The sequence below is a fragment of the Burkholderia sp. RF2-non_BP3 genome (assembly GCF_001522185.1).
Taxonomy (GTDB): domain Bacteria; phylum Pseudomonadota; class Gammaproteobacteria; order Burkholderiales; family Burkholderiaceae; genus Burkholderia; species Burkholderia diffusa.
Map to the genome: position 1 here is coordinate 56,527 of NZ_LOSU01000028.1, position 228,995 is coordinate 285,521.

General features: G+C 66.6%; 206 protein-coding genes, 2 pseudogenes and 1 riboswitch (2 of these 209 only partly in view). Of the genes and pseudogenes, 140 read left to right on the top strand and 68 right to left on the bottom strand.

Annotated features, from left to right (window positions below; genetic code table 11):
- Both WS45_RS10780 and WS45_RS10785 read left to right on the top strand, forming a co-directional pair.
- Positions 1-133 carry the final stretch of a methyl-accepting chemotaxis protein gene (locus WS45_RS10780; protein ID WP_059699775.1) on the top strand. It extends 1,730 nt beyond the left edge of the window, so 133 of the gene's 1,863 nt are visible here — the last part of the coding sequence; the start codon falls outside the window, past its left edge; its stop codon occupies positions 131-133.
- 101 nt (positions 134-234) lie between these two features.
- A complete protein-coding gene (locus WS45_RS10785; RefSeq protein ID WP_059699777.1) occupies positions 235-1,023 on the top strand; it encodes a hypothetical protein in 789 nt (262 codons plus the stop codon).
- Between the two features lie 38 nt (positions 1,024-1,061).
- Here WS45_RS10785 and wecB read toward each other — a convergent pair whose 3' ends face one another.
- Positions 1,062-2,279: a non-hydrolyzing UDP-N-acetylglucosamine 2-epimerase gene (wecB, locus tag WS45_RS10790; RefSeq protein ID WP_059531786.1), complete on the bottom strand. Its 1,218-nt coding sequence runs from the start codon at positions 2,277-2,279 to the stop codon at positions 1,062-1,064.
- Positions 2,280-3,522: 1,243 nt separating this feature from the next.
- On the opposite strand from wecB, the gene WS45_RS10795 reads away from it, so the two are divergent.
- The 7 genes from WS45_RS10795 (at position 3,523) to glmS (ending at position 13,367) form a co-directional block, all read left to right on the top strand.
- A complete protein-coding gene (locus WS45_RS10795; RefSeq protein WP_059700560.1) occupies positions 3,523-5,058 on the top strand; it encodes a glycosyltransferase family 2 protein in 1,536 nt (511 codons plus the stop codon).
- A 3-nt stretch (positions 5,059-5,061) separates the two neighbouring features.
- Complete coding sequence (locus WS45_RS10800) at positions 5,062-6,057, top strand: polymer-forming cytoskeletal protein (protein WP_059699779.1); 996 nt, start codon at positions 5,062-5,064, stop codon at positions 6,055-6,057.
- Positions 6,058-6,068: 11 nt separating this feature from the next.
- Positions 6,069-7,085 carry a YaiO family outer membrane beta-barrel protein gene (locus WS45_RS10805; RefSeq protein ID WP_059531781.1) on the top strand — a complete coding sequence of 339 codons (1,017 nt, stop codon included), beginning with the start codon at positions 6,069-6,071 and terminating at the stop codon, positions 7,083-7,085.
- 14 nt (positions 7,086-7,099) lie between these two features.
- Complete coding sequence (locus tag WS45_RS10810) at positions 7,100-7,870, top strand: hypothetical protein (protein WP_059689481.1); 771 nt, start codon at positions 7,100-7,102, stop codon at positions 7,868-7,870.
- A gap of 297 nt (positions 7,871-8,167) precedes the next feature.
- Positions 8,168-10,321 (top strand): polysaccharide deacetylase family protein, encoded by a 2,154-nt coding sequence (locus WS45_RS10815; RefSeq protein WP_059699781.1) that lies wholly within the window; start codon positions 8,168-8,170, stop codon positions 10,319-10,321.
- Between the two features lie 92 nt (positions 10,322-10,413).
- A complete protein-coding gene (locus WS45_RS10820; RefSeq protein ID WP_059699783.1) occupies positions 10,414-11,502 on the top strand; it encodes a hypothetical protein in 1,089 nt (362 codons plus the stop codon).
- Between the two features lie 47 nt (positions 11,503-11,549).
- Positions 11,550-13,367, top strand: coding sequence for a glutamine--fructose-6-phosphate transaminase (isomerizing) (gene glmS, locus WS45_RS10825; protein WP_059531768.1), 1,818 nt, complete (start codon positions 11,550-11,552; stop codon positions 13,365-13,367).
- Positions 13,368-13,527: 160 nt separating this feature from the next.
- Here the strand turns inward: glmS and WS45_RS10830 are convergent, their stop codons facing one another.
- Genes WS45_RS10830 through WS45_RS10840 form a run of 3 tightly spaced genes read right to left on the bottom strand, consistent with a single transcriptional unit; the run spans position 13,528 to position 15,541 of the window.
- On the bottom strand, positions 13,528-14,025 hold the full coding sequence (locus tag WS45_RS10830; RefSeq protein WP_059699785.1) for a TPM domain-containing protein: 498 nt from the start codon (positions 14,023-14,025) through the stop codon (positions 13,528-13,530).
- 2 nt (positions 14,026-14,027) lie between these two features.
- On the bottom strand, positions 14,028-14,861 hold the full coding sequence (locus tag WS45_RS10835) for a TPM domain-containing protein (RefSeq protein WP_082721893.1): 834 nt from the start codon (positions 14,859-14,861) through the stop codon (positions 14,028-14,030).
- A gap of 17 nt (positions 14,862-14,878) precedes the next feature.
- Positions 14,879-15,541: a LemA family protein gene (locus WS45_RS10840; RefSeq protein ID WP_059699789.1), complete on the bottom strand. Its 663-nt coding sequence runs from the start codon at positions 15,539-15,541 to the stop codon at positions 14,879-14,881.
- A 488-nt stretch (positions 15,542-16,029) separates the two neighbouring features.
- Between WS45_RS10840 and WS45_RS33335 the strand changes: the two genes are divergently transcribed.
- From WS45_RS33335 to WS45_RS10865, 5 genes are all read left to right on the top strand, one after another.
- Positions 16,030-16,284, top strand: coding sequence for a DUF2933 domain-containing protein (locus WS45_RS33335; RefSeq protein ID WP_082721894.1), 255 nt, complete (start codon positions 16,030-16,032; stop codon positions 16,282-16,284).
- Positions 16,268-16,924: a methyltransferase family protein gene (locus WS45_RS10850; protein WP_059699793.1), complete on the top strand. Its 657-nt coding sequence runs from the start codon at positions 16,268-16,270 to the stop codon at positions 16,922-16,924. The genes WS45_RS33335 and WS45_RS10850 overlap by 17 nt, the downstream gene beginning before the upstream one ends.
- 71 nt (positions 16,925-16,995) lie before the next feature.
- Positions 16,996-17,262 carry a DUF5676 family membrane protein gene (locus tag WS45_RS10855; RefSeq protein WP_059699795.1) on the top strand — a complete coding sequence of 89 codons (267 nt, stop codon included), beginning with the start codon at positions 16,996-16,998 and terminating at the stop codon, positions 17,260-17,262.
- 220 nt (positions 17,263-17,482) lie between these two features.
- Positions 17,483-19,930 (top strand): heavy metal translocating P-type ATPase, encoded by a 2,448-nt coding sequence (locus tag WS45_RS10860; RefSeq protein WP_059699797.1) that lies wholly within the window; start codon positions 17,483-17,485, stop codon positions 19,928-19,930.
- A gap of 389 nt (positions 19,931-20,319) precedes the next feature.
- A complete protein-coding gene (locus WS45_RS10865; RefSeq protein WP_059532397.1) occupies positions 20,320-20,730 on the top strand; it encodes a TIGR02594 family protein in 411 nt (136 codons plus the stop codon).
- Positions 20,731-20,799: 69 nt separating this feature from the next.
- Here the strand turns inward: WS45_RS10865 and WS45_RS10870 are convergent, their stop codons facing one another.
- The 5 genes from WS45_RS10870 to WS45_RS10890 form a co-directional block, all read right to left on the bottom strand.
- Complete coding sequence (locus WS45_RS10870) at positions 20,800-22,242, bottom strand: efflux transporter outer membrane subunit (protein WP_059689490.1); 1,443 nt, start codon at positions 22,240-22,242, stop codon at positions 20,800-20,802.
- Between the two features lie 16 nt (positions 22,243-22,258).
- Complete coding sequence (locus tag WS45_RS10875; protein WP_059699799.1) at positions 22,259-23,833, bottom strand: DHA2 family efflux MFS transporter permease subunit; 1,575 nt, start codon at positions 23,831-23,833, stop codon at positions 22,259-22,261.
- Between the two features lie 13 nt (positions 23,834-23,846).
- Complete coding sequence (locus WS45_RS10880) at positions 23,847-24,938, bottom strand: HlyD family secretion protein (protein WP_059699801.1); 1,092 nt, start codon at positions 24,936-24,938, stop codon at positions 23,847-23,849.
- 64 nt (positions 24,939-25,002) lie between these two features.
- On the bottom strand, positions 25,003-25,434 hold the full coding sequence (locus WS45_RS10885; RefSeq protein ID WP_059531741.1) for a MarR family winged helix-turn-helix transcriptional regulator: 432 nt from the start codon (positions 25,432-25,434) through the stop codon (positions 25,003-25,005).
- Between the two features lie 107 nt (positions 25,435-25,541).
- Entirely contained in the window at positions 25,542-26,462 is a 921-nt protein-coding gene (locus WS45_RS10890) for a LysR family transcriptional regulator (RefSeq protein ID WP_059699803.1), read from the bottom strand.
- Positions 26,463-26,572: 110 nt separating this feature from the next.
- On the opposite strand from WS45_RS10890, the gene WS45_RS10895 reads away from it, so the two are divergent.
- The 3 genes from WS45_RS10895 to WS45_RS10905 all read left to right on the top strand — a co-directional run bounded on the left by WS45_RS10895 (position 26,573) and on the right by WS45_RS10905 (position 28,758).
- Positions 26,573-27,001: a MarR family winged helix-turn-helix transcriptional regulator gene (locus WS45_RS10895; RefSeq protein WP_059689493.1), complete on the top strand. Its 429-nt coding sequence runs from the start codon at positions 26,573-26,575 to the stop codon at positions 26,999-27,001.
- 67 nt (positions 27,002-27,068) lie between these two features.
- Positions 27,069-28,316: an aconitase X gene (locus WS45_RS10900; protein ID WP_059699805.1), complete on the top strand. Its 1,248-nt coding sequence runs from the start codon at positions 27,069-27,071 to the stop codon at positions 28,314-28,316.
- A complete protein-coding gene (locus WS45_RS10905) occupies positions 28,309-28,758 on the top strand; it encodes an aconitase X swivel domain-containing protein (RefSeq protein ID WP_059689495.1) in 450 nt (149 codons plus the stop codon). The genes WS45_RS10900 and WS45_RS10905 overlap by 8 nt, the downstream gene beginning before the upstream one ends.
- A gap of 124 nt (positions 28,759-28,882) precedes the next feature.
- Here the strand turns inward: WS45_RS10905 and WS45_RS10910 are convergent, their stop codons facing one another.
- Positions 28,883-29,965 carry an AraC family transcriptional regulator gene (locus WS45_RS10910; protein WP_059531726.1) on the bottom strand — a complete coding sequence of 361 codons (1,083 nt, stop codon included), beginning with the start codon at positions 29,963-29,965 and terminating at the stop codon, positions 28,883-28,885.
- Positions 29,966-30,041: 76 nt separating this feature from the next.
- On the opposite strand from WS45_RS10910, the gene WS45_RS10915 reads away from it, so the two are divergent.
- On the top strand, positions 30,042-32,075 hold the full coding sequence (locus WS45_RS10915) for an NADPH-dependent 2,4-dienoyl-CoA reductase (RefSeq protein WP_059699807.1): 2,034 nt from the start codon (positions 30,042-30,044) through the stop codon (positions 32,073-32,075).
- 36 nt (positions 32,076-32,111) lie between these two features.
- Here WS45_RS10915 and WS45_RS10920 read toward each other — a convergent pair whose 3' ends face one another.
- Positions 32,112-32,516 carry a DUF2471 family protein gene (locus WS45_RS10920; RefSeq protein WP_059531720.1) on the bottom strand — a complete coding sequence of 135 codons (405 nt, stop codon included), beginning with the start codon at positions 32,514-32,516 and terminating at the stop codon, positions 32,112-32,114.
- Positions 32,517-32,702: 186 nt separating this feature from the next.
- Positions 32,703-33,596, bottom strand: a complete 894-nt coding sequence (locus tag WS45_RS10925; RefSeq protein ID WP_059699808.1) for a LysR family transcriptional regulator — start codon at positions 33,594-33,596, stop codon at positions 32,703-32,705.
- 86 nt (positions 33,597-33,682) lie between these two features.
- Here WS45_RS10925 and WS45_RS10930 point away from each other — a divergent pair, with 86 nt between their 5' ends.
- Positions 33,683-34,468 (top strand): NAD(P)H-dependent oxidoreductase, encoded by a 786-nt coding sequence (locus WS45_RS10930; protein ID WP_059531714.1) that lies wholly within the window; start codon positions 33,683-33,685, stop codon positions 34,466-34,468.
- A gap of 139 nt (positions 34,469-34,607) precedes the next feature.
- Here the strand turns inward: WS45_RS10930 and catC are convergent, their stop codons facing one another.
- From catC to WS45_RS10945, 3 genes are read right to left on the bottom strand one after another with little or no spacing between them, the layout of a single operon-like run.
- Positions 34,608-34,898 carry a muconolactone Delta-isomerase gene (catC, locus tag WS45_RS10935; RefSeq protein WP_050017398.1) on the bottom strand — a complete coding sequence of 97 codons (291 nt, stop codon included), beginning with the start codon at positions 34,896-34,898 and terminating at the stop codon, positions 34,608-34,610.
- Between the two features lie 40 nt (positions 34,899-34,938).
- The gene (gene catA, locus WS45_RS10940; RefSeq protein WP_059531711.1) at positions 34,939-35,841 is read right to left on the bottom strand and encodes a catechol 1,2-dioxygenase; all 903 of its coding nucleotides are present in this window, start codon (positions 35,839-35,841) and stop codon (positions 34,939-34,941) included.
- Positions 35,842-35,877: 36 nt separating this feature from the next.
- A complete protein-coding gene (locus WS45_RS10945; protein ID WP_059699810.1) occupies positions 35,878-37,011 on the bottom strand; it encodes a muconate/chloromuconate family cycloisomerase in 1,134 nt (377 codons plus the stop codon).
- Positions 37,012-37,102: 91 nt separating this feature from the next.
- Between WS45_RS10945 and WS45_RS10950 the strand changes: the two genes are divergently transcribed.
- Positions 37,103-37,993, top strand: a complete 891-nt coding sequence (locus WS45_RS10950) for a LysR family transcriptional regulator (protein WP_059531705.1) — start codon at positions 37,103-37,105, stop codon at positions 37,991-37,993.
- A 174-nt stretch (positions 37,994-38,167) separates the two neighbouring features.
- On the opposite strand, the gene andR is transcribed toward WS45_RS10950, so the two are convergent.
- Complete coding sequence (andR, locus tag WS45_RS10955; RefSeq protein WP_059531702.1) at positions 38,168-39,124, bottom strand: anthranilate 1,2-dioxygenase regulatory protein AndR; 957 nt, start codon at positions 39,122-39,124, stop codon at positions 38,168-38,170.
- 212 nt (positions 39,125-39,336) lie between these two features.
- Between andR and andAc the strand changes: the two genes are divergently transcribed.
- The 5 genes from andAc to WS45_RS10980 all read left to right on the top strand — a co-directional run bounded on the left by andAc (position 39,337) and on the right by WS45_RS10980 (position 44,115).
- Positions 39,337-40,608 carry an anthranilate 1,2-dioxygenase large subunit AndAc gene (gene andAc, locus WS45_RS10960; protein ID WP_059448779.1) on the top strand — a complete coding sequence of 424 codons (1,272 nt, stop codon included), beginning with the start codon at positions 39,337-39,339 and terminating at the stop codon, positions 40,606-40,608.
- A gap of 17 nt (positions 40,609-40,625) precedes the next feature.
- The gene (gene andAd, locus WS45_RS10965; RefSeq protein ID WP_059531699.1) at positions 40,626-41,111 is read left to right on the top strand and encodes an anthranilate 1,2-dioxygenase small subunit AndAd; all 486 of its coding nucleotides are present in this window, start codon (positions 40,626-40,628) and stop codon (positions 41,109-41,111) included.
- Between the two features lie 16 nt (positions 41,112-41,127).
- Positions 41,128-41,454 (top strand): anthranilate 1,2-dioxygenase ferredoxin subunit AndAb, encoded by a 327-nt coding sequence (gene andAb / locus WS45_RS10970; RefSeq protein ID WP_039344765.1) that lies wholly within the window; start codon positions 41,128-41,130, stop codon positions 41,452-41,454.
- Positions 41,444-42,664 (top strand): anthranilate 1,2-dioxygenase system ferredoxin--NAD(+) reductase, encoded by a 1,221-nt coding sequence (andAa, locus tag WS45_RS10975; RefSeq protein ID WP_059699812.1) that lies wholly within the window; start codon positions 41,444-41,446, stop codon positions 42,662-42,664. Before andAb ends, andAa begins: the two co-directional genes overlap by 11 nt.
- 164 nt (positions 42,665-42,828) lie before the next feature.
- On the top strand, positions 42,829-44,115 hold the full coding sequence (locus WS45_RS10980; protein ID WP_059699813.1) for a DUF445 domain-containing protein: 1,287 nt from the start codon (positions 42,829-42,831) through the stop codon (positions 44,113-44,115).
- A gap of 48 nt (positions 44,116-44,163) precedes the next feature.
- Here WS45_RS10980 and WS45_RS10985 read toward each other — a convergent pair whose 3' ends face one another.
- Entirely contained in the window at positions 44,164-44,463 is a 300-nt protein-coding gene (locus WS45_RS10985; RefSeq protein WP_006750245.1) for an addiction module antidote protein, read from the bottom strand.
- Positions 44,464-44,466: 3 nt separating this feature from the next.
- Positions 44,467-44,784, bottom strand: a complete 318-nt coding sequence (locus tag WS45_RS10990; protein WP_107938181.1) for a type II toxin-antitoxin system RelE/ParE family toxin — start codon at positions 44,782-44,784, stop codon at positions 44,467-44,469.
- A 377-nt stretch (positions 44,785-45,161) separates the two neighbouring features.
- Between WS45_RS10990 and WS45_RS10995 the strand changes: the two genes are divergently transcribed.
- The 12 genes from WS45_RS10995 (at position 45,162) to WS45_RS11045 (ending at position 61,010) form a co-directional block, all read left to right on the top strand.
- Entirely contained in the window at positions 45,162-46,802 is a 1,641-nt protein-coding gene (locus WS45_RS10995; RefSeq protein ID WP_059689500.1) for an acetolactate synthase large subunit, read from the top strand.
- A gap of 28 nt (positions 46,803-46,830) precedes the next feature.
- The gene (locus WS45_RS11000; RefSeq protein ID WP_059531683.1) at positions 46,831-48,264 is read left to right on the top strand and encodes an aldehyde dehydrogenase family protein; all 1,434 of its coding nucleotides are present in this window, start codon (positions 46,831-46,833) and stop codon (positions 48,262-48,264) included.
- A 251-nt stretch (positions 48,265-48,515) separates the two neighbouring features.
- The gene (locus tag WS45_RS11005) at positions 48,516-50,099 is read left to right on the top strand and encodes a Na+/H+ antiporter (RefSeq protein ID WP_059699816.1); all 1,584 of its coding nucleotides are present in this window, start codon (positions 48,516-48,518) and stop codon (positions 50,097-50,099) included.
- Between the two features lie 25 nt (positions 50,100-50,124).
- A complete protein-coding gene (locus tag WS45_RS34875) occupies positions 50,125-50,340 on the top strand; it encodes a hypothetical protein (protein ID WP_156437112.1) in 216 nt (71 codons plus the stop codon).
- A 256-nt stretch (positions 50,341-50,596) separates the two neighbouring features.
- Complete coding sequence (locus WS45_RS11010) at positions 50,597-51,730, top strand: hybrid sensor histidine kinase/response regulator (protein ID WP_059531677.1); 1,134 nt, start codon at positions 50,597-50,599, stop codon at positions 51,728-51,730.
- A gap of 123 nt (positions 51,731-51,853) precedes the next feature.
- Positions 51,854-53,530: a methyl-accepting chemotaxis protein gene (locus tag WS45_RS11015; RefSeq protein WP_059531674.1), complete on the top strand. Its 1,677-nt coding sequence runs from the start codon at positions 51,854-51,856 to the stop codon at positions 53,528-53,530.
- Positions 53,527-54,039: a chemotaxis protein CheW gene (locus WS45_RS11020; protein WP_059699818.1), complete on the top strand. Its 513-nt coding sequence runs from the start codon at positions 53,527-53,529 to the stop codon at positions 54,037-54,039. Before WS45_RS11015 ends, WS45_RS11020 begins: the two co-directional genes overlap by 4 nt.
- Complete coding sequence (locus WS45_RS11025) at positions 54,036-55,451, top strand: CheR family methyltransferase (RefSeq protein WP_059699820.1); 1,416 nt, start codon at positions 54,036-54,038, stop codon at positions 55,449-55,451. Before WS45_RS11020 ends, WS45_RS11025 begins: the two co-directional genes overlap by 4 nt.
- A 45-nt stretch (positions 55,452-55,496) precedes the next feature.
- Positions 55,497-56,201 carry a chemotaxis protein CheW gene (locus WS45_RS11030; protein WP_059699821.1) on the top strand — a complete coding sequence of 235 codons (705 nt, stop codon included), beginning with the start codon at positions 55,497-55,499 and terminating at the stop codon, positions 56,199-56,201.
- A complete protein-coding gene (locus WS45_RS11035; protein ID WP_059699823.1) occupies positions 56,198-58,513 on the top strand; it encodes a hybrid sensor histidine kinase/response regulator in 2,316 nt (771 codons plus the stop codon). The genes WS45_RS11030 and WS45_RS11035 overlap by 4 nt, the downstream gene beginning before the upstream one ends.
- On the top strand, positions 58,510-59,529 hold the full coding sequence (locus tag WS45_RS11040; RefSeq protein ID WP_059699825.1) for a chemotaxis response regulator protein-glutamate methylesterase: 1,020 nt from the start codon (positions 58,510-58,512) through the stop codon (positions 59,527-59,529). The genes WS45_RS11035 and WS45_RS11040 overlap by 4 nt, the downstream gene beginning before the upstream one ends.
- A 57-nt stretch (positions 59,530-59,586) precedes the next feature.
- A riboswitch (Fluoride riboswitch) is annotated at positions 59,587-59,689 on the top strand.
- A gap of 79 nt (positions 59,690-59,768) precedes the next feature.
- Positions 59,769-61,010, top strand: a complete 1,242-nt coding sequence (locus tag WS45_RS11045; RefSeq protein ID WP_059699827.1) for a voltage-gated chloride channel family protein — start codon at positions 59,769-59,771, stop codon at positions 61,008-61,010.
- Between the two features lie 87 nt (positions 61,011-61,097).
- Here the strand turns inward: WS45_RS11045 and WS45_RS11050 are convergent, their stop codons facing one another.
- Together WS45_RS11050 and WS45_RS11055 are read right to left on the bottom strand one after the other, a co-directional pair.
- Positions 61,098-61,811, bottom strand: a complete 714-nt coding sequence (locus WS45_RS11050) for a riboflavin synthase (protein ID WP_059531652.1) — start codon at positions 61,809-61,811, stop codon at positions 61,098-61,100.
- Between the two features lie 115 nt (positions 61,812-61,926).
- Positions 61,927-63,789, bottom strand: a complete 1,863-nt coding sequence (locus WS45_RS11055; RefSeq protein WP_059699829.1) for an ABC transporter ATP-binding protein — start codon at positions 63,787-63,789, stop codon at positions 61,927-61,929.
- Between the two features lie 487 nt (positions 63,790-64,276).
- On the opposite strand from WS45_RS11055, the gene WS45_RS11060 reads away from it, so the two are divergent.
- Positions 64,277-65,158, top strand: coding sequence for a Dyp-type peroxidase (locus WS45_RS11060; protein ID WP_059531647.1), 882 nt, complete (start codon positions 64,277-64,279; stop codon positions 65,156-65,158).
- Positions 65,159-65,258: 100 nt separating this feature from the next.
- On the opposite strand, the gene WS45_RS11065 is transcribed toward WS45_RS11060, so the two are convergent.
- The gene (locus WS45_RS11065) at positions 65,259-65,660 is read right to left on the bottom strand and encodes an OsmC family protein (RefSeq protein ID WP_059466564.1); all 402 of its coding nucleotides are present in this window, start codon (positions 65,658-65,660) and stop codon (positions 65,259-65,261) included.
- Positions 65,661-65,779: 119 nt separating this feature from the next.
- The gene (locus WS45_RS11070; protein WP_059689511.1) at positions 65,780-66,700 is read right to left on the bottom strand and encodes a LysR family transcriptional regulator; all 921 of its coding nucleotides are present in this window, start codon (positions 66,698-66,700) and stop codon (positions 65,780-65,782) included.
- A gap of 467 nt (positions 66,701-67,167) precedes the next feature.
- On the opposite strand from WS45_RS11070, the gene WS45_RS11075 reads away from it, so the two are divergent.
- The 6 genes from WS45_RS11075 (at position 67,168) to WS45_RS11105 (ending at position 73,098) form a co-directional block, all read left to right on the top strand.
- Positions 67,168-68,229: a helix-turn-helix domain-containing protein gene (locus tag WS45_RS11075; protein ID WP_059699831.1), complete on the top strand. Its 1,062-nt coding sequence runs from the start codon at positions 67,168-67,170 to the stop codon at positions 68,227-68,229.
- On the top strand, positions 68,178-69,494 hold the full coding sequence (locus WS45_RS11080; RefSeq protein WP_059699833.1) for an Nramp family divalent metal transporter: 1,317 nt from the start codon (positions 68,178-68,180) through the stop codon (positions 69,492-69,494). Before WS45_RS11075 ends, WS45_RS11080 begins: the two co-directional genes overlap by 52 nt.
- A gap of 79 nt (positions 69,495-69,573) precedes the next feature.
- A complete protein-coding gene (locus WS45_RS11085; RefSeq protein WP_059699835.1) occupies positions 69,574-70,164 on the top strand; it encodes a phosphatase PAP2 family protein in 591 nt (196 codons plus the stop codon).
- Positions 70,165-70,588: 424 nt separating this feature from the next.
- Entirely contained in the window at positions 70,589-71,377 is a 789-nt protein-coding gene (locus tag WS45_RS11095) for an SDR family oxidoreductase (RefSeq protein ID WP_059689516.1), read from the top strand.
- Positions 71,378-71,411: 34 nt separating this feature from the next.
- Complete coding sequence (locus WS45_RS11100; protein ID WP_059699839.1) at positions 71,412-72,428, top strand: NADP-dependent oxidoreductase; 1,017 nt, start codon at positions 71,412-71,414, stop codon at positions 72,426-72,428.
- Between the two features lie 166 nt (positions 72,429-72,594).
- Positions 72,595-73,098, top strand: coding sequence for a thioesterase (locus WS45_RS11105; protein WP_082721895.1), 504 nt, complete (start codon positions 72,595-72,597; stop codon positions 73,096-73,098).
- 9 nt (positions 73,099-73,107) lie between these two features.
- Here WS45_RS11105 and WS45_RS11110 read toward each other — a convergent pair whose 3' ends face one another.
- From WS45_RS11110 to WS45_RS11120, 3 genes are all read right to left on the bottom strand, one after another.
- The gene (locus WS45_RS11110) at positions 73,108-74,160 is read right to left on the bottom strand and encodes an AI-2E family transporter (RefSeq protein WP_059531628.1); all 1,053 of its coding nucleotides are present in this window, start codon (positions 74,158-74,160) and stop codon (positions 73,108-73,110) included.
- A gap of 231 nt (positions 74,161-74,391) precedes the next feature.
- On the bottom strand, positions 74,392-74,976 hold the full coding sequence (locus WS45_RS11115; protein ID WP_059531625.1) for a BPSL1445 family SYLF domain-containing lipoprotein: 585 nt from the start codon (positions 74,974-74,976) through the stop codon (positions 74,392-74,394).
- 64 nt (positions 74,977-75,040) lie between these two features.
- Positions 75,041-75,427: a DUF883 family protein gene (locus WS45_RS11120; RefSeq protein WP_059531622.1), complete on the bottom strand. Its 387-nt coding sequence runs from the start codon at positions 75,425-75,427 to the stop codon at positions 75,041-75,043.
- On the opposite strand from WS45_RS11120, the gene WS45_RS34880 reads away from it, so the two are divergent.
- The 9 genes from WS45_RS34880 (at position 75,426) to WS45_RS11160 (ending at position 83,299) form a co-directional block, all read left to right on the top strand.
- Positions 75,426-75,698, top strand: a complete 273-nt coding sequence (locus WS45_RS34880; protein WP_156437114.1) for a hypothetical protein — start codon at positions 75,426-75,428, stop codon at positions 75,696-75,698. The genes WS45_RS11120 and WS45_RS34880 overlap by 2 nt on opposite strands.
- 521 nt (positions 75,699-76,219) lie before the next feature.
- The gene (locus WS45_RS11125) at positions 76,220-76,573 is read left to right on the top strand and encodes a YciI family protein (protein WP_059699841.1); all 354 of its coding nucleotides are present in this window, start codon (positions 76,220-76,222) and stop codon (positions 76,571-76,573) included.
- 125 nt (positions 76,574-76,698) lie between these two features.
- Positions 76,699-77,118, top strand: a complete 420-nt coding sequence (locus WS45_RS11130) for a YciI family protein (protein ID WP_059699843.1) — start codon at positions 76,699-76,701, stop codon at positions 77,116-77,118.
- A gap of 34 nt (positions 77,119-77,152) precedes the next feature.
- Positions 77,153-77,569: a VOC family protein gene (locus WS45_RS11135; protein ID WP_059531616.1), complete on the top strand. Its 417-nt coding sequence runs from the start codon at positions 77,153-77,155 to the stop codon at positions 77,567-77,569.
- Positions 77,566-78,834: an RNA polymerase sigma factor gene (locus WS45_RS11140; RefSeq protein ID WP_059699845.1), complete on the top strand. Its 1,269-nt coding sequence runs from the start codon at positions 77,566-77,568 to the stop codon at positions 78,832-78,834. Before WS45_RS11135 ends, WS45_RS11140 begins: the two co-directional genes overlap by 4 nt.
- 290 nt (positions 78,835-79,124) lie before the next feature.
- Entirely contained in the window at positions 79,125-79,547 is a 423-nt protein-coding gene (locus tag WS45_RS11145; protein WP_059466550.1) for a rubrerythrin family protein, read from the top strand.
- Positions 79,548-79,670: 123 nt separating this feature from the next.
- Complete coding sequence (locus WS45_RS11150) at positions 79,671-81,008, top strand: heterodisulfide reductase-related iron-sulfur binding cluster (protein WP_059532391.1); 1,338 nt, start codon at positions 79,671-79,673, stop codon at positions 81,006-81,008.
- Between the two features lie 44 nt (positions 81,009-81,052).
- Complete coding sequence (locus tag WS45_RS11155; RefSeq protein ID WP_059531610.1) at positions 81,053-81,634, top strand: DUF3501 family protein; 582 nt, start codon at positions 81,053-81,055, stop codon at positions 81,632-81,634.
- A gap of 723 nt (positions 81,635-82,357) precedes the next feature.
- Positions 82,358-83,299: a transposase gene (locus WS45_RS11160; RefSeq protein WP_059699847.1), complete on the top strand. Its 942-nt coding sequence runs from the start codon at positions 82,358-82,360 to the stop codon at positions 83,297-83,299.
- Positions 83,300-83,420: 121 nt separating this feature from the next.
- Here WS45_RS11160 and WS45_RS11165 read toward each other — a convergent pair whose 3' ends face one another.
- On the bottom strand, positions 83,421-84,947 hold the full coding sequence (locus WS45_RS11165; RefSeq protein ID WP_059531604.1) for a mannose-1-phosphate guanylyltransferase/mannose-6-phosphate isomerase: 1,527 nt from the start codon (positions 84,945-84,947) through the stop codon (positions 83,421-83,423).
- 427 nt (positions 84,948-85,374) lie between these two features.
- On the opposite strand from WS45_RS11165, the gene WS45_RS11170 reads away from it, so the two are divergent.
- The 10 genes from WS45_RS11170 to WS45_RS11215 all read left to right on the top strand — a co-directional run bounded on the left by WS45_RS11170 (position 85,375) and on the right by WS45_RS11215 (position 98,277).
- Positions 85,375-86,748 carry an undecaprenyl-phosphate glucose phosphotransferase gene (locus tag WS45_RS11170; RefSeq protein WP_059532388.1) on the top strand — a complete coding sequence of 458 codons (1,374 nt, stop codon included), beginning with the start codon at positions 85,375-85,377 and terminating at the stop codon, positions 86,746-86,748.
- 71 nt (positions 86,749-86,819) lie between these two features.
- A complete protein-coding gene (locus tag WS45_RS11175; protein ID WP_059531601.1) occupies positions 86,820-88,235 on the top strand; it encodes a UDP-glucose dehydrogenase family protein in 1,416 nt (471 codons plus the stop codon).
- A gap of 40 nt (positions 88,236-88,275) precedes the next feature.
- Positions 88,276-88,719 carry a low molecular weight protein-tyrosine-phosphatase gene (locus WS45_RS11180; RefSeq protein ID WP_059531598.1) on the top strand — a complete coding sequence of 148 codons (444 nt, stop codon included), beginning with the start codon at positions 88,276-88,278 and terminating at the stop codon, positions 88,717-88,719.
- Entirely contained in the window at positions 88,713-89,891 is a 1,179-nt protein-coding gene (locus WS45_RS11185) for a polysaccharide biosynthesis/export family protein (RefSeq protein WP_059531595.1), read from the top strand. The genes WS45_RS11180 and WS45_RS11185 overlap by 7 nt, the downstream gene beginning before the upstream one ends.
- 50 nt (positions 89,892-89,941) lie before the next feature.
- On the top strand, positions 89,942-92,167 hold the full coding sequence (locus WS45_RS11190; RefSeq protein WP_059531592.1) for a polysaccharide biosynthesis tyrosine autokinase: 2,226 nt from the start codon (positions 89,942-89,944) through the stop codon (positions 92,165-92,167).
- A 62-nt stretch (positions 92,168-92,229) separates the two neighbouring features.
- Positions 92,230-93,189 (top strand): glycosyltransferase family 2 protein, encoded by a 960-nt coding sequence (locus WS45_RS11195; protein ID WP_059699849.1) that lies wholly within the window; start codon positions 92,230-92,232, stop codon positions 93,187-93,189.
- 127 nt (positions 93,190-93,316) lie between these two features.
- On the top strand, positions 93,317-94,453 hold the full coding sequence (locus WS45_RS11200; RefSeq protein WP_059699851.1) for a glycosyltransferase family 4 protein: 1,137 nt from the start codon (positions 93,317-93,319) through the stop codon (positions 94,451-94,453).
- Between the two features lie 10 nt (positions 94,454-94,463).
- Positions 94,464-95,930, top strand: coding sequence for an O-antigen ligase family protein (locus tag WS45_RS11205; RefSeq protein ID WP_059699852.1), 1,467 nt, complete (start codon positions 94,464-94,466; stop codon positions 95,928-95,930).
- Positions 95,927-97,111 (top strand): glycosyltransferase family 4 protein, encoded by a 1,185-nt coding sequence (locus WS45_RS11210; protein WP_059699856.1) that lies wholly within the window; start codon positions 95,927-95,929, stop codon positions 97,109-97,111. The genes WS45_RS11205 and WS45_RS11210 overlap by 4 nt, the downstream gene beginning before the upstream one ends.
- A complete protein-coding gene (locus WS45_RS11215) occupies positions 97,111-98,277 on the top strand; it encodes a glycosyltransferase family 4 protein (protein ID WP_059531574.1) in 1,167 nt (388 codons plus the stop codon). The genes WS45_RS11210 and WS45_RS11215 overlap by 1 nt, the downstream gene beginning before the upstream one ends.
- A 145-nt stretch (positions 98,278-98,422) precedes the next feature.
- Here WS45_RS11215 and WS45_RS11220 read toward each other — a convergent pair whose 3' ends face one another.
- Positions 98,423-99,655, bottom strand: a complete 1,233-nt coding sequence (locus tag WS45_RS11220) for an MFS transporter (protein WP_059699858.1) — start codon at positions 99,653-99,655, stop codon at positions 98,423-98,425.
- Between the two features lie 156 nt (positions 99,656-99,811).
- On the opposite strand from WS45_RS11220, the gene WS45_RS11225 reads away from it, so the two are divergent.
- The gene (locus tag WS45_RS11225) at positions 99,812-100,282 is read left to right on the top strand and encodes a winged helix-turn-helix transcriptional regulator (RefSeq protein WP_059700562.1); all 471 of its coding nucleotides are present in this window, start codon (positions 99,812-99,814) and stop codon (positions 100,280-100,282) included.
- 4 nt (positions 100,283-100,286) lie between these two features.
- On the opposite strand, the gene WS45_RS11230 is transcribed toward WS45_RS11225, so the two are convergent.
- Positions 100,287-101,054, bottom strand: a complete 768-nt coding sequence (locus WS45_RS11230; protein WP_059699860.1) for an AraC family transcriptional regulator — start codon at positions 101,052-101,054, stop codon at positions 100,287-100,289.
- A 26-nt stretch (positions 101,055-101,080) separates the two neighbouring features.
- Positions 101,081-101,422, bottom strand: a complete 342-nt coding sequence (locus WS45_RS11235) for an FKBP-type peptidyl-prolyl cis-trans isomerase (protein ID WP_059531564.1) — start codon at positions 101,420-101,422, stop codon at positions 101,081-101,083.
- A gap of 581 nt (positions 101,423-102,003) precedes the next feature.
- On the opposite strand from WS45_RS11235, the gene WS45_RS11240 reads away from it, so the two are divergent.
- Both WS45_RS11240 and WS45_RS11245 read left to right on the top strand, forming a co-directional pair.
- Positions 102,004-102,921 (top strand): metal-dependent hydrolase, encoded by a 918-nt coding sequence (locus tag WS45_RS11240; protein WP_059699862.1) that lies wholly within the window; start codon positions 102,004-102,006, stop codon positions 102,919-102,921.
- 438 nt (positions 102,922-103,359) lie between these two features.
- Positions 103,360-104,832, top strand: coding sequence for a sigma-54 dependent transcriptional regulator (locus WS45_RS11245; protein WP_059531561.1), 1,473 nt, complete (start codon positions 103,360-103,362; stop codon positions 104,830-104,832).
- Between the two features lie 978 nt (positions 104,833-105,810).
- Here WS45_RS11245 and WS45_RS11250 read toward each other — a convergent pair.
- Positions 105,811-106,593 (bottom strand): ABC transporter substrate-binding protein, encoded by a 783-nt coding sequence (locus WS45_RS11250; RefSeq protein ID WP_059689542.1) that lies wholly within the window; start codon positions 106,591-106,593, stop codon positions 105,811-105,813.
- Positions 106,594-106,827: 234 nt separating this feature from the next.
- Between WS45_RS11250 and WS45_RS11255 the strand changes: the two genes are divergently transcribed.
- Both WS45_RS11255 and WS45_RS11260 read left to right on the top strand, forming a co-directional pair.
- Positions 106,828-107,247, top strand: a complete 420-nt coding sequence (locus tag WS45_RS11255) for an MbcA/ParS/Xre antitoxin family protein (protein ID WP_059531557.1) — start codon at positions 106,828-106,830, stop codon at positions 107,245-107,247.
- A 2-nt stretch (positions 107,248-107,249) separates the two neighbouring features.
- Positions 107,250-107,948 carry an RES family NAD+ phosphorylase gene (locus WS45_RS11260; RefSeq protein WP_059700563.1) on the top strand — a complete coding sequence of 233 codons (699 nt, stop codon included), beginning with the start codon at positions 107,250-107,252 and terminating at the stop codon, positions 107,946-107,948.
- Positions 107,949-108,036: 88 nt separating this feature from the next.
- On the opposite strand, the gene WS45_RS11265 is transcribed toward WS45_RS11260, so the two are convergent.
- Positions 108,037-108,762: a metallophosphoesterase gene (locus WS45_RS11265; RefSeq protein WP_059531552.1), complete on the bottom strand. Its 726-nt coding sequence runs from the start codon at positions 108,760-108,762 to the stop codon at positions 108,037-108,039.
- Between the two features lie 136 nt (positions 108,763-108,898).
- On the opposite strand from WS45_RS11265, the gene WS45_RS11270 reads away from it, so the two are divergent.
- Positions 108,899-109,552: a DUF1345 domain-containing protein gene (locus tag WS45_RS11270; RefSeq protein WP_059699864.1), complete on the top strand. Its 654-nt coding sequence runs from the start codon at positions 108,899-108,901 to the stop codon at positions 109,550-109,552.
- Between the two features lie 54 nt (positions 109,553-109,606).
- Here the strand turns inward: WS45_RS11270 and WS45_RS11275 are convergent.
- Positions 109,607-110,319 (bottom strand): annotated as a pseudogene (locus tag WS45_RS11275) (class I SAM-dependent methyltransferase).
- A 302-nt stretch (positions 110,320-110,621) separates the two neighbouring features.
- On the opposite strand from WS45_RS11275, the gene WS45_RS11280 reads away from it, so the two are divergent.
- A complete protein-coding gene (locus WS45_RS11280; RefSeq protein ID WP_059700564.1) occupies positions 110,622-112,271 on the top strand; it encodes a DUF3459 domain-containing protein in 1,650 nt (549 codons plus the stop codon).
- Between the two features lie 37 nt (positions 112,272-112,308).
- Here the strand turns inward: WS45_RS11280 and WS45_RS11285 are convergent, their stop codons facing one another.
- The 5 genes from WS45_RS11285 to WS45_RS11305 all read right to left on the bottom strand — a co-directional run bounded on the left by WS45_RS11285 (position 112,309) and on the right by WS45_RS11305 (position 117,007).
- The gene (locus WS45_RS11285; protein WP_059699866.1) at positions 112,309-112,893 is read right to left on the bottom strand and encodes a thiamine phosphate synthase; all 585 of its coding nucleotides are present in this window, start codon (positions 112,891-112,893) and stop codon (positions 112,309-112,311) included.
- A gap of 28 nt (positions 112,894-112,921) precedes the next feature.
- Positions 112,922-114,262 (bottom strand): hemolysin family protein, encoded by a 1,341-nt coding sequence (locus WS45_RS11290; protein ID WP_059689595.1) that lies wholly within the window; start codon positions 114,260-114,262, stop codon positions 112,922-112,924.
- Between the two features lie 75 nt (positions 114,263-114,337).
- Positions 114,338-115,117: a sensor histidine kinase gene (locus tag WS45_RS11295; protein WP_059699869.1), complete on the bottom strand. Its 780-nt coding sequence runs from the start codon at positions 115,115-115,117 to the stop codon at positions 114,338-114,340.
- Positions 115,118-115,184: 67 nt separating this feature from the next.
- Complete coding sequence (locus tag WS45_RS11300) at positions 115,185-116,108, bottom strand: DMT family transporter (RefSeq protein WP_059689599.1); 924 nt, start codon at positions 116,106-116,108, stop codon at positions 115,185-115,187.
- A 41-nt stretch (positions 116,109-116,149) separates the two neighbouring features.
- Positions 116,150-117,007, bottom strand: a complete 858-nt coding sequence (locus WS45_RS11305; RefSeq protein ID WP_059689601.1) for a LysR family transcriptional regulator — start codon at positions 117,005-117,007, stop codon at positions 116,150-116,152.
- A gap of 108 nt (positions 117,008-117,115) precedes the next feature.
- On the opposite strand from WS45_RS11305, the gene WS45_RS11310 reads away from it, so the two are divergent.
- The 3 genes from WS45_RS11310 to WS45_RS11320 all read left to right on the top strand — a co-directional run bounded on the left by WS45_RS11310 (position 117,116) and on the right by WS45_RS11320 (position 120,161).
- Complete coding sequence (locus tag WS45_RS11310; RefSeq protein WP_059531531.1) at positions 117,116-117,499, top strand: tautomerase family protein; 384 nt, start codon at positions 117,116-117,118, stop codon at positions 117,497-117,499.
- A gap of 139 nt (positions 117,500-117,638) precedes the next feature.
- Positions 117,639-119,267 carry a CHAD domain-containing protein gene (locus WS45_RS11315; RefSeq protein WP_059699871.1) on the top strand — a complete coding sequence of 543 codons (1,629 nt, stop codon included), beginning with the start codon at positions 117,639-117,641 and terminating at the stop codon, positions 119,265-119,267.
- Positions 119,268-119,315: 48 nt separating this feature from the next.
- Positions 119,316-120,161 carry a TOBE domain-containing protein gene (locus WS45_RS11320; RefSeq protein ID WP_059531524.1) on the top strand — a complete coding sequence of 282 codons (846 nt, stop codon included), beginning with the start codon at positions 119,316-119,318 and terminating at the stop codon, positions 120,159-120,161.
- A 173-nt stretch (positions 120,162-120,334) separates the two neighbouring features.
- On the opposite strand, the gene WS45_RS11325 is transcribed toward WS45_RS11320, so the two are convergent.
- The 4 genes from WS45_RS11325 to WS45_RS11340 form a co-directional block, all read right to left on the bottom strand.
- Positions 120,335-121,036 (bottom strand): sulfate/molybdate ABC transporter ATP-binding protein, encoded by a 702-nt coding sequence (locus tag WS45_RS11325; RefSeq protein WP_059699874.1) that lies wholly within the window; start codon positions 121,034-121,036, stop codon positions 120,335-120,337.
- 106 nt (positions 121,037-121,142) lie between these two features.
- The gene (gene modB, locus WS45_RS11330; RefSeq protein ID WP_059700565.1) at positions 121,143-121,820 is read right to left on the bottom strand and encodes a molybdate ABC transporter permease subunit; all 678 of its coding nucleotides are present in this window, start codon (positions 121,818-121,820) and stop codon (positions 121,143-121,145) included.
- Positions 121,821-121,830: 10 nt separating this feature from the next.
- Positions 121,831-122,628: a molybdate ABC transporter substrate-binding protein gene (gene modA / locus WS45_RS11335; protein WP_059531518.1), complete on the bottom strand. Its 798-nt coding sequence runs from the start codon at positions 122,626-122,628 to the stop codon at positions 121,831-121,833.
- Positions 122,629-122,768: 140 nt separating this feature from the next.
- Positions 122,769-123,467 (bottom strand): phosphatase PAP2 family protein, encoded by a 699-nt coding sequence (locus WS45_RS11340; RefSeq protein WP_059531515.1) that lies wholly within the window; start codon positions 123,465-123,467, stop codon positions 122,769-122,771.
- A gap of 249 nt (positions 123,468-123,716) precedes the next feature.
- On the opposite strand from WS45_RS11340, the gene WS45_RS11345 reads away from it, so the two are divergent.
- A complete protein-coding gene (locus WS45_RS11345) occupies positions 123,717-124,826 on the top strand; it encodes an extracellular catalytic domain type 1 short-chain-length polyhydroxyalkanoate depolymerase (RefSeq protein ID WP_059531512.1) in 1,110 nt (369 codons plus the stop codon).
- 81 nt (positions 124,827-124,907) lie between these two features.
- Complete coding sequence (locus tag WS45_RS33360) at positions 124,908-125,084, top strand: DUF3563 family protein (RefSeq protein WP_006753395.1); 177 nt, start codon at positions 124,908-124,910, stop codon at positions 125,082-125,084.
- Between the two features lie 107 nt (positions 125,085-125,191).
- On the opposite strand, the gene WS45_RS11350 is transcribed toward WS45_RS33360, so the two are convergent.
- From WS45_RS11350 to WS45_RS11370, 5 genes are all read right to left on the bottom strand, one after another.
- Complete coding sequence (locus WS45_RS11350; protein ID WP_031399791.1) at positions 125,192-125,611, bottom strand: organic hydroperoxide resistance protein; 420 nt, start codon at positions 125,609-125,611, stop codon at positions 125,192-125,194.
- A 155-nt stretch (positions 125,612-125,766) separates the two neighbouring features.
- Positions 125,767-126,219, bottom strand: coding sequence for a MarR family winged helix-turn-helix transcriptional regulator (locus WS45_RS11355; protein WP_059531509.1), 453 nt, complete (start codon positions 126,217-126,219; stop codon positions 125,767-125,769).
- A 177-nt stretch (positions 126,220-126,396) separates the two neighbouring features.
- Positions 126,397-127,206, bottom strand: a complete 810-nt coding sequence (locus WS45_RS11360; protein ID WP_059531507.1) for a BPSS1780 family membrane protein — start codon at positions 127,204-127,206, stop codon at positions 126,397-126,399.
- Positions 127,197-128,195 (bottom strand): homoserine kinase, encoded by a 999-nt coding sequence (locus WS45_RS11365; RefSeq protein ID WP_059699876.1) that lies wholly within the window; start codon positions 128,193-128,195, stop codon positions 127,197-127,199. The genes WS45_RS11360 and WS45_RS11365 overlap by 10 nt, the downstream gene beginning before the upstream one ends.
- Positions 128,196-128,301: 106 nt before the next feature.
- Positions 128,302-128,700: a hypothetical protein gene (locus WS45_RS11370; RefSeq protein ID WP_059699878.1), complete on the bottom strand. Its 399-nt coding sequence runs from the start codon at positions 128,698-128,700 to the stop codon at positions 128,302-128,304.
- 140 nt (positions 128,701-128,840) lie between these two features.
- Here WS45_RS11370 and WS45_RS11375 point away from each other — a divergent pair, with 140 nt between their 5' ends.
- The gene (locus WS45_RS11375; protein ID WP_059690185.1) at positions 128,841-130,367 is read left to right on the top strand and encodes an AMP nucleosidase; all 1,527 of its coding nucleotides are present in this window, start codon (positions 128,841-128,843) and stop codon (positions 130,365-130,367) included.
- A gap of 119 nt (positions 130,368-130,486) precedes the next feature.
- On the opposite strand, the gene WS45_RS11380 is transcribed toward WS45_RS11375, so the two are convergent.
- Together WS45_RS11380 and WS45_RS11385 are read right to left on the bottom strand one after the other, a co-directional pair.
- Positions 130,487-130,777: a hypothetical protein gene (locus WS45_RS11380; RefSeq protein WP_059531502.1), complete on the bottom strand. Its 291-nt coding sequence runs from the start codon at positions 130,775-130,777 to the stop codon at positions 130,487-130,489.
- 389 nt (positions 130,778-131,166) lie between these two features.
- Positions 131,167-131,925: a TIGR00730 family Rossman fold protein gene (locus WS45_RS11385; RefSeq protein ID WP_059531499.1), complete on the bottom strand. Its 759-nt coding sequence runs from the start codon at positions 131,923-131,925 to the stop codon at positions 131,167-131,169.
- A 1-nt stretch (position 131,926) separates the two neighbouring features.
- Between WS45_RS11385 and polA the strand changes: the two genes are divergently transcribed.
- From polA to WS45_RS11400, 3 genes are all read left to right on the top strand, one after another.
- Positions 131,927-134,680, top strand: coding sequence for a DNA polymerase I (polA, locus tag WS45_RS11390; protein ID WP_059699880.1), 2,754 nt, complete (start codon positions 131,927-131,929; stop codon positions 134,678-134,680).
- Positions 134,681-134,959: 279 nt separating this feature from the next.
- Positions 134,960-136,294, top strand: a complete 1,335-nt coding sequence (locus tag WS45_RS11395; protein WP_059531493.1) for an NAD(P)/FAD-dependent oxidoreductase — start codon at positions 134,960-134,962, stop codon at positions 136,292-136,294.
- Between the two features lie 396 nt (positions 136,295-136,690).
- Complete coding sequence (locus tag WS45_RS11400; RefSeq protein WP_059699882.1) at positions 136,691-137,566, top strand: dienelactone hydrolase family protein; 876 nt, start codon at positions 136,691-136,693, stop codon at positions 137,564-137,566.
- Between the two features lie 52 nt (positions 137,567-137,618).
- On the opposite strand, the gene WS45_RS11405 is transcribed toward WS45_RS11400, so the two are convergent.
- The gene (locus WS45_RS11405) at positions 137,619-138,488 is read right to left on the bottom strand and encodes a sulfurtransferase (RefSeq protein WP_059531487.1); all 870 of its coding nucleotides are present in this window, start codon (positions 138,486-138,488) and stop codon (positions 137,619-137,621) included.
- Positions 138,489-138,603: 115 nt separating this feature from the next.
- The gene (locus WS45_RS11410; protein ID WP_059689628.1) at positions 138,604-139,710 is read right to left on the bottom strand and encodes an aromatic ring-hydroxylating oxygenase subunit alpha; all 1,107 of its coding nucleotides are present in this window, start codon (positions 139,708-139,710) and stop codon (positions 138,604-138,606) included.
- Between the two features lie 271 nt (positions 139,711-139,981).
- On the opposite strand from WS45_RS11410, the gene WS45_RS11415 reads away from it, so the two are divergent.
- The 4 genes from WS45_RS11415 (at position 139,982) to folE2 (ending at position 144,105) form a co-directional block, all read left to right on the top strand.
- Positions 139,982-140,275: an exodeoxyribonuclease VII small subunit gene (locus WS45_RS11415; RefSeq protein ID WP_059699885.1), complete on the top strand. Its 294-nt coding sequence runs from the start codon at positions 139,982-139,984 to the stop codon at positions 140,273-140,275.
- Entirely contained in the window at positions 140,272-141,156 is an 885-nt protein-coding gene (locus tag WS45_RS11420; protein WP_059531483.1) for a polyprenyl synthetase family protein, read from the top strand. The genes WS45_RS11415 and WS45_RS11420 overlap by 4 nt, the downstream gene beginning before the upstream one ends.
- 80 nt (positions 141,157-141,236) lie before the next feature.
- Complete coding sequence (gene dxs / locus WS45_RS11425; protein WP_059531480.1) at positions 141,237-143,141, top strand: 1-deoxy-D-xylulose-5-phosphate synthase; 1,905 nt, start codon at positions 141,237-141,239, stop codon at positions 143,139-143,141.
- A 154-nt stretch (positions 143,142-143,295) separates the two neighbouring features.
- Complete coding sequence (gene folE2 / locus WS45_RS11430) at positions 143,296-144,105, top strand: GTP cyclohydrolase FolE2 (RefSeq protein ID WP_059700566.1); 810 nt, start codon at positions 143,296-143,298, stop codon at positions 144,103-144,105.
- Between the two features lie 108 nt (positions 144,106-144,213).
- On the opposite strand, the gene tsaD is transcribed toward folE2, so the two are convergent.
- Positions 144,214-145,254: a tRNA (adenosine(37)-N6)-threonylcarbamoyltransferase complex transferase subunit TsaD gene (tsaD, locus tag WS45_RS11435; RefSeq protein ID WP_059531475.1), complete on the bottom strand. Its 1,041-nt coding sequence runs from the start codon at positions 145,252-145,254 to the stop codon at positions 144,214-144,216.
- A 130-nt stretch (positions 145,255-145,384) separates the two neighbouring features.
- Between tsaD and WS45_RS11440 the strand changes: the two genes are divergently transcribed.
- The 11 genes and pseudogenes from WS45_RS11440 to WS45_RS11480 all read left to right on the top strand — a co-directional run.
- Complete coding sequence (locus tag WS45_RS11440; RefSeq protein WP_059689630.1) at positions 145,385-146,605, top strand: NAD(P)/FAD-dependent oxidoreductase; 1,221 nt, start codon at positions 145,385-145,387, stop codon at positions 146,603-146,605.
- A 106-nt stretch (positions 146,606-146,711) separates the two neighbouring features.
- Positions 146,712-146,924 carry a 30S ribosomal protein S21 gene (gene rpsU, locus WS45_RS11445; RefSeq protein ID WP_006479415.1) on the top strand — a complete coding sequence of 71 codons (213 nt, stop codon included), beginning with the start codon at positions 146,712-146,714 and terminating at the stop codon, positions 146,922-146,924.
- A 185-nt stretch (positions 146,925-147,109) separates the two neighbouring features.
- Positions 147,110-147,556 (top strand): GatB/YqeY domain-containing protein, encoded by a 447-nt coding sequence (locus WS45_RS11450; RefSeq protein WP_059524656.1) that lies wholly within the window; start codon positions 147,110-147,112, stop codon positions 147,554-147,556.
- A 72-nt stretch (positions 147,557-147,628) separates the two neighbouring features.
- On the top strand, positions 147,629-149,506 hold the full coding sequence (dnaG, locus tag WS45_RS11455; RefSeq protein ID WP_059689632.1) for a DNA primase: 1,878 nt from the start codon (positions 147,629-147,631) through the stop codon (positions 149,504-149,506).
- A gap of 88 nt (positions 149,507-149,594) precedes the next feature.
- Positions 149,595-152,012, top strand: a complete 2,418-nt coding sequence (gene rpoD, locus WS45_RS11460) for an RNA polymerase sigma factor RpoD (RefSeq protein WP_082721897.1) — start codon at positions 149,595-149,597, stop codon at positions 152,010-152,012.
- Positions 152,013-152,795: 783 nt separating this feature from the next.
- Positions 152,796-154,772: an ATP-binding protein gene (locus WS45_RS11465; protein WP_257140333.1), complete on the top strand. Its 1,977-nt coding sequence runs from the start codon at positions 152,796-152,798 to the stop codon at positions 154,770-154,772.
- A 150-nt stretch (positions 154,773-154,922) separates the two neighbouring features.
- Positions 154,923-155,666, top strand: coding sequence for a DUF2971 domain-containing protein (locus WS45_RS33365; protein WP_218921634.1), 744 nt, complete (start codon positions 154,923-154,925; stop codon positions 155,664-155,666).
- 61 nt (positions 155,667-155,727) lie between these two features.
- A complete protein-coding gene (locus WS45_RS33370; RefSeq protein ID WP_082721899.1) occupies positions 155,728-156,339 on the top strand; it encodes a hypothetical protein in 612 nt (203 codons plus the stop codon).
- Between the two features lie 48 nt (positions 156,340-156,387).
- On the top strand, positions 156,388-157,134 hold the full coding sequence (locus WS45_RS34890; RefSeq protein WP_156437118.1) for a hypothetical protein: 747 nt from the start codon (positions 156,388-156,390) through the stop codon (positions 157,132-157,134).
- A 52-nt stretch (positions 157,135-157,186) separates the two neighbouring features.
- Positions 157,187-158,032 carry a hypothetical protein gene (locus tag WS45_RS34895; RefSeq protein ID WP_156437119.1) on the top strand — a complete coding sequence of 282 codons (846 nt, stop codon included), beginning with the start codon at positions 157,187-157,189 and terminating at the stop codon, positions 158,030-158,032.
- 93 nt (positions 158,033-158,125) lie between these two features.
- A pseudogene (locus WS45_RS11480) lies at positions 158,126-158,575 on the top strand (IS3-like element ISBam2 family transposase); the annotation flags it as partial.
- Between the two features lie 646 nt (positions 158,576-159,221).
- Here WS45_RS11480 and WS45_RS34900 read toward each other — a convergent pair.
- Positions 159,222-159,368, bottom strand: a complete 147-nt coding sequence (locus tag WS45_RS34900) for a hypothetical protein (protein WP_156437120.1) — start codon at positions 159,366-159,368, stop codon at positions 159,222-159,224.
- On the opposite strand from WS45_RS34900, the gene WS45_RS11485 reads away from it, so the two are divergent.
- Entirely contained in the window at positions 159,361-160,911 is a 1,551-nt protein-coding gene (locus WS45_RS11485; RefSeq protein ID WP_059524662.1) for a phospholipase D family protein, read from the top strand. The genes WS45_RS34900 and WS45_RS11485 overlap by 8 nt on opposite strands.
- Before the next feature lie 144 nt (positions 160,912-161,055).
- Here the strand turns inward: WS45_RS11485 and WS45_RS11490 are convergent, their stop codons facing one another.
- Positions 161,056-162,891, bottom strand: coding sequence for a S53 family peptidase (locus WS45_RS11490; protein ID WP_059699893.1), 1,836 nt, complete (start codon positions 162,889-162,891; stop codon positions 161,056-161,058).
- Positions 162,892-163,218: 327 nt separating this feature from the next.
- Between WS45_RS11490 and WS45_RS34905 the strand changes: the two genes are divergently transcribed.
- Entirely contained in the window at positions 163,219-163,380 is a 162-nt protein-coding gene (locus WS45_RS34905; protein ID WP_156437121.1) for a hypothetical protein, read from the top strand.
- Positions 163,381-163,749: 369 nt separating this feature from the next.
- Here WS45_RS34905 and WS45_RS11495 read toward each other — a convergent pair whose 3' ends face one another.
- Entirely contained in the window at positions 163,750-166,197 is a 2,448-nt protein-coding gene (locus tag WS45_RS11495; protein ID WP_059699895.1) for a mechanosensitive ion channel family protein, read from the bottom strand.
- A gap of 287 nt (positions 166,198-166,484) precedes the next feature.
- Complete coding sequence (locus tag WS45_RS11500) at positions 166,485-167,444, bottom strand: LLM class oxidoreductase (protein ID WP_059700567.1); 960 nt, start codon at positions 167,442-167,444, stop codon at positions 166,485-166,487.
- 1,147 nt (positions 167,445-168,591) lie between these two features.
- Between WS45_RS11500 and WS45_RS11505 the strand changes: the two genes are divergently transcribed.
- From WS45_RS11505 to WS45_RS11520, 4 genes are all read left to right on the top strand, one after another.
- Positions 168,592-169,488: an NAD-dependent protein deacetylase gene (locus WS45_RS11505; protein WP_059699897.1), complete on the top strand. Its 897-nt coding sequence runs from the start codon at positions 168,592-168,594 to the stop codon at positions 169,486-169,488.
- Positions 169,485-170,126: a DUF938 domain-containing protein gene (locus tag WS45_RS11510; RefSeq protein ID WP_059699899.1), complete on the top strand. Its 642-nt coding sequence runs from the start codon at positions 169,485-169,487 to the stop codon at positions 170,124-170,126. The genes WS45_RS11505 and WS45_RS11510 overlap by 4 nt, the downstream gene beginning before the upstream one ends.
- Positions 170,127-170,223: 97 nt before the next feature.
- Entirely contained in the window at positions 170,224-171,636 is a 1,413-nt protein-coding gene (gene gndA, locus WS45_RS11515) for an NADP-dependent phosphogluconate dehydrogenase (protein WP_059524672.1), read from the top strand.
- Between the two features lie 200 nt (positions 171,637-171,836).
- Positions 171,837-172,181, top strand: a complete 345-nt coding sequence (locus WS45_RS11520; RefSeq protein ID WP_059699901.1) for a DUF4148 domain-containing protein — start codon at positions 171,837-171,839, stop codon at positions 172,179-172,181.
- 115 nt (positions 172,182-172,296) lie between these two features.
- On the opposite strand, the gene WS45_RS11525 is transcribed toward WS45_RS11520, so the two are convergent.
- A complete protein-coding gene (locus WS45_RS11525; protein WP_006760526.1) occupies positions 172,297-172,617 on the bottom strand; it encodes a hypothetical protein in 321 nt (106 codons plus the stop codon).
- A gap of 427 nt (positions 172,618-173,044) precedes the next feature.
- Between WS45_RS11525 and WS45_RS11530 the strand changes: the two genes are divergently transcribed.
- Positions 173,045-173,779, top strand: a complete 735-nt coding sequence (locus WS45_RS11530) for a peptidoglycan DD-metalloendopeptidase family protein (RefSeq protein WP_059699902.1) — start codon at positions 173,045-173,047, stop codon at positions 173,777-173,779.
- Positions 173,780-173,827: 48 nt separating this feature from the next.
- Here the strand turns inward: WS45_RS11530 and WS45_RS11535 are convergent, their stop codons facing one another.
- On the bottom strand, positions 173,828-174,466 hold the full coding sequence (locus WS45_RS11535; protein WP_059525630.1) for a Pr6Pr family membrane protein: 639 nt from the start codon (positions 174,464-174,466) through the stop codon (positions 173,828-173,830).
- Positions 174,467-174,700: 234 nt separating this feature from the next.
- On the opposite strand from WS45_RS11535, the gene WS45_RS11540 reads away from it, so the two are divergent.
- The 5 genes from WS45_RS11540 (at position 174,701) to WS45_RS11560 (ending at position 180,348) form a co-directional block, all read left to right on the top strand.
- On the top strand, positions 174,701-175,237 hold the full coding sequence (locus WS45_RS11540) for a cytochrome b (RefSeq protein WP_059689650.1): 537 nt from the start codon (positions 174,701-174,703) through the stop codon (positions 175,235-175,237).
- A 157-nt stretch (positions 175,238-175,394) separates the two neighbouring features.
- Entirely contained in the window at positions 175,395-175,763 is a 369-nt protein-coding gene (locus WS45_RS11545) for a DUF2946 domain-containing protein (RefSeq protein WP_059689652.1), read from the top strand.
- A gap of 83 nt (positions 175,764-175,846) precedes the next feature.
- Complete coding sequence (locus WS45_RS11550) at positions 175,847-177,979, top strand: TonB-dependent copper receptor (protein ID WP_059699905.1); 2,133 nt, start codon at positions 175,847-175,849, stop codon at positions 177,977-177,979.
- A gap of 236 nt (positions 177,980-178,215) precedes the next feature.
- Complete coding sequence (locus tag WS45_RS11555; protein WP_059524686.1) at positions 178,216-179,310, top strand: triacylglycerol lipase; 1,095 nt, start codon at positions 178,216-178,218, stop codon at positions 179,308-179,310.
- A 3-nt stretch (positions 179,311-179,313) separates the two neighbouring features.
- Positions 179,314-180,348: a lipase secretion chaperone gene (locus WS45_RS11560; RefSeq protein WP_059699906.1), complete on the top strand. Its 1,035-nt coding sequence runs from the start codon at positions 179,314-179,316 to the stop codon at positions 180,346-180,348.
- A 9-nt stretch (positions 180,349-180,357) separates the two neighbouring features.
- Here the strand turns inward: WS45_RS11560 and pdxR are convergent, their stop codons facing one another.
- Positions 180,358-181,881, bottom strand: a complete 1,524-nt coding sequence (pdxR, locus tag WS45_RS11565; RefSeq protein WP_059524690.1) for a MocR-like pyridoxine biosynthesis transcription factor PdxR — start codon at positions 181,879-181,881, stop codon at positions 180,358-180,360.
- A 107-nt stretch (positions 181,882-181,988) separates the two neighbouring features.
- On the opposite strand from pdxR, the gene WS45_RS11570 reads away from it, so the two are divergent.
- From WS45_RS11570 to WS45_RS11590, 5 genes are all read left to right on the top strand, one after another.
- The gene (locus tag WS45_RS11570; RefSeq protein ID WP_059524691.1) at positions 181,989-183,080 is read left to right on the top strand and encodes an ABC transporter ATP-binding protein; all 1,092 of its coding nucleotides are present in this window, start codon (positions 181,989-181,991) and stop codon (positions 183,078-183,080) included.
- Between the two features lie 78 nt (positions 183,081-183,158).
- On the top strand, positions 183,159-184,205 hold the full coding sequence (locus WS45_RS11575; protein WP_059689660.1) for an ABC transporter substrate-binding protein: 1,047 nt from the start codon (positions 183,159-183,161) through the stop codon (positions 184,203-184,205).
- 102 nt (positions 184,206-184,307) lie between these two features.
- Complete coding sequence (locus WS45_RS11580; protein ID WP_059525635.1) at positions 184,308-185,564, top strand: ABC transporter permease; 1,257 nt, start codon at positions 184,308-184,310, stop codon at positions 185,562-185,564.
- Positions 185,565-185,601: 37 nt separating this feature from the next.
- Positions 185,602-186,438 (top strand): ABC transporter permease, encoded by an 837-nt coding sequence (locus tag WS45_RS11585; protein WP_059525632.1) that lies wholly within the window; start codon positions 185,602-185,604, stop codon positions 186,436-186,438.
- A gap of 241 nt (positions 186,439-186,679) precedes the next feature.
- Complete coding sequence (locus tag WS45_RS11590; RefSeq protein WP_063888579.1) at positions 186,680-188,107, top strand: MFS transporter; 1,428 nt, start codon at positions 186,680-186,682, stop codon at positions 188,105-188,107.
- 82 nt (positions 188,108-188,189) lie between these two features.
- On the opposite strand, the gene WS45_RS11595 is transcribed toward WS45_RS11590, so the two are convergent.
- Entirely contained in the window at positions 188,190-189,929 is a 1,740-nt protein-coding gene (locus tag WS45_RS11595; protein WP_059689662.1) for a S53 family peptidase, read from the bottom strand.
- 700 nt (positions 189,930-190,629) lie between these two features.
- Here WS45_RS11595 and WS45_RS11600 point away from each other — a divergent pair.
- From WS45_RS11600 to WS45_RS11610, 3 genes are read left to right on the top strand one after another with little or no spacing between them, the layout of a single operon-like run.
- A complete protein-coding gene (locus WS45_RS11600; RefSeq protein ID WP_059524698.1) occupies positions 190,630-190,953 on the top strand; it encodes an ArsR/SmtB family transcription factor in 324 nt (107 codons plus the stop codon).
- The gene (locus WS45_RS11605; protein WP_059699908.1) at positions 190,950-191,381 is read left to right on the top strand and encodes an SRPBCC family protein; all 432 of its coding nucleotides are present in this window, start codon (positions 190,950-190,952) and stop codon (positions 191,379-191,381) included. The genes WS45_RS11600 and WS45_RS11605 overlap by 4 nt, the downstream gene beginning before the upstream one ends.
- Positions 191,378-191,806 carry a DUF1801 domain-containing protein gene (locus WS45_RS11610; RefSeq protein ID WP_059689666.1) on the top strand — a complete coding sequence of 143 codons (429 nt, stop codon included), beginning with the start codon at positions 191,378-191,380 and terminating at the stop codon, positions 191,804-191,806. The genes WS45_RS11605 and WS45_RS11610 overlap by 4 nt, the downstream gene beginning before the upstream one ends.
- A 119-nt stretch (positions 191,807-191,925) precedes the next feature.
- Here the strand turns inward: WS45_RS11610 and acnA are convergent, their stop codons facing one another.
- The 5 genes from acnA to WS45_RS11635 form a co-directional block, all read right to left on the bottom strand.
- Positions 191,926-194,643, bottom strand: a complete 2,718-nt coding sequence (gene acnA / locus WS45_RS11615) for an aconitate hydratase AcnA (RefSeq protein WP_059699911.1) — start codon at positions 194,641-194,643, stop codon at positions 191,926-191,928.
- Positions 194,644-194,688: 45 nt separating this feature from the next.
- Positions 194,689-196,140 (bottom strand): bifunctional 2-methylcitrate dehydratase/aconitate hydratase, encoded by a 1,452-nt coding sequence (locus tag WS45_RS11620; RefSeq protein ID WP_059699912.1) that lies wholly within the window; start codon positions 196,138-196,140, stop codon positions 194,689-194,691.
- Between the two features lie 32 nt (positions 196,141-196,172).
- Positions 196,173-196,682 carry a hypothetical protein gene (locus WS45_RS11625; RefSeq protein WP_059524708.1) on the bottom strand — a complete coding sequence of 170 codons (510 nt, stop codon included), beginning with the start codon at positions 196,680-196,682 and terminating at the stop codon, positions 196,173-196,175.
- A 223-nt stretch (positions 196,683-196,905) separates the two neighbouring features.
- Positions 196,906-197,910, bottom strand: a complete 1,005-nt coding sequence (locus WS45_RS11630) for an HpcH/HpaI aldolase/citrate lyase family protein (protein ID WP_059699914.1) — start codon at positions 197,908-197,910, stop codon at positions 196,906-196,908.
- Between the two features lie 184 nt (positions 197,911-198,094).
- Entirely contained in the window at positions 198,095-199,081 is a 987-nt protein-coding gene (locus WS45_RS11635) for a malate dehydrogenase (RefSeq protein ID WP_044843799.1), read from the bottom strand.
- 288 nt (positions 199,082-199,369) lie between these two features.
- Between WS45_RS11635 and WS45_RS11640 the strand changes: the two genes are divergently transcribed.
- From WS45_RS11640 to gltA, 7 genes are all read left to right on the top strand, one after another.
- Positions 199,370-200,194, top strand: coding sequence for a GntR family transcriptional regulator (locus WS45_RS11640; protein ID WP_082721900.1), 825 nt, complete (start codon positions 199,370-199,372; stop codon positions 200,192-200,194).
- Between the two features lie 170 nt (positions 200,195-200,364).
- Complete coding sequence (sdhC, locus tag WS45_RS11645; protein ID WP_059601793.1) at positions 200,365-200,781, top strand: succinate dehydrogenase, cytochrome b556 subunit; 417 nt, start codon at positions 200,365-200,367, stop codon at positions 200,779-200,781.
- Between the two features lie 4 nt (positions 200,782-200,785).
- A complete protein-coding gene (gene sdhD / locus WS45_RS11650; protein ID WP_006399546.1) occupies positions 200,786-201,154 on the top strand; it encodes a succinate dehydrogenase, hydrophobic membrane anchor protein in 369 nt (122 codons plus the stop codon).
- 3 nt (positions 201,155-201,157) lie between these two features.
- Positions 201,158-202,933 (top strand): succinate dehydrogenase flavoprotein subunit, encoded by a 1,776-nt coding sequence (gene sdhA, locus WS45_RS11655; RefSeq protein ID WP_059524714.1) that lies wholly within the window; start codon positions 201,158-201,160, stop codon positions 202,931-202,933.
- Positions 202,934-202,954: 21 nt separating this feature from the next.
- Positions 202,955-203,656 (top strand): succinate dehydrogenase iron-sulfur subunit, encoded by a 702-nt coding sequence (locus WS45_RS11660; RefSeq protein WP_011658352.1) that lies wholly within the window; start codon positions 202,955-202,957, stop codon positions 203,654-203,656.
- An 8-nt stretch (positions 203,657-203,664) separates the two neighbouring features.
- A complete protein-coding gene (locus WS45_RS11665) occupies positions 203,665-203,937 on the top strand; it encodes an FAD assembly factor SdhE (protein ID WP_059450790.1) in 273 nt (90 codons plus the stop codon).
- Between the two features lie 53 nt (positions 203,938-203,990).
- A complete protein-coding gene (gene gltA / locus WS45_RS11670; RefSeq protein WP_011881720.1) occupies positions 203,991-205,292 on the top strand; it encodes a citrate synthase in 1,302 nt (433 codons plus the stop codon).
- Between the two features lie 90 nt (positions 205,293-205,382).
- Here gltA and WS45_RS11675 read toward each other — a convergent pair whose 3' ends face one another.
- On the bottom strand, positions 205,383-206,351 hold the full coding sequence (locus tag WS45_RS11675; RefSeq protein ID WP_059700568.1) for a helix-turn-helix domain-containing protein: 969 nt from the start codon (positions 206,349-206,351) through the stop codon (positions 205,383-205,385).
- Positions 206,352-206,422: 71 nt separating this feature from the next.
- Here WS45_RS11675 and WS45_RS11680 point away from each other — a divergent pair, with 71 nt between their 5' ends.
- The 6 genes from WS45_RS11680 to iaaH all read left to right on the top strand — a co-directional run bounded on the left by WS45_RS11680 (position 206,423) and on the right by iaaH (position 212,936).
- The gene (locus WS45_RS11680) at positions 206,423-206,812 is read left to right on the top strand and encodes a VOC family protein (RefSeq protein ID WP_059699916.1); all 390 of its coding nucleotides are present in this window, start codon (positions 206,423-206,425) and stop codon (positions 206,810-206,812) included.
- Between the two features lie 112 nt (positions 206,813-206,924).
- Positions 206,925-208,178, top strand: a complete 1,254-nt coding sequence (locus tag WS45_RS11685) for a DUF1479 domain-containing protein (RefSeq protein ID WP_059699918.1) — start codon at positions 206,925-206,927, stop codon at positions 208,176-208,178.
- A 232-nt stretch (positions 208,179-208,410) separates the two neighbouring features.
- Positions 208,411-209,169: a dimethylarginine dimethylaminohydrolase family protein gene (locus WS45_RS11690; protein ID WP_059525643.1), complete on the top strand. Its 759-nt coding sequence runs from the start codon at positions 208,411-208,413 to the stop codon at positions 209,167-209,169.
- 101 nt (positions 209,170-209,270) lie between these two features.
- Entirely contained in the window at positions 209,271-209,735 is a 465-nt protein-coding gene (locus WS45_RS11695; protein WP_059524722.1) for an Lrp/AsnC family transcriptional regulator, read from the top strand.
- A gap of 139 nt (positions 209,736-209,874) precedes the next feature.
- The gene (locus tag WS45_RS11700; RefSeq protein WP_059699920.1) at positions 209,875-211,407 is read left to right on the top strand and encodes an amino acid permease; all 1,533 of its coding nucleotides are present in this window, start codon (positions 209,875-209,877) and stop codon (positions 211,405-211,407) included.
- Positions 211,408-211,514: 107 nt separating this feature from the next.
- The gene (iaaH, locus tag WS45_RS11705) at positions 211,515-212,936 is read left to right on the top strand and encodes an indoleacetamide hydrolase (RefSeq protein WP_059699922.1); all 1,422 of its coding nucleotides are present in this window, start codon (positions 211,515-211,517) and stop codon (positions 212,934-212,936) included.
- Positions 212,937-212,968: 32 nt separating this feature from the next.
- Here iaaH and WS45_RS11710 read toward each other — a convergent pair whose 3' ends face one another.
- Positions 212,969-213,874: a LysR family transcriptional regulator gene (locus tag WS45_RS11710; protein ID WP_059524728.1), complete on the bottom strand. Its 906-nt coding sequence runs from the start codon at positions 213,872-213,874 to the stop codon at positions 212,969-212,971.
- Between the two features lie 138 nt (positions 213,875-214,012).
- Between WS45_RS11710 and WS45_RS11715 the strand changes: the two genes are divergently transcribed.
- The 5 genes from WS45_RS11715 (at position 214,013) to WS45_RS11735 (ending at position 219,502) form a co-directional block, all read left to right on the top strand.
- Complete coding sequence (locus WS45_RS11715) at positions 214,013-215,395, top strand: MFS transporter (RefSeq protein WP_059699924.1); 1,383 nt, start codon at positions 214,013-214,015, stop codon at positions 215,393-215,395.
- Between the two features lie 8 nt (positions 215,396-215,403).
- A complete protein-coding gene (locus WS45_RS11720; protein ID WP_059699925.1) occupies positions 215,404-215,802 on the top strand; it encodes a hypothetical protein in 399 nt (132 codons plus the stop codon).
- Between the two features lie 156 nt (positions 215,803-215,958).
- Positions 215,959-217,305 (top strand): aromatic ring-hydroxylating dioxygenase subunit alpha, encoded by a 1,347-nt coding sequence (locus WS45_RS11725; protein ID WP_059699927.1) that lies wholly within the window; start codon positions 215,959-215,961, stop codon positions 217,303-217,305.
- Positions 217,283-217,765 carry an aromatic-ring-hydroxylating dioxygenase subunit beta gene (locus tag WS45_RS11730; protein WP_059524736.1) on the top strand — a complete coding sequence of 161 codons (483 nt, stop codon included), beginning with the start codon at positions 217,283-217,285 and terminating at the stop codon, positions 217,763-217,765. The genes WS45_RS11725 and WS45_RS11730 overlap by 23 nt, the downstream gene beginning before the upstream one ends.
- Before the next feature lie 39 nt (positions 217,766-217,804).
- The gene (locus WS45_RS11735; protein WP_059699929.1) at positions 217,805-219,502 is read left to right on the top strand and encodes a flavin monoamine oxidase family protein; all 1,698 of its coding nucleotides are present in this window, start codon (positions 217,805-217,807) and stop codon (positions 219,500-219,502) included.
- A gap of 14 nt (positions 219,503-219,516) precedes the next feature.
- Here the strand turns inward: WS45_RS11735 and WS45_RS11740 are convergent, their stop codons facing one another.
- A complete protein-coding gene (locus tag WS45_RS11740; RefSeq protein WP_059700569.1) occupies positions 219,517-220,242 on the bottom strand; it encodes a glutathione S-transferase in 726 nt (241 codons plus the stop codon).
- Between the two features lie 127 nt (positions 220,243-220,369).
- Positions 220,370-220,702, bottom strand: coding sequence for a cupin domain-containing protein (locus tag WS45_RS11745; protein ID WP_059699930.1), 333 nt, complete (start codon positions 220,700-220,702; stop codon positions 220,370-220,372).
- 274 nt (positions 220,703-220,976) lie between these two features.
- On the opposite strand from WS45_RS11745, the gene leuC reads away from it, so the two are divergent.
- The 8 genes from leuC to truA all read left to right on the top strand — a co-directional run.
- On the top strand, positions 220,977-222,386 hold the full coding sequence (leuC, locus tag WS45_RS11750; RefSeq protein ID WP_059699931.1) for a 3-isopropylmalate dehydratase large subunit: 1,410 nt from the start codon (positions 220,977-220,979) through the stop codon (positions 222,384-222,386).
- A gap of 3 nt (positions 222,387-222,389) precedes the next feature.
- The gene (locus tag WS45_RS11755) at positions 222,390-222,536 is read left to right on the top strand and encodes an entericidin A/B family lipoprotein (protein WP_059450800.1); all 147 of its coding nucleotides are present in this window, start codon (positions 222,390-222,392) and stop codon (positions 222,534-222,536) included.
- 65 nt (positions 222,537-222,601) lie between these two features.
- A complete protein-coding gene (gene leuD, locus WS45_RS11760; RefSeq protein ID WP_059524742.1) occupies positions 222,602-223,252 on the top strand; it encodes a 3-isopropylmalate dehydratase small subunit in 651 nt (216 codons plus the stop codon).
- Positions 223,253-223,327: 75 nt separating this feature from the next.
- Positions 223,328-224,395: a 3-isopropylmalate dehydrogenase gene (gene leuB / locus WS45_RS11765; RefSeq protein ID WP_059524744.1), complete on the top strand. Its 1,068-nt coding sequence runs from the start codon at positions 223,328-223,330 to the stop codon at positions 224,393-224,395.
- A 118-nt stretch (positions 224,396-224,513) separates the two neighbouring features.
- On the top strand, positions 224,514-224,633 hold the full coding sequence (locus WS45_RS36080) for a hypothetical protein (protein WP_039319027.1): 120 nt from the start codon (positions 224,514-224,516) through the stop codon (positions 224,631-224,633).
- Between the two features lie 82 nt (positions 224,634-224,715).
- Complete coding sequence (asd, locus tag WS45_RS11775; RefSeq protein WP_059466419.1) at positions 224,716-225,837, top strand: aspartate-semialdehyde dehydrogenase; 1,122 nt, start codon at positions 224,716-224,718, stop codon at positions 225,835-225,837.
- 510 nt (positions 225,838-226,347) lie between these two features.
- Positions 226,348-228,357, top strand: coding sequence for a FimV/HubP family polar landmark protein (locus WS45_RS11780; RefSeq protein WP_059699932.1), 2,010 nt, complete (start codon positions 226,348-226,350; stop codon positions 228,355-228,357).
- On the top strand, positions 228,357-228,995 hold the 5' portion of the coding sequence (truA, locus tag WS45_RS11785) for a tRNA pseudouridine(38-40) synthase TruA (protein ID WP_059699933.1). 174 nt of this gene lie beyond the right edge of the window; the window shows 639 of its 813 coding nt (coding positions 1-639); it begins with the start codon at positions 228,357-228,359; the stop codon falls past the right edge of the window. Before WS45_RS11780 ends, truA begins: the two co-directional genes overlap by 1 nt.

Here is a 228,995-nt window from a genome sequence, read left to right on the forward strand (position 1 = left end):
GGTGCAGTCGCTCGATCAGATGACGCAGCAGAATGCGGCGCTGGTGGAGGAAAGCGCGGCGGCGGCGGAAAGCCTGAAGCAGCAGGCGGCGGAACTGACGCAGCTGGTATCGGCATTCAAGGTGGATGAATGACGCGCGCGCGACGTTAGAATGATGCGCTTCTGAGGGGCGTCGGCCGCGGGATCGCGGCCGACGTTTTCGCTGTCGGCGCGGGATTCGTCAACGTCATAAAAATGAAGCGCATTTCAAGACTGAAGATCGGGGTAGGGGCGGTGGTGGTCGCGGCGGTGCTCGGCGCGGTTGGGGCGAAGGTGATCGCATCGCCGGCAGATTCGTATCTTGCGTATCGGAAGAAGGCCGCGGCGGCCGTGGCCGCGGCGCGAACGGACGATCGACCGAGTGTCGACCAGCAGTACACGGCCGACGTGAATGCGCGGCTCGCGAGGCTCATCGGCACGGTCCGGGCGAAAGGGTTTGCCGCGAAGGCGGCGGGCACGGTGCAGAGCGTCGGCCCCGTCGACGGGATGCCGCCGGGGCCGGACGGGCTGGCCTTCAAGTCGGCCGACGGCAAGACGAATCTCGTCGTGACGACGGTTCCGCTGCTGAAGGCGTGGGCGAGCACGGCGGATGCGGGCATCAAGCCGACGGACGACGTGGCCGCGATTCTCGACAATGAAACGCTTTACACGGACGTATTCGGCGACGACGCCGCGGCGTTTCGCTTCGCCGAGTTGCCCGTCAAGCGGCAGCCGGCCGACGGCGTGGTGAAGGCGTGGCTGCTCGGCGAAAGCCAGGACGGCGTGCCGGACGGGCCGAACACGCTGGCCGTGTCGGTCCGGCAGGGCGAACGGGTTTATATCCAGTGGAAGAGCGTGACGCTGCGCCCGATCCTGGCATGCGGCGCGGGGCGCGTGCCCGAGGATGCGCGGCAGGCGTGTTTTGCAACGCAGGTGGTGTCACAGCGGATCTACCCGCGGCTGATCGCGCAGGCGCAATCGATGGCCGATGCCGTGGTCCGGTAGCGGACGGTAGCCGTCGGCCTGTCGCCCGCCGACCGGATTCAAGGCGACCGCAACGCCTGCAGCCCCAGCGTGAGCGCGTTGAACGGCATCTCCGCGGCGCCCAGCGAAAAGCTCGTCGCACTCGCGGTCGCCCCCGGCGAATGCATCAGCGCGTGAACGATCCGCTCGCTCGCATGGCCGTCGCCATACGGATTGCTCGCGCGCGCCATTTCCTCGTACGCGCTCTCGCTGTCGAACAGCCGCGACGCCTCCCAGACGATTCGTTCCCGGTCCGTGCCGACGAGCCGCGCGGTGCCGGCCTGAATCGCCTCGGGCCGCTCGGTCGTCTCGCGCGTGACGAGCACCGGCTTGCCGAGCGCCGGCCCTTCCTCCTGGATGCCGCCCGAATCGGTGATGATGAAATGCGAGCGCGACATCAGGAATACGAACGAAAGATATTCCTGGGGATCGATCAGGTAAATGTTCGGCACGCTGCCGAGCAGCGCGCGCGCCGGCTCGCGCACGTTCGGATTCAGGTGCAGCGGATAGACGAACTGCGCATCGCGATAGCGGTTCGCGAGCGTGCAGAGCGCCTCGCAGAAATGCCGGAACGGCTCGCCGAAGCTTTCGCGGCGATGGCCGGTGATCAGCACGACGCGGCGGGACGGATCGAGAAAGGGAAAGTGCGCGGCGATCTTGTCGTTGAGCACGGTATCGTGGTCGAGCATGCGTTTGACGTCGTGCAGCGCATCGATCACGGTGTTGCCCGTCATCACGACCGCGCCAACCGGCACGCCTTCGCTGAACAGGTTGTCGCGCGCCTGACCCGTCGGCGCGAAATGCCATGACGACACCGCATCGGTCACGCGGCGATTCAGCTCCTCCGGCCACGGCGACCAGATATCGCCGCTGCGCAGGCCCGCCTCCACGTGCCCGACCGGCAGATAGCGGTAGAACGCGGCGAGACTGACGGCCAGCGTCGTCGTCGTGTCGCCGTGCACCAGGACGACGTCGGGGCGGAAGTCGTCGAAGACGATCCCGATCGCCTGAAGAATGCCGGTCGTCACGTCGGTCAGCGTCTGGCTCTGGCGCATCAGATTGAGATCGTAGTCTGGCTTGATGTCGAACAACGTGAGGACCTGATCCAGCATCTCCCGATGCTGGGCGGTCACGCATACGCGGGCGTCGATATCCTTGCGCGACTTCAGTGCGCGGACGAGCGGCGCCATCTTGATGGCTTCCGGCCGAGTCCCGAATACAAGCAAGATCTTCTTCATCGTTATCCTCGTTGAGCATCTTCGCGCCGGAAGACCCGGCACCTGGCGCCAAACCTGGTTGCAGGCGACTCGTCCCGTTCCGCATGCGGCCGACGCCGGCCGGCGTCGGCCGCACGACATTCAGCGGCGCGGCGGGGCGAGCGCACCGTTCTTGTCCGCGCGGTCTCCGCCGCGCAATCGTCGGACTACGGACGTCCCCTTGCATCTCGTCAATCACGTCATTAGCGTTCCTCATTGTGTCGATCGCCACGTCCTTCCGTCACACGATTCGCGTCGCTGCGCGCCGGCGCACCGGGAAGGCGATCCCGCTTTCCATACAGCAATATTCAAACCAGCGGCCCCTGCGTCCGGGTCCGATTCGCGCGGCACGCGCGGTTCGTTACGGAACGTTTCACAACTGCTACGGACGCCGGATCGGCGCAAGGGTGCGATGCAGATAAACGGGCGCCCATTCGCGCGAGCAGTGCGGTCGCGTCATGCGAAGCACGGCGGCGCGGATCGAGCGTCGATTACCGCTCGAACGGCATCCATCGTTCGAAGCGCATTGAATCGCTTCGACATGCGAATTTTGTCTGGGCAATGAAAGGCGTGTCGCCGATTGTCCGGATCGGGTCACGGAGAAATGATTTGCCCGTCGTGCCGCATCGCGCGCGCTGCTCGAGCCGACAGGCGCGAAATGTTGCGTATCTGTAACGCGCGGCCGGAATGCGGCGGGTATGCACGCATGACGGCCTTCCGGCGCGCGCGGCAGCGTCGGCGCGGACGTTTTCCGGACATGGCCCGTGCGATGACGATTCGCGACGGATCGCGTCTCGAAGCCGACGCGCGCGAGGCGGCATACGTGCGATGAACAGACGATTCGCCGCGCAACGCGAACGAATCGCGATGCCGACCGCACATGCCGTGCCAAAAGCTGATTCGCCGGTGAATCAAAAACACTCGGCCGCGGCCCCGGCCGCGCCCGCCGCCTGATCGTGGGTCCTTGCCGCACGGGGCGCGGCGGTCGATGGCTCGCCGCTTGCTTGTTCTGGGCGGACAGGCGCGTTCCGACGTGTTCCAACGACAGCAGACGGGCAGGGACGCCAAAGCAACGAATCCGGAAAGCGGCAGGACACGTTCGTCCGGCGCGGAAGACGCCCGCGCTTGCGCGACGAACGTGCGGCCGCTTCCCATTGACATCCGCGCGATGCACGGCCCGGGCGCAAGCGCTCGGCTGCCGCCGTCGCCGGCACGGGGGCAGGACATGAAGAACCGTCGGACGGTGTCGCTCTGCGTCGAGGGCATCCTGCTGTTGATCGTGCTGGCCTGCTCGCAGGTCGTGCACGACACCGCGTTGCGGCCGTTCGCCGACGCTGTGCGCATCGGCATGCCTGCCGCCGGCGCGGCGGAGCGCAGCGCCGCCTATGCCGGTGCCGCGCCGCTCGCGGTGCGCGCGTCGACCGATGCGGACGCGTTGCTCGGCCCGGTGCCGGCCCGTACCGTGCAGGCCACGTTCGATCCCGACGTGCTGTTGATTCCCTGTGTCGCCTACCTGTGGCTGTTCACGCTACTGACCTGCGTCTATGCGGCGCGACATTACGTGTTCAGTCTCGACCGTCTGTTCAAGCCGCAGCACGCGCCTTATCGGGCGGTGACCCACGGCGAATGGCCGCGGCTCACGGTGTTCGTCGCCGCGCACAACGAAGAAGCCGTCGTCGTCGATTGCCTGATGGCGCTGCTCGCGACGACCTATCCGCACGACCGGCTGACGATCATTCCGGTCAACGACCGTTCGACCGACAACACGCGCGCGCTGATCGACGAGGTGCGCGCGCTGGCGCCCGAGCTCATCAAGCCGTTTCATCGCGAGAGCGGCAAGCCGGGCAAGGCGGCCGCGCTGAAGGACGCGCTGCGCTTGATCCGCGGCGACATCATGGTGGTGTTCGATGCCGACTACCTGCCGCGTCCCGGGCTGTTGAAGGAACTCGTCGCGCCGTTCTTCGATCCGGAAGTCGGCGCGGTGATGGGCCGCGTCGTGCCGCAGAACGCCGACAGCAATCTGCTCGCGCGGCTCCTCGATCTCGAGCGCGCGGGCGGCTATCAGGTCAACCAGCAAGCGCGCAACAACCTGAACCTGGTGCCGCAGTACGGCGGCACGGTCGGCGGTATCCGCAAGGGCGCGCTCGATGCGGTCGGCGGATGGTGCGACGACATGCTCGCCGAGGATACCGACATGACCTATCGCCTGCTGCTGAGCGACTGGCGCACGGTCTACCTGAATCACGCCGAATGCTACGAGGAAGTGCCCGAGCGCTGGGCAGTGCGCGCGCGGCAACTGACGCGCTGGGCGAAGGGGCACAACCAGACGCTGCTGCGCTATCTCGGTCCGGTGTTGCGCAATCCGCTGATCTCGCGGCGCTGCCGGCTGGACGGCGCGCTGCTGCTCGGCGTGTTCCTGATGCCCGCGCTGCTCGCGATCGCGTGGGGCACCGCGATCACGCTTTATCTGCTCAATGGCGTCAACTCGACGGCGCTCGGCCTGCTCGTGTCGCTGTTCGCGCTGTTCGCGTTCAGCACCTTCGGCAATTTCGGCGTGTTCTTCGAGATCGTCGTCGCCGCGCGGCTCGACGGTCGCGCGACGCGCCTGCGGCTCGTGCCGGTCAACGTGGTCGGTTTTTGCGTGACGATCGCGGCCGTGGTGTCCGCGCTCTGGGGGCTCGTGCTCGACGCCGCGTTGCGCCGCGAACTGAAATGGGACAAGACCGAGCGTTTTCGCCGGCAACTGAAACCGGGGCGGTGAACGATGACGACCTTCAATGTGATGGTGCCGGTGGCGGGCGTGCTGAGCCTGCCGTTCCTGCCGCTGCTGCACGAGCTGATCCGGCGCAGCGACGTGGCGGCACTGCCGATCGGCGACGGGCCGTTCGTCGACCAGGCGCTGCTCGCCGCGCGCTGGCGCGATGCGCTGCGCGCGCACGCGGGCGGTGCGCGGCCGGCCGATGCGTCCGCGATGCCGCCATGGCACGCGCTCGGGCTCCTGGTGCGGCATGACGACGAGATCCGCGTCGTGCACGACGAGCATTGCGAGGACGTGCTGTACGCGGATCGCGCGATCACGCTCGACGGCGGCGCGCGGGCCACGTATGCGTTCGCCGAGCAGCGCATCGACGTTCGTGCCGGCGCGACGATCGGCATGCTCGCGCACGCGCCGCAGATCGACGTCGACAGCGCGGTGCTGCGCGGCGTCGTGGTGGGCGGGACGGTATACCTGCATGGCGCCGGCGGCTTTGCGTGCCTGTACGGCGAGCCGATCGTGTTCGGCAAGGCACCGACGGTGCCGACCGACGATACGGCCGTCGCGCCGCGCCGTGCGATCTCGCTGACCCGCCACTTCTCGACGCTGCCGCATCGCTACGTGCACGGCCGCTACCTGCTGCCCTGCGACGTGCGTCTGCCCGCGCATACGGTCGTGCAGGGGAACCTCGTCGTGGACGGCACGCTGGTGCTCGGCGACGGCTGCGTGCTGCGCGGCGGCGTCAAGGCGCATCGCGTCGAGCTCGAGCGCCACGCGTTGCTGCACGGCTCGGTGTTCGCGCGGGACGACGTGCTGCTCGCCAGCGGCAGCTGCATCGACGGCGTCGTGTCGGCCGGTGGCCTGCTGCGCCTGACCGGCGCGCGCATCGGCGTCGCCGGTCATCCTGTCAGCGCCTGTGCGCGCGACATTTCGGTCGTCGGGCATGCATGCGTGCACGGCGACCTCGTCGCATGCCGCAGCGGCTGGTTCCACGCATCCCGTTAAGGAGCGCCTCCATGTCCGATCGTTCCCGCCGTCGCGGCTCGCGCGCACCGGTCGCCGCTCTGGCGGTGCTGTGCGGCGTTGCCGTCGGCCCGCTCCCGGTGCTCGCGGCGCAGCCGGATGACGCCGGTGCGCCGGCACCCGCGCAGTCGCCCGCCGCCGCCGCGCCCGTCATCGTGCCGCGCACGCTCGACGCGCCCACGTTCGTGCGCGTGTCCGCCGACGGCCTGCCGGACGGCACGCCGCTCGCCGAATTCTCGCCTGACGATACGAACCGGCCGCCGTTGCCCGACGCCGTGATCGCGCACGTGCAGGCGCCGAGCGAGCGCCATGCCGAGATGTCGCTCGGCGTGTCCAGCGCACACCTGACACACGGGTATGGCGACTGGTACGGCGTGCACGTGCGCGGCGTCTATCAGGACGGCGGCCGCACGATACTCGGCGAGCTGGCGCAGCTGCATCGCTTCGGCGAGAGCACGCAGCTCGGCGCACTGACGTACGTGCAGGACCTGGGACCGGACTGGTTCGGTGGCATCGGTTTTTCCGGCACGACGTCCGGGACGATCCTGCCGAGCGCGCGCGTCGACCTCTCGATCAACCGCAAGCTGTTGTCCAACCGGTCGCTGATCGTGTCGCTGGGCGCCGGCTATGCATGGAATCGCAGCGGCCACCGGGATCAGCTGTATCACGCCGGCGTGATCTGGTATGCGCTGCCCAAGTGGATCTTCGAGGCGGGGACGAACTACACGGTCGATTCGCCGGGGTCGGTGAAGGCGCCGCAATACTACGGCGCCGTCACCTACGGCGAGGTCGGGAAAAGCGTGATCGTGCTGCGTGGCGGGTTCGGCCGCGAGGCGTACCAGGTCACCGGATCCGGTTCGCAGATCGCCGATTTCCGCAGTCACGAAGTGATCGCGAAATGGCGCTACTGGTTCACGCGCAAGTGGGGTACGCAACTCGAATTCGACTACTACCATAACCCTTACTATTCACGGATCGGCGGCGAGCTGAGCGTGTTCTATCGCTGGTAACGGGAACGGGCGCCATGCAGACGCATCCCGTCCGTCCTCCCGTCGACCGTTCGCTGCGGATCCACCCGCATCCACAGCGCTGGCTGATGTCGATCGTGCTGCTGACCCCGACGCTCTATGCGTTGCTATGGCTCGGCCTGCCGCTCGCGTGGCGCTACTGGCGCGCGGTCATGGCGTGGGGGGCGCACGAGATCGATCCGGCACTGCACGTGATCGTGATCGGCTACCCGCCCGATGCGCCGCGCGTCCCGCTGCTGTCGATCGATCTCGCCGCGCGAATGCCGAGCGGGACGCAGCTTGCCGTGACCGCGGTGCTATGCGCGATCGGCTTCGGCGCGTCGTTCTTCCGGCGTGCGAACTGGTTGCCCGTTGCATATCTGTTACGTATCGCGAGCTTCACTCAGCTGCTGATCTGCGCGTATTTCTGGCTCGCACCGGGCGCGTTCCCATATGTGCCGATGCTGCATCTGCGTGACATGTTCGTACTGCACGGCGCGGCGATCGCGCTGATTCCGCTGGTGATGGCGGCGCTTTACTACCCGCTCGATTTCACACCGCTGCAGAAGATCGCCGCATCGCTCCTCGTGGTCGGCTACTTCGTGTTCGCGCTGCCGTTCGTGATGCTGCTGCACGCGGTCGTCATCCATCATGGCTCGCTGCTGTTCCTGCCGTTCTGCTATTTCCTGCTCGGCGGCCCGCTGCTGATCGGCCTGCTCGTCACGCTCTATACCTACTGCGCGAGCTGGCCCGGCTCGCTGACGAATCCGTCCGACGATTCGTGCTAAACGCCGCCGTATCAGTGATGAAACGATTCGGCCGCGTTTTTCGCCGCACCGCACGGCACGCGACGCACCGAGCGAGCACGACAGGGCTTCCGGAGCCAATGGCACGTTGTTCGCTTCTCTCCCTGCGTCGCATCGATTCTTTTCCAACGGAGAAGACGGGCCGGCCGCCGATGGCCGACGTCGTTCGATGCTCGACGAACTGGGCAGCCGCACACATCTACCGGGCAAGGTGGGCCGAGCTGGCGGCACGCTCATCGCTGCTGTGGCGCCACCCATTCCTTAAGCGAGGAGCACACCATGTTGGCAAAGTCAGGCAAGTTCTTGCGGATACTGTTCGCGCTATTCGCGCTGGCGTTCGCATTCAGTCCGGGCGGCGTTCGGGCGGCCACCAACCAGCTTCTCCTGTTGGTGCCCGACACGCTGACGCTGCCTGATTCCCGCGTGTCCGCGTGGCTCGATACCGCGCAGGAAGAAGGGTTGCAGATCACCGTCATGACCGACAGCCAGTTCATGGCCGCCGGCTCGTCGCTGTCGCAGTATCCGGGCCTGATCCTGCCGGACCAGGTTCATACGACGGCCGCCGACGCGCTCGTGACGGCAATCCAGAACTATGCGCTGAACGGCGGCAAGGTGATGCTCGTCTACGACTTCGGTGTACTGAATTCGGCCGGCTTCTACGTGAGCCCGAAGTCTCGTTTCAGCAACATGGTCGGTGTCGACTACGTGTTGTATGACCAATACGGCGGCAACATGATCGGCCTCGGCAACGTGACCGGCATGAGCAGCTGGCTGCGCACGCTGCAAGTGCCCCCCGGCAAGTCGATGGCATGGACGACGACGACTTCGGCGACCACGGCCGCCAGCCCCACGACATCGTTCGCATCGACGAGCAGCTCCGGCTCGTCGAAGACGTCGGCATCGACGTCCGGCAGCGCGCTGTTCCTGGCGGCCAGCCCGTCGAACCCGGGCGGCCTCGCGAACTACAACCACAATGCGTGGTTCCAGTACACGACGCCCCCCACGGGCAGCGGCGTGCTGAGCCAGACGCTCCCGAAGCTGACCGGCACCGTGACCGGCAAACTGAAGAAGACCACGACGTATAGTGCCGGTTCGCTGCTGAGCACCTCGACCGGCAAGACGGCAAACACGCTTGCGTCCACGCTGACGACCACCACCGACACGCTCGAAGGCATCTCCGGCTACGTATACGGCTTCCTGACCTATCCGAGCTTCGTGACGCAGGGCACGTATTCCGGCACGACGATCCTGACCTCGCCGACGTTCGGGCTGGTGTCCGGCTACAACCCGTACGGCAACGGCGGCGTGCTGTTCGTCAACCTGCCGCTCGCCTACCTCGACGGCCAGACCGACGGCATGCTGATTCACGGCTACCTGCATTATTTCGGCACGCAGATGCTGAACCTGCCGTCGCTGTCGCCGCTGCCGAAAGCGCAGGCCGGGCTCGTGTTCAACTGGCACTTCTGCGCGGGCGACCAGATCCAGCCGGCGCTTTACCTGAAGAGCCTCGGCGTGTGGAACAACGGGCCGTTCTCCGTCGTGGTCACTGCCGGCCCCGACGAAGCGACCTTCGGTGACGGCGGCGGCATCAATCTCGCCAACAACCCGACGGCGCAGTATCTCCTCAAATACTTCATCAGCAGGGGGCATCGCGTCGGCAGCCACGGCGGCTGGATCCATGATTACTGGGGGGCGAATGCGAGCGAGACGAACGCGAGCACGTTCACGCAGTACCTCGTGATGAACCATCAGGCCGTTCAGGCTGCGACGGGCCTGCCCGACATCGAGTATGCGGCGCCGGAAGGCAACACGCCGACCTGGTCGGTGAACTGGCTCGAAAGCAATGGCTTCAACGGGTACTACTTCACCGGTCACACCGGCTCGGCGCCGACCCGCGCATACCGCAACGGTGCGCTGCTGAACCCGGGCCTGTGGGCTTACCCCGTGATGCCGTTCGGCAAGTACGCGACGTTCGAGGAGTTCCAGCAGTACGCGGTGCCGACGACCGACGTGAACAACTGGTACGCCGCGCTGATGAACTTCGTCGTCGCGAACCACACGAGCCGCCTGATCTACGCGCACCCGCTCGGCGCGTCGTCCTATACGTCGACGCTGTCCTCGATCTTCACTCAAGCCAATTTGCTGAAGCTGACCGGGCAGTTCCGCTGGTACACGATGACCGATATCACGGTCTTCGACCGGGCGCGCTTGAACGTCACGTGGTCGGCCACCGACACGGGTAGCGGCTGGACATTCTCCGCCAGCCACCCGACCAGCCTGACGAACATGACGTGGCTGTTGCCGAAGGCTGCGTATGCGTTGCCGATCATCACGCAAGGCAGCGGCAGCGTGGGCATCACCGACTCGACGTACTGGCTCGTGACCGCGAATAGCGGCACCAGTCTCCAGTTCACCAGCGCCAAGGTGCACTGAGCCGCAACGTCGATACACCCGCCGGCGCGCGACGCGGCCAACGCCGCGCCCGGCGCGAATTGCGCAGAACTACCGCGCAGGAGCCCCCGATCATGAAACGGCCCGCGCTTTTCCCGGCCGCACGCGCGTGCGTGGCGGCCCTTGTCAGGCCGTGCCATGCGTGGCGCGTTGCCTGTTGCGTCGCCGCGTGCTGCTCCGTGCTGCACGCGGGCGCCGCCGAACTTCAGCTGAACGGGCTGTATCAACGCCCGGACGGCGCGATCACCGTGCGCCTGAACGGCGCCGGCATCGATCCTTATTTCGCGGCGAAGGCGCTGCTTGCCGCCGCCGACACCCATATGGATGCCCATCAGGCCGCACTCGCGTGGATCGCGTGGGTGTTGCCGCGCCAGCGGCTGGACGGCGGATTCGACCGCTTCTGCGTGAAGAGCGGACAGGTCGGCCCGTGCGCGGAAGCCGACGCGGACGACGCGATGATGGCGACCTGGATCGAACTGCTCGCGCGCTTTGCGCCTCCGGACGGGATGCCGGCTGCCTGGGAACTCAGCCTGAACCGCGCGGGCGCACACCTGGACACGCTGCTCGACAAGGCGAGCGGCGTCTATCAGATCTCGTCGTCGCTTCATGTCGCACTGCTGATGGATAACGTCGAGGTGCACAGCGCGTTCCAGGCGCTCGCCGCGTATTACGTGCGCCGCGCCGACTACGCGCGTGCAGGGCCGTGGAGCCAGCGTGCCGACCGGCTGTCGTCGGCGATCGTGAAGGTGTTCTGGCGCGGCACGCAATCCGGCTTTCGCGCGAGCACGCAGAAGATCAGCGACACGAGCTTCTATCCGGCGAAAGTCGCGCAGATCTTCCCGATCCTGTCCGGCATCCAGGTGCCCGACCAGTCGAACGAGACGATCTACGCGCAGTGGATGCAGAAGTACGGCAAGACCTGGATGCAACTGGCCGGCTCCGATTTTCCGTGGGGGCTGATCGCGCTGGTCGCATTCAAGATGAACGACTGGAGCACCGTCGCCTGCTGGTATGCGCGCTCGGGCCCGTACCGTCATGGCTCGCACTGGAACGTACTGGAGGAGGCGCTGTACCTGGCATTCGAAAGCCGGATGGCCGACCCGCTCGCGCCCGCCAAATGCGGGTTCACGACGGCGGAGATAGCGGTGACCGGATCGCGCTGACACGACGGCGCACGGTCGATGAACGGAAACAGGGAAGGAGACGTGTCATGTGTGGCATCGTCGGCGCGGTCGCGCAACGGAACATCGTTCCGATTCTGATTGAAGGTTTGCGCCGCCTCGAATATCGCGGCTACGATTCATGCGGCGTGGCGACCGTCGTCGACGGCCAGGCGCGACGAGAGCGCAGTGTGTCGCGGGTCGCCGATCTCGACGCGCACGTGCGCAGCGCCGGGCTGTCCGGCAGCACCGGCATCGCGCATACGCGATGGGCGACGCATGGCGCGCCCGCCACCTGCAATGCGCATCCGATCTTCTCGCGCGACGAAATCGCGCTCGTGCACAACGGCATCATCGAGAATCATGAAACGTTGCGCAGGCAACTGTCTGACGAGCACTACCAGTTCGATGGCCAGACCGACACCGAGGTCGTCGCCCATCTGATTCACAGCAAGTATCGCGGCGATCTGCTCGCCGCCGTGCGCGATGCGACGTCGCAACTGCACGGCGCATACGCGATCGCGGTGTTCAGCAAGCATGAGCCGCAGCGGCTGATCGGCGCGCGGGTCGGATCGCCGCTCGTCGTCGGCCTGAAGGACGACGAATGTTTTCTCGCGTCCGACGCGCTCGCGCTCGCCGGCATCACCGATCGCTTCATCTTTCTCGAGGAAGGCGACATCGTCGAATTGACGCCGGGCGGCGTGCGAATCCTCGAGCGTGGCGGCACGCCGGTCGATCGCCCGATCCAGACCGTCTCGTCGGCGCAGGCCGCGGTCGAGCTCGGGCCGTATCGGCATTTCATGCAGAAGGAAATTTTCGAGCAACCGCAGGCCGTCGCCGCGACGATTCCCGATGCGGGGCTGTTCGATCCGGCGATATTCGGCCCGGATGCCGCACGCGCGTTCGAACAGATCGACAACGTGCTGATTCTCGCGTGCGGCACGAGTCACTATTCCGGCCTCACCGCGCGCCGCTGGCTCGAGACGATTGCGCGCCTGCCCGCGCAGGTCGAGATCGCGAGCGAATACCGTTACAGCGACGCGCTCGCGCTGCCGAATACGCTGGTGGTCAGCGTGTCGCAATCCGGCGAGACCGCCGACACGCTCGCCGCGCTCAAGTATGCGCAGGCGCTCGGCCACATCGATACGCTGGCGATCTGCAACGTGCCGACGAGCGCGATGATGCGTCAGACAGGCTTGCGGTTCCTGACGCGCGCCGGCCCGGAAATCGGCGTCGCGTCGACCAAGGCGTTCACGACGCAGCTCGTCGCGCTGTTCATACTCGCGGTGACGCTCGGCCGGCTGCGCGGCTACGTCGACGATGCGCAGCTCGCGCGTTATACGACGCAGTTGCGACGGCTGCCGAACGCGCTCGAGGACGTGCTCGCGCTCGAACAGCAGATCGAGCGCTGGGCTGCGGAATTCTCGCGGCATGAGAACGCGCTGTTCCTCGGGCGCGGGCTGCATTACCCGATCGCGCTCGAAGGGGCGCTGAAGCTGAAGGAGATTTCGTACATCCACGCGGAAGCGTATCCGGCCGGCGAACTGAAACACGGGCCGCTCGCGCTCGTGACGCACGCGATGCCGGTCGCGACGATTGCGCCGAACGACGCGTTGCTCGAAAAGCTCAAGTCGAACATGCAGGAAGTGCGGGCGCGGGGCGGGCAGCTTTACGTGTTCGCCGATGCCGATACGCGCATCGACAACGGCGAAGGCGTGTCGGTGCTGCGCATGCCGGATTACTACGGGCTGCTGTCGCCGATCCTGCACGTCGTGCCGCTTCAGCTGCTCGCGTATCACGCGGCTTGCCTGCGCGGCGCGGATATCGACAAGCCGAGGAACCTCGCGAAATCGGTGACGGTGGAGTAACGGGAGGTGCGAAGGGGGGGCTAAAGCGTTTTTAGCCCCCTTTTCTTGCTGACGCTCGCTTTGCCGGCGAAGTAACCGTCCGCGGTCTCGTCCAGACGACCTCCTGTAACGAATCGGCGGCTTGCCGCCCGCGGAGAGGATCGCTCTCAAGCTCCGGAGCTCATATCACGATGGACGAACTCGAAAGGTCATCGCGCTGCGGACCGTGAACTGGAAAGTGTTTTTGCAACAGTTCGGTCACTTGCTCGACACCTCGCAGAACACCGGACCGATAATCGCCTTGCCGGAAATGAGCCTCCATGGCTTGGCAAATCGCCTCCCATTCGCGGCTGTCCACCTTGGCGTGTATGCCTCGGTCCGCAACGATTTCGACGTCGCGGTCCGCAAGAAGAAGATAGATGAGAATGCCGTTGTTTTGCTCCGTGTCCCAAACCCTGAGGTCCGAGAACACCTCGATGGCACGATCCCTCGCAGTCGTGCCCTTCAGCAAGGCGCCAATGTGCAGCGCCCCCTCCACAGCGAACCTGACTTGACCCACGTGCGCGCGATGACTAGTACGTACAGCCTCGTCGATAGCGTCAAGCGCCCGCCGTGAAAATGCGCGGTTGACCTGCCAGTGGGTCGTGAAAAGATGCCGGAAGAGGCGTTTCAGGTCCATGCTCACCACCGTCCCGATGCGCCACCGCCGCCGAAGCCCCCACCGCCTCCGCGAAAGATGTCGCGATTCGAATCACGATCGAAACGCGCGTCGCTACCGCCAATGAAGCGCCCGCCAGCGGCTCGCATTCCGCCACCCAGCAATGTGAAGAGCAGCGCCATCATTCCCGCCGCGACGGCGACGAAAAGCGCCTGCGATAAAATCCACGCGAGTACCCCAACGACGCCGCCGGTAACGACGGCTCCTGGCAGACGCCCGAACATGGCGCGCAGCAGCCCGCCGGCCATGACCGTCAGGAGGAAAAGAACAGGAAGCAACCGCCCGGCGCCGTCGCTGGCCCGAGGTGGTCGCTGCGGCGGAGGTAACGGCTCGCCGCTGGTGACGCGCATGATGCCGTCGAGGCCGGCGGTGATGCCACCGTAGAAGTCCCCGTTTCGGAATCGCGGGACTATCGCTTCGTTGATGATGCGATTGCTCGTTGCGTCGGTGAGCACACCTTCGAGGCCGTACCCGACCTCGATTCGAAGTGCCCGGTCGTTTTTGGCGACGATCAGGAGCGCGCCGTCGTCGACATTCTTGCGCCCAAGCTTCCATTGCTCGACGACTCGCATCGAATACTGTTCGATGGTTTCGGGCTCCGTGGTCGGGACAATGAGAACTGAAAGCTGCGTTCCTCGTTTCGCCTCGAACTCTTTCAACGTCTTCTCAAGGCTGGCCGTCTGGTCGCTGGTCAGGGTTCCGGTCTCATCGGTCACTCTGGACGTCAGTGGCGGGATGGCGGCGTCCGCGTGCGCGTGTGCTACCCCCAGGACAAAGAAGGCTAAGACGACGACCATCGCCAGTCGGAACGTGTTCAATTGGAGGCCTTGCCTGCAGATGCCGGCGTCGAGCCGAAGTCGACCCGAGGCGGTTTGGAAATCTCGGCCTCGTTGCTCACCGAGAAGTTCGGGCGCTCCAGATAGCCGAATACCTTCGCAGTCAAATTGTTCGGGAACGAACGTATCGTCGTGTTGTACGTCTGGACGGAGCGAATGTATCGGTTGCGGGCTACGGCAATACGATTTTCCGTGCCTTCGAGCTGCGCTTGCAGGTCCCGGAAGTTCGCGTCCGACTTCAATTGCGGATAGTTCTCCGATACCACGAGCAGGCGTGACAGAGACGACGTGAGCTGTCCCTGCGCCGCTTCGAACTTTGCGAACGCCTGCGGGTCGGCAATGAGTTCGGGCGTGGCGCGAATCGAGCCGACTTGTGCCCGGGCCTCTGTCACGCGGACGAGCACTTCCTTTTCCTGGTTCGCGTACCCCTTCACTGTGTTGACGAGGTTGGGAACGAGGTCGGCACGCCGTTGATACTGATTTAGAACTTCTGACCAACTGGCCTTTACCTGCTCGTCTTCGCTCTGGATGGCGTTGTAACCGCACCCGGAGAGAGCAAGCAGACTCGCCGCCGATGCGGCTATCAGAAGTGCGCGGGCAAGACTGCGCCGCGCAGAGATTGCTGCAGGATTTGTCGACATGGACGCGCCTCTGTCCGATATTCCTCGGCATTCCGCCGCTCGCGTGTGCATTGCTTATCGTAAGTGGCAGCGCGGTCGCAGAGTTGATTCATGTCAATGCTGCATTGTCGAGCGTGCCCGGAGCGATACCCCGTCCCGGTCGCATGTCCGCCCCGCGGCTGTGCTACGTATGAAGCGTTCGATTCGCGATTCGTTGAGCCACGTCAAGCCATCGAAGGGGCGTCAGCATAGAGTGGTTTTCAGGGCTCGACCGGCTATCCGGAGCCATGCTCGTGTAGAACGCGATGGCATTGCCGAAAAAAACGGCAATCGCAGTCGCGGCGCTCGGCATGGTCATGGCGCTGCAATCGCCGGTCCGCGGGCGGCCACCGACAATGCAGCTCGCGATCGCCATCATCCCAATACGGCGACCGCAAAAGCGCCGAGCAAGGCAAACTGCGCGGCAGAATCGGGCCGGGAAGTGACACGGTACGAAATGGGAGGCAGCGTTGAATGACAACTCACATGGTGCTCGGCCGTTCTGGAAATCACGGTCGGCCATTGCACTCGTCGCGTTCGCTGCAATAGCACTGTTTCTCCTGCTTTCCGAACACCGAGCCCACTTCCTTGGGGTGTTGCCCTATCTGCTGTTGCTCTCGTGCCCGCTGATGCATCTGTTCATGCACCATGGGCACGGGCACCATGGAACGAAATCGACCGAGGGGCGTCCTGATTCGGGAGAGGGTCATGACCAGCATCGATGACGGTTACGGGTTATGGAGCCTCGCAGCGATCAATTCACTTGTCTTCATCATCTTCGCGTTCAGCTTCTTCAAGCCGGCGACAAAGCGGGACTGGCGAACGTTCGGTGGATTCTCTGCCTTCATCGTCGCGCTATTCGCGGAAATGTACGGGTTTCCGCTCACCATCTATTTGCTGTCGGGTTGGTTGCAGACGCGCTTTCCGCAAACAAATTTGCTGTCGCACGATACAGGACACCTGTGGTGGACCCTGACCGGCAGGCACGGCGACCCGCATGGCGGACTTCCGCATCTTCTCAGCTTCTTCTTGATATTGGGCGGTTTCTACTTGCTGTCCACGGCGTGGCACGTGCTGTATGAAGCTCAGCGTAGCAAGGAGTTGGCCACCACCGGACCCTACGCGAAAATCCGACATCCTCAGTACGTCGGGTTCGTCGTCATCATGCTGGGTTTCCTGCTTCAATGGCCCACGCTGGTGACCTTGGCAATGTTTCCCATTCTGGTTTTCATGTACGTTCGACTCGCGATACAAGAGGAACGCGATTCGGAGGCGCAGTTCGGCGCGGCGTGGCGTGAATACGCGGCACATACGCCGCGCTTTGTACCCAACGTTTTTGGAAAACGCCCGGCCCAAATACATTGATTTCAGGCGGCTCACCGATAGCTGGCACTGCTGCCGAACTCAATCGCAATCTTCCGGATGAGGAGGCTGCCATGAAGCCCTTCAAGACTGGCGTGACGCTTTCAGCCACGGTTGTGCTCTTCTATGTCCTGTGCACGCTCGTATGGATGGCACTTCCTGAACCGTTCATGAACTTCATGAACACGCTTTTTCACGGACTCGATTTTCGGCGCCTTCAGACGGGCGAGTCACTGTCGTGGTGGTTCGTCGTCTACCCGGCCTTTGTGTTCGCGGTCTGGTTCTTTGCAGCTGGCGCCTTCTTCGCGTGGTTACACAACCGCCTGAGTGGACCGGGCTGAAGCAATTCCGTACGCCCGTACCTCTCTCCCGGACCACACGTTGCCCGTGTCCGTCTCCGGAAATCAGGAGAGTGAGGTAACGGGTTGAGCGGGGAAAGCACGGAATGATCGTTGCTCCCGTGCTAGCGCTCGACATACCGACACGTCGTCGGTGGCGCCCTCTGATGCGCAGGGCGACGGGCCTCAATGGAAGCGGAACGGGTGAACAAGGGAGCGTCAAATGAGCGGCCGACCCGGCGAAGACAAGCTTCATCATCAACGGATTTCCGGGCAGGTGTCATCGGGCGAACATCACGCTCGTGAGGCGGACAAGCACGCGCCTTCCGCCGGGCACGGACACGGCGCGCGTGCGCATCATCGTGAGGGCCGGGCCGAGCACGTTCGTTCCACGGATTCGCTTCGCGACCCCGTCTGCGGAATGACGGTGCCCGACGAGTCCCGCTTCCACGGCGAACACAATGGCAAGTGGTACGCGTTCTGCAGCCAGGCTTGCTTGACGAAATTCCAGGCTGCGCCGTCCAAGTACGTTGAGCCCCCGACCATCGAGCAGTTACAAGCCGTGCCCGAGGGCACCATCTACACCTGTCCGATGCACCCGGAAATTCGCCAGGACCATCCTGGACAATGTCCAAAGTGCGGCATGACCCTGGAACCGATTCTGCCCGGCGTTGACGAAGGCGATAATCCGGAACTGGTCGATTTCCAGCGCCGATTCTGGTGGACGTTGCCACTGACCGTCGTAGTCTTCGTCCTTGCGATGTTCGGCCATCGCTTCGGATCGATGGACGTCGACACCGAGAGCTGGGTCGAGTTCATTATCTCTACGCCGGTCGTCCTGTGGGCAGGCCAGCCGTTTTTCGCGCGATGCGTGCGCTCATTCATGAATCGCAGTCCCAACATGTGGACCCTCATTGGGCTTGGGACAGGCGCCGCTTACATCTACAGTGTCATCGCGACCATCTTCCCCGGCGTGTTTCCGGAAACGTACAGCGCGCACGGCCGAGTCAGCGTGTATTTCGAGGCGGCGGCAGTCATCATTTCGCTGACGCTTCTCGGGCAGATGCTCGAACTGAAGGCGCGCTCGCAAACGTCCGCCGCCATCAAGGCACTCCTCGGGCTCGCACCCAAGACTGCGCGACGCATCAACCCGGATGGCGCCGAAGAAGATATTCAGTTATCCCATGTACATGTGGGAGACCTGCTTCGCGTGCGGCCGGGCGAGAAAGTTCCCGTGGACGGCGTAGTGACGGACGGCACGAGTTCGCTCGACGAGTCCATGATCACCGGCGAGCCCATTCCCGTCACGAAGCGTGTTGGCGACCACGTCATTGGCGCAACGATGAACGCGACGGGCAGTCTCGTCATCCGCTCGGAAAAGGTCGGATCCCAAACCGTCCTGTCGCAAATCGTGCAGATGGTCGCGCAGGCGCAGCGGTCCCGTGCCCCCATGCAACGTATGGCTGACAAGGTGGCCGGCGTGTTTGTCGTCGGGGTCGTCAGCGTCGCTCTTCTGACGTTCTTCGTGTGGGGCATCGTTGGCCCCGAGCCCAGCTGGGTGTTCGGTCTCATCAATGCGGTGGCGGTGCTCATCATTGCATGTCCCTGCGCGCTGGGCCTCGCGACGCCAATGTCCATCATGGTCGCGAGCGGAAAAGGAGCCACAACGGGGATCCTCTTTCGCGATGCGGCTGCGATTGAGAATTTTCGGAAGGTCGACGTGCTCATCGTCGACAAGACCGGGACGCTGACCGAGGGGCGTCCAGCATTCGAGCAAGCCGTGGGCACAACCGGATACACGGCCGACGAAGTGCTTCGTCTGGCGGCGAGCCTCGACCAGGGTAGCGAGCATCCGCTTGCAGCAGCCATCGTTGCGGCAGCCCGTGAGAAGAAGTTGACTTTGGAACGCACGGAAAATTTCGAATCCGCGACGGGTATCGGCGTGAGAGGAAGGGTCGCCGGCAGGAGACTTGCGCTTGGCAACACCGCGCTGATGCAGGCTGACGCCATATCCGTCGAATCGCTGGCCAAGGAGGCGAACGGCCTGCGTGCGCAAGGCGCCAGCGTCATGTACCTGGCTGTCGATGGCGGTTTGGCCGGACTGCTGGCGGTCGCCGACCCGATAAAGGCGACGACGCCGGAAGCGCTTTCGACATTGAGGGAGAACGGTATTCGAGTCGTAATGGCGACCGGTGATGGTGTGGTCACCGCGAAGGCGGTGGCCGAGAAGCTCGGCATCGACGAATTCCATGGCGAGGTGAAGCCTGCCGATAAGCTCAATCTGGTATCACGGCTTCAGCAAGCCCGGCATGTCGTCGCGATGGCTGGAGACGGCATAAACGACGCCCCCGCGCTTGCCAAGGCCGATGTCGGCGTGGCCATGGGAACAGGCACGGATGTGGCAATGAGTAGCGCTCAGGTGACGCTCGTCAAGGGCGACTTGCGCGGTATCGCGCGTGCTCGAGTGCTGTCCGAGGCAACCGTTGCGAACATGAAGCAGAATCTCGGCTTCGCGTTCATCTACAACGCGCTTGGCGTTCCGCTGGCGGCAGGGGTACTTTATCCATTCACCGGTTTGCTGCTCTCGCCGATGATTGCGGCACTTGCAATGAGTCTAAGCTCCGCTTCGGTCATTTCGAACGCGCTAAGGTTGCGTAACGCCAGAATTTGAGCAGCGATCGGCACGCAAACGTCCGTACGATTTGACGTCGTGGGGCCGGCCAGACGAGTCATTGACGGCCGGGAAGGCTCTGGCGTGACCAGAACCTCGGGTGGCGCGTAATCTGGTGGAACGGCTCGCACCGGAGTCAGGGTCTCCGCACGAAGGCAAAAGAATCCGGCCGATTGTTTTCTTCTGTGTCGGGAATCCGGAAAGACGACGGCATCAGTTGTAACGGCGGAGCCCCAATGCTCGACCGGTTCACCCGAGGCAGCCGAATCGACACCACCATACCGCCGCATTCATGCGAAGATCGAGCGACATTCCACCCGCATTCCATCGAGACCGTCGTGATCCGATCGAACCCCGAGGGCAACCCGCCAGCCGGCCATCCGCCGTGGATGGCCGTCGCACTGGCCGAGCTGGGCATTCGCCGCTTCCCGCCCGGCAGCATCAATCCGCGCATCGTCGAATACAACAACCACACGAACCTCGTCGGCTACGACGACAAGATTTCGTGGTGCTCGTCGTTCGTCAACTGGTGCATGACGCATGCGGGCATCCGCGGCACGGGGTCGGCGCTCGCGCGTTCGTGGCTCGAATGGGGGCGGCCGCTGGAGCGTCCGGTGTACGGCTGCATCGCGATCCTGACGCGCGACGACCCCGTGAGCTGGAAGGGGCACGTCGGGTTCTACCTGCGTCACGACGACGAGCGTGTGCACCTGTTCGGCGGCAATCAGCTGGAGGAAGTGCGCGAGCTTGCGTATCCGGTGAGCGAGGTGATCGGATACCGGTGGCCGGACGCGGGCTGACCGCGCCGCACGCCCGGCCTCCCGTGCACGGACGACGGCGCGGGCGCCGGCGTCGCATGGCGGCCGCGGTCAATCCTGCGCGGCGGTGGCGGCCACGGCCTGCGCTTCACCCGCCGCATCGTTCCTGCTCCACCCGCCGCCGAGCGACCGATACAACGCGACCGCCGCCAGCGCATGCTCGCGCCTGACCTGATTGAGCGCATCCGAATCCCGCAGATACACCTCCTGCGCCGACAGCACGTCCAGAAAATCCGTCGCGCCGCCCTTGTAGAGCTGGTTCGCCAGCCCGAGCGCCTTGTCCGACGCCGACAGCGCGCTATCGAGGCGCCGCGTCGCTTCATCGCTGCTGACGAGGTTCGCACGCGCGTCCTCGACTTCCCGCAGCGCCTGCAGCATCGTCTGCCGCAACCCGAGTTCCGACTCGCGCATCCGGCTTTCGCTTTGCGTGATGTCGGCGGTGATTCGCCCCGCGTTGAAGATCGGGCTCGTCGCGCTCAGCGCCGCGCTGAACAGGTTGTCGGTCAGCGTCGGCAACCCGAGATACGACGCGGCCAGAATCCCGTCCGTCAGGTTCAGCGAGAACTTCGGATACCGCTCGGCCTTCGCGACGCCGACCTGCGCCGCGCGCCGCTCGACCTGGGCGTACGCGGTGAGCACGTCCGGCCGGCGCAGCAGCGCCTGCGACGGCAGCGTGGCGGGCGACCCGGCAGGCGGCGCCGGAATCGCGCCGGCCTGCGCGAGGACGAGCCGGTCGACCGACTCGGGCGTGCGGCCCGAATACACGGCGATCAGATTGAGCTGATGCGCGATCTGCGCCTGCGTTGGCGGAATCCGCGCTTCGAGCGCATCGAGCTGGTTCTGCGCGCGTGTGACGTCGAGCTCCGTCGACAACCCGAACGCCTGCCGCTTGCGCGTGAGTTCGAGCGCATGCCGGCGGATCGCCGCGTTGTCCTGCAGGATCTTCAGTTCCTGCTGCGCCCAGCGCAGATCCACATAGGCCGAGGCCGCATCGGCCGCGAGCGCGAGCCGCATCGCGTCTTCCGCGTGCTTTTGCCCGACCAGCTCGGCCTGCGCGGCCAGCAGGTCGAGCCGTTCGCCGCCGAACACGTCCGGCGACCAGCTCAGCGCGAGTCCCGCGCCGGCCTGCCGCACGTAGCCGAGCGGCGGCGGCGTGTTCTGGCGCGCGTCGGACGCACGCGCGGTCGCGTCGAGTTCGGGCAGCAGCGCCGCGCGCTTCTGCACGGTCAGCGCCTGCGCTTGCTTCACGCGTTCGGCGGCGGCCTGCAGATCGAGGTTGCCATCGAGCACGGTCGCGATCAGCCGGTCGAGCACGGGGTCGTTGAACTGCGCCCACCACGCGGCGGCGTCGATGTCCGCGCGCGGCACGTCGGTGTCCCACGCGGCGGGCGCGAGGGATTGAACGGAATCGTGCAGCGCGGGATGCTGCGCGGGCTGCACCGCACACCCTGCGGCGAAGGCGCTGACGGCCAGCGCGACGAGTAGCTTTTTCATGATGACGACCTTGGCTTCAGTGCGCGTCCGGCGGCGGCGCGTTCAGGGTGATGGGACGGGAAAACGCGACGGCAAGCAGCGCGACCACGAAGCACAGCGACAGCGCGTAGTACGCATCCGCGTAGGTGAGCGTCAGCGCTTCGCGATAGATCAGGCGGTGCAGGTTCGCGAGGCCGGCCTGCGCGGTATCGAGCGTGTTGCCGGCCACCGAGGTCCAGTACGCGGCCTGGCGATCGAGCAGCGACGCGACCTGCGGCTCGCCGGCGCTCACGTGTTCGTTCAGGCGCAGGTAGTGGAAGTTGAGCCGGTCGTTGAGCATCGTCGCGCTCACCGCGATGCCGATCGCGCCGCCGAGGTTGCGCATCAGGTTGAACAGGCCGCTCGCCGATTTCAGCCGCGACTGCGGCAGCGAGCCCAGTGCCATCGTCACGATCGGCGGCACGCTGAACTGCTGGCCGATGCCGCGCAGCGCCTGCGGCAGCAGCAGTTCCCGCCAGCCCCAGTCGTGCGTGATCGGCGTATACATGTAGCAGCCGAGGCCGAAGCAGACGAGCCCGAACACGAGCAGCGCGCGCATGCTGAAGTAGCGTGTGGCGAACGCATACGCGCAGAGCGCGAGCAGCTGGAACACACCGACCGACAGCAGCGCGATGCCGATCTGCAGCGAACTGAACGCACGCACCTGCGCGAGGAACAGCGGCGTCAGGAACACGGTCACGAAGATCCCGATGCCCGTGACGAACGACAGCAGGCTGCCGATCCCGAAGTTGCGCACGGCGAGCGCGCGCAGATCGACGATCGGGTCTTCCGCGGTCAGTGCGTGCACGATGAACAGGAAGCCGCAGATGCCGGAGAACCACGCGCAGATGACGATCGCATCGTCGCTGAACCAGTTCTTGCGCGGGCCTTCTTCCAGCACGTATTCGAGGCAGCCGAGGAAGCCCGACATCAGTGCGATGCCGCGATAGTCGCCGCGCTTGATGAGGCTGAGATCGGGTGCGTCGATATGCACGTAGCGCGGCACCAGCGCGGCCACCGCGATGCCTGGCAGGAGGTTCAGGTAGAACAGCCAGTGCCACGACCATTGATCGGTGATCCAGCCGCCGATCACCGGCCCGATCGCCGGCGCGAGCGACGCGAGCGCGCCGATCGTCGTCGACGCGATCAGCCGCTGCTTGCCCGGAAACAGCACGAACGCGGTCGTGAACACGGTCGGGATCATCGCGGCGCCGAGCGCGCCCTGCAGCCCGCGGAACAGGATCATCGAGTTGATGTCCCACGCGAGCCCGCACAACATGCTCGTGATCGTGAAGCCGACGGCCGACGCGACGAACAGCCAGCGTGTCGACATCACCCTCGACAGCCAGCCCGACATCGGGATCACGATGATTTCGGCGATCAGGTAGGCCGTCTGCACCCAGGACAACTCGTCCTGGCTCGCGGACAGGCCGCCGCCGATGTCGCGCAGCGACGACGCGACGATCTGGATGTCGAGCGTCGCCATGAAGAAGCCGACGCACATCAGCGCGAACGCGAAGACGCGCTGCTTCGTCGGTTGCGACGCGGGGTCGCCGGAAAACGCGGTGGTCATCGCAGGCTCCCGTTCAATTCGTGCGGTCGGTGTGCACGGTCACGACCGCGGAGAGGCCGGGACGCAGCACATGCTCGATGCCCGGCTGCGGATCGAGATGCACGCGCACCGGCACGCGCTGGACGATCTTCGTGAAGTTGCCGGTCGCGTTCTCGGGCGGCAGCACGCTGAAGGTCGCACCGGTCGCGGGCGCCAGGCTGTCGACGCGGCCGTGCAGGCGCGTGCTCGACGCATCGAGCGCGACGTCGACGCGATCGCCCGCGCGCATCTTGCGCAGCTGGTCTTCCTTGAAGTTCGCGTCGATCCACAGCCCGGACACGGGCACGACCGTCAGCAGCGGCACGCCGACGTTCGCGAGCATCCCGACGCGGCCCGTGCGGTTGCCGATGTAACCGTCGACCGGCGAGCGGATCGTCGTGTACTCGACGTTGAGCGCCGCGACGCGTTGCGCGGCGAGCGCCGTGTTCACGCGGGCCCGCGCATCGGCGAGCTGCGCGCCGAGCACGTCGAGCTGCCGCTTCGATGCGAGCAGCGCGGCATCGCTGCGCGCGACGGCCGCATCCGCCTTCGAATAATCGGCGTCCGCGCGTTCGACGATCTGGTTCGACACCGCATCGGATTTCACGAGCTCGCGGTAGCGCACGCGGTCGGACGACGCACGCGTGAGCTCGGCCGACGACGCGTTCCTGTCCGCGGTATGCTGGCCGATCACCGCGTATTGAAGCTGCTGCTTCGCCTCGAGTTCGGTCACCGCGGCGCGCGCGCTGTCGACTTCGGCGGTCGCCTGCGCGAGCTTCGCATCGTAGTCGCGCGCATCGAGCTGCACGAGCACGTCGCCGGCCTTCACGCGCTGGTTGTCGGTCACGAGTATCTTGTCGACGAAACCGTTCACCTTCGGCGCGAGCACCGTGACGTCGCCGCCGACATACGCATCGTCGGTGCTTTCCTGGAAGCGCAGCACGAACAGCCAGTCGAGCGCCGCGACCGCGGCCGCGACGACGACGGCGGCCACCGCGATCCGCATCCACGGCACGCGGCGTTGCTGCCTTGCCGGCCGGTCGGTTGTGGCTGCCTCGCGGGAGGCAGCGGCTTGGGTCGTGTCCATCGATTCACCTATGTATATGCACTAATTGAAACGACCGACGACGCGTCGCCGATCGGGGAAGGGGTCAGCGTTCCGGGAGGTTGTGTGTGATCCGGAACAATTCGTCTCTGAGGCGGGCAGCTTGCGCCGACCCGAACCGCTGCTCGAACGCCTCCTGCGCGGCGAGCCAGTGCACCTGCGCGTCGGCGATCTTCGTTTCGCCGTGCGCGGTCAGCGCGAACGTCTGGCGGCGGCAACGCGGCTCGATCCGGCCCGCGACCAGCGTCGCGCCGATCAGCGGCTTGAGCGCGCGCAGCAGCGCCGTGCGCTCGATCACCAGGACCGCCGACAGCGTCGCCATCGTCAGGCCCGGGCGCTCCCGCAGCAGCGCGAGAATGCTGTACTGCGACGGCGTGACGCCCGCCTGCGACAGGTAGCGCTCGTAGAACTGCGAGATCCGCCGGGCGGCTTGCCGGACCGCGAAGCAATCGTCATCGGTAAGCGTGGACTTGTGCATGTGCACATGTTAGGTGGCGCGGCGGCCTGAAGCGAGCGGCGAGGCAGGATCAGATTGGTGCCGTGGCTGTACCAATCGACGGTGGAACGGTGCGTTTTCGCGCCGGATCAGGCGGCGGCCGGAACAATCCCGCCTTCGCGGTCGCAGTACGCGGCCGTGTAGTCGATGAACGCCTTGACCTTCGCCGGCAGCAGCGCGCGATTCGCGTACGCGAGCTTGATTTCGACGAACGCGTCGACGAGGTCGGCGCCGTCGAGCAACTGCACGAGCGCGCCCGACGCGAGCTCGGCTTCGACGAGCGTTTTCGGCACGACGCCGATGCCGAAGTCGTGCATCACCATTTCGCGGTTGAAGACGGGGCTGTTCGACGAGATGTCGAAGCTCAACGGCACGGTCAGCGTGTCGCCGTCGACGCGGAACGACAGCGCGGGCCGGCGCAGCGACGGCGACAGCGGCACGAACGCGTGACCGGCGAGGTCGGCCGGCGTTTCGGGACGCAGGTGCGTGCGCAGATACGCGGGCGTCGCGACGATCACCACCGGGATGCGTTCGACCAGCCGCACGATGGTCGTCTCGCTCGTCAGCATGTACGGCACGACGATGCCGATGTCGTAGCCTTCGCCGACGAGGTCGACCGGGCGCTCGGTCAGCGTGACGTCGAGGCGCACCTTCGGATGCGCGGCCTTGAAGCCGGCGATCAGCGGCACGAGCCGGTTCAGCGCGGCCGTCGTGTGCGCGACGAGGCGCAGCAGCCCCTCGGGCTCGCGCGTGTGCGACTGCGCCTGCGCTTCCAGCGAGTCGAGTTCGTCGAGCACGGCCGCGCAGCGTTCGTAGATGCGCTCGGCGGTTTCGGTCAGCGAGACCTGGCGCGTGGTCCGGTGCAGCAGGCGGCTGCCGAAGCGCGCCTCCAGATCCGCGACCGCCCGCGACACGACCGGCCGCGCGAGGCCGTGCATGTCGGCGGCGCGCGTGAAGCTGCGCATTTCCACCACCGACCGGAAAATCCGCAGCTTGTCGATGTAGTCCATGTCCGTCTCCTCGAGGCGATGGCGGGGCGCTTGATACACGCGGCCGGCCCGGCCATGTTACGGCGGAGTGTACATTGACTTTATGCATATGCACATATAAATTGCCGGTCATGAACGATATCCAGATGGCCCACGCGTGCAATTGCCTCGCGCTGCGTCAGGCGGCGCGCTTCGTCACGCAACTTTACGAGCGGCATCTGGCCCCGGTCGGTGTCACGCCCGCGCAGTTCTCGATCATGGTGAACCTGTCGCACCGGCCCGGCCTGGTGATGAGCGAACTCGCCGACACGCTGGTGATGGATCGCACGACGCTGTTGCGCGCGCTGAAGCCGCTGCAGCGCGACGGCTTCGTCGCCGCGGCCGCGTCCGAGCATGACGCGCGCGCGCATGCGCTCAGCCTGACGAAGCTCGGCGAGCGCACCTACGCGCAGGCGAAAGTCGCGTGGCAGGCCGCGCAGGACGAGTTCGAGACGCAGTTCGGCCGCGGCCGCGCCAAGGCGCTGCGCGACGAGCTGTTCAGCCTGACGGCGCAGCGATAGGCGCGACGCGCGCGGTAGTATTACAAAAGCGATCCGGATCCACCGGACGAGACACGAGGAGCCCCCCATGCTGCAGTTGAGCGAGCGCGACGACGCGATGTTGCGCGGCGCATTCGGCGACGGCGTCGCGCGCGCGATGCGGATCGTCGCGCGCACGGCCGAGGTCATGTCGGCGCCGCGCCTGATCGACATCACGTCCGCGCATATCGACGGCTGTCTTTACCACGGCCAGACCAGCCTCGACTTCGTCGAATATTTCGTCGACACCGGCGCGCAGGTCGCGGTGCCGACCACGCTGAACGTCGGGTCGCTCGACCTGATCCATCCCGAGCTGTATCGCGGCGACCGCACGATCCAGCGCGACGCGCAACGCCTGATGGACGCGCATCTCCAGCTCGGCTGCGAGTCGAGCTTCACGTGCGCGCCGTATCAGCTGAAGAATCGTCCGCGCCTGGGCGAGCAGATCGCGTGGGCCGAATCCAATGCGATCGTGTTCGCCAACTCGGTGCTCGGCGCACGCACCAGCCGCTATGGCGACTTTCTCGATCTGGCCGCCGCGATCACCGGGCGCGCGCCGTATGCGGGGCTGCACGTCGAATCGAATCGCGCGGCGCGGATCGTGTTCAACGCGCCGGACTTCGGCCACCGGCCGTCGCGCGACATCTATTTCGCGGCGCTCGGATTGCTGATCGGCCGGATCGCCGGCGCGACCGTGCCGGCGATCGTCGGGCTGCCGGCGGACACCACCGAGGACGAACTCAAGGCGCTCGGCGCGGCCGCCGCATCGAGCGGCGCGGTCGCGCTGTTCCATGCGGTGGGCGTCACGCCCGAGGCGCCGACGCTCGACGCCGCGCTGCACGGGCAGGCGGCGCAGCGAACGGTCGATGTCGCGATGGCCGATCTCGACGAGATCCGCCGCACGCTGAACCACGGCGCGGCCGGCGATGCGCTCGTCGCGGTCGCGCTCGGCACGCCGCACTTCTCGCTGGCCGAATTCCGCACGCTCGACGCGCTGCTCGACCAGTTCGACGGCAAGCCGAAGTGCGATTTCTACGTGAACACGAGCCGCTTCATCCTGTGGGAACTGGGCGAGCTCGGGCTTGCCGTCAAGTTCGACGCGCGCGGCATCCAGATCGTCGTCGACACCTGCACGTACATCACGCCGGTGATGAAACAGCTGTCGGGCCTGGTGATGACGAACTCGGGGAAATGGGCGTCGTATGCGCCCGCGAACATCGGCGTCACGGTCGCGTACGGCAGCATGCGCGAGTGCGTGCGTTCCGCGTTCGAAGGAAAGGTGCGATTCGATGACTGAAGCAAGCATTCGGAAACTGACGGGCGACACGCTCGTGCCGGGCAGCGCATGCGCGACGACGATCGTGCTCGACAAGCCGCTCAGCTTCTGGGGCGGCTACGACTCGGGCGCGGGGCGGATCGTCGATCGCGGGCATCCGCAGGCGGGCGCGAGCCTGGCCGGCCGGATCATGGTGATGCCGCATGCGAAGGGCTCGAGTTCGAGCAGCAGCGTGCTCGCGGAAGCGGTGCGCAACGGCACGGGGCCGGTCGGGATCGTGCTGAAGGAGCGCGACCTGATCATCTCGATCGGCGCGATCGTCGCCGCGGAGCTGTATGCGATCGCGGTGCCGGTGGTGTGCGTGACCGATGCGGTGTACGACGCGATCGTCGCCGCGACGGGCGACGTGCGAATCGACGCAGGCGAGGGCGACGGCGGCGCGCGGATCGACGTCGGCGGCTGACGCGTCGCGCGCTCGCCGGCTCGGAGGGAGCGGGTGTGCGGCGCACTTGCACGAAGCGGCCGATCGCCGTTCGACCGAACGATGAAATATCAACGGGGCGCGTGGCGCCGCCCGCGTTCTCCGGTCATTCGTGCGTGGCTCCGGCGGCCGCTTCCCGATAGGCGCTCGGCGTCTGCCCGGCCCAGCGCCGGAATGCGCGCGTGAAATTCGCCGGGTCGGTGAACTGCAGCCGCTCGGCGATCGTCTTCAGGTCGAGATCCGACGCCGACAGCAATAGCTTCGCATCGCGAAAGCGCGCTTCGTCGAGCAGTTGCCGATAGCTCGACCCCGCTTCCTCGAGCCGGCGCCGCAACGTGCGCGTCGACACGAGCAGCGCGTCGGCGAGCGCCTCCGGACTGGAATAGTTGCCGGCGGTTCGCGCCAGTTCCGCGCGCACGCGCTCGACCAGATCGCCTTCCTCCTGACGCACCTGCGCATACTCGCGCTCGACCTGCACGAGCGCTTGCCGGTGCGCGACTTCGTCGGCGAGCGGCAGCGGCCAGTCGAGCACGTCGTGCGCGATCCACAGCGCGTTCGCCGCGCAGCCGAATTCGACCGGCGGCAGCTGGTCGCGATAGCGTGCGAAGTAATCGGGCTCCGGCCATGCGAAGCGCAGCGCGATCGGCGGCGACGCGCGCCCGGACCACTGCGAGATGTTCTGCGCGAGCCCCGTCAGCACGAACTCGAACATCACGTGATGTTGCAGCACCGGGCTCGCCTGCACGCCGTGCAGTTCGAGCGTCGCGCCGTCGTCGTCCTCCGCGTAGGTCAGCCGATATTGGCGGTTGCGCATCCGGAAGTAGCGCTGCGTGACGACCAGTGCTTCGCGGATGTCCCGCGCGGTCAGCGTCGCATAACCGAGGAAGCCGTGCACGGTCGGCTTCAGCAGCAGCCCGAACGCGAGCCCGATGCCCGGATCGCCGCCGATCTCGATCGCGTTGAGCACGAGCCGGCCCCATTGCGACGGCGCGACGCGCGCGTCCGGTTCGGCCAATACGGCATCGCGCAGCCCGGTGCCCGCGCGCACGGCGGCCGGATCGACGCCGCGCGCGGCCAGCGCCTGCAGCAGCAGGCGCGTGTAGGCGACCGGAATCGTCGGCCGGCGTAGCCCGAGGTGGTCCTTGCGTGACGGGGAGGTCATGTCGATTTGGCCGGAAATGACAAGCATTATGGCTGTTTGCCCCCTCACGTTCAAGGCGGCGCGCAGCCTACGATGGCACGTATCGCTTATCGGCAGACTCACCATGACGACTTCCTTTCCCCACCTGCTCGCGCCGCTCGATCTCGGCTTCACCACGCTGAAGAACCGCGTGCTGATGGGCTCGATGCACACGGGCCTCGAGGACAGCCGCAAGACGCTGCCGCGGCTCGCCGACTATTTCGCCGAACGTGCGCGCGGCGGCGTCGGCCTGATCGTGACCGGCGGCTTCGCGCCGAACGTGGCCGGCTGGACCAAGCCGTTCGGCGGCACGCTGATGACGTCGGCCGGCGCGCGGCGCCATCGCGTGATCACCGACGCCGTGCATGCGGACGACGGCAAGATCGCGCTGCAGATCCTGCATACCGGCCGCTACGGCTACCACCCGTTCGCGGTCGCGCCGTCGAAGATCAAGTCGCCGATCTCGCCGTTCGCGCCGCACGAACTCAGCGCGCGCGGCGTCGAGCGGCAGATCCGCGCGTTCGTCCGCTGCGCGCAGCTTGCGCGCGAGGCCGGCTACGACGGCGTCGAGATCATGGGCTCCGAGGGCTACCTGATCAACCAGTTCATCTCGATGCATACGAACAAGCGCGGCGACCAGTGGGGCGGTTCGTACGAGAACCGGATCCGGCTGCCGATCGAGATCGTCGCGCGCACGCGCGAGGCGGTCGGGCGCGACTTCATCCTGATCTACCGGCTGTCGATGCTCGACCTGATTCCGGACGGCAGCGACTGGAGCGAGACCGTGCAGCTCGCGAAGGCCGTCGAGCGCGCGGGCGCGACCATCATCAATACGGGGATCGGCTGGCACGAGGCGCGCGTGCCGACGATCGCGACGTCGGTGCCGCGCGGCGCGTTCGCGTGGGTGACGAAGAAGATGAAGGGCGAGGTCGGCATCCCGCTCGTGACGACCAACCGGATCAACCGGCCCGAGGTGGCCGAGCAGATTCTCGCGGACGGCTGCGCGGACATGGTGTCGATGGCGCGCCCGCTGCTCGCGGATGCCGAGTTCGTCGTCAAGGCCGCGCAGGGCCGGGCAGACGAGATCAACACCTGCATCGGTTGCAACCAGGCGTGTCTCGACCACGCGTTCAAGAACCAGATCGCGTCATGCCTGCTGAATCCGCGCGCATGCCACGAGACCGAGCTGATTTATACGCGCGTGCAGCAGCCGAAGCGCATCGCGGTGGTCGGCGCGGGGCCGGCCGGGCTCGCGTGCTCGACCGTGCTCGCGCAGCGCGGCCACCACGTCGATCTGTTCGACGCGGCGGCGGAGATCGGCGGCCAGTTCAACATGGCGAAGCGGATTCCGGGCAAGGAGGAGTTCGACGAAGCGCTGCGTTATTTCGGCCGTCAGGTCGAGCTGACCGGCGTGAACCTGCACCTGAACCGCCGCGTCGATGCGAGCGACCTGATCGCGGGCGGCTACGACGAAATCGTGCTCGCGACCGGCGTGGCGCCGCGCGACCCGAAGATTCCCGGCCAGGACGGGCCGAACGTGCTCAGCTACATCGACGTGCTGGCCGGCGGGCAGCCGGTCGGCCGGCGGGTCGCGGTGGTCGGCGCCGGCGGCATCGGCTTCGACGTCGCCGAATACCTGGTGCAGGGCGGCGAGTCGCCGACGCTCGATCTGGAAGAGTGGAAAGCGGAGTGGGGCGTGACCGATCCGGCCGCGACGCGCGGCGGCGTGACGCGCGCGCAGGTCGGGGCGCCGGCTCGCGAAGTGACGCTGCTGCAGCGCAAGGCCGCGCCGCTCGGCAAGGGGCTCGGCAAGACGACCGGCTGGATTCACCGCGCGACGCTGAAGATGAAGCAGGTGAAGATGATCGGCGGCGTGAACTACGAACGGATCGATGCGCGCGGGCTGCACGTGTCGTACGGCGAGCAGCGGACCGATCATGAACTGATCGAAGCCGACACGATCGTGCTGTGCACGGGGCAGGAGCCGCAGCGCGCGCTGCTCGCGCCGTTGCAGGCGGCCGGACGCTCGGTGCACCTGATCGGCGGCGCGGAACTGGCGGCCGAGCTCGATGCGAAGCGTGCGATCGATCAGGGATCGCGACTCGCGGCGCGGCTGTAACGGGCGTCGTTCCGGGTTGGGAAATGGCGGCGTGCGTCAGGCCGCTTCGGCGCGCTCTTCCTCCTCCGCTTCCAGCATCGCCTTGACGATCAGGTAGACGGCCGGCAGGTCGTCGTCGTCGCGACGCCAGTCGACCGGTTCCTCGACATCTGCCGCCACCAGCCGGCTGCCGCGCAGGCGGATGAACGCGTCGACGACCGTCGGATCGTTGCGGCTCAGGAAACCGGTATTCGAGAACGCGAGTTCCTCGACGTTCAGCAGCGCCTGCCAGCTCATCGTGCGGACGGCGGCCGGATGGGTGCGGCGTCGCAGGCCGAGCGCGCGTTGGGCGGGGCCGCCGACGACACGCTGCAGGTCGACGACCGCCCGCTGCGCGGCACGTTCGAAGTGGGCGGGGTTGAAGCCGGGTTGCTCGGGATCGAATGCGGATGACTGGAACATGGTCGCCTCACAAAAGTCCGTCCGTCATGGGTGACGGAATTCGGGTCAAATGGTGCAAAATCACTGTAAATATATACAGTGTCCGAGGCGGTTTCAAGTCCTGAATGCATGTCGGTTTGCCGGCACCGGGTCGAGTGCCGTGGCGACGGTGGCCGGCGCGCGCGCCGCGCGGTTTTCGCGAACGACTTACACCGACGCCGCGATCGTCTCGCGCAACCACCGATGCGCGGGATCGCGGTGCACGCGCTCGTGCCACAACATCGACATTTCATAGCCGGGAACGTGAACGGGCGCTTCCACCACGCGCAGCGCGGGCACGTCGCGCACCAGACGCTCGGGCAGCATCGCGACGAGATCCGTGCTGGCGACGGCCGACATCACGAACAGGAAATGCGGAACGGACAGCACGACACGCCGCGCGGCGCCCGCTTTCGCGAGCGTTTCATCGGTCACGCCGAAGAAGCCGCCGCCGTCGGGCGACACGATCACGTGTTCCAGCGCGCCGAACTGCGCGAGCGTCGGGCGCCGCTTCAGCTTCGGATGACCGGCGCGGCCGACGAGCACGTAGCGCTCGACGAACAGCGGCAGGCGCCGCATCCCTTCCGGTGAACCTTCCGTCGTGTGGAAGGCCAGGTCGATGCCGTTTCGCTCCGCGTCCTGCTCGATGCGCGGCGGCACGAGCTCGACGACGGCGACGCGCGTCGCGGGGGCGGCCGACCGCAGCGTGTTCAGCGCGGGCAGGACGATCGTCGATTCGCCGTAGTCGGTCGCGGCCACGCGCCACGTGTTCGTCGCGGTTGCCGGATCGAACGGCGTGGCCGTCAGCACCGCGCGTTCGACCGCGTCGAGCGCGTCCCGCAGCGGCTCGCGCAGCGTTTCCGCGCGCGCGGTCGGCCGCATGCCGCGCGGTCCGGGAAGCAACAGCGGATCGCCGAAGAAATCGCGCAGTTTCTGCAACTGCACGCTGACCGACGGCTGCGACATATTCAGTTTTTCGGCTGCACGCGTGACGTTGTGCTCGGCGAGCAGCACGTCGAGCGTGATCAGCAGGTTCAGATCCAGTCGTCTGAGATTGTTCATGGTTATACCTGGAATTTCAGGAATTCATTTCAAATATACCTTTGGCGACGGCATCCTGCAGTCATTCAATCAACGGAGTGACGAACATGAATGTGCTGATCGTTTATGCCCATCCGGAACCGCGTTCGCTGAACGGCGCGCTGCGCGACTTTGCCGTCGAGCGGCTCGAAGCGGCGGGGCATAGCGTGCAGGTGACGGACCTGTATGCGATGAACTGGAAGGCCGCGTTCGACGCGAACGACGTGACCGATCGCACGCCCGACGCGCGTTTCGATCCGTCGCTCGATTCGAAGCACGCGTTCGCGACGGGCACGCAAAGTGAAGACATCGCGCGCGAACAGGAAAAATTGAAGTGGGCCGACGCGGTGATCCTGCAGTTTCCGCTGTGGTGGTTTTCGATGCCGGCGATCATGAAGGGCTGGGTCGAGCGCGTGTATGCGTATGGTTTTGCATACGGCGTCGGCGAACACTCCGACCTGCACTGGGGCGACCGTTACGGCGAAGGGTCGCTTGCGGGCAAGCGCGCGATGATCGTCGTCACGACGGGCGGCTGGGAGTCGCATTACAGCGCACGCGGCATCAACGGGCCGATCGACGACGTGCTGTTTCCGATCCAGCACGGGATTCTCTATTACCCCGGCTTCGACGTGCTGCCGCCGTTCGTGATCTACCAGACGCACCGGATGGACGACGCGCGTTTCGACGAAACGCGTGCTGCGCTCGGCAAACGTCTCGACGAACTGTGGACCGCGCAGCCGATTCCGTTCCGGCGGCAGAACGCGGGCGACTACGATATTCCGGCGCTGACGCTGAAGGCGGAGATCGCACCGGGGACGGTGGGGTTCGCGGCGCATCTGGCGCAGGAGCGGTGATCGTCGCCGCATCGTCGTGATGCGGGTCGATACCTGGACGGGACGGCTGCAAAGCGACACGGGCGACCGGCGAGAAAATCGCCGGCCGCCCGTGCCGTCCTCTTCGCGGCCGTTCAGTCGCGCCGCGCGTCGCGTTCGCTTACCGATCATCCTCCCGCACCGAAGAAGGATGCCGGCACAGCGCCCGCACTTCCATCTCCATATACGGAAACAGCGGCAGCTGACTCAACACGTCATGCAGTTGCTGCACGCTTTCGACGTCGAAAATACTGACGTTCGCATACTGCCCCGCGATCCGCCACAGATGCCGCCAGGTTCCTTCGTTCATCAGCCGCTGGCACATCGCCTTCTCTTCGGCCTTCAGCGTGGCCGCCTTGACCGGATCCATGTCCGCCGGCAGACGGACGGTCATTTCCACATGAAACAGCATCCTGCGCTCCTTGCGTTGTCGATTCGTCGAACGGGGCCGCTCAGGCCTGTGCACGCGCCCGCTCGACTTCGCTCGCCGGCACGTCCTGCTTGTCCTTGAGCAGCGAGAAATCGAAGTCGATCAGCGCGAATTGCCCGTCGACGCCATACGGCTTGCCTTCCGCGCCCTCGGCCTGCTTGATCTTCGGGATCAGCCCCTCGCGGGTCGCGAATGCGAAGTCGTCCCAGATGTGCGGATCGCCTTCGATGTTGATCTGCGTCGTCAGCTTACGATATCCGTCCGCGGAAACGAAGAAGTGGATGTGCGCCGGACGATGGCCGTGACGGCCGAGCTGGTCGAGCAGTTGCTCGGTCTTGCTGCCCGGCGGCACGCTGTAGCCGACCGGCAGCACGCTGCGGAAGCTGTAGCGGCCCTCGGCGTCGGTGCGGATCGAGCGGCGCAGGTTGAACGCCGGCTGCGACTGGTCGAAGTACGAATAGTTGCCCAGATGGTTCGCGTGCCACACTTCGACGAGCGCATTCGCGATCGGCGCGCCGTCCTGACCGAGCACCTGACCGCGCATGATCAGCGTCTGGCCCGGATCGGTGCCGTCGTCGAGACGCGCATGGCCGACCGATTCCGGCGCGCCCGCGACGTACAGCGGCCCTTCGATCGTGCGCGGCGTGCCGCCGTGGAAGCCGGCCTTTTCCTCGGCCTCGTCCATCCGCACGTCGAGGAAGCGCTCGAGGCCGAGGCCCGCGGCGATCAGCCCGAATTCACGGCCGGCTTCGTTCAGGTAGTTGAGCGCGGTCCAGAACTCGCTCGGCTGCACGTCGAAGTCCTCGATCGTGTAGCAGATGTCCTTCACGATCCGGTTGACGATCGCGCGCACGCGCGGGTTGCCGGGCTTTTCCGCGGCGTCGTCGAAGGTTTTCAGCAGGGCGTCGATGGCTTGCTTGTTCATCTGTGTCTCCGGTTTCGGTTGTCGTGTCATGCGGGATCAGCGGGCGTTGCGTCGCATCCGTTCGATGCGGGCCCAGTCGAAGGTGATGCCGAGGCCGGGCGTCGCCGGCAGGTGCAGCTTGAAATCCTGGTAACGCAGCGGCTCGACGAGGATTTCCTCGGTGAGCAGCAGTGGGCCGAACAGCTCGGTGCCCCATTTCAGCGAGCCGAACGTGCTGAACAGTTGCGCGGACGCCATCGTGCCGGCCGCGCCTTCGAGCATCGTGCCGCCGTACAGGTCGATGCCGGCCGCCGACGCGATCGATGCGACGCTCGCCGCACCGAGCAGGCCGCCCGATTGCGCGATCTTCACCGCGAACACGTCGGCCGCGCGGTCCTGCGCGAGTGCGAACGCATCGACGGGGCCGTGCAGCGCCTCGTCGGCCATGATCGGAATCTGCGCGAGCTGCGTGAGGCGTTTGAGCCCCGCGCGATTGGTCGCGGCGATCGGCTGCTCGACGAGGCTCACGCCGGCCTCCGCGAGGCGTGCGCCGGCCCGGATCGCGTCGGTTTCGGTCCATGCCTGGTTCACGTCGACGCGGACGTCGCCACGGTCGCCGAGCGCGCGCTTGATCGCGATCACGTGCGCGACGTCGTCGTCGACCGCGTTCGATCCGATCTTCAGCTTGAATGCGCGATGGCGGCGCGCGTCGAGCATCGCCTCGGCTTCCGCGATGTCGCGCTGCGTGTCGCCGCTCGCGAGCGTCCACGCGACATCGACGGCATCGGTGGTGCGGCCGCCGAACAGCTCGGACAGCGGCACGCCGAGGCGGCGCGCCTGCGCGTCGAACAGCGCGGTCTCGATCGCGCACTTCGCGAACCGGTTGCCCTGGAACAGCTTGCGCGCACGCGCCATCGCGGCGCCCGGGCGCGTCGCGTCCATGCCCTGCAGGAGCGGCGCGAAGTAGGTGTCGATGTTGACCTTGATGCTCTCGGGGCTTTCCTCGCCATACGCGAGACCGCCGATCGTGGTCGCCTCGCCGACGCCTTCGATACCGTCCGTGCATCGAACGCGGACCAGCACGAGGGTCTGGCAATTCATCGTGGCGACCGAGAGCTTGTGGGGCCTGATCGTCGGCACGTCGACGAGCAGCGTCTCGATGCGTTCGATGGTGGCGGTAGTTGCTATCATGCGATTCCTCCTGTTGGTGCACATGGTAGGAATTCCCGGCCGGCGGCGTCCAACACTCTTTCCGACTACTTCCATACCTTCGAGGCATGAAATGGAATTGCGCCAGCTTCGGTACTTCATCGCCGTCGCGGAGGAAATGAACATCACGCGGGCCGCGGAGCGGCTGCACATGACGCAGCCGCCGCTGAGCCGCCAGCTCCAGGCGATCGAGGACGAGGTCGGGCTGCCGCTGTTCGAGCGCGGCGCGCGGCCGCTGAAACTGACCGACGCGGGCCGCGTGTTCTATGCGCAGGCGACGCGCGTCGTCGAACAGGCCGACGAACTCGGCCCGCTGACGCGGCGGCTCGCGCAGTTGTCGGAGCGGATCGTGATCGGCTTCGTGCCGTCGACGCTCTACGGCGCGCTGCCGGACGTGATCCGCGCGTTTCGCGAGGCGCATCCGGGCGTCGAGCTGTCGCTGATCGAAATGTTCACGCTCGAGCAGCTCGGCGCGCTGAAGGGCGGGCGGATCGACGTCGGGTTCGGCCGCCTGCGTTTCGACGACGACCAACTCGTGCGCGAGGCGCTGATCGAGGAAAAGCTGATCGCGGCGCTGCCGGTCGGGCATCCGCTCGCCGATCCGGACCGGCCGCTGACGCTCGCGGACATCGCGAACGAGACGCTGATCGTCTATCCGAGCACGCCGCGGCCGAGCTTCGCGGACCAGCAACTGTCCGCGCTGCGCGACGGCGCGCTCGTGCCGGCGGCCGTGCACGAGGTGCGCGAACTGCAGACGGCGCTCGGGCTCGTCGCCGCGCAGGTGGGCGTGTCGCTGGTGCCGGAAAGCGTGGAAGGCGTGCGCGTGAAGGGCGTCGTCTATCGGCGGCTGCCGGAGCCCACGGCGACCTCGCCGATCATCATGAGCCGCCGGCTGCACGGCGAAAGCGCCGCGACGACCGCGTTCTGCGCGATCGCGCGGGAGATGATCGCGCCGGCGGCGTAGCGACGGTCGTTTCCGTATTGACCGCAACTAACGGTCAAATTCGGCGGGCCAGGCCGAATACGGAGCCGGTATCGCGATGCAGATGTCATATACCGCTGATGCAGGCGGGCAGCAAGCCGGCAAGCTGCGCCGGTCGGCAATCGGCAAGGCGGGGAACCCGCGCCCGCCTACCGCCTACCGCTTCCCGTCGAGCGTCTCCGAAGGCGATTCGCCGAACTTCTCCCGGTACGCGATCGCGAATCGCCCGAGATGCGTGAACCCGCAATCGAGCGCGATATCGGCGATCCGTCGCTCGGACACCGACCCGCGCAGCAATTCCCGCGCATGCTCGAGCCGCGTCGCGCGCAGGTACTGCATCGGGCTCATCCCGCGGAACTGCAGGAAGGCGTCGCGCAGCGTCCGCTCCGGCACGTTGGCGGCCTGGACGATATCGGCGAGCTGCAGCGGTTGCGCGTAGTGCGCGTTCACGAACTCCTGCGCGCGCCGCACGAAGCCCGGCGCGGGATCCTGGCGCGCGCTCGGCGCCGACGGCGGGTGGCCTTCGATCAGCAAATCGATCAGCAGATGCTCGAGCTGCGACGCGACGCGCGGGTTCGCGTTCGCCCGTTCGAGCAGCGCCGGCGAGCGGGCGACGAGCATCAATTGCTGGCGCCATGCGGTGAGCGCGGCATCGCTGATGTGCAGCACGGGGTCGAGCATCGCGCGCGGGTCGCCGGTCAGCGAGCCGACGGTCGCGGCATCGATGCGCAGCACGAACTGCTCGCAATCGGCCGACAGCACCGCGTCGAAGCGCTCGCCGGGCGCGCACAGCACGCCGGTCTGCCCGTCGACGCCGAGCCGGCGCCCCATCGCGTGGACTTCCGCCTGCCCGGACAGGCAGAACATCAGCAGGTAATAGCCGTCGACGGCGTCGACCTGCACGCGCATCGCGTCGCCGAACGCGATGGTGCCGATCCCGAGCCCGCCGAGCCGCACGAAATCCATATGCGACGCGCCTTGCACGCGGCCGCTCGGCAGCAGCGCATGCGGCTGCATCACGCGCGAGATCCGCTCGCGCGTCTCGTCGAGATCGCGGGATTCGAACAGCCGGTGCGCACGCAGCGCAAGCGGCTCGAACGACGTTGGGGACATGGGCATCGGCCTTGGTATGAACGACGGGCGCTTCGATCCGACGAATGGGTCGCGATCGTGCGCGGGTCGCGTGTGTCGCCATGCTAGCGCAGAAATCCGCCGAAAGTGGATATTGCGCCGCCGCAATCGCACTTTCCGGATAGACGCCGAATATTAGCTTTTCAAAAATCGGCTCCATGCAATCAACGAAACGGAACCAGAAGGAGTCCGACATGGAGCAGACAGAATCGCCCGTCGTATTCGCCGCGCGCGACGACGCGTCCGATGTGCGCTTTCCGCACGACGACGGCTCGCGCGTGCCGTACAAAGTGTTCAGCTCGCGCGCGGTCTACGATCGCGAGCAGGAACGCATCTTCCGCGGGCCGACCTGGAACTTCGTCGCGCTGGAAGCGGAAATCCCGAACGCCGGCGACTTCAAGAGCACGTTCGTCGGCGACACGCCGGTCGTCGTCACGCGCACCGAGGACGGCACGCTGTCCGCGTGGGTGAACCGCTGCGCGCACCGCGGCGCGCAGGTATGCCGCAAGTCGCGCGGCAACGCGAGCTCGCACACGTGCGTGTACCACCAGTGGAGCTTCGACAACCAGGGCAACCTGCTCGGCGTGCCGTTCCGGCGCGGCCAGAAGGGGATGACGGGGATGCCGGCCGACTTCGACCCGAAGCAGCACGGGCTGCGCAAGCTGCGTGTCGACAGCTATCGCGGGCTCGTGTTCGCGACCTTCAGCGATGACGTGGCGCCGCTGCCCGACTATCTCGGCGAGCAGATGCGTCCGTGGATCGACCGCATCTTCCACAAGCCGATCGAGTATCTCGGCTGCACGCGCCAGTATTCGAAGTCGAACTGGAAGCTGTACATGGAGAACGTGAAGGACCCGTATCACGCGAGCATGCTGCACCTGTTCCATACGACCTTCAACATCTTCCGCGTCGGGATGAAGGCGCGCTCGATTCCGGATGCGAACCACGGGCTGCACAGCATCATCACCGTGACGAAGACGGGCGACGACACGTCGGCCGCGTACAAGCAGCAGAACATCCGCTCGTTCGACGAGGGCTTCCATCTGGAAGACGAATCGATCCTCGATCTCGTGTCGGAATACGACGAGGACTGCACGAACCATATCCAGCCGATCTTTCCGCAACTCGTGATCCAGCAGATCCACAACACGCTGGTCGCGCGCCAGATCCTGCCGAAGGGGCCGGACAACTTCGAGCTGATCTTCCACTTCTTCGGCTACGCGGACGACACGCCCGAACTGCGCGCGCTGCGCATCAAGCAGGCGAACCTGGTCGGGCCGGCCGGCTACATCTCGATGGAAGACACCGAGGCGACCGAACTGGTGCAGCGCGGCACGGTGCGAGATGCGGATGCGACGTCGGTGATCGAGATGTCGCGCGGCAACCCGGACCAGCAGGATACGGTGATCACCGAAAGCCTGATCCGCAAGTTCTGGGTCGGGTACCAGAAGCTGATGGGCTATTGAAGCGGGAGCGCGGAACGATGGAAAACCTGACGGAAGACATGAAGACGTGGTTCGAGATTTACATGCTCCAGAACCGCTACATCGGCCACCTCGACAACGACCGGCTCGAACACTGGCCGGAAATGTTCACCGAGGACTGCACGTACGAAATCGTGCCGAAGGAGAACGCGGATCTCGGGCTGCCGGTCGGGATCGTCCACTGCACGAACCAGCGGATGCTGCGCGACCGCGTGGTGTCGCTGCGGCACGCGAACATCTTCGAAGAGCACACGTACCGGCACATGACGTCGGGCCTCACGATCGTCGCGGAGCGCGACGGCGAGATCGACACCGAGAGCAACTACGTGGTCGTGCAGACGCGCAGCAACGGCGAATCGAACGTGTACCAGGCCGGCAAGTACTACGACACGGTCGTGCGCACGCCCGACGGGCTGCGCTACAAGACCAAGCGCGTGATCTACGACACGTCGCGCGTGCAGACGCTGCTCGCCACCCCGATCTGACTGCGAAGGAAACGACATGACCGAAGCAACGCTCGCCGAATGGCATCCGCTGGGCGCATTCGACGAATTCTCCGAAGACGAACCGGCCGCGCGCGTCGCCGGCCAGAAGCCGATCGCGGTGTTCCGGATCGGCGACGAACTGTTCGCGATGCACGACCTCTGTTCGCATGGTCACGCGAGGCTGTCCGAAGGCTATGTGGAAGACGGCTGCGTCGAATGCCCGCTGCACCAGGGGCTGATCGACATTCGCACCGGTGCGCCGAAATGCGCGCCGATCACCGAGCCGGTACGGACGTATCCGATCCGGATCGTCGACGGTCAGGTGGAAGTCAATGTCGGCTGACCCGTTCGTGATCGTCGGCGCCGGCCACGCGGCGCGGCGCACGGCCGAGGCGCTGCGCGCGCGCGACGCCGACGCACGCATCGTGATGATCGGCGCGGAGCGCGAGCTGCCGTACGATCGGCCCGCGCTGTCGAAGGACGCGCTGCTGGGCGACGGCGGCGAGCAGCGCGCGTTCATCCGCGATGCGGCCTGGTACGACGCGCAGCGCATCGAGCTGCGGCTCGGCACGTGCGTCGACGCGATCGAGCGCGATGCGCAGCGCGTGCGGCTCGACGACGGCGCGACGTTGCCGTACGCCCGGCTCGTGCTCGCGACGGGTTCGCGCGTGCGCGCGTTCGGCGGGCCGGTCGACGACGGCGTCGTCCCGCATTACGTGCGCACCGTTGCCGACGCGCGTGCGTTGCGCGCGCAGCTCGCGCCGGGGCGTCGCGTGGCGGTGCTCGGCGGCGGCTTCATCGGCCTCGAAGTGGCGGCCGCGGCACGCCAGCTCGGTTGCGACGTGACGGTGATCGACCCGGCTCAACGCTTGCTGCAGCGTGCGTTGCCGGAAGTCGTCGGCGCGTATGCGCGGCAACTGCATGACGCACGTGGCGTGACCTTCCAGATGGCGACGCTGCCGCGCGCGATTCGTCGCGCACCGGGCGGCAGCGCGATCGTCGAGACCGATCGCGGCGACGTGCCGGCCGATGTCGTCGTGATCGGCATCGGCGTCGTGCCCAACGTCGAACTCGCGCAGGCGGCCGGCCTTGAGGTCGACAACGGCATCCGTGTCGATGCGGGATGCCGGACGGCCGATCGCGCGATCTTCGCGGCGGGCGAGGTGACGATGCACTTCAATCCGCTGCTCGGGCGTCACGTGCGGATCGAGTCGTGGCAGGTCGCGGAGAATCAGCCGGCGGTCGCGGCTGCGAACCTGCTGGGTGCGGACGAAATCTATGCCGAGCTGCCGTGGCTGTGGTCCGATCAGTACGACTGCAACCTGCAGATGCTCGGGCTGTTCGGCGGCGAGCGAACGACCGTCGTGCGTGGCGATCCCGCGAGCGGGCCGTTCACAGTGTTCGGGCTCGACGACGACGGGAAGATCGCTGCGGTGGCCGCGGCGAATCTGGGGCGCGACATCGGTGCATCGCGGCGCCTGATCGCGGCAGGCGCCGTGCCCGATCCGGCGAAGCTCGCCGATCCGGCGGTGAACCTGAAGACGTTTCTCTGAGGCAGAGCGCGAACGCGGCCGGCGCGGCCGTGTTCGCGTCGGGTCGCTGAAACGTCGAGGGAAACCTGTTCCGGGCAACCTTTCCGGCTCGCGCCACGCGCGCGGGTTTGTCGCGGGCCGGCGATCGGTGCATATTAGCGGCATTGCCGTTTCACCGGTCGCCCATGACGCCAGACAAAGCCCTCGAACTGAAACGCAGCAAGCGCCGCGCGCTATGGCTGCTGCTGGCCGCGGTCGCGGTATTCGTCACGACGATCCTGCTGCCGCGCGGCCCGTGGGTCGACGGTTTCAAGGCGGTGGCCGAGGCCGCGATGGTCGGCGCGCTCGCCGACTGGTTCGCGGTCGTCGCGCTGTTCCGCCGCGTGCCGATTCCGTTCGTGTCGCGCCACACCGAAATCATCCCGAAGAACAAGGACAAGATCGCCGACAACCTCGCGGTGTTCGTGCGCGAGAAATTCCTCGGTCCCGACGCACTCGTCGCGCAGATTCGCCAGCACGATCCCGCACGGAAACTCGGCGCATGGCTCGGCGAGCCCGCGAACACCGACGCGCTCGGCGGCTACGTGACGAAGCTGATGAGCTTCGCGCTCGACATGACCGACGATGCGCGGATCCAGTCGTTCGTCCACGACGCGTTCCGCGCGGTGATCGACCGGATCGACCTGTCGCAGTCGGTGGGCGCGATCCTCGACACGCTGACGAAGGACGGCCGTCACCAGGCGTTGCTCGACGACGCGATCGCGCAGGTGGTCGACGTGCTCGACAAGGAAGAGAACCGTGAGGTGATCGCGGGCTTCATCGTCGAATGGCTGAAGACGCAATACCCGAAGGTCGAGAAGATCATGCCGACGCAGTGGTTCGGCGAGAACGGCGCGCGCATGCTGGCGAGCGCGGTGAGCCGCGTGCTCGAGGGCGTGGCGGCCGATCCGGAGCACGAATTGCGACAGCGCTTCGACCGCACGGTCGTGCGGCTCACCGAGCGGCTGAAGCATGACCCGGTGTTCATCGCGAAGGGCGACGAAATCAAGCGCTACATCCGCGACGGCGACGCGTTCAACGACTATGTACGCGATCTGTGGGACCAGTTGCGCGCATGGCTGAAGGCCGATCTCGCGCGGCCCGATTCGACGCTGCACCGGCAGGCCGCGACGCTCGGCGGCTGGCTCGGCGCGCGGCTCGCGGAGAGCCCGGCGCTGCGCGCGTCGCTGAACGAGCACGTCGAGAAGGCCGTGCACGAGATGGCGCCGGATTTCGCGGATTTCCTGATGCGTCACATCCGCGATACGGTGCGCAACTGGGATGCGCGCGAGATGTCGCGGCAGATCGAGTTGAACATCGGCAAGGACCTGCAGTACATCCGCATCAACGGCACGCTGGTCGGCGGGCTGATCGGGCTCGGGCTGTATCTGGTCTCGCTGGTGCCGCGCTGGGCGGCCGAGTGGTTGCATTGATGCGGGCGCGGCCGTTGCGCACGTGGCGCGCCGCCGTACGCCGCTGAATCAAGCGTGTGCCTTCGCGCCGTGCAGTTGCAGGCCGAGGGCCTTGATCACTTTCAGGATCGTGCCGAAGCTCGGATTGCCGTCGTGCGACAGCGCCTTGTACAGACCTTCGCGCGACAGGCCCGCATCGCGCGCGACCTGCGACATGCCGCGCGCGCGGGCGATCACGCCGAGCGCATGCGCGATGAAGGCCGGGTCGTCGCCGGCTTCCTGCAGACAGGCCTCGAAGTAGTCGGCCATGTCGTCGTCGGTTTTCAGGTGTTCGGCCGAATCCCATGGCCGGGTCTTGATCTTGTCCATCGATCACTCCAGGTCGAGCCGCTCGAGCATCGCGTGCGCGGCGCGGATGTCCGCCTGTTGCGTCGACTTGTCGCCGCCGCAGAGCAGGATCACCCATATCGTTCCGCGTCTGACGTAATAGACGCGATAGCCGGGGCCGTGGTCGACACGCATTTCGACGACGGGTGAGCCGGCGGATTTCCAGTCACCCGGGTTGCCCATCGACAGACGGTCGATGCGCGCCTGGATGCGCCGCCGGGCGACGCGATCCTGCAGGCGGGCAAACCACGCGTCGAAGACGTCGGTAGTCCGGATACTGAACGTAGGCGCACTGTAGGACATGGATCGCGGTATGTCAACCATGGTTCACAGGTTTGGTAAATGGAATCGGGGTGCGTCCAACAATAGGGCCGCGCGCGCCGTTTGAGGGCGAATTGGCCGTCAGGCCGATCCTTTTGCGCGGCCGGACCCGGCCATTCGGCCGAAGTCGGAATTCCGCGAATCCGTCTACAATCAAAAACGTCCTTGCCGCCCGTGCGTGCTTGCCGCGCGCGGGCGGATCCGTTTGTCCTCCTGCACAGGGAGGCGCCGCCGTGCGTTGCGCGGCGGGCAGTGCCGTGGTCACCAGTAGGTAAAGCGTCCGCGTGCCGTAGGCCGGCGCGCGTTCTGAACGTCGCGCGCTCGTAAGCCGGGCAGGCGGCATCAACCGAGAGTCCCCCATGAAAGCATCGGATCTGTTCGTGAAGGCGCTGGAAGCCGAAGGCGTCGAGTACGTGTTCGGCATCCCCGGCGAGGAAAACCTCGATCTGCTCGAATCGCTGCGGCGATCGAAGATCAAGCTCGTGCTGACCCGGCACGAGCAGGCGGCCGGGTTCATGGCCGCCACCTACGGGCGGCTGACGGGCCGCACCGGCGTGTGTCTCGCGACGCTCGGGCCGGGCGCGACCAACTTCGTGACGGCTGCCGCGTATGCGCAGCTCGGCGGCATGCCGATGCTGATGATCACCGGGCAGAAGCCGATCAAGTCCAGCAAGCAGGGGCACTTCCAGATCGTCGACGTCGTCGGCATGATGCAGCCGCTCACGAAGTTCACGCGACAGATCGTGTCGATCGGCAACATCCCGTCGGCGGTGCGCGAGGCGTTCCGTCGCGCGGAGGAGGAGCGCCCCGGCGCCGCGCACCTCGAGCTCCCGGAGGACATCGCGCACGAGGAGGGCGACGGCAAGCCGATTCCGCGCAGCTACAGCCGGCGGCCGGTGGCGGAGGAGAAGGCGGTCGCGCACGCGGTCGACGCGATCCAGGCCGCGCGCCACCCGCTGTTGATGATCGGCGCGGGCGGCAATCGCAAGACGACCTGCAAGATGCTGCTCGAATTCGTCGACAAGACGGGCATCCCGTTCTTCACGACCCAGATGGGCAAGGGCGTGATCGACGAAACGCATCCGCTGTGGCTCGGCAACGCGACGCTGTCCGACGGCGACTTCGTGCACCGCGCGATCGAGCATGCGGACTGCATCATCAACGTCGGCCACGACGTGATCGAGAAGCCGCCGTTCTTCATGCGCACGGACGACAAGACCGTGATCCACGTGAACTTCCTCGGCGCGCAGGTCGATCCCGTCTACTTCCCGCAGATCGAGGTGGTCGGCGACATCGCGAACGCGGTGTGGCAGATGAAGGAGGCGATCGCGCCGCAGCCGCATTGGGATTTCACGCGCTTCGCGATGATCAAGGAGCACTTCGACGCGCACCTGCAGAAAGGCCAGCACGACCCGCGCTTCCCGATGTACCCGGTGCGGATCGTGAACGACCTGTACAACGCGCTGCCGACCGACGGGATCGTCTGTCTCGACAACGGGATGTACAAGATCTGGTTCGCGCGCTACTGGCGTGCGCATGAACCGAACTCGCTGCTGCTCGACAACGCGCTCGCGTCGATGGGCGCGGGCCTGCCGTCGGCGATCGCGACGAAGATCGTGCATCCGCAGCGCAAGGTGATCGCCGTGTGCGGCGACGGCGGCTTCATGATGAATTCGCAGGAACTCGAAACGGCCGTGCGGCTGAAGCTCGACATCGTCGTGATGATCCTGCGCGACGACGCGTTCGGAATGATCCGCTGGAAGCAGGAGAACATGAACTTCCCCGATTTCGCGATGACGTTGAAGAACCCCGATTTCGTGTCGTATGCGCAGAGCTACGGCGCGCACGGGCATCGCGTCGAAGCGGCCGACGATCTCGAGCCGCTGCTGCGCGACTGCTTCGCGACGCCGGGCGTGCACGTGATCGACGTACCGATCGACTATTCGGACAACGAACGCGTGCTCAACCGCGAAATCAAGCGCCTGTCGGCGCAACTCTGAATCCGCAGTTCACCGGAAGGAGCGTTCCATGCTGAAGGATACCTATCCGTACTATCTGGCCAACGAGGCCGTCTACGCGAACACCGATCTGGAAGTGACCGACAAATTCAGCGGCAAGGTCGCGACCCGCGTCGCGCTGGCCGACGCGAAGGCGATCGATGCGGCCATCGGCGCGGCGGTCGACGCCGCGAAGCCGATGCGCGAGTTGCCGGCGTACAAGCGTCAGGCGGTGCTCGACCACTGCGTCGCGCGCTTTCGCGAGCGATTCGACGAGCTGGCGGAGGCGTTGTGCATCGAGGCCGGCAAGCCGATCAACGATTCGAAGGGCGAAGTGACGCGGCTGATCGATACGTTCCGCGTCGCGTCCGAGGAGTCGGTGCGCATCGACGGCGAGGTGATCAACCTCGAGATCTCCGCACGCGCGCAAGGCTACACCGGCTATACGCGGCGCGTGCCGATCGGCCCGTGCTCGTTCATCTCGCCGTTCAACTTCCCGCTGAACCTCGCCGCGCACAAGGTTGCACCCGCGTTGGCCGCGGGCTGTCCGTTCGTGCTGAAACCCGCGAGCCGCACGCCGATCGGCGCGCTGATCATCGGCGAGGTGCTCGCCGAAACCGACCTGCCGAAGGGGGCATTCTCGGTGCTGCCCGCGCATCGCGACGGCGCGGACCTGTTCACGACCGACGAGCGCTTCAGGCTGCTGTCGTTCACCGGTTCGCCGGCCGTGGGCTGGGCGCTCAAGGAGAAGGCCGGGAAGAAGAAGGTCGTGCTGGAGCTCGGCGGCAACGCGGCGGCGATCGTCGACGCGGACCAGCGCGAGCAGCTCGACTACGTGGTCGAGCGTCTCGCGTTCGGCGCGTATTACCAGTCGGGCCAGAGCTGTATCGGCGTGCAGCGGATCCTCGTGCATGCGGATCTGTACGACGCGCTGCGCGACAAGCTGATCGCGAAGACGCGTTCGCTGAAGATGGGCGATCCGAAGGATCCGTCGACGTTCGTCGGCCCGATGATCTCCGAATCCGAATCGCGCCGGCTGTCCGGCTGGATGGACGCGGCCGTCGCGGCGGGCGCGAAGATCGTCGCGGGCGGCAAGGTCGACGGCGCGATGTTCGAGGCGACACTGCTGGAAAACGTCGGTCGCGAACAGGACCTGTACCGCAAGGAGGCATTCGGTCCCGTCGCGATCCTCGAGAAGTTCGAGCGCTTCGACGATGCGCTCGCGCGCGTCAACGACAGCGACTTCGGGCTGCAGGCCGGCGTGTTCACCGATTCGCTCGCGCATGCGCAGCGTGCGTGGGACGAGCTGGAGGTGGGCGGTGTCGTGATCAACGACGTGCCGTCGTTCCGCGTCGACAACATGCCGTATGGCGGCGTGAAGGATTCGGGGCTCGGCCGCGAAGGGATCCGCTACGCGATCGAGGACATGACCGAGCCGCGCCTGATGGTCGTGCGGCGCCGCTAGCGCGACGGGCGGCGGCTTGACGGCTGACGGCACGCGGGCGGGCGATCGTGCCGGCCCGCGTGCCGTTTTCGTCTCGGCGCACGCCGACGGGCGCGGCGATGCCCGCCATTGCGTCATCGTGGCGGCACCGCGCGCCGTGCTTGCCGAACGCGCTCGACTGCCTGCATCGCATCGTGATGTAATCGCGCGAATTGGCCGACCGGGGTACGACACCGGCTGGCGTGCGCATTCATTCCTCACGAGGTCGATTCATGTCCCCCGTCTCGGCATTCAAGCTGATTCTGTTGTCATTCCTCGCGATCGTCGCGCTCGAATACATCGCCAAGCGGTTGCGATTGCCGCCCGCGGCCGCGCTGCTGATCGGCGGCATCGGCATCGCGTTCATTCCCGGCCTGCCGCCGATCAATCTCGATCCGGAACTCGTGCTGCTCGTGTTCCTGCCGCCGCTGCTGATGGACGGCGCGTATTTCTCGGTGTGGGAGGAGTTCAAGCGCAACGTCGGCGGCATCATGATGCTCGCGATCGGCGCGGTGGTGTTCACGACGTTCGCGGTCGGTTTCGCCGTGCATTGGGTCGTGCCGTCGCTGCCATGGGCCGCGTGCTTCGCGCTCGGCGCGATCGTGTCGCCGCCCGATGCGGTGGCCGCGAAGGCGGTGCTCGAACGCGTCGCGCTCCCGCGCCGGCTGATGGTGCTGCTCGAAGGGGAAAGCCTGTTGAACGATGCGGCGGGCCTGGTGCTGTTCCGCTTCGCGGTCGCCGCCGCGCTGACGGGCGCGTTCAGCCTCGAGCACGCGGTCGTGCGCTTCGCGGAACTCGGGCTCGGCGGTGTCGTGGTCGGTTTCCTGGTCGGCAAGCTCGTCGTGTGGTTCCTGAAGCTGCTCGATGACGACTATCTGGTGATTACCGTCGCGGTGATCGCCGGCTGGATCGCGTACATCGCGGGCGAGATGGTCGAGGTGTCGGGCGTGATCGCGACGGTCACGGCCGGCATGATCGTCGGCTGGCATCAGCACGAGGTGTTCTCGGCGGCCGTGCGCACGCGCGGCACTGCGTTCTGGCAGGTCATCGTGTTCCTGCTCGAAGCGCTGGTGTTCGTGCTGATCGGGCTGTCGCTGCGCGGCGCGATCCACCGGCTCGGCGGTTTCGAGCAGGTGCTCGCGACGATGGTCCCGCCGGTGCTCGCGGTGCTGGTGGCGGTGATCGTGTCGCGCTTCGTCTGGATCTACGCGGTCGAGGCGCTGAAGGTGCCGGTGCGCGGGATCATTCGGCGCGGTGCCGCACCCGACTGGAAGGCCGCGACGATCATGAGCTGGGCCGGGATGCGCGGGGTCGTGACGCTGGCGATCGCGCTGTCGTTGCCGGAGGCGATGCCGGGCCGCGACGTGATCCTGGTCGCGTCGTTCGCGGTGATCCTCGTCACCGTGCTCATGCAGGGCACGACGATCGGGCCGCTGATCCGGCTGCTGCGCCTGCCTCAGCGCGAGGAGCGCGCCGCGCATCACCTGACCGAGCCGCAGGCGTGGGCGCACATCGAGGCCGCGCAGCTCGCGGCGATCCAGCCGCTGGTGCGCGACGACAGCGGCAAGGTGATTCACCCGCGCCTGCTGGAGCAATACACGTATCGCGCGGAACTGACCGAGCGGGCGAAGAACGAGCCTGCTTATCCGGCGGAGGTACGCACCGCGCACTACGACGTCGTGCTGGCCGCGATCAAGGCCGGGCGTGCGGAATTGTTGCGTCTGCATCGTTCGGGCCGCATCCACGACGAGATGCTGCACATGCTCGAGCGCGATCTCGACCTGCAGGAAGTGTCCGCGCAGCACGCGCGCGGGTAGCCGGCAGCGCGCGCGCCATGAACGCGTGGCCGCGCCGATCGTGTTCGTCGCGCGGTGCCGCGAGCCTTCGCGTCGCGCCGATCCAGGCGCGGCGCACGATTTTCCCCCTTCCATCTCTTCCGATTCCGCCGCATCGGAATCCGGCCCCAAAGCGCTCGACACGACGGCCTTGCAGCGCATGCAAACCTCGCGGTGCCGGCTTCGCAAACGTTATCGTCTTTCGCATCCGGAAATGATCTGATTTATCTGAATCCCGCTCTTTCACCATATTTGGCAAAACTAAACCGGAAGGAGATAGATGCTGTGTTCTAATTTCATTTAGAATCAGCCGGTTATCTTTATTGAGAGAAAGCGCGCGGAGGTAATGCGACCGTCGTCGGGGTGAATTCGGCGCTCGGATCCCCGCGAGGCAATGCCGACAGGCCAGATCGGCAACAATTGGCGGATTTCTCCGCCGCCAGTTTTAAGATGGCGTCCAAGTCGGATAAACAACTCCTATGAAAGAATCAATTGGAGATTTGGCGTTTGAAACGGTATTTATGAAAGAATCCAGCGGTGAAAATGCGCCGGATTGTCTGGAGTCGGGGCTATCGGTTCTCCTCGTCGACGATCAGCCGTTCGTCGGCGAGGTGATCCGCCGCGCATTGCGCAGCGAGCACGATATCGACCTGCATGTGTGCACGGACGCACATCGGGCGATGGCGGTCGCGCGCGACGTGAAGCCGACGGTCATCCTGCAGGATCTCGTGATGCCGGAAATCGACGGCCTCGACCTTGTTCGCGCGTGGCGCGCGGACACCGACACCGCACGCGTGCCGATCATCGTGCTGTCGGCGAAGGAGGAGCCGATCGTCAAGCGCGAGGCGTTCATCGCCGGCGCGAACGACTACCTCGTGAAGCTCCCGGACGCGATGGAGCTGACCGCGCGCATCCGCTATCACTCGAATTCGTACCTGATGTCGCGCCAGCGCGACGAAGCGCTGGATTTCCTGTCGCACGACATGCGTTCGCCGCAGACGTCGATCCTCGCGCTGCTCGAGGTCTACCGGACCGAGCACGGCGACATGCCGCCGATCATGGAGCGCATTGCCGGCCACGCACGGCGCGCGCTCGCGCTCGCCGACGGCTTCATCCACCTGACCCGCGCGCAGTCGGAACGTCGCGCGCACGAGGTCCTGAGTCTCAACGAGATCGTGCTCGACGCCGTCGACCAGCTGTGGGAGAAGGCGGCCGGATTCGGCAGCCGGGTATTTGCCCACGTGCCCGGCACCGAGTGCGTGACGATGGGCGACCGCATGATGCTCACGCGCGCGGTCGCGAACCTGATCGACAACGCGCTGAAGTACGGCCCGGCCGGTACGGACGTGCACTGCACGCTGAGCGACGACGGCGGTGCGTGGCTGATCGGCGTCGAGGACGCCGGCTCCGGCATCGCGCCCGAGCAGCGCACGGCCGCGACCGAGTCGTTCGTGCGGCTCGAATCCGCGCATGGCGCGGCGCGCAGCGGCTTCGGCCTCGGGCTTGCGTTCGTCCGCGCGACGGCCGCGCGGCATCGCGGCCAGATCCTGATGCGCAATACGGCGCGCGGCTTCATGGTCGCGCTTCGGCTGCCGGCGCAAGCGGAGCGATGATTTCGCGGCGCGGCCGGCCGGTGCCGCGCCGCCCGCAGACCCCGATGCGCTCGTGGCGCGCCGTCCGGCGCGCGGGCGGGCGCGGTTTTTTTCAACGCTGATTTTAGAAAGCCCATAACGAACATGGCCACCGTGACGCCTCGCGCGACCAATGAAAGCCTGCACCCGACGATCGGCACCGCCCGGCTGACGCTCGGCAACCGTATCCTGTTCAGCTTCGGCGTGTTGTTCGTGCTGATGCTGGTGACGGCCGGCGTGTCCTACGAGCGCCTGCGTGCGATCAACACCGAGGCCGTCAGCATCGAACGCGATTCGCTGCCGGGCGTGTATCTGGCGGCGTCGCTGCGCGGGGCGGTCAACGAATCGTTCGCGACGCTGCAGCAGGCGACGTTCGTCGACACCGATCCCGAACTCGTGCAGCGTGATTTCGCGAAGATCGGCGAGACGCTCAAGGAGATCGAGTCGTTGTCGGTCGACTATCAGAACACGACGTTCCGCGATGACGACCGTCAGCGCTTCGCGGCGTTTCGCGGCGCCTTCGACCGCTACCTGCCGCTGCTGAACGACGCGGTGCAGAAGAGCCGCGCGTCGCGCGAGGAGGCCGTCGCCGCTTATGCGAAGGTGCAGCCTGCGTGGGCCGAGGTCGTGCGCAATGCGAATATCCTGGTGCAGGAAAACCGCAAGTTCGCCGACCAGTCCGCGAAACTGATCCGCGAATCCGTGCAGGACACCGAGATCGTCCTCGCGACCGCGCTGGCGATCGTGCTGCTGTCCGCGCTGGGGCTGGGCTACGGGCTGTACCGTTCCGTCACCGTGCCGATGGCGCGGCTCGTCGAGGTGCACGACGTGATGCGCACCGGCAACCTGACGCGCCGCCTCGACCTGCGCCGCCGCGACGAGTTCGGCACGCTCGAGACGGGCTTCAACCGGATGGCCGACGAGCTGACCGAGCTGGTCGCGCGCGCGCAGCAGTCGTCGCTGCAGGTGACGACGTCGGTCGCCGAAATCGCGGCGACGTCGCGCGAGCAGCAGGCGACCGCGAACGAGACCGCGGCGACGACGACCGAGATCGGCGCGACCTCGCGCGAGATCTTCGCGACGTCGCGCGACCTGCTGCGCACGATGAACGAGGTGGCCGGCGTGGCCGAGCAGTCGGCGACGCTCGCCGGCGTGAGCCAGAGCGGCCTCACGCGGATGGGCGAGACGATGCGCAGCGTGATGGACGCGGCCGGTTCGGTGAACGCGAAGCTCGCGATCCTCAACGAGAAGGCGCTGAACATCAACCAGGTCGTCGCGACGATCACCAAGGTGGCCGACCAGACCAACCTGCTGTCGCTGAACGCGGCGATCGAGGCCGAGAAGGCCGGCGAATACGGCCGCGGCTTCGCGGTCGTCGCGACCGAGATCCGCCGCCTCGCCGACCAGACGGCGGTGGCGACGTACGACATCGAGCAGACGGTGAAGGAGATCCAGTCGGCCGTGTCGGCGGGCGTGATGGGGATGGACAAGTTCTCGGAGGAAGTGCGTCGCGGGATGCTCGACGTGCAGCAGGTCGGCGGGCAGCTGTCGCAGATCATCGCCGAGGTGCAGACGCTCGCGCCGCGCTTCCAGATGGTCAACGAAGGGATGCAGACCCAGGCGAACGGCGCCGAGCAGATCACGCAGGCGCTGTCGCAACTGTCGGAGGCCGCGCAGCAGACGGCCGAATCGCTGCGCCAGTCGTCGCAGGCGATCGACGACCTGACGCTCGTCGCGAACCAGTTGCGCACCAGCGTGTCGCGCTTCAAGGTCGACGCGTGACGCGCGCCGAGTCGCACGGCGGCGCGCACGCGCTGTTCCTGATGTTCGAGCTCGACGACGAGCGCTATGCGCTCGACGCGGCCGACATCGACGAGGTGCTGCCGCTTGCGACCGCCAAGGCCGTGCCCGGCGCGCCCGAATGGATTGCCGGGCTGCTGATGCGCGGCGGTCAGCCCGTACCCGTGATCGACGTGCCGATGCTGGCGCTCGGACGGCGCGCGCATGCGCTGCGGTCGACGCGGCTGGTGATGGCGCGCTATCGCGTCGGGCAGCCCGACCGCGATCGCGTGGTCGGCCTGATCGTCGAGCGCGCGACGCAGACGCTGCGGATCGACCGCACCGCGTTCCGCGCCAGCGGCGTGTCGACCGCGCGCACGCGCTGGCTCGGGCGCGTCGCGAACACGCCGGACGGGATCGTGCAGCAGGTCTCGGTGTCCGACCTGATCGACGACGTCGCGCGCCTGTATCTGTTCGACGGCCTGCCGGGCCACGGAGGGGAGTCCGCATGAAAGAACCCGATTCGCGATTTCGCGGCTGGCTGCTGCGCGAGACCGGCATCGACCCCGATTCGCTCGGCAACGATTTCCTGAGCCGCGCGCTGACGGAGCGCGTGCAGGCGCTGCAGGGCGACGGCGAGCGGCTGCCGTCGGCGGCGCGGCCGCCCGTCACGCCGGAAGCGCTCGACGCCTACTGGCAGCAGCTCAACGCGTCGGCCGACGAGCGGCGCGCGCTGATTGAACTGTTCGTCGTGCCGGAGACGTGGTTCTTCCGCGATCGCGAGGCGTTCGCGACGCTCGCGCGGCTCGCGGCCGAGCGGCTTGCCGCGATGCCCGGGCGCGTGATCCGCGTGCTGAGCGCGCCGTGCTCGACCGGCGAGGAACCGTATTCGGCGGCGATGGCGCTGCTCGACGCCGGGCTCGATCCGGCCAGCTTCACGATCGACGCGATCGACCTGAGCGCGCGCGCGATCGAACAGGCGCGGCTCGGCTGCTACGGGCGCAATGCGTTTCGCGGCACGTCGACCGAGTTCCGCGGCCGCTACTTCACGCCGGTCGCCGACGGCTGGCTGCTCGACGAGCGCGTGCGCGCGTGCGTGCAGTTTCGCCAGGCGAACCTGGTCGAACCGGGCCCCGACACGGGCATCCGCTACGACTTCGTATTCTGCCGCAACGTGCTGATCTATTTCGACCGCGACGCACAGGATCGCGTGATCGATTCGCTCGAAAACTCGCTCGCCGACGACGGGATGCTGTTCGTCGGGCCCGCCGAAACGGGCGTCGCGATGCGGCACGGGATGCGCTCGGCGCGCGTGCCGCTGGCGTTCGCGTTTCATCGCATGCGCGGCGGCGCCGCGGCGGACGGCCATGCGGCACCGATGCCCGCGATCGCGCCGTACCGTCGCGCCGAGCGCTTCACGGTGGCGCCGCCCGCCGCGACGCGCCCGCTGCTGGCCGTCGTGCCGCCGACGTGGAGCGATGCCGCGCCGTCGCGCGCCGCGTTCGCGCCGGCCGAGCGCCCGACGGCGCTCGAGCCGCGGGCCGACCTGCACGCCGACTCGCCGGCCCGGGTGGCCAACGTGGCCGACACGCCCGCGCCGGCGACACCGGCCGGCGGCAGCGCCGCACCGACGCTCGAGGAAGCGCAGGCGCTGGCCAACGCGGGCGCGTTCGACGAGGCAGAGCGCGTGCTCGCGCAGTTCTCCGCGCACGCCGGGCCGCACGCCGACGCGTTCTACCTGAACGGGCTGATCGCGGATGCGCGGGGGCGCGTCGCGGAAGCGGGCGACTTCTACCGGAAGGCGCTGTATCTGCGGCCGACGCATCACGAAGCGCTGACGCATCTCGCGACCTTGCTCGACGTCGACGGCGACGGCGCCGGCGCGCGATGGCTGCTCGAGCGTGCGCGACGCTCGGCCGGATAACGGGAATACGGGTTGGGAGCCGACATCGGGATGACCGAGGAAAGAATGAACCGCGACGCCGTTGCCACTGACGACACGACGCTCGGCGTCGACGATTGCTGGAACCGGATCGGCACGCACGGCGACCGCTCGTGCGAGCGGCTGGCCGACTGCCTGCGCTGCCTGAACTGTCCGGTCTACGCGTATCACGCGGCGAAGCTGCTCGAGCGCCCGCTCGGCGTCGCCGAGATGGCCGACGCCACGCAGCGGATCAGCGCGTTCGACGCGACCCGCGCGCATGGCGACGACGATACGCGCCAGGCGGCGCTGGCGTTTCGCGTCGCCGACGAATGGCTCGCGCTGCCGATCGGCGTGCTGCGCGAGATCGCCGGCACGCGTCCGATCCATTCGCTGCCGTATCGCCGTCATTCGGCCGTGCGCGGCGTGGTCAACATTCGCGGCACGCTGCGCATCGCGATCTCGATCGGCGCGCTGCTCGGCCTCGACGCGGGCAAGGGCGGCAACGGCGGCACGGACGGCCGTTTCACGCGGCTGCTGGTCGCCGCGCACCAGGGCGAGCCGGTCGTGTTTCCGGTCGACGAAGTCGAGGGCGTGTTGCGCTTCAGCGCATCCGAATGGGTGCCCGTGCCGGCGACGGTCGGGCGCGCAAGCGCCGGGCTGTCGCGCGGCGTGCTGTCGTGGCGCGGCAAGTCGGTGGGCCTGCTCGACGACGATCGGCTGTTCGACGCCGTGACACGGAGCATGCGATGAGCGGCGATGACGATCTGAGCCACCTGTCCCTGCTCGAGCTGTATCGCGAGGAGACGCGCACGCAGACCCAGGCGCTGTCCGAACGCCTGCTCGCGCTCGAATCGGGCGAGCCCGACTCCGTCGTGCTCGAGGCGTGCATGCGCGCCGCGCATTCGCTGAAGGGCGCCGCCCGCATCGTCGGCGTGCCGCTCGGCGTCGACATCGCGGGGCGCATGGAAGAATGCTTCGTCGCCGCGCAGGCCGGCACGATCGCGCTGACGGCCACGCACGTCGACGTGCTGCTCGCCGGCGTCGACCTGCTGGTGCGCGTCGCCGATCCGCAGGCGCAGCCCGTGTCGTCGACGGAGATCGAGGCGTTCGCGCTGGCGCTGACGGGCGCCGACGGCGCGCACGCGATGCCGGTCTCGGCCTCGGCCTTCGCGCCGCCGCCGGCGCCGCCGTCCGTCGTGCCGCATCGCGAGCACGACGGCGCCGCGAACGAATCCGTGGGGGCCGGCGCCGCGGTGCCGCCGCTCGCCGTGTCGGCGGCCGTGCCCGATCCGGTCCAGGCCGGCCGCGCGGCCGGCGCGGGCGCGATGCGCCGCGTGCGGGCCGATACGCTGAACCGGCTGCTGAGCCTGTCCGGCGAGTCGCTCGTCGAATCGCGCTGGCTCAAGCCGTTCGCGGAGTCGATGCTGCGCGTGAAGCGTGCGCAGCGCGATGCGGCCCGTTCGCTCGATCTGTTGTACGAACAGTTTGCCGACGATCTCGACGCGGGCGTGCTCGCGTCGGTGAACGAAGTGCGGCACATGCTCAACGACCTGCAGCGCTCGCTCGCCGAGCGCATGGACGAATTCGACCGCTTCGAGCGGCGCAGCACGCACATCGCCGAGCAGTTGTACGACGAGGCGCTGCAGTGCCGGATGCGGCCGTTCGGCGACGCGACGCGCGCGTATCCGCGCATCGTCCGCGATCTCGCGCGCTCGCTCGGCAAGCAGGTGCGCTTCTCGATCGTCGGCGAAGGCACGCAGGTCGACCGCGACATCCTCGACCTGCTCGACGCGCCGCTCGGCCACCTGCTGCGCAACGCGATCGATCACGGCGTCGACGCGCCCGACGCGCGTCGCGCACGCGGCAAGCCGGCCGAGGCGAGCGTCACGCTGGAGGCGCGCCACAGCGCCGGCTCGCTGCTCGTCAGCGTGATCGACGACGGGCCGGGCGTGGACATGGACGCATTGCGCGCGGCGGTCGTGCGCCAGCGCCTGACCGACGACGAGACGGCCGCGCGGCTGTCCGATCCCGAACTGCTCGAATTCCTGCTGCTGCCGGGCTTCTCGATGCGCGACGCGGTGACCGACGTGTCGGGGCGCGGCGTCGGCCTCGACGCCGTGCAGGAAATGGTGCGCGGCGTGCGCGGCGCGGTGCGCATCTTCAACGAGCCCGGCGCGGGCATGCGCTTCGTGCTGCAGCTGCCGCTCACGCTGTCGGTGATCCGCAGCCTGCTGGTCGAGGTCGGCGGCGAGCCGTACGCGTTCCCGCTCGCGCACGTGCGCCGCACGCTCGAACTGTCGCACGACGACATCGACGTGCTCGAAGGGCAGCCGCATTTTCCGTTCGACGGCCGGCGCGCGGGCCTCGTCGGCGCGCATCAGCTGCTCGATGCGGGCGAACCCAACGTCGCGCGCGCGAGCACGGCGGTCGTGGTCGTCGGCGGCGAGCCCGAACTCTACGGTGTCGCCGTGGACCGCTTCCTCGGCGAACGGATGCTCGTCGTGCAGCCGCTCGACAGCCGCCTGAACAAGATCCAGAACATCGCGGCCGGTGCGTTGCTCGAGAATGGCGACCCGGTGCTGATCGTCGATGTCGAGGACCTGATCCGCTCCGTCGACAAGCTCGTGCGCGGCGGACAGCTCGCGAAGCTCAAGCGCGATCCGCAGCTCGCGCTCGCCGACCGGCGCCGCCGCGTGCTCGTCGTCGACGATTCGCTGACGGTGCGCGAGCTCGAACGCAAGCTGCTGGAAAAGCGCGGCTACGACGTGACGGTGGCGGTCGACGGGATGGACGGCTGGAACGCGGTGCGCAGCGACGCGTTCGATCTGGTCGTCACCGACGTCGACATGCCGCGCATGGACGGGATCGAACTCGTCACGCTGATCAAGGGCGATCCGATGCTCAAGCGCGTGCCGGTGATGATCGTGTCGTACAAGGATCGCGACGAGGATCGCCGGCGCGGGCTCGACGCAGGCGCCGACTACTACCTCGCGAAGAGCAGTTTCCACGACGAGGCGTTGCTCGATGCGGTGCACGACCTGATCGGGGATGCACGCGGATGAACATCGGCATCGTCAACGATCTGCCGCTTGCCGTGGAGGCGCTGCGCCGCGTGATCGCGCTGCGCACCGATCATCGCGTGCTGTGGGTGGCGACCGACGGCGACGAGGCGGTGGATTTCTGCGTCGCGCATCCGCCCGACCTCGTGCTGATGGATCTCGTGATGCCGAAGCTCGACGGCGTGGCCGCGACGCGGCAGATCATGGCGCGCGCGCCGTGCGCGATCCTGGTCGTGACCGCGAGCGTCAGCGCGAACACGTCGTCGGTCTACGAGGCGATGGGCGCCGGCGCGCTCGACGCGGTCGACACGCCGACGCTCGCGCTCGGCCTGCCGTCGGATGCGGGGCCGCAGCCGCTGCTCGCGAAGATCGACCAGATCGGCCGGCTGCTCGAAAGCCGGACCGTGACGCTCGTGCCGCCCGGGCCGACCCTCGCGCGCGGCCTGCCGACGCTGATCGCGATCGGCGCGTCGGCGGGCGGGCCGACCGCGCTCACCGCGCTGCTGCGCGCGCTGCCGGCGGATTTTCCGGCTGCGCTCGTGATCGTGCAGCACGTCGACCAGGCGTTCGCGCTCGGCATGGCGGAGTGGCTCGACGGCTATACGCGGCTGCCCGTGCGTGTCGCGCGGGAGGGCAGCGTGCCGCAGGCGGGCGAGGTGCTGCTCGCGGCGACCAACGATCATTTGTACATGTCGCCGCGCGGCGTGCTCGGCTATACGCGGCATCCGGCCGAGACGCCGTACCGGCCGTCGATCGACGTGTTCTTCAACAGCGTCGCCGACGGCTGGCAGGGCGACGCGCTCGGCGTGCTGCTGACCGGAATGGGGCGCGACGGGGCGCTCGGGCTGAAGGCGATGCGCGCGAAGGGTTGCTACACGATCGCGCAGGACGAGGCGACGAGCGCCGTCTACGGGATGCCGAAGGCGGCCGCCGCGATCGGCGCCGCGTCGGCGATCCTGCCGCTCGAGCGGATCGCGCCGCAACTGATCTCGCGCGTGACGCGCATGCCGCTCGACTGACGGCGCGCGGCCCCGGCGGGGCCGCGTTGCACGCGCCGCACGGCGTCGCGTACAATTGCCGCCTGCGGAGATGGCATGCCTCCCTGCGGTCGATCCCGGTGCGTCGCGCGCGGTTCGGCCCTCAACCGCCGGTTGCCCGGCTGATGATGCCTGCGTGTTCCTGGGTCGTCAGGAGGTCGCAGGCCGTCCATGCGGTATTCTGCCGCCCAGGTTTTGATGTCCTGTCGAATCTGGAAATCATGTTTTTCTCGACTTCTGCCGATTTTTTCGCGACCGTGCGCTACGTGTGCCGCTGGCTCGCGCTTTCTGCCTTGCTCGGCGCGCTGGCCGGAACGGCTTCCGCGTTGTTCCTGATCGCGCTCGACTGGGCGACCGGCACGCGTGTCGCGCATCCGTGGCTGTTGTGGGGACTGCCGGCCGCCGGTTTCGCGACCGGCTGGGTCTACCACCGGTTCGGCCAGTCGGTCGCGCGTGGCAACAACCTGCTGATCGACGAAATTCACGACCCGAAGGCGCTCGTGCCGAAGCGGATGGCGCCGCTCGTGCTCGTCGCGACCGTCGTCACGCACCTGTTCGGCGGGTCGGCCGGCCGCGAAGGCACGGCCGTGCAGATGGGCGGCGCGCTCGCCGATCGCGTCACGCACCTGTTCCGGCTCGATCGCGAGCATCGGCGCGTGCTGCTGATGGGCGGCATCGCGGCCGGCTTTTCGTCGGTGTTCGGCACGCCGCTCGCGGGCGCCGTGTTCGGGCTCGAGGTGCTCGCGATCGGCCGCGTACGGTACGACGCGCTGCTGACTTGCGTCGCGTCGGCGATCGTCGCGGACGTCGTGTGCCGCGCGTGGGGCGTGCATCACACCGTGTATGCGATTCCGTTCGTGCCGGCCGTGTCGGCGACGGGGCTGGCCGCGACGGTCGTCGCGGGTGTCGCGTTCGGCGTCGTCGGCCGGCTGTTCGCGTTCGCGACGCATGCGCTGACCGCATGGTTCCGTCGCGTCGTGCGCTATGCGCCGCTGCAGCCGGTGCTCGGCGGTGCGCTGGTGGCGGTCGCCGCCACCGTGCTGAACGTGCCGCAGTATCTCGGGCTCGGGATTCCGACGATCGAGGCCGCGTTTCACGGGCCGCTGCCGGCTTACGATTTCGCGGGCAAGTTCGCGTTTACCGTCGTCACGCTCGCGTCGGGATTCAAGGGCGGCGAAGTGACGCCGCTGTTCTACATCGGCGCGACGCTCGGCAACGCGCTCGGCCAGGTGCTCGCGCTGCCGGTGCCGGTGCTCGCGGGGCTCGGCTTCGTCGCGGTGTTCGCGGGTGCGGCCAACACGCCGATCGCGTCGACGATCATGGCGATCGAATTGTTCGGCGCGGATGTCGGCGTCTATGCGATCGTCGCCTGCGTGGTCGCCTATCTGTTTTCCGGGCACGCGGGAATTTATCGATCGCAGCGGGTGGCGGTGGAGAAGGGGGCGCGGGTGGAGGCGGAGTGACGGCGGCGCGCGGGGCGGCCGATCGCGGTGTGTCGGCCGAAACCGACACCCGGCGATCGCGCCGATCACCGGGAGCGGAGGCGTCCGTTACGCCTTCGGCAGTTTCGCGACGTTGCGCGCGAGCAGTTCCTCGATGTCGATGCCTTTCTCCGCGAGCAAGGCCGTCACGACGCCGGTCAGCTCCCCGAGCGTTTCCTTGACCGACTCGCGGATCGTATCCACGACGACCTGGGTGCTGCGCTCGATCTCGATGTTGACCTTGTCGTCGACGCCTTTGGCGTCGAAGGTGGTCGCGCGTCGCGTTTCGGGAATCAGCCAGACGTCGAACCAGCCTGCGTCGCGATCGACGTCCGACACGGTGAGGCTGCAGCCGTTGATCGCGATATAGCCCTTCGCGAACACATAACGTTTGAAATCGGCCGGCACGCCGATGCGGATCATCCGGTTGTGCTCGGACGATGCGATTTGCAGGATGGTCCCCATGAAGTCGACGTGACCGGACAGCGGATGCCCGCCGATTTCCGCGCCGTCCTTCGCGGCCCGTTCCACGTTCACGCGGGCGCCGGTCGTGAGGTCGGCCAGCGTGGTGATTCTCAGGCTCGGCAACATCACGTCGAAGTCGATCAGCAGCGGCGAGTGGATGGTCGTCACCGTCAGGCAGACGCCGTCGACCGAGACGCTCGCGCCGATCTCGATGTCGGTGGTGAACCGCTCGGGGAATTCGATGCTGAACGTTCTCAGTTCGCCGTGATCCTTGATGGCCTTGATGACGCCAACACCCTGAACAATGCCTGTAAACATGATCCGCCTTTCGTCGCAAATTGCCTGGCCGGTATGATAAGTGATCGCGGCGGGCGGCGTCGGGGCCGGACGCGCGGCGGCAGTTGCCGCACGTCCGGCCCCGACCGGGTTGCCGTCAAGCCTCCGCCGGCTCTCCCCGCGGGCCGGCATCGCCGCTGACCGCGCGCCGCGGCGAATCGATCAGGCCCTTCGCCAGCTCCAGCGCCTGCCGCTCGAACAGCCGGCGATAAATCCCGCCGTCGATGCGGATCAGCGCGTCGTGGTTGCCTTCCTCGATCACCTTGCCGCGATCGAGCACGAGCAGTCGGTCGAGCGAGCGCACCGTCGACAGCCGGTGCGCGACGACGAGCGTCGTGCGGCCGACCATCAGCCGCTCCATCGCCTGCTGGATCAGCACCTCGCTTTCGCTGTCGAGGCTCGACGTCGCTTCGTCGAGGATCAGGATCGGCGCATCCGCGAGGAACGCGCGCGCGATCGCGACGCGCTGGCGTTCGCCGCCCGACAGCTTGATCCCGCGCTCGCCGACGAGCGTGTCATAGCCGTCCGGCAGCGCGGCGATGAAGTCGTGCGCGCTGGCGAGACGCGCGGCGCGCTCGATGTCCGCACGGCTCGCGTCGGGGCGCGCATACGCGATGTTCTCCGCCAGCGTGCGGTGGAACAGCACGGGTTCCTGCTGGACGATCGCGATCTGGCTGCGCAGCGAATCCTGCCGCACCTGCGCGATATCCTGGCCGTCGATCGTGATGCGGCCGCCCGACACGTCGTACAGACGCTGGATCAGCTTGATGAACGTCGTCTTGCCCGACCCGGAATGGCCGACGAGGCCGACACGCTCGCCGGGCGCGATGCGCATCGAGAAGTCGTCGTACAGCGGCACCGGATGGTTGCCGTAGCGGAACGTCACGTGCTCGAAGCGGATCTCGCCTTGCCCGATCCGGATCGCCGGCGCGCCGGGACGATCGTCGATGCCGAGCGGCTGGCGCTCGAGCGCGACGAGCTCTTCCATGTCGTTGACCGAACGCTGCAGGTTGCGGATGTGCATGCCGACGTCGCGCAGGTAGCCCTGCAGCATGAAGAACATCGTCAGCGAGAACGCGATGTCGCCGACGCTCGCTTCGTCGTTCGCCCACAGCCGCAGCGCGACGCCGATCATCGCCGCCTGCATCGCGACGAGCATCGCACCCTGCAGCCCGCCGTTGAGCGTGCCGCGTACCCACGTGCGGCGCGTGCGCTGGCGCCATTTGCCGATCACGCGCGCGAGCCGTGCTTCCTCGCGCGTTTCCGCGCCGAACGCCTTGACGACCGCATTGCAGCTCACCGCGTCGGCGAGTGCGCCGCCCATGCGCGTATCCCACATGTTGCCGAGCCGCGCGGCCGGCGCGACGATGCCGAGCGACACGGCGACCGTCACCGAGATGTACAGCAGCGAACCCACGCCGACGACGAGCCCCATGACAGGCCAGTGCGTGCCGAGCAGCACCGTCGCCCCGACGAGCATCGTGACCGACGGCAGCAGTGCGATCAGCACGGTGTCGTTCAACAGGTCGAGCGCCCAGATTCCGCGCGTGATCTTGCGCACGGTCGATCCCGCGAAGCTGTTCGCGTGCCAGTCGGTCGAGAACCGCTGCACGCGATGGAACGACGCGGCGGCGATCTCGCTCATCATCTTCAGCGTGAGCGTGATGATGTTCAGGTAGACGCCCTGCCGCAGCAGCGTCGCGCCGATGCCGAGCGCGGCCAGCGTGCCGAACGCGACGATGGCCGAATGCCACGCGGCGGCGCGGTCGGTCAGGCCGGCCGACAGCGCATCGACGAGGCGTCCGGCGAACAGCGGCGTGAGCACGTCGGCAAGCGCGCCGAGCAGCGCCAGAGTCGTGATCGTCGCGATGCGCACCGGCTGCTTGCGCCAGTAGCGGAACGTGAAGCCGAAGACGGCCTGGAATGCCTGGCCGCCCAGATGGGTGGTTTTTCTGGTCATGTATCGTTGCCCGGCGCATCGCGCGACGGGACTTTCCGGTTCGGAGAACGTCGAAAACGCAACAGCCCGGCCGCGCGGATGACGCGGGCGAAACGAAAACGGACTGTCGGAAAAATGCGCGGGCCGGCGAGTTAGCGGAGCACTCGGGAGCCGGCGCGGACGACGGGCTGGATCAGCCGCGCCGTGGGACCACGTTCGGGAAGGCTGCTGGCATTCGGAACATCTGCACCTCCCTGAAGTGAACGGTTGAAAGGACGCCGAAAAGACGTGAAGGGATTTTATCAGCAGTGCCGGAGTCGCCGCAACGTCTGACGAATGCGGCGTTGCAGCGTCGATACGGTTAGTATTCGGGGTTTCGGCCCTTTTTCGTGCGGGTTCCGCGGTGCGGTGCCGCACGGGTCGGCGGGCCGCATCGATTACACTTTGCCGTTGCGCGCCGGCCGCCGAGGCCGCGCGGATTCACCCCCGATACATTCCTGAGGAAACGATGAGCGACGTTCAGCAAGGCATCCTGGCTCCGATCGACACGGCGGCCCGATACCTCACTTTCACGATTTCGAACAACGGCAACGTGGCAGCGGCGCTGACGGCGTTGCGCGAGCTCGTTGACGGGCGCGACACGGTCGCGGGCTTCGGACACGCGCTGGCCGCACACCTCGGGCGTCCGGTCCCGGGCCTCACCGAATATCCGGCGTTCGCGGTGAACGACCGCACGCTGCCGATCACGCCGGCCGACATCTGGGTCTGGCTGCGCGGCGACGATCGCGGCGAACTCGTGCTGCGTGCGCGGGCGATCGAGCGGGCGCTTGCGCCGGCGTTCGCGCTGCAGGACGCGGTCGACGGATTCCGCTATTCGAACGATCGCGACCTGTCGGGTTACGAGGACGGCACCGAGAACCCGACCGGCGACGACGCGCTGGCCGCGGCGATCGTCACGGGGCAGGGCGCGGGTCTCGACGGTTCGAGCTTCGTCGCGGTTCAGCAATGGCTGCACGACTTCGACCAGATGGAACGCATTGCGTCCGGCGACATGGATCACATCGTCGGCCGCCGCCGCTCGGACAACGAGGAACTCGACGACGCGCCCGAGTTCGCGCACGTGAAGCGCACCGCGCAGGAGAGCTTCGAGCCGGAGGCGTTCATGCTGCGCCGGTCGTCGCCGTGGTCCGACGCGCGTCGCGCGGGCCTCTACTTCGTCGCGTTCGGCTGTTCGTTCCGCGCGTTCGACGTGCAGATGCGCCGGATGAGCGGCGCGGACGACGGCATCGTCGACGGCCTGTTCCGTTTCACGCGACCGCTGACGGGCGCGTATTTCTGGTGCCCGCCGGTGAAGGACGGCAAGCTGGACCTGTCCGCGCTCGGACTCTGAACGCCGGACGACATCCGCAAACGGGCGGGTCGCGCATCGTGCGCGGCCCGCCCGTTTCGCTTGTTGCGTGGCGATCGTGTGCGGCGCGCTGCGCCGCCCGTCAGTTCAGCGTCGTTTCGATGCGCGTGCCGCGCTTGATGAACAGCGTCACCGGTGTCTTCTCGCAGATTTCCGCGAGCCGCTGGCGCTGCGCGTCGTCGAGCGGGCCGTCGAGCGTCACGACGCGGCGCACGTATTGCTGTCCTTCGCGATCGGCGTGCAGTTCGGTGCGCACGTCGATCCGCACGGCCGGCCACGTCTTGCGCTGCATGTACATGCGCAGCGTCGCGGCCGTGCATTGCGCGAGGCCGGCCAGCACGAACTCGAACGGCGCCGGCCCGAGGCCCTGTCCGCCTTCGCGCGGCGCTTCGTCGCCGGTCAGCGCGTGCGTGCCGGCCTGCAGCTGGACGACGTAGTCCGGCGCGTCGGCGGCGAGGGTGGCGGCAGCATGGATGAGCGGCATGGCAAGACTCCGGTAAGCGGGGAAAGAGGCGGCCGCGACGATGCGCGGCGTGCGAGCCGTCAGCATACCGTCTCGACGAAAATCGCGGGCGCTGCGTGCGTCGACGTGGCTCGCCAGAGTCAGCCGGCGACGCCGGCGCTCCGGCGCACGAGCGTGGCGACGCGTTCGCGCACCCATTGGTGCGCGCGGTCGGTTTCGCGCGACTCGTGCCAGTACGCGAGCAGCGGAAACGGCTTGAGCCGCAGCGGCAGCGGCTGCACGGCGATCGGCAGCAGCGCCGCCATGCGCAGCGCATACGTGCGCGGCAGCGTCAGCAGCAGGTCGCCCGCCGCGGCGATCTGGCAGGCGGCGAAGTAATGCTGGCACACGAGCTGGATGTGACGGAAGCGCCCGTCGTTGCCGAGCAGCACGTCGAGCGATTGCGGTTCGCCGAGCGACGACACCGCGACATGCCGTGCGGCGAAATAGTCGCCGCGCCGCAGCGGACCGCCGGTCAACGGATGATCGTGCCGCATCGCGACGACGAGCGAATCGTCGAGCAGATGTTCGGTCGCGATGCGCGGGCCGGTCTGCACGCGTCGATCGACGGCCAGATCGAGATTGCCCGACGCGAGTTCGCGTTCGATGTCGTGCACCGCGATGCGGCGGCTCACGAATCGCAGGCCCGGCGCTTCGTCGGCGAACGCGGCGACGATCTGCGGCAGCGCGATCGATTCGAGCACGTCGCGAATGCCGACCGCGATGCTCAGGTCGAGCGTCGCCGGGTCGAATGCCGACGGGTCGCGCGCGGCGCGTTGCAGGCCGGCGAGGTGAAGCTGCACGTCCGCGATGATCGTGCGCGTGCGCTCGGTCGGCACGACGCGGTTGCCCTGGCGGACGAACAGCGGGTCGTCGAAATGCGCGCGCAGCCGGTTGAGCGCATGCGTGACGGCCGGCTGCGTCAGGTGCAGCGCACGGGCGGCCGCGCCGATGCCGCCGTGCACGTAGACGGCGTCGAGCACGCGGAACAGGTTCAGGTCGAGACGATGATCGGCGGGCACGGACGAAGTCGGCGTGGTGGACGGTGGGGCGATTCTAATGGATGCGCGAACAACGGCATGCGGGTGCGTGCGTTAGAGAGACGATCGATGCCGTTCGACGCGTGTCGATGACGATCGACCCGATACGCGAGCGTGCGCATCCGACGCGCGATGCGGATCGTGCGCACGATGCGAGCCTGCCCGTCGGCAGGCGCATTTTCGCGCGGTCGCACCAGCGTTCGGCGACAGCCTGTAGAAATCCGCCATCATACTGTCCCGGTCAGCCATTTCATGCCAAAGACACGACCCGTTCGGCTAAGATGCCGTCGCTTCATATTTCGAGATAGCCGTCCCTGTCGCACGCGTTCAAACCAAATATAAGCCTGACAGTTCGACGGTATTACAAGAAGTCGAAACAGTCCGGGGGCTTGGCAGTGGAAGCAGCAGATCAGAGGTGGGTCGTAATCTATTTGAGTACGGGGTTTTCCTTGGCGCAGGCCGCGCGCCTTGGCGAGGCCTTCAATCTGGCGAATCGCCTGCACGCGTTCAGTGCGGATTACCAGCTGAAGTACGTATCGGAAAGCGGGGGATTGCTGCAGTCGTCGTCGGGCGTGCAGATCGCCGCCGATCCGCTCGGCGACGAGCACGGCCATCGTGCGCTCGCGTTCTTTCATCTTCATGGTGAGCGCGCGTCGGTCAACTGGAACGATGCATTGCGGCGTCGGCTCAGCGACATCCGCCGGCATGCGCGATGGGTCGTCGACGCGATGGACCTGTCGACGCTCGCGGCGTCGCAGCGGCAGACGGATGGAAGTCACGCGCGAACCGATCGCGCGCGCCGGACGGCGGCCACGATCGAACTGCAGGCCGGCGAGGCCGACGTGTTCTCGGCCGTGCTCGACATGTTCCGCGCCGATCTCGGCGACAGCGCCGCGCAGGAGATCGCCAGCAACCTGATGCGGCCGGTCGAGCAGCGCTATGCACAGTCGATGTGGGCGTTTCGCGAGCTGAGCGCGAGCCCGTCGATCAGGATGTCGGCGCAACGGCTGCGCGCGCAGAGCGCGAACCGCATTTCGATCGCGGAAGTCGCGCAGACGGCCGCGATGAGCGAGCGCAATTTCCTGCGGCGCTTCAAGAAGGAAATCGGCGTGACGCCGACCGAGTTCGTGCAGCACGTGCGGCTCGAGCGCGCGTGCCACATGCTGATCCACACGACGCTGCCGGCCGACAAGGTCGCGCGGCGCACGGGCTTCGGCAGCGGCGAGCGTCTGGCGAAGCTGTTTCGCCAGCGCCTGCGGGTGTCGCCGACCGAATTTCGCGTCGCCGAGCGCGAGCGGATCCTGACGAACGGCGCCGGCGCGGCCGATCCGCAACTCGTGCCGCGGCCCGCGAAATCCGGCGGCGAGCGGGCGAGCCGGGGCGCGCGCGCCGATGCGCGGGAGAAAACGGGCCGGATAACCGTAAAATCACCGTGTCGCGATCACGATCCCCGGTTTCCATGCCCTTGCTCCCCACTACCGCCACAGCCCCCTTCTGCCCGTCGGAAGTAAAGGGCAGCATTACGATCGACGCCGGCGCGTCGCGCTGGATGAAGCTCAAGCGCTTCTTCGGCCCGGGCCTGCTGGTCGCGATCGGCTACATGGATCCCGGCAACTGGGCCACCGACATCCAGGCCGGCTCGCAGTTCGGCTATTCGCTGCTGTGGGTCGTCGCGTTCTCGAGTCTCGCCGCGATCTTCCTGCAAATGCTCGCCGCGCGGCTCGGCCTCGTCGCGGGCAAGGATCTCGCGCAGGCCAGCTACGACCGCTATGGCCGCTTCGGCCGCATCGTGCAGTGGGTGACCGCCGAAGTGTCGATCGTCGCGTGCGACATCGCCGAAGTGCTCGGCTGCGCGCTGGCGTTCAAGCTGCTGCTCGGCGTGCCGCTCGCGTGGGGGATCGTGCTCACCGCGCTCGACACCGTGATCGTCCTCGGGCTGCAGGGCAAGGGCGTCCGGCAGATCGAGGCGATCGTGCTCGGGTTGATCGCGACGATGGCGTTCTGCTTCGTCGCGCAGGTCGCGATCACGCCGCCCGACTGGCATGCGGTCGCTTCGGGGCTCGTGCCGGGCGATCCGGGCCATGACCGCAAGGACGCGATCGTGCTCGCGCTCGGCATCGTCGGCGCGACGATCATGCCGCACAACCTGTATCTGCATTCGTCGGTCGTGCAGACGCGCCATGTCGTCGGCGGCGCGCGCGGCCTGATCCGCGACACGCTCGCGCTGGTGCGGATCGACACCTGCGTGTCGCTGTTCGTCGCGATGCTCGTCAATGCGGCGATCCTGGTCGTCGCGGGCGCGGCGTTCGATGCGACCGGCCAGCACGACGTGACGGACATCGAACAGGCGTACCGGCTGATCACGCCGATCGCGGGCGGCGCGGCCGCGCTGCTGTTCGGCATCGCGCTGCTCGCGTCGGGGCAAAGCTCGACGCTGACCGGCACGATCGCCGGCCAAGTGATCATGGACGGCTTCCTGCACACGAAGATTCCGTGCTACCAGCGCCGGCTGATCACGCGCGGGCTCGCGCTGGCGCCTGCGCTGATCGGCGTGCTGTGGCTCGGCGAGAACTCGGTCGGGCGACTGCTCGTCTGGAGCCAGGTGCTGCTGAGCCTGCAACTGCCGTTCGCGATGTGGCCGCTGATCCGGTCGGTCAGCGATCGCGACGTGATGGGCGAGCATGCGATCGGCCGCAGGATGCAGGTCGCCGCATGGACGCTGTTCGCCGTCATCACCGGCACGAACCTGCTGCTGATTACGGGTGTCGCGGGCTGATACAGCCTGTCACAGGCTGAAACAGGCGCGTGGCGCGCGTGCGTTAAACTGCGCGTTTTCCAGCCGTTCGACGTCCGTTATGTGGAGTGAAATCAGCAACATCGGCGACGCCGCGCTGACCCTGCCGGTCGCGCTGACCTGCGCGGTCTGGCTCGCGCTGTCCGACTGGCGGCTCGCGGTGCGCTGGATCGTGCTGCTCGCGGCCGGCATGAGCCTGGTCGGGGCGACCAAGATTCTCTATGCGGGCTGCGGTGTCGAGATCCCGCAGTTCGACTTCCGCGTGATCAGCGGCCATACGATGCTGTCGACGTCCGTGTGGTCCGTCGCGCTGTCGATGCTGTGGCAGGCCTTCCGTGCGGGCAAGGTGCCGGGCGTGGCGGCGGGCCTCGCCGTCGGCGCGGTGACGGCCGTCGCGCGCGTGTTCGACCATTCGCACACGATTCCCGAAGTCATTGTCGGCTGGCTGCTCGGCGCGCTGGTCGCGCTGGTGTTCCTGCGGACCTACGAACGGGCGCACAAGCGCTCGTTCTCGCCGCGCATCGCGGCCGTCTGCCTGCTGCTCGTGTCCGGCATCGCGTACGGGAATCGTGCACCGTTCCAGCAGATGATCGATACGCATTCCCCGCAGTTCTGCGCGTTCATGCGCACGTCGTCCGGCAACGGGTTCTGAAGGGCGTTTTTCCCGGGGCGTCGGTGTCCCGGTGTCAGGTGATGTTGTCGCCCGCGGCGGCGGCCCGCCGAGTCGCATCCAATTCCTTCCTCGTCGTTACCAAAATCCGGCGTTCCGCGTTCATTGAATCGATGTTCGCGGTGATCCGGCGCGCTGGGCAGGCTCCGTCCCGTCGCCCGGAGAGGCGAAGGTCATGAGCCGGGTCTATGACCGGGCATTACGAATATTCATTTCATCGATCGGCGGCAATCGCGTACGCTGGCGTTCGTTCGATCGTGGCCGGCAGCGGCGGCGTGCCCGATTTGTCCGACGCGCTGCGGCCGGCTCGCTATACTCGCGCAAACCGCGCGGCCGTCGGCCCGCGTACGGCAACCGCCGTCGCGGCACCGGTCCGCCACGACGATTCACGATAGGAGCAGGTCTCATGACAGTCGTTTCCCCGCGCCTCGCAGGCAAGTGCGCGTACATCACGGGCGCCGCCGGCGGCCTCGGCCGCGCGATCGCGCGCCGGATGGTCGAGCAGGGCGCGCGCGTGTTCCTGACCGACATCGCCGATGCGGCGGTGCTCGACGCGTTCGCGCACGAACTCAATGCGGGACACGCGGCGCCGGTCGCGTTCGCGGCCACGCAGGACGTGCGCGACGAGGCGCGCTGGCAGGCGCTGCTCGCGCAGGCGAACGAAGCGATGGGCGGGTTGTCGGTGCTCGTCAACAATGCCGGCGTCGGGTCGATCGGCGCGCCCGCGCAGATCGAGCTCGACGAATGGCGGCGCGTGATGGCGATCAACGTCGAGAGCATCGTGCTCGGCTGCAAGCATGCGCTGCCCTACCTGGGCGCGAGCCACCCGGCGTCGATCATCAACATCTCGTCGGTGGCCGCGTTCAAGGTCGAACCGGATTTCACCGCGTACAACGCGTCGAAGGCCGCGGTCGCGTCGCTGACGAAGTCGGTCGCGATCGACTGCGCGCGCCGCGAGCTCGACGTGCGCTGCAACTCGATTCACCCGGCGTTCATTCGCACGGGGATCGTCGAGCCGCTGTTCCAGTCGCTCGGCGAACGCGATGCGACGCGTAAGCTCGCACGCGGCATTCCGCTGCGCCGGCTCGGCGATCCGGACGACGTCGCGCATGCGGCCGTCTATCTCGCATCCGACGAAAGCCGCTTCGTGACGGCCGCCGAACTCGTGATCGACGGCGGCATGTGCGCGGTCTGACGCGCATCGACGACAACAACCGGAGGAGAACATCGTGTCGACACCCGTGAACCGCCAGCTGCTGCTGAAGACGCGCCCGGAAGGGCGGGTCGGCCGCGAACACTTTTCGCTCGTCGACACGCCGGTGCCGGCGCTCGCCGACGGCGAAGTGCTCGTGCGCGTGCTGTATCTGTCGATGGATCCGACCAACCGCGTGTGGATGAGCGACGTCCCGCAATACCTGCCGCCCGTCGCGATCGGCGAAGTGATGCGCGCGCTCGGCATCGGGCGCGTGGTCGCGTCGCGCCATGCGGGTTTCGCGCAGGGCGATCTCGTGCAGGGGCTGGTCGGCTGGCAGGACTTTGCGGTCGTGCCGGCCGAGCAGGCCGCGCAACTCGTGAAGCTGCCCGCGCAGTCGGGCCTGCCGCTGCCGACGCTGCTCGGCGCGTGCGGGATGAGCGGCCTGACCGCGTATTACGGGCTGACCGACATCGCGCCGGTGCAGCCCGGCGAGACGCTCGTCGTGTCGGCGGCGGCCGGGTCGGTCGGCTCGATCGCCGGCCAGATCGGCAAGATTCACGGCGCGCGCGTCGTGGGGATCGCGGGCGGCGCGGACAAGTGCCGCTACCTGACCGAGACGCTCGGCTTCGACGCGGCCGTCGACTACAAGGCCGACGATTTCCGAGAGCAACTGAAGGCAGCGACACCGGACGGCGTGCACGTGAACTTCGAGAACGTCGGCGGCGAGGTGATGCGCGCGGTGCTGTCGCGGATGGTGATCGGCGGGCGCGTCGCGCTGTGCGGCGTGATCTCGAACTACAACAGCGGCCGCGCGGCGGACGACGTCGGCGTGCTGATCTCGAAGCGGCTCACGATGCGCGGCTTCCTGATCCTCGACTACCGCAAGAGCCGCGAAGCGGTGCAGACGCTCGCCGGATGGCTGCGCGACGGCCGGCTCAAGGCCGAGGAAACCGTCGCCGACGGGCTCGAGAACGCTCCCGACGTGCTGAATCGACTGTTCGACGGCGACCATCGCGGCAAGCTCGTGCTGCGCGTCGATCCGGACGCTTGAGCCGCGGCACGCGCGTGCGTTGAGTCTGCATCGTCCGGCATCAATTTAAGACTCGTCCCATATATTGTTCCGGCCGCTCTCCTTAAAGTAATTGCCAGCAAACGGCGGCGTGACATACGCGTCACGCCGCCGTTTTTCATTTGCACGGCAAAACGGGAGGCGAAGCATGCAAACGAAGACGGGGCAGGCGGCACCGGCGGCGGTGCGCGATCGAACGAAGCGGCGCATCGGCACAAGGTTGCGGATCGTCGCAACCGGGTTCGGCATCGCGTTCGCGATGTCGGGCGCGGCAGCGGCCGAGCCGGTGCACGCGAATGGCATCGTGCAATTCACCGGCGCGCTCGTCGATCTGTACGACGTGCGATTCGACGCGCCGTCGATCGGCGCGTCCAGCAGCGCGACCGCGGCGACACTCCGGTTCGATGCGCATGGCCGGCGCCTGCCCGGCGCGCATGTGACGCTCGTGGAACTGGACGGCCAGCCGCTTTCGCGGCGCGCGGAAGCGGCGGTTCGCGCGACATGGCGCGATGCGCGCGACGATCGGATCGTGCCGCTGGAAGCGGGGCGCACGCATCGTGTCGGCCCGTATGGCGGCGAGCTGACGGTCGCCGGGCCGGACATGGAAACGGGCGCCGTGGCGCCCGTCGTGATCAGGATTCGACATCCGTGACGCGTTGCGTCATTCCCCTTGTTCGGCGCGCGCGTAGATGTCCCAGCTCGCCATGAACAGCGCGGCGACGAGCGGTCCGATCACGAAGCCGTTGATGCCGAACAGCGCCATCCCGCCGAGCGTCGAGATCAGCACGACCCAGTCGGGCATCTTGGTGTCCTTGCCGACGAGGATCGGTCGCAGCAGGTTGTCGACGAGGCCGATCACGCCGACGCAGAACGCGACGAGGATCACGCATTTCCAGATCGCGCCGATCGCGAGGAAGTAGAGCGCGGCGGGTACCCACACGAGGCTCGCGCCGATCGCCGGCAGCAGCGACAGGAACGCCATCAGCGCGCCCCACAGCACGACGCCCTCGATCCCGAGGATCCAGAAGATCAGGCCGCCGAGCGCGCCCTGCACGAGCGCGACCGCGATGTTGCCCTTCACGGTTGCGCGTACCACCGTCGTGAACTTCGCGAGCAGCAGGTTCTTGTGCTCTTCGTCGAGCGGCATCGCGCGGCGCACGCGGCGGCCGATCTCGCCGCCGTCGCGCAGCAGGAAGAACACCATGTACAGCATCACGCCGAAGCTGACGACGAACTGGAACGTGTTCTGTCCGATGCTGAGCGCCTGGGTTGCCGCGAACTGGCTGATCTGCGCGGCGCCGTCGGTCAGCTTCTTCTGGATGCCGGGGATGTTGGTCAGCCCGTATTTCTGCAGCAGGTTCTGGATCGACGTCGGCAGCGCGTGAATGATGTCATGGAAGTACTGCGAATAATTCGGTTGCGCGTTCTTGAGTTCCTGGTACACGTACGCGATTTCCTGCACGAGCGTCGCCGCGACGAATACGAGCGGCAGGATCACGATCAGGATGATCAGCGACATCGTCACGAGCGCGGCCAGATTGCGCCGCTTGCCGAAGCGCGCGGCGAGCCAGCGCTGCACCGGCTGGAACAGGATCGCGAGAATGGTGCCCCAGAAGACGGCGCCGGAGAACGGCGCGAGAATCCAGCACAGTCCGACGGTGACCGCGAACAGCAGGAAATAGAAGAATTTTTGGTGGTCGTGTCCGCTATCCATGGATGGTTCGCGCAGATTGATGCCTGGTTTGATTGAATTTCGTTGCCTCGGGCGCGATCGGCTCGCGAACGTCACGGGTTCGCGGCGAAGCGCGCGCAGGGCGGCCAGACGGGCAGTATGCCCGCAAAGGTGCCGCCATCATAGCCGCTGCGCGCGGCGCACGCGAAAACGCCGCGACCGGAGTCGCGGCGTTGCCGGGAAGCAAATCGGCCCTGGGGCCGTGACGGCTCGTCAGATGTGGAGGCGGGTGACCTTGGTGCCGTTGACCGACAGGTCGCCCATCAGGCCCGCGTTGGTCAGGACCAGCACCTCGACCGGAGCGGTGGCCGTGTTGGAATCGACCGCACCGTTCGCGCCGACCTTCACGACCGCGACGGAGGCGTCGGCGCCGGCCGACCAGCCTTCGGACTTGCGGAACGAGTCGAGCGCATCCTGCGTCATGAACAGGAACACGATCGCCTTCGATTGCGCGCCGGCCTGCAGGCCGACCGACAGCGACGACGTGTTGTAGTAGCCGACGGTGCTGCCGCCGACGCGCAGCGCGCCGTTGCCCGACTGACCGCCGACGATGAAGCCGGCCTGCAGCACGTTCGGGAACACGAGCACGCCGCGCGATTTCGCGACGAGTTCACGCGAGCCTGGCACCGTCGAATAGAGGCGCGATAGCGTCGCATTCACGCTCGCGTCGATCGATTCGCGTTTCGACGCGCTGGCCGATGCGTTGTCGGGTTTGTCGGGCGTGGTGGTGCAACCGGCAAGGGCGAGACTGCCGAGCATGACGGCGGCGGCGGCCTTCAGGGCGAGAGACTTCTGCATGGCGTTTCTCCTTCGTTGTCGGGTTGAGAACGGATGGGGCGGGCGGCGGTGCGGGCAGCCCCGTTCAACGACGGGCAAGCAGCAGGCCCGCGACGAACGCGAGGCCCGCGACGACGCCCGCGGTCTGCCATGGGTTGTCGTGCACGGCTTGCGACACGCGCTCGGCCGAATCGCGCAGCCGGGCGGCCGCGCTGCCCGACGCGTAGTCGAGCGTGCTGCGCGCTTCGTCGAGCCGCGACTGCACGCGCTTGCGCAGCGCGGCGATATCGCCGTCGCCGTCGTTCTTCAGCAGGTCTTCCAGTTCATCGACCAGCCCGCGCAGATCGTCGGACACGTCCGCATGCAGGTCGCGGGCGGCCGAGCGTGCCGAGCGTCCCACGCGCCGGCCGGTGCGACGGATATCGGACAGGCCGCGGTCCAGCTTGTGTTCGATCGAGTCGGTGAGCGCCATGATGTTTATCCTCCTTGGATTTGATTTGCAGCCCGGATTTGCAGGCCCATTTGAAGATAAGACGAATCCCAGCAACCAATGTGATTCACATCAGCCAATTGAGTTTCGAGACAAATTTTCAATTCGTCGGCAAGTTTCCCGGGAAGCCCCGCGCGACGGGGCGCGGCGGCGGTTGAAAAAATTTCGCGCTTCGGGCGAAACGACGTGGCGAGCCGTTGCGCGACGTGAAAGTCCGGTAAATATGGCGTCGCCCGATGCGTCAGGTAAATAGTGCCATTGCACGTGCCGTGCCGATGCAATTGCACTAATCGTCCATTTCTTCGTGGAGCAGGGTTTGTGCCCGCGATGGCCTCAGGCGGCACCGTCGTCCAGCCCGAGGCCGATGACGGCGGGACCGTGGTCCGACGAGCGATATGCAGCGGATGCGTAACAGGCGGCCCGTTGCGCCGGGGTTTTGTAATCGGGCATGGATTGCAGCGCGATCGGCTCGGCGGCGTTGGTGTGTCAGGCATGCACGGCCTTTACGCGCGCGCGGCGAAAATGGCGAAGCGACGCGGCGGGCATGAACGGCGGCAGGCGTGACATGGAACGTTCCACGGGAAGAAAATTCGAAGGGTCGGGCAAGCATCCTGACGGCAAAATCGCGTGTTGTAATCGAATTGGCCATCAGGCCAGTGCCGAACGGCCAACGATGAAGGCAGGGCCGGCCAGGGCTGCTACGCTTCGCATCTGACACATCGTTCCGGCCTGCGATCCGAACGCGTCCGCGCACGGCCCCCACAGGAGATTTCCATGTCCTACATGCTGTTGATCGTCGAACCGACCGGCCAGCGCGCCGAACGTACGCTCGAAGACGGGCAGGCGTTGTACGCGCGAATGGTCGATTTCGCGGAGACGCTGAAAGCGCGCGGCGTGCTGCGCGGCGTCGAGTCGCTGGAGCGCACCGAGCGCGCGACGCGCGTGCAGGTGCGCGAAGGTGAGACGCGCCTCGTCGACGGCCCGTTCGCCGAGGCGAAGGAAATGGTCGGCGGCTTCTTCATCGTCGACGTCGACACGCGCGAGGAAGCGATCGAGATCGCGCGCCAGTGCCCGGCCGCGCAATGGTGCACGGTCGAAGTGCGCGCGGTCGGCCCGTGCTTTCTGTGACGGCTGCGCCTAGGTATTTACCCTGATTCGTCGCGCGGCACGTCGATCCGGCGGTCTGCCGTCCGTCGTCCGGATAAGGCGCCGATGAGCGGACGCCCCTTTTCACCGATGACAAGGAGTGAGCGATGCGATTCATGATCATGATCCGGGCGAACGCCGTCAGCGAATCCGATGCGTTGCCGGACAACCGGCTGGTCGAGGCGATGACGGTCTACCACGAGGAGCTGGCCAAGGCCGGCGTGCTGCTCGACGCGAACGGCTTGCGGCCGAGCGCGCGCGGCTGGCGCGTGCGGTACACCGGCGGCAAGGGCACGGTGGTCGACGGCCCGTTCGCGGAGACGAAGGAGCTGATTGCCGGCTACACGCTGATCCAGGTGCGCTCGCGCGACGAGGCGCTCGAATGGACGCGCCGGTTTCCCGCGCCGTTCGGCGCCGAAATGGACTGCGAGATCGAGGTGCGGCCGCTGTTCGAGCTCGACGACCTCACACCGAGCGAAGCGGTCGAGCGGTTCCGCGATCTCCACGTCGGCCGCACCCACGCCTGAATCTGCCTGAATCCAATCTCACGGAGCATCCGTCATGCACAAGATGGTTTTCATCAACCTGCCCGTGGCCGACCTGCCGCGCTCGAAGACGTTCTACCAGGCACTCGGCTTCGAAGTCGTACCGGCCTATACCAACGATCAGGCCGCCTGCATCAAGATCAGCGACACGATTTTCGCGATGCTGCTCGTGCGGCCGTTTTTCCAGACCTTCACCGGCAAGACCATCGTCGATCCGGCGACGCAGGTGCAGGCGCTGTCGTGCCTGTCGTGCGACAGCCGCGCCGAGGTCGACGAGATCGTCGCGAAGGCGCTCGCGGCCGGCGGGTCCGCGCCGCAAGCGCCGCGCGAGTATCCGAACATGTACGGCCACGGTTTCGACGATCCGGACGGCCACGCATGGGAGCTGATGGCCATGCCGCTGGATGCTGCCACCCAGGGGCAGGCGTCGTGACGCGTGAGGCGACTCACCGTGCGATCGAAGCGGTCTGGCGGATCGAGGCGCCGAAGATCATTGCCCGCGCCGCGCGCGTGGTGCGCGACGTCGGCGTGGCCGAGGAACTCGCGCAGGACACGCTCGTCGCGGCGCTCGAGCACTGGCCCGTCGACGGCGTGCCCGACAATCCGGCCGCATGGTTGATGACGGCCGTGAAGCGGCGCGCGCTCGACCGGGTCCGGCAGGAGTCGCTGCATGCGGCGAAGCGCGACCAGCTCGGGCATGAAATGGACGCGCTCGAAGCGCACGTCGTCCCCGACATCGCGGATGCGCTCGCCGATGCGAGCGACGACGATATCGGCGACGACCTGCTGCGGCTGATCTTCACGTCGTGCCATCCGGTGCTGTCGACTGATGCGCGCGTCGCGCTGACGTTGCGGCTGCTCGGCGGGTTGACCACGAGCGAGATCGCGCGCGCGTTCCTGTCGCCCGAGCCGACGATCGCGCAGCGCATCGTGCGCGCGAAGCGCACGCTCGCGGCGGCGCGCGTGCCGTTCGAGGTGCCAGCTACCGATGCGCGGCCCGCGCGGCTCGCGTCGGTGCTCGAAGTGATCTACCTGGTGTTCAACGAAGGCCATGCGGCGACCGCGGGCGACGACTGGACGCGCCCGGCGTTGTGCGACGAGGCGCTGCGACTCGGCCGCGTGCTCGCCGGACTCATGCCGGACGAAAGCGAGGTGCTCGGGCTGGTCGCGCTGATGGAGCTGCAGGCGTCGCGCATGCACGCGCGGACCGATGCGCAGGGGCGGCCCGTGCTGCTGCTCGACCAGGACCGCAGCCGCTGGGATCCGCTGCTGATCCGGCGCGGCCTCGCCGCGCTCGAGCGGGCGACGAAGCTCGGCGGCGTGCGCGGCCCGTATGCGCTGCAGGCCGCGCTGGCGGCGTGCCATGCGCGCGCGCGGCATGCGTCGGAAACGGACTGGGCGCAGATCGTCGCGCTTTACGACGCGCTGGCCGAAGTCGCGCCGTCGCCGGTGGTCGAGCTGAATCGCGCGGTGGCGGTGGGGATGGCGTTCGGGCCCGCCGCGGCACTGGAAATCGTCGACGTGCTGCGCGACGATCCGGCGCTCGCCCGCTATCACTGGTTGCCGAGCGTGCGCGGCGACCTGCTCGCGAAGCTCGGCCGCGCCGACGAAGCGAAGGTCGAGTTCCGTCGTGCGGCGGAGTTGACCCGCAACGAACGCGAAAGGGAATTGTTGTTGAAGCGTGCGACGGATGCGTGACGCCGGTGCAAGCGCACCGGGCGTCGCGCCCGAAACCAGAAGCCCGAAGCCGAATCCCGAGCGTAACGCCGACCCACCCGACGACGCGACCCATCCCGCTCCCGCCTGTCAACTGTCCCTCATTCCCGCCCTCCGCTATCGCGCGGATTGAAAAAGCCTATTGGGGGATGCGAACGCCAGCGCCTAGATTAAAAGGCACGAAGCGTGCGCGTCCGGCCTGCGCTTCGTTCCCCACATACATCATCGGCCCGGCTTCGCACGCGGCCGCGCCGACTCGAACGGAGGCGCAAATGGCTCAACTCAAGGGCAGCAAGACCGAAGAGAATCTGAAGGCCGCATTCGCGGGCGAATCGCAAGCGAACCGGCGCTATCTGTATTTCGCTTCGAAGGCCGACGTCGAAGGCCAGAACGACGTCGCCGCGCTGTTCCGCTCGACTGCCGAAGGCGAAACGGGCCACGCGCACGGCCACCTCGAATACCTCGAAGCAGTCGGCGATCCGGCGACGGGGCTGCCGTTCGGCTCGTCGCGGCTGAACCTCGAATCGGCGATCGCCGGCGAGACGCACGAATACACCGACATGTATCCGGGCATGGCGAAGACGGCGCGCGACGAAGGCTTCGACGAAATCGCGAACTGGTTCGAGACGCTCGCGAAGGCCGAGCGCAGCCACGCCAACCGCTATACGAAGGCGCTCGACGCACTCGTCGACTGACGCGAGTCCGGCAGCAAGGCAGCACGGCCCGGCCCGACATCCTGCGGCCGGCCGTGCGTTGATCGCTGCCCGCGTCACGCGGGCGGCGTGTCCGCGCGCATGCGCGCCACGCTGGAGCGCCCCATGCCACACAAGGAAGGCAGTCTCGAAGCCCCGACGCGGCATCCGCTCGACTGGCAGTCCGAAGCGTTCTACGACCAGGCCGCGATCGATGCGGAAATGACGCGCGTGTTCGACATCTGCGCCGGGTGCCGGCGCTGCGTGTCGTTGTGCGGCGCGTTTCCCGCGCTGTTCGATCTCGTCGACGACACGCCGATGGGCGACATCGAGGAAGTGCCGAAGGACGCGTTCGGCAAGGTCGTCGACCAGTGCTACCTGTGCGACCTCTGCTACATGACGAAATGCCCGTACGTGCCGCCGCACGCATGGAACGTCGACTTCCCGCACCTGATGCTGCGCGGCAAGGCGGCGCGCTACAAGCGCGGGGAGGCGCCGCTGCGCGACAAGGTGCTGTCGAACACCGATGCGCTCGGCCATTTCGCGGGCATTCCGATCGTCACGCAGGCGGTGAACGCGGTGAATCGCACGCCGCCCGCGCGCCACGCGCTCGAAGCGGCGCTCGGCGTCGATCGCAACGCATGGCTGCCGGAGTTCGCGCCGCGCAAGTTTCGGCGTGCCGCGAAACGCTCGGACGGCCCGCCGGTACGTGACGGCGAACGCACGCCCGGCAAGGTCGCGATCTACGCGACGTGCTACGTGAACTTCAACGAGCCGGGCATCGGCCACGACCTGCTCGCGATCCTCGCGCACAACGAGATCCCGTACGAGCTGGTCACGCGCGAAGCGTGCTGCGGGATGCCGCTCCTCGAGCAGGGCAACCTCGCGGGTGTCGCCGCGAAGAAGGCCGTCAACATTCCGGTGCTGGAGCGTTATGCGCGCGAAGGTTACGCGCTGATCGGCGCGATCCCGAGCTGCGTGCTGATGTACAAGAGCGAACTGCCGCTGATGTTTCCCGGCGACGACGCCGTGCGCGCGGTGGCCGACGCATTCTGGGATCCGTTCGAATACGTGATCGCGCGGCATCGCGACGGTTTGCTGAAGACCGATTTCAAGCAGGGCCTCGGCACCGTGTCGTATCACGTGCCGTGCCACGCGCGCGTGCAGAACATCGGCCGCAAGACGGCCGACACGCTGTCGCTCGTGCCCGATACGCGCGTGAACGTCGTCGAGCGCTGCTCGGGGCATGCGGGCACGTTCGGCGTGAAGAAGGCCTTCCATGCGGACGCGATGCGGATCGGTGCGCCGGTGTTCAAGGCGATGGCCGAGCCGAAGCCGGACGTCGTGTCGTCGGACTGCGCGCTCGCCGGCCATCACATCGTGCAGGGCATCGACGAGAAAGGGTTGCCCGCCGCGCCGCTCGCGCATCCGCTGACGCTGCTGCGCCGCGCGTACGGCATCTGAACCGGCCGCTCAACGAAGACATCGACGCTATCCAAGGACACGCCATGACGCTGACCCGCGACTCGCTGCTGACGCTCGAAGCGTACGCGAAGATCCGCAAGGCCGAACACGCGCGGCTCGTCGCGTACAAGCGCCGCCGCGCGGTGGCGCTCGGCAACCATCTGCGCCTTCTGTTCGAGGACGAGACCACGATCCGCTACCAGATCCAGGAAATGCTGCACATCGAGAAGATCTTCGACGAGGCCGGCATCGAAGGCGAACTGGAAGCCTATCTGCCGCTCGTGCCCGACGGCACCAACCTGAAGGCGACGTTGCAGATCGAATACGAGCACGAGGCCGAACGGCGGGCGGCGCTCGCGCGGCTGATCGGCGTCGAGGATCGCGTGTACCTGCGCGTCGACGGGCACCCCGACGTCTATGCGATCGCCGACGAGGATCTCGATCGCGACAACGCGGAGAAGACCTCGGCCGTGCATTTCGTGCGCTTCGAACTGGACGGGCCGATGCGCGCGGCGCTCAAGGGCGGCGCGACGCTGTCGATCGGCTGCGATCACCCGGCCTATACGATGCCGCCGCAACGCGTGGACGCGGACGTCGCCGCGTCGCTGGCCGGCGACTTGCGCTGACGCGCGCGGCCCGGCGCCGCTTCCCGTATCGCGCGGATTCCCCACATCGTTCCGACCCGAAACGCGGCGCCCGATCGTCGCGCCCGCCGCCGTTGCCTGTCCGCTACGGCGAGATGTAACAGGCCCGTCGACGCTTGCATGCCGGGAAACGATGTGCATCGGCCTCAGAGCGCTTTCATTACTCGCGGAGAAACAATAACAAGATTGTGCGAGGGGAAAATTCAGTCGAATGCAATTTGAACGAATTACCGATCCGTGAATATCTTGTTACGAATTTTTCCCTGATTTACCGATTTTCGGCGGCGATTCCCGGGAGGGTTGCGGGCAAGGGTCGGAACAACGCCGGAGGCCTACCTGACGGGCCTCGCAGAGCCCCGCCAGACGGGGCTTCCCAGCATCTCGCATAAGGATCGCGTAAAAAAATTCAAGCGTAAATTGATTGCGCATCCATGGCAGGTTGTTTCAGTGCGTAACATTAAGTCATTGTCATATTGAGATAAACCCTGAGGATGGTATGCTTCGTGCACAAAAATTCCCACATTGGAGTGAGACCGTAGTTTGTGCGCCATAGCCGTGAATGGCGGCACCGTGAAAGTGCGGTGTCGCACCGGCATGCACAACGATCGGATAACCATAATGTGCAACCGGGCCGCCCCGTGACGCGATGCGTGACGACGGCGCCGACAATCGCAGCCCCGGCCTGGCTGCGTGGAGAAATCGACTATGTTCTTCGATGAGCTTAACGATGAAGAGTGGTTTCGACTTTCAGCGCTGATCGCCGATGAACCCATTCGGCTGAACCGTCGAGGCCGTCCGCGAGCCGAACCGCGCGTCGTCGCCAACGCGGTTCTCTGGATCCTGACGACCGGTGAAGCGTGGTCGAAACTACCCGGGCGCTATCCGTCCGGGCCGACGTGCCGCCGCCGCTACGAGGAGTGGCTCGCGAACGGCACGCTGCTGCAGATGATCGACGTGCTGACCCAGTTCAGCGGGCGCACGTTCGCGTACGTGCCGCCGCCGCCGGCGCCGGTCGCGCCGGCATGCCGTGCGGAGCCCGTGCCCGACAACGACCGTCTGCGCGGCGTGTTCTGGCAGAACCCCGAGTCGTGGCAACTGCCGGTCGCGCAGGCAAACGTTTGGGATGGCGAGGGCGCTTCGCTGACCGCGATGCCGAACGGCGCCGCCGAAGCATCGTCCGGCGCGTCGTTCGCGGTGCCGGGCGCGCAGCCCGCGGGGCTGCGTCACGGGCGTCCGTCCGCCGCGAGCTTCGCCGCGGCCGAGCCGCAAGTCGACGAATACCGCGGCTATACGATCAGCGGCAGCGCGCAGCCGGTGCAGAACCTGATGTACCGCGCGTGGGCCGAGATCATGCAGGACGACCGGCGCGTCGAGCGCTCGGGCCTGATCGGCCCGCGCTTCACCGATGCGGAGGAAGCGGAGCAGTACGCGCTCGACTGGGCGCGTCAGTGGATCGATCGCCATGGAGCGAGCGACGAACCGGTGCGTGCGCCGCAAAGCGAGGTGCTGGCCGGCCTGTCCGCGCTGGCGCGTGCCGAGTCGGACATCAAGCGCTTCATCGCCGAGCGTCGTGCGGGCGCGTTGTCCGAGGGCCGCAACGACCCGGTGCAAGCGGATCGCCGCGAATACGCGTATCGCGTAGGTTGATCGTCGTCCGAACGAAAACGCGCGGGTCGTCGTCCGTCACGACGCCCGCGCGTTTTTTTGTGTTCGTCATTTCCGCGATGCCGGGTGCACCGTCGAGAGGGCGCGCCCGGCGGACATCGCGTCACTGGCGTCCGTAGGTATCGTCGAAGCGGACGATGTCGTCCTCGCCGAGATACGCGCCCGACTGCACTTCGATCAGTTCGAGCGGCATCTTGCCCGGGTTCTCGAGACGGTGCGACACGCCGAGCGGGATGTACGTCGATTCGTTTTCGGACAGCAGGAAGGTTTCGTCGCCGCGCGTGATGCGCGCGGTGCCGCGCACGACGATCCAGTGTTCGGCGCGGTGGTGGTGCATCTGCAGCGACAGTCGCGCGCCCGGCTTCACGACGATGCGTTTCACCTGGAAGCGCTCGCCCGTGTCGACCGAGTCGTAATGCCCCCACGGGCGATGGACCTTGCGGTGATCGGTCGCTTCGGCGCCGCGTTCGGCCTTGATGCGCCCGACGATCTTCTTCACGTCCTGCACGCGGGACTTGTCGGCGACGAGCACGGCATCGGGCGTTTCGACGACGACGAGATTGTGCGTGCCGACACACGCGACGAGCCGGCTTTCCGAATGCGCGAAGGTCGATTCGGCGTTTTCGAACAGCACGTGGCCGCGGCCGACGTTCTCGGCTTCGTCCTTCGGCAGGATCTGCCAGATCGCGTCCCACGAACCGACGTCCGACCAACCCGCGTCGAGCGGTACGACCACGCTTTCGCACAGCTGCGGCAGGTTCACGAGCCGCTCCATCACCGCGTAGTCGATCGAGTTCGACGGCGACGCGGCGAACGCGTCGCGATCGACGCGGAAGAAGTCGCCGTCGTCCTTGCCGCGTGCGACGGCCTGCTCGCAGGCCGCGAGGATCTCGGGTTCGAGCTGGCGGATCGCGTTCAGCCACACCGACGCGCGCACGATGAAGATCCCGCTGTTCCACCAGTATTCGCCGGATGCGACGTACTGCTGCGCGAGTTCGAGATGCGGCTTCTCGACGAAGCGGTCGAGACGGCGCACGTCGAGGTTGCCGGTGGCGGCGTCGCCGAGCGGCGCGCCGACGCGGATGTAGCCGTAGCCCGTTTCGGCGCGGCCCGGCACGATGCCCATCGTCGCGATCTTGCCCTGGGCCGCGCAGTGCACGCCGGCCGCGACGGCCGCATGAAAGCGCGGCTGGTCGGCCACCGCGTGGTCGGCCGGCATCACGGTCATCACGGCATCGCCGCCGCCGGCGACGATCCGCAGCGCGGCGAGGGTCAGCGCGGGCGCGGTGTCGCGGCCGAGCGGCTCGAGCATGATCGATGCACGCTTGCCGGTCAGGCGCAGTTGTTCGGCGGTCGTGAAGCGGTGATCCTCGCCACACACGATCAGCACGTCGTCGTTCAGGGGATGACCGGTCGCGAGGCCGTCGAGCCGCAGCGCGGTGGATTGCAGCAGCGAATGATCGCCGAGCAGGCCGATCAGCTGTTTCGGATAGTGTTCGCGCGACATCGGCCACAGACGCGTGCCCGAACCGCCGGCAAGGATCACCGGCTGCACCGCGACACGCGTCGCGGCGTCGGTTGCGGCGGAAGAAGAAGGGCGCGTATCGGCTGCCACGGCCGGAGCATTCATGATGACACTCTCCTCGATTGAAGTCAGTGCCTGTTTGTAGCATGAAGTAAATCGACAATAAAACCGGGCGATATGCGCGATATTCGGCGCGCATGCGTCATGGAAATTTTTCCCCTATCGCACGCGATGCAAATAAAAAAATAAAAAATAATTCGCTGAATCGGGCTGGGGCCCCATCCTGCAAATGGGTTGGCGGGGTCCGTAAAGTTCTCGAAAAAATCCCGATTCACGACCGATTCGGGAAAACGTGCCGATTTAATTCAAGAATCGCGCGGCAAGAATTTCCGATTATTTTTCGAAATACTTGAGCGCTTGAGGCGCGATTTTCTTGTCGCTTCAATAGCGTCATGCAACGTTTGAATCGAAGGTGCGGCACGGGCTGCACGAGGAGCTGTTCGGCAAACGCCTGTTCAAAGAGGAAGCGGACATGTTGAGCGTGCTGGCGAGAGTCATCGATATTGCGATGGTCGTGTTGGGGGCATTGATCGCCGCCGCGCTGCACGGCGGCAGCATCTGGCTCAACGACCTGCAGCGCACGACGGTGCTGTTCGACTGCCTGCTGGTCGTCGTGTTCTTTCCGGCGATCGGCATTTACCAGTCGTGGCGCGGCAAGCGCCTCGTCGGGCTGGTGGGGCGCGTCGCGTTCGCGTGGCTGGTGGTCGAGCTCGCGGGCATCCTGATGAGCTTCAGCTTCCACCAGTCGGGCGACCTGTCGCGACTGTGGCTCGGCTACTGGGCGCTCGTGACGATGGCGCTGCTTGCCGGCTCCAAGGCTTGCGTGCACGTCGTGCTTCGGCAGCTGCGCCGCGGCGGCTACAACCTGAAGGCGGTGGCGATCGTCGGCGGCACGCCGGCGGCGCGGCGGCTGATCGCACAGATGCGGGCGCGTCCGGAGGCGGGCTTCAACCCGGTGTGCGTGTACGACGAAAGCGAAGTGCCGGGCGAAGTCGCGCTCGACGACGTGCGCATCGAGCGGCAGTTCGAATCGCTGGTGTGGCTGGTGCGCAGCCGCGCGATCAGCGAGCTGTGGCTCACGCTGCCGATCACGGAGGAGCGCCGGATTCACCAGATCGTGACGGTGTTCCGCCACGACTTCGTGAATATCCGTTTCATTCCGGACGTGCGCACGCTGTCGTTCTTCAACCAGGAAGTGGTCGAGGTGCTCGGCGTGCCGGCGATCAACCTCGCGGCGTCGCCGATCACCGACGTGCGGATCCTGCCGAAGTTCGTGTTCGACCGGCTGTTCGCGCTGGCGGCGCTCACGGCGCTCGCGCCGGCGATGGTGCTGATCGCGTGCCTGATCAAGCTCACGTCGCGCGGGCCGGTGTTCTTCCGCCAGAAGCGCAAGGGCATCGACGGCCACGAGTTCGAGATCTACAAGTTCCGCTCGATGAAGGTGCATCAGGAAGTCGCCGGACAGGTCACGCAGGCGACCAAGAACGACTCGCGCGTGACGCCGGTCGGCCGCTTCCTGCGCCGCACGAGCCTCGACGAACTGCCGCAGTTCATCAACGTGCTGAAGGGCGAGATGTCGGTCGTCGGCCCGCGGCCCCATGCGCTCGCGCACGACGACATCTACAAGGATCTGGTGAAGGGCTACATGTTCCGCTACCGGATCAAGCCGGGCATCACCGGCTGGGCGCAGATCAACGGCTTTCGCGGCGAGACCGACCAGATCGAGAAGATGATGGGACGCGTGAAGCTCGATCTGTACTACATGCAGAACTGGTCGTTCTGGCTCGACATCAAGATCGTCGTGCTGACGCTCTGGAAAGGCTTCACCGGCAGCAACGCGTACTGACGCGGTTTCATCCCGCGCAGACACTCCGGTTTCACGAATTTCGAATCATTGGTCACGAGGTCCGACACATCATGAATCTGACTATCATCGGCAGCGGTTACGTAGGTCTTGTCACCGGCGCCTGTCTCGCCGACATCGGGCACGACGTGTTCTGTCTCGACGTCGATCAGGCGAAGATCGACGTCCTGAACAACGGCGGCGTGCCGATCCACGAGCCGGGCCTCAAGGAAGTCATCGCGCGCAACCGCGCGGCCGGCCGCCTGCGCTTCTCGACCGACATCGAGGCCGCGGTCGCGCACGGCGACGTGCAGTTCATCGCGGTCGGCACGCCGCCCGACGAGGACGGTTCGGCCGACCTGCAATACGTGCTCGCGGCGGCGCGCAACATCGGCCGCTACATGAAAGGCTTCAAGGTGATCGTCGACAAGTCGACGGTGCCGGTCGGCACGGCCGAGCGCGTGCGCGCGGCGGTGGCCGAGGAACTCTCGAAGCGCGGCGGCGACGCCCCGATGTTCTCGGTCGTGTCGAATCCGGAATTCCTGAAGGAAGGCGCGGCGGTCGACGATTTCACGCGGCCGGACCGCATCGTGATCGGCTGCGACGACGACGTGCCGGGCGAGCGCGCGCGCGAGCTGATGAAGAAGCTCTACGCGCCGTTCAACCGCAACCACGAACGCACGCTGTACATGGACGTGCGCTCGGCCGAATTCACGAAATACGCGGCGAACGCGATGCTCGCGACGCGCATCTCGTTCATGAACGAGCTCGCGAACCTGGCCGACCGCTTCGGCGCCGACATCGAGGCCGTGCGCCGCGGGATCGGTTCCGATCCGCGCATCGGCTATCACTTCCTGTATGCGGGCTGCGGCTACGGCGGCTCGTGCTTCCCGAAGGACGTCGAGGCGCTGATCCGCACCGCCGACGAGCACGGCCAGTCGCTGCAGATCCTGAAGGCCGTGTCGTCGGTCAACGCGACGCAAAAGCGCGTGCTCGCCGACAAGATCGTCGCGCGTTTCGGCGAGGACCTGACGGGCCGCACGTTCGCGATCTGGGGTCTCGCGTTCAAGCCGAACACCGACGACATGCGCGAGGCACCGAGCCGCGAGCTGATCGCCGAGCTGCTGTCGCGCGGCGCGCGCATCGCGGCGTACGACCCGGTCGCGCAGCAGGAAGCGCGCCGCGTGCTCGCGCTCGATCTCGCGGATCACCCGAGCTGGCTCGAGCGTCTCACCTTCGTCGACGACGAGGCGCAGGCCGCGCGCGATGCCGACGCGCTCGTGATCGTCACCGAATGGAAGGCGTTCAAGAGCCCGGATTTCGTCGCGCTCGGCCGTCAATGGAAATCGCCGGTGATCTTCGACGGCCGCAACCTGTACGAGCCGGAGACGATGAGCGAGCAGGGCATCGAATACCACCCGATCGGCCGCCCCGGCTCGCGCCAGGCCGTCGCCGCCCGCGTGCCGGGCGCCGCGCGCGCCAACGCGTAATCCGCGCGTCGCCGTTACCCGTAACCCGAATCGAGACGCCATGTTCCGGAACATCCTGATCGTCTGTCACGCGAACGTCTGCCGCAGCCCGGCGGCGGAACTGCTGTTCAAGTCGCACGCGGCGTCGCGTGGCGGCCCGCGCGTGACGTTCCACTCCGCCGGCGTGCGCGCGAACGACGGCGACGGCATCGATCCGGTGATGCGGCAACTGCTCGCCGAGCGCGGCGTCGATGCGACGACGCACCGGTCGCGGCGGCTGTCGCGCCGGATCGTGCGCGACGCCGACCTGATTCTCGTCAGCGAGCGCGAACAGATCAAGGCCGTCGAATCGGTCGATCCGTTCGCGCGCGGCAAGGTCCACCTGCTGGGCAAGTGGGAGGACGCCGAGATCGCGGATCCGCATGGCGGCCCCGAGGCCGACTATCGCGAGAGCTACTCATTGATCGAACGTCTGGTTCAAGGATGGCTGCAAAAACTATGCTGAAACGTCCCATGCGCCCGCTGGCGCTCGCCGTCGCGATGACGACATTCCTGTCGGCCTGCGCGACCGCGCCCGGCAACTATCTCGACTCGTCGAACCTGAAGGACGAAGGCCGGCAAGGCCAGACCGAAACCTATCCGGTTCATTACATCGACGCGAAGCTGGTGATGGATCAGCTGCAGAAGCAGCAGGTCGAACACCCGCTGCCGCCGGGCCGTTACACCGATCCGTCGCAATACGTTTACCGCATCGGCCCGCAGGACATTCTCGGCGTCACCGTGTGGGACCACCCCGAGCTGACGACGCCGCAGGGCCAGTCGTTCTCGAGCGGCGGCAACACGACGCAGACGATCGCGGGCGCGCTGCAGCAGCCGTATTCGTCGTCGCTGCCGGGCCAGGCCGATCCGTACGGCCAGACCGTGGCCGCCGACGGCACGATCTTCTTCCCGTTCGTCGGCCGCATCCACGTGGCGGGCAAGACGATCGCGCAGACGCGCGACGAGCTGGCCACGCGCCTCGCGCGCTACGTGAAGAATCCGCAGCTCGACGTGCGCGTGCTGTCGTTCCGCAGCCAGAAGGTGCAGGTGACGGGCGAGGTGAAGACGCCGGGCCCGCTCGCGATGAGCGACGTGCCGCTGACGCTGGTCGACGCGATCTCGCGCTCGGGCGGCTCGACCGCCGAGGCCGACCTGCAGCGCGTGCGCCTGACGCGCGACGGCAAGCTCTACACGCTCGATGCGAACGGCGTGCTCGACCGCGGCGAAGTGAAGCAGAACGTGATGCTGCAGCAGGGCGACATCGTCAACGTGCCGGACCGCAGCGACAGCCGCGTGTTCATCATGGGCGAGGTCAAGACGCCGGTCACGGTGCCGATGCTCAAGGGCCGGCTGACCATCGCCGACGCGTTGACGGCCGGCGGCGGCATCCTCGACACCGATGCGAACCCGCGCAAGATTTACGTGATGCGCGGGATGCGTGACAACCCGACGAAGCCGGAAGTGTTCCGTCTCGACATGACGCAGCCGGATGCGCTGATGCTGTCGAGCCGCTTCCCGCTCCAGCCGCTCGACGTCGTCTACGTCAGCACGGCCAGCTCGGTGCAGTTCAACCGTGTGCTGCAGCAAGTGCTGCCGACGATCCAGACGATCTTCTACATGCGGCAAATCACGCGCTGATAGCCCGCCGGGGCGGCACCTCCGCCCCGGCACCACTCAAGCGGGAACGAATGGTGAACACGCAAGCAAAACACGCCTACGCGGATCTGACCGCGAAAACCGAGGAAGAGGACGTCGTCCTCGGCCAGTTGCTCCAGGTGTTGATGGACGACATCTGGCTGCTGCTCGGCATCGCGGTGACCGTCATCGCGCTCGCCGGCCTCTACTGCTACATCGCGAAACCGGTGTACCAGGCCGACGTGCACGTGCGGGTCGAGAGCAACGACAACACGTCGCAGGCGCTCACGCAGACGCAGACGGGGGCGACGATCAACAGCGGCCCGCAGCAGGCGCAGACCGACGCGGAAATCGAGATCATCAAGAGCCGCGGCGTCGTCACGCCGGTCGTCGAGCAGTTCAAGCTGAACTTCTCGGTCGTGCCGAAGACGATTCCGCTGCTCGGCAGCCTGTCCGCGCGCGTCGCGACGCCCGGCGAGCCGTCGCGCGCGTGGTTCGGCCTGCGGTCGTACGCATGGGGCGGCGAAGTCGCCGACGTCGACACGATCAACGTCGTGCCCGCGCTCGAAGGCAAGAAGATGACGCTGACGGCCGGCCCGAACGGCACGTATACGCTGGTCGGACCGAACGGCAACCGACTGTTGTCGGGCCGTGTCGGCGAATCGGAGCAGGGCGGCGGCGTGACGCTGCTCGTGCAGAAGCTGGTCGCGCGTCCGGGCACGCAGTTCACCGTGGTCCGCTACAACGATCTCGACGCGATCACCGGCTTCCAGTCGGGCATCCAGGTGTCCGAGCAGGGCAAGCAGACGGGCGTCGTGCAGATCTCGCTCGAAGGCAAGGACCCGGACCAGACCGCCGCGATCGCGAACGCGCTCGCGCAGTCGTACCTGAATCAGCACGTGATCGCGAAGCAGGCCGAAGCGACCAAGATGCTCGACTTCCTGAAGGGCGAGGAGCCGCGCCTGAAGTCCGACCTCGAGCGCGCGGAAGCCGCGCTGACGCAGTATCAGCGCACGTCCGGCTCGATCAACGCGAGCGACGAGGCGAAGGTCTACCTCGAAGGCAGCGTGCAGTACGAGCAGCAGATCGCGGCTCAGCGCCTGCAACTCGCGTCGCTCGCGCAGCGCTTCACCGATTCGCATCCGATGGTGATCGCCGCGAAGCAGCAGCTCGCGGAGCTGCAGGGCGAGAAGGACAAGTTCAGCAACCGCTTCCGCAGCCTGCCGGCGACCGAAGTGAAGGCCGTCCAGCTCCAGCGTGACGCGAAGGTCGCCGAGGACATCTACGTGCTGCTGCTGAACCGCGTGCAGGAACTGTCGGTGCAGAAGGCCGGCACGGGCGGCAACATCCACCTCGTCGATTCCGCGCTGCGCCCGGGCGACCCGGTCAAGCCGAAGAAGGTGCTGATCCTGTCGGCCGCGGTGTTCCTCGGGCTGATTCTCGGTACCGGCGTCGTGTTCCTGCGCCGCAACCTGTTCCAGGGCATCGAGGATCCGGATCGCGTGGAGCGCACGTTCAACCTGCCGCTGTACGGGCTGGTGCCGCAAAGCACCGAGCAGGTGAAGCTCGACGCCATGGCCGAGAAGGGCGGCGGCCGCGCGCGGCCGATCCTCGCGAGCCTGCGTCCGAAGGACCTGAGCGTCGAAAGCATGCGCAGCCTGCGCACCGCGATGCAGTTCGCGATGATGGACGCGAAGAATCGCGTGGTCGTGCTGACCGGTCCGACGCCGGGCATCGGCAAGAGCTTCCTGACGGTCAACCTCGCGGTGCTGCTCGCGCATTCGGGCAAGCGCGTGCTGCTGATCGACGCCGACATGCGCCGCGGCATGCTCGACCGCTACTTCGGCCTCACCGCGCAGCCGGGCCTGTCGGAACTGCTGAGCGATCAGTCGCCGCTCGAGGAGGCGATCCGCGAGACGCCGGTGCAGGGCCTGTCGTTCATCTCGGCCGGCACGCGCCCGCCGAACCCGTCGGAGCTGCTGATGTCGACGCGCCTGCCGCAATACCTCGAAGGGCTCGGCAAGCGCTACGACGTCGTGCTGATCGACTCGCCGCCGGTGCTGGCGGTGACCGACGCGACCATCATCGGCCGCATGGCCGGCGCGACCTTCATGGTGCTGCGCTCGGGCATGCATACCGAAGGCGAGATCGCCGACGCGATCAAGCGCCTGCGTACCGCGGGCGTCGATCTGGAAGGCGGGATCTTCAACGGCGTGCCGCCGAAGGCGCGCGGCTACGGCCGCGGCTATGCGGCCGTCCACGAATACCTGAGCGCCTGACGGCATTGCACGAAACCGGGCCGGCGTGCGCAGCGCCGGCCCGGCCGACTGGAGAACCCTCGATGAAAATTTCCGTGCTCGTTCCGACCTACAGGCGTCCCGCCGACCTCGCGCGCTGCCTGCTGGCGCTGCAGCGTCAGCAGCGGCTGCCCGACGAGGTGATCGTCGTCGCGCGCCCGGAGGACGATGCCACGCACGAGCGCCTCGCCGACCCGTCGGTCGGCGGCATGCTGCCGCTGCGGATCGTGCCGGTCGACGTGCCGGGGCAGGTCGCCGCGCTGAACAAGGGGCTCGACTCGGCGAACGGCGACGTCGTCGCGATCACCGACGACGACGCGGCGCCGCGCGCCGACTGGCTCGCGCGCATCGAGGCCGTGTTCCTGGCCGACCCGCGCGTGGGCGCGGTCGGCGGCCGCGACTGGGTGCACGAGAAGGGCCGCGTGCTCGACGAGTCGCGCGAGCTCGTCGGCCAGCTCACGCTGTCCGGCAAGATCGTCGGCAACCATCATCTGGGCGTCGGCGGCGCGCGCGAAGTCGACATGCTCAAGGGCGCGAACATGAGCTACCGCCGCGCCGCGATCGAACGTCTGCGCTTCGACACGCGGCTGCGCGGCGCGGGCGCGCAGGTGCACAACGACATGGGTTTCAGCATGCAGGTGCAGCGTGACGGCTGGACGCTCGTCTACGATCCGGCGATCGCGGTCGATCATTTTCCGGCCGAGCGTTTCGACGACGACCGGCGCGACGCCGCATCGCTCAATGCGATCAGCAACGGCGCGTACAACCTGCACCTGATCCTGCGCGAGCATCTGCCGCCGGTGCGGCGCGAGATCGCGTGGTGGTGGTGGACGCTGATCGGCACGCGCGTCTATCCGGGCTTCGCACATGTGCTGCTGTCGCTGCATACCGCGCGGCGCGAGCGCGTGCGCGAGCACTGGCGCGCGGTGCGCCGCGGCGCACGCGATGCACGCCGCGCCGACCTTGCCCCCCATCGTGCGGCGATGCCGCCGGTGACGTCTTGAACGGGCTGCGCGCACGACGCGCGGCCATCCCCGGAGGGCTTGAAATGGTACGACCCCAACGCTCACTTTGTTCGCTGTCCCCCGAGGGGACGGTCAGCCTCCTTGGGGCGGCCCGGCGGAGGCTTGCATGAATTCCACGAAGGTTCACGTCCACCTGTTCTACGGCGCCGATCCGCGTACTTACCGGAAAGGCGAGAACATCGGCTGCCTGTACGGCTATCACCACGCGGAATCCGACGAATTCCGGCTGACCTATTCGCAGGACCGGCGCGAGAACCGCGTCGCGAGCCTCGCGCGCCGTGCGCTGAAGGCGGCGCTCGGCTTCGACGTCGTGCATGCGTGGCGCAATCGCGCCGCGTTGTTGGGCACCGACGTGATCTGGACGCACACCGAGCAGGAGCATCTCGCCGCCGCGCTGATCCTGAAGCTCGCCGGCGCACAGGGCAAGCGGCCGCTGCTGCTCGCGCAGAGCGTGTGGCTGTTCGACAAGTGGAACACGTTCGGCGGCCCGCGCCGCTGGCTGTACCGCAAGCTGCTCGCGCGCGCCGACGCGCTGACGACGCTCGCCCGCGACAACGCCGAGCTGTGCCGCCGCTTTCTCGGGCGCGAAGCCGAGTTCGTCTACTACGGGCTGAACACGCAGGACTTCCCGCCGACGGAGCCGCGGCAGTGGCAGCCGAACCGGCCGCTGCGGATCGCGGCGATCGGCAACGACCGAGATCGCGACTGGCGCACGTTTCTCGCCGCGTTCGGCGGCGACGAGCGCTACGACGTGCGGCTCGCGACGCGGCGCCGCGTGCCGCGCGAGTGGCATGCGCCGAACGTGAAGATCGGCTCGGCCTCGGGCCTCGCGAAGCAGCACGAGCTGTACGCGTGGGCCGACGTGATCGTCGTGCCGCTGCGGCCGAACTTCCACGCGTCGGGCATCACCGTGATGCTCGAGGCGGCGGCGGTCGGCAAGCCGATGATCGTGTCCGACGTCGGCGGGCTCAGCGACTACTTCCCGCACGACACGGCCGCCTACGTGCCGGCGTTCGACGCGGCGGCGATGCGCCAGGCCGCCGATCGCTTCGTGGCCGATCCGGTCGCCGCGCTCGAATGCGCGCGTGCCGCGGCCGCGTGCCTGCGCGAGCGCGACCTGACCACGCAGGCGTTTGCCGAACAGCACGTGCGGATCACGCGCGACATGCTGCGTCGGCGTCGCACGCCGGCGGCGGCCGGTCTCGCGATGCCGCTCGCGGATTCGCGCCCGTCGTCGCGGTGAGAGCGGATCGATGAGTACGATTGCCGCCGAACGCGCACCGTCGCGCAGCCGCAGCCGGTTGCCCGAACCGAAGCATTGGGTCGGGCAGGCCGGGCTGTGGACGTTTACCGCCGCGCTGATCGCCATTCACCAGGGCAAGGTGCTGACGCTCGCGTTTCCGGTGCTGGCGATCGCGGTCGGCATCTGGCTGTATTTCAAGAGCCCGGCGCGCTACGTCGGCTTCATGTGGTGGGTGTGGTTCCTGAGCCCCGAAGTGCGGCGTCTCGCCGACTGGTCGAAAGGCGCGTTCACGCCGACGAGCCTGATCCAGGTCGCGCCGCTCGCGGTGACGATGATCGCCGGATTCGGGCTGCTCAGGCATTACCGCGTGCTCGCGCAGCGGCGCGGGATTCCCGTGCTGCTGATGCTGTTCGGGCTCACGTATGCGTATCTGGTCGGGATCGTGTCGAGCGGCGTGATGGCCGCGACCTACGACCTCGCGAACTGGGTGTACCCGCTGCTGATCGGTTTTCACATCATGGTTAACTCGCGCGACTATCCCGAGTACCGCGACGTGCTGTTGTCCACGTTCATGTGGGGCATGCTCGTGATGGGCGTGTACGGGGTCGTGCAGTACTTCGTGATGCCGCAGTGGGACGTGCTGTGGATGATCGGCTCGGACATGGGCTCGCAGGGCGAGCCGGTGCCGTACGGTGTCCGCGTCTTCAGCACGATGAACTCGTCGGGGCCGTTCGCGTTCGCGATCATGGGCGCGCTGGTGTTCGTGTTCGCGGCGCCGCAGAAGGTCCGCTGGTTCGCGGGCGCCGCCGGCTTCGTGTCGTTCGCGCTGTGTCTCGTGCGCTCGACCTGGGGCGGCTGGGTGATCGCGCTCGCGATCCAGCTCGTGCAGTCGAGCAACCGTGTGCGGATGCGGATCCTGATCAGCGGTGTCGTGCTGGTCGGGCTGTGCGTGCCGCTGCTGACCGTCGGGCCGGTGGCCGACCGGCTCGGCGCGCGCCTGCAATCGATCACGAACCTGAAGGACGACCGCAGCTACGACGACCGCAACAAGTTCTACGCGACCTTCGCGCAAACGGCGTTCACCGACGTCGCCGGCGAGGGGATGGGCGCGACCGGCGCGTCCACCAAGCTGTCGAGCGACAGCGGCGAGCTCGGCAAGTACGGCAGCTTCGACAGCGGCGTGATGAACGTGCCGTTCGTGCTCGGCTGGCCCGGCACGCTGCTGTACCTGTCGGGCGTGGTGATGCTGCTCGCCCGCACGCTGCGCGCGGCGTTCAAGCTGCGCAAGGACAAGTTCGTCGGCGCATGCCTGAGCCTGTGCCTGTCGGTGTTCGCGATGCTCGTGTTCACGAACTCGCTGATCGGCACGGGCGGCCTGCTGCTGTTCACGGCCATTTTTTCAATACTATCCGCGGCGCACTGGCAGAAGGCACAGCGCCTGCTGGCCGCCGCGCGTTCACGGGGAGGCGACCATTGAGAATCGCGATCGTCACGCACGTCGTGCGACATAACGACGGGCAGGGCCGCGTCAATTACGAAATCGCGCGCGCGGCGCTGGCCGAAGGCTACGAGGTCACGCTGGTCGCGTCGCATGTCGCGCCCGAGTTGCTGGCCGACCCGCGCGTGCGCTGGGTGCCGGTGAAGGTCGGCGGCTTCTGGCCGTCGAATCTCGTCAAGCAGCAGGTGTTCGCGCTGAAGAGCGCGTGGTGGCTGCGCGCGCATCGCGGCGAGTACGACGTGCTGCACGTGAACGGTTTCATTTCGTGGATCAAGGCCGACGTGAATACTGCGCACTTCGTGCACGGCGGCTGGTTCAAGAGCCCGTATTACCCGTTCGGGCTGACGAAGGGGCTGTGGTCGGCGTACCAGTACGTCTACACGCGCGCGAATACGGCGCTCGAGCGCTGGGCGTACCGGCGTTCGCGCGCGATCACGGCCGTGTCGCAGAAGGTGGCCGACGAGATCGCCGGGCTCGGCATCGACAGCGGCAAGATCAGCGTGATCTACAACGGCGTCGACGGCAGCGCGTTCGCGGGCGCGCAGGCCGATCGCGCGGCGTTCAAGCTGCCGGACGATGCGTTCCTGCTGCTGTTCGTCGGCGATCTGCGCACGCCGCGCAAGAACCTCGGCACCGTGCTGAAGGCGCTGACGAAGCTGCCGGCGAACGTCCATCTCGCGGTGGCCGGTTATCTGCCCGGCAGCCCGTATCCGGACGAGGCGCGCGCGCTCGGCATCGATTCGCGCGTGCATTTCCTCGGTCTCGTGAAGAACATGCCGACGCTGATGCGCTCGGTCGACGCATACGTGTTTCCGTCGCGCTACGAAGCGATGAGCCTGTCGCTGCTCGAGGCGATGGCGGCCGGGCTGCCGGTCGTCACCGCGCGCACCGCCGGCGGCGCGGAAATCATCACGCGCGATTGCGGGATCGTGCTGGAGGACCCCGACGATCCGGCCGCGCTCGCGCAGGCGATCGGCTCGCTCGCGGCGTCGCGCGAGACCTGCCGCGCGATGGGCGACGCGGCCCGCGAACTGATGACCCGTTTCGGCTGGGCCCACATGGGCGCCCAGTATGTCGCGCTCTACCGGCGCATCGGCCAACCCTCGCAGCCGTCCGCGTTCGAGCGGGTCGAGCATGCGGTTACGCAGGAGCAGTCGTAATGTCCCAATCTTCCCGGCCGATCAAATCGTTGCAGATCGGCATGCACTGGTTCCCCGAACGCGCGGGCGGCCTCGACCGGATGTACTACTCGCTCGTCGGCGCGCTGCCCGGTGCGGGCGTCGAGGTGCGCGGGCTCGTCGCCGGCTCGCCGAAGGTCGCCGACGACACGGGCGGTGCGATCCAGGGCTTCGGGCCCGCGTCGCAGCCGCTCGCGCGCCGCATGCTCGCCGCGCGCCGCGCGTTGCGCGACGAGATTCGCAGCGAGCGGCCGGACGTGATTTCGTCGCACTTCGCGCTGTACACGTTTCCGGGCCTCGACGTGACGCGCGGGATTCCGCAGGTGTCGCATTTCCAGGGGCCGTGGGCCGACGAAAGCCAGGTCGAGGGCGCCGCGTCGCTCGGGCAGCGCGCGAAGCGCTATCTCGAACAGGCCGTCTATACGCGCTCGTCGCGCCTGATCGTGCTGTCGCAGGCGTTCGGCCAGATCCTGACGAACCGCTACGGCATCGATCCGTCGCGGGTGCGCGTGATTCCCGGCTGCGTCGATACCGCGCAGTTCGATACGCCGCTCACGCCGGCCGAGGCGCGGCACAAGCTGCAACTGCCGCAGGACCGGCCGATCGTGCTGGCCGTGCGCCGGCTCGTGCGGCGCATGGGGCTGGAAGACCTGATCGACGCGATCGGTCTCGTCAAGCATCGTCACCCGGACGTGCTGCTGCTGATCGCCGGCAAGGGCAAGATCGGCGAGGAACTGCAGCAGCGCATCGACGACGCGGGGCTGCAGGACAACGTGAAGCTGCTCGGCTTCGTGCCCGACAATCATCTCGCGGCGCTGTACCGCGCGGCGACGGTCAGCGTGGTGCCGACGGTCGCGCTCGAAGGCTTCGGGCTGATCACGGTCGAATCGCTGGCGTCCGGCACGCCGGTGCTGGTGACGCCGGTCGGCGGGCTGCCGGAGGCGGTGGCCGGGTTGTCCAGCGATCTCGTGCTGCCGTCGACGGGCGCGGATGCGATCGCGGAAGGGCTCGGCGGCGCGCTGTCGGGCGCGATCACGCTGCCGGACGAGGCCGCGTGCAAGCGCTACGCGCGCGACCATTTCGACAACGCGGTGATCGCGCGACGCGTCGCCGGCGTGTACGAAGAGGCGATCCAGGCGGCGGGGTAAGCGAACGCGGCACGCCGCCGCGACGGTCGGGCCGGCGCACGCGCATGCGTCCGGTCCGCATGCCGGCCGCCCGAACCGGGCGAGCCGGTTTTTTTTCGTTCTGTGCGAGGCACGCCGCGCTCCGTGCTCGACACGTCGCCACGCGTCATGCACGCCTGAGCGTCACGGCCCAGACGGCGAATGCAACCACGCTGACCGCCGCGCCGAGCCCGCAGACGCCGATCCATCCGGCGTGCGCATACATCATCGTCGACGCAATCGCGCCGAGCCCGCTGCCGACCGAATAGAACAGCATGTAGCAACCGACGAGGCGGGCATGCGCATCGGGCCGCGCGCCGAGGATCATGCTCTGGTTCACGACGTGGACGGCCTGCCCGCCGACGTCGAGCAGCACGATGCCGACGACCAGCAGCGCGATCGACGTACCGGCGAACGCGAGCGGCAGCCACGAGAGCGCGAGCAGCGCGAGCGCGGCGCCGGTCGTGGCTTCGCCGAGGCCGCGATCCGCGAGCCGGCCCGCGCGCGCGGCGGCGGCCGCACCCAGCGCGCCGACCAGACCGAATGCGCCGATCTGCGTATGCGACATCGCATGCGGCGGCGCGCTCAGCGGCAGCACGAGCGCGCTCCAGAAGATGCTGAACGCCGCGAACATCAGCAGTGCGATTGACCCGCGCACACGCAGCACGCGCTCGTTGCGCAGCAGCGTGACCATCGAACCGAGCAGCGCCGCGTAGCCGATGCGCACGCGCGGCGCGCGGGCATCGGGCAACAGCCGCGCCAGCGCGACCAGCATCGCGATCGCGAGCGCGCCCGACACCAGATAAACCGCGCGCCAGCCGGCGACATCCGTGACGACACCGGCAAGCGAGCGCGCGGCGAGCAGGCCGACCACGACGCCGCCCTGCGCCGCGCCGACCACGCGGCCGCGCTCACCGGCGCCCGCAAGCGCGGCAGAGCAGGCGATCAGCCCTTGCGTCATCGCGGTGCCGAGCAGCCCGACCGCGACCATGCCCGCCAGCAATGCGATGCGCGTCGACGAGGCGGCCACGCCGATGCATGCCGCCGTCAGCAGCAGAAGTTGAACGGCGATCAGGCGTTTGCGGTTCAGCAGGTCGCCGAGCGGCACGACGAACAGCAGCGCGAGCGCGCAGCCGAGCTGCGTCGCGGTGATGACGCCGCCGACCGCCGCCTGGGATACGCCGAAGTCATGTGCGATCGAGTCGAGCAGCGGCTGTGCGTAGTACACGTTCGCGACGCTCGCCGCGCAGCACACGGCCAGCAGCGCGACGAGCGCCGTCGGCACGCGTGACACGGCGCCCGGACGAGCGGCGCGTGACGTCGCGTTCGACGCGACCGTTCCTGAACAGGACGATTCCATGGGGGGCCTCACGCTCACTCAAGTAGTTGCAATGTGAAACCAGTGTGAGTGTAGGAAAAGTGGTTTTAAAATGCAACCTGTGTGACGGCGGGCGACGGGCCCGCGCACGGACGGCCGGCGGCCCGCGAAGGCGCCGGCGCGACAGCGGAGAGCAATATGGCCAGGCAGAAAAGTCTCGCGGATTCACCATGCGCGGTGGCACGGGCGACCGATATCGTCGGCGATCGCTGGGCGTTGCTGATCGTGCGCGACGCGTTCGACGGCGTGAGCCGGTTCGGCGATTTCCGTGCGAGCCTCGGCGTCGCGAGCAACATCCTGTCGGACCGGCTCAGGATGCTGGTGGACGCCGGCGTGTTCGAAGTCGTGCCCGCGTCGGACGGCAGCGCGTATCAGGAATACGCGTTGACGAAGAAGGGCGAGGGGTTGTTTCCGGTGATCGTGATGTTGCGGCAGTGGGGCGAGGCGAACCTGTTCGAGCGCGGCGAGCCGCATTCGGTGCTGGTCGAGCGCAAGACCGGCCGCGCGATCCGCAAGCTCGCGCTTCGGCACGACGACGGCCGGCCGCTGAAGGCGGTGGAGACGGTCGTGCGGAAAGTGGGCGACGAGGGGGGCGGGACGCGCGCGTGAGCGCTCAGTGCCGCTCGCCGCGCCAGCGCCCGGGCGCGACGCCGAAGCGCTTCGTGAAAGCGTGCGTGAAGGTGCTCTGGTCGGCGAAGCCGACCATGCCGGCGATGTCGACGAGCGGATGGCGGCCGTCCGCGAGCAGCACGACGGCGGCGTCGAGCCGCAGCCGCTGCAGGTAGCGATGCGGGGTTTCGCCGAACGCGTCGACGAACAGTTGATGAAAGCGGCGCATCCCGTAGCCGCAGTGCGCGGCGAGATCGGCGATGCGCAGCGGTTCCGCGAGCCGCGCGCGCAGCCAGCGGTCGATGCGCGCGAAATCCAGGCCCGCCGCGGGCGCGGCGAGGCCGGCATCGTCGAGCAGCGCGTCGCACAGTCGCGCGGCGGCCTGCCACTGGAAGCGATGCGCGCGCCGCGTGTCGCCGGCCGTCCCGCCGAGTTGCGCGGCCGCCGCCGCGACCTGCGCGACGAGCGACGTCAGCGCCGGGTTGATCGACACGGCACGCGCGCTGTCGAACAGCCGCCGCGGCACCGCGAGCGACGCGGCGGGCAAGTCGAGCACGAGCTGGCGATTGTCGCCGAGGCCCGCGTAATCGTGGCGCGCGCCGGCCGGAATCAGCCACGCCGCGTGCCGGTCGATGCACTGGCCGACGCCATCCACCGCCATCACCATCGCGCCGTCGACGCCGATCACGACCTGGTGAAAGTCGTGCACGTCGGATGCTTCGCACGTGTCGTAACGGCGCAGCGCGATGGCGGGAGACGGGATGCGTTCCATCGGAAGGACGTCGGCCGGCGGCGTCGTCAGATGGCGAGCAGTTCGACTTCGAACACGAGCGTCGCGTTCGGGGGGATCACGCCGCCTGCGCCGCGCGGGCCGTAGCCGAGTTGCGGCGGGATCGTCAGGCGACGCACGCCGCCGACCTTCATGCCCTGCACGCCTTCGTCCCAGCCCTTGATGACCATGCCGCCGCCGAGCACGAACGCGAACGGGTCGTTGCGGTCCTTGCTCGAGTCGAATTTCTGACCGTCGGTCAGCCAGCCCGTGTAGTGGACGCTGACGGTCTGGCCGGCTTGCGCCTGTGCGCCGGTGCCTTCGGTCAGGTCTTCGATTTTGAGGCCCGATGCGGTCGTGGTGACGGACATGACTTCTCCTGAAAAGGGGTTGGGTAAAACCGCTATTGTAGGCGAGCGGGGAGGGGGCTGCCGTACGCGGCGAGCGCCCGTCCGCGTGCCGATCGCGGGTTGGTCGCGGCGGTCTTCGCATAACCCGCCCGATACGCCAATGGAACGCGCGTTTGAATTTTTCGCGAGCCGGAGCGACGGGGTTGCACCACGCGAACGGGGCGCGCGTATGAATCGGCGCCACCCGGCTGCTCGGCGTCACGTCGAGCGCCACCGCGCGAGCCCGTGAAACGCCCGTCGCGCGGCGTTTTCGTGCCGATTTCGGCGCGTGCGCGCGCCGCCCGGCTGCCGGTCCCTTACCGGCATGCGCGTTCGAATCGCGGCACGCGCGAACGCCGCTCGAACGTCGCTTTTTCCGCGCTGCCGACCGTGCCCTGTTTGGAAGCGCGCGTCTACCGCGCGGCTTGCGCGCGGCGCCGGCCGGCGCCTATCTTTACAGTTATCGATGTCAAGATTTCGGCGTCGCGCGCAAGCCGCGCGGACCCGCGCCGACAAGGCCGCGACGGCTGCCGCGCCGCCCGAAAACCAGGAGAACGACGAACATGAAGTCAGCCGCTTCCGCCACCGCCGCCGAGGTGATGCCGGTGCGCCGCGACCTGCGCTTCGACCTGCCGGTCGAACGCGCGAAGGACTGGCATGGGCTCGGCCCGCACGTGACCCACTTCTTCAATGCGCTGTCGCTGCTGTTTCCGGCCGGCGAGCGCTTTTTCATGGATTCGGTGCGCAATTATCGCGACCGGATCGACGACCCGGTGCTCAAGCGGCAGGTGCTCGGCTTCATCGGCCAGGAGGCGATGCATACGCGCGAGCACGTCGAATACAACGAGCTGATGCAGGCCAACCGCCTGCCCGCGCGCAAGCTCGACAAGCGCGTGTGGACGGTGCTCGGCTTCGTGAAGCGCACGCTGCCGCATTCGGTGCAGCTCGCGCACACGGTCGCCGCCGAACACTACACGGCGATGCTGGCGGACTGGCTGCTGCGCGACCCGACGCGCCTGGACGGCTCGGTCGAAGGTTACCGGCAGATGTGGCTGTGGCATGCGCTCGAGGAAACCGAGCACAAGGCCGTGTCCTACGACGTGTGGAACGCCGTGATGAAGCCGGGCCCGCGCCGCTATCTGATCCGCGTCGGCGTGTACCTGGTGACGACGCTGACGTTCTGGCCGACCGTGTTCCTGATGCACGTGACGCTGCTGTCGCGCGATCGCGACATCAGGCATCGCGTGCGCGGCATGCTGCGCATGATGGCATTCCTGTACGGGCCGCGCCGCGGGCTGTTCCCGCGCATCGCGGGTGAATGGCTGAGCTTTTTCCGGCCGGGCTTCCATCCGTGGGACCACGACAACCGCCACCACCTCGCGCGCGTCGACGCGCTCGTCGCCGCCTACGGCGAACACGACGGCGCGTCGGCCGGCCGCGGCCGCGCCAACGCACTCGCGCCGCTCGCCTCGGGGCGCTGACGCCGCCGCGCCCCGCGGCACGTGTTGCGTTCGTGCATCAACCCCACTTCTTCCGACGATTGACTGGCGTCAAGCGGAAAACGGTTGCGCGAGCGGGCGCCGGTACGGCCGCCGCGGCCGCGCCGGCGCCTGCCGCCGGTCCGATTCCACGTGCCCGGCGTCGCGTGTCGCACCGGCGCGCCCGCACCGGCGCGGCTTCGCGCGCCCGCAACCCGTACGGCCGTGGCTTCGCACCCGCCGCGCCACCGGGATATCACCCATCTAGCCGCGCGTCGGCGGCACCGATATACCGTTCATGAAAGGATTCGCCCGGCGCGCGATTATTGCCCGGGGGGATTTTATTCGGACGGAAATGCGGCCAATATGTCGGTTCGATCGAGGTCCTTCGGATGCGGCGGCGAGCCGGCGCACGATACCAACGCCAAGCGGGGAACAACGATGGTTGCAAGGTCACCCGACGCAAGCGGGACGACGGCGTCCGAGATGCCGCTCGTGTCCGTTACCGCTCCCGAGGCCGGACGCAAGCTGTTCGTGATCATGCGTTCGCCGGACGAGCCGTTGCTGGCGCAACTGCGCGAGCTCGGCTGGGACATCTCCGTCGCGAAGACGGCCGGCGCCGCGCAGAACATGACGTCCGGCGTGAACGTCGCCGCCGGGCTCGTCGATTTCTCGGGCTTCACGTCGCGCGACTATCCCGCGCTGAAGGCGTGCCTCAGCCAGCCGGCGATCGGCTGGATTTCCGTCGCGCAGGCCGGCATCACGATCGGCGTTGCCGTGCGCGAGCTGATCCGCAGCTACTGTTTCGATTACGTGACGCTGCCGTTGCCGTACGAATGGATTTCGCACGTGCTCGGCCACGCGCGCGGGATGGCCGCGCTCGATCGCGTCGACGGCGCGGCGTACGCGGCGTCGATCGGCGAGCACGGGATGATCGGCAACTGCGAAGCGATGCAGCAGCTGTTCAGCACGATCCGCAAGGTCGCGAAAACGGACGCGAGCGTGTTCATCTCCGGCGAGTCGGGCACCGGCAAGGAGCTGACGGCGCTCGCGATCCACGAGCGCTCGGCGCGCGGCAAGGGGCCGTTCGTCGCGATCAACTGCGGCGCGATTCCGCATCACCTGCTGCAGTCGGAACTGTTCGGGTACGAGCGCGGCGCATTCACCGGGGCGAACCAGCGGCGCGCGGGCCGGATCGAATCCGCGAACGGCGGCACGCTGTTTCTCGACGAAATCGGCGACATGCCGGTCGAAAGCCAGGCGAGCCTGCTGCGCTTCCTGCAGGAAGGGAAGATCGAGCGCCTCGGCGGCCAGGAGTCGATTCCGGTCGACGTGCGGATCATCTCGGCGACGCACGTGGATCTCGACGGCGCGGTCGAAGCCGGACGCTTCCGCGCGGACCTCTATCACCGGCTCTGCGTGCTGCGCATTCACGAGCCGCCGCTGCGCGCGCGCGGCAAGGACATCGACATCCTCGCGCATTACGTGCTGCAGAAATACAAGGCCGACAGCGGCCGCAAGATCAGCGGCTTCACGTCGGCCGCGCTCGACGCGATGCGCCGCTACGAGTGGCCCGGCAACGTGCGCGAGCTGATCAACCGGGTGCGCCGCGCGATCGTGATGGCCGAGAGCCGGCTGCTGACGCCGCACGATCTCGGGCTCGATGTCCCGGGCGAAACGGAGCCCGTGACGCTCGAACAGGCGCGTTCGCTCGCCGAGCGCACCGCGATCGAAAACGCGTTGCTGCGCAACGATCACCGGATCAACAAGGCCGCCGCCGAACTCGGCATCTCGCGCGTCACGCTTTACCGGATGATGATCGAGCACGGGCTCAACGACCACGACAACAACGGCGACAACGGCGGAAAGGACGGCGCGCCGCCGGACGACGCCGACCATCAGCGAGTCGGCTGAACGGCGGCGGGAAGCGTTCGCGGTCGTCCCGTGCGCGGGCGGCCGGCGCCATGTAAAGCGCGTGAAACGTTTCCTGCCGGCGGCCGCCCGAATCGCCCCTGCAAACGCGCGCGGCGGCGTGCCGCCCGCGCCGGGAAAATTTTCCGGATCGTCCGCGCGCCTCGTCCGGCAAGGCGTCGCCGTCACACGGGCGCGCCCGCCTGCGCCCGCCATGTTTCAGTTTCGCAACGTCCTGCCTGCCCCGACCGTTCCGGCCGCGGGCTTGTCCGACGAAAGCCTTGTGCGGCCGGCCCGGAACGAAGCTGGCCCGCTCCTTGCGGCGTTTGAGGTGCGAAAGTCGACGACGTGGCGTCCGGCCGCTTCGGCAGCGAACCATGCGAGGGCCGGCAAGGACGCAGTCCGGGGGATGACCGGACGGACGGGCAGCACAGCCCTGCTCCGAACGGCATGGGCCGTCGTCGACGGATCGTCGGGGCGCCGGCATTGTCCGGTTGCCGGTACAAGCTACGGATCGAATACGGGGTAGAAAAATGACGAACGATCGCCACACGCCGCGGCCGGCAGGCCGCGATCGCAGTGATTCGACCCATCGCCGGTCGACCGCGCATCTTGCTGCCGGCCGGCATGCGTCGACAGGCCATCTCTCCGCGCCCGGTGCGAGGCGGATCCGGCTGATACCCGGTCATCCGCGCCGGGCCGGCGCTTTCTCGCTCGCCAACCCGATCCGCATGGGGATGTGCACGCGGGCACCGGTCCCCCGGCGCCCGATCTTCGCTTATTGACGACGTCGAGCGCCTGCGGTCGCCAGCGCAGGTGATCCGTTTGCAATGCGAATGACGTGCCGCGTCCGGATGCGCGATACGGACGACGAACCGGCGCGACGGCGAACGTCAGGGAGGCGTCGCCGTCCGGCGAGCAGGGGAGGGGCGGTCAGGCCGCGCGCGACGGGCATCGTACCCGTGCGCGCGCGGCACCGCTTCAGCCGCCGTAGATGTCGAAGTCGAAGTACTTCGACGCGAGCCGCTTGTACGTGCCGTCCTTGACCATGTCGAGGATCGCGCGATCGATCTTCGCCTTCAGGTCGGTGTCTTCCTTGCGCAGCCCGATGCCGGCGCCGATGCCGAGCACCTTCTCGTCGACGAGTTCGGGCCCGACGAACTGGTAGCCCGCGCCGCGCGGCGACTTCAGGAACCCGATCGCGGCCTGCACCTCGTCCTGCAATGCGGCATCGAGGCGGCCCGACGTCAGGTCCGCATATACGCCGTCCTGATTCTGGTACGACACGACGTTCGCACCCTGCTTCGCCCAGTAGGCCTTCGCATACGCTTCCTGCGTCGTGCCCTGTTCGACGCCGATCGACTTGCCCTTCAGCGATTCGGCCGTCGGCAGCAGCGGCGAGCCCTTCTTCACGACGAGCCGCGTCGGCTGGTTGTAGATCTTCGTCGTGAAGCCGATCTGTTCCGCGCGCTGCGGCGTGATCGACATCGACGACAGCACAGCGTCGAACTTCTTCGCCTTCAGCGCGGGAATCATCCCGTCGAAATCGTTCTCGAGCCACACGCACTTCGCCTTCAGCCGCGTGCAGATCTCGTTGCCGAGGTCGATGTCGAAGCCGACGAGCTTGCCGTCGGGCGCCTTCGATTCGAACGGCGCGTAGCTGGCGTCGGTGCCGAAGCGCAGCGTGGTCCAGTCCTTCGCGACGGCGGGGCCTGCCGATACCGCGAGCAGGGCGATCGAAACGGCGGCAATCAGTCTCTTCATGGTGGTTCCTTGGCGTGGTCTATCCGGTTCTGGGCGACACGGTTGCTGCGGGGACGCACCGCGTCCCCGGTGCGCCGTCCGCACGGTCATTAACGCAGAAAATAAAATCGCAGTCCAGAATGGACAAAAAATATCGATCCTTCGGACGGAATACCGACGCGGTGGGGGACGACCCTTGCAAAAATACGAAAATGGACTAATCTTGTTAGTAAATTCGTTTCGAGACTAACGATCATGTCACAGCCCGCCTTCGATCCGCATTCCGCCCCGCGGCAGGCCTCGGTCGCGCAGATGTCGGCGGCCGGCCTGCGCGCATTCTTCAACATCGCGCGCGACTGGGAGCTGACGATCGACGAGCAGATCGTGCTGCTCGGGTCGCCCGGCCGCTCGACGTTCTTCAAGTGGAAGGCCGCGCCGGAATCGGCGCGCCTGCCGCGCGATACGCTCGAGCGGCTATCGCTGCTGCTCGGCATCTACAAGGCGCTGCAGATCCTGCTGCCGCAGCCGGCCGCGGCCGACACCTGGGTCAAGCGGCCCAACGACGCCGCGCCGTTCGGCGGCAAGCGCGCGCTCGACCGCATGCTCGCCGGCAACGTCGGCGACCTGGTGGCCGTGCGTCAATATCTCGACGCGATGCGGGGTGGCTGGGCGTGACGATGCCGATCGAAGCAGTCCAACACTGGCCCACGACCGTCGTCGACTGGGCACCTGCCTATCGCGTGATTCCCACCCGTTTTCCGGCCATCAATCTGTTCGACCGCGTCGCGTCCGCCGAGGATTTCGACGCGCTGTATGCGCTCGAATCGCTGGCCAACGACCGCATCCGCAACGAAGTCGGCACGCTCGAACTCGTGCCGCCGGCCGAGCGTCGCTACGGCCAGGGATGGGGGCCGATCATGGCCGCGTTCACGCACCTGAATCCGCAGGGCAGCCGCTTTTCCGACGGCAGCTACGGCGTGTTCTACTGCGGGCGGTCGCGCGATACGGCGATCGCCGAGACGCGCTATCACAGCGGGCTGTTCCTGGCCGCGACGAAGGAGGCGCCGATGCGCCAGCAGATGCGGCTGTACACGGTGTACGCGCAGGGCGACGTCGCCGACGTGCGCACGTGGCCGCAGCGCAGCCCGGGCCTGCTCGATCCGCTCGACTACAGCGCCGGGCAGGCGTTCGGCCGTGCAGTGCGCAGCGCGGGCGGCGCGGGGATCGTCTATCCGTCGGTGCGCGACCCGCGCGGCGAGTGTCTCGCGGCGTTCCGCACGACGGTGCTGCGCGACTGCCATCACGCGGCATATCTCGAATACAACTGGAACGGTTCCGCGATCGATGCGGTGTTCGAATTGAACCAGGTCGGTTAGCTCGCGCGGTGCTCGCGAACGCAAACGCGTGCGCGTGGGGCACGCCATGAACGCTGCGGGCCTCAGGTCCGTTATCGGCGTGAAGGCCTCAAGGCAGCGGCAGGTCGCCCGCGTGACGTGCGCGCGCGTCGGCCTGGGTGAGCGACCATGTCTCGCCCGTGCGCGGCTCGACGATCGTCAGGCGTCCGGACGGTGCGAACGCGCCGGTGTCGATGAACCATTGCGCGCCGATGCGCTGCGGCGCGCGCACAGGCGTGTGGCCGGTGCAGGTCAGCGACAGGCCGGCCTGCCGGGCCGGGTCGGCGAGCCCCTGCACCAGGTCGCGCCCCCAGATCAGCCGCTCGCGCACGTCGGGCGAATAGCTGCCCGCGTCGAGTTCGGCGTCCGGGCCGAAGAATTCCGCATGCAGCACGTTGAAGCGCGCGGGGCCGTCGCCGATCACGCGCACGAGCGGCAGCGCGTCGACGCGTGCCGCGTGAGCGTGCAGCCGTTCCGGCGGAAGATCGGCGCCCCAGTCGCCGCCGATTCCGCGCCACGCGTCGGGCGACAGCTTGCCGCGCGACACGAGGCTCAGCACTTCTTCGTGATTGCCGCGCACCACGTGGCACCACGGGCGGTCGAGCAGCTCGAGCGCGGTTTCGGAGGCGGGGCCGCGATCGACGAGATCGCCGACCGAAAACAGCCGGTCGCGAGCTGGGTCGAAGCCGATGTCGTGCAGCAGCGCGCGCAGCACATCCACGCAACCGTGCAGATCGCCGACGACGAAGTCGCGGCCGGCCGCGTTCGCGGGATGATGGCAGAGGACGGGAGTCATCCCGATATCTTAGGCGCTCACGCCCATCGCAACGTCATGCAGGAATGGCGATAATCGGGGCGGTACCGCCCGGCGCGGCGCAGCGGGTCGCTCGCACGCCGGCCGAATCCTTTCCATCCGCTTTCGGAATCGTACGATGACGCTTTATCCGCAGGTGTTACGCAATCGGCCGCGCATGGTCGCCGCCCTCGCCGCGGGCGTGCTGTGCGCGGTGCTGCTGCCGTTGCAGTTGAGGCCGACCGCGCGCGCGCTGATCGGCTGGGATTGCACGATCTGGCTGTATCTCGTGCTGATGTGGGTGCGCATGGTCACCGCGCATCATCATCAGGTGCGCGAGATCGCGATCCGCGAGGACGAGAACGCGACGACCGTGCTGACGGTCATCTGCATCGCGACGGTCGCGAGCATCGCCGCGATCGCGATCGAACTCGCCACCGCGAAGAACGTCGGCTTTCGTGCCGGGCTCGGCCATTACGCGGTCACGGGCGCGACGCTGTTCGGCGCATGGTTCCTGATTCCGACGATCTTCACGCTGCACTATGCGCGGCTCTATTACGGCTCGCCGAGCAGCGATCGCGCACTGCGGTTTCCCGACCGCAACCCCGAGCCCGATTACTGGGATTTCCTCTATTTCGCGTTTACGCTCGCGGTCGCGTCGCAGACGGCCGACGTGTCGCTCGCGAACCGCTCCGCTCGGCGCGCGGTGCTCGCGCAGTCGATCCTGTCGTTCTACTTCAACATGGCCGTGCTCGGGCTGTCGATCAACGTCGCGGCAGGGTTGTTGAGCTGACGCGGGTGACTCGAGCGGCTCGTGGAGACCGCCGCTTCACGCCGTTTCGCGTTGTCACGCGCCGCGCCGCACCGCGATCCACGCCCCCCAGAACAGGCTCGAGAAAAAGCGCAGCGGCGCATCGAAGCCCGCATCGTGCAGCAACGCGAACACGGCTTCCTCGGCAACCGGCGGGTCGGGGCGCCCTGCAGGATTTTCGCAAGCTGCGCACGCACGGCGTCGGGCGTCGCGCCCTTCATCCGCCAGCGCTGCTGCCACGCGTCGAGCAGGCGAGGGTGGTCCGCGTAGCGGCGATAGTTGCCCGCGATCACGAGCGGCGCGCCGGGCTTCAGGTGGCGCGCGATCGCGTCCAGCAGCGCGGCCTTCGCCGCGTCGCCGGGGACGTGATGCAGCACGCCGATCAACGTCGCGCCGTCGAAGGCGGGCGCATCGGGCAGCGCGTCGACGCCGGCCTCGACGAATTGCGTGCGGGCGGCGAAACCCGCCGCTTCGACGTTGGCACGCGCGAGCGCGAGCATCGGCGCGGACGGATCGACGGCCGTGAACTGCCAGCCGGGTTCCAGCGCCGCGGGTACGCAGATTTCCTGCCCGGTGCCGCCCGCACCCACGATGAGGAGCCGCGCCTCCGGCACGCCGATCGCCGATGCAAGCATGCACGCGGCGAGCTCGTGGCACGCGTCGTAGCCGGCGAGCGCGATGCGGGATTGTTCGGCGTATTCGTGCGCGCGTACCGGATCGAACTTCGCGGCGCTGGCGGGGAGCGACATGGCGGATTCCTCGGGTTCGGGCGCGGACGGGGTGCCCACGCGCATCGCACGGAGGGTAAGCGCGGGCCGGCCGCGCAACAAGGCGAGCGGACATTCCGGTATGCGGACTACCCGATTCGGCGCGCGATACGCGCAAACATTGGCGGGGTCGATTCGCATTTAAAAATGTGAGGATTCGATGCATCGCGGCCGTGAAACCGGCGCATACTTTTCTCCCCCCCTGCCTGGCCGTCGCATGCCGGGCCACGATGCGCCGCGCCGACCGCGCGGCCATGCCGCTCGGCACGCACGAGGAGCGCATGATGTCAGATTGTCCGCACGATCCGTATGCGCAGCACTACATTCACTGCCTGCCGTCCGGCGCGCAGCCCTGCGGCGCGCTCGGCACGTCGCCGCGCACGCATTTCCGCGTGTGGGCGCCGGGCAGCACGCATGTCCAGCTCGAACTCGATACCGGCATGGGCCCGACGCTCGTTCCGATGACGGCGGCCGGTCCGCACTGGTTCGAAGCGTTCGTCGAATGCGGTGCGGGCGCGCGTTACCGTTATCGGCTCGACGACGTCACGTCGATTCCCGATCCCGCGTCGCGTTCGCAACCCGACGGGCTCAACGGCCCGAGCGAGGTCGTCGATCCGCGCGCGTTCACGTGGCGCAACACGTTCTGGCGCGGACGGGCGTGGGAAGACATTGCGCTGTACGCAATTCGTCCGCACGCGGTGGGCGGCTTCGACGGCGTGCGCCGCCGGTTGCCTCAGCTTGCCCGTCTCGGCGTGACCGCGCTGGAGTTGCTCGCGTCGCCGCACGACAGCCTGCCGTTCGCGCCGCTCGCGTCGGAGGGCGGCCCCGACGGACTGAAGGCGCTGATCGACGATGCGCACGGCTACGGCCTCGCGGTGCTGCTGGAACTCGACTACGCGCGCTTCGGCAGCGGCACCGACGCGCTGCGTCATTACGCGGCGCCGTTCTTCCACACGCGTGACGATCCGCTGCAGGTGCCGCCGCTCGCGCTCGATCATCCGGAGGTGTGCGACTTCTTCTGCGACAACGCGCTGTACTGGATCGACGAATACCGTTGCGATGGCTTGCGGCTGCGCGAGGCCGACCGGATCGGCACGTCGTGGCTGCGCGAGATCGCCGACCGCGTGCGTGCGGCCGTGCCGGCCGACCGGATGATCCATCTCGTGCTCGGCAGCGAGCGTCATCCGGTGCATCTGGCCGACACGCATTTCGATGCACAGTGGAACGGTTGCGGAGAACGCGCGCTGCATCGGCTGACGGGGCGCGACGTGTCGGCGCACGAAGGGATTTCGCCTCACCAGTCGATCCATACACTTGCGCGCGCGCTGACCGCGGCAGGCGCGGCATTCCAGCCGGCCACGGCGGGCGAGGGTCCATGCGCCGAAGGGTTGTCGCTCACGTCGCTGGTGCTGTCCGATGGCGCATGGCGCGAGAGCGAGCATGGCGATCATGAGCAGACGCCCGGCCTCGCGGCGCTTGCGCTGTCGCTGCTCACGCCGCAGATCCCGCTGATCTTCGACGAAACCGCGCGCGATGTCGATCGTGCGCATTTCGTGCAGTCGGCGCTCGCGGTGCGCGCGAAGCTGATTGCGCCGCGGCTGACCGATTGCCGGCCGCAGGACGCGCATGCGCTGAAGGCGAGCGGTGACGGCGACGCCGATGCGCTGCTCGCATCGTGGTGGCTCGCCGATGACGAGACGTTGACGATCGCATTGAACCTGTCGCCCGACGCGGTGCCGTTCGATGCGCCGAGCGGGCAGGTCGTGTTCGAGACGCCGGCACGCGCACGCGACCGGGTCGATGAAGGGGAGTTGCCGCCGTATTCGCTCGTTGCGTGGCTGACGGGTGACGTCAACCGCTACGCGTTGACGCACGACGTGCGCCGGATCGACGACAGCGCACGGCGCGCAATGCGTCCCGTTCCGGGCGCATGATGTCCGGACTGCCGGGCGCTAGCGCGCCCGGCCGCACTTACCAGAAGCCGCGAATGCCCGCGACGCCGTATGCGCCGTGGCGGCGCGCGTCGTCGAGATCCGCGCGTGTCATGCCGCCGAGCGCATAGACCGGCATCGCGGCCTGCGCGGCCAATGCGGCGAATCGCGTCCAGCCGAGCGTCGGCGCGCCGGGATGGCTGAGCGTCGGCAACACGGGCGACAGCGTGACGAAATCCGCGCCCGCGCGCGCGGCCAGCACGAGATCGTCGGCCGCGTGGCATGCGGCCGACATGCGGCGCGCGGCCGGCAGCGGCCGTTGCGCGACGGCGCGCAGGGCGGCGCCGTCGAGGTGCCAGCCCGCGCCGTCGAGCTGCATCACGCCGGCCGCATCGATCGGTCCGTTGAGCATCAGTTGCGCGCCGGCCGCGTCGCAGCGCGCGAGCGCATCGGCGGCCAGCCGCGCGAACGCGTCCGCATCGAACGACTTCACGCGCAACTGCACGAGCGTCTCGCCGCGCGCGAGCACGGCGGACAACCTGTCGAGGAATGCGCGGCAATCGGCGGCCGACGCGGACGTCGGCTCCGGCGTGATCACGCAGCAGCGCGGCAGCGTCGGCGTCATCGCGTGCGGCGACGACAGCGAGAGGCCATCATTCGTCGGCCTCCTTCGCGATCTTCGGATAGACGCGCACCAGCACGATGCGCGGCCCGTTCATCTTCTTCACGACGACGTCGAAGCGATCGAACGACACACGCTGCCCTTCGGTCGGCAAATCGCTGAGCGCCTGGATCACGAGGCCGCCGACCGATTCCGCGCGCCCTTCGTCGATGTCGATGCCGAGCGCCTGCTCGAGCGACACGACGGGCAGGCTGCCCTTGCCCATCAGCGTGCCGTCGTCGAGGCGGCTCCAGTCCGCATCGCCCTGGCGGAACTCGTCGTGGATCTGGCCGACCAGCGCGCCGAGCAGGTTGTCGAGCGTCAGGAAGCCGATCGGCTTCTCGCCCTTGTTGCCGACCAGCGCGAAGTGCGGCGCGCCCTTGCGGAAGCGGCGGAACAGTTCCAGCGCGGGCATGTCGGGCTTCACGTACTGCACCGGGCGCACGTAGTCGGACAGATCCTCGAGCGCCGCACCGGCATGACGCGCGAGCAGCAGGTCCTTCAGGTGGATCAGCCCGCTCACCTGTTCGCGCGACGCATCCTCGAACAGCGGATAGCGGCTGAAGCGGTGCCGCGCGACGATCTCCATGTTGTCGGGCAGCGGCAGGTCGCGGCGCAGGCCGATCATTTCATGTGCCGGCCGCATCAGGTCCGACACCGTCATCGACGAGAAATCGAGCGAATGCGCGAGCGTGTTCCACTCATCGTTGGTGTACGTGCCGCGGGCCGGCTGGGCCGCGTTGCCCGCGCTGCGGCGGCTGCGCAGGATCAGCTTCAGTTCGTCGGTCGAGTAGTGCGCGTCGCCGCCGTGGTCGGCCGACAGGCCCGCGAGCCTCAGCACCGCGTTCGCGCTGCTGTTGAGCACCCAGATCGCCGGATACATCGCCCAGTAGAACGCGTAGAGCGGCAGCGCGACCCACAGGCCGACCTTTTCCGACTGGCGGATCGCCATCGATTTCGGTGCGAGCTCGCCGACCACGATGTGCAGGAACGAGATCAGCGAAAACGCGAACACGAGCGAGATCAAGTGCACGATGCGTTCGGACTGCACGCCGATCAGGTCGAGCAGCGGGCCGATCAGTTCCGCGAACGCCGGCTCGCCGACCCAGCCGAGGCCGAGCGACGCGAGCGTGATGCCGAGCTGGCAGGCGGACAGATACGCGTCGAGCCGGCCGTGCACGACGGCGAGGATGCGGCCGCGCAGGCCGTGCTTGCGGGCAAGTGTCTTGACGCGCGTCGCGCGCAGTTTGACGAGGCCGAATTCGGCCGCGACGAAAAACCCGTTCAGGGCCACCAGGAACAACGCGCCGATGAGCGCGAAGATCTGTAACAAAGAATCGCTCCAGTCATGACAGGCCCATCAGTATAGGGCCGGAAAGGGAAATGTAATGATTCGGGCGCCGATCGATTACACCGGCGCCTCGCAGGGGACGGAGAGCGAGAGGGTGACGGCGGAGCCGTCGGCGAACGGGGTGTGGGTGAAGGTACCGCCGTGCGCGAGCGCGACACGCTGGCACAACGCGAGCGTCCACGCGACGCGCTTCGCGTCGCGCGCGCGCAGCATCTCGCTGCGGGCGAACGGTTCGAATGCGTGCGGCAGCGCGGGATCGTCGAGGGCGTCGGCGCTCACGTCGCAGGTGACGTGCGCGATGCACAGCGCACCGTCGCGCGTGCATGTGAAGGTCACGCGACTGCCGGCGGCACTGGTTTCGACGGCCGTCGTCAGCATCGTCCAGAGCGCCTGAGCGATGCGTTCGCGATCGGCGCTCAGCGACGGTTCGCCGTCGGGCAGCGTCGCGTCGACGGTCACCTGCCGGGCGTCGGCGAGCGCGAAGCGCACCAGTGCGAGCGTGTCGTCGAGCAACGGGCGCAGCGCGAACGGCTGTACGGCGATCGCGAGCGTGCGCGTTGCCGCGCGCGGCGCGTCGAGCACGTCGTCGATCAGCGCGACCTGCTGGTCGATCCCCGCGCGGATGCCCGCGAGCGCGCGTTGCAGGTTCGGGTCGGCGCTGGCAAGCTGGCGCTCGAGCACGTACGCCCAGCTGTGCATCGCGTTCAACGGGCTGCGCAGGTCGTGCGATGCGGTGGACAGCGCCTGGTCGCGCAGGAACAGCGCGGCCTCGGCGGCATAGTGCGCTGCGCGTTCGCGCAGGAGGTCGGCGGCGGGATCGACGGGATGGGGCGTCACGGAGCTGGCCTGTCGGAAGCGGTTGGCATGAAAAACACGCGAACCGCCATTATAGGGATCGCGCGTGTCACGCCGGCAGCGCGTCCTCGTCCTTTTTCCGGGCGTCGCCGTTCGGCAGCAACTGGCACGCGAGCAGGCCGGCCAGCATCAGCGCGCAGCCGACCAGCGCGCGCAGCGTCAGCGTCTCGCCGAGCGCGGCCCAGCCCGCGATGGCCGCGAACACGCCTTCCATGCTGAAGATCACGGCCGCGTGCGCGGGCGCCGCATCGCGCTGCGCGACGACCTGCAACGTATAGCCGACGCCGACCGACAGCAGCCCGCCATACAGCAGCGTCGGCAGCGCGCTGCGCAGCATCGCGACGCTGACCGGCTCGATCACGAGGCCGACCGCGAGGCACAGCGCGCCGCACGCGACGAACTGCAGGAACGCGAGCACGAGCGGATCGTGCCGCTTCGCGAAATGGCCGACGGTCATCACGTGCGCGGCGATGATCACCGCGCCCACGAGCTGGAACCAGTCGCCGTAGAGCACCGAGAAATGCTCGTCGATGCTGAGGAAATACAGGCCGATCGCCGCGAGCAGCGCGCCGAACCACGTGCCGGCGCCGATCCGGTGGCGGACGAACACGCCCATCAGCGGCACGATCACGACGTACAGCGAGCTGATGAAGCCCGCGTTCGCGACCCGTGTGTACTGCAGGCCGAACTGCTGAAGCGAGATCGACACGGCGAGCAGCCCGCCGAGCGCGAGGCCCGGCGCGAGGAGCGCCGGCTCGCGCCGAATCGCCGCGAGCTGCGCGCGCGAGCCCGCGTTGAACGTCAGCAGCGGGATCAGAACAAGTGCGCCGAGCAGGAAGCGCAGCCCCGTAAACAGGAACGGCCCGATCACGTCGAGGCTCAGTCGTTGCGCGACGAACGCCGAGCCCCAGATCGCGGCGGCGGCGAGCATCAGCAGGTTGGCACGGAGGTGCTTGCGGGCTTCGGGCTTCATCGGAATTCTTCGGAAGATTGCGAACGGCGAAACCGCTCAGTTTACGCCGAGATTGCAAGGCTGTCGGAAAACCTTCGGAGTGCGGCTGCCGCGCGGGCGTCGCGCACGCGCGAATACAGCACGACCTGCGAGTGCGGCAGCGGCGGCAAGCCGAATTTCGCGCCGACGTCGACCAGCGTGCGCGGCGCGACGCGCCGGGCCAGCGGACAGACCGCGAGCCCGGCGGCGGCGGCGGCCGTGACCGCCGCGACGCCACCGCCCGTAAAGCGCTCGCGCCACGGGCGTCCGGCATGCTCGAGCGCGCGCAGCGCGGCGGCCCGCACGCCGCACGGCCCGGCCAGCACTGCGAGCGGCAGCGGCTCGCCGGCGCGCGGCGTCCAGTCGGGCGCGGCGAGCCACGCGAGCGGCTCGGTGAACAGCAGCGTGCCGTCGTCGCGCGGGGGATCCTCGCCCGGTTCGTGCCGCACGATCGCCGCATCGAGCCGCCTTTCGTCGTATTGCGCGAGCAGGCTCGCCGACATTCCCAGATGCATTTCCAGCGACAGCCCGGGATCCTGCCGGTGCAGGCTCGTCAGCACGGCCGGCAGGTCGGGCACCGCAACGTGCTCGCTGACGCCGAGCGACAGGCGATGCGTGCCGGCCGAAATCGCGCCGAGCGCCTGGTCGTGCGCGTCGAGCAGCGCGCGGGCGGCCGGCAGGAAGTTTTCGCCGTCAGCGGCCAGCTTGACGACGCGCGGCGTGCGCGCGAGCAGCGGCTTGCCGAGGTGCGCTTCGAGCCGTTTCAGCTTCAGGCTGACGGCCGATTGCGTGGTGCCGAGCGCGTCGGCGGCGCGCGTGAAGCTCGCGAGATCGGCGACCAGCACGAACGCGCGCACCGCATCGAGGTCGAGGACTTTCATTTCAGATGAAAATGAATAAAATATGGATTGATGACTGTTCATTATAGTTCTGCGCGCCTAATCTGGCGTGGCGTTTCCACTTTTCAACGTCACCGAAAGGAGCAGACCATGCCGTTCACCCGTATCGCAGTACGCGAAGGCAAACCCGCCGCCTACCGCGCGGCGCTCGTCGACGGCGTGCATCGCGCGCTGATGCACACGTTCAACGTGCCCGAGGACGACATCTTCATGGTCGTGACCGAGCATTCGGCCGAGAACTTCGTGTTCGGCCGCCATTACCTCGACATCGAACGCAGCGACGATCTCGTGATGATCCAGATCACGGCGAACAACACGCGCACGCTCGAGCAGAAGCAGGCGCTGTACCGGACCATCGCCGAAAACCTCGCGCGGCAGCCCGGCGTGCGGCCGCAGGACGTATTCATCAGTCTCGTCGAAGTGCTGAAGGAGGACTGGTCGTTCGGCAACGGCATCGCGCAATACGTCGTCTGATACGTCGTTTGACACGCGACAGGCGCGACAGGGCCAGATCGTTTCCCGCGCGTTTTCGCGGCGTGTACTATGGAAGCTGCTTCACGGGCGACGCCGGTGCGAAGGATGCGCCGGCGATTCTTCATGTGCAGGAGCCTCCATGTCGCGTGTGCTGGAAATCGTGTTGTGCCTGTCGCTGGAAGGTTGGCCGGTCAAGACGGGAAGCCGCGCCCGTGGCGAGCAGCGCGACTTCGGCGCCGAACTTGTCCGGGCGTGGCGGATCTGTCCGCAGGTGCGGATGCGGCGCGGCCAGGAGCGCGTGACGATCGAGCCGTGCCAGGTCGAGGAGGCCGAGCCGAACCCCGGCGAATGCTGGTGGACGTGGATCGAGTCGAACGCGCAGGGGCGGCGGGTCGTCGCGTCGCGCACGAAGGCATTCGCGCCCGGCGTCGTGGAGCGGGAGTTGTTCGATGCCGAGCATGCGGGCATCGTCGTGGCCGCGCCGGCGTCCGGGCCGATTGCCGATACGGAATCGGCGGAGGCCGCGGGCGACGGCGACCGCGTCGTGCCCGGCCACGTTGATGAAGCGGCGGTCGCCGCAGCGTCGGCGCCGGCGCGGCCGCGGCTCGTCAGCGAGCGGCGGCGCGGGCGCTGGGCGGACGACAGCGGCGTGGTGGTCGAGATGACGCTCGACGACGTCACGCTGCACGGCGGCACCGAACCGCCGCGCCGCCATGTCGAGCTGCGCCTCGCGGCGCCCGACTGGGAAACCGCCGCCGCACGCACGGCCGCGCTGCGCGCGCTGTTTGCCGCCGCGCGCGAGCTCAGCGGCGCATGGCCCGCGTTCGTGCAGCTGACCAGCGTGATCGATCGCGCGTGCGCGGGCGAGCCTGCCGTCGCCGGGCCGGTCAAGGCGCAACTCGTCGACCTCACCGGCATCCGCACGCAGCGGGCCGCGCTGTTCGCGCTGTCGGGCGACATCGCCGCGCAATGGCTCGGCAACGAGCGCGGCGTGCTCGACCGCGACGATCCCGAATTCGTGCATCAGATGCGCGTCGCGCTGCGGCGGCTGCGTACGCTGATGCGCTTCTTCCCGCGTTTCGCGGACGATCAATGGCAGAACACGTTCGGCGTCGACTTGCGCTGGCTTGCGGCCCTGCTCGGCACGGTGCGCGACTGGGACGTGTTCTCGACCGAGAGCCTGCCCGCGCTGATCGCGGCCGACGGCGGCAGCGCGGACTGGGATGGCACGCTCGACGCCGCGCGCGTACAGGCGCTGGCCGCGCGCGTCGAACTGCGCCAGGCGCTGCATTCGGCGCGCTATGCGCGACTGACGCTCGGCTGGCTCGAGTGGCTGTGCGGGCTCGCGCTGCCGCCGACCGACGCGGACGACACACCGTCGCTGCGGCGGCATGCAACCAAGCGCGTGCGGCGGCTGTTCGGTCACCTGTATGCATCGCCGTCGCTCACGTCGCTCGACACGGCCGCGCGGCACCAGGTGCGGATCGACGCAAAGCGGCTGCGCTATGCGCTCGAATTCTTCGCGTCGCTGGCCTCGCGCCGCACGCGCAACGAGACGGTCAAGACGCTCGCGCGCGTGCAGAGCGTGCTCGGCGAGGCGAACGACACGATCGTCGCGCTGCATCATCTCGAGCAACTGGCGGCGCCCGCTTACCAGCTGGGTTTCGTGCGCGGCTACGGTGCCGCGCTCGAGCAACGCGCGGCGAGGGACGCCGAGACGCTGCTCGCGAGCCTGCGTCCGCCGAAGCTGGACGGCAAGCCGCGCTGAGCATCGCGCGCTCACTATAATGGCCACCCGTTTTCTTCAGACAGACCGATGAGCGACGCGTCGCCTCCTTCCTCTTCCGCCGGACCGCTCGAACTGGGCGGCGAACTGTGGCTGCGCGCGGGCGGCCAGACGCTCGGCGGCGCCACCCGCATCGCGCTGCTCGCGGCGATCGGCGATACCGGGTCGATCACGCGCGCGGCGAAGGCCGTCGGGCTCAGCTACAAGGCCGCGTGGGACGCGATCGATACGATGAACAACCTGGCCGGCGAGCCGCTCGTGACGCGCGCGACGGGCGGCAAGGGCGGCGGCGGCACGACGCTGACGCCGCGCGCGACCTCGCTGATCGCCGCGTTCCGCACGATCGAGCGCGAGCATCGCCGCTTCATCGACGCCGCGAGCGCGGCGGTGTCCGGTTTCGACGTCGACTGGGCGCTGATCGGCCGGATCGGGATGAAGACGAGCGCGCGCAACCAGTTGTTCGGGAAGGTCGAATCGATCGTGCGCGGCACGGTAAACGACGAGGTGACGCTCGTGCTGCCCGGCGGGCAGGTGATCGTCGCGGTGCTCACGCACGAAAGCGCCGACGCGCTCGGCTTGCAGCCGGGCGCGGATGCGTGCGCGCTCGTGAAGGCGTCGTGGGTCGTGCTGGCGGTTGACGACGAAGGCGGCGCCGAAGCGTCTCTGAAGGTATCCGCGCGCAACCAGTTGCGCGGGACGGTCGACGCCGTCGCGGCGGGCGCGGTGAACAGCGAGGTGACGCTGGCGCTCGACGGCGGCGGGACGCTCACGGCCGTGGTCACGAACGACAGCGTCGGGGCGTTGCAGCTCGACGCCGGCCGGCGTGCGATCGCGTTGTTCAAGGCATCGAGCGTGATTCTCGCGGTGACGGGCTGATCGCGCGCGACGGCGGTGTGAGCCGTTTCCGGCGATGACCGTGGGCGGACGAGGCGAAACCGGCGCCGCCCAACGTACGCGAGGCGCCGGCTTCGATCCCGTTTTCAGCTTGTGCCGCCAATGCGGCTTCTCTCAGGTCGAACGTGGCCGCTCGGGCCACCGCCTTCGCGCAATCAGGTGACGCGCGTCGGCCACTCGGCGTGCGGCGTGGCGGCCTGCACGCGTCCTTCGTTCAATTGCACGATCTGGTCGCCGAACGCGGCGACGTCGTCGGGATCGTGCGTGATGAGCACCATCGGGATATCGAGCCGCGCCTGCAGTTCGGCGAGCTCGTGGCGCATGCGCTGGCGCATCGCGCCGTCGAGCGCCGCGAACGGCTCGTCGAGCAGCAGGATGCGCGGCTGCGCGACCAGCGCGCGGGCAAGCGCGACGCGCTGCTTCTGTCCGCCCGACAACTGCGACGGGAATTGCCCGGCGAGCGTGTCGAGTTCGAACGCCTGCAGCCAGTACGCGACTTCGGGCGGCACCGTCTTCGCACGCGGGTTGCGCAGGCCCGACGTGAGCCCGAACGCGATGTTCTGGCGCACGTTCAGGTGCGGAAACAGCGCATAGTCCTGGAACAGATACGCGACGCGGCGCGCACGGGTCGGCACGTCGATGCCGCGCGCGGAATCGAACAGCGGTTCGCCGTTCAGCGCGATCGTGCCTTCGTCGGGCGACAGCAGGCCGGCGATCGCCTGCAGCGTCATGCTCTTGCCCGCGCCGGACGGCCCGAACAGCACGACGCGCTGCGTGGCGGCCGTAAACGACACGTCGAGCGTGAAGCGGCGCTCCGCGTTCACGTAGGTCTTGCGGATGTCGACGGCAACGCTCATGCGGGCCTCCGTCGTGCCGCGCCACGCGTGCGGGAAGCCGCTTGCGCGACGGGAAGGCGTTTTGCCGCGACCCGTGAGGCGCGGCGAATCGAAGGCGGCCGGCGCGTCATGTCGGCTGGCTCCGCCCGGCGCGCGACGGCACGAGCCAGCCGGTCGCGAGCAGCACGAGCACGCAGGTGATCGACGTCACCAGCACGAGGAAGTTGGCCGTGTTGTCGTCGCCGGCCTGCACCGCCGCATAGATCGCGACCGACAGCGTCTGCGTGCGGCCGGGCAGGTTGCCGGCGATCATCAGCGTCGCGCCGAATTCGCCGAGCGCGCGCGCGAAGGCGAGCAGCGCGCCGGCCAGGATGCCGCGCGTGGCGAGCGGCAGCGTCACGCGGAAGAACACCGCGGCTTCGCCGAGCCCGAGCGTGCGTGCCGCGCGCTCGAGATGCGGATCGACGCTTTCGAACGCCGTGCGCGCCGATTTCAGGATCAACGGAAACGCGACGACCATCGATGCGATCACCGCGCCTTGCCACGTGAAGACGAGTTCGATGCCGAGCTTGTCGAGCCACGCGCCGAACACGCCGCGTCGGCCGAGCAGCACGAGCAGGTAATAGCCGAGCACCGTCGGCGGCAGCACGAGCGGCAGCGTCAGCAGCGAATCGACCACGTCGCGCATCGGCGAGCGCCAGCGCGCGAGCATGAAGGCGGCGGTGACGCCGAGCACGATGTCGAGCGCGGTTGCCCAGCCGGCGACCTTCAGCGACAACAGCAGCGGCACCCAGGCGTCCTGCATCATGCTGCGCTCACTTGCCCGCGGGCTTGAAGCCGAACGTCGCCAGCACGGCCTGGCCCTGCGGCGACGCGACGAAGTCGATGAACGACTGCGCCTGTGCGGCATGGCGGCTGTCCTTGACCACCGCGATCGGATAGGTGATGGCCGTCTGCGTCGGCACCGTCAGCGCGACCTTCACGCGGCCCGGCATGATCGCCGCGTCGGTGCCGAACACGAAGCCCGCGTCGACTTCGCCGCGCGCGACGTAATCGAGGCTCTGGCGCACGTTGGCGGCCAGTACGCCCTTCGCGCTGACGGCGTCCCATACGCCAGCCGCGCGCAGCGCGCCTTCCGTGTAGCGGCCGACCGGCACCGACGCCGGGTCGCCGTACGCGATGCGCTTCACGCCGGGCGCCGTCAGGTCGTTCAGCGACGTCGGCGCGGCCGCGTGGCTGTCGGCCGGCACGATCAGCACGAGCGAGTTCGCCGCGAAATCGCGGCGCGTGCCCGGCACGATGACTTTTTCGCTGATCGCACGATCCATCGCCTTCTGGTCGGCCGATGCGAACACGTCGGCCGGCGCGCCCTTGGCGATCTGCTGCATCAGCACGTCCGACGCGCCGAAGTTGAACAGCACCTTGGTGTCCGGATGCTGCTTCTGATAAGCATCGCCGACGGCCTTGAACGCATTCGTCAGGCTTGCGGCCGCCGACACGACCAGCTCGTCGGCAGCGGAAGCCGGCCCGCTGAACGCGATGCCCGCGGCAAGCGCGGCGAGCGGCAGCAGGCGGAGCAGGGTGCGGCGAAGCGGGCGGACGGTAGGGCGCATGGTCTGGTCGTTCGAATGGAATGGTTGAAACCGTAATCGTAATATAGGGCGGGTTATAACGCTCGGCATACCGTTCATGCGCCGGCGCGCATGAAATCTTCAGATCTGGAAGGCGACGGGAAGGATGTGCGGGCGCCCAGTCACGCGTGCATCAACGGCGGCGGCGACCCGGTGCGGTGCAGCGACGACGGCTGCGATGCCGGTCGGTAGTTGGGATTGGCTTTCCAGCGAGCACGGACGAACGGCCGCTCGTGCCCCGACAGCTCCAGCGCGACCCGGGTGACCCAGCGGTGTGACGGCACCGTGATGCCGTGCAGCGCGACAGTGACGAGCGCGAGGCTCACGACGACCGCCGGCACCGACCAGCGGTGCGGCACCGCGTGCCACGAGCCGGCGATGAATGCCAGCGCGGCGATCGCGCCGACGATGCAGCCGGTGATCGATTCGGACGGCGAATGCGCGTCGAGCGCGACGCGCGACACGCCGACCGCGATGCCGGCCGCGAGCCCGAGCGCGATGCCGGCGATCCGCACCGGCGTGCGCGTACGGATCAGCGCGAGGAAGATCGCGACGGGATAGACCGACGTCGACAGCATCGCGTGGCCGCTGAATCCCGTGAAGTCCCACGCGCGGATGCCGACGCCCCAGCCGAGGAACGCGATCTTCGTGAGCGCGACGACCCCGATCGCGACGGCGAGCACGCCGAGCCACGCGGCCGCGCGCTGCCACGAGTAGCCGAGCGCGAGCCACACGGCGATCGTGATCGCGAGCGGCAAGGTCAGGCCGGCGCCACCGAACGCGGTGATCATGATCCACAGGTGAGAGGGCAGGTCGAACATCGGGAGGGGAACGAGCAGAGGCGGGACGAATGCTTAAATCAACGCGCGAGCCGGGAAGAACGACTACAACGGATACAAGCGGCTAAACCCCAGTATAGCGCCGCGTATGCTCGAGGCCCGTTTTTTGCGGCGCGGCGGAACTATCCGCGCGCAGGAAAAATCCCAGAAACAATGTTATGGTGCATTGCACAAAGTCGAACGATGCACCGAGTGTTGTCCCCCTATTTTTCCTGACTGCGAGCCCGATCGATGACCAAAAGTCTGACGAAGGTATGGCTGGGCGGCATGAAACGTATGCTGTCTCCGGCCGCCAAACGTGCGGCGCGCGATGCACAGCGTATCGCGCGCGATACGCTCGAGGCTGCGGCGTCGCCCGCCGCGACCGATCTGTCCCCGCCCCGTGAGTCGCGCGTGCGGCCGCGCGCGGCTGCATGGGCGGCCGGCGAGTGGACGCGCGGCGAACACCCGATGGCGCCCGCGCTCGGCCGTCTGGTCCAGCAGCTCGCCTACGGGCTGTACGTTCCGCCTGGCCGGCGGCGCGGTGCGATACCGCTCGTCGTGATGCTGCACGGTTGCCAGCAATCGGTCGACGAGTTCGCGCAGGGCACCCGGATGAACCTGCTGGCCGACAAGTACGGCTTCGCCGTGCTGTATCCGGAGCAGTCGGTCCGCGCGCACTCGCACGGCTGCTGGCACTGGTACGAAGACACCGACCGCGCGGGCCGCGGCGAGGCGGATGCGGTCGCGTCGCTCGTCGACGCGCTCGTCGACGAGCACGGCTTCGACGCATCGCGCGTCTACGTCGCCGGGCTGTCGGCCGGCGCGGGCCTGGCGGCACTGCTCGCGCTGCACCACCCGGATCGCTTCGCGGCGGTGGCGCTGCACTCCGGCCCCGCGCTCGGCGAGGCGAATTCCGGGATCAGTGCGATGGACGTGATGCGGCGCGGCCTCCGGCAGAATCCGGCCGCGGTGGTCGACACGGTGGTCGATGCGGGCGCGTATCCGGGCATGCCCGTGCTGATCGTGCAGGGCGACCGGGACCATGTCGTCGCACCGAAAAATGCGGACCAGTTGATGGTGCAGTTCATGCGCCTGAACGGGCTCGCGGACAGCCGCGGCGCACTGCGCGGCGGCGAGCGCGTGGAAACGCGCGAGGCAGGCGCGCAGATCACCGATGTGCGTCGCGACGGCGAGTCGATCGTGCGGCTCTGTCACGTGAAAGGGCTCGAACACGCATGGGCGGGCGGCGACGAAGCGGTGCCGTTTCATGCGGCAGTCGGCCCCGATGCGAGCGCGATGATCTGGTCCTTTTTCGAAGGGAATCGGCGCACTGTGGCGACCGAACGACGCACCGTCTGATCGACGCTGGCCAAAGGCTAGGGTTTTCCCTATAATCCGGGAAAACCCTAGTCAAAGAACCTTTGGATTGCGAGATCGAACATGTACCTGCTGAGCCACCTCTTCCTGATGCTGACCAAGAACGCTGAAAAGGCCGCGAAAGAGCGCGCCGATGCGTACCTGTCCGAAGCAACCGACATCTACGATCTCGAATTCCGCATGCGCAAGATCGATCGCGAAGCGGCGATGAACCGTCCGTTCTCGTTCGGCTCGCGCTAAGCCGCGCAGCGCGGGCCGGCTCACCAGCCGGTCCGGCGAATCACGCAAAAGGGCGTGTGTGGCAACCAGCCGCACACGCCCTTTTGCATTCGACGCCGCGCGTTGCGTCAGACGACCGTCAGGCGCACCGGCACGTTGTTGCGGGTCGCGTTCGAATACGGGCACACGTGGTGCGCCTTGTCGACCAGCGCTTGTGCGTCGGCCTTGTCGAGCCCCGGCAGCGACACGCGCAGTTCGATGTCGAGCCCGAAGCCACCGGCATCGTTCGGGCCGATGCCCACTTCCGCGGTCACTTGCGTGTCGGCCGGCAGCGCCTGTTTGTTCTGGCCGGCGACGAACTTCATCGCGCTCAGGAAACAAGCCGAGTAACCTGCGGCAAACAGCTGCTCCGGGTTCGTGCCTTCCGCGCCCGTACCGCCGAGTTCGCGCGGCGCGGCCAGCTTCACTTCCAGCTTGTTGTCGGCGGATACCGCGCGGCCGTCGCGGCCGCCCGTGCTCGTGGCGCTGGTCTTGTACAGAATGTTCATGGTGCAGCTCCTGTCGGAAGAGTGGTAGGAAGCGGTCCGGTCGGACGGGGTGTCGCCGGCCACGAACGAAATATAGAACACAAATGATTTGTGTGCAAATGAAATTTTGAAGAAAAAGCCCGGCAGTGCCGGGCTTGTTTGAGATCGACGTGCCGTCAGCCTTCGTTGGCGGCCGACAGCGCGTTGCGCAATTGCTGGAGATCCGCGCGCAGCCGGACCAGGAACTCGGGCGTTTGCTGCATCGCGCAGAAGAGATCGGCGGGCACCGAGCGCGCCTTGAGCTTCAGCGCACGGCCTTCCGCGGTCAGGCGCACGTTGACGACGCGCTCGTCGGTCGCGCTGCGCACGCGTTCGACGTAGCCGAGCGCCTCGAGCCGCTTCAGCAGCGGCGTGACGGTGGCAGGGTCAAGGTCGAGGCGGGCGGCGATGTCCTTCACCGCGATGTCGTCGCGCTCCCACAGCACGAGCATTGCAAGATATTGGGGATAGGTCAGCGACAGCTTGTCGAGCAGCGGCTTGTACGCCTTCGTCATCGCATGGGAAGTCGAATAGAGCGCGAAGCACAGTTGCTCGTCGAGCGTCTGGGGCAGCGGGGGCAGGCGGTCCATGATTCGGGGGCGCGGCGGACGCGCTAACGATTTGCATGCAAATTATTTTGCGCGCAACGGATTCGATTGAACAGGGGGCGGCGCGAAGGCTGGGGCGCCGGGGCCGGGAGGGGAGATGGACGGCCGGCGGCGTGCGCCGGCCGAGTCTGCGTCAGTGGCCCGACTCAGCGGCCGGACTCAACGGCCCGACGCGGGCGTCGCGGCTCCCGGTTCCTGCACGCCGAAGCAGCCGCGATAGGTCGCGTAGAACGAGCAGTACATCATCGTGACGATGATGATCGTCACCGGCATCATGATCGTCAGCACGTAGGCGCCAGCGCCGAGCGCCTGCAGCAGCAGCGACAGGCCGAACGACGTGCCGAGCGCGACGCCGAACCACAGCAGCCCGTACACCACGAATGCGCCGCGATTGCGCCAGCAACTGACGATGCTGAAGAACAGCGCCTTGGCGGGCGGGATGTCGTGCCATGCGGTGAGCACCGGCGCGAACCAGAACAGCATCGCGACCGGCGCGTAGAGCAGCGTCGCCAGCAGCAGCGCGCCGAGCGTGCCTTGCGCGGCAAGCGCTTCCGGCGTCGGACTCGTTTCGCTCGTCGCGCCCAGCATCATGGTGAGCAGCCCGCCGCCGTCCACGACGGACGACGCGGCGAACACGAGCACCATCAGCGCGACGTAGACCACGCCGAGTACGAGCAGCCGCTGCGTCGTCACGGTGCCGTACGAGCGGAAGCCGTCGATGAGGATCGTCGGCATCACCGGCTTGCCGGCCACCGTGTCGCGGCACGCGGCCATGAAGCCGACGGCGATGCCGGGGATGAACAGCAGCGGCAGCGCCGCGCCGATGACCGGCACCATCGACACCAGCGTGATCGCCAGCAGGTACGTGAAAAACAGCGTGATGAACGCGAGCGGGTTCCGGCGGAACAGCCAGATGCCTTGACGGAACCAGACATAGCCCGCTTTCGCGGGCACTTCGATCAGTTGCATGCGGTATGGGTCTCGGGAAGCGCGGGCGTGTGGGCGATACGCTCACGCAGGATGCGTTCGAAATGACCGGGGTCGTGCGGTTTGAGCATTTCAGCCGCGCGCGGCAGGTAGAAATCGTACAGGCGCGACACCCAGAAGCGGTACGCGCCCGCGCGCAGCATGTCGCTCCAATGGCGGCGCTCCTCGGCCGTGAACGGCCGGACCGTCTGGTACGCGCGCAGCAGCGCATCCGCGCGCGCGACGTCGAGCACGCCCGTCGTGAGGTCGACGCACCAGTCGTTGACGGTCACCGCGACGTCGAACAGCCATTTGTCGCAGCCCGCGAAATAGAAATCGAAGAAGCCGCCGAGCCGGACGTCATGACCGGTGCCGGGCGCCGCGTGCGCGAACAGCACGTTGTCGCGGAACAGGTCGCAGTGGCACGGGCCGCTCGGCAGCGCCGCGTAGTCGTCCGACGAGAAGAACGCGGCCTGATGCGCGAGTTCGTCCTCGAGCAGCGTGCGCTGCGCGTCGGAAATGAACGGGACGATCGCCGGCACGTTTTCCTGCCACCACGGCAGGCTGCGCAGGTTCGGCTGGTGGCGCGCATAGTCGCGCCCCGCGAGGTGCAGGCGCGCGAGCATCTGCCCGACCTCGATGCAGTGTTCGACCCCCGGTGCGAGCTCGGCGGCGCCATCGAGCTTCGTGACGATCGCGGCCGGCTTGCCGTGCAGTTCGCCGAACAGCGCGCCGTCGTCGCGCGGGACCGGATCCGGCACCGGCACGCCGTGGCTGGCCAGATGGCGCATCAGATCGAGGTAGAACGGCAACTGTTCGGCCGTCAGCTTTTCGAAGATCGTCAGGACGAATTCGCCGCGCGTCGTCGTCAGGAAGAAGTTGCTGTTTTCGATGCCGGACGGAATGCCGCGGAACGCCAGCACGTCGCCCAGTTCGTAGTGGCGCATCCATTGCGCGAGATCGGAGTCGGAAACAGCGGTGAAAACGGCCATGCGAGATGCGTCTGGTCAGTTGTCGGCACGCGCGCGGCGTGCGGCGCGACAGGAGGTGAAGGGAAAGCCGGCGCGCCGCGTCGGGACCGACGCGGCGCGGGGGGAATCAGTAGCGGAGGTTCACCGACGGCAGGCGCGTGATCGGGACGCCCGCGTCGTGCGGTTTCGGCGACGTGTCGAGCGTCGAACTCATCTGGTAGCGCGTGCCGAAGTTCGACTTCACGTCGATCTCGACCGGCTTGCCGCGATCGCGATACTCGGTGACCTCGGTGCCGTTCTTGCTCTTTTCATGGAAGCTCGGCGTGCGGCGAATGTCGGCGAAGTCGACTTTCGACGTGACTTCGGCGCCCGGCCGGTTGATCTTGCGGAGATCGGGCAGGCCGGCGGCTTCGTTGGCCTCGGCCCGGGCCTGCGCGTCGGCGTCGGGCGTGCCGCCGGCGGCGTAGGCGGCGGCAAACGTGCCAGCGAGCACGGCGGCAGCGGCGACGAGAATGAGCGGCTTCATGATGAGTCTCCAGTGAACCTTCCGATTTTAGCAAATACTGCGCGCGGCCCGGCCCTCGCGTGCAAGCGGCGTGCAAGCGGGCGGCCATGAGCGTGACCGGGTTCCGTGGTAATGTCGTTCGATCAGACGAGGTGATGAAAATGAAGAACGATTTGAGCCGCCGGCATCGGGTGCTGACGCCCGAGAGCCCGCCCGTCGAAGCATTCGACGATTCCGTTGCCGCCGTCGCGCGGCTGTCGGCCATCTACGACACCAATACGGGCTTCCTGCGCGACGCCTTCGCGCGTTATCGCCGCCATGAATCGATCACCGAGCACGTGCGCGCGTGCTATCCGTTCGTGCGGATTCGCACCGACGTCAACACGCACGTCGATTCGCGCCGTTCGTACGGTTTCGTCGCGGGCCCCGGCGTGTTCGAGACGACCGTCACGCGTCCCGACCTGTTCGCGAACTACTATCGCGAGCAACTGCGCCTGCTGTCGAAGAACCACCATGTGAAGATCGAGATCGGCGTGTCGTCGCAGCCGATTCCGGTTCACTTCGCGTTTCCCGAAGGCATCCACCTCGAAGGCGAGCTCGATCGCGACCGCCTGCTCGCGATGCGCGACATCTTCGACACACCCGACCTGTCGTACCTCGACGACCGCATCGTCAACGGCACGTTCGAGCCGGCACCCGGCGAGCCGCATCCGCTCGCGCTGTTCACCGCCGCGCGCGTCGACTTTTCGCTGCACCGGCTGCGTCACTACACGGCGACGTCGCCCACGCACTTCCAGAATTACGTGCTCTACACGAACTATCAGTTCTACATCGACGAGTTCGTGAAGCTCGGCCGCGCGATGATGACGGAAAGCACCGATCCGGACGTGCGCGCGTACCGCAGCCAGTACAGTTCGTTCGTCGAGCCGGGCGACGTCATCACGTACAACGCGAACCTCGGCAGCGAGCCGGCCGAGGGCGCCGCGCCGCCGCGGCTGCCGCAGATGCCCGCGTATCACCTGAAGCGCGCGGACGGCAGCGGGATCACGATGGTCAACATCGGTGTCGGTCCGTCGAACGCAAAGACGATCACCGATCACATCGCGGTGCTGCGTCCGCATGCCTGGGTGATGCTCGGCCACTGCGCGGGCCTGCGCAACACGCAGCGCCTCGGCGACTACGTGCTCGCGCACGGTTACGTGCGCGAGGATCACGTGCTGGATGCGGACCTGCCGCTGTGGGTGCCGATCCCGGCGCTCGCCGAAGTGCAGCTCGCGCTCGAGCGCGGCGTGGCCGAGGTCACGCGTCTCGAGGGAGCCGAACTGAAGCGCGTGATGCGCACGGGCACGGTCGCGAGCGTCGACAACCGCAACTGGGAACTGCGCGATCACCGCGAGCCCGTGCAGCGGCTGTCGCAGAGCCGCGCGATCGCGCTCGACATGGAAAGCGCGACGATCGCCGCCAACGGTTTCCGTTTCCGCGTGCCGTACGGCACGCTGCTGTGCGTATCGGACAAGCCGCTGCACGGCGAGCTGAAGCTGCCGGGCATGGCCGACACGTTCTATCGCGGCCAGGTCGACCAGCATCTGCAGATCGGCGTGAAGGCGATGGAGATTCTGCGCACGAACGGGCTCGACAAGCTTCATAGCCGCAAGCTGCGGAGCTTTGCGGAAGTGGCGTTTCAGTGAGGTGAACGCCGCGCAAGCCGCGGGCGTAACGACAAAGGCCGCACGCGAACTTTCGTTCACGTGCGGCCTTGTTTTTTGTCCTGCAGTGCGCGGGCCCGATCGACCCCGCACCTAGACGCTCAGCACTCGCCCTTCTTCGCGTGTCCCGGCGGGCAATGGTAGCCGCCGTGACCGCGATGGCGCTCATGATCTTCCCACTCACGACGCTCCCAGTAGCGGCGGCCGTCCCAGTAGCGATCGCCGTGCCAGCCGATCACGACCGCAGGCGCCGGTGCGACCACGACCGGCGCGGGCGCGACGACGACCGGCGCGGGCGTGCCGATGTTGACGTCGACGTTGACGGCATGGGCGAGGCCGGACAGCGAAAGACCGAGGCCGGCGAAGGCGAGGGCGATCAGTGAGCGTTTCATGTTGTTTTCCGTGATGTCGTTGTCAAAGGCCGGCGCGACGCGATGGACGCGAGGGGGATCGTTCCACCGGGGGGACGCCACGCCGACGAGATGCAGTGTGCAGGCGCGGCGCGAAAAAGGCGAGACGGGTTTGTTACGGTGGATTGACGTCAGGCACGCTTGCCGGATCGATGACGGGCTGCACGATTTGACAATGGCGGGCCGGGCATGGGAAGCGTCGATCGCATTGCGCGATGCAGGCTGCCCGGATTTGACATTCGGCGGCGCCCGGCTGCACGGCGGGATTAACACGGCGTTACAAAATGACGCGCGGCAGGTGGCGGAATTGCCATGCCTGCCGCGCGGGAGACGGGATGCCGGCCGTGAGGCAGGCCATCGCACCGATCGAATTACAGATAGAACATGCGGTCTTCTTCGGGCCGCGGCGGATGGTCTTCGCCGTCCGCACCTTCTTCCTCGCCGCTGTCCTCGTAGAACGCGAGCACGGCGTCGAGCACCTGGTCGGGATCGTCGATCACCTGCATCAGATTCATGTCTTCCGGATTGATGAGGCCCATTGGAATCAGTTGGTCGCGGAACCACTGCAGCAGCCCCTGCCAGAACGTGCTACCCACGAGAATGATCGGCACGAGGCGCGACTTCTTCGTCTGGATCAGCGTGAGCACCTCGGACAACTCGTCGAGCGTGCCGAAGCCGCCCGGCATCACGATCACCGCGTCGGAGTTCTTCACGAACGTGACCTTGCGCGTGAAGAAGTGGCGGAAGCGCAGGGAGATGTCTTGATAGTGGTTGCCCGCCTGCTCGTGCGGCAACTCGATGTTCAGGCCGACCGACGGCGCCTTGCCGGCGTGCGCGCCCTTGTTCGCGGCTTCCATGATGCCGGGGCCGCCGCCGGAGATCACCGCGAAGCCGGCGTCGGACAGCTTGCGTGCGATCTGCACGGCCAGCTTGTAGTGCGGCGTGTCCGGTTTGAGACGGGCAGAACCGTAGATGCTGACGGCCGGGCGGATCTCCGACAGGTACTCGGTCGCCTCGATAAACTCTGCCATAATCGTGAACATCTGCCACGATGCGCGCGCCTTCTTGGCCGTCGCGCGTTCTTGATCTGCGAGCGAACGCAGACTCGGAATCACTTTTCTCTTGTTCATAATGCCTGAAGAACGAAATCTGGAAGGTAAGACCCTGCTATTGGTTGACGGTTCGAGCTATCTGTATCGGGCTTACCATGCGATGCCTGATTTGCGTGGCCCTGGCGGGGAGCCGACCGGAGCGCTCTACGGAATCATCAACATGCTGCGCCGTATGCGCAAGGAAGTCAGTGCAGAGTATAGCGCTTGCGTGTTCGATGCAAAGGGCAAGACGTTCCGCGACGATCTTTATGCCGACTATAAGGCAAACCGTCCGTCGATGCCGCCCGATCTTGCACTGCAGGTCGAGCCGATTCACGGCGCGGTCCGTGCGCTCGGCTGGCCGCTGCTGATGGTCGAGGGCGTCGAGGCCGACGACGTGATCGGCACGCTCGCGCGCGAAGCCGAGCGGCACGGGATGAACGTGATCGTGTCGACCGGCGACAAGGACCTCGCGCAGCTCGTCACCGATCACGTCACGCTCGTCAACACGATGACCAACGAGACGCTCGATCGCGGCGGCGTGATCGAGAAGTTCGGCGTGCCGCCCGAGCGGATCATCGACTACCTCGCGCTGATCGGCGACACCGTCGACAACGTGCCCGGCGTCGAGAAGTGCGGGCCGAAGACGGCCGTGAAATGGCTGTCGCAATACGACAGCCTCGACGGCGTGATCGAACACGCGGGCGAGATCAAGGGCGTGGTCGGCGACAACCTGCGCCGCGCGCTCGATTTCCTGCCGCTCGGCCGCAAGCTCGTGACCGTCGACACGGCCTGCGATCTCGCACCGCATCTCGAATCGATCGAAGCGTCGCTGAAGAGCGACGGCGAAGCACGCGACCTCCTGCGCGACATCTTCGCGCGCTACGGCTTCAAGACGTGGCTGCGCGAAGTCGACAGCGCGCCCGCCGAAGGCGGCGGCGCCGATGCGCCGGAAGGCGAGCCGGCGCAAGTGGTCGCGGCGGACATCGTCCGCGAATACGACACGATCCAGACCTGGGAACAGTTCGACGCATGGTTCGCGAAGATCGATGCGGCCGCACTGACCGCATTCGATACGGAGACCACCTCGCTCGATCCGATGACCGCGCGGCTCGTCGGCCTGTCGTTCTCGGTCGAGCCGGGCAAGGCCGCGTATCTTCCGGTCGCGCACCGCGGCCCCGATCTGCCCGAGCAGTTGCCGATCGACGACGTGCTCGCGCGCCTGAAGCCGTGGCTCGAATCGGCCGACCGCAAGAAGGTGGGCCAGCATCTGAAGTACGACGCGCAGGTGCTCGCGAACTACGACATCGCGCTGAACGGCATCGAGCACGACACGCTGCTCGAATCGTACGTGCTCGAATCGCACCGCACGCACGACATGGACAGCCTCGCGCTGCGCCATCTGGGCGTCAAGACGATCAAGTATGAAGACGTGGCCGGCAAGGGCGCGAAGCAGATCGGCTTCGATGAAGTGGCGCTCGAGCAGGCTGCCGCGTACGCCGCCGAAGATGCGGACATCACGCTGCAGCTTCATCACGCGCTGTATCCGCAGGTTGCGCGCGAACCGGGCCTCGAGCGCGTGTATCGCGAGATCGAGATGCCGGTGTCGCTCGTGCTGCGCAAGATGGAGCGCACCGGCGTGCTGATCGACGACGCACGCCTGCAGGCGCAAAGCAGCGAGATCGCGACGCGGCTCATCGAACTCGAGGGCCAAGCGTACGAACTGGCCGGCGGCGAATTCAATCTCGGCTCGCCGAAGCAGATCGGGCAGATCTTCTTCGAGAAGCTGCAGTTGCCGGTCGTGAAGAAGACGCCGAGCGGCGCTCCGTCGACCGACGAAGAAGTGCTGCAGAAGCTGGCCGAGGATTACCCGCTGCCGAAGCTGCTGCTCGAGCATCGCGGGCTGTCGAAGCTGAAGTCGACCTACACCGACAAGCTGCCGCGCATGGTGAATCCCGCAACGGGCCGTGTGCACACGAACTATGCGCAGGCCGTCGCGGTCACGGGCCGCCTCGCGTCGAATGATCCCAATCTTCAGAACATTCCGGTGCGCACGGCCGAGGGCCGGCGGATCCGCGAAGCGTTCATCGCGTCGCCGGGTCACCGCATCGTGTCGGCCGACTATTCGCAGATCGAATTGCGGATCATGGCGCACATTTCCGGCGACGCGTCGCTGCTGCGTGCGTTCTCGCAGGGCGAGGACATCCACCGCGCAACGGCCGCCGAGGTGTTCGGCGTGACGCCGCTGGAGGTCAACTCCGATCAGCGCCGGATCGCGAAGGTGATCAACTTCGGGCTGATCTACGGGATGAGCGCGTTCGGCCTCGCGTCGAACCTCGGCATTACGCGCGATGCGGCGAAGCTGTATATCGACCGCTATTTCGCGCGCTATCCGGGCGTCGCGCAGTACATGGAGGACACGCGCGCGGCAGCGAAGGAAAAGGGCTACGTCGAAACCGTTTTCGGCCGCCGCCTGTGGCTGCCGGAGATCAACGGCGGCAACGGCCCGCGCCGCCAGGCCGCTGAACGTGCGGCCATCAATGCACCGATGCAGGGCACGGCGGCCGACCTGATCAAGCTGTCGATGATCGCGGTGGACGACTGGCTCACGCGCGACCAGCTCGCATCGCGGATGATCATGCAGGTGCACGACGAACTGGTGCTCGAGGTGCCCGACGACGAACTGTCGCTCGTGCGAGAGAAACTGCCGGAAATGATGTGCGGTGTGGCGAAGCTGAAGGTGCCGCTGGTCGCTGAAGTGGGTGCCGGCGCGAACTGGGAAGAGGCACACTGACGCACCCCCGAGTGATTCCCGTGTCCCGCGGCATATTGTTGCAGGGATGCTGAATATCGAGATGGTTTGCTTGTGGTCAACGCGCAAGCTCCCGGACAATGCATGTCAGTCAGGTCATTGTCGCGGGGGCAGCGCACCCCGCGTTCCGGCGTCGGCGCGTCGAAGTGTTTCGAACTGCACATCGATGATGTCCGAACCGGTTAATCCAACGGGCGGCGCGAACGCATCGCGTCTGCATCGTCCGGCGGCAGCAGTTTCGAATCGCAAAGGGGGAATCGGATGCATCGGATCATCATCGTAGGTGGGGGCGCGGGCGGCCTGGAACTGGCGACGCGGCTCGGCGACCGTTACGGCGCGCGCGGCAATCGTCCCGCGCGTGCGCTCGTCACGCTCGTCGACCGCAATCCGACCCACATCTGGAAGCCATTGCTGCACGAGGTCGCGGCCGGCAGCATGGACCCGTTCACGCAGGAACTCGAATACGCAGCCCAGGCACGCTGGCATGGCTTCGAGTTTCAGCAGGGCGAACTGACCGCGCTCGATCGTGCGGCGAAGCGCATCACGCTGTCGCCCGTCAACGACAGCGACGGCGCGGAACTGCTGCCTGCGCGCGACCTGGAATACGACACGCTCGTGATCGCGATCGGCAGCACGACGCATTTCTTCGGCGTGCAGGGCGCGGCTGAAAACGCGATTGCGCTCGATACGGTCGGCGAGGCCGAGCGCTTCCGCAAGCGCCTGATCGCCGCGTGCATGCGCGCCGAGCACCAGGCGCCGGCGCAGCCCGCGCCGGGAGCGGCGGACGAGCCGCGCATCCAGGTGGTGATCGTCGGCGGCGGCGCGACGGGCGTCGAGCTGTCCGCTGAACTGCGCAACACCGCGCAGGTGCTGTCCGTCTATGGGCTGCACAAGCTCGACCCGCAGCACGACGTCGGCATCGTGCTGATCGAATCGGGGCCGCGGATTTTGCCTGCGCTGCAGGAGCGCGTCTCGACCGCAACGGCCGAGCTGCTCGAAAAGCTCGGCGTGCGCTTGATGCTGGCCGAGCGCGTGACCGAGGTCGCGCCGGGTTTCGTGCATACGGCGAGCGGCAAGTCGGTGCGCGCGGATCTCACGGTCTGGGCGGCCGGCATCAAGGCACCGTCCGTGCTGTCGAATCTTGATGGCCTCCAGGTCAACAAGCTCGGCCAGCTCGACGTGCGCCGCACACTGCAGACCTTCACCGACGACAACGTCTTCGCACTCGGCGATTGCGCGGCATGCGTATGGCCCGGCAACGAGCGCAACGTGCCGCCGCGCGCGCAGGCCGCGCACCAGCAGGCGAGCTTTCTGCTAAAGGCGATCGGCTGCCGGCTCGACGGACGTCAGTTGCCCGAGTTCACGTATCGCGATTTCGGTTCGCTCGTGTCGCTCGGTCACTTCAGCGCAGTCGGCAACCTGATGGGCGGGCTGATCGGCGGCAACATGCTGATCGAAGGGCTGTTCGCGCGCTTCATGTATATGTCGTTGTACCGTCTGCACATCGCGGCGCTGCACGGCTATCCGCGCATGGTGCTCGATACGTTTGCGCACTGGCTGCGCCGCACGACGCTGCCGCGCGTCAAGCTGCACTGACCGCGCGGTTCGTGCACCGACGGGCAGGGATTCCTGCCCGTTGTCGTTTCAGGTGCGGCTGACCGCGGATTCGCGCACCGGGCCTGTTCATTGCGCGTCACTTCGTTTCAATCCACGGACATTCGCGCGCGCGCCGGCGCTCGCCGCATCGTGCCGCGCATGGACTTGCCGGGCCGGGTTGCCGCGGTCATCGATACCGTTGGGTGCCACGGCATTGCATCGTCGTAATCGAGTCTTACACATCTGACAGTTGACGCGACAACGGATTATTGGGCATCTTGTCCGGGTTTCCGCTTGCGGCGGGGTGCCACCGCCGCGACATCCGCGCCGTCCGCCGGCGTGGTGCCGGGGCGAGTCCCTGGCCGTGACGGCGGCGCCCAATCGAGGAGTGCATTCATGTTGAAACCCGAAGTCGACAGCCTGGTTCCCCACGTTCCGTTCTCGCGCCGCAAGTTCATGCAGGCCGCGCTGGGCGGCACCTTCGCGGCGGCCGTGCTGCCCGTGTCGGCGCAGACCATCACGACCGACAGCAGCGGGCTGGACGTCGACACCATCGAGATCCGCTCGGGCGACGCGAGCATCCCCGCGTATCGCGCGCAGCCGGTCGACAAGACGAACCTGCCGGTCGTCATCGTGATTCACGAGATTTTCGGCGTGCATGCGCATATCGCCGACGTTTGCCGTCGCTTCGCGAAGCTCGGCTATCTGGCGATCGCGCCCGACCTGTTCGCGCGCCAAGGCAATGCATCGAAGTATCCGACGATGAAGGAGCTGTTCGACAACATCATCAGCAAGGTGCCCGACCGGCAGGTCACCGAGGATCTCGATGCGACCGTCGCATGGGCCGGCAAGAACGGCGGCGACCTGTCGCGTCTCGGCGTGACGGGATTCTGCTGGGGCGGCCGCCAGGCGTGGCTGTACGCGGAGCACAATCCGCACGTGCGGGCGGCTGTCGCATGGTATGGGTTCGTCGAGGGCGCGACCGACGAGATGACGCCGTTCAATCCGGTCGATCATGCGTCGTTGCTGAAGGTGCCCGTGCTCGGGCTGTACGGCGAGAAGGACACGAACATCACGCAGGCGTCGCTCGCGGACATGCGCAAGGCGATCCAGACGAGCGACTCGAAGCTCGCGCGCCAATCGGAGATCGTCGTGTATCCGGATGCGGGTCACGCGTTCTTCGCCGATTATCGGCCGAGTTACGTGAAGGGCGATGCCGAGGACGGCTGGAAGCGCGCGATCGAGTGGTTCCACAAGTACGGCGTGATGTAAACGAAGAAGCGGCGGCAGATGCCGCCGCCTTGTCGTCGCGCCACGCAGGTGCTTATGGGTTCGGGCCGGTCGCGATCGGCCGCGACGGATCGGCGCTCCATTCGCTCCACGAGCCCGGATACAGCGACGCGCCATGCAACCCCGCGATTTCGAGCGCGAGCGCGTTGTGGCATGCGGTCACGCCGGACCCGCATTGCAGAATCACGCTGTTCGGTTCGGTGCCGGCGAGCAGCGTGGTGAACGTCTCGCGCAGTTCATGACCGGTCTTGAAGCGGCCGTCGGCGGCCAGGTTGTCCTTGAAGAACCGGTTGCGTGCGCCGGGAATGTGGCCGCCGACACGATCGATCGTTTCGTTTTCGCCGCGATAGCGATCCGGTGCGCGCGCATCGATCACGACGCGCTTGGCCGACGTCACGTTCGCGAGCACGGCCGCCGCATCGACCGTCGATTCGAGCGGGGTCGTTGCGCGGAAGTCGCCGGCGGCCGGGTGCGGCACGTCGGCGGTCAGCGGCTGGCCGGCCGCTTCCCATGCCTGCAGGCCGCCGTCGAGCACCGCGACGGAATCGTGCCCGAGCCAGCGCAGCAGCCACCATAGCCGCGCCGCATAGGCGCCACCCTGTGCGTCATAGGCGATGACCTGCTGGCCCTGCTTGACGCCGCGGCTGGCGATCAGCGTCGCGAATGCGTCGCGGGTCGGCAGCGGATGGCGGCCGTTGGTGCCGGTCTTGCGGCCGGACAGGTCGCGGTCGAGATGGAGATACTGCGCGCCGGGAATATGGCCGGTCGCATAGGCGGCTTCGCCCGCGCCCGGATCGACGAGATCGAAGCGGCAGTCGAACACGGCGACGCTGCCCGGCGCCGCGGCCAGCCGCTCGGCGAGATTGGCTGCGGAGATGAGCGTGGTGTAGTGGGTATGTGGCATGACGGCTCCCTGGAGTGCAAACGGCCTGATACTCCAAGTCTAAACAAAAAAAGACGGGCCGAAACCCGTCTTTTCATATGCCGAATGCCATGCGGCGCCGGCGCGCCGCGCGCGGTCAGATGTCGCCGAGGTGGCGGCGCAGGAACTCGTGGAAGTGCTGCATGCCGTCTTCCATCGGGCTCTGGTACGGACCGACCTGCGATTCGCCGCGCGCCATCAGTGCGCGGCGGCCTGCGTCCATCCGCATCGCGATTTCGTCGTCCTCGACGGCCGTCTCCATATAGGCGGCGCGCTCGGCCTCGACGAACTCGCGCTCGAACAGTGCGATTTCCTCGGGGTAATAGAACTCGACGATGTTGGTCGTCTTCTGCGGGCCGCGCGGAATCAGCCACGACACGACGAGCACGTGCGGATACCACTCGATCATCAGGCCCGGGTAGTAGACCATCCAGATCGCGCCGAACTCCGGCGGCACGCCGTTGCGGAACTTGAGCACCTGCTCGTGCCACTTCTGGTAGGTCGCGCTGCCCGGTTTCGCGAGGGCGTTGTGCACGCCGACCGTCTGCACGCTGTACCAGTCGCCGAACTCCCATTTGAGATCGTCGCACGACACGAAGCTGCCGAGGCCCGGGTGGAACGGAACGACGTGATAATCCTCGAGGTAGACCTCGATGAACGTCTTCCAGTTGTAGTCGCACTCGTGCACTTCGACGTGATCGAAGTGATACTCGGAGAAGTCGAAGTGATGCTTCGTGCCGAGGTTCGCGAGATCGCGCGCGACGTTGCGGCCTTCGGCCTCGAACAGCAACCCCTGCCAGTTCTGCAGCGGGCTCTTGCCGAGGTTCAGGCACGGCTTGTCGGGGAAGTGCGGCGCGCCGAGCAGCTGGCCTTCCAGATCGTATGTCCAGCGGTGCAGCGGACACACGATGTTCTGTGTGTGGCCGCGCCCGTTCAGCATGATCGCCTGCCGGTGGCGGCACACGTTCGACAGCAGTTCGATCTGGTTCGCCGGGTTGCGGACCAGCACGCGGCCTTCCTTCTCGGACGGCAGCGCAAAATAATCCCCCGCCTCGGGCACCATCAATTCGTGCCCGACGTAACGAGGTCCTTTCTTGAAGAGGGTTTCGATCTCGCGCTCAAGGAGCGCCTCATCGAAATATGCAGTGACTGGAAGCTGGCTGTGAGCCGACTTCAACTGAAGCGCATCGCTCAGATTGGACATTCCCACTCCCGGTGTTAGCGTGAAAGCAGTGAACAACCCAACCATCGAAAAATCGATTTAGGGAAACGCGGAATTATACCCGGTTCGCCTCGCAAGGCTAGGATTAAGTGCCTGATTTGTGTCAATTTTTTGTCGGCAGGCAATCCGGGTGCGCACCCCGTGTGTCGAAGATGGGGCCGGAAGATGTGCCGGGCTGCCCACGTCGGCAGATCGGAGAATTCTCTTTTGCCGTAGAATGTCCGACTTGTTTTGAAATTTGACACCCTCGTCCATGGCGAAAACCGCATCCCCAGGCGCCACGCCGCCCGGCAATGGCACCGAACCGTTGCCGGACAATTATGAGATGGCGCTCGCGGAACTCGAGACGCTGGTTGCCCGGATGGAAGGCGGCGTGTTGAGCCTCGAGGATTCACTGGCGGCGTATCGCCGCGGTGCGACCCTCGTTGCGTTTTGCCAACAGCAGCTCGAGAAAGTGGAGCAGCAGGTTCGCGTGCTCGACGGCGCGACGCTGAAGCCGCTTTCGTCCGGAACGGCCGCCACGGACGGCGAAGACGACGATCTATGACATTCGAACAATGGATGCGGTCCGTGCTCGACCGTGTCGAGGACGCACTCGGCCACTATTTGCCGGCTGATAATGTAGTGCCCACGCAACTTCACGAAGCGATGCGCTACGCGGTCCTCGGCGGTGGCAAACGCGTTCGCCCGCTGCTGTGCCATGCAGCAGGCGAACTGACCGGCGCGACCGAAGCGGCGCGCAACGCAGCGGCGGCGGCGCTGGAGATGATCCACGTTTACTCGCTCGTGCACGACGACATGCCGTGCATGGACGACGACGCGCTGCGACGCGGCAAGCCGACCGTGCACGTGCAGTACGACGAGCCGACGGCGCTGCTGGTCGGCGATGCGCTGCAGTCGCAGGCATTCGTCGCGCTGACCGACGCCGCGGCACTGACTCCGGTGCAGCAGGCTGCGCTCGTGCGCGAGCTGGCGCTGGCGAGCGGCTCGATCGGCATGGCCGGCGGCCAAGCGATCGACCTGGCGAGCGTCGGCCTGAAGCTGACGCGCGAACAGCTCGAGACGATGCACCGGATGAAGACGGGCGCGCTGCTGCGTGCCGCCGTGCGGATGGGCGCGCTGGCAGGCGAGACGCCGTCGGCGGAGGCGATGGCCGCGCTCGACGTTTACGCGGGTGCCGTGGGTCTGGCCTTCCAGGTCGTCGACGACATTCTCGACGTCACGACCGATTCGGCGACGCTCGGCAAGACGGCCGGCAAGGATGCGGCGAACGACAAGCCGACGTACGTATCGATCCTCGGCCTCGACGCATCGCGTGAGCTCGCGGCCCAGCTGCGCGCCGAAGCGCACGATGCGCTGAAACCGTTCGGCGCACGCGCACAGCGTCTCGCCGAACTTGCCGACCTGGTGGTGAACCGGGTCAGCTGACGCGAAGCCCGCCGCTGCGCACACGCTACGGTGCGTGCAATAGAATGCGGGCGCGTTTGATTTCCTACAATGGAACGACGATGTACGACTTGCTGAAAACCATCGACGACCCGGCGGATCTGCGCCGCCTCGATCGTCGCCAACTCCAACCGCTCGCGGATGAACTGCGCGCGTTCGTGCTCGACAGCGTGTCGAAGACGGGCGGCCATCTGTCGTCCAACCTCGGGACGGTCGAGCTGACGATCGCGTTGCACTACGTGTTCAACACGCCGAACGACCGGATCGTCTGGGACGTGGGTCATCAGACCTACCCGCACAAGATCCTGACGGGCCGCCGCGACCAGATGCATTCGCTGCGCCAGTACGACGGCATCTCGGGTTTCCCGCGCCGCAGCGAGTCCGAATACGACACGTTCGGCACCGCGCACTCGAGCACCTCGATCTCGGCGGCGCTCGGGATGGCGATCGGCAGCCAGCTGAACGGCGACGACCGCTTCTCGATCGCGGTGATCGGCGACGGCGCGATGACGGCCGGCATGGCGTTCGAGGCGATGAACAACGCGGGCGTGTCGGAGGATGCGAAGCTGCTCGTGATCCTCAACGACAACGACATGTCGATTTCGCCGCCGGTCGGCGCGCTGAACCGCCATCTCGCCCGCCTGATGTCGGGCCGCTTTTACGCGGCCGCGCGCGCGGGCGTCGAGCGCGTGCTGAGCGTCGCGCCGCCGGTGCTCGAACTCGCGCGCAAGCTCGAGGAGCACGCGAAGGGCATGGTCGTGCCGGCCACGTTGTTCGAAGAGTTCGGCTTCAACTACATCGGCCCGATCGACGGTCACGATCTCGATTCGCTGATCCCGACGCTGCAGAACATCCGCGAATTGCGCGGCCCGCAATTCCTGCACGTGGTGACGAAGAAAGGCCAGGGCTACAAGCTCGCCGAAGCCGATCCCGTGCTCTACCACGGCCCCGGCAAGTTCAATCCGGCAGAAGGCATCAAGCCGTCGACCACGCCCGCGAAGAAGACGTACACGCAGGTGTTCGGCGAATGGCTGTGCGATGAAGCCGAGCGCGATTCGCGCGTCGTCGGCATCACGCCCGCGATGCGCGAAGGCTCGGGCATGGTCGAGTTCGAGAAGCGTTTCAAGGATCGCTATTACGACGTCGGCATCGCCGAGCAGCACGCGGTGACGTTCGCGGGCGGCCTCGCGACCGAAGGGCTGAAGCCCGTCGTCGCGATCTACTCGACGTTCCTGCAGCGTGCGTACGACCAGCTGATCCACGACGTCGCGCTGCAGAACCTGCCGGTCGTATTCGCGATCGACCGCGCGGGCCTCGTCGGCGCGGACGGTGCGACGCACGCGGGCGCGTACGATCTCGCGTTCATGCGCTGCATTCCGAACATGACGATCATGGCAGCGTCCGACGAGAACGAGTGCCGCCAGATGCTGCACACGGCGCTTCAGCAGCCGAACCCGACCGCGGTGCGCTATCCGCGCGGCGCGGGCACGGGCGTGGCGACGGTGAAGGAATTCACCGAAATCCCGCTCGGCAAGGGCGAAGTGCGTCGCCGCACGTCGCAGCCGGAAGGCAAGCGCGTCGCGATTCTCGCGTTCGGCACGATGGTTGCGCCGTCGCTCGTGGCGGGCGAGGAGCTCGATGCAACGGTCGCGAACATGCGCTTCGTGAAGCCCGTCGATGCGGCGCTCGTGCGTGAACTCGCCGAGACGCACGACTACCTCGTCACGGTCGAGGAAGGCTGCGTGATGGGCGGTGCGGGCTCGGCCTGCGTCGAAGCCCTGATGGACAGTGGGGTTATCCGACCCGTAATACAATTGGGCCTCCCTGACCAGTTCATCGATCACGGCGATCCCGCGAAGCTGCTGTCGCAATGCGGCCTCGACGGCGCGGGCATCGCGAAGTCGATTCGCGAACGCTTCCTGAGCCCGGCGGCCGATGTCGCCGGTCAGGCGAAGCGCGTCGCATAAGCTGGCGCCGCCTGCGGGCGGCGTCGGTGCGACTGGCGCAACCGGTCTACATTGATGCGGAAAACATGGGCCTGCGGGCCCATGTTGCTTTTCCGGCTGCCGCATGACGCGGCGTGCGCGTCGTCGGACGCGCGGCTTACAAGGATTGAACAAGATGAACCAGATGAATCCCGCCTTCGTGATGCCCGACGTGCAGAGCACGGTGGATACCCGCCAGATTCCGATTCAGCGCGTGGGCGTGAAGGCGGTCCGGCATCCGTTGACGGTGTGCACCGAGAGCGGCGACGTGCAGCCGACCGTCGGCGTCTGGAATCTCGACGTGCGCCTGCCTGCCGATCAGAAGGGCACGCACATGTCGCGCTTCGTCGCGCTGCTCGAGGAGAATCGTGCGCCGCTGACCGTCGAGCGCTTCCGCGCGATGCTCACGTCGATGCTCGAGAAGCTGGAAGCCGAGGCCGGCCGCATCGAGGTCACGTTCCCGTACTTCGTGAACAAGACGGCGCCGGTGTCGGGCGTGCAGAGCCTGCTCGACTATGAAGTGACGCTCGCGGGCGAAAGCCGCAACGGCGAAGCGCGCCTGTTCCTGAAGGTGCTCGTGCCGGTGACGAGCCTGTGCCCGTGCTCGAAGAAGATTTCGCAGTACGGCGCGCACAACCAGCGCTCGCACGTGACGATCGACGCCGAGCTCGCGGCCGACCTGCCGGTCGAGGCGCTGATCCGCATCGCGGAAGAAGAGGCGTCGTGCGAGCTGTGGGGCTTGCTGAAGCGTCCGGACGAGAAGTTCGTCACGGAGCGTGCGTACGAAAACCCGAAGTTCGTCGAGGATCTGGTGCGCGACGTCGCGCAGCGTCTCGATGCGGACGAGCGCGTGGTCGCCTATGTGCTCGAAGCCGAGAACTTCGAGTCGATCCACAATCACAGCGCGTATGCGCTGATCGAGCGCGACAAGCGGCACGCCGCGTAACGTTGTGCCGCTGCGGCGTTTTGCCGCTGAAACGGAAAAGGCCGCTAGATCGAGCGGCCTTTGTGTTTTGGCCGGCGTATTCCGAAACGTGTCGGTGCGTCGTGCGAATCAGCGTGCGAGCGACGCGAGATCCCAGCGCGGTTTCACCGTGAACGCGTAGTCGGCGTTCGCCTGCTCGGGCCAGCGGCCGAGCCGCAACGCGCCGGCGAGCGCGATCATCGCGCCGTTGTCGGTGCAGAGCGCGAGATCCGGATAGTGCACGTCGAAGCCGCGCTTGGCTGCGGCGGCCGACAGCGCCGCGCGCAACTGGCGGTTCGCGCCGACGCCGCCCGCGACGACGAGGCGCTTGAGCTTCGTCTTCTTGAGCGCGGCGAGCGACTTCGCGACGAGCACGTCGACGGCCGCGTCGACGAAGCCGCGCGCGAGATCGGCCTTCGCGCGTTCGAGCGCTTCGCCTTCGAGTTTTGCCGCCTCGAACTTCTTCATCTGCGTGAGCACGGCCGTCTTCAGGCCACTGAAGCTGAAGTCGAGATCGCCCGAATGGAGCATCGGGCGCGGCAGCACGACGGCGCCCGGCGTGCCTGTTTCCGCGAGCTTCGACACTTCCGGGCCGCCCGGGTAGCCGAGGCCGATCAGCTTCGCCGTTTTGTCGAAGGCTTCGCCGGCCGCGTCGTCGAGCGTCTCGCCGAGCGTTTCGTACACGCCGACATCGGTCACGCGCATCAGCTGCGTGTGGCCACCCGACACCAGCAGCGCGATGAACGGAAACGGCGGCGGCTCGTCGACGAGCAGCGGGGACAGCAGGTGGCCTTCGAGGTGATGGATACCGACGGTCGGCTTGTTCCATGCCAGCGCGAGCGCGTTCGCGATGCTCGCGCCGACCAGCAGCGCGCCGGCGAGGCCGGGGCCTTGCGTGAATGCGATCGCGTCGATGTCCTCGCGGTGCGTGCCGCTTTGCGCCATGACTTCCTCCAGCAGCGGCAGCGCGCGGCGGATGTGGTCGCGCGATGCGAGCTCGGGCACGACGCCGCCGTATTCGCGGTGCATCGCGATCTGCGAATGAAGCGCGTGCGCGAGCAGGCCGCGCTGCGTGTCGTAGAGCGCGAGGCCGGTTTCGTCGCAGGAGCTTTCGATGCCGAGAACGAGCATGGTAGAGGCGGGGCGAGCTGCGTCGAGCGCGCCGCAGGAAGGTAAACGTAACGGCAAATTATAGCAGGCGAGGGCCTGCCGCCGCTGGGGTGCGGCCCGGGTGCGCGGCCGGGCAGGTACAATCCGCGCCATGGAAACTTATGACATCGCCGTGATCGGCGCGGGCGCCGCCGGGATGATGAGCGCCGCGGTCGCCGGGCAACTCGGCCGCCGCGTGGTGCTGATCGACCACGCGCCGCGGCTCGCCGAGAAAATCCGCATCTCGGGCGGCGGCCGCTGCAACTTCACGAATCTCTACGCGGGCCCCGACAATTACCTGTCGTCGAATCCGCATTTCGCGCGCTCGGCGCTTGCACGCTACACGCCGCGCGACTTCCTCGGGCTGCTCAAGCGCCATCACGTCACCTGGCACGAAAAGCACAAGGGGCAGCTCTTTTGCGATCACGGCAGCGACGCGGTCATCGACATGCTGAAGCACGAATGCGACGCGGGCGGCATTGCCTGGCGCCGGCCGGTGGTCGTCGACGCGGTGCGCCACGCGTCGGCCGATGGCTTCACGCTCGACACGCAGCAGGCGGGGCCGATCCGCGCACGCGCGCTGATCGTTGCTACTGGCGGCCTGTCGATCCCGAAGATCGGTGCGACCGACTTCGGCTACCGGCTCGCGAAGCAGTTCGGCCACAAGCTCGTCGATACTCGGCCGGCGCTCGTGCCGCTCACCTTCGCGCAGCAGGACTGGGAGCCGTTCGCGGCGCTGTCCGGGGTGTCGCTCGAAGTGCGCGTGTCGACCGGCGACAAGAAGCGCGGCGGCGAATTCGTCGAGGACCTGCTGCTGACGCACCGGGGCCTGTCGGGCCCCGGCATCCTGCAGATTTCCAGCTACTGGCAGTCCGGCGATCCGATCCGCATCGACCTGCTGCCGCAGCGCGACGCGGTGGCCGACCTGCTCGACGCGAAGCGCACGTCGAAGCGCCAGATCGGCTCGCTGCTCGCGGACTGGGTGCCGTCGCGCCTCGCTCACGTCTGGCTCGACACGCACCGTGTCGCGGCCGATGCGCGGCTCGCGGACCTGCCCGACAAGACGTTGCGCCAGATCGGCGAAGCGCTGTCCGGCTGGACGCTGACGCCGAACGGCACCGAGGGCTACAAGAAGGCCGAAGTGACGAAGGGCGGCGTCGATACGCGCGAACTGTCGTCGGCGACGATGATGAGCGCGCGGGTGCCGGGGCTGTTCTTCGTCGGCGAGGCGGTGGACGTGACGGGCTGGCTCGGCGGCTACAACTTCCAGTGGGCGTGGGCATCCGGCACGGCGGCCGGGCAGGCGGCGGCGGAGTTTGCGCGGGGCGCCTGACACGGCTACGCGGGCCCGCCATTGACGGGACCCGGCCCTTATGTCTTTGCTTGGCGCTCTGCTATACTCGTAAATCTTCCCTGCAAACCTTTATTCGTGTCGGATCATGACGATCATTCGCGTTAAAGAAAACGAGCCGTTCGAAGTCGCCATGCGCCGCTTCAAGCGCACGATCGAGAAGAACGGTCTGCTGACCGAGCTTCGTGCGCGGGAGTTCTACGAGAAGCCGACCGCCGAGCGCAAGCGCAAGAAGGCTGCCGCGGTGAAGCGTCATTACAAGCGAATCCGCAGCCAGACGCTGCCGAAGAAGCTGTACTGAACGATTGAGCGCCGCACGATTCACTGAGCGGCGCACCGGCGACCTCCGCACGATCGGCCTCGATCCGGGGCCGCGAGTCGCCGATGCCGGATTCGAGCAACCCGCTTGAGACTTAGTCCCAAGCGGGTTTTTGTGTTGACGCCCGTTCGCGGGTGTCGAAGTCACGTTTCCATCCCGGGTGCAAGATGAGTTTGAAAGAGCAGATCAGCGAAGACATGAAGGCCGCGATGCGCGCGAAGGAAAGCGAGCGTCTGGCGACGATTCGCCTGCTGATGGCCGCGATCAAGCAGCGCGAGGTCGACGATCGGGTCACCCTCGACGACGCGGGCATTACCGCGGTGATCGACAAGATGATCAAGCAGCGCAAGGACTCGATCAGCCAGTTCGAAGCCGCCGGCCGCGACGATCTCGTCGCGAAGGAACAGGCCGAACTGACCGTGCTGGGCGCATACATGCCCGCGCAGCTGTCGGACGCCGAAGTGGCTGCCGAAGTCCAGGCCGCGGTCGCGGCAACGGGTGCGGCTGGCCCGCAGGACATGGGCAAGGTGATGGGCGTGCTGAAGGGCAAGCTCGCCGGCCGCGCCGACATGACGGCTGTTTCCGCGCAGGTCAAGGCCGCGCTGTCGAAGTAAAACCCGCTTCCCGGCGCACTGCATTCGCATGCGCCGGGGCGTCGTATTGTCTTTTTTTCGCTCGATCCCACGGTGATTCCGCATTCGTTCCTGCAGGATTTGCTGAACCGCGTCGATATCGTCGACGTGGTGGGCCGGTACGTGCAGCTCAAGAAGGGCGGCGCCAACTTCATGGGGTTGTGCCCGTTCCACAACGAGAAGAGCCCGTCGTTTACCGTCAGCCCGACCAAGCAGTTCTATCATTGCTTCGGCTGCGGCGCGCACGGCACGGCGATCGGTTTCCTGATGGAACATGCGGGGCTCACGTTCCCGGAAGCCGTGCAGGAGCTTGCGCAATCGGTCGGGCTGACCGTGCCGCACGAACCGTCGATGCGCGGGGGTGGCGGGGGCGGTGCAGGTGGCGGCGACTATCCGGCGCCCGTGTCGAAATCGGTCGCGACCGCGCTGTCCGACGTGATGTCCGCCGCGTGCGACTACTACCGCAAGCAGTTGCGCGGCGCGACGGTCGCGATCCAGTATCTGAAGAACCGGGGCCTGACCGGCGAGATCGCCGCGCGCTTCGGGCTCGGTTATGCGCCGGACGGCTGGCAAAACCTCGAAACCGCGTTCCCGGACTACCGCGACGACTCGCTCGTCGAATCGGGCCTCGTGATCGTCAGCGAGAAAACCGATGCACAGGGCGTCGCGCGCCGCTACGACCGGTTCCGCGAGCGAATCATGTTCCCGATCCGCAACGTGAAGGGGCAGGTGATCGGGTTCGGCGGCCGCGTGCTCGGCAGCGGCGAGCCGAAGTATCTGAATTCGCCCGAAACGCCGCTGTTCAACAAGGGCAGTGAGCTGTACGGGCTGTTCGAGGCGCGTCTCGCGATCCGCGAGCGCAAGTACGTGCTGGTTGTCGAGGGCTACATGGACGTCGTCGCGCTCGCGCAGCTCGGCTTCCCGAACGCGGTCGCGACGCTCGGCACGGCATGCACGCCGATTCACGTGCAGAAGTTGCTGCGCCAGACCGACACGGTCATTTTCAGCTTCGACGGCGACTCGGCCGGCCGGCGTGCGGCGCGCCGCGCGCTCGAGGCGTGCCTGCCGCATGCGGCGGACAACCGGACGATCCGATTCCTTTTCCTGCCGTCCGAGCACGATCCGGACAGCTACGTGCGCGAATTCGGCGCGGAAGCGTTTTCCGAGCAGGTCGAGCGCGCGATGCCGCTGTCACAATTTCTGTTGAACGAAGCAATTGCCGGCAAGGCGCTCGACCAGCCGGAAGGTCGAGCGAAGGCGCTGTTCGACGCGAAGCCGCTGCTGCAGGCGCTGCCGGCGAACGCGTTGCGCGCGCAGATCATGCACATGTTCGCCGACCGGCTCGATATCCCGTTCGAGGAAGTCGCGGGGCTGTCGGACGTCGATGCGCGCATCGCGGCGCCGGCGCGCCAGGCGCCCGCGCGCAGCGAACGGCGGCGTGTGACCGACAGCGAAAAGCGCGCGTTGCGTACCCTCGTGATGCATCCGCGGATCGCGTCGCAGCTCGACGACGAACAGCTTGCGACCCTGCGCGCGCTGCCGCGGATCGGCGAGCTGTTCGCCGAAGTCGTCGAGCATGCGCGCGCGCTGGGCGACGGCGCGGAGTTCCGGCTGCTGTCGGATGTCCTGCGGACGTCCTCGAACGGCGCGACTTACGAGGAAATCTTCCGCGAAATTCTGGACTATGATGAAAACGTCCGCGATTTGCTGTTACAGAATCCGGAAGACGAGACGGTGCCCGAGCGGCAGCGTGAACAGGAACGGATCGCGGGGGAGGAACTGCAGGCCGCGGTGCTCAAGATGCGCTATGACGCCTGCTGCGACCGGCTCGATCGGCTTGCGCGGCAGTCCACCTTCACACCCGAGGAACTGGCGGAATTGACGGAATTGAACCAGCAGCGAACCGACATGAAGCGTCGGCTCGGGCTGTAGGCGGCCGGGGCGCCAAGAGAGGGCGCCCCAGCGTGCTATAATATAAGGTTTCCAGCGGTTTGTTTTCCAAGCAGAGGCGAGAATCGCGATGGCAAAGACGACAGGCGGAAAGAAAGCAACGGGCAAGGGCTCGACGGAGCCGACCACGAAGGTCACAGCGGCCAAGTCTGCTTCTTCCACCAGGACAACGTCTTCAGCCACGTCAGCCCCTGCGGGAAAGAAAACCGCGGCCGGCACTGCTCAGGCTGCGCCGGCGCCGGCAGCCAGAACACGGGCTGCCGCCAGACCCGACTCCGGGCCGGCCAAGCCGGCGGCGAAGCGGGCAAGTGCGAAAAGCGCAAGGGACACGACTGCCGCCGCGGACGAAACGGCAGTACGTACTACTCATGCACCCACGGTTCAACCGGCTGTCGTCCAGCAGCCGCGAGTCGATATAGCCGGTACGGCGAACTCCATGACCAAAAAGCTGAACGAAGTATCCGTCGATGACGACGCAAATCAGAGCGACGAGCAGCCCGCAGCCGCGGCTGCCCCGGGCAAATCCAAGGTGCGCGATCGTCGCGCCAAGGAAAAGGCGCTGCTGAAGGAAGCGTTCGCGACGAGCACGCCCGGCACGGCCGAGGAGCTCGAAGAGCGCCGCGTGAAGCTGCGCGCGCTGATCAAGCTCGGCAAGGAGCGCGGCTTCCTCACGTATGCCGAAATCAACGACCACCTGCCGGACAACTTCACCGAAACTGAAGCCCTCGAAGGCATCATCGGCACGTTCAACGACATGGGCGTGGCGGTTTACGAGCAGGCTCCGGACGCGGAAACGCTGCTCCTGAACGACAACGCGCCGGCCGCGTCGTCGGACGATGAAGTCGAGGAAGAAGCGGAAGTCGCGCTGTCGACCGTCGATTCGGAATTCGGTCGCACGACCGATCCGGTCCGGATGTACATGCGCGAAATGGGCACGGTCGAGCTGCTCACGCGCGAAGGCGAAATCGAGATCGCGAAGCGGATCGAGGACGGCCTGCGCCACATGGTGATGGCGATTTCCGCGTGCCCGACGACGATCGCCGACATCCTCGCGATGGCCGAGCGCGTCGCGAACGAAGAGATCCGCGTCGACGAACTCGTCGACGGCCTGCTCGATCCGAATGCTTCGGACTCCGCCGATACGGACGGTTTCTCCGCGAAGGAAGCCGAAGCCATCGAGAACGAGGACGAGGAAGCCGAAGAGGAAGAGGAAGAAGAGGAAGAGGAGGAGGATGACGGTGCCGCTCAGGCGTCGGCCAACGCCGCTCAACTCGAAGCCCTCAAGCGTGCATCGCTCGACAAGTTCTCGCAGATCAGCGAGTGGTTCGACAAGATGCGCCGCGCGTTCGAGAAGGAAGGCTACAAGTCGAAGTCCTACCTGAAGGCGCAGGAAACGATCCAGACCGAGCTGATGACGATCCGCTTCACCGCGCGTACCGTCGAGCGTCTGTGCGACACGCTGCGTGCGCAAGTGGACGAAGTGCGTCAGGTCGAGCGTCAGATCCTGCACATCGTCGTCGACAAGTGCGGCATGCCGCGTTCGGAATTCATCGCGCGCTTCCCGGGCAGCGAGACGGATCTCGACTGGGCCGAGAAGATCACGGCCGAAGGCCATCCGTACAGCGCGGTCCTGTCGCGTAACGTTCCGGCGATCCGCGAACAGCAGCAGCGTCTGATCGACCTGCAGGCGCGCGTCGTGCTGCCGCTGAAGGATCTGAAGGAAACCAACCGCCAGATGGCGGCCGGCGAACTGAAGGCGCGTCAGGCGAAGCGTGAAATGACCGAGGCGAACCTGCGTCTCGTGATCTCGATCGCGAAGAAGTACACGAACCGCGGCCTGCAGTTCCTCGACCTGATCCAGGAAGGCAACATCGGCCTGATGAAGGCGGTGGACAAGTTCGAATACCGTCGCGGCTACAAGTTCTCGACCTACGCGACGTGGTGGATCCGCCAGGCCATCACGCGTTCGATCGCGGACCAGGCGCGCACGATCCGTATTCCGGTTCACATGATCGAAACGATCAACAAGATGAACCGCATCTCGCGGCAGATCCTGCAGGAAACCGGTCTCGAGCCGGATCCGGCAACGCTCGCCGAGAAGATGGAGATGCCGGAAGACAAGATCCGCAAGATCATGAAGATCGCGAAGGAGCCGATCTCGATGGAAACGCCGATCGGCGACGACGACGATTCCCATCTCGGCGACTTCATCGAGGACAACAACACGGTCGCGCCGGCGGATGCCGCGCTGCATGCAAGCATGCGCGACGTCGTGAAGGACGTGCTCGATTCGCTGACGCCGCGTGAGGCGAAGGTGCTGCGGATGCGTTTCGGTATCGAGATGAGCACCGATCACACGCTCGAGGAAGTCGGCAAGCAGTTCGACGTCACCCGCGAGCGGATCCGTCAGATCGAGGCCAAGGCGCTGCGCAAGCTGCGTCACCCGAGCCGTTCCGACAAGCTGAAGTCGTTCCTCGAAGGGAACTGATTTCCAGCGTCTTACTTGCGAACGCCGCCGGCATCCGCGTGATGCCGGTGGCGTTTGTCCTCTTTGGCGTCTTTGTTGTTACAATGCCGGCCCGGCTTCGTCGCCGGCGTGGCGTGTAGCACACGTTGCTTCTCGTCTGGGCCCCTAGCTCATGCTTGGTTAGAGCAGCGAACTCATAATCGGTGAGTACTTCCGCTTAATGCGTTGAAAAATAAGGGAATCTTCTGGCATCGAAATTGCCGTGCTACACGTAGGCTACAAGAAGTCCCTTCTTAAGCGGGGTCTAAGTGCGGTAAAATAACTGGTTTTTCGGGCCTCTAGCTCATGCTTGGTTAGAGCAGCGGACTTAGCAAGTGCCGTCCTACAGCTCGCAAGAGTACGGACCGCACGGAATGGGTTGCCTTGGGGTAAGTTGGCTCTGCCCCCTGGTAGAACTGCTCAAATTCGGGGAAACCTCTGCTGCTTTGGCAACGTGGCAATCCCGAGCGAAGCTCTCTCCGAGAGAACGTGTAGAGACTGTACGGGCAGGTCGTAAAGACAAGAGACAGTCCAGACCACAAACCCGAAAGGGGTGGCGAAAGCCATAGCTGGTAAGCATAATCCGTTGGTGCCGGGTTCGACTCCCGGGGGGCCCACCAAATACCTTCAGAAAGCTCCTTCGGGAGCTTTTTTTACGCCTGTTATGTCTGGGTCTTTAAATGCTAGATCCATGAAAGAGCTAGGCTATGATTGTGAGTATCGACATGCACGTTGGTGAAAAATAAAAATCTCTCTGGAGGGGTGATGTCCGATTCGTCAAACAATGCAAGATTGCAGCAGGAAGACCTCTTCTATGAAGATCGCTTTCTTGAAAGCTGGGCAGGTGCAATTATCACCAATCCCAGCACGGCCATTGTCGAACTCGTTGCCAACTGCTGGGATGCCTACGCCACTGAGGTCAAAATAGGTTGGCCCGATCCGAAGAACAACAAACAGTTCTCCATCTCGGATAACGGCAAGGGCATGACGAAAGCCGAGTTCGATTACATCTGGCGTGCGATGTCCTATGACCGCATCGCCAAGGGTGGTGCCACAACTACACCGCCACTAGGCGTAGAAGGTCTTCCTCGCTTCGTCTTCGGCAAGAATGGCAAGGGCCGATTTGCCAGTTTCTGCCTTACCAAGAACTATCAGATCACCTCGATAAAAGACGGTCAGAAGTTCGTCTACAAAGTCAGCAGGACACCAAACAAACCGCTAATCACTGAACTCGTGGAGTTCGTTGAGAAGGATGTGGAGGGGCATGGAACGACCATCACCGGTGAAGGTGAAATCCGCCAGATCAACCTCTCCGTGGAGCAAGCTCGAGAGCTTCTTGGTGGGCGGTTCCTCGCCAATCCGTCCTTCAAGGTCATCCTGAATGGGGCGCCGATTTCGTTTGCCGATATCAGCAAGTCATCTCTGTCCATTGTCGACGTTGAGGTGCCAGGCTACGGCACGGTGAAGATCTACCACATTGATACCCGTAAGGCCGACAAGACCACCAAACAGCATGGGATCGCGTGGTGGGTGACGAATCGCGCAGTGGGTGACTGCAAATGGCGCGGGACAGATGTGGAGCGCATTCTTGATGGCCGAACCGAGAAGGCCAAGCGTTTTACCTTCATTGTTCAGGCTGATTTTTTGAACAAGGAAAATGCGGTCAAGGAGGATTGGTCCGGCTTCCATGACACCAACGAGGCATGGCTGAAGACTCGGCCAATCGTTCAAGACAAGATCAAGGAGATCATTTCCAACACGAGCTATGCAGAACGCGAAGGGAAGCGGATCGCGGTTCTGGAACGTGTTGGCGAGTCTGTCAATCTTCTTCCGCTGCTGAGCAAGGAGCGAGTCACCACCTTCGTCAATGAGGTTGTGGACACATGCCCAAACTTTGGTGAGCAGGAAGTCGTTCAACTGACCTCCATTCTGGCGAAGTTGGAGAAGAGCAAATCGCAGTATGGTTTGCTGGAGATCTTGCACAACCAAGATCCGAACGATTTGGATGCACTTCATGAAGTGCTGAGCCAATGGACCATTGGCATGGCGAAGGTCGTGCTGGACGAGATCCAAGGGCGATTGAAGGTCATCAACGAACTGCGGATCAAGATTCAGGTGGCGGGCATTGACGAGGTCAAGGAACTTCAGCCTCTGTTTGCCAAGGGTCTTTGGATGTTTGGTGACAAGTTTGAATCAATTCACTTCACGTCCAACAAAGGGATGACGACGGTCATCCGTGAGCTATTTGATGGCAAGGCGGAGAAGGCTTCGCTGAACCGTCCTGACTTTGTCATTCGTGGCGACGGCAGCACAGGCTTCTATTCCCTTCCGTCTTACAACGAAGATCACGAAGAGGTCGGCGTCGGCCACCTTGTAATCGTTGATCTGAAGACCACCAAACTTTCGCTTGGCTCCAAGGAAAAAGAACAGATTTGGAAGTACGTGAAGGAGCTGAAGAAGAAAGGCTACATTCAGCCTGAGACGCGGGTAGACGGCTTCGTTCTTGGTGATCAGATTGAAAGTGGGGAAGGTGGAACCCGCACCGAAGACAACGACAAGGTCAAAATTCAGCCCCTGCTCTATAGCATCATTCTGAGCAGAGCCGAACAACGATTGCTCAAGCTTTACGAACGGGTAAGGGAAGCACCGTTCCTTCTGGAGCAACAGGAAGAGCTAAGTAAGTTCATTGAACCTGTCGCTGTCGCACAGCCGTCGCTTGCCGAGGCAGTGAGTGCGAAATGAACGAGAGCATCAACTGATGACTACCTGCTACTCCCTGGTGGGATTGGCGACCCAGGGCAGTACAAACCTGTTCCACGAGGGTTGGAGATCAAGATAGGTGAGAAGCTGGCTCTGCTGAAGAAGCGGGATGAAGATGCCAAGAAAAACTGAATGAAAGGATGGGGAATGGCCTACAGAAATTACATATTCATTGATAAAGCAATGATGGACAAGCCTATCTACAGGATATTTCCGACTGGTAGGCTCTTGCAGATTCTCACAACAAAAAAGCTAACATTGGTCAAGCCCCATAAATGGGATGATCCATTTGAGAATGCTCTATTGAAGAGTCAATTCAAAATTGGCGATGAATTTGGTGATTTTGGAGCCAAGGATTCAGTCTACGGTCAATGCTGGACTCAACACCGTGAGACAGATGCAATGTGGCGCATCTACTCACAGAATAAAGATGGTGTTCGGTTATCAACCACCCCAAGAAAGTTGCTTGAAGCCTTGAAGAAGGGGTGTCCAACTGTTCCAGATTTAAGCTGCTTTATTGGCAAGGTTCAGTATCAAACAAAAGACAACATCATTGAGTCCTTCAAAAAAATTGATCTGCTGAATACAAATGGATCTGGTATAGCCGAGTCATTGCTTTACAAGAGAAGAGAATTTTCTCACGAAAAGGAAATCAGGCTCATCTATAGCGGCGAGGATGGTAGATGCGGCAGCGATATATTCCAGTTTGAAATAGATCCCAATGCTCTGTTTGATAGGGTTTTGTTTGACCCAAGAATGGAAGAAGGCTTGAGAAAGTCTTACATTGCTGCAATTGAGGGACTTGATTGTGAAGTTGAAGTGAAGAGATCAACACTTTACGATGCACCCAAAAACCTGAGCTTCAAGCTTCCATGAAGATTTACGAACTGTTCAGTTCGCCATGCAAGCACAGCAATTGAAATAGGTGAGGGAAAGCATGAGTGATGAAGAGTTCTTCATTTGGACACCGTATCAGGCGTTCTACATTCAATCAATGCTCTTCAACACCACGTCAGCATTTCAGTCCTGTAGCATTGCCGAAATGATCATAAAAAAAATTTCTAATGGAGAGATTGATCCCCAAGAGACGAAAGATGTGTTGCTTGATTGCTTGCAGAACATCGTCAATCAATCTGGTGCCATATCAAGATACTTTTTCCCATCTCGTGATGGCGTAAAAGGTGGTGGCGCTGAGCAGAAAACTGTCCACAAGGATCGTGGAGACTTCCTTAGAAAAGTCTTTGATGTAGAGGATGGTAGCCCTCTGGTAAACAGAGGGTTGCGAAACTCAATCGAGCATTTTGATGAAAGACTTGATCTGTATCTTCAAAGCGGAATGGTGGGTTACATATTTCCAAGTCTCATTCTTCCTGAGCTAGAAGATTCTGATGCTCCTCACCACATCTTTAGGGCTTATTACTTGAAAGAGGGGATTTTTCAAGTGTTGGGTGAGCGATATAAAATTCAGCCGATTGTTGATGAAATGGCTAGAATTCATGATCTCTTGGTGAGATTTGATGGTGATGGTGGCGTTTTCAGGAAAGCATAAGAGCATCCAATAGGGTGATTTTTTTATGGTGAAAAGAAGATCAAAAATATGGGCTCGAGAATTTATCTTCTGGTTAAGATTTTTGAAAGAGAGGAGCACGCAGATGCCTTTGTTGAGAAAGGAGAGATGTTTTGCAGAACTCTTGGGGATTTCAAAAAAATCGAAGGCGATGAGGCGAGGGGCGATGCTTATGAGGGAGTTACTGCCTGGCATCAGCCAGACAAAATTTCTTTAGTTCTCTCATGCAAAGATAAAGATGGTGTTGATCACTCATTCCCGCTCAAGGATCTGGCTGGTCCAGTCATTATGCAAAATAGTGGGTATGATCGTCTAAATCTTTACTGCATGTATGCTGTCAAGATTCCAGATTTTGAAGAATCCTACGAAACTGAAGAGGAGAGGGTTCGTGCGGTCGCGAAAATCAACGCGATGCTTAAGGTGCATAGCACTTTGAGTGACGAGATGATGGCCATGGGAAAGTTTGCTGTTGTGATCTATAGAGTTGAGGATTTTATAGGTAAGGTTAAACTTGCTGCGCGTGAACAGGGATATGCAAGTTGGAATGGTTCGGTCAAATATTTTGATCCAGACACGTTCCACGGTGGTTTCAAGGGGATTGAGTCGGTATTCAGAAAGAGGGATGCTTATTCCTACCAGAATGAGTGCCGTTTTGTCTTTGGCTCGCATGAGCCAGAGGGTGCGAAGGTGATCCAAGTGGGGGCGCTGGATGGTATCGCTATTAAGATTCCAACCAACAAGTTTAATGAGAAATTTGAGATGAAGCTGGCAGAGTAAAAGATCCTTCCAGTTAATCCGTATAAAAAATCAGTGAGGTTATTCTGGAAAAATGGAAATCTCAACGTCAATGATCCTTGGTGCAATCCGAAGCATTGGAATTTTAGACATTTTTAAGCAAGGCCTTACTTGGGTTCTCTTCTCGCAGGCTTATCGAATCTCAACGCTCTACTACAACCTGCGAAATCATCTCGGTGAGAGCCCCTATGAGATAGCTGAACACTTTGAGTATGATATACATTGGCAGCCGTTTCATCTGAGCAAAAAACTCAGTTCCCCGATGTTTTGGATAAGGGCAAAAGAGGGGTGCGAGTTTTCTCGCGTGACCATATGTGTCACCGCCAAGAACAACAAGATCAAATATCAAAATAGTTTCTCTGTATATGGTCTAGATTCAATTCCTGTACAAGTTGCGCTATCAAGCATCCCGTTTCGGAGCCTGAGTTTCAATGGGAATATGGTCTACACTCCCTACGATAAATTCACTATTGAGATTGTCGAAATAAAGGGGAGGGATGGTGAGGAAATTGCTTTGCCCTACCCAGCTAAAGACCACCTTCGTCCATTTGACAGGCTTGAAGTTCATATGGGCAGAGAGAAAGGTTTTGTGGAAAAGTGGGGGGAGAACTTCAGCCTACAATACCTGGAGAGCGAGATCACTGAAATTCAGATAGAACTATCAGGATATAGCTGTATCCCACTAGTAAGATCTATTCGTAGAGGCATTCTTGGTAACAGAGCGTTGGCCAAGCTTGTTTTTTGGAAGAGAAATCTGGTGTGGGCTAAGCAAATTACAGAAGGGGTTGGGAAATTCATTGAAGAGGAGCGGGGGCGGAATGAGAGATTTGCTGCTCTTCTTGATGAAAAGGCGGAGCAAAGAAAGCAAGACAAAAAATGAACATTTGAACTTGCTCGGGTGATTCAATTATCGTGGTCGCTTGCCTTGAGTATTTTGCGGCCTATTGACAAAAGGATAATTTTTATTATCTACCTGACCGTCGTCGACGACTTCACGAAAGAGGCTGTCGACATCGTCGTCGACCATGGCATCTCAGGTTTGTATGTCGCTCGGGCATTGGACCGTGCAGCTCGCTTCCGTGGCTATCCCAAGGCGGTGCGAACAGACCAGGGACCCGAATTTACGAGCCGCGCGCTTGACCAGTGGGCGTATGCGAACGGCGTCACGCTGAAGTTGATTCAGGCGGGCAAGCCAACGCAGAATGCGTACATCGAATCGTTCAACGGCAAGTTCCGCGACGAATGCCTTAACGAGCACTGGTTCACGACGCTCGCGCACGCTCGGGCTGTCATCGCGGCATGGCGCCAGGATTACAACGAGCAAAGGCCGCACAGCGCACTGAACTACCTTGCGCCGTCAGAGTTTGCGGCGAAACATCCGGCAACCGCGGATGCTCCTGCCGCTTTCCAGGAGTTGGTTTAAAGGGACTTTGCTAGAAGCCCATTGGCCCTCTTGAAGGGGACAGGTCACTCTCGTCATCAGGAGGTTTGGGCGCTTAAGTCTCAGCTTACAACGAAATCGAATGGGGACGAATAGCTTTGCCTAGGCTACGCCAGATTGGCAAACAATGGCATGGAGCGGTGGATTTCAGTGTCTGGGCATCCGAAATCTGGTTCTTCAGCAAAGGCATGAAAACAGCTCAAACGTATAACTGGTAAGCCTTGGGCGGGGTGCGAGCGGCGAGGGTGAGGAACCTTGGACAGTGGACTTTTGCTGTGAGCAGTGGATTCTTTGTCGTCTGTTTTGCAAGGCTACTGCTAGGCTACACGAGAAGCGTTATCTCAAATAAAAACAACGACTTGGCGTATGTAAGTGGTTGATTTTTAAGGGGCTGAAATGTGACCAATAACCTCATAATTCGTTGGTGCCGGGTTCGACTCCCGGGGGGCCCACCAGATTCGCTTCCCTGGTTATCCGGGGAAGTCTCGAAACCCGCGACGCCGCAAGGCCTCGCGGGTTTTTCTTTTGCGCGCTGCCTGAATGTGTCGAGCGTGTTGAATGCGTTCACGCCGGGCCGCGTGTCGCATAGCCGCCACCGGGGAAACGCGCGGAGCGTGCCGTCCCGATATCAATCGAAGTATGCTGTAGCGCGGTCGGCGTGCGCGATCGAGAATCGTCGCGCGCGCGAACCGCAGGCCAGCGCTGCGTTCCGCCCGGCGGCCAGAACAAACACAAACAGACTTCGCCCGACAGTGGGGGCGGCCATCATGATCATGTTGCGTTCGTGGAGTGCGATTCTGTCGTTGCTGATGCTTGCCGCGTGCGCCAGCCTGCCGCCGCAGGCCGGTCGCGCACCAACGCACGCATTCACCGATACCGAAACCACGCGCCTCGGCATCGCGTTCCGCCAGCAGGCCGCCGCGCATCCGGGGCAGGACGCGTTTCACCTGTTGCGCGATCCCGTCGATGCGCTCGATGCGCGCGTGCTGCTCGCCGATCGCGCGGACCGCTCGCTGGACCTTCAGTACTACATCTGGCACGACGACCTGACCGGACACGAACTCGCGGACGCGATCATCCGTGCGGCCGATCGCGGGGTTCGCGTGCGTGCATTGCTCGACGATCTCGGGACGAACGCGGACGATCGCAAGCTGCTCGAGATCAGTTCGCATCCGAACATCGAGATCCGGCTCTTCAATCCGGTCGCCACGCGCCACTTCAAGAAGATCGGCACGGTGCTCGAGTTCTCGCGCGTCAACCGGCGCATGCACAACAAGGCGATGATCGCGGACAACCAGGCGGCGATCGTCGGCGGCCGCAACATCGGCGACGAGTATTTCGGCGCGTCGTCGATGCTGGAGTTCGGCGATCTCGATGTGGTCGTGCACGGCCCCGTCGTGAACGACATCTCGACCGAATTCGATACGTTCTGGAATTCGCCGTATGCGTATCCGATCGATGCGCTGGTCGGACACGACGCGGCGCCGGGCGGTCTCGACCGGGAGCGCGAACGGTTGCGCGATTACTTGCGCGCGATGGAGGACAATCCGTACGTGCTCGAGGCGCGACACAGGCTCGACCAGATCGTGCACGGGCAGGGCACCGAGTTGTCCTGGGGGCAGGCGACGGTCCTGTACGACGATCCGGCGAAGATCTCACGCTCGCCGAAGGACAGCGACGGACACCTGATGCCGCAACTGCGTGCACTCGCGTTGCGGCCGGAGCAGGAACTGCTGATCGTGTCGCCGTACTTCGTGCCGGGCAAGGACATGGTCGAACGGCTGCACGCGCTCACGGCACGCGGCGTGCGCGTGACGATCCTGACCAACTCGCTCGCATCGACCGACGTCGCGGCCGTGCATGCCGGCTACCGGCGCTATCGGAGTGCGCTGCTGGAAGCCGGCGTGCGGCTTTACGAACGGCGGCCGTCCGGCGACAAGAGCATCGCGAAGCAGGTCATCATCGGCTCGTCGCGTGCTTCGCTGCATGCGAAGACCTATGTGTTCGATCGCAAGAGCATCTTCATCGGTTCGATGAATCTCGATCCGCGCTCGCTGAACCTCAATACCGAGATCGGCGTGTACTGCGAGAGCCCGGCAATTGCGTCGGAAGTCGCGACGGACCTGGAGCCGCGGCTCGATCGAATCGCGTGGCGAGTCGAATCGCGGACCGATCCGGCCGGGAAGGAGCGGCTCAAGTGGATTCAGACCGACGCGGACGGGACGGTGACCGAGCTCGATCACGAACCGGAAGTGTCGGCGGCGCGGCGCATGGAAGTGTGGTTTCTCGGCTTGTTTCCGATCGAATCGCAGCTGTGATTTCGCCGGCTCGCGACGACCGCGGGCGGCGTGTGCCGACGTGCAGCGTCGATCTGGAGGGGCGCCGCGCGCAGCGACGCAGATACGGCTCCAGGCGCGTAAAACGACCCGCACCCGGAACCGCACCGCTCATTGCACGACCGATCAGCGCGCGAAATCCGACGTGCTCTGGATGAACGTGTTCAGCTTCGAGATGTTCACGCTGCCGAAGCCCGTCGTCGCGTCCCAGCCAGCCTTCGCCTTGTAGCCGTATGTGCCGCTGCCGTTGTTGCCGGACGTCACGTCGTGCACCAGCGCCGCATTGCTCGGGAAGTATTTGTAGATGCTCGACGCCGGGAAGCCGAGCGCGTTGTTGTTGGCCGATTGCAGCCGCGCCCAGATGCCGGTGAAGATCGGCGCGGCGAGGCTCGTGCCGCCTTCGTTGTTCAGGTAGCCGGAGCCCCACAGCGTGTCGGACGTCTGGCCGTTCACGACGAGGATCGCGCCGGTGCGCAGGTCGGCGTCGAAGCCGACGTCCGGCAATGCGCGCTTGGTCGACCCGGTGAGGCTCGACGATTGCCACGACGGCGCGGCTTCGTACTTGCTGTAGCCGCCGCCCGTCGACCATACGGTGCCCGGCTGCCAGCTCGGATCGTTCCACACGATTTCGCTGTTGTATGCGTTGGTCGACGTGTTGGTGAACAGCGTCGTGCCGCCCACCGCGATCACGTACGGCGACGTCGCGGGCTCGCTCACCGTGTAGGTCGAGCGCGACGGCGTGCCGCTCGCGCATTCGTACGCGCCGTGGTCGCCGGCCGATACGGAGAAGGTCTGACCTTGCGCGACGGCCTGCTTGAAGATGGTGTCGTCGGTCGCCTGCGAGCCGGTGCTGAATGCGGACGATTCGCACACGCCGAGCGACACGTTGATGACCTTCGCGACGTTGTCGCTCACCGCCTTGTTGTACGCGGCGGTGATCGCGGTGAGCGTCATCGACGGCGCCACGTAGAACACGACCTGCTTCACGCTGCCGCCGGCTGCGCCGACGATCGACTGGCTGTCGAGGTTCCATTCGACGGTGCCGGATGTATCGGTGTACGAACTACCTGACGGGCCCGTCGGCACGACGCTGCTGCTGATCGTGCCGAGGCCGTTGTTGGCGGCGAACGTGTTGAGGTCGCTGACCGTCTGCGACAGATCGCCTTCGGAGATGATGCCGACGGTGGTTTGCGAGGCCGTCGGCGTGCCGTCGCCGCCGTAGAGCGACGAGAATTCCGTCGGGTAGTGCGGCACCGCGGATGCGCCTGCCGGAATCGTCAGATTGCTGGTGTTGCCTTGCGGCTTACTGCCCGCGCCGGTATGCATGAGCTCGACGTTCTGCAGGCCCAGCACGGCGCCGACGATGCCGGAGATTGCGTTCGGCACCTGCGCGGCATCGGTGTTCGCGTAGACGTTGCGGCCGTTGCGCGTGAAGCGCTTGAGTGTCGTGCGGAACGCCGATTTGACCGTTGCCGCGGTGCCCGACGCGGACACGAGCAGGCGGTTCGGCGCGACCACGATGTTGACGAAGCCGGCCTGGCGCAGGTGCGCGACGACGGAGGCGACCTGCTGGTCGGTCGGCGCGTATTGCGCGGCGAACTGCGCCGACGTGAGGAACTGCTTGTAGTGCGGCGAGCCGGGCGTATGCAGGTCGTGCAGGTATTGGTCGAGTTGCGCCTCGTTGCGCAGGTTCAGTCCGAGCACGATGTCGACCGATTCGCCGGGCGCCATCTCGGTGGCAGCCGCGGCAGCGGCGGCGGTGCTGGCCGCCGGCGCACCGGCGGTACTGCTGCTTTCACCTTGCTGGACGAGCGGCAGGAATCCCTTGGTGCGCGTTTCCGTCCAGCCGGCGGCCGGTGCGGCATGGACGGCCGTCATGCCGAACGAAGCGGCTGCTGCGGCGGCGAAGGCGAGCTTGACGATGCGGATGTGCTTTTGTTTCTTGTTTGCAACCTGATTCATTTTGAATTACCCCTCCGGTTGAACATCGAACTGCACGAACAACAACGGTCGACAGCGGCGCGGATCGTGCGCCGCCGATATCCGCCGCGCTCGCGCGGATGGCGCGGACGCAACGGGGCCTTTCGCCAGACCCGGACGGGTGGTGATCCTCCGGGGGCGAAATGCTGGAAAGCTCGGTGACGAAGGCGCTGGGCCGCGATGAGGACCGGCCGCGCCAGCAAGCCTGATGCAGGCGGGATGGCTAGAGCAACAGTTTCGGTGTCCTGCTCATCTGGTTCGGTCCTTCGGACTGCTGCCGGATGGCGGCTGCCCAATGAGTGCATCGGGATGTTGCATGCGCCAACGGAAGAAGCGACGGTCGGCGGCGAGAACTTCGGTGCGGCGGAAACGAGATGCGTCGAGCGGGAACGATTGCGTGGTTTGCAATTCGTCGGATTGCTTGCATCGGACGGTATCAAGAACGAAAGTTCGGTGTCAAACTTTTTCTGATGATATGAAACAAAGTTAAATGGGTTAGGCTGAAATGCTTTTGAAAAGTAACGGGGTATTTTGTAATTTTCGAACCCGAAACCGGATGCAATTTCAGATCTTTATGCAGAATAATTCGCGATTCGATTTGTAATGAACGAACGGTATTCGAGAAATCATTCGAATCTCCCGCGCCCGTCTTCGATTGGGATAGTTGTGATCGTGAAGATGGTCAGCGGCCCGCCGGCGCGAAGCGGGCAGCGCTGGCGAACGCGGCGAAGCGCGTTCAGCGCGCGATGAAAACCGCCGCGCGTTGAGCGCCCCCATCGGTCGTTCGATGGCACAGGCACGGCACGATACGCGGTGGCCAGGCCCGCGGCATCCGCACGATCAGTCCGGCTTGCGGTCTGGTGAAGCGGGCGGTGGCGGTTGCTCGGCGGCCGGCATGCCGGCGGTAGGGGCGCCGTTCTCATCGCTCCCGGGCGCCACGGGCCGCGAACCGTCGTCATACGCGACGAGGCTGCGCTGCGGATTCGCGATCCGGATTCCGCGTTCGTGGAACAGCACCGCGATACGCCGGTTGAATTCGCGCTGCACGCCCCAGCGTGCCGAGTCCTTGCACTGGATCTGTCCGGCCAGCGCAATCGTCGCGCCGTCGACCTGGTCGATGCCCCAGTAGCTGAAATCCGACAGGATGCCGTCCTTGTAATTCGGATCGTCGCGCAACGCGGCGCCGATCTCCTTCAGCGTCGCGATCGCCCGATCGATGTCCTGGCCGTATGCGATGCTGACCTTGACGGCTGCGTTGCCGAGCCCGCGATTCGTGTTGTTGACGGTCGTCACCGAGCTGAACGGGATCGTATACAGCGACCCGTCGCCCGCGCGCAGTCGCACCGTGCGGATCGACAGGTATTCGACCGTGCCGGACACGCCGGCGAGCGTGACCCAGTCGCCCACCTGCATCGCGTTCTCCATCAGCAGGAAGATCCCGGTGATGAAATCCTGCACGAGCTTCTGCGAGCCGAAGCCGAGCGCGACGCCGAAGATGCTGGCGCCGGCGAGCAGCGGCCCGATGTTCACGCCGATTTCGCTGAGGCCCGTCAGCACGACGACGAGCGCGATCATGATGAACAGCAGCGAACGCAGCATCGGCAGCAGCGTGCGCAACCGCGCCGCGCGCACGAGGTTGCCTTCGCGCGTCCACTGCTGCAGGCGGCGCTCGATCGCGATGTTCGCGGCTTCCCACACGATCAGCGCGACGACGGCCGCGATCGCGATCGTGATCAGCGCCGACGCGAGCCGATGGCCGATCGTGCCGGTCTGGAACGCGTGGAAGATCGGCACGCCCCAGATCTGCAGCAGCAGCACGACGGTCACGACGGCGATCGCCGCCGACACGATCTGGCGGACCAACGGGTAGTAGCGGTACGCGTGCAGGTGGACCAGCGTGCGATCGTCGTCGCGGCGCTGGAACAGTCGCGCGAGCGCACCGAACACGACGATCGACACGATCCGCATGCCGATCATCGCGGCGATCGAGCGGCCGCCGAGCGCGATCAGCACGCGGTAGCCGTTGTGGACGTCGAGCGCCCACACGAACCACAGCGCCATCACGACGAACACCGACACGGGCGCCCACGCGTCGGCGAGCGCGTTGCCGATCATCGCGAAGGCCGGCCGATCGTCGCCGGCCGCGCGGATGCGGGCGGCGACCGGCTGGCGGCACCGGAGAATCAGCGCCGAGATCATCAAGTGGCCGACGAGCGCGACGGCTTTCAGCAGCGCGACGTGACCGGCGTCGCTGAGGCCGAAGCTCGCGGCGATCTCGACCGCGGCCGTGCAGACGCCGACGACGATCACGATCCGCGCGATCGAGCGCTGCGCGATCGCGGCCCATGCGTCGCTGACGTGCAGCAGCCGCAATTGCCGCGCATCGGGCTGGAAGAACAGCCGGCTGACGATCGTCACGAGACGGCAGATCACATAGATGTCGATCAACGATTCGAGTGCGGTTTCGGTTGGCGTGCCGGCGCCGTCGAGCACCGACATCGTCAGGCTCGCGACGCCGACGAACACCAGCAGCGGCACCACGCGCAGCGCGAGGCTGACCAGCGCGCGCGGCATCCGGCGCAGCAGCGTGGTGTGGCGCCGTGCATGGCCGCGGCCTTGCGACGAGGTATCGGGCGCGGCGGTGCCTTCGGCGCTGGCGCTGGCGTCGGCCGGCGCTGACGCCCTGGAATCGTCCGCCTCGGCGGGTTCGGGCTCGGCCCGACGCGACGATTCGGCCCGACGCGTGCCCAGGGCAGCCAGTGCGCGCCGCAGCAGCCGCTTCGCGAACCATTCGACGACGAACGCGGGCACGAGCACGGCGAGGATGACCAGGAGCGCGCGCGTGAGGTCCGCACGTTCGTCGGCGCGCACCAGCCGCTCGTGCCACCAGTTGCCGACGGAGCCGACATCGAGCAGCGAGCGCAGCGATTCGTTCAGCGCGCCGCCGATTTCGCCGGCCCAGCGTGCTCCCTGCTTGACGAGCATGGACGCGAGCCCGTTCGTCGTGAGCGCGGCGGTGGCGGCCGATGCCGCGCTGGCCGGTGCCGCGGCGCTCGCCGGAAGCACGGGCGTGCTCAGCACGCCGACGGCCGCGATCGCGCGCAACGTCGTTTCGACCTGTTCGCGCTCGCGCGGATTTTGCAGGACGGAGAGGGCGCGCTGCGCCTGTTGCGGCGTCAGTGTCGGCGCCGCGCCGGAGGCGGCCGACGCGGCGGCTGGTGCAGGGATAGCCGCGTGAGCGATCGATACGACGGCGGCGAGCAGCCAGCCGAGCAGGAAATGTCGCATGGGTTGGCATGCGGGCGCACATCGAAATGCGGCCCGCCGGTCTGGACGATGGACGGAAGTTAACATGATCGCGAACGGACCCGAATAGTTCCGTCGACGAATATTCGAATCGGGCATATGGCAGGCGGCGCGGCTTGTTTGGCGTGCCGGCGGTGTTCGCGAGCCCTTGTTCGCGCACGTCGACTCTTGTGACGATCAGGCCAGGAACGAAACGTGCTCCCGGGCACATCGATTCGGTGCAATCCACGAGTGCGGCTACCTGCAGCGAACTCGGGAATCCTGATGAATCAACCCTGCTCGTCGTGAAAGATCGGCAGCACGTGCTCGGCGATTTCCTCGATGACCTCGCGCACGGGCCGGTCGGAGCCGGGATTCAGCGTGACGTGGTGCGTGCCGGCTGCGCGCATGTCCCGCAAGATGCCGATCAACGCGTTCCGTCCGGTCGCGTAGCCGAGCGATAGCGCGCGGGCCGGCGCATCGCGATTCGTATCGAGATCGAGCCGCATCGACACACCGAACGCACGAAAACCCGGCTGCGCGAGCCGGTCGACGGCCGCGCGCCACATCGAATAACGAGAACGCTGCGTGTCCGGATCGCGGTGGTACGTCATCCAGCCGATCGCGTTCCGTGCGATCCAGTCGACGCTCTGTCCGCCCGAGCCGACCGCGAGCATCGGCACCGGCGCGTCGCCGCGCGGCAACAGCGTGAAGTCGGGCGCGTCGGGCGGTGTTTCGTCGGGCAGCACGCGGGACGGCACGCCGAGCGCGGCCGCGACGATGTCCCAATGCCGGCGATACCGGTCGCGCCGCGTTTCCGCATCGACGCCGAACGCCGCATATTCGGGCGGCCGGTCGCCGGAACCGAGGCCGAGGACGAAGCGTCCGCCGGACAGCGTCGCGACCGACAGCGCGCCTTTCGCGATATGCAGCGGATGACGCAGCGGCAGCACGATCGCGCCGCTGGCGAGCACGATCCGGCGCGTGCGCGACGCGAGCGCGCCCAGCAGCACCCACGGATCGAGGTGCCCGACCGGGTCGGGATAGTCGGCGCTGTTCAGCGGAACGTCGCGAATCCACAGTGCACGAAAGTCGAGCGAATCGGCCAGCGCCGCGAGTTCGAGCTGCTCGTTGAAATCGGCGACGGTCCGACCGCCGCGCAGCAGCGGCAGCGTCAGGCCGATCGACAGCCGCTCGGCCGAGAAGACGCGTTGCGCGACGTCGGCGCGGCCGGAGGCGGGCAGGGGCATGTCCATTCCTTGAAGACGGGGCGAAGCGGGCGCGCGCCGTACGGTGTTCGCATGCTAACGTGTTTGCGCGACGCTTGCGACGCGCCGCGAGCGATGCACGGCGGCATCGGCGGCATCGGCGGTTCCGGCATGATCGGCGCCTTCGGTCATCGGGCAATCAATCTGCACGAACGCACTACGGACGACGCTCGGGGCGCGTCGGCAGACAGGGCGCACGCATGTCCGACCTGCGCGGTCGGGAGCGGGTGATTGTAAGCAGATCGTCGGCGTCGCTCACGTGCAAACGCCTCGCCGGCGCACACGTCACATTCCTGCAACATTGGCGTCGCGCCCGTCCGCCGATCGCGCACGCCGCTTCCCGTCGTTTCACTTTCGAAACGTTCACGTATTTCTGTCGCCGCCCGATCTGCATCGGGGTCACTTCACCGGCCGCGCGGCCTTGCGCCGCGAAGCATGGTGCGCTCCTTGCATGTCTGTGTGCGCCGTGAGCGCGATCGCCGGCACGGTAGAGGGCCGGCCATCGCTTCAGTGGGTCGGACGCATCGAAGACGGGGACAAGAGAATGAGAACAGACCGAATCGCAACGTGTCGTGTTGCAAACATGAATCGCCGACCTGCCCGTGAATTCGCTTCGCCGCTGATCGCGGTGACATGAGCGTGCGGCCTTTCGTTCCATCCGAACGATTCGGGTTCGTTCCGAACGACGACGTGCATGCATGACGCACGAGGCCGACCGGTGCCGGTCGGCCGTCGGGGATGAACCGCCCGTGCACGCAGATGGGCAATCATGAGTTCCGGATCGTCATGCCGGCGCGCGAAACGCATGCGTGCCGAGCGCGACGCATGCGTGTGCCTCCCGCACGCGGTGCCGCGCGGCGATCCGCCCGACATCAGGAAATCGAAGGTGTAGTCCAGGGGAAAGGTCCGCCGGCCGCGCCGCGGTGGATCTGACGACATTGTGCTGTCAGTTGATCCACTACCCCGATGGATCAATTGTTGGAGCGCCCATCGCCATGTGGTCGATGGGCGTCTTTTTTTGCCGCGCCGGTGTCGCGCGGATCGCCGGCCCGATCGCGCGGCGTTCTGTATCATGTGCTGGCGCGCTGGCCGCACGGTTTGCCACCGCGCCCGATCACGCGCCGCCAACATGAACGACATCGCCTTGCCCACCCCCTCGTCCGCCAGCATCGATCCGGCCGCGCTCGATGCGCTGCACGCGTTCGTCGAGCGCCATCCGCGGCTGCTCGTGCTGACCGGTGCGGGCATCAGCACGGATTCCGGCATTCCCGGCTATCGCGACCGCAACGGACAATGGATGCGCTCGCCGCCGATCCAGCTCCACGAATTCCTCGGTTCCGACACCGCGCGCCGCCGCTACTGGGCGCGCAGCATGATCGGCTGGCCCGTGGTGGGCCGTGCGCAGCCGAACCGCTCGCACGTCGCGCTCGCGCGGCTCGGCGGCACCGGCCGGATCGAGCGCCTCGTCACGCAGAACGTCGACGGGCTGCACCAGCGTGCCGGCAGCGGCGACGTGATCGAACTGCACGGCGGCATCAACGGCGTCACATGCCTCGATTGCGGCGCGCATCACGCGCGCGCGACGATCCAGACCTTGCTCGAAACGGACAACCCCGAACTGCTCGGTGCGCAGGCGGAACCCGCCGCCGACGGTGACGCGCACCTCGAATGGGCCGCGCTCGACACGTTCCGCATTCCGGCCTGCCCGGCCTGCGGCGGGTTGCTGAAGCCGGCGGTGGTGTTCTTCGGCGAGAACGTGCCGCGCGAACGCGTCGCGCTGGCGTCGCAGGCGCTCGATGCGGCCGATGCGCTGCTCGTCGTCGGCTCGTCGCTGATGGTGTATTCCGGCTACCGGTTCTGCGTGTGGGCCCAGGCGCAGAACAAGCCCGTTGCCGCGCTGAACCTCGGTCACACGCGCGCCGATCCGATGCTGACGCTGAAGGTCGAGGCGCGTTGCGCGCCCGCGCTCGATGCGCTGAACGCGCGGCTGGGCGTCGCCGGCGATGCGCCGGAGCACGCATCGTGACCGGGCCGACGTCCTCGCCCGATCCGTCCGCGCGGCTGTCGGCGCCGGCGGCCGAGCGCAATCGCGAGCCGATCCTCGAGGTGCTGCGTCGCGTGCTGCCGGCCAGCGGCGACGTGCTCGAGATCGCGAGCGGCACCGGGCAGCATGCGGTCCATTTCGCGCGGGCGCTGCCGGCGCTGCGCTGGCAGCCGAGCGATCCCGACGCGCACGCGCGCCGCTCGATCGCCGCGTGGGTCGCCCATGCCGGCCTCGCGAACCTGGCCGAGCCGCTGGCGTTCGACGTGCGCGACGCGTCGTGGCCGGCCGCGGCGCTCGACGCGATCGTCTGCATCAACATGATCCACATCTCGCCGTGGGCCTGCACCGACGCACTGTTCGCCGGCGCGTCGCGCGTGCTGCGTCCGGGCGGCGTGCTGTTCCTGTACGGCCCGTATCGTCGCGAAGGCCGGCACACCGCGCCGTCCAACGAAGCGTTCGACCAGCAGTTGCGCAGCCGCGACCCGTCGTGGGGCGTGCGCGATCTCGAGGCGGTCGTCGCGCTCGGCCTCGACCGCGGGCTCGACTGCATCGAGGTTGTCGAGATGCCGGCGAACAACCTGAGCGTCGTGTTCCGGCGTCTGCCGCACGCGGAGCAATGACACGCAAGTGCGCATCGCAGCCGGGTTTCCACTATCCTTTCGCCTGTGCGCGCGGCCCGATTCGGGTCGCGCCCTGTTTTTTCCGGAGAATTGACTAATGGGCAAACAAGCAATCGGTGTGATCGGGCTCGCGGTGATGGGCCGCAATCTCGCACTCAATATCGAGAGCCGCGGTTACGCGGTGTCGGTGTACAACCGCAGCCGCGAGAAAACCGACGAACTGATCGCCGAATTCCCCGGCCGTAATCTGGTACCGACCTATACGCTCGAAGAGTTCGTCGCGTCGCTCGAAACGCCGCGCCGGATCCTGATGATGGTGAAGGCCGGCGAAGCGACCGATGCGACGATCGCATCGCTCAAGCCGCTGCTCGAGAAGGGCGACGTGCTGATCGACGGCGGGAATACGCATTTCACGGACACGATCCGCCGCAACCAGGAACTCGCGCAATCGGGCCTGCATTTCATCGGCACCGGCGTGTCGGGCGGCGAAGAGGGCGCGCTGCGCGGCCCGTCGATCATGCCCGGCGGCCAGCGCGACGCGTACGACCTGGTCGAGCCGATCCTCAAGCAGATCGCCGCGAAGGCGCCGTCGGACGGCGAGCCGTGCGTCGCATACATGGGGCCGGACGGTGCGGGCCACTACGTGAAGATGGTCCACAACGGCATCGAATACGGCGACATGCAGCTGATCGCCGAAAGCTACGCCGTGCTGAAGGACGTCGCGGGCCTGACCAACGACGAACTCGGCGCGGTGTACACCGAGTGGAACCAGGGCGAGCTCGACAGCTACCTGATCGAGATCACGTCGAAGATCTTCGGCAAGAAGGACGAAGAAACCGGCAAGCACCTCGTCGACGTGATCCTCGATCGCGCCGCGCAGAAGGGCACCGGCAAGTGGACGAGCCAGAACGCGCTGGATCTGGGTGTGCCGCTGCCGCTGATCACCGAGTCGGTGTTCGCGCGCGTGCTGTCGTCGCTGAAGACCGAGCGCGTCGCGGCCAGCAAGATCCTGTCGGGCCCGGCCGCCGCGCCGTTCGACGGCGATCGCGCCGCGTTCGTCGAAGCGGTGCGCCGCGCGCTGTACCTGAGCAAGGTGATCTCGTACGCGCAGGGCTTCGCGCAACTGCGCACGGCGTCCGAAGAGTATGGCTGGAACCTCGATCTCGGGACGATCGCGAAGATCTTCCGCGCGGGCTGCATCATCCGCGCGCGCTTCCTGCAGAAGATCACGGACGCGTACGCGAAGGATCCCGCGCTCGCGAACCTGCTGCTCGACCCGTACTTCAAGGACATCGCCGCGAATTACCAGACGGCGCTGCGCGACGTCGTGGTGGCCGCGGTGAAGGCAGGCGTGCCGGTGCCGGCGTTCGCGTCGGCGGTCGCGTACTTCGACAGCTACCGTTCCGAGCGGCTGCCGGCGAACCTTGTGCAGGCGCAGCGCGACTTCTTCGGCGCGCATACGTTCGAGCGTACCGACAAGCCGGGCAGCTTCCACGCGAACTGGTCGTAACCGGCTCGCGAGGACAGCATTGTTGCGAAATTCTATTCTTTGAGTAGGGTTTTTCGTTCCCGGATGCCGGAATTGTTGGCTTCGAGGAAACAGTGTTTTCGTTCTTTCATGGTTTTCCCTAGGTGATCTCGGGACTAAACTTTGTTCCATCGCTGCAGACATGGTGTGTGCGGCGGAGCAAAAAAATCCCGGAGGTAATCATGAAATCGCTGATCGCAACGTTCGCTGCTGCTGCTGTCCTCGCCGTTCCCGCCGTCTCGTTCGCCCAACAGAACGCCCCCGTCACCCGTGCGCAGGTGAAGGCCGAACTGGCCCAGCTGCAACAGGCCGGCTACAAGCTGGGCAGCGACCGTACCGACTACCCGGCAGGCATCCAGGCAGCCGAAGCCCGCGTGAACCCGCAACAAAACGTGGCCGCTGCCGATACGAGCGGCTACGGTGCGCAACCGGCCGCCCAGCAGGAATCGGGCGCTCCGGCGGCCGCCAAGACCGGCTGGCAGGTCAAGCGCGTGTCGGATGGCGCACCGGTCTACAAGGGTCGTTAATCGGCATCGATCGCCGGGCCGCATGTGCGGCTTGATATGACCCCACGCAGTATACGCAGCCCGTCGTTCCGCATCACGGAACGACGGGCTGTTTTCATTGGCCGCGCCCGCCGTGTCAATGCAGCGGCCGCGGCCCGCGGCCGATGTCCCGGAACAGCGCGTCGGCCGGTTCCAGCGCCTGGAGCCAGGCCTCGTCGTAGCCGCTCAGCGTGTCGAGCGCGTCGCGCAGCCGCTCGATCGCAAGTACCGGCAGCTCGACGCTGTGCCGGGTGGCGCCGCTCAGGTGTGCGACGCTCGCCAGCTGGACGAGTGCGTCCGCCGCTTCGGCGACGTCCGTCGCGAACAGCAGGTGCCGGTTGAGCAATTCGACGAGGCCGCTGGAACCGGCGAAATCCTCGGCGTTGAGCTGCACGGACAGAAACGTCGCATTGTTCATGGTTTTTCTCCTCGTTATCGCTGGGTCGTGCGGTGCACCTCCGAGTATAGGAGGCGGCCGGAGGCGGGGTGGAGGTTGTCGGCGAGACACGGCCGGCGGTTGCGGAACGGCGGCCTGACGCCGCTTCGGACGCCCTGCGCGATGCGGCTCGCGGCCCGCCGACACGCGTCTGCGAGACCGCAAGATTGTTGCCGGATCGGGCGCCTGTCGCGGTCCTGACCACGACAGATGGTATCTTTGACGCCCGGGACGACGCGAAAATGGCGCGAAAAAGGGGCCGGTGAGCCCGTTCGCGCCGACGTCCCGCTGTGGAAACTGACGGCCGCGAGAGCGGTCGGATACTGGTTGGTCCGGCCTCTGGCCGGACATCGTGCGTCGCACGCCGGAGGGCGGTGGGCGGCGCAACGACGCAAATCCGGGAGGACCCTTGAGAAAAACGATTCCGATCCACGATGCGCTTGCGCGCTGGTTGCCGCAGGCGGCGCTCGTCGTCGCGGCCACCGCGCTGACGGGCTGTACGATGACGCCGTGGACCGACAGCTGGCAGCCGGTACGACCGTCGACGCCGGCGTCGGTCGCCACGCCGGGCGTGATCGCCGGCTATTACCGCGTGAACCCGGGCGATACGCTTGCCGGCGTCGCCGCCGCCTACGGGCAGCGCGTGCAGGACGTGGCCAGCTGGAACCACATGTCGCCGAATGACGCCGTATCGCCCGGCCAGGTGCTGCGCGTCGCGCCGCCGCCTGCCGCGACCTCGCTCGGGCAGGCGCCCGCCGCGGCCGCGCAACCGGGCTCGCTGGCCTGGCCGGCCACGGGCATGGTCGCCGCGCCGTTCCTGGCCGGCAAGACGCGCGGCATCGTGATCGCCGCGACCGGGCCCGACCGTTCGGTGCGGGCCGCGGCAAACGGGCGCGTGGTCTACGCCGGGTCCGGCGTCAAGGCATACGGCCCGCTGGTGATCCTGAAGCACGACAACGGCCTCATCACGGCCTACGGGCACAACGGCAAGCTGCTCGTCAACGAAGGCGACGCGGTGCGCGCGGGCCAGCCGGTCGCCGAGATGGGCACCGACGCGAGCGGTCGCGCGACGTTCGACTTCGAAGTCCGGCAGAACGGCAAGGTCGTCGATCCGATGAACTTCCTGCCGCGCAACGGCGGCTGACGCGCTGCGTCACGGCGTGTGCGCCGCGCGGCGCACACGTTCCCGTCTTCACCCTTCCTTGAGCTCCGCGGTGCCGGACTGCCTCGCATGATTGCCGAGCCAGCGAATGCCCAGCGCGAGTCCCGCTGCGCCGAGCGCGATGAGCGAACACTGGATCGCGACCGGCACGTACCCGTGCGGTCGCGGATCGACGAACGGATAGGGATACCAGTTCTCCAGCGCGCCGCGCACGAGCGTATAGCCGAGATAGACGACCGGAAAGCCGAGCCACGCGAGCGCGCTGCGCCACGCGATCGGCGAGCGCGGTTCCACGTACAGCCAGTCGCACAGCACCACGAGCGGCACGATCCGGTGCAGGACCCAGTTGTTGAGGGCCGGCGTGACGTGGCGCAACGCATCGAGCCGCGCGAGCAGCAGTTCGTAGACGATCGCGGTGATCAGCACGTAGAGCACGGCGGCGCCGCGCATCGATTCGTAGCGCGCCGAGCCGGGACGCGTGACACGCGACAGCCCCACGACCAGCATGGCCGCGGCGTAGAGGCTGCTCAGTTGCGTGAAGTAGCTGAAGTAGTTGCCGAGATGGAAGGCAGGCATGCCCCAGTAGCCGGCGACGCTGTGCAGCGTGGTCGACACCGCGAGCAACGCGGCGATCAGCCGGTAGGCCGCAACGAAGAACGCTTTGCTCATGATGCCCGCGCAACGTCGCACCAAAGCTTCATCGTGCCACAGCCGCTGGCGCGCGCGATTCGGACTTTCCATATGGCGGTCCAGTGGACGGGCCGAGCGAATTCCTCGGATATTTGATCCGGCCGGACAACGCCGGTCGCGCGTGAGGCTACAATCGGGGCAGCCGCCGGGGGCTGCCGTCAACCGCGGCATGTGGCGGCCCCGCATACCACACGAGAAATTACGAGACACAGCATGAAAAACATCCTCGCGAAACAGACGCGTTACAGCTCACCCGCGATCTTCTTCCACTGGGCCATCTTCCTGCTGGTGGCGCTGGCCTACCTGGCCATCGAGATTCGCGGCCCGAAAGGCAGCGACAGTCGCGTGTTCTGGATGAACGTGCACTTGCTGGCCGGTACCTTCGTGCTCGTGCTGTCGGTGCTGCGCGTGCTGTGGCGCATGATCAGCCGCGTGCCGGACGCCATTCCGCAGACGACGCTGCTCAAGTGGCTGTCGAAGCTCGCGCATTTCGCGCTGTATGTATTCATCATCGCGCAGCCGCTGCTCGGCATCATGCTGATCAACATGGGCGGCAAGCCCGTGTCGCTCGACTGGATCGGCGTGTCGTTCACGCTGTTCGGCCCGGACAAGGCGCTGCGGCCGACGATCAAGGAAGCGCACGAACTGATCGGTAACGCGTTCTACTTCGTGATCGGCCTGCATGCGCTGGCCGCGCTTTACCATCACTTCATCCGGCGCGACGACGTGCTGCGACGCATGGCACCGTGATGGCCGCGCGCTGAAGCCGCGCAGCAGCCGGGGGGCGCATGGTTGTATCGACAACCATGTGCCCCCGGTCCGTTTACCGCGATGCGCGACTGGCCATCGCGGCGAACATTCTGTAACATCTTGGCTGCTTTTACATTCCGCTTACGCATCGCCGCGCATGCTGCACCGACATCGTCACCTGACCGCCTGGCTCGGCGTGTTCGCGATCTGGCTCGCGATCGCGGCGCCGCTGGTGTCGCAGTGGCGCATCGCGCAGGCGGCCACACCTGACTCAATCGTCTGCAGTGCAGAGCATGGCGCACACCGCGCGCCCGATGCGGGCCGCGCGCACGACCATGCACTGCATCTCGATGCGTGCGGCTATTGCGGCTTCTTCGCGCACAGTCCCGCGATCGGCGGCGCGGCCGCCGCATCGTTCGCCTTCGTCCCCCCTGATGCCGTTTCCGCCGCCGCGCCGCATGCGGTCGCGGCACGCGCCGACCGCTATCCGCGCGCGTACCCACGCGCACCGCCCGAGCGCGCCTGACGCGCTGTCTTCCGTTCCATTCATCGCCGATATCCGTGCGGTCCGTCGAGGCCGCGTGGAGGGCGTCACTCGGGCTTTCGATCATGACCATTCTTTCCTTGCGCGCGCCGAGGGCGGCGCGCCATTCCCGTGCGCGGCGCGTGCCGCGCATGTTGAAACTCACCGTTCCCGCGCTGGCCGTCGGCGCGATGACCGCCGCCGCGGCCGCGACCGAATCCGCGCAGGCCGCCGGTGCGCCGACGGACGACGCGGCCGTGCTGCTGCCGCCCGTCGAAGTCGTTGCATCACCGTTGACGACGCCGCTCGTCGTCGTCACGGATCCGAAGACGCCGCGCCAGCCGCTGCCGGCGAGTGACGGTGCGGACTACCTGAAGACGATTCCCGGCTTCACGTCGATCCGCAGCGGCGGGACCAACGGCGACCCCGTGCTGCGCGGGATGTTCGGGTCGCGGCTGAACATCCTCGCGAACGGGATGCCGACGCTCGGCGCGTGCCCGAACCGGATGGATGCGCCGACCTCGTATATCGCGCCGGAAAGCTATGACAAGGTCACCGTCGTGAAGGGCCCGCAGACGGTGCTGTACGGCCCCGGCGCATCGGCCGGCACCGTGCTGTTCGAACGCGTGACGCCGCGCTTCGAGCGCCCCGGCATGCGCTTCGACGGCAGCGTGGTCGGCGGATCGTTCGGCCGCAACGATCAGAACGTCGACGTGACGGCCGGCACGCCGGACGTCTACGGCCGCGTGACCGCGAACCATGCGCATGCGCAGGACTACGAGGACGGCAACGGCAACACCGTGCCATCGCAATGGGACAAGTGGAATGCTGACGCGGCGCTGGGCTGGACGCCCGACGATCACACGCGCGTCGAACTGACGGCGGGCACCGGTGACGGTTATGCGCGCTACGCGGGGCGCGGGATGGACGGCGCGCATTTCCGTCGCGAGACGTTCGGCCTGTCGTTCGACAAGCGGCATCTCGGCGACGTGCTCGACCGGATCGAAGCGCGCGTGTACTACAACGAAGCCGACCACGTGATGGACAACTACACGCTGCGGCAACCCGATCCGACCAGCAGCATGCCGATGCGAATGGCATCCGAGGTGCGGCGCCGCACGCTTGGTGCGCGGGCGGCCGCGACGTTCCGATTCGGCGACGACTTCAAGCTCGTGACCGGCGTCGATGCGCAGTCGAACCGGCTCGATTCGCGCTCGGCGATGGGGCGACAGAACTACGGCGACCAGCCGTGGGATGCGCAGGCGACGATGTGGAATGCCGGCGCGTTCGGCGAGCTGACGTGGTATGCGAGTGATGCGTCGCGCGTGATCGGCGGCGCGCGGGTCGACTACGCGAGCGCGCGCGACAAGCGTGCGACGACGCGCGGGATGATGTCGAGCAGGCCGAACCCGACCTTCGACGACGATCGCGCGCGCGTGCTGCCGAGCGGCTTCGTGCGGTACGAGCGCGATCTCGCCGCGCTGCCGGTCACATGGTACGCGGGGATCGGTCACGCGGAACGCTATCCGGACTACTGGGAGCTGTTCTCCGCGAAGCGCGGGCCGGCCGGTTCGATCAACGCGTTCTCGGCGGTGCAGCCGGAGAAGACCACGCAGCTCGACATCGGTGCGCAGTACAAGAGCGACCGGTTCGATGCGTGGGTGTCGGCCTACGCAGGATATGTGCAGGACTACATCCTGTTCAACTACGCGACCGGGATGATGGGGCCGACCACGCAGGCGACCAACGTCAACGCGCAGATCATGGGCGGCGAAGCCGGCGTGTCGTGGCGGCCGGTCGCACCGCTGCGCGTCGAGACGTCGCTCGCGTATGCGTGGGGGCGCAACGCGACGAGCGGCGATCCGCTGCCGCAGATGCCGCCGATCGAGGCGCGCTTCGGGCTCGAATACACGCGTGGCGCATGGTCGGCCGGCGGCCTGTGGCGGGTCGTTGCGCCGCAGCATCGCTATGCCGTGAACGAAGGCAACGTGGTCGGCAAGGACTTCGGTCCGAGCGCTGGATTCGGCGTGCTGTCGTTGCATGCGCAGTACAACGTCAGCAAGAAGGTGCAGATCTCGGTCGGCATCGACAACGTGCTGAACAAGGCCTACACCGAGCATTTGAACCTCGCCGGCAATGCGGGCTTCGGCTATCCGGCGAACGCGCCGGTGATGGAGCCGGGGCGCATGGCATGGGTGCGTGTGAGCGCGAAGCTGTAACGCGCGGCGCGCGTGTGCGATGCAGCATGCGCATGCGTGACCGCAGCCCCGCCCGAATGGGCGGGGCGCGTCAACCGATTAGAGAACCGTATCTAGTCAGGGCGCAAACGTTCGCGACTCGTGATTCACTCCTGTACTCGACGCACACGTTGCCCGCGACCGTCCCGTTCGCGGCCTGCCGTGCGCGTCGATCCGATCTCATTCGCACCGGCAGCACAATAATCAGGAGAACATACATGGCCAGATCGATGCGTTCCAGGGTGGTGGCAGGGGCAGTGGCTTGCGCGATGAGCGTCGCGCCGTTCGCGGGGACGACCGCGCTGATGACGCTCGCAACGACGCACGCGGCGATGGCGGCAACCGCGCCGGCGGACGACTACGCGGCGACGCGTTATCCGATCATCCTCGTGCACGGGCTCACCGGCACCGACAAGTACGCGGGCGTGCTCGAGTACTGGTACGGCATCCAGGAGGACCTGCAGCAGCATGGCGCGACCGTCTACGTCGCGAACCTGTCGGGGTTCCAGAGCGACGACGGGCCGAACGGGCGCGGCGAACAACTGCTCGCTTACGTAAAGACGGTGCTCGCGGCGACCGGTGCGACCAAGGTGAACCTGGTCGGTCACAGCCAGGGCGGCCTCACGTCGCGCTACGTCGCGGCCGTCGCACCCGATCTCGTCGCGTCGGTGACGACGATCGGCACGCCGCATCGCGGCTCGGAGTTCGCCGACTTCGTGCAGGGCGTGCTCGCCTACGATCCGACCGGATTGTCGTCGTCGGTGATCGCGGCGTTCGCCAATGTGTTCGGTATCCTGACGAGCAGCAGCAACAACGCCAACCAGGACGCGCTCGCCTCACTGAAGACGCTGACGACTTCCCAGGCCGCCACGTACAACCAGAATTACCCGAGCGCGGGCCTCGGCGCGCCGGGAAGCTGCCAGACGGGTGCGCCGACGGAAACCGTCGGTGGCAATACGCACCTGCTGTATTCGTGGGCCGGCACGGCGATCCAGCCGACCGTCTCCGCGTTCGGCGTGACGGGCGCGACGGACACCAGCACGATTCCGTTGATCGACCCGGCGAACGCGCTGGACCTGTCGACGCTTGCGTTGTTCGGCACGGGCACGGTGATGATCAATCGCGCCTCGGGCCAGAACGACGGGCTCGTGTCGAAGTGCAGTGCGCTTTACGGGAAGGTGCTGAGCACGAGCTACAAGTGGAACCATCTCGACGAGATCAACCAGTTGCTCGGCGTGCGCGGCGCGAATGCGGAAGATCCGGTCGCGGTGATCCGCACGCATGCGAACCGGCTGAAGCTCGCGGGCGCATGATCGATGACGGCACGTGAAGGACGCGCGCCGCTGGCGCGGCGCGTAGCGGTCTATGGCGCGGTGGGGGTGGCGGCGATAGCCGGCGTCGCGATCTGGAGCGGCACGGCGTCGCATCGCGGCGCCGACGCGACGCGTGCGGCGGCCGATGCGGCAGTGCTCGGCGGTACGCGTGTCGCACCGCCGCAGGCCGCATTACCCGCGAGCGCGGGCCTGCCGCCGCCGCTCGCCGGTTCCAGTGCGCCGAGGCTGCCGCTCGATGCCGGCGGCCATCTCGCGAAGTCGCGCGCGGTGCGCGATTTCTTCGACTACTGCCTGACCGCGCGCAGCGACCTGAACGCGGCCGCGCTCGACGCACTCGTCGTGCGCGAGATCGCCGCACAGCTCGACGGCACGGTCGCGCAACCCGAGGCCCTCGACGTCTGGCATCGATATCGCGCGTATCTCGACGCGCTGGCGAAGCTGCCGGAGGCGGGCGCGGTCGACAAGTCCGACCTCGGTGCGCTGCAGCTCGCGCTCGATCGGCGCGCGTCGATCGCGTCGCGCGCGCTCGGCGACTGGAGCCAGCCGTTCTTCGGCTCGGAGCAGTGGCGGCAGCGCTACGACCTCGCGCGGCTGAAGATTGCGCAGGACCGCACGCTGACGGATGCACAGAAGGCGGAGCGGCTCGCAGCGCTCGCGCAGCAGATGCCCGCCGACGAACGCGCGGCACGGCAGAAGGCCGACCGGCAGCAGGCCGCGATCGACCAGATCGCGCAGTTGCAGAAGAGCGGGGCGACGCCGGACGCAATGCGCGCGCAATTGACGCAGACACTTGGCCCGGAAGCTGCCGCGCGCGTCGCGCAGATGCAGGAGGACGACGCATCGTGGCAGAGCCGCTACGCCGACTATGCGGCGCAGCGTGCGCAGATCGGCGCGGCAGGATTGTCGCCGCAGGATCGCGACGCGCAGATCGCCGCGCTGCGGCAGCGCATGTTCACGAAGCCCGGCGAAGCGATGCGCGCGGCGTCGCTCGACCGCGGCGCGGCTGCCGCGCAGTGACGCACACGGTCATGCCGCGCGCGTGAAGTGCCGCGGCAGATGCTGTTCGATGGTTGCCGCGAGCGTGTCGAACGCGGGGCCGATGCCTTCGTGCGCGACGCACGCATAGCCGAGCAGCAGCCCGCGCCGCGCGGTGTCGAGGTTGCTGTAGTAGCTGGTCAGCGGACGCACGATCACACCCGCGTCGAATGCGCTTTGCGTGACCGCGCGATCGTCGCACGTGTCGGGCAGGCCGAGCACCAGATGCAGGCCGGCCTCGTCGCCCATCACGGGCAGCGCGTCGCCGAAGCGCGCATGGATCGCATCGATCAGCAATTGCCGGCGCTCGCCGTACAGCGTGCGCATTCGCCTGACGTGTGAAGTCAGGTGCCCGTCCATGATGAATTCGGCGAGCACGGCCTGCTGCATCAGCTGGCCCTCGCGATACAGTTCCGACAACCCGGTGCGGAACGTGTCGACAAGATGCTCCGGCACGACCATGTAGCCCATCCGCAGGCCCGGGAACAGCATCTTGCCGAGGCTGCCGACGTAGATCACGCGGCCGCCGTCGTCGAGGCCCTGCAGCGACGCGAGCGGGCGGCTGCCGTAGCGGAATTCGCTGTCGTAGTCGTCCTCGATGATCCAGCAGCGGTGCTGGCGCGCGTACTCGAGCAGCATCCGACGCCGTGCGAGACTCATCACCATACCGAGCGGATACTGGTGCGACGGCGTGACGAGCACGAGCCGCGGCGGATGCTGCATGTCGCTCGCGCTCGGATCGATGCCTTCCTGGTCGACCGGTACCGGCGTGAGCGCGAGGCCGGTCGCCTGCAGCACGCTGCGCACGCCCCAGTAGCACGGCTCCTCGACCCACGCGCGATCGCCGATGTCGGACAGCAACCGCACCGCGAGGTCGATCGACTGGTGAATGCCGGTCGTGATGATCACCTGGTCCGGCGAGCATTTGACCGAGCGCGCGACGCGCAGGTAGTCGGCGAGCGCACGGCGCAGCGGCCGGTAGCCGCCACCCGGCGAATAGGTCAGCAATTCGGGATTCGCTTCTTTCCACAGGCGTGCCTGCAGGCGGCTCCATGTGCGGCTCGGGAATTCCGACACATCCGGCACGCCCGGCATGAACGCGCCCCACTGGCGCCGCGACACGCCCGCATGCTCGATCAGTTGCCGCCCGCGCATCGACAGGTCGCCTTGTGCGTCCTGCTGCGCCGCCGCACCGGCGTCGGACGGCGGCGGCGCGGCGCCCGGCACGCGGATCGCGGCCGCGTCCGGGCGCGTGTCGGCCACATAGGTGCCGCTCCCGGTCGTCGTCAGCACGTAGCCTTCGGCCGTCAACTGGTCGTACACGTGCAGCACGGTATTGCGCGCGATCGACAGATCTGCCGCGAGGGTGCGCGAACTGGGCAGCTTCGTCCCTGGCCCTAATTCCCCGGTCAGAATGGCTTGCTGCATCAGTTGCAGCAACTGCCGATACATCGGCTCGGACGAACTGCGGTCGAGACGGGCGGAGAGCCAGTCGGCCAGGATCACGGTATCCAAAGTGGTCCTACTAGGAATATTGAAATGGTTCCCTATTGTAGAACCGTACGCACCGTATAGTGGGTTCATCTCAAAAACGTTTGTCGCGCAGCAAGGGGACAGCCACGATGAAGTCCGATGATGTGATCGTCAGCTTTCGCGGCGTGCGGAAGACCTATGACGGCGAGACGCTGGTCGTCAAATCGCTCGACCTCGACATCCACCGAGGGGAATTCCTGACGCTGCTCGGGCCGTCCGGCTCGGGCAAGACCACCTGCCTGATGATGCTGGCGGGCTTCGAGTTTCCGACGGGCGGCGAGATCCGCCTCGACGGCGAACTGCTGAACACCGTGCCGCCGCACAAGCGCAACATCGGCATGGTGTTCCAGAACTACGCGCTGTTTCCGCACCTGACGGTCGAGCAGAACGTCGCGTATCCGCTGTCGGTGCGCAAGCTGCCGCCGGCCGAGCGCGCGGAGCGCGTCGCGCATGCGCTGAAGATGGTGCAGATGGAGCGTTTCGCGAAACGCTATCCGGCGCAGTTGTCGGGCGGCCAGCAGCAGCGCATCGCGCTCGCGCGGGCGCTCGTGTTCGAGCCCAAGCTCGTGCTGATGGACGAGCCGCTCGGCGCGCTCGACAAGCAGTTGCGCGAACACATGCAGTACGAACTGAAGGCGCTGCACGAGAAGCTCGGCGTGACCTTCGTCTACGTGACGCACGACCAGGGCGAGGCGTTGACGATGTCCGATCGCGTCGCGGTGTTCGACAAGGGCATCGTGCAGCAGCTCGATACCGTCGACCGCCTGTACGAATCGCCGTGCAACGAATTCGTCGCGAACTTCATCGGCGACAGCAACCGGCTGCGCGGCACCATCGCGCGCGTCGACGGCGAATTCTGCGAATTCCGCCTCGACGACGGCACGCAGCTCGTCGGTCGCCGCATCGGCGACGCGGCCGAAGGCGCGCCGGCCGTCGCATGCATCCGGCCCGAACGCATGAGCCTCGCGAACGGTCACGCGAACGGCACCGCCAACCGCGTGACCGGCGAGGCGCGCAGTCTCATCTATTTCGGCGATCACGTGCGCATGCGCTGCGCGCTGCCGGGCCAGGACGAATGCTTCGTGAAGGTGCCGCTCGGCACGGGCGCGCTCGACGCGTTCTCGCCCGGCGCGCCGGTATCGCTCGCATTCGCGCCCGAGCATCTGCGCGTATTCGCCTGACGCAGGGTTTTCCCGCTTTATCGCAGCACGTCGTCAACTACAACTGCCCACTTCCACCACGAGAGGAGAGGAACCATCATGAACGGAGCAAGCACTACCGCGCGTCGCACCGCGCTCGCACTGGCGCTCGCCGTCGTCGGCGCATCGGCCACGGCGGCCGAACTCACGGTCGTCAACTTCGGCGGCGCGAACGGCGACGCACAGAAGGCCGCATTCAACCAGCCGTTCGAGAAGGCGACCGGCAACAAGGTCACGGCCGTCGAGTACAACGGCGAGCAGGCGAAAGTGAAGGCGATGGTCGAGGCGAAGCACGTCAACTGGGACGTGGTCGAAGTCGAATCGGGCGACCTGAACCGCGGCTGCGACGAAGGGCTGTACGAAAAGCTCGACTGGTCGAAGATCGCGAAGAAGTCCGACCTGATTCCCGAATCGCCGCAGGTGTGCGGCGTCGGCTTCTTCGTGTGGTCGACCGCGCTGTCGTACAACGCGGACAAGCTGAAGACCGCGCCGACCGGCTGGGCCGATTTCTGGAACGTGAAGAAATTCCCCGGCAAGCGCGGCATGCGCAAGGGCGCGCGCTACAACCTCGAGTTCGCGCTGATGGCCGACGGCGTCGCGACGAAGGACGTGTACAAGGTGCTCGGCACGAAGGCCGGCCAGGACCGCGCGTTCAAGAAGCTCGACGAGCTGAAGCCGTACATCCAGTGGTGGGAAGCGGGCGCGCAGCCGCCGCAGTTCCTGGTGGCCGGCGACGTCGTGATGTCGACCGCGTACAACGGCCGTATCGATGCCGCGCAGAAGGAAGGCAAGAACCTGAAGGTCGTGTGGAACGGCAGCATCTACGACCTCGACTACTGGGCGATTCCGAAGGGCTCGCCGAACAAGGCGCTGGCCGAGCAGTACATCGCGTACACGCTGACGCCGAAGCCGCAGCAAGGGTATGCGCAGCACATCGCGTACGGCCCGACGAACATCGCGGCGATCAAGTCGCTCGACGCGAAGACGCTCGCGAACCTGCCGAACTCGCCGGCCAACGGCAAGAACGCGGTGCTGGAGGACATCGGCTTCTGGACCGACCACAGCGACGAGCTCGAGCAGCGCTTCGCCGCGTGGGCGACGAAGTAACCGCTACTCAGGTGTCCTGATGCAACCTGCCGCGCGGCGCATCGACTGCGTCGCGCGGCATTCCGCCGGATCGAGCCCGGCCGGAGAGAACCGTTGAACACGATGACGATCGCTCCTTCCTCGCCGTCGACGGCCGCGCTCAAGCGCGAGCTGAAGGCCGCCGAGGCCCGCAAGCGCACGATGGCGCTGCTGCTGATCGCGCCGCTCGCGATCTTCCTGCTGCTCATCTTCGTCGTGCCGATCGGCACGCTGCTCACGCGCGCGGTGCAGAACCCCGAGATCGCGACCGCGCTGCCGAACACGATCGCCGCGCTGTCGGGCTGGGACCGCAAGGCGCCACCGGCCGACGCCGCGTATGCCGCGCTCGCGGCCGACATGACGAAGGTCGCCGACAGCGAGGCGATGGGCGCACTCGCGCGGCGCCTGAACACCGAGATTCCCGGCTACCGCTCGCTCGTCGCGAAGACGGCGCGCGCGATGCCGCTGAAAGGCGACAACGACGCGGCGCTGACGCCCGCGCAAACGCGCGCGAAACTGATCGATCTCGATTCGCGCTGGGGCGACGTTGCGTACTGGCAGTCGATCGCGAAGAACGGCAGCCAGATGTCGCCGTTCTACCTGCTCGCCGCGCTCGACCACAAGCAGGACGGCTTCGGCCGGATCGTGCAGGCCGATCCCGATCAGTCGATCTATCTCGCGATCTTCGGCCGCACGTTCGTGATCGGCGTCGCCGTTACGCTGTTCGCGCTGCTGCTCGGCTACCCGCTCGCGTACTGGATCTCGACGCTGTCGGAGCGCCGCGCGAACCTCGTGATGATCCTCGTGCTGATTCCGTTCTGGACCTCGGTGCTGGTGCGCGTCGCCGCGTGGATCGTGCTGCTGCAGAGCGAAGGGCTCATCAATACGGCGCTGATCGGCAGCGGGCTGATCTCGCATCCGCTGACGCTGCTGTTCAACCGCGTCGGCGTGTACATCTCGATGACGCACATCCTGCTGCCGTTCATGATCCTGCCGCTCTACAGCGTGATGAAGTCGATCCCGCCGACCTACCAGCGCGCGGCCGTGTCGCTCGGCAGCCATCCGTTCGCCGCGTTCTGGCGTGTGTACGTGCCGCAGACCTATCCGGGCGTCGGCGCCGGCGCGCTGCTCGTGTTCATCCTGGCGATCGGCTACTACATCACGCCCGCGCTGCTCGGCGGGCCGAACGACCAGATGGTCAGCTACTACGTCGCGTACTTCACGAACGTGACGATCAACTGGGGCATGGCGTGCGCGCTCGGCGGGCTGCTGCTCGCGGCGACGCTGGTGCTGTATGCGGTATATGGGCGCTTCACGCGCACCAACGTGAGCCTCGGCTGAGCGCCGCGCACAACGAAACGGGAAGGGGATGCCGACCATGAAACTCGCCAGGCCGCTGTTCGCGCCGCACATGTCGTTCGTCGAGCGCGCGTGGTACGTCGCGCTGCGCGTGCTCGTCGTGCTGACGCTGCTGTACCTGATCCTGCCGGTGCTCGCCATCGTGCCGCTGTCGTTTTCGTCGAGCACGTTCCTCGTCTATCCGATCCCGGGCTTCTCGATGCGCTGGTACGAGAACCTGATCGCGTCGGACGAGTGGCGGATGGCCGCGAAGAACAGCTTCATCGTCGCGCCGTCGGCGACCGTCGTCGCGACCGTGCTCGGCACGCTCGCCGCGATCGGCCTCACGAAGGCGGACTTCCGCGGCAAGGGGCTCCTGATGGCCGTGCTGCTGTCGCCGATGATCGTGCCCGTAGTCGTGGTCGGCGTCGGCATGTATCTGTTCTTCGCGCCGCTCGGGCTCGCGAATACCTACACGGGGCTGATCGCCGCGCACGCGGCGCTCGGCGTGCCGTTCGTCGTGACGACGGTGGCCGCGACGCTGCAGGGCTTCAACCAGAATCTGGTGCGCGCGAGCCTGTCGCTCGGCGCGAATCCCGTCACGACGTTCTTCCGCGTGACGCTGCCGGTGATCGCGCCGGGCGTGATGTCGGGTGCGTTGTTCGCGTTCGCGACGTCGTTCGACGAAGTCGTCGTCACGCTGTTCCTCGCGGGCGCGGATCAGACGACGCTGCCGCGCCAGATGTTCACCGGCATTCGCGAGAACATCAGCCCGACGATCGCCGCGCTCGCGACGATCCTGATCATCTTCTCGACGAGCCTGCTGCTCGCGCTCGAATGGCTGCGCGGACGCAACGCGCGACGCGCGGTGTCGTGACGGCCGGAAGCGCAGCGTCCGGCGCGCCGTCGATCGTTGCGTTTTCAACGATGCCGCGCACTCGACGCGGCGCATCGAAGCTTTCGTTTCGCTGACTGACGACGCGGTCGCCTGCACGTTCGATGCGGCTCTGCAACAATACGGCTCGCGGTGCCGTGCGTTCCGTTCGTGCAGCAGGGACGCCCGGTGCCGCGCCGCTCAATCCGCGACGCCGCGCGTCGCTCGTCAGCCGAGCCTCATCTTGTCCGAATTCGCATCCCCTGCCGGCGCCCGGGAGCCGGCCGTCAACTGGCGCGCGATGTCCGCCGTGCTGCTCGCCGTCGCGCTCGCGACGCTCGACACGGCAATCGCGAACACCGCGCTGCCCGCGATCGCCACCGACCTGCACGCGTCGCCGGCCGCGTCGGTGTGGATCATCAACGCCTACCAGCTCGCGATGGTCGCGACGCTGCTGCCGTTCGCGTCGCTCGGCGACATCGTCGGTCACAAGCGCGTGTATGTCGCGGGCCTCGCGGTGTTCACGCTCGCGTCGCTCGGCTGCTCGCTCGCGGCGACGCTGCCGCAGCTGACGGCGGCGCGGATCGTGCAGGGCTTCGGCGCGAGCGCGATCATGAGCGTGAACGTCGCGCTGATCCGCAACCTGTTTCCCGCGCACCGGCTCGGGCGCGGCGTCGGCTTCAACGCACTGGTCGTCGGCGTGTCGTTCGCCGTGGGGCCGACGATCGCGTCGCTGATCCTGTCGGTGGCCGCCTGGCCGTGGCTATTCGCGGTGAACGTGCCGCTCGGCGTGCTCGCGCTTGCCGTGGCGATTCCGTCGCTGCCGCAGACGGCGCGCGGCAAGCATGCGTTCGATCCGCTCGCCGCGCTGTTCAACGTGATCACGTTCGCATCGCTGATCTTCGCGCTCGGCGAATTCGCGCAGCGCGGGCCGCTGTCCGTCGTGTTCGCGGCTGCCGCGGTCGCGCTCGCGTTCGGGGCGCTGTTGATCCGCCGCCAGGCCGGGCACCCGGCGCCGATGTTGCCGGTCGACCTGTTCCGCCGGCCGGTGTTCACGCTGTCCGCGCTGACGGCCGTGTGCGCGTTCGCCGCGCAGGGGCTCGCGTTCGTGTCGCTGCCGTTCTACTTCGAAACCGTCCTGCATCGCGACGCGGTGGAGACGGGCTTCCTGATGACGCCATGGTCGGCGATCGTCGCGCTCGCCGCGCCGATCGCGGGCCGGCTTTCGGATCGCTATCCGCCCGGATTGCTCGGGGCGATCGGGCTCGCGCTGCTGAGCGCGGGGATGGTGTCGCTTGCCGCGCTGCCGGCGGCGCCGAACGTCGTCGACATCGGCTGGCGGATGATGCTATGCGGCGCGGGCTTCGGTTTCTTCCAGTCGCCGAACCTGAAGGCGTTGATGTCGAGCGCGCCGCCCGAGCGCAGCGGCGGCGCGAGCGGCATCATCGCGACCGCGCGGCTGATCGGGCAGGCGACCGGCGCGGCGCTCGTCGCGCTGTCGTTCGGGATCGCCGGGCGTCATGGGCCGACGCTCGCGCTGATGCTCGGTGCGGGCTTTGCCGGCGCCGCGAGCGTCGCGAGCGGGCTGCGGCTCTTCGCACCGTCGCATCGGGCCGGTGCGCCGGTCGCATCGGTCGCGGCGACGCCGGCGAAGGAGCCGGCGACGGAGTAGCGTTCCGTACGCGCCCGCTGCCCGCGAGTTTCCCGGCCGGCGCGCGGCGAACGACCGCCGCGCGCCGGCCTTCGCATCACGCTCAGAAGCCGCCCGTCTGGATCAGCTTGTTGAGGTTCGCGATGTTCAGGCTGCCGAAGCCGGTCGTCAGATCCCAGCCGGTGCCTGCCTGGTAGCCGTACCCCTGATAGCCGTTGTTGCCCGACACGACGTCATAGCGCACGAGCGACGGGTTCGACGGAACGTCCGCATAGAACTTGCCGGCCGGGAAGCCGAGACCTGTGCCGTTCGCCGCGAGCAGACGCGCCCAGAAACCGGTGAAGATCGGCGCGGCGAGGCTCGTGCCGCCGATCTGCTGCAGCTGGCCGTAGTTGTAGATGTACGCGCCCGTGCTTTGCGCGGCGTCGAACGATACATCGGGCAACTGACGATTGCTGCCCGACTGCCACGCCGGCGCCGGCAGGACCGTGCTGACGCCGCCGCCCGTGGCCCACAGCTTGCCGTTCCCGTCGAGGCCTTCGTTCCACACCGTTTCGTTCGAGAATGCACCCGCCGACGTGGTGTACAACGTCGTGCCGCCGATCGCGAGCACGTGCGGCGACGCGGCCGGCCACGACACCGTGTAGTTCGCGCCGTCCGGATAGCCGCGGTTGTTGCACTCGTAGACGCCTTCGTCGCCCGACGATACCGAGAACGTCTGGCCCTGCGCGGCAGCCGTCGTGAAGATCTGTTCCTCGGCGTCGATCGTGCCGTCCGCGTTCGCGTCGGTTTCGCACCAGCCGAGCGACACGTTGATCACCTTCGCGGTGTTGTCCGACACCGCGCGGTTGAATGCCTGCGTGAGCCCCGTGTTGCCGGCGGCGTTCAGGTCCGCCATGTAGAACACCAGCTTGCCGACCTGGCCGCCGGCCGAGCCGACGATCGACTGGCTGTCGAGATCCCATTCGCCCTGGCCGTCCTGGTCGTCGCTGTAGCTGCCGCTCGTGCCGGTGCCGTTGGTCTTGACGGTCTGGGTCGTGACCGTGCCGTAACCGTTGCTCGACGTGAACTGCTTCAGGTCCTGCAGCGTCTGCGACACGCCGCCGATCGTGATGATGCCGACGGTCACGCCGGCCGCGGTCGGCACGCCGGTCGCGTTGTAGAGGCCGGGGAATTCCTTCGGATAGTGGCCGGTGGCCGTGCCGGCCGCGAGTGCCTGCGGCTTCGCGACGTTGCCGATGCGCAGCATCGGCCGTGCGCGCGCGACGTTCTGCAGCCCGAGCACCGAGCCGACGACGTCGCCGAGCGCGCGCGGCACCTGCGCGGTCGACGCGTTCGCGAAGCCCGAGCGGCCCGCGTACTGGAAATGCACGAGCGACGTGTTGAACGCGGTCTTCACCGTGCCGGCCGTGCCGCGCGCGGACACCAGCAGCCGGTTCGGCGCAACTTCGATGTTCACGAAGCCGCTCTTGCGCAGATAGTCGACGACCGACTTCACCTGCGCGTCGGTCGGTGCGTAGCTGGCGAGGAACTGCTCGTGCGTCAGGTACTGGCGGTAATGCGCGTTGCCGGGCCGGTTCACGTCGTGCGCGAGCTGCTTGAGCTGCGCGGCGTTGCGCAGCTTCAGGCTGACGACGACGTCGGTCGTCTCGCCGGCCGCGAGTTCGAGCGACGGCGCCGCGCTGCGCGCCATCAGTTGCGGGCCGGTCAGAAAGGCCTTCGTGTGGGTGTCGACCCAGTCCGTCGTCGCATGCGCCGCGCCGGCGGCGAGCACGAGCGGCCACGCGCACGCGAGGCGGCGGGGCGACGGAAGGGGGAGGGCAAACCAGGCGTTCCTTTTCATCGGGAGTCCTTTTTAGGAGAGACGACGTTGCTGGAGCCCCCGGCCCTTGTGGGGCCGCGAGCGGTGACGAGCGTAGGGCGTCGGTGCCGTTCAGGTAGCTGCCAGTTTCCATAGCTGTCAGTTCTGACATCGGCGGGTTCGCGCGCATGCGCGGCGGCGTCGACGCCCGCGGCATCGGTGCCGCCGAAGGGAACCGGTTCGCGACGCGATCGCGCTGCGGTCGACGACGTTTGCACGCACGACTCGTTCGTTGCGGTATCGGAATGCGCGCGATTGCGGAGCGAACCGCCGCGAAAGCGCATTGCGTGTGATGGGGCGTCGGCGCGTCGCGCGTTGCACTATGTGGTCAAGCGTCGCCATGACGCCAACGCGACGCCGCCGCGATGCGCGGATGCACAGAAACGGGGCCGGTCGATCGCGAGCGTTTCCCGAACTGTGGAACAGCGCGATGCCGAGTCTTGCAGCGTGCTTTCGGTTCGCGGGTCGGGCGAGTGGATTAGAGGAAATGCTCGAATGCGAACGATGGCGCCGATTCGGCGCGCGCCGGATGTCCGTCGCCAGCGGTTCCGTTGCCGCTCGGCCCGCGCCGGCGAACGAGCACACTGCGGGAACGAACGACGTCACGCGCGAAATTCCTCCTTGACGCGTATCGTTCGCCGGCTATGCTTCAATCCATAACCATCGGGTTATTGATTCGGACATGCACGACGCTCACGACCTGCTTTTCAGAACACTGGCCGATCCGACGCGCCGCGCGCTCTTCGAGCGGCTGTGCGAGGAGGGCGAGTTGACGGTCGCCGCGCTCACGGCCCATGCAGGCGTGTCGCAGCCGGCGGTATCGAAGCATCTGGGCGTACTGAAGCAGGCCGGGCTCGTGAGCGATCGTCACGAAGGCCGGCAGACGCACTACAGCGCGCAGCCGCAGGCGCTGACGCCGTTGATCGACTGGACCAGCCAGATGGCCGGCTTCTGGCAGAACCGGTTCGACGCTCTCGAAGATCTGCTCAAAAGGATGGATCAATGAACCAGGCCACTACCGAAACGCGTACCGTCGTCGTCGAACGGGAACTGTCGCATCCGCCGGAGAAGATCTGGCGTGCGCTCACGCAACCGCACCTGATCGAGGCGTGGCTGATGCAGAGCGACTTCGAGCCCGTCGCGGGCCGTGCGTTCAGCTTCCGCGCGGACTGGGGTTCGGTCGACTGCACGGTGCTGACGATCGAGCCGCAGCGCGTGCTGTCCTATACATGGGCCGCGTATGGCCTGGAAAGTGTCGTCACGTGGACGCTCACGCCGACGCCGGGCGGCACGCTGCTGCGCATGGAGCAGGCCGGCTTCCGCGCGGATCAGGAACAGGCGTATCGCGGGGCGCAGCACGGGTGGGTGCGATTCTTCGAGTCGCTCGAACAGGTGCTGGCGCGACCCGATGGAGAACCGGAGGCCGGGGCATGAGCGCGCCGGACCTGGAGCCGTCGGCACGCATCGACGCGCTGATCGCGGGAATCGCCGACTGGCGAGGCAAGACCTTCGCCGAACTGCGCGAGACGATCCGTGCCGCCGAAGACGGCATCGTCGAGGAATGGAAATGGATGGGCAGCCCGGTGTGGTCGTGCGACGGGATGATCGCGGTCGCGAACGCGCACAAGGGCAAGGTGAAGCTCACGTTCATGCACGGCGCGCACCTGCCCGATCCCGACGGGCTGTTCAATGCCGGCCTCGACGGCAATGCGCGGCGCGCGATCGATTTCCTCGAAGGCGACACGCTCGACAAGCGCGCGCTGAAGCGCCTCGTTCGCGCGGCGATCGACTACAACCGCGCGCACCTGAAGAAGAACGTGCGGGCGGGGGCCAAGGCACGCGGCGACAAGGCCGCATGACGTACCGCCGACATCGCGCTCCCGCCGCGCGCGCATAAAAAAAGCCCGACACGAGGTCGGGCATCCAAATCGGCCGCAACCGCCGCGAGGCGGCTGCGGCACCTGCAAAAGCAGGACGCTTACGCTGCGAGCAGCGAGCGCAGCACGAACGGCAGGATACCGCCGTGCTTGTAGTAGTCGACTTCGATCGGCGTATCGATGCGCAGCAGCACCGGCACGCGGGTCGTTTCGCCGTTCTTGCGGTGGATCACGAGCGTGACGTCCTGCTGCGGCTTGAAGTCGTCGCCGAGGCCTTCGATGTCGTACGTCTCTTCACCGGTGATGCCGAGCGACTGGACGCTGTCCGCGCCCTTGAACTGCAGCGGCAGCACGCCCATGCCGACCAGGTTCGAGCGGTGGATCCGCTCGAAGCTGCGTGCGATCACGGCCTTCACGCCGAGCAGTTGCGTGCCCTTCGCGGCCCAGTCGCGCGACGAGCCCGTGCCGTACTCTTCGCCTGCGAACACGACGGTCGGCGTGTCGGCCGCGACGTACTGCATGGCCGCGTCGTAGATCGACTGCTGTTCGCCGCTCGGCTGGTGGATCGTCAGGCCGCCTTCGACACGCGTGCCGTCCGCCTTCGCCGGGATCATCAGGTTCTTGATCCGCACGTTCGCGAACGTGCCACGCATCATCACGTCGTGGTTGCCGCGGCGCGAGCCGTAGCTGTTGAAGTCGGCCTTCTGCACGCCGTTCTCCTTCAGCCACTTGCCTGCCGGCGAGTCTTCCTTGATCGAGCCTGCCGGGCTGATGTGATCGGTCGTGACCGAGTCACCGAAGATGCCCAGTGCGCGTGCGCCCTTGACCGTCGGGATCGACGCGGCCGGCTCCATCGAGAAGTCGTTGCCGAAGAACGGCGGCTCGGCGATGTAGGTCGACTTCGGCCAGTCGTAGACCTGGCCCGTTTCGCCCTCGATCTTGCTCCAGAGGTCGCCCTTCTTGGTCAGCTTCGAGTAGTTGTCCTCGAACTTCTTCGGGTCGAGCGCGAACTTGAGCAGCGCGTGGATTTCATCGCTGGTCGGCCAGATGTCGCCGAGGTAGATGTCGTAGCCGTCCTTGCCCTTGCCGACCGGCTCGGTCATCAGGTCGCGCGTGATGTTGCCGGCGATCGCGTAGGCGACGACCAGCGGCGGCGACGCGAGGAAGTTCGCGCGGATGTTCGGGTGGATGCGCGCTTCGAAGTTGCGGTTGCCCGACAGCACCGCAGCCGCGACGATGTCGTTCTTCGTGATCGCTTCGTTCAGTTCCGGCGTCAGGTCGCCCGCGTTGCCGATACAGGTCGTGCAGCCGTAGGCGGCGACTTCGAAGCCGAGCTTCGCGAGGTAGGGCAGCAGGCCCGTCTTCGTCAGGTATTCGGTGACGATGCGCGATCCCGGCGCGAGCGACGTCTTGATGTGCGGCGCGACGGTCAGGCCGGCTTCGACGGCCTTCTTCGCGAGCAGGCCGGCGGCCAGCAGCACGCTCGGGTTCGACGTGTTCGTGCACGACGTGATCGCGGCGATCAGCACGTCGCCGTTCTTCACGTCGACGCCGTTGCTCGTCGTGTATTGCGCGTTCAGGTCGTCCGCCTTCTTCGCGAAGCCGTTTTCCGCGACCGGCTTCGAGAACAGGTCGGTGAACGTCGACTTGACGTTGCCGATCTCGATGCGGTCCTGCGGGCGCTTCGGGCCGGCCAGCGACGGGGCGACCGTTGCCAGGTCGAGCGTCACCGTCTTCGTGTAGTCGATGTCGCCGGCCTTCGGAATGCCGAACAGCTTCTGGGCCTTGAAGTAGTTTTCGAACGCGGCGATTTCCGCCTTCGTGCGGCCCGTGCCTTCGAAGTAGTCGATCGTCTTTTCGTCGACCGGGAAAAAGCCCATCGTCGCACCGTATTCCGGCGCCATGTTGCCGATCGTCGCGCGGTCCGGCAGCGACAGCGACTTCGTGCCTTCGCCGAAGAACTCGACGAACTTGCCGACGACCTTCTCCTTGCGCAGCATTTCGGTGATCGTCAGCACCAGGTCGGTGGCCGTCACGCCTTCGCGCAGCTTGCCCTTCAGCTCGACGCCGACGACGTCCGGCGTCAGGAAGTACACCGGCTGGCCGAGCATGCCGGCTTCCGCCTCGATGCCGCCCACGCCCCAGCCGACCACGCCGATGCCGTTGATCATCGTCGTGTGGCTGTCCGTGCCGACGAGCGTGTCCGGGTAGTACACGGTGTCGCCGCCGTCCGCCTTCTTGTGGACGCCGCGCGCGAGATACTCGAGGTTCACCTGGTGGACGATGCCGACGCCCGGCGGCACGACCTTGAACGTGTCGAACGCCTGCATGCCCCACTTCATGAACTGGTAGCGCTCGTTGTTGCGCTGGAATTCCAGCTTCATGTTCAGGTCGAGCGCGTCCTTCTGGCGGAAGTAGTCGATCTGGACCGAGTGGTCGACGACGAGATCGACCGGGACCAGCGGCTCGATCTTCTTCGGGTTCTTGCCCGAACGCTCTGCCACACCGCGCATGGCCGCGATGTCGGCGAGCAGCGGCACGCCCGTGAAGTCCTGCAGCACGACGCGCGACACCACGAACGGAATCTCGTCGACGCGCTTGGCGGTCGGCTTCCAGTTCGCGAGCTGCTCGATGTGTTCTTCGGTGATCTTCTTGCCGTCGTAGTTGCGCAGCACGGACTCGAGCACGATACGGATCGACACCGGGAGGCGTTCGATCTTCGTCTTCAGTTCCTTGCCGAGCTGCGGCAGCGAGTAGAACTTGCCTTTGCCGGAACCGCTGTCGAATTCCTTGAGGGTCTTGTGGAGATTGTGGGCCATGGTGATTTTCCTGGGTTTAAGGCTAGGAAACAAAGAGTCCTGGTGCTAAATCACATACAAGTCGACGTACTCATCGACCGGCATCGCTTCGAGCTTTGCCTGGTCCAGCGACACGTCGAGAATCGCTTGTTGCTGCTTTGCCGGGAAACGGCGGGCGAGGTTGGTCCTGAACTTCTCGACCAGGAGCGGGATGCCGTCCGCACGGCGTCGCTGATGGCCGATCGGGTATTCGACCGCCACTTCGGCAAGCTTAGACCCGTCCGCGAATTCGATCGTCAGCGCATTCGCGATCGATCGTTTGGCCGGGTCATGGTAATCCTTCGTGAACTGCGGATCCTCGACGCACACGGTTTTCGCGCGCAGCGCGTCGATGCGCGGATCGGCGGCGACCGCGTCTTCGTAATCGGCCGCGGTCAGCCGGCCGAACAGCAGCGGCACGGCAACCATGTACTGGATGCAGTGGTCGCGGTCGGCCGGATTGGCGAGCGGCCCCTGCTTGTCGATGATGCGGATCGCGGCCGCGTGCGTGCGGATCGTGATCCGGCTGATCTCGTCGGTGGTGCGGCCCGCCGCGGCGAGCTGCGCGTGCAGTTGCAGCGCGGCCTCGGCGGCCGTCTGCGCGTGGAATTCGGCGGGGAACGCGATCTTGAACAGCACGTTCTCCATCACGTACGTGCCGTACGGGCGCTGGAAGCGGAACGGCTGCCCGCCGAACAGCACGTCGTAGAAGCCCCAGGTTTTCGCGGTGAGCGCCGACGGGTAGCCCATTTCACCCGTTTTCGCGATCAGCGCGAGGCGCACCGCGCGCGACGTCGCGTCGCCGGCCGCCCACGACTTGCGCGAACCGGTGTTCGGCGCGTGGCGGTACGTGCGCAGCGCCTGGCCGTCGACGAATGCGTTGGATACCGCGTTGATCAGCTCGTCGCGCGTGAGGCCGAGCAGGCGGCCGACGACGGCCGTCGACGCGACCTTGACGAGCAGCACGTGGTCGAGCCCGACCGCGTTGAACGAATTCTCGAGCGCGAGGCAGCCCTGGATCTCGTGGGCCTGGATCATCGCGACGAGCACGTCGCGCATGGAAAGCGGCTTCCTGCCGGCCGCGACGGCCGTGCGGGACAGCCAGTCGGCCGTCGCCAGGATTCCGCCGAGATTGTCGGACGGATGACCCCATTCGGCGGCGAGCCAGGTGTCGTTGAAGTCCAGCCAGCGGATCATCGCGCCGATGTCGAAAGCGGCCTGGACGGGATCGAGCTGGAAGGACGTGCCGGGCACCTTCGCGCCGTTCGGCACGATCGTGCCGGGCACGACGGGGCCGAGCAGCTTGGTGCAGGCCGGGTAGGACAGCGCCTCGAGTCCGCATCCGAGCGTGTCGATCAGGCAATGACGCGCCGTCTCCAGCGCGAGCGCGCTGTCGATTCCGGTGTTCAGCACGTAGTCGACGATATCGACGAGTACCGTATCCGGAGCGGGGCGGACGTTGGAGACCGAGGCGGACATCGAGGGGCCTGGGAGCGTGAAGACGCGGGCGCTTAGTTCGTTGCCGGCTTCAGTTCGTTCGATTGCGTCGGAGCCGGCGTGCCTTGCGCCATTTCCGGCGTCACGCATTCGTCGGCGAGACGCTCGCCGCCATTGGCGTCGCTGAACAGCATCGCCTTGCTCGGGATCACGACCAGCTTGAAGCCCGCGGCCGGATCGTAGAACGTGTCGGCGCCCGTCGTCGTGGCCTGACGCGGCAGCTTGTAGTTCTTCTTCGCCCAATGAACCGTGACGACCTGGTCACGCTTCATGTCGCCGGCGAGGTCGAACGACAGGCCGTCCTTGCACGCCCACTTGGCTGCGCCGTCCGGTACCGGATCGACCTTGGCCGCGGCACGCGCCTGCGCCTTCTTGCTGCGCGGAACGATGCGCTTGGCCGGCGCCGGGCGCTTGGCCGTCTTCTTCGCGGTCGTCGCCGTATCCTGGGCGAACGCGCTCGGAGCCGACACCAGCATCGTGGCGGACAACGCGCCGATGGCGGTAGCGATCAGGAGTTTCTTCATGGAGTCAGAACCTTTCGATAATCAGTTGACAAGGGCCGGCGGCAGACACCGTCAGCCGGTTTGAAACTGCACGCGCCCCGGAAGCGCGCAGCGGCCGCTATTTTCACCTATTTGGCCGCGCATATTTCAGGTTTTCGGGCTCCGTTACGTTTTTTGTCGTTTCGCAAACCTGTCGCGGGTTCACGCTCCGGTGATTCGATGAAATGCGTGTGTCGGCGCGCGCTCACCGCGCATCTCCGGCGGCCGGGCCGAACAGCGGCGCGGCCTCGGCCGGCACCGGCTGGCCGGTCGCCCGTGCGCGGCGCAGCACCGACCAGTAATAGCGGTAGCTCGCGCGGTCGTGCAGTGTATCGCCGTGGCGCGTCGGGCCCCAGTCGGCGGCCTGCGCGGCCAGCAGGATCTCGGCGGCCAGCGCGACTTCATCGGTGCGCGGCGCGAATGCGTCGACGATCGGGCGGATCTGCGCGGGATGGATGCTCCACATCCGCGTGAACGCGAACTCGTCGCGCGCGCGACGCGCGTCGCCGGCGACGACGGCCATGTCGCGCACCTCCGTCGTCACGTTGTGCGACGGCGTCTTGCCGTGCGCGTGGCAGGCCGCGGCGATTTCCAGCTTCGCGCGGCGCACGAGCGGGTGGTCGAACTGGCCGGGCGAGCGCATCGCCGCATCGGGAATCGCTCCGTGATGCGCGGACACGAAGTCCATCAGCCCGAAGCTGAGCGTGCCGACCAGCGGCAGCGCGGCGAGGGCGGCCGCCTGGGCGAGCGCGCCGTGCGTCTCGACCAGCACGTCGACCGGGATCGGCTGCGCGAGGCCGAGCTCGCGGCGCGTGCCTTCGATGAACGCGACCATCTCGGCCGCGTCCGCGGCGCTCGCGATCTTCGGCAGCGTGACATAGGCCGGCGCGCGCGCGGCGCGCAGCACGATGCGCACGTCGTCGCGCCAGTGGGGATGGGAAAAGTCGTGGATGCGGACGCCGACACGCCCGAAGCGGTTTTCGGCGCTGCCGAGAAAATCGGCGACGAGCTGCGCGTGCGCGGCTTCCTGGCCGACGGCCGCGCCGTCCTCGCAGTCGAGCGTGATGTCGAACACGGGGCCGAGTTCGGCCTGGAGCGCGAGCGACTTGCGCATCAGCTTCTCGCTGCCCGCGTAGTGATCGCAGCAGGGCAGGATCGCGGGCGGGGACGCCCCGTCGTACAGCACTTGTGCAGGAGTGAGCGCGGACATCTCTTCTACGTCAAGGAGGCGGGCAACGTGGAGAAAATCGGATTCGGGCGCGTTCTGGGCCGGCGCGCGGGGCGCCTGGAGCGGCAAAACGTGCCCGGATCGGATCGGGCGGCGGGGCCGGCTGCCGGCCCGCCGCCCGTGCCGTGACCGGACCGCCCGGAGGCGGCCCGGCCGTGCAGTCTGCTTAGTTCTTCAGCAGGTGAGCGACGCCGTCGCGCTCTTCGAGCAGTTCGGCCAGCGTGCCGTCCATCTTCTCGCGCGAGAATGCGTCGATTTCGAGGCCTTCGACGCGCTTGTACTCGCCGTTTTCGCACGTGACGGGCACGCCGTAGATGATGTCTTCGGGGATGCCGTACGAGCCGTCCGACGGGATGCCCATCGTGACCCACTTGCCGTTCGTGCCGAGGACCCAGTCACGCACGTGGTCGATCGCCGCGTTCGCCGCCGACGCTGCCGACGACAGGCCGCGCGCTTCGATGATCGCCGCGCCGCGCTTGCCGACGGTCGGGATGAACGTGTCGCGGTTCCACACGTCGTCGTTGATCAGCTTCAGCAGCGACTCGCCTTCGACGGTCGCGAAGCGGAAGTCGGGGTACATCGTCGGCGAGTGGTTGCCCCACACGGCGAGCTTCTCGATCGATGCGACCGGCTTGCCCGACTTCGCCGCGAGCTGCGACAGCGCGCGGTTGTGGTCGAGGCGCAGCATTGCCGTGAAGTTCTTCTTCGGCAGATCCGGCGCCGACTTCATCGCGATGTACGCGTTGGTGTTCGCCGGGTTGCCGACGACCAGCACCTTCACGTCGCGGCTCGCGACTTCGTTCAGCGCGGCGCCCTGGACCGTGAAGATCTCGGCGTTCGCCGACAGCAGGTCCTTGCGCTCCATGCCCTTCGAGCGCGGACGCGCACCGACCAGCAGCGCGACGTCCGCATCCTTGAATGCAACCTTCGGATCGTCGGTGATCACGACGCCCGCGAGCAGCGGGAACGCGCAATCGTCGAGTTCCATCACGACGCCTTTGACGGCGGCTTGGGCTTGCGGGAGGTCGAGCAGTTGCAGGATGACCGGCTGGTCCTTGCCGAGCAGGTCGCCGTTCGCGATGCGGAACAGCAGGGAGTAAGCGATTTGACCTGCGGCGCCGGTGACGGCAACGCGCTTTGCGGGCTTAGCCATTGAAAATCTCCAGGACGGGTGAAGCGGTGGACGCTAGGCAAAACGCCATTCTATGCGCGTTACGCGTAGCGTTGCATTGAAGCAGGGCGGAGGACTCGCGAAAGGCAGACGCGGTGAACCTGGAGACGGCCGTGGCACGTAGCCGGGGACGCGTTTTGCACCCGCGAACCCTTGCTCGCCCCGGAGTGTAGGAGCCGGCGGGCCCAAAGTCAAACGGTATCATATGTCTTATATAAGACAGATGTTTTGCGGAATTTGAGTGGACGGAAAAGCGCGGTTTGTGATGAAATGCGCGCCATGACATCGAACCAGGCGAACAACGCGAATCCGACCGGCGCAGGCGGCCCAGGGCAGCCGGGCGCGGCCGATTCCGTGCCGGCGCCTGCCGCTTCGCCGTCGCCGACCTTCAGTCCGTTATACCAGCAGATCAAGTCATTGATCACGCAAAGCCTGGAATCCGGCGAGTGGAAGCCGGGCGAAATCATTCCGAGCGAAGTGGAGCTCGCGGCCCGTTATAAGGTCAGCCAGGGCACCGTTCGCAAGGCGATCGACGAACTGGCCGCCGAAAACCTGGTGGTCCGGCGGCAGGGCAAGGGCACTTTTGTTGCGACGCACAACGAAGATCGCGCGCAGTTCCGCTTTCTGCGTCTGCTGGCCGACGACGGTGCCGAGCATCCGCACGTGAGCCGCCTGCTCGAATGCCGGCGCCTGCGCGCGCCGGCCGAGATCGCGCGGCAGCTCGACCTGAAGCCGGCCGACCCGGTCGTGCAGGTGCGCCGCCTGCTGGAGTTCGAGAACGAAGTGACGGTGCTGGACGAGATCTGGCTGCCGGGCGCGATGTTCCGCGGGCTCACGTTCGAGCGGCTGAGCGAGTACAAGGGGCCGCTCTACGCGATGTTCGAGACGGAATTCGGCACGCGGATGATCCGCGCGACGGAGAAGATCCGCGCGGTGGCGGCGGAGCCGGCGGTGGCCGACCTGCTGCACGTGCCGGCGGGTTTTCCTTTGCTGTCGGTGGAGCGTGTGTCCTATACATACGGAGACCGGCCGGTGGAAGTGCGACGCGGCTGGTATGTCACAACCGGGTATTACTATCAGAATGACTTGAGCTGACGACGTATCGGCACAAGCAGCGTGCGCGCGCGCTTCCCATGTTCGCGTAGCACGTTTCGGGCCGCCTTTATTCCCGTTCGCGTAATGATCCAGAGCAGACTTTCGCTGCAGCGCGATATAAAAAGGCGCTAAAATCGCGGATTAGTGTGACAACATAGTAGGGGTCTAGCATGACTGACGCAGTAAGAAAGCCGAGGCCGGAATACCGGAACATCGGATTCGGCGATATCACGATGAAATATCGCATGCCCTTGGCGGCGATATTGTCGATCCTCCATCGAGTCAGCGGCGCGCTGCTGTTCCTGTTCCTGCCGTTCCTGCTGTTCCTCTTCGATCAGAGCCTCACCTCCGAGCTCAGCTTCGAAGTCTTCAAGGCTTTCCTCTCCAACATCGTCGTCAAGCTGATCGTCCTCGCGTTGTCCTGGGCGTTCCTCCACCATTTCTGCGCCGGCATTCGCCACCTGCTGATGGACGTCAATCACGACGCCGTCTCGAAGGAAGGCGGCAAGCGGACGGCCGTCGTCGTCTTTGTCGTCTCGATCGCCCTGACGATCGCCATGGCACTCAAACTGTTCGGAGCATTCTAAGAAAATGGCAGCCAATAACCGAATCGGCTCGAAGCGCCTCGTCGTCGGCGCTCACTACGGCCTGCGCGACTGGCTCGCGCAGCGCGTCACCGCCACGATCATGGCGGTCTACACGGTCATTCTGCTCGTCCTGTTCTTCGGCGCGCATGACTTCTCGTACGAAGGCTGGGCATCGATCTTCTCCGCGCAATGGATGAAGCTCGCGACCTTCGTGACGCTGCTTTCCCTCTTCTACCACGCATGGGTCGGCGTGCGCGACATCTGGATGGACTACGTGAAGCCCGTCGGTGTGCGCCTGCTGCTGCAATCGCTGACCATCGTCTGGCTGCTCGCATGTGCGGGCTACGCCGCGCAGATTCTCTGGAGAGTGTAAAGAATGGCTGCAATCAAAACTTCCCTGCCGCGCCGCAAGTTCGACGTGGTGATCGTCGGCGCGGGCGGCTCGGGCTTGCGCGCAGCGCTGCAACTGTCGCGCGCGGGCCTGTCGGTCGGCGTGCTGTCGAAGGTGTTCCCGACCCGTTCGCACACGGTGGCCGCACAGGGCGGCATCGGCGCGTCGCTCGGCAACATGAGCGAAGACAACTGGCACTTCCACTTCTACGACACGATCAAGGGTTCCGACTGGCTCGGCGACCAGGACGCGATCGAGTTCATGTGCCGCGAAGCACCGAACGTCGTGTACGAACTGGAACACTTCGGCATGCCGTTCGACCGTAACGCGGACGGCACGATCTACCAGCGTCCGTTCGGCGGCCACACCGCGAACTACGGCGAGAAGCCGGTCCAGCGCGCTTGCGCGGCCGCCGACCGTACCGGTCACGCGCTGCTGCACACGCTGTACCAGCAGAACGTCGAAGCGAAGACGCAATTCTTCGTCGAATGGATGGCGCTCGACCTGATCCGCGACGCGGACGGCGACGTGCTCGGCGTGACGGCCCTCGAGATGGAGACGGGCGACGTCTACATCATGGAAGGCAAGACGACGCTGTTCGCGACGGGCGGCGCAGGCCGGATCTTCGCGGCGTCGACCAACGCGTTCATCAACACCGGCGACGGCCTCGGCATGGCTGCGCGCTCGGGCATCGCGCTGCAGGACATGGAGTTCTGGCAGTTCCACCCGACCGGCGTGGCCGGCGCGGGCGTGCTGATCACCGAAGGCGTGCGCGGCGAAGGCGGCATCCTGCGCAACGCGAACGGCGAGCGCTTCATGGAACGCTACGCACCGACGCTGAAGGATCTGGCGCCGCGTGACTTCGTGTCGCGTTCGATGGACCAGGAAATCAAGGAAGGCCGCGGCGTCGGTCCGAACAAGGACCACGTGCTGCTCGATCTGTCGCACATCGGCGCCGAGACGATCATGAAGCGTCTGCCGTCGATCCGCGAAATCGCGCTGAAGTTCGCGAACGTCGATGCGATCAAGGAACCGATCCCGGTCGTCCCGACGATTCACTACCAGATGGGCGGCATCCCGACCAACATCCATGGTCAGGTCGTCGGCACGTCGCGCGGCCACAAGGATCCAGTCAACGGCTTCTACGCAGTGGGCGAGTGCTCGTGCGTGTCCGTGCACGGCGCGAACCGCCTCGGCACGAACTCGCTGCTGGACCTCGTGGTGTTCGGCCGTGCGGCCGGCAACCACATCGTCGAGCACGTGAAGAACCAGAAGGAACACAAGCCGCTGCCGGCCGATGCAGGCGAATTCTCGCTGGCGCGTCTGAACAAGCTCGACAAGTCGACCTCGGGCGAGTACACGCAGGACGTCGCCAACGACATCCGCGCGACGATGCAGAAGCACGCAGGCGTGTTCCGCACGTCGGCGCTGCTGAAGGAAGGCGTCGACCAGATGGCCGGCCTGAAGGCACGCGTGGAAAACATCCACCTGAAGGACAAGTCGAAGGTGTTCAACACCGCGCGCGTCGAAGCGCTCGAGCTGGAGAACCTGATCGAAGTCGCCCGCGCGACGATGGTGTCGGCGGAAGCGCGCAAGGAAAGCCGCGGCGCGCACGCACACAGCGATTACGAACATCGCGACGACGACAACTGGCTGCGCCACACGCTGTGGTACAGCGAAGGCGATCGCCTCGACTACAAGCCGGTTCAAATGAAGCCGCTGACGGTCGACTCCGTGCCGCCGAAGCCGCGCACGTTCTAAGCCGAGTCAAAGGAATCCGAAATGGCAAAACGCATTTTTGAAGTCTACCGCTACGATCCGGACAAGGACGCGGCGCCGCGCATGCAGACGTACGAGCTCGAGATCCAGCATGAGCGCATGCTGCTCGACGCACTGGTCAAGCTGAAGGCCGTGGACGAGACGCTGTCGTTCCGTCGCTCGTGCCGTGAAGGCGTGTGCGGTTCCGACGCGATGAACATCAACGGCAAGAACGGTCTGGCGTGCCTGACGAACCTGAACGACCTGCCGCAGAAGATCGTGCTGCGCCCGCTGCCGGGCCTGCCCGTCGTGCGCGACCTGATCGTCGACATGACGCACTTCTTCAACCAGTATCACTCGATCAAGCCGTACCTGATCAACGACGCGCCGCCGCCGGAGAAGGAACGTCTCCAGTCGCCGGAAGAACGCGACGAGCTCGACGGTGTGTACGAGTGCATTCTGTGCGCGAGCTGCTCGACGTCGTGCCCGAGCTTCTGGTGGAACCCGGACAAGTTCGTCGGCCCGGCCGGCCTGCTGCAGGCTTACCGCTTCATCGCCGATAGCCGCGACACCGCCACCGGCGAGCGTCTCGACAACCTGGAAGACCCGTACCGTCTGTTCCGTTGCCACACGATCATGAACTGCGTCGACGTTTGCCCGAAGGGCCTTAACCCGACGAAGGCGATCGGCAAGATCAAGGAACTGATGGTTCGTCGCGCGGTTTGAAGTTAGTGATGAGCGACGATTCGCATCAATCCGACCCGCACCGTCGCGCGCGCCTCCGCTGGCGCGCGCGGCGGGGTCTGCTGGAAAACGACATCGTATTCGAGCGTTTCTTCAGCAGATACGAGCATGACCTCACCGATGCAGACGTAGGCGCGTTGTCGCGCCTGCTCGATCTGAGCGACAACGACCTGATGGACTTGCTCCTCGCGCGCAAGGAACCAGAGGGCGACCTAGACAGCCCGGACGTTCACCGGCTGTTGGAGATGCTGCGCAACGTGTAACGCGTTACGCCCGTTATCGAATCCCGTTTCTTTATTTCGATTGAGGATGTGCCATGACTCCGTCTGATGTTAAAGCCACGCTATCGTTCAGCGACAATTCGCCGAGCGTCGAAATGCCGATCTACAAGGGTACGATGGGCCCGGACGTGATCGACATCCGCAAGCTGTACGGCCAGACCGGCAAGTTCACTTACGACCCGGGCTTCATGTCGACGGCTTCGTGTAATTCGGCGATTACGTACATCGACGGCGACAAGGGCGAACTCCTGTACCGCGGTTATCCGATCGACAACCTCGCGCAGAACGCCGACTTCCTCGAGTCCTGCTACCTGCTGCTGAAGGGCGAACTGCCGAACGCGGCGCAGAAGAAGGAATTCGTCGACACCGTCACGAAGCACACGATGGTGCACGAGCAGATGCACTTCTTCTTCCGTGGCTTCCGCCGCGACGCGCACCCGATGGCGATCCTGGTCGCCGCAGTCGGCGCGCTGTCCGCGTTCTACCACGACTCGCTCGACATCAACGACCCGCGTCACCGCGAAGTGTCGGCGATCCGCATGATCGCGAAGCTGCCGACGCTCGTCGCGATGGCATACAAGTACAGCATCGGTCAGCCGTTCGTGTATCCGAAGAACTCGCTGTCGTACAGCGCGAACTTCATGCACATGATGTTCTCGAACCCGTGCGAAGAGTACAAGGTCAACGACGTGCTCGTCCGCGCACTCGACCGTATCCTGATCCTGCACGCCGACCACGAGCAGAACGCTTCGACGTCGACGGTCCGTCTGGCCGGCTCGTCGGGCGCGAACCCGTTCGCGTGTATCGCAGCCGGTATCGCATGTCTGTGGGGCCCGGCGCACGGCGGTGCGAACGAAGCCGCGCTGAACATGCTCGAGCAGATCGGTTCGCCGGACAACATCCCCGAATTCATCAAGCAGGTGAAGGACAAGAATTCGGGCGTGAAGCTGATGGGCTTCGGTCACCGCGTGTACAAGAACTACGACCCGCGTGCGAAGCTGATGCGCGAAACGTGCTACGAAGTGCTGAACGAACTCGGCCTGCACGACGACCCGCTGTTCAAGCTCGCGATGCAGCTCGAGAAGATCGCGCTGGAAGACGAATACTTCGTGTCGCGCAAGCTGTACCCGAACGTCGACTTCTACTCGGGTATCGTTCAGCGCGCGCTGGGCATCCCGACGTCGATGTTCACGTGTATCTTCGCGATGGCACGCACGGTCGGCTGGATCGCACAGTGGAACGAAATGATCGCGGATCCGGAACAGAAGATCGGCCGTCCGCGTCAGCTGTTCATCGGCGACACGCCGCGCGAAGCGAAGCCGCTCAACGCACGTTGAGTCGTGCGCGGCGCGAACGGCCGCAAGGCCGCTCGCGTCCGGCAATCGCAACGCCCCGACACCCCGGTGGGTCATCCCGCCGGGGTGTTTTCATTTGCGCGGCCGAACGGTATGGCGTTCTAGCGACGGCGGCCGCGTGTCGAGCGGTGGCGGCGCGCCGGCGTCGGGAGCGTGACCATGCCGCGCGAAGAACTGCCGGTATGCGCCGGGCGTCATCCCGCGCGCGGCGAGGAACTGGCGGTTGAAGTTCGCGGCATTCGGAATGCCGCAGCGCGCGGCGACCGTCGCGATCGGCCAGTCGGTGCCGACCAGGTGGCGGCACGCATGCGCGAGCCGCAGCCGCTGCACGTAGCGGCCGACACTTTCGCCGAGGTGCCGCACGAACAGCCGCTGCAGCGTGCGTTCGGACATGTGCGCGACGGCGGCGAGCGCGTCGATGCGCAGCGGCTCGTGGAAGCGCCGGTCGATCGCGTCGAGCACGCGGTCGAGGCGTTCGGCTTCGGGCGCGGCCGAGTCGGCCGATGACGCGGCGGCGTCGGGCCGGCCGTAGGCCTGGGCGGTGGCGAGCGGTTCGCCGCCGGCTTCAGCGAGATCGGCGAGCGTGTCGAGTGCGGCCGCGAGGCGGACGCGCGGCGATGAGTCGAGCAACTGCGGCAAGCGTGCGCGCATCGCGCGGGCCGTCTCGGCGTCGAACGCGAGACCGGGCGCCGCGCGACGCAGCAGCGAGCGCAGCGGCGCGTATTCGGGGCAGCAGTCGGCCATGCGCCGTGCCCAGTCGCCGTCGAACCAGACGACGAGCGCGACTTCCGGCGCATCACGATCGATGCGCGCATTCGACGACCACGTGTGCGGCAGGTTGGGCGGGACGAGCACCAGGTCGTCGTCCCCGTAACGGGCGACATGATCGCCGACGAAGCGCCGGCCTCGGCTGTTCAGCGTCAGCGTCAGTTCGTACTCGGGATGTCGATGCCATTCGAACGGAATGTGCGCGAGTTGACGGTGATACACGCGAATCGAACAGCCGGGGGCGAACGTCACATGCTCGTATTGCGGCTTCATCGCGACCTCCGGTCGAGCGGGGCAGCGCGCCGTGGCATGATCGTGATCGATCGTCACGACGGAGCGATGCCATGTTTTCACATGTTTGCGTGGGCGTCAGCGATACCGCGCGCGCGTACGACTTCTACGCGCCGCTGTTCGCGGAACTCGGGCTGCGTCTGAAGTTCAGCGAGCCGGACGGCTGGTCGGGCTGGATGCCGGCCGATGCCGACCGGCCGCTGTTCTTCTTCGGCCGGCCCCTCGACGGCCGCGCGCCCGAACCGGGCAACGGCCATACGATCGCGTTCGACGTGCCGACGCGCGCGCGGGTCGACCGCTGTCATGCGCTCGCGCTGCAGCACGGCGGCACCTGCGACGGCCCGCCGGGGCTGCGGCCGCACTATCACGCCGACTACTACGGTGCGTATTTCCGCGACCCGGACGGCAACAAGCTGTGCGTGGTCTGCCATCGTCCCGAGTAGCGGATGGTTGTCGGGATTGTATCGATAGTTGACCGGATAGTGTCGATGACGGCACCGCGCCGGCCGTACGCTGAATGCTCGACACGACACACGATTCAGCGAGGAGACGACGATGCACCTGACGATTGACGATCTGCCGGCCGCGATCCGCACGGCGAAACGGGCGCTGCGCGCCGATCTGCCCGGTTACGCGGCCACGTTCCGCGAGCTGGAGGGCGATATCGCGCGGCAGGTCGACGCGATCCGCCGCGCGCACGCGCAAGGCCGCGACCTGATTCCGGTGCTGAAATTCGCGGACATCGCGAACGACACCGTCGATCCGCGGGCGATCGCCGCGATCCGTGCGCATGGCGCGGCGGTGATCCGCGGTGTGTTCGACGCGCAGCAGGCGCGCGACTGGAACGACGAGATCGGCGCCTATCTGGACGCGAACCGCTTCGCCGAGCGGCTGCATGCGCGCGCCGAGGACCGTTACTTCGGCAACCTCGCGTCGGGCAAGCCGCAGATTTACGGTGTCTACTGGTCGAAGCCGCAGGTGGCGGCGCGCCAGTCGCCGGCCCTCACGCGGGCACGCGTGTTCCTGAACCGGCTTTGGCGTCATGCGGACGGCGCGCGCACGCATTTCGATCCCGACCAGGTGCCGGCCTACGCGGACCGGATCCGCCGCCGGCCACCGGGCTCGACGTCGCTCGGGCTGTCGCCGCACGTCGACGGCGGCTCGGTCGAACGCTGGCTCGGCGCGAATTTCCGGCAGGTCTACCGCCACGTGCTGGCCGGCCACTGGCGCGATTACGATCCGTTCGACGCCGCGTTCCGCCCGGACGTCGAGGAGATTCCGTCGCCGGCCGTGTGCTCGATGTTCCGCACGTTCCAGGGCTGGACCGCGCTGACGCCGCAAGGGCCCGGCGACGGCACGCTGCAGCTGATCCCGGTTGCGAACGCGATGGCGTACGTCGTGCTGCGTGCGCTGCAGGACGACGTCGCCGACGACGACCTGTGCGGCGCGCGTCCGGGGCGCGCGCTGTCGATCCTGCCCGAATGGCATGCGCTGCTGCTCGACGCGCTGGTGCCGATCCCGCACATGGAGCCGGGCGATGCGGTGTTCTGGCATGGCGACGTCGTGCATGCGGTCGAGGATGCGCATCGCGGCAGCGGCGACAGCAACGTGATGTACATCGCGGCGGCGCCCGGTTGCGCGAAGAACGATGCGTACCTCCAGCGCCAGCGGCTCGCGTTCCTGCGCGGCGACAGCCCGCCCGATTTCCCGGCCGATCATTTCGAGGTCGATTTCGACGGACGCGGCGGCGAGGGTGATCTGACGGCGCTGGGGCGTGCGCAAATGGGGTTCGCGCCTGTCGCCGCATGACGGATGCAGCGCACGGACGCATCGGTCGCTCCGGCACCCGCGTACGGTGCGTTTGCTGCGCGCACGCCAGCCGTCTGCCGAATCCGCTGCGTCCCGCACGCAATTCGACGCGATCGGCTGCGGACGCGCCCGAATTCGACGCGAATTGCGCAATTTGGCTTCCGATAATGGTCCGGACACAACGCAGCTGCCCGGTGCACCGCACGGGGGCAGCGTGACCATGGAGGAGTCGATGCAATTCACGCAAGCGATCGTTCGCCGTCCCGCGCCGTCCTGCGGCGCGGGTCTCACCACCGCCGCGCTCGGCGCGCCCGACTACGACAAGACGCTCACGCAGTTCCACGCATACTGCGACGCGCTGCGCGGCCTCGGTGTCGAACTGACCGAACTGCCGCCGCTGGACGCGTTTCCCGATTCGCACTTCGTCGAGGACGTCGCCGTCGTCACGCCTGAATTCGCGGTGATCACGCGCCCCGGCGCACCCGCGCGGCGCGGCGAGACGGCGCATATCGAAGCGGCGCTCGGTGCGCATCGCGACCTGCTGCCGATGCAGGCGGGCCGCCTCGACGGCGGCGACGTGATGCTCGTCGGCAAGCGCTTCTACATCGGCCTGACGAGCCGCACCGATGCCGAGGGCATCGCCGCGTTCGAGTCGCTGGTGTCGCGCTACGGCTATTCGGTCGTCGCGGTGCCGGTCGGCGCCGGCCTGCATCTGAAATCGGTGGTCAACGCGCTCGGCGACGACACGCTGCTCGTGACCGAGGCGCTGGCCGCGCATCCGGCGTTCGCCGACTATCGCCGGATCGCCATCTCGGCCGCCGATGAATATGCAGGCAACACGCTGCGCGTGAACGGCACGCTGATCACACCGGCCGGCTACCCGCGCGTGCACGACGCGATCGGCTCGCTCGGGCTGCCGCTGCACGTGATCGACACGAGCGAGTTCCGCAAGATGGACGGCGGCCTGACCTGCCTGTCGCTGCGCTTCTAGCCGATTGGCGCGCGGCCGCTTCGGCCGGATAATGTGGCCCCCGCGCGGAACTGGAGCAGACGCTCCACGCGCCAGCCACCACCCGACCGGAGCGAACGCGGATGACCGACAAGAAGATGCAGCTCGACAAGATCGACCTCCGGATCCTCGACATCCTGCGCACCGACGGACGGATTTCGTACCGGAAGCTGTCGGAGCTCGTGAACCTCACGCCGCGCCCATGTCAGGCACGCGTGGAGCGGCTCGAGGCGCTCGGCGTGATCGAAGGCTATCGCGCGGTGATCAAGGCGCCGCGCGCGACCAAGCCGATCGTCGTGATCGCGCAGATCGTGCTGGCCGACCACGGGCGTTCGCAGGCGCCGTTCGAGGACGAGATGCGGAACAACCCGGCGGTGCTCGACTGCTGGCTCGTCAGCGGCACGTTCGATTTTCTCGTGCGGCTCGCGTGCGAGGATCTCGACGAATACCGGCGGATCGCGAACATGTGGCTGGAAAGTCAGCGGTTCCGGATCGAGAAGATCGTGACGACGGCCGAGCTGCAGGCGATCAAGCGCAGCGTCGTCTGACGCGGCCGTGCGCGTCCGGGCCGCCGGCATCGGACGCGCGGCCCGGCGATCAGGACCGTTCTTCGACGCGAATAACCGGGTCGATCGGTTGGTATTCCGAATCAATTGGAGCGGCCCGAATCCAATCAGGGTGAACACTATGGATGCTTTGCAAGCGGCAGTGGAGACGGCCGCGCCGTCCGGAACGGCGCTGAAGCGCCGGCTGCAGAGCCGCCACATCGCGATGATCGCGATCGGCGGCTCGATCGGCACGGGGCTGTTCGTCGCGTCGGGCGCATCGGTCGCGCAGGCGGGGCCGGGCGGCGCGATCGCCGCGTATGTCGCGATCGGGCTGATGGTCTACTTCGTCGTCACCGGGCTCGGCGAGATGGCCGCGCTGATGCCGGTGTCGGGCTCGTTCGCGATCTACGGCGAGAAGTACGTCGACGAAGGCTTCGGCGTCGCGCTCGGCTGGACCTACTGGTACAGCTGGGCGGTGACGATCGCGATCGAACTCGTCGCCGGGCAGATCGTGATGCGCTACTGGTTTCCAGCCGTGCCGGGCGTGTGGTGGGGCGCGGGCTTCCTGGTGCTGATCTTCCTGCTGAACACGCTGTCGGTGCGCGGCTTTGGGGAATCCGAATACTGGTTCTCGCTGATCAAGGTCGTCACCGTGATCGCGTTCATCGCGGCGGGGTTGCTGATCGCGGCAGGCCTGCTCGGCAACGGGCATCCGGTCGGCTGGCGCAACTTCAGGACCGGCGATGCGCCGTTCGTCGGCGGCGTGCACGCGATGATGAGCGTCGCGCTGATCGCGGGCTTCTCGTTTCTCGGCACCGAGCTGGTCGGGATCACGGCCGGCGAATCGGAAAACCCGCGCAAGACGATCCCGCGCGCGGTGAAGCAGATCTTCTGGCGGATCATGCTGTTCTACGTGCTCGCGATCTTCGTGATCGGCCTGCTGGTGCCGTACACCGACCCGAACCTGCTCAAGAGCGACGTGACCGACATCGGCGTGAGCCCGTTCACGCTCGTGTTCAGCCATGCGGGCTTTCCGCTCGCCGCGGGCGCGATGAACCTCGTGATCCTGACGGCCGTGCTGTCGGCCGGCAACTCCGGCACGTATGCGGCGACGCGGATGTTGTACAACCTCGCGGCGGAGGGCCGTGCGCCCGCGATGTTCGCGACGCTGTCGCCGGGCGGCGTGCCGCGCAACGCGCTTTACGCGACGATGGCAGTGGGCGGGCTGTGCTTCCTCACGTCGCTGACCAACAACCAGCGCATCTATCTGTGGTTGCTCAATACGGTCGGCATCACCGGTTTCATCGCGTGGCTCGGCATCGCGGTCTGCCACTACCGGTTCCGCAAGGGCTTTCTGAAGCAGGGCTACCGGCTCGATCAGCTGCCGTATCGCGCGAAGTGGTTCCCGTTCGGGCCGTTGTTCGCGATCGCGGTCTGCATCGCGATCTCGCTCGGGCAGGATTACCAGGCGTTCTTCGCCGCTCGCATCGACTGGATGGAAGTGCTGTCGATCTATGTGTGGATTCCGCTGTTCGTCGCGATCTGGTGGGCGTATCGCCGCGCGCGCAAGAGCCGGCTCGTGCGGTACGAGGAGATGGAGATCGGGCCGTGGCTGACGCGCCCGGTCGGCGACGCAGGGGAAACGCGCGAGCGGTCGTCGCGCGGCGTGTAGCGTGCATGCGGCCGCGGGCCGGGATACCATCGCCTTCGCGTAGCGTGCCGGACAGGGCCTCCGGCACGTCGCGCGTTTCCCGATCGATTCCGCGTCCAGCACACAACATGACAATACAGCCGAACCGCGTTTCTTCCTCTTCATTCGTTTCCGCCGCCAGCGTGCGCGAGCTTGCCGATGCCGTGCGCACGGCCGAACGCCGCGCTGTCGATCTGGCCGACGACGCGCTTGCGCGCCTCGCGTCGATCGCGCCGCTCAATGCGATGGTGCACGTCGATGGCGAACTCGCGCGTCGCACGGCCGAGCACGTCGATGCGCGCGTCGCCCAGGGCGACGCGTTACCGCTTGCCGGCGTGCCGTTCGTGATCAAGGACAACCTCGATACCGCCGGAATGCCGACGCTCGGCGCGAGCCCGGCGGTGAGCGGCTATCGGGCGGCCTCGGACGCGCTGACCGTGCGGCGCCTGCTTGACGCCGGCGCGGTGCCGCTCGGCAAGGCGAACATGCACGAGCTTGCGTTCGGCATCACGAGCGGCAACCGGCACTTCGGCGCGGTCGGCAATCCGCAGGATCCGCGACGTATCGCCGGCGGGTCGAGCGGCGGCACGGCGGCGGCCGTCGCGGCCGGTATCCCGTTCGGTCTCGGTACCGACACAGGCGGCTCGGTGCGGATTCCGGCCGCATTCTGCGGTGTCTACGGATTGCGGCCGTCCGCGCAGCGTTATTCGGCGCACGGCGTGCTGTCGCTGTCGCCCACGCGCGACACGGTGGGGCCGATCGGACATGGCATCGACGATCTGCTGCTGCTCGACGCGGTGCTGACGCGCGACGACAGCATCGCGACCGCGCCCGAATGGCCGCGGTTGCGCATCGGCGTGCCGGGCGCACCGTACTTCGACGCGCTCGATCCGGGCGTCGCGACCTGCATCGAGCGTGCGCTCGCGTCGTTCGCGGCGGCCGGCGCGACGCTCGTGCCGTTGCCGGCGATGCCGCTGCACGAGGCCAGCGAAGCATGCGGCTTTCCGCTCGTGGGATACGAGGCGAACCAATACTGGCGCCGCTTCGCGGCGGAACGGCTCGGCATCCCGTTCGACACGTTCGTCGAGCGGATCGCGAGCGACGACGTGCGCGCGATCTTCCGGTCGTTCGTGTCTACGCCGGTCGATGCGCAGGCGTATGCGGACGCGATCGCGTGCCGTCGGCGTCTCGTGCGCTGGTACGACGACGCGTTCGGTACGCCGGTCGACTGCATCGCGATGCCCACGGTGCCGGGCGAGCCGCCGCCGCTCGACGACACGGCCGCGATGACCGCCGCGCAGGATGCCGCGCTGTTCGCACGCGTCGCGCGCCAGACTTCGCCGGCGACGCTCGCCGGCGTGCCGTCCGTCTCGATCCCGGCCGGACGCTCCCCGCAAACGGCGCTGCCGGTCGGGCTGATGCTGGAAGGGCCATGGGGCGGCGATCGCCGTCTGCTCGCGATCGCCCGGCGGATCGACGCGCTGCTGCGGGACGTTGCGGCGCGCGCGTGAGTCGCCGCGCGCCTGTCACGTTCACGCCGGGTTCAGGCGAGATATGCCTTCATGAAGTCGACCCATGCACGTACTTTCTGCGGCACGTGCGGGGTCGACGGGTACAGCGCATAGACGGCCTGCGGCGGAAACCGGTAGCCGGGGAGCGCATCGACCAGCGCGCCGCTCGCGAGATCGTCGCGCACGAGCCATTCGGGCAGCAGCGCGACACCGCTGCCTTGCCGCGCGAGCACGCGCAGGACCGACGCGTTGTCGACCACGACGCGCGGCTTGGCACCGGGCCGGAACGCGTGCGGGTTGCCGTCGCGATCGGCGAGCGGCCACGTGGCGATGCGCTCGAGCCGCGTATGGCCGAGCTGCGGCAGCCGGGCGAGCGTGTCCGGCGAATCGATGTGCGACAGGCCGGCCGCGGCGAGCAGTGACGGCGCGATCACGGGCCGCACTTCGTACGTCGCGAGGCACGCGCCGCGGTACGGCAGATCCTGGAACTGTTCGAGGCGGCCGAGCCGGATCGCCACGTCGACGCGCTCGCGCACCAGATCGACCTGCGACGCGTGCGTTTCGAGCCGCACGCGCAGCGCGGGATGCCGCTGCATGAACGTGTGCAGCGCGGGGGCGACGACCATCGTCCCGTACTCGACGGTCGACGTCACGCGCAGCACGCCGTGCATCCCGCCATGCTCGCTGCGCGCGTCCTCGATCGCGCTTTCGGCTTCCTCCAGCACGCGCAGGCAGCGCGCATGGAAGCGCTCGCCCGCGTCGGTCAGCTCGACGCGCCGCGTGGTGCGCGTGAGCAGGGTGACGCCGAGCTCGGCTTCCAGCTGCTTGATGTTGAAGCTCACCGCGGCCCGGGCCTGGTTCAGCTGGGCGGCGGCGGCCGTAAACGACCCTGCTTCCACGACGGCGCGGAAGACGGCGAAACGATCGAGACTCACCATGGCGTGTCGGATCCGAGACGGAAAACCGACATGGTGCCCTGATTGTCAAAATTTTTCGACCAGTCCTGCCGTCCGGCCGGGCTTATCGACGTGCGCGGCGAACCTTACACTGCGGCGTTTCGTTCGTCTTCCGCCGCCATGACCGATCGCTCGAAAATCGCCGCCGTCTACCTGCTCGGGTTCGCGATCGACCTCGCCAACATGTTCGTCATCAACGCCGCCTATCCGACGATCCAGCGCGAGCTGCACGCGTCGGTCGCGCAGCTGGCGTGGATCGGCAACGCGTACGTGCTCGGGCTGACGGTCGTGATCCCGCTCGGTACGTGGCTCGCGCGCCGCTTCGGCGAGCGCCGGCTGCTGATCGCGTCGCTGCTGCTGTTCGCGCTCGGCAGCCTCGGCGTCGGCCTGTCGGCGTCGATCGGCGCACTGCTGGCATGGCGGCTGATCCAGGGGCTCGGCGGCGGATTGCTGATCCCGGTCGGGCAGACGATGGCCTATCGCGCGTATCCGCCCGATGCGCGGGCGCATTTGACGTCGATCGTGATGATGGTCGCGCTGCTCGTGCCGGCGCTGTCGCCGGCGCTGGGCGGCGTGGTTGTGGATCGCGCGTCGTGGCGGGCGATCTTCTTCGGAATGCTGCCGCTCGCCGCGGTCACGAGCGTGCTCGCGTTCGCGTGGCTGCCGGCCGACGAACCGGACGGCAGCCCGCCGGCGCTCGACGTGCGCGGCCTCGGGCTGAGCGCCGCGGCGCTCGTTGCGCTGCTGCTCGGCCTGACGTTCGCGGGACAGCCGGGCGCGGGCCGCGACGCGTTCGTTCCGCTCGCGATCGCGCTCGTCGCCGGTGGTGCGTATGTCGCGCACGCGCGCAGAGCTGCCGCGCCGCTGCTCGACCTGCGCCTGGTTGCGCAGCCGCTGCTGCGGATCGGGCTGATCGTCTACCTGTGCGTGCCGGGCGTGTTTACCGGCGTGAACCTCGTCGCCGCGCTGTATCTGCAGAACGCGCTCGGGCTCAGCGCGACGCATACGGGCGCGCTGATGGTGCCGTGGGCGATCGCGTCGTTCGCCGCGATCGCGACGACGCGCCGCTGTTTCCCGAAGTGGGGGCCGAAGCCGCTGTTCATGTGCGGGATCGCGATCGACGCGTTCGGGATCGTGTTACTCGCGACCCCGCTTGCCGGTTTCGAGGCCGGGCGCGTGCTCGCGTTCGTCGCGATGGGGCTCGGCGCCAGCATGTGCACGAGCACGTCGCAAAGCGCGGCGTTTCTCGATGTCCCCGCCACGCGAATGGGCGACGCGAGCGCGCTGTGGAACATCAACCGGCAACTGAGCTTCTGTCTCGGCGTCGCGGTCCTGGGCAGCGCGTTGAATTTCCTGCTGTCGATGCACGGGGACGACGGGCGGCTGCCGTACCAGCAATGTTTCGGCCTGGCGGCGCTGGCGACGCTGCTGCCGCTGCCGTTCGTCGCGCGCCTCGTCGCGCACCGTGCGCCCGCCGGGCGGGCGGCTTCTCAACGTTCGTGAGTTTCGAGATGAATTCGTCAAACCCGTTTTTCCAGGAAGTGGTCGACGCACACGTCGACATCGAGCAATGGTTGTCCGGCAGCGCGGCGCGCGACGGGCTCGCGCCGCTGCTCGCGCGCTTTTCGCGGGACTTCTCGATGATCTCGCTGCACGGGCATGCGCTCGACTACGCGGATATCGACATCCTGTTCTCGCGCGGCTTCGGCGCGCGGCCCGGCCTGCGGATCGCGATCGACGAACTGCACGAAGTGAGCACGTGGCAGGGCGGCTCGACGATCGCCTATCGCGAGACGCAGACCGACGCGGCAGGGCGGCGAACGGTGCGCCGTTCGACCGTCGTGTTCGAGCGCGACGCCGATGGCCGCATCGGCTGGCTGCGGCTGCACGAGACGCCGGTGACGGGCTGACCGTTACCCGCAACGCCTGACGCCGCCGAGCGGCGGCAGGCACATGCTCCTCCGAGCGGCATACCAACCAGAAACCTGAGAGATGACAATAAAAGCAATCGACATCGCGCGTCGCGAGGACGCGCGGCCGCATCGCGTCCGCAGTCGGGGGCGCGCATGACGGCGCCGTCGTTCACCGATGCGGTGGCTTCGCTCGTGCGCGATACCGAGGTGCACAAGGACCTCTATCTGTCGCCGCGCATCTTCGAGCTGGAGATGCGCCATCTGTTCTGGAACACGTGGGTCTATGTCGGCCATGTCAGCCAGATTCCGGCCACGGGCGACTACGTGACGACGACGATCGGCGCCGAGCCGGTCGTGATGGTGCGCCACGTCGACGGTTCGGTGCGGGTGCTGCACAACCGTTGTTCGCACAAGGGCACGCAGCTGGTGACGGATGCCGCCGGCAACACGGGCACATTCTTCCGCTGCCCGTACCACGCCTGGTCGTACCGGACCGACGGCAGCCTCTACGCGATTCCGCTGCGGCGCGGCTACGAAAACACGGGCTTCGAGACGTGCGAGGCGAGCAAGGGCATGCAGGCGGTCGGCGCGACCCATGAGCATCGCGGTTTCGTGTTCTGCCGCCTGAGTCAGTCCGGTGTCGATTTCCATGCGTACTTCGGCGATGCGCTGTCGTCGCTCGACAACCTCGTCGATCGTTCGCCCGAAGGGCGCGTGGAAGTCGCGGGCGGCGTGTTCCGCTACGTGCACGGCTGCAACTGGAAGATGCTGGTCGAGAATCAGACCGACACCTGCCATCCGATGGTCGCGCACGAGTCGTCGGCCGGCACGGCCGTGCGCGTATGGGAGCGCGACGGCACGCAGCAGGCGAAGCCGATGGCGGTCGAGCTGCTGGAGCCGTTCATCCAGCCGCACGCGTTCTTCGAGCAGATGGGGTTGCGCGTGTGGCCCAACGGACATGGTCACACCGGCACCGCCGATTCGATTCACGCGCGCTACACGCCGATTCCCGGCTATCACGAGAAGATGACCGCGGCCTACGGCGAAGCGCGCGCCGCGCGGATTCTCGGCGAGGTGCGTCACAACACGGTGCTGTTTCCGAATGCGATGGTGAAAGGGCCGATCCAGATCCTGCGCGTGTTCAAGCCGCTGGCGGTCGACCGCACGCTGGTGGAGTCGTGGTCGTTTCGTCTCGTCGGCGCGCCCGATTCGCTGTTCGAGCGCACGCTCGCCTACAACCGCCTCATCAACGCGCCGACGTCGATCGTCGCGCACGACGATCTCGAAATGTACGAACGCGCGCAGCGCGGCCTCGCCACGCAGGCGCGCGACTGGGTGCATGTCGGGCGGCTGTTCGAGCCCGAGGAGTTCGCGCAGTCGACGTCGGAGACGAACGGCACCAGCGAACAGCAGATCCGCAACCAGTTCCGCGCATGGCTCCAGTACATCGCGCCGGTATCGACGCAGGAGGCCGCCGATGCGCGTATTTCCGCACGATGAGCTCGTCGCGTTCGTCTATCGCGAGGCGCGCCTGCTCGACGAGCGGCGCTACGAGGAATGGCTCGCGCTCTATGCGGACGACGCGCGCTACTGGATGCCGCTGTCGCCGGACCAGCCCGACACCGGGCTGCACGGCGCGCTGATGGACGAGGACCGGCTCCTGCTGCGCATCCGCATCGAGCGGCTGGCCGGGCGCCGGACGTTCTCGCAGCAGCCGGCGAGTCGCGGTCATCATCTGCTCCAGCAGCCGCACGTCGATCGGGCCGACCACGAACGCGGCGCCTATGTGCTGCGCACGCCGTTTCATTACGTCGAAACGCGACGCGACGAGCAGACGCTGTTCGCCGGCTGGTACACGCATGAACTCGCGGTATGCGACGACACGTTGCGCATCCGCGTGAAGCGTGTCGATCTCGTCAACGCCGACGCGCCGCTCGGCAGCATCCATCTGCCTGTCTGATCGCGTGCGGCCAGCACGTCCCTTTTCGTTCCCGACCACATGAACGCTCCTGAATTCCTGCCGCGCACGTTGCCGTACATCGACACGCTGTACGACTACGGCGCCTTCCTGTCCCGCACCGGCGGGCATCTCGGCACGCTGCCGGCGCAGCGCGCACGCGATGCGCGGATCGCGATCGTCGGCGCGGGCGTCGGCGGTCTGGTCGCCGCCTGCGAGCTGCTGCGCGCGGGGGCACGGCAGGTCGTCGTGTTCGAGGCGAACCGCGCGCGCGTGGGCGGGCGCCTGCTGTCGCAGTCGATCAATCCGGACCATCCGCACCTGCTCGCCGAAATGGGCGCGATGCGTTTCCCGCCGTCGCAGGCCGCGTTTTACCACTATCTCGAGCGGTTCGGCGTCGACAGCGCATCCGCGTTTCCCGATCCGGGCATCGTCGACACCGAGATCCACTACCAGGGCCATGCGTACCGCTGGCCCGCGGGCGATGCGCCTCCCGCGCTGTTCGACCGCGTCGACCGCGGCTGGCGCGCGTTCATTCGCGACGGCGTGCGGCTCGACGACGGCACGCAGCTGCCCGCCCCGGCCGAACTGACGGCGCTGCTGCGCGCGCACCGCTACGACGATGCGCGGCATGGCTGGCAGCAGTACATCGACCGCTTCGGCGACGAGTCGTTCTACTCGGCGATCGTCAAGATCTTCACGGGCGCGACGCCGCCGGGCGGCGCGCGCTGGCGCAAGGGCGAGGACCTGCGCCTGTTCGGCACGCTCGGCATCGGCTCGGGCGGCTTCCAGCCGGTCTATCGCGCCTCGTTCCTCGAAATCCTGCGGATCGTGGTCAACGAGCTCGAAGTCGACCAGCGGTTGATCCCGGCCGGCATCTTCGCGCTCGCGCAGGGGCTGCTCGACGATGGCGGGGACGGTGCGCGGGTGCGCGATTGCATCGTCCACGCGGCCGTGCGGCATGTGGCGAAGCAGCCGGACGAGACCTTTGCGCTCACGCTCGACGACGGGTCGACGCAGATATTCGACCGCGTGATCGTCGCGACCACGACGCGCGCGATGCAGGTCGGCATGGGCATCACCGGCATCGCGAACCTGTTCGCGCCGAACGTCGTTCGCGCGATCAACGAGACGCACATGGTCAGCTCGTCGAAGCTGTTCGTGCTGACCCGCGACAAGTTCTGGCTCAAGCACGGGCTGCCGCACAACATCCAGACGGACACGCTGGCGCGCGGCATCTACTGCCTCGACTACGCGCCCGACGATCCCGACGCACACGGCGTCGTGCTGATCAGCTACACGTGGGAGGACGATTCGCACAAGATCCTGTCGCTCACCGACAAGGTCGAGCGGTTCAAGCGTCTCGTGGCCGAGATCGGCATCGTGTCGCCGGCGTTCGCCGCGCACTTGCGTCCGCTCGACGACGATTACGCGCGCAACGTCACGAGCCACGACTGGTTGTCGGACCGCTACGCGCTCGGGGCATTCAAGCTGAACTATCCGGGCGAGGACATTCACTCGCAGGCGCTGTTCTATCAGTTCCAGACGGCCGCCGATCCGTCGTCGGATCGTGGCATCTATCTGGCCGGCTGCTGCTGCTCGTTCACGGGCGGCTGGATCGAGGGCGCGGTGCAGACCGCGATCAACGCAGCGAGCGCGGTGATCCGCAGTCTCGGCGGGACGCTCGCCGACGGCAATCCGCTCGACGCGATGCGCAGCCGCTATCGCTACGGCGACTGACGCGGCGTGCGGCGCTACTTGTCCAGCTCCGGATAGTGCCGGAAGATCCCCATGTCGTTGAACGGGATGCGGCGCGCCGACTCCAGATAGCGCGCGACGGGCGGATGCCGTGCAACGCGGTCGTGCAGGCCGACGAGCCCCGCGACCTTGCGCTCCGCGCGCTTCATCGCCTTCGGGAACGCGTAGCGCAGCCCTTCGATCAGCTGAAACATCGACAGGTCCGCATAACTGAGCGCGCCGCCGGCGATATAGCCGCCTTTGTGCGGATTCTGCTCCAGCACGCGATCGAAGTAGCCGAGGAACTTCGGCAGGCGGTGCGCGAGGAAATCGGCCGCGCGCTCGGCGGCCTCGGCCTTCTGGTCCTCGTAGTACAGGCCGCTGCCGATCGGGTGATGCGTGTCGTGGATCTCGGTGACGAAATCGGCGACGGTCAGCTGGAGCTGATGCACCCAAAGCCGTCCGGCTTCGTCGGCGGGCGCGAGACCGAGCCGCGCGCCGAGAAACAGCAGGATGTTCGCGGTCTGTCCGACGAGCACGTCGCCGGCCTTCAGGAACGGCGGTGCGAACGGCACGCATTCGGTTTTCGTGCTGTCCATCAGCCGCATCATTGCCGATACGCCCATGCCGCGCCCCGATTCGCGCGCGACGTCGACATAGTCGGCCTCGGCCGCCTCGAGCGCGAGCCGCACGTATTCGCCGCGGCCCTGGATCTCGGGCCAGTAATAGAGTTCGTAACGCATGCCGTGCTCCTGTCCGGTCGATGCGCCGGGCGATGCGCGCATCGCGATGGCGGGGAGGGCGGCCGCGCCGCCCGTTGCGAATAGACAGTCTAGGAGATCGTGCGGGACACGCGGTGCTTGGCGCGCGTCATGCATCGCGCGCGTCGCGCTCGCCGCCTTCGGGGCCGTAGAAGAACACCCAGGTCGAGAAGTCGTCGGAGAAGCCGACGAAACGGTGAGACGCGAATGCGGGGACGAACACCACGTCGCCCGTCGCGAGGCCGCATTCGCGTCCGTCGACGACGAAACGGGACGTGCCGGTGGCGATCACGTAGACCTCGTCGCGCGTATGCGGCGTCTGCAGGTCCTCGCCGCGCGGCCGGTACAGCTCGACGTCGAGCGTGCCGTGGCGAAACAGCGTCGTGAACGGCGTGCCTTCATCGTCGAGGCGGGCGAGCGATTCGTTGATGCCGAGCTTCATCGTCGTGGGCTCCGGTTCCGGACCGTGGGGACAGGCAGACGTCCGTCGTCCCATCGTATGCCGGAATCCGCCTCGAGGCGAACGTCGCGAGCGCGGGGCGTCGCGGTGTCCGATGCTGCCGTTTGGCTGGTAATGCCGATACAGGTATTGGCACTACCAGCCAAACCACTGTTTTTAATGGGTTTTTTCGCGCCGGGCCTGCGCCGTGGCGCGTTCTGCGTGGCATAATCGACCGCATCCGCAAGGCTTGTAGTCACAACGACCCCGCATACCCATGGCACAGACTCTCTACGACAAACTGTGGAATACCCACGTCGTCCACACCGAGGACGACGGCACGGCATTGCTCTACATCGACCGTCAGCTGCTGCACGAAGTCACGAGCCCGCAGGCGTTCGAAGGGCTGAACGTCGCGCACCGCCCGGTGTGGCGCATCAGCGCGAACCTGGCCGTGTCGGACCACAACGTCCCGACCACGGATCGCAGCCACGGCATCGCCGATCCGGTCTCGAAGCTGCAGGTCGACACGCTCGACGCGAACTGCGACGCGTTCGGCATCACGCAGTTCAAGATGAACGACGTGCGCCAGGGCATCGTGCACATCATCGGGCCGGAGCAGGGCGCGACGCTGCCGGGCATGACGATCGTCTGCGGCGATTCGCATACGTCGACGCACGGCGCGTTCGGCGCGCTCGCGCACGGCATCGGCACGTCGGAAGTCGAGCACGTGCTCGCGACGCAAACCTTGCTGCAGAAAAAGAGCAAGAACATGCTCGTGAAGGTCGAGGGTGCCCTGCCGCGCGGCTGTACCGCGAAGGACATCGTGCTCGCGATCATCGGCAAGATCGGCACGGCAGGCGGCACGGGCTACGCGATCGAATTCGGCGGCTCGACGATCCGCGCGCTGACGATGGAAGGCCGGATGACCGTCTGCAACATGGCGATCGAAGCCGGCGCGCGCGCGGGCATGGTCGCCGTCGACGACACGACGATCGATTATCTGAAGGGCCGTCCGTTCGTGCCGACCGGCGCGGAATGGGACCAGGTCGTCGAATACTGGCGCGAATTCAAGTCCGACGAAGGCGCGCAGTTCGACCGCGTCGTCGAGCTGAACGCGGCCGAGATCGTCCCGCAGGTCACGTGGGGCACGTCGCCGGAAATGGTCACGTCGATCGACGGTCGCGTGCCCGATCCCGAGCGCGAGAAGGATCCGGTCAAGCGCGACGCGATGGAACGCGCGCTGGCCTACATGGCGCTCGAGCCGAACACGCCGATCGAGTCGATCAAGGTCGACAAGATCTTCATCGGTTCGTGCACGAACGCGCGCATCGAGGACATCCGCGCGGCCGCGTACGTCGTGAAGAAGCTGAATCGCCGCATCGCATCGAACGTGCGCCTGGCCATGGTCGTGCCGGGCTCGGGCCTCGTGAAGGCGCAGGCCGAGCGCGAAGGCCTCGACAAGGTGTTCACGGACGCGGGCTTCGAATGGCGCGAGCCGGGCTGCTCGATGTGCCTCGCGATGAACGCCGACCGGCTCGATCCGGGCGAGCGCTGCGCATCGACGTCGAACCGCAACTTCGAAGGCCGGCAGGGCGCGGGCGGTCGCACGCACCTGGTGAGCCCCGCGATGGCGGCGGCGGCGGCGATCGAAGGCCATTTCGTCGACATTCGCAAGCTGGGGTAACGCGTGACGGCATCGAAGCTCATCGCGCGGCTGGTTGCCGCGCTGGCGCTCGCGGGGCTGGGCTTCGGCCTTGCGGGCTGCAATACCGTCCGAGGCTTCGGCCAGGACGTCAATGCCGCCGGCAACGCGCTGCAGCGCGCCGCGGAGTGACATCCGCCGAGAATTTGTCGATGTGCGCCGGCTGAATGCCGGCCCTTCAACCGGATAGACGGATCATGGAAAAATTCAATGTGCATACCGGCGTCGTGGCGCCGCTCGATCGCGAGAACGTCGACACCGACGCGATCATCCCGAAGCAGTTCCTGAAGTCGATCAAGCGCACGGGCTTCGGTCCGAACGCGTTCGACGAATGGCGTTACCTCGATCACGGCGAGCCGGGCCAGGACAACTCGAAGCGCCCGCTGAACCCGGACTTCGTGCTGAACCAGCCGCGCTACCAGGGCGCATCGGTGCTGCTCGCACGCAAGAACTTCGGCTGCGGCAGCTCGCGCGAGCATGCGCCGTGGGCGCTGCAGCAGTACGGCTTCCGCGCGATCATCGCGCCGAGCTTCGCCGACATCTTCTTCAACAACTGCTACAAGAACGGGCTGCTGCCGATCGTGCTGACCGAGCAGCAGGTCGATCACCTGTTCAACGACACGTACGCGTTCAACGGCTATCAGCTGACGATCGACCTCGACGCGCAGGTCGTGCGCACGGGCGACGGCCGCGAGTATGCGTTCGACATCACCGCGTTCCGCAAGTACTGCCTGCTGAACGGTTTCGACGACATCGGCCTGACGCTGCGTCACGCGGACAAGATCCGCCAGTTCGAAGCCGAGCGGCTCGCGAAGCAGCCGTGGCTCAACAACAAGCTGGTCGGCTGAGATTGCCTCCGGGCGGGCGCGCATGACGCGCGCTCGCCGACCTGCCACTCATACCTACCCAGTCAGGAATAACGCATGAAGATTGCAGTGCTGCCCGGCGACGGCATCGGTCCGGAAATCGTCAACGAAGCGGTCAAGGTGCTGAACGCCCTCGACGAGAAGTTCGAACTCGAACAGGCGCCGGTCGGCGGCGCGGGCTACGAGGCGAGCGGTCATCCGCTGCCGGACGCGACGCTGAAACTCGCGAAGGAAGCCGACGCGATCCTGTTCGGCGCGGTCGGCGACTGGAAGTACGACTCGCTCGAGCGCGCGCTGCGCCCCGAGCAGGCGATCCTCGGGCTGCGCAAGCATCTCGAATTGTTCGCGAACTTCCGCCCGGCGATCTGCTATCCGCAACTCGTCGACGCGTCGCCGCTGAAGCCGGAGTTGGTCGCGGGCCTCGACATCCTGATCGTGCGCGAGCTGAACGGCGACATCTACTTCGGCCAGCCGCGCGGCGTGCGCGCCGCTCCCGACGGCCCGTTCGCCGGCGAGCGCGAAGGTTTCGACACGATGCGCTACTCGGAACCGGAAGTGCGCCGCATCGCGCACGTCGCGTTCCAGGCCGCGCGCAAGCGTGCGAAGAAGCTGCTGTCGGTCGACAAGTCGAACGTGCTCGAAACGTCGCAATTCTGGCGCGACATCATGATCGACGTGTCGAAGGAATACGCGGACGTCGAGTTGTCGCACATGTACGTCGACAACGCGGCGATGCAGCTCGCGAAGGCGCCGAAGCAGTTCGACGTGATCGTGACCGGCAACATGTTCGGCGACATCCTGTCGGATGAAGCGTCGATGCTGACGGGCTCGATCGGCATGCTGCCGTCGGCGTCGCTCGACAAGAACAACAAGGGCCTGTACGAGCCGTCGCACGGTTCGGCGCCGGACATCGCGGGCAAGGGCATCGCGAACCCGCTGGCGACGATCCTGTCGGCCGCGATGCTGCTGCGCTACTCGCTGAATCGCGCGGAGCAGGCCGATCGCATCGAGCGCGCGGTGAAAACGGTGCTCGAACAAGGCTATCGCACGGGCGACATCGCGACGCCGGGCTGCAAGCAGGTCGGCACGGCGGCGATGGGCGACGCGGTGGTCGCCGCGCTGTAACGCGCACGGCAACGCAGCAGCAGTGAATTGTAGAAAGGGCGCGAACGGGCCGCGAAATCGGCCCGTTCGCGCGTGGTTGGCCGTTGTGCGGCCAACCGGCTTTGTGTAGACTCGAACGATGGCGCTGATTTCCCTGATCTCCCCGGTCCTGAAACTCCACGGCAACACTGCCCGTGCGGGTACGCGCGCCATCGTCATCACGAAAACCATTACCACGAAAACGATCATTAAACGCTGATCGTCCGTCGTGCCCGCCTGTTTCCCCGCGCGGTCACGCCGGGGGCGGAAATGGCGGGGAAGCTCCATTCAAAGGGTTAGTCATGAACGTAGGTCTCGTAGGTTGGCGCGGCATGGTCGGCAGCGTGCTGATGCAACGCATGCAGGAAGAAGGTGATTTCGACCTGATCGAACCGGTGTTTTTCAGCACCAGCAACACGGGCGGCAAGGCGCCGTCGTTCGCGAAAAACGAGACTACGCTCAAGGACGCGACCAACGTCGACGAGCTGAAGAAGTGCGACGTGATCATCACGTGCCAGGGCGGCGACTACACGAACGACGTGTTTCCGAAGCTGCGCGCGGCCGGCTGGAACGGCTACTGGATCGACGCGGCCTCGTCGCTGCGGATGCAGGACGACGCGGTCATCATCCTCGATCCGGTCAACCTCGACGTGATCAAGGACGCGCTCGTCAAGGGCACGAAGAACTTCGTCGGCGGCAACTGCACGGTCAGCCTGATGCTGATGGCGCTCGGCGGCCTGTTCCGCGAGAACCTCGTCGACTGGATGACGGCGATGACCTACCAGGCCGCATCGGGCGCGGGCGCGCAGAACATGCGTGAACTGCTGTCGCAGATGGGCGCGCTGCACGGTTCGGTGCAGGAACAGCTCGCCGATCCGGCTTCCGCGATTCTCGACATCGACCGCCGCGTGCTCGCGACGATGAACAGCGATGCAATGCCGACGAGCCAGTTCGGCGTGCCGCTCGCGGGTTCGCTGATTCCGTGGATCGACAAGGATCTCGGCAACGGGATGTCGAAGGAAGAGTGGAAGGGCGGCGCGGAAACCAACAAGATCCTCGGCAAGCCGGCCATGGGCGAGCCGGGTTCGATCCCGGTCGACGGTCTGTGCGTGCGGATTGGCGCGATGCGCTGCCATTCGCAGGCGCTGACGATCAAGCTGAAGAAGGACGTCCCGCTGGACGAAATCAACGGCATCCTCGCGTCGGCGAACGACTGGGTGAAGGTCGTGCCGAACGAGCGCGAAGCGTCGATGCGCGACCTGTCGCCGGCGAAGATCACCGGCACGCTGACGGTGCCGGTCGGTCGCCTGCGCAAGCTTGCGATGGGCGGCGAATACCTGTCGGCGTTCACGGTCGGCGATCAGCTGCTGTGGGGCGCGGCCGAGCCGCTGCGCCGCATGCTGCGCATCCTGCTCGACAAGTAAGGATCGGGCCGCGCTGCGCGCCCCGTCGGCGCGCGACGCGAAACGCCTGCCTGCCCTTCGCGGGGCGGCAGGCGTTTTTTGTTGGTTGGCGCTGCGGTATACGCGCGAAAACCCGGAGTCGCTTGCGAGAGGGGCGCGACGCGAACGATACGGGCATGAATTCATTCCCGGGGCGATGCGGCCGCAACAATTGTCATCGATTGATGATCCCTTTTTGATAAAACTGCCGTGCACGATTGATGGTGAGGGTCGGCATGGCGGGGACGCGATCCGCGCGCCGGCGGCGCGGTGCGGGTAGCGGTTGCGCCGATGCATCGGGATGGACGGCCGCATCCGCCGGCGACGAATTCGGCCGGAACCTGATCGCGTGAAGTAAACTATGCGGTTACGACGCGCAGAGTCGCTGAAAGCGTCGCGTTCTGCGCGACGCTTTTGCATTTCTGCGGCGACTTTATTGACGCTTCCCTACGCGAATCCGAGCCGCGCCCGCGCGCGGCGATAGAGCCTACGATGTCCCGAATTTCCTTGTTTCCGCGTCAGTCCCGTCTGTCGCGCGCCGTGCGCGGCGCGCTGGCGATCCTGGCACTCGGCGCGGCCGCGTCGGCCTGGGCGGCCGGCACCGTCGAACTGCCGGCTTCCGCCGCAGGCGGCCCCGCGCCGCTCACCGTGACGGTCCAGCCCGGCCAGTCGCTGAACGATCTCGCGAAGGCGGCCACGCAGTCGCACGATCCGGGCGTGCTCGCGCGTGCCGGACGCGCGCTGTTCGACGCCAACCCGCAGGCATTCATGAAGCGCGATCCGAGCCGCCTGAAAGTCGGCGCGACGCTGACGGTGCCGGCGCTCGACGCGACGGGCGCGGCGGCCGGTGCGTCAGGTGCATCGGCCGCGTCCGCGGTGGCCGCCGCGTCGGGTACGGCCGCGGCTGCGGCGGTGGCTACGCAGCATGGCGCGTCCGCGCCGCATCCGGGGTCGGCCGTGCAAACGGCGCCGGCTGCACATGCGGCACCCGTCAGCGGCGCAAGTGTCGCAGCGGCGGCAGTCGTGGCAGGGGCATCGGCTTCGACCGGCGCGTCCGCCACGCATGGCGCGTCGACGGTCGAGCCCGTACAGCCGGCCGCGCCTGTGGTCGGTGCAAGCGGGCCGCACGTGTGGAGCGGCGCGATTCAGTCCGCGACCCCGTCGTCCGCGAGCGAAGCCGCCATCGAACCCGCGCAAGGCGGCCAGGCTCAAGGCATGCACGAACCATCTGCGGCGGCACCCGTCGCGGGCGCGTCGCAGCCGCGGCCGTCGAGCCTGCAGCAACTGCTCGCGCTGAAGAATCGCGTGCTGATGGAGCTGCAGAAACACGGAATCGGCAAGCCGGCCGCGACGAACAACGTTGCACCCGCGCCGGCGCCTGCTGCCCCGCGTCCCGCCGCGAATGACGGCGCATCTGCTGCCGCGTCGTCGCCCGCCGCGAGCGAGGCGGCGTCCGGCGTGGCCGCCAGTGCGGCGCAGCCGGCGTCGGCCCCCGTGCAGCCGGCCGCGCCCGTGACGGCGACGCCGTCCGCGCGCGATTCCGAACAGATCGACTGGCGCCCGGCCGCGGCGGCTGGCGCGGCGGTGGTCGTTCTCGCAGCCGGCTTCGCATGGCGCAAGCGCCGGAAAGCGCGGCGCGCCGAGGCGGTCGCCGCGGAATCCGGCGGGGCGGCTGCTTCGGATGCCGGTGCATCATCGTCGCCCGTCGAACCCGTGCCGCCGATTCTTCCCGAGACACCGGTCGCACGCGACGCAGCCGCCGATGTGAATCTCGTTTCGGCCGCTGCGGTAGCGGCGGAGGTGGCTGAAACGCGCGATCTCGACGTGCCTTCGTCACCGGAAGCGGCAACGCCGTCGCAAGACGATCAAAAGGAAGCGCCGGCCGCGCCCGCCGCGTTGACGCCCGCCGCAGAGCCGGCACCACAGGACGCGAAGCCCGCCGCGCCGGCGACGAACGACGATCAGCACGCGGCACTGATGCAGAACGCGATCAGCGCGCTGAACAGCCTTGACATGCCGCTGCCGCCGCGTACGGCAGAAGAGCCGGCCGTTCGGGAAGGGCAAGCCGAAAGCGAGCAAATCGCAACTAACGGTCAGCCCACGTCGCACCAGCCCGTTGGTGCGAACGATCCGTTGCCGGAGCACCCGGCCGACCAGGACGACGAGTTCGACTGGGATCCGGAGGCGGCATCGCCCGCGCCGCGCGCGGGTGGCGCATCTGCGCCGTCGTCGCTGCCGCCGCTCGGCGGCGCGCAGTTCGGCGCGTTGAAGCTGGATTTCGATCTCGACCTGCCGTCCGCGCCGGGCGCCGTGCTGCCCGCGCTGACACCGGAAGAGCTCGCGCGCATCGCACGCAACAAGCTGGATCTCGCGTCCGAGTACGTCGAGCTGGGCGACCTGTCCGGCGCGCGCACGCTGCTGCAGGAAGTCGTCGACGCGAACGACGCCGCGACGCGCGACGATGCGCGCGCGCTGCTCGCGAAACTGGCGGAAGAGGCGTGATGCGGATCGCGCTGGGGATTCAGTACGACGGCGCCGCGTTCTGCGGCTGGCAGGCGCAGCCGCACGGCAAGACCGTGCAGGACGCGCTCGAGCGCGCGCTCGGCGAATTCGCGTGCGTGCCGCTGCACACGACGGTCGCGGGACGGACCGACACGGGCGTGCATGGGCTCGGGCAGGTCGTGCACTTCGACACGGACCTCGACCGCGCGGATTTCTCGTGGGTGCGCGGCACCAACGCGTTCCTGCCGCCGACCGTTTCCGTGCAGTGGGCGAAGCCGATGCCGGACACGTTCCATGCGCGTTTCTCGGCGTTCGAACGCACCTACTATTACGCGCTGTACGTGCACCCCGTGCGCTCGCCGATGCTGGCCGGTCGGGCCGGCTGGATCCACACGCCACTCGACGACGACGCAATGCGCGTCGCCGCCGCGCACCTGATCGGCGAGCACGACTTCTCGTCGTTCCGGTCGTCGGAATGCCAGTCGAAGACGCCGGTCAAACACCTGTACCAGATCGACGTGCGGCGTGCGGGCCACTTCATTCATTTCCGCTTCCGCGCGAACGCGTTCCTTCACCACATGGTGCGCAACCTGATGGGCTGCCTCGTCGCGGTCGGACGCGGCCGCTATTCGGCGGAC

Bases quoted from the DNA above. Each gene is read 5' to 3' on its own strand.
- WS45_RS10785 (WP_059699777.1), top strand. From the start codon at position 235: ATGAAGCGCATTTCAAGACTGAAGATCGGGGTAGGGGCGGTGGTGGTC.
- wecB (WP_059531786.1), bottom strand. From the start codon at position 2,279: ATGAAGAAGATCTTGCTTGTATTCGGGACTCGGCCGGAAGCCATCAAG.
- WS45_RS10795 (WP_059700560.1), top strand. From the start codon at position 3,523: ATGAAGAACCGTCGGACGGTGTCGCTCTGCGTCGAGGGCATCCTGCTG.
- WS45_RS10800 (WP_059699779.1), top strand. From the start codon at position 5,062: ATGACGACCTTCAATGTGATGGTGCCGGTGGCGGGCGTGCTGAGCCTG.
- WS45_RS10805 (WP_059531781.1), top strand. From the start codon at position 6,069: ATGTCCGATCGTTCCCGCCGTCGCGGCTCGCGCGCACCGGTCGCCGCT.
- WS45_RS10810 (WP_059689481.1), top strand. From the start codon at position 7,100: ATGCAGACGCATCCCGTCCGTCCTCCCGTCGACCGTTCGCTGCGGATC.
- WS45_RS10815 (WP_059699781.1), top strand. From the start codon at position 8,168: ATGTTGGCAAAGTCAGGCAAGTTCTTGCGGATACTGTTCGCGCTATTC.
- WS45_RS10820 (WP_059699783.1), top strand. From the start codon at position 10,414: ATGAAACGGCCCGCGCTTTTCCCGGCCGCACGCGCGTGCGTGGCGGCC.
- glmS (WP_059531768.1), top strand. From the start codon at position 11,550: ATGTGTGGCATCGTCGGCGCGGTCGCGCAACGGAACATCGTTCCGATT.
- WS45_RS10830 (WP_059699785.1), bottom strand. From the start codon at position 14,025: ATGGACCTGAAACGCCTCTTCCGGCATCTTTTCACGACCCACTGGCAG.
- WS45_RS10835 (WP_082721893.1), bottom strand. From the start codon at position 14,861: ATGGTCGTCGTCTTAGCCTTCTTTGTCCTGGGGGTAGCACACGCGCAC.
- WS45_RS10840 (WP_059699789.1), bottom strand. From the start codon at position 15,541: ATGTCGACAAATCCTGCAGCAATCTCTGCGCGGCGCAGTCTTGCCCGC.
- WS45_RS10850 (WP_059699793.1), top strand. From the start codon at position 16,268: ATGACCAGCATCGATGACGGTTACGGGTTATGGAGCCTCGCAGCGATC.
- WS45_RS10855 (WP_059699795.1), top strand. From the start codon at position 16,996: ATGAAGCCCTTCAAGACTGGCGTGACGCTTTCAGCCACGGTTGTGCTC.
- WS45_RS10860 (WP_059699797.1), top strand. From the start codon at position 17,483: ATGAGCGGCCGACCCGGCGAAGACAAGCTTCATCATCAACGGATTTCC.
- WS45_RS10865 (WP_059532397.1), top strand. From the start codon at position 20,320: ATGGCCGTCGCACTGGCCGAGCTGGGCATTCGCCGCTTCCCGCCCGGC.
- WS45_RS10870 (WP_059689490.1), bottom strand. From the start codon at position 22,242: ATGAAAAAGCTACTCGTCGCGCTGGCCGTCAGCGCCTTCGCCGCAGGG.
- WS45_RS10875 (WP_059699799.1), bottom strand. From the start codon at position 23,833: ATGACCACCGCGTTTTCCGGCGACCCCGCGTCGCAACCGACGAAGCAG.
- WS45_RS10880 (WP_059699801.1), bottom strand. From the start codon at position 24,938: ATGGACACGACCCAAGCCGCTGCCTCCCGCGAGGCAGCCACAACCGAC.
- WS45_RS10885 (WP_059531741.1), bottom strand. From the start codon at position 25,434: ATGCACAAGTCCACGCTTACCGATGACGATTGCTTCGCGGTCCGGCAA.
- WS45_RS10890 (WP_059699803.1), bottom strand. From the start codon at position 26,462: ATGGACTACATCGACAAGCTGCGGATTTTCCGGTCGGTGGTGGAAATG.
- WS45_RS10895 (WP_059689493.1), top strand. From the start codon at position 26,573: ATGAACGATATCCAGATGGCCCACGCGTGCAATTGCCTCGCGCTGCGT.
- WS45_RS10900 (WP_059699805.1), top strand. From the start codon at position 27,069: ATGCTGCAGTTGAGCGAGCGCGACGACGCGATGTTGCGCGGCGCATTC.
- WS45_RS10905 (WP_059689495.1), top strand. From the start codon at position 28,309: ATGACTGAAGCAAGCATTCGGAAACTGACGGGCGACACGCTCGTGCCG.
- WS45_RS10910 (WP_059531726.1), bottom strand. From the start codon at position 29,965: ATGCTTGTCATTTCCGGCCAAATCGACATGACCTCCCCGTCACGCAAG.
- WS45_RS10915 (WP_059699807.1), top strand. From the start codon at position 30,042: ATGACGACTTCCTTTCCCCACCTGCTCGCGCCGCTCGATCTCGGCTTC.
- WS45_RS10920 (WP_059531720.1), bottom strand. From the start codon at position 32,516: ATGTTCCAGTCATCCGCATTCGATCCCGAGCAACCCGGCTTCAACCCC.
- WS45_RS10925 (WP_059699808.1), bottom strand. From the start codon at position 33,596: ATGAACAATCTCAGACGACTGGATCTGAACCTGCTGATCACGCTCGAC.
- WS45_RS10930 (WP_059531714.1), top strand. From the start codon at position 33,683: ATGAATGTGCTGATCGTTTATGCCCATCCGGAACCGCGTTCGCTGAAC.
- catC (WP_050017398.1), bottom strand. From the start codon at position 34,898: ATGCTGTTTCATGTGGAAATGACCGTCCGTCTGCCGGCGGACATGGAT.
- catA (WP_059531711.1), bottom strand. From the start codon at position 35,841: ATGAACAAGCAAGCCATCGACGCCCTGCTGAAAACCTTCGACGACGCC.
- WS45_RS10945 (WP_059699810.1), bottom strand. From the start codon at position 37,011: ATGATAGCAACTACCGCCACCATCGAACGCATCGAGACGCTGCTCGTC.
- WS45_RS10950 (WP_059531705.1), top strand. From the start codon at position 37,103: ATGGAATTGCGCCAGCTTCGGTACTTCATCGCCGTCGCGGAGGAAATG.
- andR (WP_059531702.1), bottom strand. From the start codon at position 39,124: ATGTCCCCAACGTCGTTCGAGCCGCTTGCGCTGCGTGCGCACCGGCTG.
- andAc (WP_059448779.1), top strand. From the start codon at position 39,337: ATGGAGCAGACAGAATCGCCCGTCGTATTCGCCGCGCGCGACGACGCG.
- andAd (WP_059531699.1), top strand. From the start codon at position 40,626: ATGGAAAACCTGACGGAAGACATGAAGACGTGGTTCGAGATTTACATG.
- andAb (WP_039344765.1), top strand. From the start codon at position 41,128: ATGACCGAAGCAACGCTCGCCGAATGGCATCCGCTGGGCGCATTCGAC.
- andAa (WP_059699812.1), top strand. From the start codon at position 41,444: ATGTCGGCTGACCCGTTCGTGATCGTCGGCGCCGGCCACGCGGCGCGG.
- WS45_RS10980 (WP_059699813.1), top strand. From the start codon at position 42,829: ATGACGCCAGACAAAGCCCTCGAACTGAAACGCAGCAAGCGCCGCGCG.
- WS45_RS10985 (WP_006750245.1), bottom strand. From the start codon at position 44,463: ATGGACAAGATCAAGACCCGGCCATGGGATTCGGCCGAACACCTGAAA.
- WS45_RS10990 (WP_107938181.1), bottom strand. From the start codon at position 44,784: ATGTCCTACAGTGCGCCTACGTTCAGTATCCGGACTACCGACGTCTTC.
- WS45_RS10995 (WP_059689500.1), top strand. From the start codon at position 45,162: ATGAAAGCATCGGATCTGTTCGTGAAGGCGCTGGAAGCCGAAGGCGTC.
- WS45_RS11000 (WP_059531683.1), top strand. From the start codon at position 46,831: ATGCTGAAGGATACCTATCCGTACTATCTGGCCAACGAGGCCGTCTAC.
- WS45_RS11005 (WP_059699816.1), top strand. From the start codon at position 48,516: ATGTCCCCCGTCTCGGCATTCAAGCTGATTCTGTTGTCATTCCTCGCG.
- WS45_RS11010 (WP_059531677.1), top strand. From the start codon at position 50,597: ATGAAAGAATCAATTGGAGATTTGGCGTTTGAAACGGTATTTATGAAA.
- WS45_RS11015 (WP_059531674.1), top strand. From the start codon at position 51,854: ATGGCCACCGTGACGCCTCGCGCGACCAATGAAAGCCTGCACCCGACG.
- WS45_RS11025 (WP_059699820.1), top strand. From the start codon at position 54,036: ATGAAAGAACCCGATTCGCGATTTCGCGGCTGGCTGCTGCGCGAGACC.
- WS45_RS11030 (WP_059699821.1), top strand. From the start codon at position 55,497: ATGAACCGCGACGCCGTTGCCACTGACGACACGACGCTCGGCGTCGAC.
- WS45_RS11035 (WP_059699823.1), top strand. From the start codon at position 56,198: ATGAGCGGCGATGACGATCTGAGCCACCTGTCCCTGCTCGAGCTGTAT.
- WS45_RS11040 (WP_059699825.1), top strand. From the start codon at position 58,510: ATGAACATCGGCATCGTCAACGATCTGCCGCTTGCCGTGGAGGCGCTG.
- WS45_RS11045 (WP_059699827.1), top strand. From the start codon at position 59,769: ATGTTTTTCTCGACTTCTGCCGATTTTTTCGCGACCGTGCGCTACGTG.
- WS45_RS11050 (WP_059531652.1), bottom strand. From the start codon at position 61,811: ATGTTTACAGGCATTGTTCAGGGTGTTGGCGTCATCAAGGCCATCAAG.
- WS45_RS11055 (WP_059699829.1), bottom strand. From the start codon at position 63,789: ATGACCAGAAAAACCACCCATCTGGGCGGCCAGGCATTCCAGGCCGTC.
- WS45_RS11060 (WP_059531647.1), top strand. From the start codon at position 64,277: ATGAGCGACGTTCAGCAAGGCATCCTGGCTCCGATCGACACGGCGGCC.
- WS45_RS11065 (WP_059466564.1), bottom strand. From the start codon at position 65,660: ATGCCGCTCATCCATGCTGCCGCCACCCTCGCCGCCGACGCGCCGGAC.
- WS45_RS11080 (WP_059699833.1), top strand. From the start codon at position 68,178: ATGCCCTTGCTCCCCACTACCGCCACAGCCCCCTTCTGCCCGTCGGAA.
- WS45_RS11085 (WP_059699835.1), top strand. From the start codon at position 69,574: ATGTGGAGTGAAATCAGCAACATCGGCGACGCCGCGCTGACCCTGCCG.
- WS45_RS11095 (WP_059689516.1), top strand. From the start codon at position 70,589: ATGACAGTCGTTTCCCCGCGCCTCGCAGGCAAGTGCGCGTACATCACG.
- WS45_RS11105 (WP_082721895.1), top strand. From the start codon at position 72,595: ATGCAAACGAAGACGGGGCAGGCGGCACCGGCGGCGGTGCGCGATCGA.
- WS45_RS11110 (WP_059531628.1), bottom strand. From the start codon at position 74,160: ATGGATAGCGGACACGACCACCAAAAATTCTTCTATTTCCTGCTGTTC.
- WS45_RS11115 (WP_059531625.1), bottom strand. From the start codon at position 74,976: ATGCAGAAGTCTCTCGCCCTGAAGGCCGCCGCCGCCGTCATGCTCGGC.
- WS45_RS34880 (WP_156437114.1), top strand. From the start codon at position 75,426: ATGATGTTTATCCTCCTTGGATTTGATTTGCAGCCCGGATTTGCAGGC.
- WS45_RS11120 (WP_059531622.1), bottom strand. From the start codon at position 75,427: ATGGCGCTCACCGACTCGATCGAACACAAGCTGGACCGCGGCCTGTCC.
- WS45_RS11125 (WP_059699841.1), top strand. From the start codon at position 76,220: ATGTCCTACATGCTGTTGATCGTCGAACCGACCGGCCAGCGCGCCGAA.
- WS45_RS11130 (WP_059699843.1), top strand. From the start codon at position 76,699: ATGCGATTCATGATCATGATCCGGGCGAACGCCGTCAGCGAATCCGAT.
- WS45_RS11135 (WP_059531616.1), top strand. From the start codon at position 77,153: ATGCACAAGATGGTTTTCATCAACCTGCCCGTGGCCGACCTGCCGCGC.
- WS45_RS11145 (WP_059466550.1), top strand. From the start codon at position 79,125: ATGGCTCAACTCAAGGGCAGCAAGACCGAAGAGAATCTGAAGGCCGCA.
- WS45_RS11150 (WP_059532391.1), top strand. From the start codon at position 79,671: ATGCCACACAAGGAAGGCAGTCTCGAAGCCCCGACGCGGCATCCGCTC.
- WS45_RS11155 (WP_059531610.1), top strand. From the start codon at position 81,053: ATGACGCTGACCCGCGACTCGCTGCTGACGCTCGAAGCGTACGCGAAG.
- WS45_RS11160 (WP_059699847.1), top strand. From the start codon at position 82,358: ATGTTCTTCGATGAGCTTAACGATGAAGAGTGGTTTCGACTTTCAGCG.
- WS45_RS11165 (WP_059531604.1), bottom strand. From the start codon at position 84,947: ATGAATGCTCCGGCCGTGGCAGCCGATACGCGCCCTTCTTCTTCCGCC.
- WS45_RS11170 (WP_059532388.1), top strand. From the start codon at position 85,375: ATGTTGAGCGTGCTGGCGAGAGTCATCGATATTGCGATGGTCGTGTTG.
- WS45_RS11175 (WP_059531601.1), top strand. From the start codon at position 86,820: ATGAATCTGACTATCATCGGCAGCGGTTACGTAGGTCTTGTCACCGGC.
- WS45_RS11180 (WP_059531598.1), top strand. From the start codon at position 88,276: ATGTTCCGGAACATCCTGATCGTCTGTCACGCGAACGTCTGCCGCAGC.
- WS45_RS11185 (WP_059531595.1), top strand. From the start codon at position 88,713: ATGCTGAAACGTCCCATGCGCCCGCTGGCGCTCGCCGTCGCGATGACG.
- WS45_RS11190 (WP_059531592.1), top strand. From the start codon at position 89,942: ATGGTGAACACGCAAGCAAAACACGCCTACGCGGATCTGACCGCGAAA.
- WS45_RS11195 (WP_059699849.1), top strand. From the start codon at position 92,230: ATGAAAATTTCCGTGCTCGTTCCGACCTACAGGCGTCCCGCCGACCTC.
- WS45_RS11200 (WP_059699851.1), top strand. From the start codon at position 93,317: ATGAATTCCACGAAGGTTCACGTCCACCTGTTCTACGGCGCCGATCCG.
- WS45_RS11205 (WP_059699852.1), top strand. From the start codon at position 94,464: ATGAGTACGATTGCCGCCGAACGCGCACCGTCGCGCAGCCGCAGCCGG.
- WS45_RS11215 (WP_059531574.1), top strand. From the start codon at position 97,111: ATGTCCCAATCTTCCCGGCCGATCAAATCGTTGCAGATCGGCATGCAC.
- WS45_RS11220 (WP_059699858.1), bottom strand. From the start codon at position 99,655: ATGGAATCGTCCTGTTCAGGAACGGTCGCGTCGAACGCGACGTCACGC.
- WS45_RS11225 (WP_059700562.1), top strand. From the start codon at position 99,812: ATGGCCAGGCAGAAAAGTCTCGCGGATTCACCATGCGCGGTGGCACGG.
- WS45_RS11230 (WP_059699860.1), bottom strand. From the start codon at position 101,054: ATGGAACGCATCCCGTCTCCCGCCATCGCGCTGCGCCGTTACGACACG.
- WS45_RS11235 (WP_059531564.1), bottom strand. From the start codon at position 101,422: ATGTCCGTCACCACGACCGCATCGGGCCTCAAAATCGAAGACCTGACC.
- WS45_RS11240 (WP_059699862.1), top strand. From the start codon at position 102,004: ATGAAGTCAGCCGCTTCCGCCACCGCCGCCGAGGTGATGCCGGTGCGC.
- WS45_RS11245 (WP_059531561.1), top strand. From the start codon at position 103,360: ATGGTTGCAAGGTCACCCGACGCAAGCGGGACGACGGCGTCCGAGATG.
- WS45_RS11250 (WP_059689542.1), bottom strand. From the start codon at position 106,593: ATGAAGAGACTGATTGCCGCCGTTTCGATCGCCCTGCTCGCGGTATCG.
- WS45_RS11255 (WP_059531557.1), top strand. From the start codon at position 106,828: ATGTCACAGCCCGCCTTCGATCCGCATTCCGCCCCGCGGCAGGCCTCG.
- WS45_RS11260 (WP_059700563.1), top strand. From the start codon at position 107,250: ATGCCGATCGAAGCAGTCCAACACTGGCCCACGACCGTCGTCGACTGG.
- WS45_RS11265 (WP_059531552.1), bottom strand. From the start codon at position 108,762: ATGACTCCCGTCCTCTGCCATCATCCCGCGAACGCGGCCGGCCGCGAC.
- WS45_RS11270 (WP_059699864.1), top strand. From the start codon at position 108,899: ATGACGCTTTATCCGCAGGTGTTACGCAATCGGCCGCGCATGGTCGCC.
- WS45_RS11280 (WP_059700564.1), top strand. From the start codon at position 110,622: ATGTCAGATTGTCCGCACGATCCGTATGCGCAGCACTACATTCACTGC.
- WS45_RS11285 (WP_059699866.1), bottom strand. From the start codon at position 112,893: ATGACGCCGACGCTGCCGCGCTGCTGCGTGATCACGCCGGAGCCGACG.
- WS45_RS11300 (WP_059689599.1), bottom strand. From the start codon at position 116,108: ATGAAGCCCGAAGCCCGCAAGCACCTCCGTGCCAACCTGCTGATGCTC.
- WS45_RS11305 (WP_059689601.1), bottom strand. From the start codon at position 117,007: ATGAAAGTCCTCGACCTCGATGCGGTGCGCGCGTTCGTGCTGGTCGCC.
- WS45_RS11310 (WP_059531531.1), top strand. From the start codon at position 117,116: ATGCCGTTCACCCGTATCGCAGTACGCGAAGGCAAACCCGCCGCCTAC.
- WS45_RS11315 (WP_059699871.1), top strand. From the start codon at position 117,639: ATGTCGCGTGTGCTGGAAATCGTGTTGTGCCTGTCGCTGGAAGGTTGG.
- WS45_RS11320 (WP_059531524.1), top strand. From the start codon at position 119,316: ATGAGCGACGCGTCGCCTCCTTCCTCTTCCGCCGGACCGCTCGAACTG.
- WS45_RS11325 (WP_059699874.1), bottom strand. From the start codon at position 121,036: ATGAGCGTTGCCGTCGACATCCGCAAGACCTACGTGAACGCGGAGCGC.
- modB (WP_059700565.1), bottom strand. From the start codon at position 121,820: ATGCAGGACGCCTGGGTGCCGCTGCTGTTGTCGCTGAAGGTCGCCGGC.
- modA (WP_059531518.1), bottom strand. From the start codon at position 122,628: ATGCGCCCTACCGTCCGCCCGCTTCGCCGCACCCTGCTCCGCCTGCTG.
- WS45_RS11340 (WP_059531515.1), bottom strand. From the start codon at position 123,467: ATGTTCGACCTGCCCTCTCACCTGTGGATCATGATCACCGCGTTCGGT.
- WS45_RS11345 (WP_059531512.1), top strand. From the start codon at position 123,717: ATGACCAAAAGTCTGACGAAGGTATGGCTGGGCGGCATGAAACGTATG.
- WS45_RS33360 (WP_006753395.1), top strand. From the start codon at position 124,908: ATGTACCTGCTGAGCCACCTCTTCCTGATGCTGACCAAGAACGCTGAA.
- WS45_RS11350 (WP_031399791.1), bottom strand. From the start codon at position 125,611: ATGAACATTCTGTACAAGACCAGCGCCACGAGCACGGGCGGCCGCGAC.
- WS45_RS11355 (WP_059531509.1), bottom strand. From the start codon at position 126,219: ATGGACCGCCTGCCCCCGCTGCCCCAGACGCTCGACGAGCAACTGTGC.
- WS45_RS11360 (WP_059531507.1), bottom strand. From the start codon at position 127,206: ATGCAACTGATCGAAGTGCCCGCGAAAGCGGGCTATGTCTGGTTCCGT.
- WS45_RS11365 (WP_059699876.1), bottom strand. From the start codon at position 128,195: ATGGCCGTTTTCACCGCTGTTTCCGACTCCGATCTCGCGCAATGGATG.
- WS45_RS11370 (WP_059699878.1), bottom strand. From the start codon at position 128,700: ATGAAGCCGCTCATTCTCGTCGCCGCTGCCGCCGTGCTCGCTGGCACG.
- WS45_RS11375 (WP_059690185.1), top strand. From the start codon at position 128,841: ATGAAGAACGATTTGAGCCGCCGGCATCGGGTGCTGACGCCCGAGAGC.
- WS45_RS11380 (WP_059531502.1), bottom strand. From the start codon at position 130,777: ATGAAACGCTCACTGATCGCCCTCGCCTTCGCCGGCCTCGGTCTTTCG.
- WS45_RS11385 (WP_059531499.1), bottom strand. From the start codon at position 131,925: ATGAACAAGAGAAAAGTGATTCCGAGTCTGCGTTCGCTCGCAGATCAA.
- polA (WP_059699880.1), top strand. From the start codon at position 131,927: ATGCCTGAAGAACGAAATCTGGAAGGTAAGACCCTGCTATTGGTTGAC.
- WS45_RS11395 (WP_059531493.1), top strand. From the start codon at position 134,960: ATGCATCGGATCATCATCGTAGGTGGGGGCGCGGGCGGCCTGGAACTG.
- WS45_RS11400 (WP_059699882.1), top strand. From the start codon at position 136,691: ATGTTGAAACCCGAAGTCGACAGCCTGGTTCCCCACGTTCCGTTCTCG.
- WS45_RS11405 (WP_059531487.1), bottom strand. From the start codon at position 138,488: ATGCCACATACCCACTACACCACGCTCATCTCCGCAGCCAATCTCGCC.
- WS45_RS11410 (WP_059689628.1), bottom strand. From the start codon at position 139,710: ATGTCCAATCTGAGCGATGCGCTTCAGTTGAAGTCGGCTCACAGCCAG.
- WS45_RS11415 (WP_059699885.1), top strand. From the start codon at position 139,982: ATGGCGAAAACCGCATCCCCAGGCGCCACGCCGCCCGGCAATGGCACC.
- WS45_RS11420 (WP_059531483.1), top strand. From the start codon at position 140,272: ATGACATTCGAACAATGGATGCGGTCCGTGCTCGACCGTGTCGAGGAC.
- dxs (WP_059531480.1), top strand. From the start codon at position 141,237: ATGTACGACTTGCTGAAAACCATCGACGACCCGGCGGATCTGCGCCGC.
- folE2 (WP_059700566.1), top strand. From the start codon at position 143,296: ATGAACCAGATGAATCCCGCCTTCGTGATGCCCGACGTGCAGAGCACG.
- tsaD (WP_059531475.1), bottom strand. From the start codon at position 145,254: ATGCTCGTTCTCGGCATCGAAAGCTCCTGCGACGAAACCGGCCTCGCG.
- WS45_RS11440 (WP_059689630.1), top strand. From the start codon at position 145,385: ATGGAAACTTATGACATCGCCGTGATCGGCGCGGGCGCCGCCGGGATG.
- rpsU (WP_006479415.1), top strand. From the start codon at position 146,712: ATGACGATCATTCGCGTTAAAGAAAACGAGCCGTTCGAAGTCGCCATG.
- WS45_RS11450 (WP_059524656.1), top strand. From the start codon at position 147,110: ATGAGTTTGAAAGAGCAGATCAGCGAAGACATGAAGGCCGCGATGCGC.
- rpoD (WP_082721897.1), top strand. From the start codon at position 149,595: ATGGCAAAGACGACAGGCGGAAAGAAAGCAACGGGCAAGGGCTCGACG.
- WS45_RS11465 (WP_257140333.1), top strand. From the start codon at position 152,796: ATGTCCGATTCGTCAAACAATGCAAGATTGCAGCAGGAAGACCTCTTC.
- WS45_RS33365 (WP_218921634.1), top strand. From the start codon at position 154,923: ATGAAAGGATGGGGAATGGCCTACAGAAATTACATATTCATTGATAAA.
- WS45_RS33370 (WP_082721899.1), top strand. From the start codon at position 155,728: ATGAGTGATGAAGAGTTCTTCATTTGGACACCGTATCAGGCGTTCTAC.
- WS45_RS34890 (WP_156437118.1), top strand. From the start codon at position 156,388: ATGGGCTCGAGAATTTATCTTCTGGTTAAGATTTTTGAAAGAGAGGAG.
- WS45_RS34895 (WP_156437119.1), top strand. From the start codon at position 157,187: ATGGAAATCTCAACGTCAATGATCCTTGGTGCAATCCGAAGCATTGGA.
- WS45_RS11485 (WP_059524662.1), top strand. From the start codon at position 159,361: ATGATCATGTTGCGTTCGTGGAGTGCGATTCTGTCGTTGCTGATGCTT.
- WS45_RS34900 (WP_156437120.1), bottom strand. From the start codon at position 159,368: ATGATCATGATGGCCGCCCCCACTGTCGGGCGAAGTCTGTTTGTGTTT.
- WS45_RS11490 (WP_059699893.1), bottom strand. From the start codon at position 162,891: ATGAATCAGGTTGCAAACAAGAAACAAAAGCACATCCGCATCGTCAAG.
- WS45_RS34905 (WP_156437121.1), top strand. From the start codon at position 163,219: ATGTTGCATGCGCCAACGGAAGAAGCGACGGTCGGCGGCGAGAACTTC.
- WS45_RS11495 (WP_059699895.1), bottom strand. From the start codon at position 166,197: ATGCGACATTTCCTGCTCGGCTGGCTGCTCGCCGCCGTCGTATCGATC.
- WS45_RS11500 (WP_059700567.1), bottom strand. From the start codon at position 167,444: ATGCCCCTGCCCGCCTCCGGCCGCGCCGACGTCGCGCAACGCGTCTTC.
- WS45_RS11505 (WP_059699897.1), top strand. From the start codon at position 168,592: ATGAACGACATCGCCTTGCCCACCCCCTCGTCCGCCAGCATCGATCCG.
- gndA (WP_059524672.1), top strand. From the start codon at position 170,224: ATGGGCAAACAAGCAATCGGTGTGATCGGGCTCGCGGTGATGGGCCGC.
- WS45_RS11520 (WP_059699901.1), top strand. From the start codon at position 171,837: ATGAAATCGCTGATCGCAACGTTCGCTGCTGCTGCTGTCCTCGCCGTT.
- WS45_RS11525 (WP_006760526.1), bottom strand. From the start codon at position 172,617: ATGAACAATGCGACGTTTCTGTCCGTGCAGCTCAACGCCGAGGATTTC.
- WS45_RS11535 (WP_059525630.1), bottom strand. From the start codon at position 174,466: ATGAGCAAAGCGTTCTTCGTTGCGGCCTACCGGCTGATCGCCGCGTTG.
- WS45_RS11540 (WP_059689650.1), top strand. From the start codon at position 174,701: ATGAAAAACATCCTCGCGAAACAGACGCGTTACAGCTCACCCGCGATC.
- WS45_RS11545 (WP_059689652.1), top strand. From the start codon at position 175,395: ATGCTGCACCGACATCGTCACCTGACCGCCTGGCTCGGCGTGTTCGCG.
- WS45_RS11550 (WP_059699905.1), top strand. From the start codon at position 175,847: ATGACCATTCTTTCCTTGCGCGCGCCGAGGGCGGCGCGCCATTCCCGT.
- WS45_RS11555 (WP_059524686.1), top strand. From the start codon at position 178,216: ATGGCCAGATCGATGCGTTCCAGGGTGGTGGCAGGGGCAGTGGCTTGC.
- WS45_RS11560 (WP_059699906.1), top strand. From the start codon at position 179,314: ATGACGGCACGTGAAGGACGCGCGCCGCTGGCGCGGCGCGTAGCGGTC.
- WS45_RS11570 (WP_059524691.1), top strand. From the start codon at position 181,989: ATGAAGTCCGATGATGTGATCGTCAGCTTTCGCGGCGTGCGGAAGACC.
- WS45_RS11575 (WP_059689660.1), top strand. From the start codon at position 183,159: ATGAACGGAGCAAGCACTACCGCGCGTCGCACCGCGCTCGCACTGGCG.
- WS45_RS11580 (WP_059525635.1), top strand. From the start codon at position 184,308: ATGACGATCGCTCCTTCCTCGCCGTCGACGGCCGCGCTCAAGCGCGAG.
- WS45_RS11585 (WP_059525632.1), top strand. From the start codon at position 185,602: ATGAAACTCGCCAGGCCGCTGTTCGCGCCGCACATGTCGTTCGTCGAG.
- WS45_RS11595 (WP_059689662.1), bottom strand. From the start codon at position 189,929: ATGAAAAGGAACGCCTGGTTTGCCCTCCCCCTTCCGTCGCCCCGCCGC.
- WS45_RS11600 (WP_059524698.1), top strand. From the start codon at position 190,630: ATGCACGACGCTCACGACCTGCTTTTCAGAACACTGGCCGATCCGACG.
- WS45_RS11605 (WP_059699908.1), top strand. From the start codon at position 190,950: ATGAACCAGGCCACTACCGAAACGCGTACCGTCGTCGTCGAACGGGAA.
- WS45_RS11610 (WP_059689666.1), top strand. From the start codon at position 191,378: ATGAGCGCGCCGGACCTGGAGCCGTCGGCACGCATCGACGCGCTGATC.
- acnA (WP_059699911.1), bottom strand. From the start codon at position 194,643: ATGGCCCACAATCTCCACAAGACCCTCAAGGAATTCGACAGCGGTTCC.
- WS45_RS11620 (WP_059699912.1), bottom strand. From the start codon at position 196,140: ATGTCCGCCTCGGTCTCCAACGTCCGCCCCGCTCCGGATACGGTACTC.
- WS45_RS11625 (WP_059524708.1), bottom strand. From the start codon at position 196,682: ATGAAGAAACTCCTGATCGCTACCGCCATCGGCGCGTTGTCCGCCACG.
- WS45_RS11630 (WP_059699914.1), bottom strand. From the start codon at position 197,910: ATGTCCGCGCTCACTCCTGCACAAGTGCTGTACGACGGGGCGTCCCCG.
- WS45_RS11635 (WP_044843799.1), bottom strand. From the start codon at position 199,081: ATGGCTAAGCCCGCAAAGCGCGTTGCCGTCACCGGCGCCGCAGGTCAA.
- WS45_RS11640 (WP_082721900.1), top strand. From the start codon at position 199,370: ATGCGCGCCATGACATCGAACCAGGCGAACAACGCGAATCCGACCGGC.
- sdhC (WP_059601793.1), top strand. From the start codon at position 200,365: ATGACTGACGCAGTAAGAAAGCCGAGGCCGGAATACCGGAACATCGGA.
- sdhD (WP_006399546.1), top strand. From the start codon at position 200,786: ATGGCAGCCAATAACCGAATCGGCTCGAAGCGCCTCGTCGTCGGCGCT.
- sdhA (WP_059524714.1), top strand. From the start codon at position 201,158: ATGGCTGCAATCAAAACTTCCCTGCCGCGCCGCAAGTTCGACGTGGTG.
- WS45_RS11660 (WP_011658352.1), top strand. From the start codon at position 202,955: ATGGCAAAACGCATTTTTGAAGTCTACCGCTACGATCCGGACAAGGAC.
- WS45_RS11665 (WP_059450790.1), top strand. From the start codon at position 203,665: ATGAGCGACGATTCGCATCAATCCGACCCGCACCGTCGCGCGCGCCTC.
- gltA (WP_011881720.1), top strand. From the start codon at position 203,991: ATGACTCCGTCTGATGTTAAAGCCACGCTATCGTTCAGCGACAATTCG.
- WS45_RS11675 (WP_059700568.1), bottom strand. From the start codon at position 206,351: ATGAAGCCGCAATACGAGCATGTGACGTTCGCCCCCGGCTGTTCGATT.
- WS45_RS11680 (WP_059699916.1), top strand. From the start codon at position 206,423: ATGTTTTCACATGTTTGCGTGGGCGTCAGCGATACCGCGCGCGCGTAC.
- WS45_RS11685 (WP_059699918.1), top strand. From the start codon at position 206,925: ATGCACCTGACGATTGACGATCTGCCGGCCGCGATCCGCACGGCGAAA.
- WS45_RS11690 (WP_059525643.1), top strand. From the start codon at position 208,411: ATGCAATTCACGCAAGCGATCGTTCGCCGTCCCGCGCCGTCCTGCGGC.
- WS45_RS11695 (WP_059524722.1), top strand. From the start codon at position 209,271: ATGACCGACAAGAAGATGCAGCTCGACAAGATCGACCTCCGGATCCTC.
- WS45_RS11700 (WP_059699920.1), top strand. From the start codon at position 209,875: ATGGATGCTTTGCAAGCGGCAGTGGAGACGGCCGCGCCGTCCGGAACG.
- iaaH (WP_059699922.1), top strand. From the start codon at position 211,515: ATGACAATACAGCCGAACCGCGTTTCTTCCTCTTCATTCGTTTCCGCC.
- WS45_RS11710 (WP_059524728.1), bottom strand. From the start codon at position 213,874: ATGGTGAGTCTCGATCGTTTCGCCGTCTTCCGCGCCGTCGTGGAAGCA.
- WS45_RS11715 (WP_059699924.1), top strand. From the start codon at position 214,013: ATGACCGATCGCTCGAAAATCGCCGCCGTCTACCTGCTCGGGTTCGCG.
- WS45_RS11720 (WP_059699925.1), top strand. From the start codon at position 215,404: ATGAATTCGTCAAACCCGTTTTTCCAGGAAGTGGTCGACGCACACGTC.
- WS45_RS11725 (WP_059699927.1), top strand. From the start codon at position 215,959: ATGACGGCGCCGTCGTTCACCGATGCGGTGGCTTCGCTCGTGCGCGAT.
- WS45_RS11730 (WP_059524736.1), top strand. From the start codon at position 217,283: ATGCGCGTATTTCCGCACGATGAGCTCGTCGCGTTCGTCTATCGCGAG.
- WS45_RS11735 (WP_059699929.1), top strand. From the start codon at position 217,805: ATGAACGCTCCTGAATTCCTGCCGCGCACGTTGCCGTACATCGACACG.
- WS45_RS11740 (WP_059700569.1), bottom strand. From the start codon at position 220,242: ATGCGTTACGAACTCTATTACTGGCCCGAGATCCAGGGCCGCGGCGAA.
- WS45_RS11745 (WP_059699930.1), bottom strand. From the start codon at position 220,702: ATGAAGCTCGGCATCAACGAATCGCTCGCCCGCCTCGACGATGAAGGC.
- leuC (WP_059699931.1), top strand. From the start codon at position 220,977: ATGGCACAGACTCTCTACGACAAACTGTGGAATACCCACGTCGTCCAC.
- leuD (WP_059524742.1), top strand. From the start codon at position 222,602: ATGGAAAAATTCAATGTGCATACCGGCGTCGTGGCGCCGCTCGATCGC.
- leuB (WP_059524744.1), top strand. From the start codon at position 223,328: ATGAAGATTGCAGTGCTGCCCGGCGACGGCATCGGTCCGGAAATCGTC.
- WS45_RS36080 (WP_039319027.1), top strand. From the start codon at position 224,514: ATGGCGCTGATTTCCCTGATCTCCCCGGTCCTGAAACTCCACGGCAAC.
- asd (WP_059466419.1), top strand. From the start codon at position 224,716: ATGAACGTAGGTCTCGTAGGTTGGCGCGGCATGGTCGGCAGCGTGCTG.
- WS45_RS11780 (WP_059699932.1), top strand. From the start codon at position 226,348: ATGTCCCGAATTTCCTTGTTTCCGCGTCAGTCCCGTCTGTCGCGCGCC.